The organism is Roseibium sp. (assembly GCF_048260565.1).
In the GTDB taxonomy this organism is placed as follows: domain Bacteria; phylum Pseudomonadota; class Alphaproteobacteria; order Rhizobiales; family Stappiaceae; genus Roseibium.
Window position 1 is genome coordinate 1 of sequence record NZ_JBLXGP010000003.1, and the last position, 225828, is coordinate 225828.

Consider the following 225828-nt stretch of genomic DNA (forward strand, 5'->3'; position numbering starts at 1 on the left):
GACTGGTACATGGACGGCAAGATCGAGATCGATCCGATGATCACCCACACCATGCCGCTGGAAGACATCAACAAGGGCTTCGACCTGATGCACGCCGGAGAGTCGATCCGCTCCGTGGTGCTCTACTGAGGACAGGCCCGGAATGGAAATCGTCTCTGAAAATCGGTGTTTCGGTGGAGTCCAGACGGTCTATCGTCATAGATCGGAGGTCTGCGGTGTCGACATGACGTTTGCGGTCTTCCTGCCGCCGCAGGCCGAGGACGGTCCGGTACCCTGCCTGTGGTATCTGTCGGGCCTGACCTGCACCCACGAAAACGCCATGACCAAGGCGGGCCTGCAGGCCCACGCGGCGGAATTCGGACTGGCTCTGGTTTTTCCCGACACCAGTCCGCGCGGCGAAGGCGTGGCGGATGACGAGGCCTATGATCTCGGCCAGGGCGCCGGGTTTTACGTCAATGCGACCAAGGCGCCGTGGAACACGCATTTCCGGATGTACGACTATGTCATCTCCGAGCTGCGGGATCTGCTGGATGACCGACTGCCGCTGACCGGGCGTCACGGCATAACCGGGCATTCCATGGGCGGGCATGGCGCCTTGATGATCGCCCTGCGCAATCCGGACCGGTTTCAGTCCGTGTCCGCCTTTGCGCCGATTGCCAATCCGACCCAGTCGGATTGGGGGCGCAAGCAGCTGTCCGCCTATCTGGGCGACGACGAGTCCGCCTGGGCCGAATATGACGCGACGATCCTGCTGAAGGAGCGCGGCTGGGACGGTGACATCCTGATCGATCAGGGCGCGAGTGACCAGTTCATCGATCTGCTGCGGCCGCAGGCGCTTGCGGAAGCGCTGACGGAGACACGCCAGCCGGCGGTGATACGGATGCAGGAAGGTTATGACCATTCCTACTTTTTCGTCTCCACATTCGGCGGTGACCACGTGGCCTGGCATGCGGAGCGCCTGAACGGGCATGCTCGGAACAAGTCCAATGGTCACAGGTCAAACGGGCACAAGACGAACGGGAAGGGCGGCTAGGTACTTCGACCGCGCCATGAAGAATTCGTTTGGGGATCCAGTTCGGAGTTTGCGGGAAATCGCACGGAAATGGATCGTCAGGACGCCATCGCCAATCTGGCGAAACTCGAAAGGAAAGGAGGAACCGGGAAATCGATTTGGGAGGAGCTGGCCGAACGCGGCAGCCAAGGGGCGAAATCGGATGTTGGGAGCTTTAGTGCATCCGCAGCCCCGTGGGGAACGTGTCCTGCCGGAAATACAGATTTCGAACCGCTACCATCACGGGAGGTTGAGATGAAAAGGCTACTGATTTCAGCAACAATGCTGAGCATTTGCGCGGGTAGCGCCTATGCGGATGCCAATCTTCAGAAAATGATGGATGACCCGAACCAGTGGGTCATCCAGACGGGGGACTACAAGAACCAGCGCTATTCCAAGCTGGACCAGATCAACAAGGACAATGTGAAGGACCTGCAGGTCTCGTGGACGTTCTCCACGGGCGTGCTGCGCGGTCATGAAGGCTCGCCGCTTGTCATCGGCGATGTCATGTACGTCCATACGCCGTTTCCGAATATCGTCTATGCGCTCGATCTGAAGAACGACGGCAAGATCATCTGGAAATACGAGCCGAAGCAGGACCCGAACGTCATTCCGGTCATGTGCTGCGACACGGTCAACCGCGGCGTGGCCTATGCGGACGGCAAGATCATCCTGCACCAGGCCGACACCACCGTCGTGGCTCTCGATGCCAAGACAGGCGAAGTGATCTGGAGCGTCGTCAACGGCGACCCGTCCAAGGGTGAAACCAATACGGCCACTGTGATGCCGGTCAAGGACAAGGTTATTGTCGGTATTTCCGGCGGTGAATTCGGTGTCCGCGGCTCGGTGACGGCCTACAACCTGAAAGACGGCACGCAAGCCTGGCGCGCCTATTCCATGGGTCCGGACAGCGACATCCTGGTCGATCCGGAAAAGACCACCGTTCTCGGAAAGCCGGTCGGCAAGGACTCCGGCCTGAATACCTGGGAAGGCGATCAGTGGAAGATCGGCGGCGGTACGACCTGGGGCTGGTATTCCTATGATGCGGACGAAAACCTCATCTACTACGGAACCGGGAACCCCTCGACCTGGAACCCGACCCAGCGTCCGGGTGACAACCGCTGGTCGATGACCATCATGGCACGCGATGCGGATACGGGTGTGGCCCGCTGGTTCTACCAGATGACGCCGCACGACGAATGGGACTACGACGGGATCAATGAAATGATCCTGACGGAGCAGAAGATCGACGGCGAGGACCGCAAGCTTCTGACCCACTTCGACCGTAACGGCTTCGGCTACACCCTGGACCGTGTGACCGGCGAACTCCTGGTCGCCGAGAAGTACGATCCGACGGTGAACTGGGCGACGGAAGTGATCATGGACAAGAACTCCGACCAGTACGGCCGTCCGCAGGTGGTGGCGAAGTACTCGACCGAGCAAAACGGCGAGGACGTCAACTCCACCGGCATCTGCCCGGCCGCTCTCGGCTCCAAGGATCAGCAGCCTGCGTCCTATTCGCCGAAGACCGGACTGTTCTATGTCCCGACGAACCACGTCTGCATGGACTATGAACCGTTCCACGTCGCCTACACGGCCGGCCAGCCCTACGTCGGGGCGACGCTGTCCATGTATCCGGCTCCCGACAGCCACGGCGGTATGGGCAACTTCATTGCCTGGGACAACACCGAAGGCAAGATCAAGTGGTCGATCCCCGAGCAGTTCTCGGTCTGGTCGGGTGCTCTGGCAACTGCCGGTGACGTCGTCTTCTACGGTACGCTGGAAGGCTACCTGAAGGCCGTCGATTCCAATACGGGCGAGGAACTCTACAAGTTCAAGACCCCGTCCGGGATCATCGGCAACGTCATGACCTACACCTCGGGCGGCAAGCAGTATGTTGCCGTTCTGTCCGGTGTTGGCGGTTGGGCCGGTATCGGCCTGGCGGCAGGCCTGACCAATCCGAACGATGGTCTGGGCGCCGTGGGCGGTTATGCAGCCCTGAGCGACTACACTGCGCTCGGCGGTCAGCTGACTGTCTTCACGCTGCCGAACTAACGGGCCTTTCGCTCCAATTGAACCGGCGCATATATGTGCGCCGGTTCTTCCCTAGAAATCATCCGACAATCCCGCAAACAGGCCGGACGACGGTCCCGCGGATGTTCGAGTGTCATGACGACAGAAGTTCCCGAAGGACAGGCAATGCGAAAATTGAAGGTTCTCTTTGCAGCGGCTTTCGTGGCGACCGGCGCATTCTCAACGATGACGATGGCCGAGGACGTCCCTGAAGAGGTAGCGGATGTCAAAGCTGCTTACAGCGAAGATGGCCGGTATTTCACCCAGTACGACATACCCACCTACAACGTTCAGGATGATGGCACCATCGATTGGCCGACTTATTCCGGCTTCCGGCGCTATCATTCCGAGTGCCATGTCTGCCATGGTCCGGAGGGCGAGGGATCGACTTACGCACCCGCGCTCAAGAAATCGGCCATGACCATGGACTACTACGATTTTATCGACGTGGTGACCAACGGCAGGAAAAAAGTCAGTGCATCGGAAAATTCCGTGATGCCGGCCTTCGGAACCAACCCGAACGTGATGTGCTATCTGAACGACATATACGTCTATATGAGGGCGCGCGGGACCGATGCCGTTCCGCGTGGCCGGCCGCGCAAAAAAGAGCCGAAGTCCGACGTCATTCGCGCGGACGAGAAGGCCTGCCTCGGGGGCGGCTGAGAAGCGAAAAGATCGTTATTCTCTGAGGCAGTTCGTCTTTGGGCCGGAGCGGAAGCTCCGGTCCGCGGCTTTCCGGGCGCAAGGAGTTTGAGAAATGCAGGCTAAGACAATGGCGTTCGCAGCCGCCTGTTTCTGCGCCGTGCTTGGTCACGAAACACCGGCAGGGGCGCAGACATCGGATCTGGTCTCCCGCAATGCCTTTCGTGTTTGCGCCGATCCGGCGAACCTGCCCATTTCGGACAAGAACGGTGACGGTTACGAAAACAGGCTGGCCGAATTATTCGCAGCAAAGCTTGAGTTGCCGGTTGCCTACACGTGGTATCCGATGGCGACCGGTTTTATCCGCAATACGCTGCGCGCCAACCGGTGCGATGTGGTCATGGGCTATGCCCAGGGCCACGAACTGGTTTTGAATACCAACCACTACATGACGTCGGTGTACACGCTGATCGTGCCGAAGGATGGTGACCTCGGTGCGGTGACGACACTTTCAGACGACCGGCTCAAGGGCAAACGGATCGGCATCATTGCCGGGTCGCCGCCCGCTACCCACATGGCGCGGAACAGCCTCATCGGTAAAGCCAAGCCCTATCACCTTGTGGTGGACCGGCGCTATGAATCGCCGTCGGTCGACATGCTCAAGGACCTGTCGTCCGGAGACATCGACGCGGCGATCCTCTGGGGCCCGATCGGCGGACCGCTGGTAAAGCAGGGTTATCCGGACCTGCAGGTCATACCGCTCATGAACGAGACCCTGCCGCCCAATCTGTTCTACCGCATCACCATGGGCGTCCGGCAGGGCGAAAAGGTCTGGCAGCGCAAGCTCAACTCCCTGATCCGGCGGAACCAGAAGGAGATCGATGCGATCCTCATCGATGCCGGCGTGCCGCTTCTGAACGACATGGGAACGGCGCTTTACGGAGAAGACAAGTGATGTTGCCCGTCGCTGCCGCAAGGTGGCGAAAAAACAAGGCCGTCATGACGCTGCTGGTCGCCGCCACCGTGACGATCTGGCCGGTTCCCGCCTCCTCGCAAACCGTGCCGGAGCCGGACGGCTACCGGGAAGATCCTTATCGGGGGCCGGTGCCGGAGACCCTGCATGGTGCCACCGTCGTCTCCACCAAAGATGCGCATGCGCTTTGGGAAGCCGGGCAGACCGCCTTCATCGATGTGCTGCCGCGCGCTCCGAAGCCGAAGAACCTGCCCGAGGGGACGATCTGGCACGAGAAGCCACGGCTGTCGATCCCGGGAAGCCAGTGGCTGCCCAACGTGGGCTACGGACGGATTGCCGAAGTGACGGCCGACTATTTCCGCGCCGGTCTTGCCAAAGCGACGGATGGAGACAGGAAACGCGGCCTGCTGTTTTTCTGTCTGGATGAGTGCTGGATGTCCTGGAACGCTGCAAAGCGGGCTCTCGAATACGGCTATGAGACCGTCTATTGGTATCCGGAAGGAACCGACGGCTGGACGTTTGACGATTTCCCGGTCGAAAAGATCGAGCCGGAGCCGCAATAGGCCCTGGCCCCTCCTCAAATTTCAGGCGGCCCGTTTCGGGCAAGTCCTCAGTAGTCGGTCAGATCGCGTTCCGCTTCCGAAACCGTGCCGTCGGAATCGGTCAGCTTCGCCCTGACACGCCTTGTGCCGGAGGGGACCGAAAGGGTGACTTGCGGATTTTCGCTCAGGGAAATGCTGCCGGTCATGGTGGCGAAAGGGGCTCCGTTGAGGTCGATCTCAAGTGTATCGACATAGCGAGCCGGAATGTAGAGCAGGGAAACCTGGTCCCTCTGCATGCCGGAATGGCTCGGATGGCTGATCTCGACATCGAGCGCAAGGTCGCTGGAACTGCCGTTCCGCAGGTGCCTGACGAGGCTTGCAGTATCGTTCAACGGCCGGACGACGAGTTCCATCTGTCCGAGGGTTTCAAGTGCCTCGACCGGATCGGTGCCCGGAGGCGCGGCGCAGGCGCCCTGGCCGGAGGTCTTGATAAAGCTTTCCGCCATGAAGAGCTGGCCGTTTTCCAGTTCCGCAACAGCATGGACAGGTGTGGGACCGTTGACGCGCATCGTTGCGGAGAACTCGAAGCCGGCGAGGGGACGGGCAAAGGCCAGTTGCGCCGACACGGGCATCGGGTTTTCATCAAGGATCAGCTGGAAAGCCTTGAATGTGTGTCCCTCAGGCGCTGCCATCCGAACCGTGACGCCGGTGCGGGCATCGTTCGTCGTGCGGTAGGGAACGTCGATGCTGATCACGTCATCGGAGACCCCGAGAAAGCGCTCGCCATAGAGTTCCGACCGCAGATCCGGCCAGCTTCCTTCGCCCGCGGCGGCAAGGTCCGGCAGGAGGAAGGACATGAAGGCCGCGGCGATGACAACCCGGCTCATTCTTCGACGTCTCAGTTTTGCTGGCATGGAACGTCTCCTCCTGACGTCTCGAGGATGAATTTTCCGTCGGCACGCGGACCGTCGCCGGTCTCAATTTCGCCGACAATTTCCAAAGTCTCCGGATCGATCAGGCTGACCGTGTTGGAAAACCAGTTGGTCGAGACGACCAGCCTGCCGTCCGGGGTGGCGTCGATGCCTTCCGGATATTCGCCGACGTCCAGCGTGTCCTCAGGCGCGAAATCGGAAAGCCGGTAGACGCTGACCGTGTCCGCATACTGGTCGGTGGTAAAGGCAAGCCCATTGGCGAAGGCGACGCCGTAAGGGCGCGCGCCGACCGGCACGGTGGCAACGACCGATTTCGCTTCCGGGTCGATGACCGTGACGGAATCCGATCCGACATTCGGCGCGTGGATCCGCCCTTGCGGATCGACGCCGATGCCGAAGGGCCGGACGCCCACGGCAATGCGGGCCCGCAACGTCATGTCCGGCAGATTGAAGATCGAAACCTGGTTGGAATCCCTGTCCGCCGAGGCCAGCCAGCTGCCGTCCGGGGCAACGATCATTTCCGCCGGGGCCCCACCGGTTTTCAGTTCGCCGGCAAGAGTGAGTTCTTCGGCGTCCAGGACAAAGAGGCGGGCATTGTACCAGTCGGACACGAAGACGAGACCGGATTGCGGAGCGGCGGCAACGGCCATCGGTCCGCCGGGCAGTTCCGTGCTTGCCAGCAATTTACAGGTGTCGAGCGAAAACCGGCGCACCGTTCTGGATTCGGGGCTGACCGTGTAAAAGGATTTCATTTCGGAGCTGACCGCAATGCCGGCGGGCTTTCCGGGAACCGGCACCCGCCGGATTTCCTTACGGTTTTCAAGATCCAGAACGCTGACGTCGGAACTGTTCTGGTTGGTTACGAAAGCAAAAGACCCCGCGAGCGCTGGGCCGCCCGCGGGGGAGGTGAGGAGGAAGCAAAGCAGAAGCCGCCTAGTTCCCCGAAAAACGCGTGTGAAGGGCATCGAGGCCGGCCTTGTAAACGGCGGTTACGGCCGCAACGGCGGCTTCGTCGTTGAGGTTTTCAGGCGGATCGTTGTTCGGATAACCGCGATAGAAGGCACCCTTCCATTCGATCAGCGAGCCGCCGTCCTTGCCCGGCTTGACCGTGAGATGGGAGGAGTAATTGGTAACCGGCAGCACCTCCACTTTCACGTCCGTGATCCGGTACGAGTAGCTCATCTTCTCGGCGCTGTATTTGTAGAGCACCTCGGAGATGGTCGGACCGCCTTCTTCACTCAGCGTCAGGACCCGTGTGGCGTCGACGGCATTACCGCCCTCGCCGGTCGTGGAATAGACGGCGGGATGCCAGCTCATGTCCTGGAAATTACCGATGACGGCCCAGACATCGGCGGGCGCTGCAGGCACTTCCGTCGTCAGCGCTATCTTCTGCCGCGTCGGGCCGTGAGCCTCGGACGGGGTTGTGAGGAAAAGGGGCGTGAGCAGCAGGGAAAGCGCCGCTATCAGTCTCAACAGCATGTCGTGTTCATTCCTTGAAGAAGGCGGTTTTCAGGATGTAGTTCATGCCACGGGTCCAGGACTGGTCCGTGTTGGAGCGTATGTCGACGACGCGGGCCCGTGCGACCTTGCCGGTTTCGACAGCGCGCATGACCAGGTTCATGGACAGGATCAGGTTCGAGACTTTCTGGACCACGCCGACCAGCACGAAATCCGCACCGAGCGTTTTCGCCATGCGAACCTCGCAGCCGTAGCAGTTGGCCGGATTGACCGTATTTTCCAGGGTTTCGGAGATCGGAGCCAGATCCATCAGAACCATGCCTTCCTTCCGGAAACGGTCTTCAACCAGGTTTTCCAGAAGGGTGAGGCGCTTCGCCTCGTCGGCTCTGACGCCGTTGTAGGCGCCCTCGGTCGACGTATCGATAAACGTCAGTCCGAGAAAGGCGACCTTGCTGCCGGGTGCAAACTCATCCGCCGCTGCGAAAACGGTCAGGACAAGCAATATTGCGAAGGCCGGAAACACTCTCATGGATACATCTTAGGAGCGCATCCGTGTACCGCAATGGATCCTAAAGTATCGGTTTTTTTGCAGATGACTTGTCTGGCACACTCAAGAAAAAACAGGGCGGGAAAAGCAGGAATTGGGAAACACCTGACATGACAGTACGCGCGCTGGTTCGCATTGGCGTGTTCTGCACGTTGCTCGCAGGGTATTTCGCGGGCTGGATGGCTTTGGCAGGCGTCATTACACCTGCAGCCGCGGTGGAGATCAGGATCGGTATCCTCCGGGTCGATTATCCGGAACTCGTGCCTATTTCCCGATATGACCGGAAGCCGGATGATCTTGGCTTTGCAGGCGGGAAACTGGGGGACGAGGACAATCAGACGACAGGGTCGTTCCTTGGCCACCAGTATTCCACGGTGACCGTAGCGACGCCGCCGGAGGACGCGGAAGCGGCGGCGCAAAAACTGGTCGGCGAGGGCATCCACTATCTGGTGGTTCTGGGCCATGGCGAGGACGTCCTGCGGGTCGCCGATGCGGCGGGACCGGATGTGCTGGTGTTCAATGGGAGCGCGCCGGACACGCGCCTGCGTGACACCGAGTGCCGGGCGAACCTGTTTCACGTCGCACCGAGCCGCGCCATGCTGGCCGATGCTGTGGCCCAGTTCCTGATCTGGAAGAAATGGAACCGATGGTTCCTGATCGAAGGGTCGCATCCGGACGACACGAAGCTCGGCGAAGCCTACCGCCGCTCGGCCGCCAAATTCGGGGCGAAGATCGTCGAGGAGCGGGTGTTTGAAGACACCGGCGGCTCCCGGCGGGCCGACAGCGGCCATGTTCTGGTGCAGCGGCAGATCCCGGTCTTTACCCAGGGGGCGGCGGACCACGACGTTATCGTCGCCGCGGACGAAAGCGATGTCTTCGCGCTCTACCTGCCGTTTCACGCGTGGGATCCGCGCCCGGTCGCAGGCTCGGCGGGGCTTCGCCCGGTCAACTTTCACGCCGCCCACGAGGCCTGGGGCGCAACCCAGTTTCAGCGCCGCTTCGAAAAGCTGGCGGGCCGTTACATGCAGCCCGAAGACTACAATACCTGGCTGGCCGTTCGCGTGATCGGAGAGGCGGTGACGCGGACGGGGAGCGCGGACCCGAAAGCGCTGAGGGCCTATCTGCTCAGCGACGCCTTCGAACTGGCCGCGTTCAAGGGTCAGAAAGTCACCTTCCGGTCCTGGAACGGCCAGTTGCGCCAGCCGATCCTTCTCACCGACAGCAAGATCACGATCAGCGTGTCGCCGCAGGAGGGGTATCTCCATCAGCACTCGCTCCTCGATACGCTGGGGATCGACAAACCCGAATCCGCCTGCAAGGCGTTCGACAACTGAGGACCCTGTCATGAACCGGTCGACTATGAAGTTATTCCCGCAACGTCTTGCGGTTCGGGCAGTGCTTCTTGCAGGCGTGACCGCAGCCGCCCTTTCGATGAGCGGACCGGCTTGGGCAAACAAGGTTTTCGTCTCGAACGAGAAGGGCAATACGGTCACAGTCATCGACAGTGCGACCTGGGAGCCGGTGGCGGAGTTTCCGGCCGGGAACAGGCCAAGGGGCATTGGCATCAGCCCGGACGGCAAGCATCTTTATGTCTGCGCCTCCGATGACGACACCATCAAGGTTTTCGATGCTGAAACCCATGATTTCCTGTGGCAGTTGCCGTCCGGTCCAGATCCGGAATTCTTCGTGTTGAGCCCGGATGGCAGTGAGCTTTTCGTTTCCAACGAGGACGACAATCTGGTGACGGTCGTCGATACGGCGAAAAAGTCCGTCCTGGCGGAAATCCCGGTCGGCGTCGAGCCGGAGGGCATGGCGGTCAGTCCGGATCTCAAATACGTGGTCAATACGTCCGAGACCACGAACATGGCACATTTCATTTCCACGGACGATTACAAGATCAAGTACAACGTGCTGGTCGACCAGCGGCCGCGCTATGCCCGTTTCACGAATGACGGGACGAAGCTGTTCGTCAGTTCCGAAATCGGCGGGACGGTGTCCGTGATCAACATGCTTGGCGAGAACGGGCCGGAGCTTGAAGCGAAAATCGGATTCGAAGTGCCGGGCGTTCAGCCCGAGTGGCTGCAGCCGGTCGGCATGCGGATCACCTCAGACAACAAGTGGCTGTTCGTGGCCCTGGGGCCGGCGAACCGGGTCGCGGTCGTCGATGTGAACAGCCATGAAGTCGTCCGTTACATCCTGGTCGGACAACGTGTGTGGCAACTGGAGTTCACGCCGGACGAAAAATACCTGATCACGACCAACGGAAACTCAAACGATGTGACCGTGATCGATGTGGCGGAGCAGGAGGCCGTCAAATCGATCCAGGTTGGCCAGCAGCCCTGGGGCGTGGCGGTGGCACCGAACTGAGAAAGAAGAATAAAAAAGAGCGGCAGACCCCGGTCAAGATTGAGCATCGATGCGGCGGAGCTTGATTGGGGGGCGGCGAATAGGGGGCCAACCCTAAAAAGATAGCGAAGTACGGGAGGACATCATGAGGACTGCGAAAGAAACTGTACCAAGTGGACTGCGGCGCCCTTCATGGCGCCGGATCAGCCGGAGGTTGGTTGTCGGACTTGCCGTTGCCGGTCTCTCGACGGCCCTGAACCCCTTTTCCGGGGGAAATGAGGCGCGGGCTGCAGACCTGCCCAAGCTTAGGGCCGCGGTCCTGAAGATCGGCACCGTCAACTGGGAACTGGACACGATCAAGCGAAACGGTTTCGACAAGGCCAATGGCTTCGAACTCGAGGTTCAGCCCTATGCGGATAACGGCGCGACCCGCGTTGCCCTGGAAGGCGGCGAAGCGGATCTGGCCGTGGCCGACTGGATCTGGGTGGCGCGCCAGCGGGCGGCCGGCAAGGATTATGTCTTCATCCCCTATTCGAAGGCTGTCGGCGGCATGGTGGTACCCAAGGACAGCTCCGTGAAGACCCTCGAAGACCTCAAGGGCAAGAAAATCGGCATCGCCGGCGGGCCGGTCGACAAGAGCTGGCTGATCCTGCGCGCCTATGCCCAGGAAAAATACGGCTTCGATCTGGCAGCGCAGACGGAGCAGGTTTTCGGAGCGCCGCCGCTCGTGTTCAAGTCGGCGCTCAATGGCGAAACGGATGCGGCGATCAATTTCTGGCATTTCCTGGCCAAAATGAAAGCGACCGGCATGCGGGAACTGATCTCGGTAGAGACCGCATCGAAGGACATGGGCCTCGATCCGAATGTTCCGCTGCTCGGTTATGTGCTCAAGGAAAGCTATCTGAAGGACAATCCGGAGATGGCCAAGGCGCTCTACCAGGCGTCCCGCGATGCCAAAGAACTGCTCGCCTCCGACGATGCTGCCTGGGAGCCTCTGCGCGACCGGATGAATGCCAAGACGGACGCGCAATTCGAAACCCTGCGGGATGACTTCAGGGCCGGCATTCCGGCGCCGGGCAATGTCAACGAAGACGGTGCGGCAACGTTCTTTGCCCTGATGGCCCGTCTGGGCGGCAAGAAACTGGTTGGAGATGTGGGCGAGTTGCCGCCGGGCCTCTTCGTGAACGTCGAGTAAAGGCCTTTGGCTAGCTCTGTCATCCGGACGCTTTCCCTCCTCGGCTTCATTCTGCTCTGGACCGTCGCGGCCTGGCTCGGTGGGGATCCGACGGTGTTGCCGTCACCGACGGATCTGGTCAAGCCGTTCCTGTCGGAACTGTCGTCCGGGGTGTTGCTTTATTCCCTCGCCGTCACCGTCGCCCGGGTGATCGCCGCCTTTTGCCTGGCAATGAGTATCGGCATCGTCCTCGGGCTTCTGATGGGAACGAACCCGGCGCTCGACCGGTGGCTGGACCCCTGGCTGGTGGTGTTTCTCAACCTGCCGGCTCTCGTCCTGATCGTGCTTTGCTATCTCTGGATCGGGCTGAACGAGACGGCGGCGATTGCGGCCGTGACGCTCAACAAGATCCCGAACGTCACCACGATCATTCGCGAAGGCGCCCGGGCGCTCAATCCGGACCTGAAATCCATGGCGCAGGTCTACCGCATGCGTCGGTCGGTCTATCTCCGCCACGTGGTCCTGCCGCAGCTTGCGCCCTTCATTACCGGGGCCGCACGGTCCGGCATGGCCGTCATCTGGAAGATCGTGCTGGTGGTGGAGTTCCTGGGCCGGTCGAACGGGGTCGGATTCCAGATCCATCTCTATTTCCAGCTGTTCGACGTGGCCATGGTGCTGGTCTATTCGCTCAGTTTCATCGGCTTCATGCTGATCATCGAATGGCTGCTGCTGCAGCCGGCCGAGCGGCGCGTGCGCGCGTGGAGGCTGGCGTGATCCGGGTCGATATCAAGTCCAAATTCTTCGGCAAGACCCAGATCCTCAAGGATGTGGCCTTCATGCTCAAACCGGGTGAATGTCTTGCAATCCTGGGCAAATCCGGCGTGGGAAAATCGACGTTGTTGCGCCTGGTCGCCGGCATCGACACGGATTTCGAAGGCACCGTCCAGCGGCCGGAGGCCATGGCCTTCGTCTTTCAGGAGCCGACGCTTCTGCCCTGGCGCAGAGCGCTCGACAACCTGCTCCTCGTTCATCCCGGCCTGTCGGAGGCGCAGGCGCGCGACAGTTTGCGGAAGGTCGGGCTTTCGGAAAAGGCGGACCAGTTTCCGGGGCAATTGTCCCTTGGCCAGCAGCGGCGGCTGGCGCTGGCAAGGGCCTTCGCCGGAAGGCCGGAGTTGCTGATCCTGGACGAACCTTTCGTGTCGCTGGACGAAAAGACGGCCGCCGAGATGGTCGCCCTGACACGGGACCTGATGAACGAGGTCGCTCCGGCGACCCTTTTCGTGACCCACGAAAGGCAAGAGGCGCGGCAGTTGGCCGACCGGACCCTTGAACTTGCCGGATCGCCGGCAACCGTGGTTCCCAATGTGGTGCATCCTGTTTTTCATAAGGGGGAAGTCAAATGAGGAAATGTCTGGGGCTCGGCCTTGCCGCACTGGGAATGGTCGGCATGGTTCTCACGGGGGCGGCTCAGGCGCATGAATTCGGCTTTGCCGGTATTCTGTCCAAGTCGAACAAGGAGGAATTGCCGGAGTTGACGCTCGCATCGGGGAAACCGGTTGCCGAGGGTCCGCTGGTCCTGAAATCCGGCACCCTTTACGAGATCGAGATCACCGCCGACGGGTCCGGTGAGCTCGGCCTTGAAGGACCGGGGTTCTTTCGGGCAATCTGGGTCAACGAGGTGGTGATCAACGGCCTGGAAGTCCGTCCCTTCGGTCTGGAGAGCGTCGAGTTCGACAGGGCCGGGACCATGGAAATCGAGTTTCTGGCGATCAAGCCCGGACGTTACTTCCTGCGCCAGCCCGGGACGACCGGCGAAAGCCAGCGTGTCGAGATCACCATCCAGTAAGTCCTAGACCCGGGGTCGCATGAACGTCTTTTCGGTCCAGAACGTCAGCTACAGCTACGGTGCCAAAAAGGCGCTCGACGATGTGACGATCGAACTCGAGGCCGGGCGCTTCTGCGCCCTGCTGGGCCCCAACGGCGCCGGCAAGTCGACGCTGTTCAATCTGCTGACCCATCTGTTCGTGACCCGCCAGGGCAGTATCCGGATCGCCGGATACGATCTGGCGAAGGAGCCGCGCAAGGCGTTGGCCCGGCTCGGCGTCGTGTTCCAGCAGCCGACGCTCGATCTGGACATGTCGGTTGCCTGGAACCTGTCCTATTTCGCCGCTCTTCAGGGCCTGTCCGGCGCCCATGTGAAGACACGGATCGACGCGGTTCTCGACCGGCTGGACATGCGCGAGCGGGCGAAAGAAAAGGTGCGGGCGCTGAACGGCGGTCATCGCAGGCGGATGGAAATTGCCCGGGCGCTCATTCACGAACCGGAGGTCCTGCTGCTGGACGAGCCGACGGTGGGGCTCGATGCGCCAAGCCGGATGGCGATTACCGACTATGCCCACGATCTTGCCGACAGCGGGCTCCTGATCTTCTGGGCGACCCATCTGGTCGACGAGATCCGGCCCGCCGACGATGTGGTCGTGCTGCACAAGGGGCGGGTTCTGGCGCATGAGCAGGCAAGCGTTCTGTCCGGCGACGGGACCCTGGTCGATGCCTTCACGCGGCTGACCGGCGGCACGGTGCGCCGGGACGACCGGGAGGTGGCGATATGACCGCCTACCTGATGGCGCTCAGGGCCATCGTCGTCCGCGAAGCCTGGCGGTTCCTCAATCAGCGGAGCCGCTTTTTGTCCGCGCTGGTGCGGCCGATGGTCTGGCTCGTGGTCTTCGCCGCCGGCTTTCGCGCGGCGCTTGGGCTTTCGATCATCCCGCCCTACCAGACCTATATCACCTACGAGGTCTATATCGTGCCGGGCCTGTGCGGCATGATCCAGCTTTTCAATGCCATGCAGTCCTCGCTGTCCCTGGTCTACGACCGGGAGATGGGATCGATGCGTCTGCTGCTCACCAGCCCGCTGCCGCGAAGCTGGCTGCTTTTCTGCAAGCTTCTGGCGGGCACGTCCGTCTCGATCCTGCAGGTCTATGTCTTTCTGGGGCTGGCGGCCCTCTTCGGGATCGAAATGCCCGCGACGGGTTATGTCTACGTTTTCCCCGCGCTGATCGTGTCGGGCCTGATGCTGGGCGCGCTCGGGCTGCTGATCTCCTCCACGATCCGGCAACTGGAGAATTTCGCCGGGGTGATGAACTTCGTCATCTTTCCGATGTTCTTTCTGTCCTCCGCGCTCTATCCTCTTTGGAAGATGCAGGAAAGCTCCAAGCTCCTGCGTGACATATGCGCTTTCAATCCGTTCACTCATGCGGTGGAACTGATCCGCTTCGCGCTCTACGGTCAGTTCAACGGCTTCGCGCTGCTCTGGGTCGCGGTCGCCTTCGTCGTCTGCATGCTCGGCGCCTTGTGGGGCTACGATCCGGCGCGGACGATGCTGCGCGGCAAGCGCGGCTGAAAAGGCGGTAACGCCCGGAAACCGAGACTTTCCGCTGTATTGCCTCTATCGGGGTTTGTCCCAATGCTAACAAGGCAAAGATGGTACTGACGTATCGTCATGTAAGCGGAGGAACCCCTATGATCAAATTGCATCCGGCCATTGATAATGGCTTTCCGCCAGCCAAGCCGGGCTTTTCCGGTGGGACGCTGAAATGTCATTGCGCGACCAACCCGGTGACCGTGGAAGTCGGTGCGCAGACGGCACACAATCATGCCTGCGGCTGCACCAAATGCTGGAAGCCGTCCGGCGCGATCTTCTCGCAGATCGCCGTGGTTGACCGGAACGCCGTCAAGGTTACGTCCGGCGAAGAAAAGCTCCATGTCGTCGACCCCAATGCGGCCATCCAGCGTCACGCCTGCAAGGAGTGCGGCGTGCACATGTTCGGCCGTATCGAAAACAAGGATCATCCGTTCTACGGGCTCGATTTCGTCCATACGGAACTGAGCGATCAGGATGGCTGGTCGCCGCCCGAATTCGCCGCCTTCGTCTCGTCCGTCATCGAAAGCGGCGTCAGCCCTGACAAGATGCCCGAAATCCGTGCGCGGCTGAAGGAACTCGGCCTGCAGCCCTACGACGCCCTGTCGCCCGCGCTGATGGATGCGATCGCGACCCATGTCGCAAAACAGAGCGGCGTCCTCGCGGCCTGACGGCCGCTTAACGAGATGTGTCCACCTCCCAGGACCAGCCGGAGCATCCTGCGCTCACCTGAACGCAGGATGCTCCTTCTTTTTGAGATCCTTTGATCTCAACTGTCAGGCATATCCGTAACGTTGAAACCAACGAAAGACGACGGGACGACGATCGGATCGCCGCCGGTCTATCCGTTTCTTGTACTCAAATCTTAGAAGGACGCCCGACGTGCACGAGGGTGTTCGCCGCGTCGTTTTTGCCGGTGTTTTCCAACTGCAGCGGTAATTGTGTCGCGGAATATTCTTGGAACAGGCGCGAAATTCGCTCGGTGATGTATCGACTTACAGTGCGAATGCGGACGAAGTGGACCTTCAACGTGACCGGTGGAAGGTCTATATGGGATATCGCAAGATCAATCCCTTATCCAAGGCGCGCGCTATGGCTTCAATCACCCGGACGGAAATCACTGCGGCAAACCGGGCTGCATGGAACGCTTCGGCGCATTTGCACGCGGAAGGGGAGCCTTGGGAGGAGCTTCTTGAAAGCGCGGCCCGCCCAGGCTTCTCGGTGCTCGATCCGGTCCTGACCGCCATTCTGGATGGGCTGGACCTGAAGGGGAAATCCGCCGTACAAATCGGCTGCAACAATGCGCGCGAGTTGATCTCGCTCGCATCCTTTGGCATCCGCCCGGAAATGGGGATCGATCAGTCGAGCGGTTTTCTTGCGCAAGCCAGGCAACTCGCTGATGCCGCCGGCCTCGATGTCCGCCTGCTTGAGGCGGACATCTACGACCTGCCTTCGGATGTCGGCCGGTTCGACCTCGCCCTCATTACAATCGGCGTTCTCAACTGGATGCCCGACCTGCCGGAGTTTTTTCGTGTCACGTCCGGGATGCTCGCACCTGGCGGACGGTTGGTCATCTACGAAACGCACCCGTTTCTTGAGGTTTTCGACCCGGCAAGCCCCACCCCCTTCGAGCCTGCCTTCAGCTATTTCGAGCGCAGCCCCCAGGAGGTTACCGAGGCGATCGCCTATGACGGCAAGGACCACGGGGAAGGCGAGACGGGATACTGGTTCATCCACCCGCTCGGTGAGATCGTTACCGCCTGTGCCCAAGCAGGGCTCGGTATCGTCGAGCTGAAGGAATACGGGCACACCATCCGTGAACCGGAGTATGATCTTTACGAAGGCCGCGTCGCACAGATTCCGATGAGCTACAGCCTCGTGGCTCAAAAGCTGACGAGCGCCAAAGGGTGCTAGCCGCCATTCGTGGCCAGCGCGGCATTGAACGCTGTGGAATTCGAAATGGGCATTCGCTGCGTCTGAAACCAATGGCAGCACCTGTAACGCGCAAGAACAGTTGGCACTAAGGGCTTGAGCGGGAATAACCGGGATTATCCGGTAATTGGCGGTTTTCTGCCGGTTGCGGTGGGACCAGACCAAAACGAGCGCGCAACATCATTTGGTAACCTGCGGTGGCGCTGTTTGTGTCATTTGAAATTGTTCAATGAAATCAATAATCACGCAATTTCAAGGAGGTAACTAACTCCAGCCTCGAGCAGTAAATTTCCACCTCGTCATTATGTGGCGGAAAACAGCCGTTAATTCCAATCGTGTTGCCGAGGGCAGTCTTTGCGAGGTGGGAACTTTCACAGCACCGAAGCAGACCTTGCGCTTTGTAAAGGTAAGCGGCGGCAACGCGGACAAAACGGTCCTTCGCGTGGCACCGAAAGTACGTAAACCGCGTACCTCAAGGAGGGGATTTTATGCAGGAATTGGCTGTCTCAGATGAAGGATGAACCGGCATTCAACCTGGTCGATACCCAGGACGCGAGTCTTAGAGCGGAGCGTTTGTTCAATGAGGTGCGGTTACTGGTCGCTGACGCCGTGCCGATCGCCGACATTCGTCATATTGGAGCGACTGCGGTTCCAGGCTGCCTCACCAAGGGAGATTTAGATATCGTCGTTCGCGTGCCGGCTGAAAAATTCGAAGAGGCTGATCAAGCGTTGAGTCTTTTGTACCCGCGAAACTTTGGTTCCATCAGAACAACCACCTTTTCTGCTTTCGAAGATTCGGCAAGGGCACCGCAGCTCGGCGTGCAGCTGGTTGCGATAGATGGCCCCCACGATTTCTTCCACCAATTCGCTGAGGCACTCAAGGCGTCACCCGACCTTCTGCAAGCGTATAACGAGTTGAAAATGGAATTTGCCGGTCGCGATATGATCACATATCGGCGGGCCAAGGACGCATTCGTAGAAAAAGCACTCGCTGACTATTGCCGTCGCAAATGACCGCAATGGGCTCAAATCTGGCTTTCGCTGCATCTGAAACCAATGGCAGCATGTAACGCGCAAGAACAGTTGGCACTAAGGGCTTGAGCGGGAATATCCGGGATTGTCCGGTAATTGGCGGTTTTCTGCCGATTGCGGCGGGGCCAGACCAAAACGAGCGCGCAACATCATTTGGCACAAAATGGGGTAATCTGCGGTGGCGTTGTTTGTGCCATTTGAAATTGCTCAATGAAATCAATCTCTGCGCAAATTCGAGGAGGCAACTAACTCCAGCCTGGAACAATGAATTGCCACATTGTCTTTTTTGGCGGAAAACAGCCGCAAATTCCAACTGTGTTGCCGAGCGCAGTCTTTGCGAGGTGGCAACTTTCACAGCGCCTAAGCGGACATTGCGCTTTGCAATAGTGATCGGCAGCAATGCGGACGGAGCTATCGTTTGACGCGCCGTTTACTATGACCGCTTTCGGGCACCAATGCAAAAACGGTTTTTGCTGCGCTGAACAAAACCCCGTGCCACAACCCGAAGATCACGTAGCCCACGAGGTTCGGGGGTCGAAGCGAGTACAGTCAAGAACCACGTTGCTCACTCCGAGCTGGATTGGCATAAACTATGCCATAAACGGACAATCTGGTGATAGTTAGCTCGTCAAGGAGGTCGCTTGATGCCTCGCGCCAATAAACAACTTAGGAATCTTCGACTGCAAGCAGGTCTCTCACAGAACCAGCTAGCCCGGAGGGCTGGTCTTGTTCGGACTACGATCAGCAAAGCCGAAAGCGGTAGCGATGTTAAATTACGGACTATTTCCGAGATTATTTCCGCTCTTAGCGATTTGCTTGGAAGGGAAGTCAGGCTGCAGGAAGTCATCACTGCCAATCATCATGAACGCCCAAGCTTGGACAGTTTCGATTTCCCAGACTTCGCCAGGGATCGCATACGCCGTCGCATGTTCGATATTGCCATTTCGACAGAAGAACTTGCGTACAGGGCTAACGTTTCCCGCGCTACCATCAACCGTATTTTGAACGGACGGGTAAAAACAAGACGTCAAACCCTCGCGAGGATCGCGGCTGCGCTCGACTTCACCTGGGATGCTCTCATGGAGCCGCCTAGAGACGAAATAATAAACATGCAGGATTATCTGGATCGCGACCCAGACATAGAACCGAATCCCAAACGAAACCTAGCAAAGGTCGCAGAATCGATACCCGAACAAAATCCACTCATCCGCTTTGAAGTCTCACCGGGAAACAAACTGAAACTCGTTCCTTCACTCGACAGCGAAAATGACTATGGCATCATAGAAGCACTAAGAAGCGAACTGCTTGCAAGCAATGGTCCCATAGAAACGCTAAAAGAGCGCTACGCGACAAACCCCAATCTTCCGCAATCCAGCCTCTTCAAACCGCTGACCGAAGGCTACGACAAAGAACTCTCGAAAGACCCGAAGGATATCAACTACGCTGTCCTCTATGCCAGAGGGGCCAGGTTCTATGCTGCCCGCCGAACGGCAGCCCAACAAGTCACATCCAATGAATGGCCAGAACTGGGGGCAGATGAAGCCGATGCGATAGATGCGATCTGCGATCTGCACGGCCCTTTGATCATGGCCTCGTCAGTTGGGAGGCAGATGGTATCCGATGCGTATGAGTATGAGACCACGCCTGACGTTTACCGCAAAGAGCAAGAGATCGTTGAAGAGCTCGGACAGGTCATAACCACCGAGACCGAGATATTTGAAGCTGAGACCGTGGATGACATACAAGCACTCACTCCACCAATCGAAAACGATCCTCAGCCAGCTCGGACACGGCGCGCCGGGATTCTTGTTGCCGGTTCGGTGCTGACCGTTGTCGTCGGGGGAGCTGCTTGGTTGGCAGGAGGAAGCACCGCGTTGTACTTCGCAGTACCAGCGGCAGCAGGGTATTGGGGCCAGAAGTATGTCTGGGAAGTGCTCAAGAAAACCAACGCATTCAAGGACTCATCGGATGCGGATGCCAAAAGCGCGGATGCGTGGATTAAGCAAGCAGAAGAGCAAATAGGGCCACACCAACAACAACTGATGGAGCGGATGTCCCAGCTCATCGAACGGCAACGCCCGCTCTTTGAGAAGATAGCGAGTATGCGGCCAGAGTTTGGATGGGCAAAGAAATTCTTGGGAAGTTCTGAGAACGAAATCACAGCTCTCCCGGAAACTGGAGAAAGCGGATTGAGAGAAACATCTGATGAGGATTGGCATTATTCTGTCAGCATCGACAACCTGCCGAACCAAATTGTCGTTGACTCGATCAACGCAACAAAGGGCTCAGACGTTTTTCAAGTTCAAGGCCGAAGAAGCGTGAACGGGCCGGGCCACATCGGTGAATATGATGACAGGCTATTCTACGAAATTGCGGAAGGTGGGAGAGGTTTCTCCATCAACCCAATCAATGGCAGGGTCACCTTAAGTTCCCCGACTCCGACAGGTGGCATTCACTCAATGACTATCCGTGTCAATGACGAGCAATCTCCCCCAAACACTGCTCAGGGAACCCTACAAGTTCGCATCCAAAAGTGAATAAAACGGTCGTTATAGCCGCCCGCAGAGCACTGATAAAAATCATTGAAAAATCGTACGCAACAAACCCTTAGCAAAACCACTTTTGATTTTGTCGCGGTTTTGGCCAGCCTCAGATGAGCCGACATTCGCGCAACGTGCAGCAATCGTATTTTTTTGGAAACGTTTCATATGCCATCTTATGCGAATTCGGGCGGGAAGCAGTCGTATTCGCTCATCGTTCTCACCGAGCCAAAATCATCGACATATGACGAATGGGGCGAGGCTTCCAAAGCAAAAAAACCGGGTGAGAGGTCGCCCGGCGGTTATTTCATTCGGAGTCGACCAAGCCGCAAACGTATTCCATCAATGACTGCAGTGACGAGTTGTTGTGCGCGAGGACATGCTTCAGAAGAAAGAGACTGTCTGCCTTTTTGTTGAATGTGACACGTTGCTCCGTCAGTGCCTTGCAGGTGGCCCCAATCAGTTTTGCAGCATCGACTTTGGAAACCCACGCTTCGTTGGTCATATCACCATTCCACTCGGAATTATGAAAGCCTTGAGTACCTGCGAGTTCAGAGAGTTTTTCCGAAACAGTTACCTCGGTGTGAGTGCTACTTGGTCCAGAATCTTTCTCGTTTAAGAACGCGGCGATGGCGGCAGGATTGAGGAGGTAGCATTCAAAATGGCGGCGGGGAAGGAAGTGCATCCTCCCTCCAGAATCCCTTTGCATCTCGTCTTTTGCTTCTTCTGTCAGCTCTTCGCTGTCGAAGCTGAATTTTACAGATTTGACCAGTGGAGCACCGGCTTTGCTCAGCCGCTCATAGACTTCAAACACCAATTGCCGGTCTCGTTTTCGACGACCTAGGTCACCTGTTGCTGTAACGGGCGTTATGATCGTTCCTTTTGGCAGCGGCTTACCTGTGGTGTACTTGTAGACAAATGGGAAACAAAGCTCTTCTGTCGGACCTTCGACCCAAACAATGTTGTCTGCCGCGAATACATCGGCCATGGAGACGCCGAGATGATCCGCCACCTCGCGAAAATTTTCCAACTTTTCGAGGTCGAGGCGTTCGACTGTTGACTCGTAGTCTGTGCGTTTGACCAAATGCAATGTATTTGGATTGCTGAAACTGATTACCTCCGGCGAATGGGTCGAGATGATGTATTGATGCTGGCTGTATTCGGTTTGCAAAATCCGAAGCAACGCCTTAACGGCCGCGGGATGCAAGAAGCTATTGATTTCGTCAATGACAATGACAGCATTTTCGACGGTCATAATCGCGGTGAGGATAGCGATAACCTGTGCCACGCCAGTTCCGCTGTTGTTTAGAGGGAAGCTTAGCTCCCGTCGTAGCATTGCTTCGGTGGGCCAAACTCTTATTTCGATGTTGGAATTATTTGGGTTTGAACCGACGCTTATGTTCCCGACCGTTGGAAAAATTTCACGTAGATGCTGAATGAGTTTCGTGAATGTGTCACCTCTGTTGCCACTCAGCGTAAGCAGAACTGCTGGAAGGTTGTTCGCTTTTGGACTCAATCGTTCTACATAACCGTGCGAGGACTCCCCGATAGTCATCCTCTCGGCAGCAAAATAAAACATTTGGCTCCGCCAAAATTCTTGAATAATATTTGGCAAGTTACCCTGACCTGCCCCTTGCACAGAGCCTTCAAAAAGCAGCGCCCCATTCTTAGACCTGAAACTGGAAGTGACGATAGAGTTCCAATATTGTTGGTCATCGAAATATGCGTTAGGGCCCTGTCCAGCCGTGTGTCGTAGTTCGACAGGGATATGCGATTTAGCGAATAGGCTATCCAGATACACTTTAGCCTTCTGATCGCCTGGAGTTGGCATAATATTTTTTTCCTGGCGAAGGAGCATCAAACGAAATTCCTGACCCGAGATGCCGATCGTTAATGAGACACTTGGTTTAGGCAACATGGCCTCTTCCCAGTGCTCATGTGACCTGTGCCGATCATCAGGCAGTCCAGGTTGCAATGCTCTCAACAAAGAGCTTTTCCCCGCATTGTTCTGTCCGACAATCAGGTTGATCCCATCCGAAAACTCAATGTCTCCGGAATCGCTGAATGACTGAAACCCGGTTATTCGGACTTTGGAAAGTTTCATGTCTGAGAACTCGTTCCGATTTTTGATCTTTGATTGCATGGCATATCATATCGCAACTTTATATAGCTAATGCCCGTCGCGATCGCCGCAGTAGCTGCGGGACAAGTGCTACCGTCCCCTCAACCCCTTCCCATCGCTGTTCGCTCCATTTGCCTCGCAAAGTCCAAATGTCAGCAGCTGGTAACTCCGATTGCGAGATCGAACGTCCGAAATGAGGCGCGAAGCGGTCATTGAGTGAATGCCTTGCGAACAACCCTTTGGGCCGCAACTCCTATTTGAAATCGTGACCGAGAAGTCCCTCGAAACGGCATTTAATTCGCCGCTCCACACCACGAATGCGCTTTAGTTGTGGCTCATTCTAATTGCAATTTTTGACAATAAATAATTAACCTGCGGCTGCGTAAAAGCTGCGAATATACCAGTGATTACAAGCATCAAGCCTGATGTTTACCGGTTCCGGGTTCTGCTGCAGCGGCTTTAAGGGATTTTCGTATGCGGGCCTCAAGCCAGGGTAGCAGGCTCATCAGTTCATCCGTATCGCTCGGATCTTCAGCACGTTTGATCAGTGTGTTGTAGGCGTTTGACTGCTCATCCAAAAGTGCGTCAGGGGTGCTCAACGCATCGAGTTACTGTCGGGCACCAGTGTGGCTGGTGGTACCGGTTACTTGGCTAAGCGTATGATATCAATGATGAGTGGTAGCGGAGGAGGGACTCGAACCCCCGACACGCGGATTATGATTCCGCTGCTCTAACCGGCTGAGCTACTCCGCCACAGGTCTTCGCGTTCGCGAATGTGCGCTGCTTATAGTGAGGCAGGGGGCGGGCTGTCAAGCGGTCTCGTGACGGGAAACGGTGGACTTCTGTCTGGCTGCGAAACGGGGCGGATTTCCGCCCGGATCGGGGTGTTTGCGGTCCCGGGCCGTCACGCGCCGGAGGCGGGCGGCTCCGGTTTTCTGAAGGTCAGCATGGTGAACAGACCGAAGGGCGGCACCGTGGTTTCCTGCTCGAGCGGCATGGCCATTCGGGCGAGAAGCCGGGATTTGGAAAAATCCGGGTTCCAGCCCAGACGGTCCGCAAAGCGCTCCAGCGCCCGTTCAGCATGGGCGCGCAGCCCGCTGTCGGCGGAAAAATGGTTGACCAGGATGACCGTGCCGCCGGGCTTGGTCACCCGTTCCAGTTCCCGCATCACCCGCGCGGGGTCGGGAACCACGGTGATCACATACATGGCGACCACCACGTCGAAATGATCGTCGGGAAAGGCGAGGTCGCCGGCGTCCATGGTCGCCAGCTCGCGGACGTTCGGCAGATCGCGGGCCCGGATACGGGCGCGCTCCAGCATGTCCTCCGACAGGTCGATCCCGGTGATCTCCAGGTCGGAGCGATAGTTCGGCAGGGACATGCCGGTGCCCACACCTGCTTCCAGTACGTGCCCGGAGAGCGTGTTGATGTGCTTCACCGCTGCCTGACGGCCCCAGTACAGCGGGGCGCGGAAGATGATGTCGTAGTAAGGCGCCCAGCGGGCATAGGCGGCGCGGACCGCGGTCTCATCAAGTTTGGCTACGTCCCGGCGCAGGCTTTTCAGGCGGGACTTGACCCGGTCTGCAAAGAACCGCACGCGCTCGGGAAATGTCTCGCTTCTGCTCATGCGGTCAGGGGCTCCTTTGCCGAGTTGTTCAGGTTCCAGTTTCCGGCGCGTTCCGCCCGGTCGATCCAGCCGCCGCCGAGAACCCGGGCCTCGTCCGTGTCGCTGTCGAAAAAGACGCAGGCCTGGCCCGGGGCAACGCCGGTTTCGCCGGTGACCAGCTCGACCGAGATCCCATCGCCGTTGCGCCGCAGGATGGCGGGCGCCGGCGGCCGGGTGGAGCGGACCTTGGCGAAGAGGTCGATTTCAGCACCATCCTCCAGCGGCAGGTCGCCGATCCAGTTGACTTCGCGCAGGTGGATCTTGCGCGTGGCCAGCGCCTCGCGCGGGCCGACGACGACGCGGCGCTGGTCCGCGTCCAGGCGCACCACGTAAAGCGGCTCGCCGGTGGCGACGCCGATGCCGCGGCGCTGGCCGATGGTGTAATGGATGATGCCGTCATGGGTGCCGAGCACCCGCCCGTCCATGTGAACGATCTCGCCCGGTTCGGCCGCGTTGGGCCGAAGCTTGCGGATCACGTCTGCATAATTGCCGTTGGGCACGAAGCAGATGTCCTGGCTGTCCGGCTTGTCGGCAATGGCAAGGCCGTACTTGCGCGCAAGTTCGCGCACCTCCGCCTTCGGCAGGCCGCCGAGCGGAAAGCGCAGGAAATCGAGCTGTTCCTGGGTGGTGGCGAACAGGAAATAGCTCTGGTCCCGGTCAAGGTCGGCCGGACGAAAGAGGCTGCGCTTGTTGCCGGAGGCGCGCGAGCGCACATAATGACCGGTCGCCAGAACGTCGGCGCCCAGGTCCTTGGCCGTCTTCAACAGGTCGTGGAACTTGACGGTCTGGTTGCAGGAGACGCAGGGGATCGGCGTTTCGCCGGCAATGTAGCTGTCGGCGAACCGGTCCATGACCGCTTCCTTGAAACGGCTTTCATAGTCGAGCACGTAATGGGGAATGCCGATCTTTTCCGCCGCCCGGCGGGCGTCGTGGATGTCCTGGCCCGCGCAGCAGGACTTGGCGCGGTGTACGGCGGCCCCATGGTCGTAAAGCTGCAGCGTCACGCCGATGACGTCATAGCCTTCGTCCTTCATCATGGCGGCCACGACAGAACTGTCGACGCCGCCAGACATGGCAACGACGACACGCGTGTCTTCGGGGCGGCCGGGAAGATCCAGACTGTTGTGCATTTATACTGTCACTCAGAGTTCATTCTGTCGGTCAAAAAAGGTGGAAACGGTTCGGCCAATTTCCGCCGGCGTTTTCTTTGTCGCTTCGGTGTCCGCCGCTCAAGCCGTTGATCCCACGGCCTTACGGGCCGCGTTCAGGCGCGCTGCGAAAGTCGGCGCACTATACAGATAGTCATCATCAATGCCAATTCCACCGGGGCGGACCCGGCAAGCTTTGCCGGTTGGGCAAGGGATTCCGGGTGGATCTTGTCGCGATGATTCATCCCTCTTTTTCAAGTGGCTGGAAAATATAGGAAAAATTCGTTTTCGAAATTGGCGCGCCGATTGCTTTCTCTCTGGGTGACTTGGTTTGCCCATGTGGGCTTGAGCATTGGGGGCGAGTTTGCTGCCTTTCGGATTGATGACAGAAGTTTCCGCCGGCGCACTTGGGGCCGGGTTCGGTGGTGCCGGCGTCGCCGGTGGCCCGTTTCCCGGGCTTCCGGGGAACGCGTCCGCCTTTGCGGCGGCGTTGGGCGCTTCCGGTGGGGCTTCGCAGGGCGGCGTTCCGTCCGACGGGGCGTCCATTCCGGGGCTGGATCTGAAAGCTCAGAAAACATCGGCTGATGGAACGCCGGTCGTTCCGACCGGGCTGGAGGCATTGTTGCTCGCGGCTCCGGTCGCGCAACCTCCTGTCGCAAACGGATTGGATCTGGGCGGGGAAGGTGCCGCTGTGGATGTTGATGGCGCTGCAAGCGTGTCGGGGGCGGCTGATGCCGGAACCAAGGCCGGTGCTGCGAATGGTGCCGCAGGTGCCGGGGTGCAGGCCGCAGGCGGCTTTACGCCTCAGGTTCCTCCGGCTGCCACCGGCGATGGTGCGTCTCCGGCTCCGGTCAATCCCGCGCTCGCCGACCCGGCACCGGCCGGTAAAGGTCAGACGGTGCCGACGGGTCAGTCTGCTGCGCCGCTTGCGGATCTGTCCGGCGCAGCGGTTGCTCCCGACATTGCTCCGGCTGAGGATGCTGCGCCGGTGACCGGTAACGCAGGTGAACAGACAGGAAATGCCTCGACCGATGAGGCGGTGGCCGATGCGGCACTTCAAAAACGCGTTTCGCCGGACACTCAGCCGCCGGTCAATACGGCGTCTGCCGGAAAGGATGCAACGGTTGCGGCAGTTGAGCCCTCGCCCGTAAAAGAAGTCGTTCAGCAAGCTGTCGAGCCTCAGCGCAAGCGCCGCTGGCAGTCGGAGCTTCCCCAGGATACCCGTTCCACGCGGCTGCAGCAGTCTCTTGCCGCCGATGCCGCGACAAAGCCGCAGGCAGAGAGCAACGCCGATAGGGGTGCTGGTGTCTCGGACGGTGCGAAGAAAACCGCGGCTGCGGCCGGAGACCTCGCGGTTGTCCCGGCCGCCGGCAAGGACAAGCCGTCCTCCGTACCTGCGCAGAGCACGAACAGCACGGCGCAGGTCGCTGCAACGTCCGGCTCCGGTCAGGTTGAAGGCAGTGAGACTGTCGCTGAGGCGACCGATCCGAAACCGGCGGCGGCCGGGCCGGATACCCTGGAATCCAGAAAACCGGTTTCGATATCTTCCGTTGGCCACAGTGGTCAGGCATCCGGAAATCCTGCTGTTGAGGCCTTGGACAAGCAGGTTGCGAAAAAAGCGGCCGATCAGGCTGTTGCCGATCAGGCCGCCGCCGATGAGGCTGCGCTCGACGATCCCGATGCGGTCGATCCGGGCGAGCCGGTACCGGCTTCCCAAAAGACCGCGAAGGGGACATCTGCAGCGGATGCAGCCGATACCGGGACGGTGGCGAAGTCCGGGAATGAGGCGTCTCGTGCCGCGGAACGAAATGCGCTTGCAACTGCTGCGGATGCCGGCCTGGCACGCCTGCCCGTCGATTTTGATGGGGACGCCGAGGCGGACGGCCAGCTGACCCTTTCGCTCAATATGCGTGCGGACGGCAGCAATGGCCCGATCAACACCGGTCGGGCCGACATGCAGCAGGTCCCGACGCAGGCACACGCCTCTCATGTGGCAACGCAGGTCGCGTCGGGCATCGTCCGGCATCTTCAAAACGGCCAGACCCGGTTCCAGATGCGCCTCGATCCCCCTGAACTCGGGCGGATCGACGTCGACCTCAAGGTCGCACATGACGGCAGGGTCCACGCCCATCTCATCGTGGACCGGCCGGAGACCCTGGACCTCTTCATGCGCGACCAGCGCGGCCTGGAGCGCGCGCTGCAGAATGCGGGTCTCGACACGAATGCCGATAATCTTTCGTTTTCGCTGAATGACAACGGCAGCCAGCAATCCGGCTCTTCCTGGAGTGACGGTGAGCAGGCCTATTCCGGCGATGCCGCCGGTGCGGCTGCCGATGACATTCCGGAGATCAGTGACAGCCAGAACATCCAGATGTCCCTCCGTGCACAACAGGGCGGCCTGGATATCAGGATTTAACGCCGGGGCGAACGCCCTCGGGGCGACCCGGCGAACCAAGGAGTATGCGTAATGACAACGGTTGATTCAGCAACAGCAGCAGGTGGTTCGTCCAGGTCTTCGGCGGCCTCCGATGCCCTGCTCGGCAACTACGACCTGTTCCTGTCGATCCTGACCACACAGGTTCAGAACCAGGATCCGCTCAATCCGATGGATTCGTCGGAATACACCAGCCAGCTCGTGCAGTATTCATCCGTGGAACAGTCGATCCAGACCAACAAGTACCTGGAACAGCTGGTATCAAGCATGGCTGCGAACCAGGCGTCGAGCTACGTCAACTATCTGGGATCCACAGTGACGGCTGCCGGAAGCACGGCCATGCTGGAAGACGGCAACGCCAACTGGTCGTACAAGGTGCCCGAAGATGCATCCGGCACCGTGACCATCAAGAATTCCAGCGGCGCGACCGTCTATTCGGGTGATGTCAGCTTTTCCAAGGGGTCGGGGACCTATTCCTGGGATGGCGTCGGCAGTTCCGGCACATCTCCGGATGGAGCCTATACGATCAGCTTCGATCTCAAGAATACGTCCGGGAATTCCGTGCTTGCGAAAACAGAGGTCACCGGCAAGGTCGATGAAGTCGATCTTTCCGGCGAGACGCCTTATCTGAAGGTCGGAAACGTCAGCATCCCGGTTACTTCGGTGCAATCCGTATCCAGCTAAATTATTTTAGGTTTGCCTGGGCATTCAGGCCGTGGGTGAGGGTGCGCGTTTGCGGGCTTGAATCGCAATTTGCATTGAAAAATCCATATGGTTAACAAAATCAAATAATTTGTTTAAGTTTTTAAAGTTTCGACAAGGTTGAATCTTAAATATCATTCATGAATTCGCCTTTTCTTAGTTAACAATATCTCTATAGCGGCTTAGGTAAATTTTAAGCAGCTGTCTGTATTCTCATAATCAACCTTGGTCATGGTTAGTGTGAGAGTACAATGACCGAACAAATTCGTTCGCGTGTAAAATATGTAATCGGTCCCGACGGAAGCCCGTTGACGATCTCGGACCTCCCGCCCACCTCTACGAAGCGGTGGGTGATCCGTAGGAAGGCTGAAGTCGTCGCCGCTGTTCGCGGGGGGCTTTTGTCCCTGGAGGAGGCCTGTCAGCGATATACCCTGACGGTCGAGGAGTTCCTGTCCTGGCAGAGCTCCATCGAGAAGCACGGCCTTGCCGGTCTGCGTGCGACCCGCATTCAGCAGTATCGAAACTAGGCGATCTTCATGCGAAGTTGCCGGGCGTTATGAACGCGCCCCTGAAAGGTCGGCTCTGCCGGCCTTTTTTGTTTTCCGCTTTGAGCTTATCGTGGATAAATGGTTAACGCGGTGGGCAGTTTTTCCCCACCTGAATTGCAAATTGCATAAGCAAGTTTGGCGGAAGTCCGCCGATTTCCGTACCGCACACCCGTTTCGTTAACTTCTTGTTAACCTTCTGCGCGGCAAATTTTGCCTATTGGCTGTGGCTGGATGCAGGCAAGATCGGATCTGCGCGAGATTCGATTTCGGGCAAAGATGCGAACGGGGCATTCGTGAACGGATTAATCGAATTCATCAGGACATTGGGACCAGCACGAATTGCGGCAATGGGGGCTGTTGCCGCGATCCTGATCGGGGTCTTCGCGTTCATCATTTTCAGGGTCACGGCCCCGCAGATGACGACGCTCTATTCCGAGCTGTCCCTTGAGGATTCCGGAGCGATCGTCAATCAACTGGAATCCCTTGGCACGCCTTTTCAACTGGCGCGGGACGGCAGCACGATCCTGGTGCCCAAGGAACAGGTCGCGCGGCTCAGGATGCGCCTTGCCGAGGACGGATTGCCGACCGGCGGCTCGATCGGCTACGAAATCTTCGACCGGACCGACACGCTCGGTGCCACGAGTTTCGTTCAGAACATCAATCACCTGCGTGCCCTGGAGGGGGAGCTGTCGCGGACCATCACCGCCATCGACCGGATCAAGGCGGCGCGCGTGCATCTGGTGATCCCCGAGCGGCAGCTGTTCCAGCGCGACCGCCGTCCGCCGTCCGCGTCGATCGTGTTGAAGGTGCGTGGCTCCCTCGGTCCGGGCGAGATCCGGGCCGTTCAGCATCTTGTGGCGACGGCGGTCGAGGGCTTGAAGCCGGAACGGGTTTCCATCGTCGATGAGGCGGGCCGTCTTCTGGCCGATGGCGTTGATGGCGATGCGGAAGGCATGGTTTCCTCGAACCTGCAGGAGCGGATCAACGGGGTCGAGGCGCGGCTGCGCAACCAGGTGGAGGAGATCCTCAACAGCGTCGTCGGACCGGGCCGTGCGAGGGTGCGCGTGGCGGCCGATGTCGATTTCAACCGGACGACGGAAACGAAGGAGATCTTCGATCCGGACGGCCAGGTTGTCCGCTCGACCCAGACCAAGGAAGAGGCTTCTTCCAGTACGGACCAGCAGGGGCAGGTCACCGTCGGGAACGAACTGCCGAATGCGCAGGCGAACGAAAACAACGGCGGACAACGGGAAGACTCCAGTTCGACGGAAGAAATCGTCAATTACGAGATTTCCAAATCGACCAAGACGGAGATCGTCGAAGCCGGACGGGTCAAGCGCCTGTCGGTGGCGGTGCTGGTCGACGGAACCTATGCGCCTAATGCGGACGGCGACGTAGTCTATACGCCGCGCAGTCAGGAAGAACTGGACCGGATCGCGGTCCTGGTGCGCTCCGCGGTCGGATATGACGAACAGCGCGGCGATGTGGTCGAGGTGATCAACCTGCAGTTCGCGGTTCCGCCGCAGAACGATCTGACGACCGAAGACGGCGGGCTGTTCGAGTTCACCAAGGACGATATCCTGCGCTTCTCCGAGCTGGGTGTCCTGCTTCTGATCTCGCTTCTCCTGCTGCTGTTCGTGGTCCGTCCGCTGCTGCGCCGGATCGTGACGCCTGAGGAAACGCTTCCCCAGGAGTTGGTGATCGGCCCGGATGGCACCCTGGTCGCGGAGACCGAAGTGCCGGCGGACGAGAAAGATGAAGAGGATGAATTCAGGATCGAATGGCTCGAAGATGCGAAGCAGCAGGGTGCGTTGCAGGCTAGTTCCATCGCCAAGGTGGGCGAGATGATCGCGGACCATCCGTCGGAAGCCGTCACGATCGTGCGTGGCTGGCTGGATGAGGCGGCCTGATCATGGCAGCGGATCAACTTCAACGACAGCTGACAGTCAGTGCCGACGAGCAGGAGCGCGAGCTGAAAGGCGCCGAACGGGCGGCTGTGTTGCTGCTTGCGCTCGGGGAGAGCCACGGAAAGCCGATCTGGGATAAGCTTGATGAGATCGAGGTCCGTCAGGTTTCGGCCGCCATGGCCAACCTGGGTCCGGTGACGCCGGGGATGCTGGAATCCCTGTTTGTCGATTTCGTCCGGAAGATCAGCTCCAAGGGGGCACTGACCGGGAATGTGGACGCGACCGAACGTCTGTTGAGCTCGTTCCTGCCGGGTGATCGCGTCAATATCATCATGGAGGAAATCCGCGGTCCTGCCGGGCGGAACATGTGGGAAAAGCTGTCGAACGTTCAGGAGAACGTTCTGGCGAACTACCTGAAGAACGAATATCCGCAGACCGTCGCCGTGGTGCTTTCGAAGATCAACTCCGACCACGCCGCGCGTGTCCTGGGCATTCTGCCGGAGGAGCTGGCGCTCGAGGTCGTCAGCCGCATGCTGCGCATGGATGCGGTGCAGAAGGAAGTGCTGGAAAAGGTCGAGCAGACGCTCCGCGTGGAGTTCATGTCGAACCTGACCAATACCTCGCGCCGGGACAGTCACGAGATGATGGCGGAGATCTTCAACAACTTCGACCGCCAGACCGAGGCCCGTTTCCTTGCTGCGCTGGAGGAGGAAAACCGGGAAGCCGCGGATCGAATCAAGACTTTGATGTTCACCTTCGACGACCTGATCAAGCTGGACGCAGCCAGTGCCCAGACCCTTCTGCGCAACGTGGAAAAGGACCGCCTGGCGATTGCGCTCAAGGGCTCGACCGATGCGGCGCGGGAATTCTTCTTCGGCAACATGTCGTCGCGCGCGGCGAAAATGCTGAAAGACGATATGGACGCGCTTGGGCCGGTCCGTCTGAGAGACGTGGACGAAGCCCAGACGGGTATGGTCAACACCGCCAAGGATCTCGCAGCCAAGGGCGAAATCATGATCTCCAAGTCCAAGAGTGATGATGAAATCATCTACTGATGCAGGGAGCTAACACTTACAAACCGATGGGCAGAACGACAAATCCGTCCAAATTCCTGTTCAACCGCGACTTCTCCGCTCCGGAGGAGCCGAAGGCGGTTGCGCCGGCGGAACCGGAAATTCCGATGATGCCGGTCAGCGACCACGAGCGGTTGCTGGCCGAGGTCCGGGCGCAGGCCTTCGAGGAAGGCCGGGCCAGGGCGGCGCAGGAGCATGTCGATGCGCAGGAGACGCGCCTGACGGAGGAGGTCGCACGCCTGGTCGATGCGGTCGGGACGGTGCTGGGCGGGCTGGAAGAGCACCAGGTCGCGCAGGAAAAGGATGCGACCAGTCTTGCCTTTCTCATTGCCCGCAGGCTGTGTGCGCACCTGATTGCGCGTCAGCCGCTGGCGGAAACGATTGCCTTGGTCACCCAGTGTCTCGGCCCGTTGCGGCGGGCGCCGCACCTGGTGATACGGGTTGCCGAAAAGGATGTGGAAGGCCTGAAGAAAAGGGTCGATCCGATTATCCATGAAAAGGGCTTTGAGGGGCGTCTCGTGATCCTCGGAGAACCCGAGATCGTACGGGGAGACTGCCATATCGAGTGGGCGGACGGAGGCATACTTCGGGATCGCAAGGCGCTCGAGCGGCAGATCGATGCCAGTATCAGAGCATATTTGCAGGCCCGGGCAGACAGCGCGAAGGCGCACAGGGCGCAGACAGAATCCGGCCGCGGAAAGGAAACCGACGCATGAGCGACGAACAAGACGCAGGCATTCCACTGGACGAGCTGGAGGCTCCGGATCGTCACGGCGGTCTTCATGAGGAAACCAGCGGGCCGCAATCGGCCGCCGATCTGGAGGCCGTGTTCGATGTTCCGGTTCGCATTTCGGCGGTGCTCGGACATTCCAAGATGCATGTGTCCGATCTTCTGAAACTGGCATCGGGAACGGTTCTGGAACTCGACCGGAAGGTCGGCGAGGCCATCGATATCTACGTGAACGACCGGCTGGTTGCCCGCGGCGAAGTTGTGCTTGTCGAGGACAAGCTGGGTGTGACCATGACTGAAATCATCAAAACCGATCGCTAGGGGAGACAGTCATGCGGCTCTTGATTGTTGGTACATTGGGCGGTCAGCTGACGGTGGCGTCGCAGATCGCCATGAAGCGGGGGGCCAAGGTCACCCACGCGAATGATATCGAAAGCGCGCTGAAGGTGCTTCGCGCCGGACAGGGCGCCGATCTCCTGATGGTCGATGTCCATCTGGATATCGCAGGCCTTTTGCTGAAACTGCAGAACGAGCGGCTGCATGTGCCGCTCGTCGCCTGCGGCGTCGAAACGGACGCACAGGCCGCCGTTTCCGCCATCCGGGCGGGGGCGAAGGAATACATCCCCCTGCCGCCGGATCCGGAACTGATCGCAGCCGTGCTTGCGGCCGTCGCCCAGGAACGGGGAGAGATGATCTACCGGGACGACACCATGGCGGCGGTGGTAAAACTGGCCGAGCAGGTGGCGCCTTCCGATGCATCCGTGCTGATCACCGGCGAATCCGGTACCGGCAAGGAAGTGATCGCCCGGCACGTGCACAAATGCTCCAACCGCGCGTCGAAGCCGTTCATTTCGATCAACTGTGCGGCGATCCCCGAACACCTCCTGGAATCGGAACTGTTCGGTCACGAGAAAGGTGCCTTCACCGGTGCCGTGGCGCGGCGGGTCGGCAAGTTCGAGGAGGCCGACGGCGGCACATTGCTGCTGGACGAGATTTCGGAGATGGATGTCCGGCTTCAGGCGAAGCTGCTGCGTGCCATCCAGGAGCGGGTGATCGACCGGGTCGGCGGGACGCGCCCCGTACCGGTCAATATCCGTATTCTGGCGACGTCCAACCGTGACCTGGCAGATTGCGTGCGCCAGGGGACGTTCCGCGAGGATCTCCTGTTCCGGCTGAACGTGGTCAACCTGAAAATTCCGCCGCTGCGGGAGCGGCCGGCCGATATCCTGGAACTGGCGAAGTTCTTTGTCGATCATTATTCCAAGGCGAACGGGGTTTCCGTTCGGGACTTGTCCCGCGATGCCCGGCAGGCGCTGATGGTCAACCCGTGGCCGGGCAATGTCCGCGAGTTGGAAAACACCATGCATCGCGCGGTGCTGCTGGCGAGCGGTGACGAGATCGGAGTGGAAGCGATCCGGATGCCGGACGGCAGCCCGATCACCGTTTCAAAAGGCCCGGCGGAACGCGCCGCACAAGCGGCGGAAGCTGTGACACGTGCCTTTGTCGGGCGGACCGTGGCCGATGTCGAGCGCGACCTGATCCTGGACACGCTGGATCATTGCCTGGGCAACCGGACCCATGCGGCGAAGATCCTCGGGATATCGATCAGAACCCTGCGCAACAAACTCAATCAATATACCGACGAGGGGGTCAGGGTCCCCGGACCGGGAGAAATGCGTGCGTGACGGACGCGGCAAAAATCATCGGTAACGGTTTGATCAAGAGCGGATAATGGCGGACACAACAGCAGGCGAAGGAGTGCCGGTCGCGGCAGCGCCCCAGGGCGGCGAAGCGGCGAACCCGGAGGCATCGAGGGCGTCCGGGTCTTTTTTCTCGTTCGCGGGAATCGTGCACTCGCTGAAACGCGGCGACGTCGGCCTCGGCGTCGGTATCCTCATTATCCTGACCCTGCTGATTCTGCCCATTCCACCGATGATGCTGGACGTCTTCCTGGCGGTTTCCATCATCTTCTCGGTCCTGGTGCTGATGACCGGACTGTTCATCCAGAAGCCTCTGGAGTTTTCATCGTTTCCGACGGTTCTTCTGATCGCGACCATGCTGCGCCTCGGTCTCAACCTGGCTTCGACACGGTTGATCCTGGCCAACGGCCACGAAGGCACGACTGCGGCCGGACAGGTGATCCAGACCTTCGGCAATCTGGTGATGGGGGGCAATTTCGTCATCGGGATCATCGTGTTCGCGATCCTGGTGATCGTGAATTTCGTGGTGATCACCAAGGGTTCGGGCCGTATCGCGGAAGTGGCGGCGCGCTTCACTCTTGACGCGATGCCCGGCAAGCAGATGGCGATCGATGCGGATCTGTCCGCCGGCCTGATCGACGAGGCGGAGGCACGGGCGCGCCGGCGGGACCTGGAAAACGAAAGCTCCTTCTTCGGGGCCATGGACGGTGCGTCCAAATTCGTGCGCGGTGATGCCATCGCCGGCCTGCTGATCACCTTCATCAACATTCTGGGCGGCATCTTCATCGGGGTGGCCCAGATGCAGTTGTCCTTCTCCGAGGCCGCGAACAATTACACGCTGCTGACCATCGGCGACGGGCTCGTTTCGCAGATCCCGGCGCTGATCGTTTCGACCGCTGCCGGCCTTCTGGTGTCGAAAGCCGGCGTACAGGGCGCGGCCGACAAGGCACTGGTGAGCCAGTTCACCGGCTATCCCAACGCGCTCGGCATGTCGGCCGCGGTGATGGCGATCCTGTCGTTTCTCCCGGGCATGCCGATGATCCCGTTCCTGGGACTGGCGGGGCTTGCCGGCTATCTTGCCTACAAGGTCGGCTCGCAGAAAAAACAGGCAGAACATACCGAGTCGGTGAAAAAGGCGATCGCGGCCGCGCCCGCTCCGCCGCCTGAGCCGCCGATCACCGACGCGCTCAAGATGGACGAGCTGCGAATCGAGCTCGGCTATGCGCTGCTGCCGCTCATCAACGGCAAGGACCAGACGGGCGGCGATCAACTGACCGAACAGATCAAGGCACTGCGCCGTCAGATCGCCGGCGATATGGGCGTGATCATGCCGCCGGTCCGGATCCTGGACAATATCCAGCTCGGCGCGAACGATTACGTGATCAAGGTAAAGGAGGTCGAGGCCGGGCGCGGCATGCTTTATCCGAACCATTTCATGGTGATGGATCCGGCAGGCGGTCAGGTGAAGCTGCCGGGAACCCACACGACGGAACCGACCTTCGGCCTGCCAGCGACCTGGGTGGAGGCCCAGTACCGGGAAGACGCATCGCTGCGCGGCTACACGGTCGTCGATCCGGCGACGGTGCTGTCCACGCATCTCACCGAAACCATCAAGAACAACATCAGCGAGCTTCTCACCTACGGCGACGTCCAGAAGCTTCTGAAGGAGCTGCAGGGCGAGCAGGCCAAGCTGGTCGACGACCTCATTCCGGGCCAGATCACGGTTTCGGGCATTCAGCGGATCCTGCAGACCCTGCTCAGCGAGCGGGTATCCGTACGCGATCTGGGCACGATCCTGGAGGGGGTATCGGAGGCCGTCGGCATGACGCGCAACACCAACACGATCGCCGAGCATGTGCGCACGCGGCTCGGCCGGCAGATCTGCGCGGCCAATCTGGCGCATGGCGGCTATCTGCCCCTGATCGCCCTTTCTCCCCAGTGGGAACAGGCTTTCCTGGAGTCGGTCGTGGGCGAAGGGGAAGACCGCCAGTTGGCGATGCAGCCGTCGAAGCTGCAGGAATTCGTCGGTCTGGTGCGCGACCGTTTTGAGGCGGCAGCCCAGGACGGAGAAGTGCCGGTCCTGCTGACGTCGCCGCAGAACCGCCCGTTCGTGCGTTCCATCGTGGAACGTTTCCGCGCGCATACGACGGTCATGAGCCAGAGCGAGATTCACCCGCGCGTGAAGCTCAAGACGATCAGTTCGATTTAGAAGAAGAAGCCGGTTTCAGGCTCAGACGAGAATATTAACGCGTGCCATGGCGGAAGCCATACTCGAATAGCTGCCGCCCTGAATGGCGTTGACCGTCTGCCTTTGGGAAACAAGCACACTCGTCGAGAAGATGTTCGCGGAGAACTGCGAGCGGATGTTTTGCGACTGCTGGATCGCCTTGCGCCGCTGGTTCGACCAAGCCTTGTTGATGTCCTTGCGGGAAGGAGCTTCGTGTCGCTTTGCGTAGTTGTTTCCAATAGCAGCCATACCGACAGAGTGCGTGACTTTGGTTAACAGGCGCTTAATTTTTGCAATTTGAGGCCGCTATCCGCTCTAATCAGTTGAGCCGTCGCGCCCCGGCTGGTAACCGGCATGGAAAACAGGAGTACCCATGTCATCCGCTTCGCTCGACCTGAACGGTTACACAGACCTTCCCGACGACAAGATCGCTGTAGTCGTTACCTTTCTCGAAATGACAGAGGCGCCGGACGCACCGCTTGCGGACGACCGGCAGGATGTGTCGCTGGAGCGCTGGAGGTCGCCGGACGCAGCGGAGTACAAGAGACTGTTCCGGGAAATCGGTGAGGACTGGCTCTGGTGCGGCAGGCTCGCGCTCGATGACGACGGGCTGGAGACCGTGTTGTCGGCGCCCGGCCTCGAGGTTTTCACGCCGGTCGTCAACGGGCGCCAAATGGGCCTTCTGGAAATCGACTATGCGGATCCGGAAAATCCGGAGCTTGCCTATTTCGGCCTCGTTCCTTCCGCGGTCGGGTCGGGCCTTGGCCGTTGGCTGATGGCTCAGGCCGTCAGGATGGTCTGGTCACGCCCGCAGACGAAGCGGTTCTGGCTGCACACCTGTACGGGCGACAGTCCGCAGGCGATCGGGTTTTATCGTTCCTGCGGCTTTGTCGCTTACAAGCGGTCCATCGAAGTCATGGACGATCCGCGCGCAACCGGGCTTCTTGAAAAGGACAAGGGTCCGCACGTGCCGTTTCTGGCGAAATAGCCTTAGGCCGCTGGCCTGACCCTTTCGGGAAAGGCGGTGGCGATGGCCTGGCGGTCGGCTTGCAGGACACCCCGCTCCGTGATGAGCCCGGTCACCAGCCGCGCCGGCGTGACGTCGAAGGCGGGATTGGCGACGTCCGATCCTTCCGCGACGATCTCGATGGTCTCGATCGCGCCGGTCTGCGACCGGCCGGTCATCCGGTTGACCTCGTCCGCCGCGCGTTCCTCGATCGGAATTTCGCGGACACCGTCGGACAGGGTGAAGTCGATGGTGGGCGAGGGCAGGGCCACATAGAAGGGAACGCCGTTGTCTTTTGCGGCGAGCGCCTTCAGATAGGTTCCGATCTTGTTACAGACATCGCCGGAGGCCGTGGTGCGGTCCGTGCCGACGATAACCATGTCCACCTGGCCGTGTTGCATCAGGTGGCCGCCGGCATTGTCGACGATGACCGTGTGCGGCACGCCGTGGTGGCCCAGTTCCCAGGCGGTCAGAAAGGCGCCCTGGTTGCGGGGGCGGGTCTCGTCCACCCAGACATGAACCGGAATGCCGGACTCGTGGGACATATAGATCGGCGCCGTCGCCGTGCCCCAGTCGACGGTGGCAAGCCAGCCGGCATTGCAGTGGGTGAGAATGTTGACCGGTTCGCCGGGCGCCTTCGTCTTGGCGATTTCGGTGATCAGATCCATGCCGTGCATGCCGATCGCCATGTTGATGGCAATGTCTTCGTCGCACACCTGTGCGGCCAGCTTGTAGGCGGTTTCCTTACGGTTTTCCGGAGGGATCTGAATGAGCGTCCTGCGGGCAAGATCCAGAGCCCAGCGGAGATTGACGGCCGTCGGCCGGGTCTGCAGCAAAGTCTGGCAGGCCGTGTCGAGCGAATCGTCCGACGCGTCCTCGCACATGGCGAGGGCCACGCCGTAAGCGGCAGTCGCGCCGATCAGGGGCGCTCCGCGCACCTGCATGACCCGGATCGCATGAGCAGCGTCTTCCATCGTCCGCAGCAAGGTCGTCTCGAAGGCATAAGGGAACCTGGTCTGGTCGATGATTTCGACGCTTTCGCCGTCATCGGCGACCCAGATGGTGCGGTATTTTTCCCCGTTTACATTCATGGCGCCGGCCTCCGGTGAATCTACTCTTCGATCTGCATAACGTATCACCGGCATGTTCGCCAGCATCTGAGTTCTGGCAAATTTGACCGAAATAGCTTAATTGTTGTTAACCATTATTGCCGCAATGCCGGTGGAAGACGGTGATAGCCGGTCTTGCGTCTGTTTTCCCGCGGTAAGAATTGGTTAAGACTGATCGTGTGAGGGCGACGAGTAGAGGATGGAGCCGGAAAGCCATGTCTGAAATGCAGGATAACGTGGTGCCGCACACGCGGGTCAGGTCTTTGCGCGATGCCATCCGCAAGGTTCAGCTTGGGGAAGTCGAGCGCTCTGACGTGGTCGTCGAGCTGCAGGATAGCGAACGGGCCCGGCTGGAAATGCTGGCCGACGAAATGAAGGACGTCTTCAAGGAAATCCCTGAAGACGACGATCAGTTTACATTGCAGATTGTCGCCGGCTCCACGCCGCGGTTCTGGATCGACGTCACCGGTCATGTGGTGATGGCGGGCGATCGGCGAACTTACCGGTTCGTGAAGGATACGCGGCTCGGCCGGGTCGTCATTCTGGAAACGGCCGAAATAGACGATATGGCCGACTGCCTGACGGAGTATATCGCGGAGCGCATCCTGGAACGGGAAAAGGCGCTGGAAGGCGATTGGCTGAACAACCGCCTTCGCCAGGTTGCCGTCGGGGTGGCGGAATCGGAACGGTCGAAGTCCCGGGTTTCCTGGGGCGCGGCATTCGGGGCATTCATCGTCGGGCTTGCTGCCGGTGCCGCCGGTCTGGTCACCTACGCCTGGTTTGCCAATCCGCTTTGATGGGGCCTGCCCTTAAGGGACCTTCAGGTCGGTTCTGAACAATTCTGCTATTGGTTCGCCGGGGGTGCTGAACCCGCGTTCGGTGAAGGCACAGGACCAGCCGTTTTCGTTTCGGGAAATTGCAAACAGGTTGTAGCGTGCGGCCGGTTTCTTTCCGCCCGGCGCATTCGTTGCCGAAGGCACTCCGATCACAGGAATCGGCCCGGCCGGTCCTTCGATTTCCGCTCGGCTGTCGACATGGGTATGGCCGTGCAGGACGAGTTCGGCGCCGGCACGCTTCAACACCGCCCGGACCCGGGAGGCATCGGACAGACGCTTGTGCCAGTGGGTGGCTTTGCGGAACGGCGGGTGATGAATGAGGACGACCCGGAACAGGCCTTCCTGACCGAGTTCGGTCAGGATCCGGCGTAGTGCCAGAGCCTGGCGGCTGCCGACCCTGCCGGTGGCGAACCAGGGGCCGGTCGCGCGGGCGGTCGAAACGCCGATGATCGCGACATCTCCACGCCGGCGCACATACGGAAAGCCGCCTTCTTTCGGATCCTGGGAACCGGTATCCGCCGACATATAGGGCTTCCAGGCTTCCGCGGCCTTCTTCAGGGCACCGGGGACATAGGCGTCATGATTCCCCGGAACCAGGGAAACCCGGTCCGGAGGGCCGACTTCCTCCAGCCAGTGCCGCGCACCGATGATTTCAAGCGGCAAGGCGATGTTGACCAGATCGCCCGTGATCGCGATGTGATCGGGCTGCTGGGCCTGCATGTCGGCAACGAGCTGGTCGAGAGCGTTCCCACCCATCACCCTGGAGCGGTGCGTGCGCCAGTTCAGGTAGCCGAGAATCCGTTTCGAGAAGAGCTGGAGCAGCTTTGGATCGGGAAGAGGACCCAGATGGGGGTCGGAAAGGTGAGCAAGTTTCAGCATCGTGCGCGCATCATCAAAGCAAACGGCGCTGCGTCAAGGAAAAACGCGGCGCCGTATTAAAGACAATGCATTTTCAGAAACCGGTGCTCCATTTGCCAGAGACCGGTGTTCCGAGCGTCAGTTGCTCGGGAACGTCATCAGGATCGCTGCAATCCGGGGATTTGTCAGATCGACGGACGGCTTCCAATGGAAGGACCGCGGGCGGCGGCGACGGGTAAAGAATGTGCTCAGCATGATCTGTTCTCTTGTTTTGGTTCGGCTGTTTTGTCGATGGGGACGCGCCGTATTTATCCTGCAGTTGCCTGCTTCGTAATCAATCTGCTGCTCAAATAGTCATCTTCATGCTGATTGTGTAGTCTATTTAATAGCGCGGCTGCCCTGCGTTGGTTGCATAGGTTAAACGACCGTATACTTTGAGAAGATCGTTTCTTTTTTGAGTTTCTGTCCATGCTGAAATTTTTTGCCCTATTGCCGCCCCGCCTGACCAAACGGCTGATTTACGGTCAGTCGCTGCTGCGGAATCCGTTTTCCCTGGGCGTCCGGATCCTCGTGCGAAATGGGGACGATCACGTGCTTCTCGTCCGCCACAGCTACATGCGCGGCTGGTATCTTCCAGGCGGAGGCGTGGACGGCGGCGAGGTCATGGCCGAAGCGGCCGTGCGCGAGCTACAGGAAGAGGCCGGTATTTCGGCGACGGAGGATCCGCGCCTGCTTGGTGTCTATCTCAACCGGGAAAGCTTCGGCCGCGATCACATCGCACTTTTCGAGGCGGTTGCCTGGGAGGCCCTGGACAGTTTTCTCCAGCCGAACGGGGAAATCCTGGAAGCGCGTTTCTTCCGCCCGGACGATCTGCCTGCAGATACGACACGGGCGACTGCGGAGCGCATTGCCGAGTTCTGTCTCGGCACCCGTGTGCAGGAACCGGGCGCCGGCGGATACTGGTGAGGGAGATCATCAGGGGCAAGTGGAATAGCCATCCAACGGCGGCCCTGAGCTCGTAATGCCGATCAGCCGAGATGCTGTAAACGGCTATTTCAGCCCTTTAACCGGTACTATCCTTCTCGTCCCGGTTCGTTCGGATTGCTGGAGAAAAGTGCAATCTTGTTGCCTTGAGGATCGCGCAGGTAGCCAACATAGAACCGGGGTCCGTAAGACGCACGAAAGCCCGGCTGGCCCTCGTCGGAACCGCCTGCGAGAAGCGCGGCGGCATGAAGCTCGCGAACCTCCTTTTGAGTGCGTGCCTCAAATGCAACCATGGAGCCGTTACCAGCCGAGGCCGGTCGCCCATCGTAGGGTGGCTTGACGTAGAAGTCAGGCAAAACGGCAGACTGACCGGGGTGTACGGGCAGCACGTAACTCAGTCCCTCAGGTCCCTCCTCAAGTTCGTAGCCAAGGGCTGGCAGGAACGCGGAATAGAACCTTCTTGCGCGTGCGATGTCATCCGCACCGACTGTCACGTAGGCAATCATGCTTCGTGCTTCCGTCCTGAAGTTTGGTCATTCAAACGCGTTTACAGCACTGTTGTAATGCCACCATTCAAATCGGCCAACAATGCGATCTCTTATGAACCTCTAAAGTCGACATTGGCGTAATTGCGGCGAAAGCCTTTTTCCCGCAACACTGCCGCTACATCCGTTCAGTCAAGCGTCCGTATTCTGTTGAGGTTGCCGCCGAGCGCGGGCCGAGTTGATAGGTCCTGCTCCCGAGCCGTCCGCCGGGAGTTCATGCGGCCCTGAGCCGTTCCCGATTGTGGGGCGCATCGAAATCCAGTACCGGTCCGGCCGGTACGATCCCGTTTGGATTGATGGAGCCGTGCGAGCCGTAATAGTGCTGCTTGATGGTCGCCAGATCGACCGTCTCGGCAACACCCGGCGTCTGGTAGAGGTCGCGGAGATAATTCGACAGGTTCGGGTAGTCGGCGATGCGGCGGAGATTGCACTTGAAGTGCCCGACATAGACGGCGTCGAACCGGATGAGGGTCGTGAACAGGCGCCAGTCGGCCTCCGTCAGCCGGTCTCCGGCAAGGTAGCGCCGGCTCTCCAGAAGGTCGTCCAGCCAGTCCAGCGTGTCGAAAACCTCTGTGACCGCTTCTTCATAGGCGGGCTGCGTGGTGGCGAAACCGGCCCTGTAGACGCCGTTGTTGACGCCGTCATAGACACGCTCGTTGATCCGGTCGATTTCCCCGCGAAGATCGGCCGGGTAATAGTCGGAGCGCGACCCGGTCAGATCGTTGAAGGCGCTGTTGAACATGCGGATGATTTCGGCGGATTCGTTGTTGACGATGGTGCCGGTTTTCTTGTCCCACAGGATCGGCACCGTCGCCCGGCCGTTATAGTGCGGGTCGGCCTTCACATAGATCTGCCAGGCATAGTCGGAACCGGTGACCGGATCCGGTGTCTTGAAGGTCCAGCCGTTTTCCAGCATCAGGGGTTCGACGGCCGTGACCGGTATCAGATCCTCCAGGCCTTTCAGCTTGCGGAAGATCAGGGTGCGGTGGGCCCAGGGGCAGGCCAGCGATACGAACAGGTGATAGCGGCCGGCTTCCGCCTTGAACCCTCCGGTCCCGCTCGGGCCTGCGCTGCCGTCCGTTGTGATCCAGTTCCGGAAAGCGGAGTCCTTGCGTACGAATCGTCCGCCGCTGGACTTCGTATCGTACCATTGATCTTTCCAGACGCCGTCGACCAACAAACCCATGATAAACCTCAATTCTCTTGCGTTTCCTGAAGAATGTGGCCCGAATCCAGGGAAATGCAACGGTTTGAATGGTGTGTTTCCCCCAGGTGGACAGTCGGTAGCGAAGGGGCGGGAACCCCGGATTTTCGGTTGCCTGCGAAAAAATACGCTGGACCGGCTGCCATCTTACGTGCTATCGGCGATCCACTTTTGGCAAAGCCCGCCGACAGAAAGTGACTTATCGCCGATGATGACCGGTTCCACATTGCGACGACGAAGCAGCCGACGAGACATTTCTCGTCTGTTCCGTCGCGGCTGACCGGTTCCCCCTTCCGTCGATATCAAGGCAGGGCATGAAGGCAGGCGCGAATTCCAGTTTGCTTGCCAGGAAATGCCACATGAAATCCGAAAATTGGTTCATTCGTCTCGAGGATGCCGCAGACACGGCAGAGATTGACGCCCTTCAGGCCGCAGCATTCGGTCCGGGACGGTTTGCGCGGACAGCCTTCCGGATCCGCGAAGGCGTTCCGCATCTGCCTTCCCTGAGCTTCGTCGGTTTGTCCGGTCCAACCCTGGCCGGATCCGTACGTCTCACGCCGATTACCATCGGCTCGACGCCGGCCCTGCTGCTCGGTCCCCTGACCGTGGCACCTGAATTCAAGAATCGGGGGCTTGGAAAGCTGCTGCTGCGGACCGCCATCGATGCATCGGCCGCGGCAGGCGAAACGGCCATCCTGCTGGTTGGAGATGCGCCTTACTACGGTCCCATGGGGTTCCGGCAGGTTGCGTTCGGCTCCATCCAGCTGCCCGGTCCGGTCGACCCGGCGCGGGTTCTGATTGTGCCGCTCAACGGCAGTGAGCCGCCGAGCGGGCAGGTGCGCGGCGGGCGGAACTGATCCCGCCGCCTTCGGTCAGCGACCTTCCCGATACCAGGTCAGCGACAGGGCGCCGAGCAGGACTGCCAGCCCGATCAGGCCGAGGAACAGCGGGTAGCGGTCGATCCCGTTCAGTACGCTGGCGTTCGTCGTCTTAAGGCCGATCCAGCCGGTTCCCGCGTAAGACGCCGCCTGACGAAGCGGCACGATACGCGGAACGTCCACTCCGCCGCCAAGATCGGCCAGGCGCCGGGTAACGCCGCCCGTCACCAGGCTGGTGGACTCGAGTACGGATGTGGTCGACAGGACGTCGGTATATTCCTTCGGATTTTGCGGTCCGGCGTGAACCAGAGCCGTCTTGTCGCCCTCGGTGACCGTGAACAGGCCGGTTTCCGAAGTCGTCACGGAGCCGCGCCACAGACCGGGATCGCCTTCCGTCATGGTGACCGGCGTCTCCTTGCCCGACGGTGATTTGACGGTGACCTCATCGATGGTTTCCCCGAGAGACTGGCGTTCGACGATCAGTTCCGGACCGCGCATGGAAACCCGCAGGGCCTCTTCCTCCAGGTCCGGTTCCTTCATCAGCCAGTGGGCGAGACGGCGCAGCAGCGGCACATGAGGGCCGCCGCCTTCATAGCCGCGGGCCCAGAGCCAGACATGATCGGACATGAGCATGGCGACGCGGCCCTCGCCCTCGCGATTGAGCACCAGAAGCGGCTGTTCGCCGGGGCCGGTCATGAGCGTCTGGCCCGTATCGACCTCCGTATCGACCAGACGGAACCAACGGCTCCAGTTGGGCGGGTTGGCGGTTGCGCCCGGAAGCCCACGGGTTACCGGGTGCCGGGACCCGAGATCCGCGACGGCGGCATGATAGGGCTCTTCCAGGATTTCGCCTGTGGGCCGGGCCGGAAGGATCGGGGCCAGCGGTGTGCGATACAGGCTGCCGGCCTCCGCATAGTCGGGTCCGCCGGCCAGAAGCACGGCGCCGCCGTCGCGCACGAAGCGGGCGATATTGTCGAAATAGAGCATCGGCAGTACGCCACGACGCACATAGCGGTCAAAGATGATCAGGTCGAATTCGTCGATCTTGACCGAGAACAGCTCGCGGGTCGGAAAGGCGATCAGGGACAGCTGGTTGATCGGCGTTCCGTCCTGCTTTTCCGGCGGACGCAGGATGGTGAAATGCACGAGATCGACCGAGGCGTCCGATTTCAGAAGATTGCGCCAGGTGCGCTCGCCTGCATGGGGCGAGCCGGACACCAGGAGCACGCGCAGGTTTTCCCGGATGCCGTCGACGGTGACGACCGCCTTGTTGTTGAGCGTCGTGAGTTCGCCGTCCAGCGCTTCCGCTTCGAATTCGAAGATATTGTCGCCGCCATGGGCGATCTCGACCGGAATGTCGATGGTTTCGCCAAGCGATGCGTTGCGCTCGCTGACCACAGCGCCATCCCTGCGGACGATCAGGCGCACGCGCCCCGTCGGCCGGGTGTCGCGCCCATGGTCGACGACGCGGACCGAGATGATCTGTTCCGAGCCGACCAGTCCGAACCTCGGTGCCTTGTGCAGGATCAGGCGCCGGTCCCGTTCATCCGCCGTTCCGGTTATCAGCCCATGAATGGGGGCATTGAAACCCAGGCTTCCGGGATTGGCCGGCACGTCGTGCACCTGACCGTCCGTGATGAGGATGGCGCCGCCGACCCGGTCGGGCGGAACATCGGACAGACCGTCGGCGAGCGACTGGAACAGAGTGGTTCCGTCGCCGTTACCGGCGTTCTTCGCCTCGATGCGCCGGACCTCGAAGCCGGGCAGGGCCTCCAGGCGTTTCTGCAGTTCGTCAACGGCCGTTTCCGTTTCCTCTGGCCGGTCGGCGAGCAACTGGCTCTGGCTCTTGTCGACGACCAGTGCGACCACGCTGGACAGCGGTTGGCGGTTTTCGCGTTCGACGGCCGGGTTGGCGAGTGCAAGAGCCACCAGCGCCATGGTGGCGACGCGCAGGAACCAGCCTCTGAGGCGCATCAGGGCGGTAATCGTCGCCAGAGCCGCGACCAGCAGGACCGCGGCGGCGAGCGCCCACACCGGAATGAGCGGATCGAAGGAGAGGGACCAGATCATGAATGGTGTCTCCTCATTGTCCGAGCCGTTCCAGAAGGGCCGGAATATGAACCTGATCGGCCTTGTAGTTGCCGGTAAGGCCGTACATGACGATGTTCACGCCGGACCGGAAAGCATAGTCGCGCTGCACCGCATCGTCCGGGACCGTGGGAAACAGGAAACTGCCCGTATCGTCGATTGCCCAGGCGCCGGCGAAGTCGTTGCCGGTGATCAGGATGGGCGATACGCCGTCGCCGGCCCGAACCGGGCGTTCGCCGCTGGCCGTCGGCGCTTCGTCCAGGCTTTCGACCCACAACTGGCCTGTGGCGTAGCGTCCGGGAAAGGTTTCCAGAAGGTAGAAAGCCTTTGTCAGGACGTGGTCGGGCGGCACCGGCTCCAGCGGCGGGATGTCGAGGCCGCTGAGGATTTCCCGCAGCTTCGCGGTTTCCGGCGTGTTGGCGAAACTGTTCGCCGATGCGGTGAGCTGATCTCTTGTGTCGAACAGGATCGTTCCGCCGTTGCGCATGAAGGTATCGATGCGCGCCATGGTCCGGTCGGTCGGCTTTTCTGCCGCCGGATCGATCGGCCAGTAGAGCAGGGAATAAAACGACAGTTCGTCGCGGGCGATGTCGACGCCGACCGGCTCCCCGGGTTCAAGGGCCGTCCGTTCGGTCAGGAACTGGGTCAGGCCGAAAAGCCCGGCATAGCTCGTGTTGTCGATCTGGGAGTTGCCCGTGATGACATAGGCAAGCCGCGTCTTGAGGGTGGATTCCAGGGCGCGGACGTCGTCGGAGTTCGACTGTGCATGTGCCCTCGGAACGGCTGCCCCAAGCAGGCCGAAAGCCAGGACGACCGCCGCAACCGAGGCCACGGATCGGCGCAGGTGCAATCGGCTCAGGCCGCCGGCCAGCAGGATGACGATCAGCGCATCCGCCAGCAAAAGCAGGAAGGTCAGGCTGAAGAACGTGGCGCGCAGATCAACCGGATCGGATGAGGGGTAGCCCATGACCGTAGCGTTTTCGCCGAGCTGATCCGTATCCAGAGGAGACAGGACGTCCTCTTCCCCGAGCAGATTCAGGGCCCTGAAGCCGTCTTCGCTGCCATAAAGGCCGGGCGGGATCTTGCGGCTGGCATGGGCGTCGCGGAAGTCGGACATGGTGACCGGGGTCACTTCCGGCGGCGGGGCGGAAAACCGCCCGAAGCCGTCGAGCAGGCGCAACGGCGGCAGGACGTTTTGTACGGCAGCACCTGCATCTCCCGTCGGCGAGCCCTGGGGGGCAACGTTCGAGACCGCCAGGATCCGGCGCAGCATGTCAACAAACACGCCGGACAGCGGCAGGTTGGACCAGGAGGATTCTCCGGTGACATGAAACAGGACGATCGTGCCGCGTCCTTTCGGAGCGGCGGTGACCAGAGGTGTCCCGTCCTCCAGTGTCGCCCATGTGCGGTCGGGCAGGTCGGATGTGGGCTCGGCCAGCACCTGACGGCTCACGGTAACCTCGGCGGGAACCTTCAGGCCGGCGAAGGGCGAATCCGCGGTGAAGTCCGCCAGCCGTTGCGGCTGTTTCCACGACAGGCTTCCCCCGAGAGACCGGTCGCCCTTGCGCAAGGGGACCGGGATCAGATCGTCGGTCCCGCCTGCCGTGCGCGGACCCGCAAAGCGGACCAGAATGCCGCCGCCGGAAATCCAATCGCCCAGTTCCCTGACGATATTGTCCGGCAGGCGGCCGACGTCGGCCAGGATGAGCACGGAAACGCCCTGGTCCAACAGGGTCGGTATGGAGACCGCAAGATCGGCCTGGCGCGGGACACGGATATCGGAAAAGGGGCTCAGGGCCCGCTGCAGATAATAGAGCGGCGACAGAAGCGGCTGGGCGAGATCGGCGGATTGCCCGGAAACCAGACCGACTGTCCTGCGGCGCCAGCTGTCGTCGATCAACTGAACGGCGCCGGCGGCGTTCTCGCCGACGATTTCCACCCGTGCAATGTCATTGCGCAGTTCGCTCGGCAGTTCGAAGCGGGCCTCGGTTTCAGTGGCCGATCCTTCGAACACCGCTTGGGTCTGGCCCAGGGTCAGGCCTTTCAGGTCGAGCGCGCGCAAGGCAACCGTGGGCTCCGGGTCATCCGGGTGCCGGACGACGGTCATGGACAGGGCGTCGGTGTCATTGGACAGGGCCTTCAGTCCCTTCGGCGTGCGCAGGCCGTCAAGAACGGTGATCGGCGCGTCTCCGGCGATTGAGGCGAGATCTTCCTGGAACCGGGAGGCCGCGTTCTGTTGCGTACCGTCGCTCAGCCAGATCACGGCACCGGGAGGCGTGGCCTGGGCAGCCTTTCGCAGGCCGGCGATCAGTTCGCTTCTGTTGGGAGCCCAGGCGCGGGGCTGAAGGGCGCGCAATCGTTCAAGGGCTGTTGTCGCCGTCGCGGGAACAAGCGGTTGCGACGGGCCTTCCGCCGTTGCCGCGAACAGGACCGGCTGGCTCTTGTTTTCCAGACCGCTCAGCAGCTGTTCGGCGGCCGTGACCTGCTCGTCCCAACTCTTCGCGGAGGTCCAGCCGTTGTCGAGAAGGAGCCACAAGACGCCGTCACCGCTGTCGACCTCTTCCGCCGGGCGCCAGATCGGGCCTGCCAGGGCCAGGATCAGACAGGCGGCGAGCGTGAGCCGCAGCAGGGTCAGCCACCAGGGGCTGCGTTGCGGCGTTTCCTCGTGCTCATCGATATCGAGCAGCAGCCGGGTCGGCGGGAAGGAGACTTCCCGGGGCCGTGGTGGCATGAGGCGCAACAGCCACCAGATGACCGGCAGCAGGACCAGGGCCGCGAGGGCCCAGGGTGCCGCGAATGCAAGGGGAAGGCCGGCCATGCTAGTAGTTCCCCTGGCTCAGTGTTTCGCTACCGCCGGAGAGCGAGCTGTGCAGCACAAGAAGCGGTTCGGCCGGCGGCCGGTCCGTATGGTGCAGGACATAGGTCCAGCCTGCGCGTTTCGCCATGTCGCGGATTTCCGCCCGGTGGGCTTCCAGACGGTCGCGGTAGGCCTTGCGCCAGCTTTCCGCCCGGCCTGTCGTCAGCCAGATGCCTCGTTCCAGGTCGTGAAACTCGATCCGTCCCTCGAACGGAAATGTTTCCTCGATCGGGTCGAGCACCTGCACCAGATGGCCGCGCGCGCCGGTTCCGGCGACACGGGCGATCCATGCGGCAATCTCCTCGATCGGGTCGAGCATGTCTGCGATCAGGACCACATCGGAGAAGCGCTTGATCGGGGTTGCGTCCGGAAAGGCGGCCGGCTTGGCCAGATGGGTCAGGGCATCGGCGACCCGTTCGGCCGCCCTGCGGTCGGAAAAGGGCCGGGTAATCCCCGGCAGACCGACGCGTTCACCGGTCTCGGCAAGCATGTCGGCGAGCGCAAGCATGAGGACGATGGCCCGGTCGCGTTTGGAGACCTTCGCCAGTTTCGACTGAAACAGCATGGACGGCGACAGGTCGGCCCAGAGCCAGACGGTGTGCGCCGCTTCCCACTCGCGTTCGCGCACATAGAGATGATCGTCACGGGCCGACCGGCGCCAGTCGATCCGCTTTGCCGGCTCGCCCATATTGAACGGTCTGAACTGCCAGAAGCTTTCGCCGGGGCCGGAGCGCCGGCGGCCGTGCCAGCCGGCAATGACGGAGCTGGAGATGTGGCTGGCTTCCACCAGGAGATCGGGAAGGGCTTCCGCGACCGTGCGCGCTTCGCCGATAACGTTCGGCCATGTGGCCGGATCGATCCGGCTGTCGCTTTTCTGCAAGGCCATGATACCCCGCTCTCCCTGCCGTTAACCCACCCGCTCCTTCACCTGCGCAATGACACCACGAACCGTGTGGCCGTCCGCGCGCGCGGCGAAGGTGAGGGCCATGCGGTGTTGCAGGATCGGTTCGGCGAGGGCCAGGACATCGTCCACCGACGGTGCAAGGCGCCCTTCGACCAGCGCTCGGGCGCGGACGGTCAGCATCAGTGCCTGGCTGGCGCGCGGACCCGGACCCCAGGCGATCAGGTTGGTGATGTCATTGCCGGAGGTTTCGCCTTCCGGCGGGCGAGCCGCGCGGACGAGCTGAAGGATGGCGTTGACGACCGATTCACCGACCGGCATGCGACGGACGAGTTGCTGATATTCGGCCAGCTCCTCCGCACTCATGGCCGTCTGGGCGACGGCCTGGTCGGCGCCGGTGGTTTCCAGCAGGATCCGCCGCTCGGCCTCGAGATCGGGATAATGCACGTCGATCTGCATCAGGAAGCGGTCGAGCTGGGCTTCTGGCAGGGGATAGGTGCCCTCCTGCTCCAGCGGGTTCTGCGTGGCCAGCACGTGGAAGGGGCGCGGCAGGTTGTGCGGGTGGCCGGCGACGGTCACGTGATATTCCTGCATGGCCTGAAGGAGTGCCGACTGGGTTCTGGGGCTGGCGCGGTTGATTTCGTCGGCCATCAGCAACTGCGAGAAGACCGGGCCGGGAATGAACCGGAACGCGCGGCTGCCGTCGGCGGCCTGTTCCATGACTTCCGCGCCGAGGATATCGGAGGGCATCAGGTCGGGCGTGAACTGGATCCGGCGGGCGTTCAGGCCGAGGACCGTGCCGAGGGTTTCCACGAGCTTGGTCTTGGCGAGGCCGGGAACACCGACCAGAAGGCCGTGACCGCCGGCAAGGATCGTGACCAGGCTTTGCTCGACCACCTTGTCCTGACCGAAAATGACGCGGGAAATATCCGCCTTGGCTTCGGTGATGCGGGTAACGGCGCGCTCCGCGTTTTCGGCAATCGCCTCGAGATCGGCTTCGGACGTGCCGGATGGGGACGGGGTCATGACGCTCATAAATCACCTTTGCTGTTATTGGTGTTCAAAGCCAGGCGGCAGGCGCAGTGTCGCTTTCATTCCCTGTTGCTGATTTCCGCTTTTCTTGTCGCGACTCGATCAGTCTGACACCATATTAACCGTTAGATAAGTCGCAAATTCTAGCGAGACAGAGGCAAGGGGCGAGAAATTTCCGTACCGGCCGCCGTCGGACGATAAAAACGGCAGTCCGGCAGGCCCCGACGGGAAAAACTTGAACACATACGGGATTGAGACAATTGCCATTGTCGAATGACGACGTAAAAAAAATGCCGCCGGGCCTTGCCGCGCTGATGCGCCGGGCGGGGGATGCGGACAGGAAGCCGCCACCGGTAGAACGCTGGAATCCGCCGTTTTGCGGCGATCTGGACATAAGGATCGCGGCCGATGGCAGTTGGTCCTATATGGGCAGCGTCATTCAGCGGGAGGCTCTGGTTCGCCTGTTCGCTTCCGTTTTGCGCAAGGACGCAGACGGGCGCACCTATCTGGTCACGCCTGTGGAGAAGATCGGGATAACCGTCGATGATGCGCCATTCGTCGGCGCCGAACTTTATGTGGACGGGGATGGGGAAAAGCGGAAACTGACGCTGAGAACAAATGTCGGTGATGTCATCGACATCGACAGAGACCATCCCTTGAGGTTCGAAAAAGATCCGGCAAACGACGGGTTGAAGCCTTATGTTCTGGTGCGGGGGCGACTTGAAGCCCTCATGTCGCGTGCGTTGCTCTACGAGTTGGCGGAGCTCTTCGAGGAGAGGCAGTGCGACGGACAAACGGAACTCGGTGTCTGGAGCGGTGGGACATTTTTTGCCATTGAGCCGGAAATGAGCTCTGATCGGGCATGATTGGGAAGAGGCAAGTGATCCGCGCATGAATGACGTTCCATCCGCACTGGCAAAGCACGGCATCGACGTTCTCGGCGATATCCGCAGCATGCTTCGGCACAATACGGAAGCACCGGCCGTGCGCGATACCGGGGACCATATCCTCAACCCGGACCTTGGCCCCTATGCGCGCTGGGAGGGTCCGCCCCGCGACGCGGCGGTGCTCATCCCGATCATCGAACACGATCGCGAACCGATGGTGATCCTGACCGTTCGCACCGCGCATCTGTCGTCCCATGCCGGGCAGATCGCCTTTCCAGGCGGCAAGATCGACAAGGAGGACCGCGGGCCGGTTGCCGCCGCCCTTCGCGAGGCGGAAGAGGAGATCGGCCTGGAGCCGAAGGCCGTCCGGCTGATCGGCGAACTTTCTCCCTATCTGACCGGATCGGGGTACCGGGTTGTTCCGGTGGTGGCGGAAGTCGCTCCCGCTCAACGGCTGACGCCCAACCCGTATGAGGTCGACGATGTGTTCGAGGTTCCCCTGTCTTTCCTGATGGATCCGGCGAATCATCTAAGACAAAGCCGCAAGTGGGAAGGCCGCGACCGGTACTTTTATGCCATGCCGTTCGGAGAACGGTATATCTGGGGCGTGACCGCCGGAATCATCAGGTCATTGTACGAAACGGTTTATCGCTAATGCTGCGTCTTCTTCTGGCCAACATCATCCTGTTTCTCCTGCCGTTTCTGGCCTATGGCTTCTGGTTGTGGCTTAACAACAAGGCCCATGTCTCCGAACATTGGCGCAAAGGGCCGATGGCCTGGCTCGCTCTGATCGGCATCGCGCTGGTGGGCGTGAGCTTCATGATCATGGCTTCGATCAAGCAGGCGCCGGACGGGGCGGAATACCGGCCGGCCCACATGGAAAACGGGGTCTTCGTTCCGGGACGCTTCGAATAACCGATGACACAGTTGTCCAATGCGTCCTGGTTGCAGACGCCTGCCATTCAGCGGGTCTTCGACGCGGTCGAACAGGACGGCGACCGGGCCATGGTCGTGGGCGGCGCGATCCGCAACACCCTGCTTGGTCTTCCTGTCGCCGACGTCGATATCGCAACCACGGCGCTGCCGGATGAGGTGGCCGCCCGGGGTCGCGAAAGCGGCCTGAAAGTCGTGCCCACCGGCATCGATCACGGCACGGTTACACTGATCAGCAAGGGCATGGCCTATGAGGTGACGACGCTCCGCAAGGACGTGGAAACCTTCGGCAGGCAGGCGCGGGTGGTCTTCGGCAGCAGCTGGATCGACGACGCTCGCCGGCGGGACTTCACGCTCAATGCGATTTATGTCGACCGGCATGGCGAGATTTACGATCCGCTCGGCGGCGTCGAGGACTGCCTTGCCCGAAGGGTGCGTTTTATCGGCGACCCGGAGGAGCGAATCCGGGAGGATTATCTCCGCATCCTGCGCTTCTTCCGTATTCACGCAGCCTATGGGCTTGGGGCGCCCGACCGGGCGGGCCTGAGCGCCTGCATCCGGGAGCGGGACGGCCTGCGGCATCTGTCGGCGGAGCGGATCGGCGTGGAAATGAAAAAGCTGGTCGGTGCGCCGCTTGCGGCCGACTGTCTTGCGCTGATGGAAGACAGCGGACTTCTGGAAATCACCACCGGCGGAATTTCGCGGATCGCGGATTTCAAGGCTTTAAGGAGCCTCGACGATGTGGCGGAAGAGACCCGCCGCCCCGAGCTTGGTTTTGCGGTGCTGTCCGGCTTTGTCGACGAGGACCTGGACCGGATCGCCGACCGGTTCCGCCTGTCGAACGCCGAGCGGAAACGGATGCACGGGGCGTTGGCTGCGGCAACGGACATCAGCGCGGGCGGCGCCGATCCGGAAGTTTTCCGTTTGCTTTACCGCCATGGCCGGGAAAGCTTCATCGACGGCCTGCTGGCCGTCTGGGCGCAGGCGAAAGCGGGCGGGACGTCCGCTGATCGCGAGCCGGTGTTTTGCGATGCGTTGAAACAGGGGCGGAACCTTGAAATCCCCGCCTTCCCGCTAAAGGGGGCGGACCTGATGGCGGCGGGACTGCCGTCGGGACCCCGGATCGGCGAAACCTTGAAACGGCTTGAGGAGGAGTGGCTCGACAGCCGCTTTTCCCTGAGCCGGAAGGACTTGCTCGAACAAATATGAGCAATGCGAAACGTTCCGGAAATTAACGAAATGTTTCTGGTAATTCGTGCCGATCAATCAAATCATAGTCTTCTTTTAAACTTCTCTGTTATCCCTGCGGCATCTGAGCGCTTTTAATCTCCAGGTGGCAGCATGAATGTCGCAGTTGTATCCGATGGGATGTTGAAAGAGGGATCCAATGTCCGGAATATTCCCTTCTTTTACACGTCCAAGCTCTTTTCGATGGGCGAGGTTTCCTCTCGAAACCTTCAGGAGATGCACCTGCTCGTCATTGAACTGGAAGATGCCACCGGAGAGCACGTCGAGAGTTTGAAAACAGCGCTCGCGGGCGTGCCGGACCTGCCCAAACTCTGCATTGTCTCCAGGGCCAATCGACGGGAGGTCGTGCAGGCGGCAGCGTTTGGTAAAGTCGAGATCTTCGAGCGAGACCAGGATCTTACGGCGCTTGTCCGCAAGATGCGGGACATGTTGCAGCCGGATTTCGAGGCATTGTTTCCCGAAACAACACCGGAGACGACCCGACAAGCGTTTCTGCAGACTGTCGCCTGTCTTGACGAAATCGTACTCGCGGCGGCGTCTTCGCGGCCGATGCCTGTGAGAACGCTTGCCCGAACCCTGCATCACATCTATTCCGCCCTGACCCGGGACGGGATCACCGCATGGCTGAGTGCGGTCCGGATCCATCACAGCCACACCTATCGGCATTCCATGATAGTGGCCGGTCTGGCCGGAACCTTCGCACAGACGCTGGGCTGGTCGCACAAGGAGCAGGAACTGCTGACCCTCGGCGGATTGATGCACGACATCGGCAAGACCCGGATTCCGCTTTCGATCCTGGACAAGCCCGGAAAACTCACGCCTGACGAAACCGAACTTGTCCGCCAGCATACGCTTTTCGGCCGGGACATCCTGAAAAGCCGGCTGGAAATTCCCTTCGAAGTCAAGAAAATGGCCGTCCAGCATCATGAGCTTCTGGACGGCTCCGGCTATCCGCAAGGGCTCGCCGGCGATCAGATCGATACCATGGTCCGGGTGATCACGATCTGCGATGTTTTCACGGCCATGACCGAAACGCGCTCCTACAAGGATGCGATCCCGCCGCGCAATGCCTATGCGGATCTCTGCACCATGAAGACCCAGCTCGATCAGGATCTGGTGCGGGCCTTTCAGCCGGTGGTGCTCAGCGTCGATCTGGGGGCCCTCAACCGGACGGTCGAATCCCTGTTCGACAAGAAGCGGGCAACCGGGACGACGGGCTAGAAAAAGATCCGGAAACCGCGGGTCAGGGCCATTTTACGACGGGGGGCATCGATGACAGGATCGATGCGACATTGCCGCCGGTCTTGAGCCCGAAGATCGTTCCGCGGTCGTAAAGCAGATTGTATTCCACGTAGCGCCCGCGCCGAATGAGTTGCTCGTCCCGTTCCGCCTCGCTCCAGGGTTTTTCGAAGTTGCCGCGAACCAGCGCGGGATAGATCTTATCGAAGGCCTGTCCAACGTCTTTGGTAAAGGCGAAGTCCGCGTCCCAGTCGCCGCTGTGCAGATAGTCGTAGAAAATTCCGCCGATCCCGCGCGCCTCATTGCGGTGCTTCAGGAAGAAATAGTCGTCGCACCAGTCCTTGTAGGCCTGGTAGTCGGCGACCGCATGGGCATCGCAGGCCTGCTTCATGGCGTCGTGGAAGGCAACGGTGTCCGGATCTTCCTGGGTGCGGCGGGCATCGAGGACCGGGGTCAGGTCCGCGCCGCCGCCGAACCACTGGCGCGTGGTGACCACCATGCGCGTGTTCATGTGGACGGCCGGAACATGCGGGTTCTGGGGATGGGCGATCAGGCTGATGCCGGAGGCCCAGAAACGGGGATCATCGCTCGCGCCGGGGATCTGGCCGCGAAACTCGGGCGAGAATTCGCCGTAAACGGTCGAGACATGGACGCCGACCTTCTCAAAGACGCGGCCGTGCATCATCGACATGACGCCGCCGCCGCCTTTTTCGCCGCTGGAGTCGGTGCGCTCCCACGGGGTGCGCTCAAAACGGCCCACCGGTCGATCGCTCAGCGGGCCTTTCAGCGCGCCGACTTCCTCTTCCAGAGCCTCGAAGCTGGCGCAGATGCGGTCCCGCAGTTCGGCGAACCAATGGGAGGCGACTTCCTTTTTGGTCTCGATGTCGGCAGGAACCGGACCACCGCGTTTTTCTGGGGAAGGGGCCGTCATCTTGCAATTCCTCTTGTTCGCACAGACTGGGTACGGATCGGGCTTTTATGCGCTTAATGCGGGTTTGGCCAGCGGGCTCTGTTATGCGGAACCGGGGCTCAACCGGGAAAGCTGTCCGTTTGACGCAGGGCCTCGCCGAGCACGATACCGGCGGAGACCGCCACATTGATGGAGCGCATGCCTTCCGCCATCGGGATCCTCAGCCGTTCATCCGCAAGATCGTGCACCGTGTCCGGCACACCGGCGGATTCCCGTCCCATCAGCAAGATATCGGTATCGCGGAATGTGCAGGCGGTATAAGCTTTTTCCGATTTTGTGGTCAGCAGAATCAGACGCCTGTCCGACCCACGGCGCCACTCCTCGAAGGCGTCGAAGGTGATGTGGCGTTGGAGGGCCGCGCGCTCCAGGTAATCCATGCCCGCCCGCTTCAGGGCGCTGTCGGACAACGGAAAACCGGCAGGTTCGATCAAATGAACGCGAACACCCAGACAGGCGGCCAGACGTAACATCGTACCAGTGTTTTGCGGGATATCGGGCTGGAAAAGGGCTATGTCCGGCATGATTTTGTCATTCGGTTCGATCAGAATGCCATGCTGGATATCACCGCGGTTCGGCCTTGTCATCGGGCAAGGATTTTCGCGGCGGAGAGACAAGTGACACCGATTTTCAGACTGTTCGAATCCTGGCTCGATCCGTTTCAGCCCGCGCCGGACGCTCCCATGCCCAAGGGTGGCATGGCGTTTCTGCTCCATTTCGTCCGGCAGGCCAAATGGCCGTTGTTCCTGACGCTCGTTTTCGGTGGCCTGTCTGCGGGCATCGAAGCCTCGGTCTATGCGTTTATCGGCGCCATTGTCGACATGATGCAGACCGGTGACCGGGCGACCTTCTTCCAGGATCATGGCCGCGTGCTATTGGGCATGCTGTTTGTCGTGCTGGTCGCCCGCGCCTTCGTCGCCATCATGAATTCCCTTCTCGAAGAACAGGTGATCGTTCCGAGCTTCTTCAACCTGGTGCGCTGGCAGGCCCATCAGCAGGTCATGAACCAGAGCCTTGCCTATTTTCACGACGAGCTGTCAGGCAGACTTTCACAGAAAGTCTGGCAGGCCGGGCAGGCGGCAGGGGATTTCATGGTCTCTCTGCTGCAGGTCGCCTGGTACATTGCCGTCTATGCGCTCACGACAATCTTCCTGATTGCCGACCTCGACTGGAGACTGGGGGCAATCGTCGTCGTCTGGCTTGGCGTTTTCGTCGTGGCGGCGCGCCATTTCGTTCCCAGGGTGCGACAGGAGGCGAAAAAGGTGGCCCATGCCGGGTCCGGCGTCACCGGGCGGCTTGTGGACACCTATACCAACATCCAGACGGTCAAGCTTTTCGGGTCGGGGCAGGAGGAAAACCGGGGCGCGCTTGCGGCCTTCGGTCATTTTCTGCATCAGCTCAAGCGGTTTACGCGGGTTCTGACCACGATCCGCATGGTCATGAACATCCTCAATGGCGTGATGATCTCGCTGGTGGCGGCGCTGGCTCTCACTCTCTGGCAGCAGAGCGCGATCTCGACCGGGGGCGTGGCCTTTACCCTGGGATTGGTGCTGCGCATGCATTTTCTGCTGAACCGCCTGTTCGGCCAGCTCAACGGCCTGTTCCGCAATATAGGCACGATCCAGGACAGCGCCGAAACGATCGTGAAGCCGGTCGCCGTCCGCGACGCGCCGGATGCTTCGGATCTGGTCATCACCAAAGGGCGGATCGCATTCGAGGGCGTGCAGTTTCACTACGGCAAGGCCGGCGGCGTGATCGACCATCTGGATCTCACCATCGAGCCCGGTGAGCGCGTTGGTCTTGTCGGTCCGTCGGGGGCCGGGAAAACCACCATGACGAGCCTGCTTCTGCGTTTCTACGATCCGGAAGCCGGACGGATCACCATCGACGGCACGGATATCGCCTCTGTGACGCAGCAGTCCCTGCGGCAGAACATCGGCATGGTCACGCAGGACACGTCTCTTCTGCACCGGTCGGTCGGCGAAAATATCCGCTATGGCCGGCCAACGGCGAGCGATGAGGAGATCCGCCAGGCTGCACGGCGGGCCCATGCGCTGGACTTCATCGAAACGCTCGAGGACCGCCAGGGGCAGCGCGGATTCGATGCGCTTGTCGGCGAACGTGGCGTCAAGCTGTCGGGCGGGCAGCGGCAAAGGGTCGCGATTGCCAGGGTTCTTCTGAAGAATGCGCCGATCCTGGTGCTGGATGAAGCAACGTCCGCGCTCGATTCCGAGGTGGAAGCGGCAATCCAGGCGAACTTGCAGGAACTGATGGCCGGCAAGACGGTCATCGCGATCGCGCACCGGCTGTCGACGATCGCCCAGATGGACCAGCTGGTCGTCATGGACAAGGGCGCCATCGTGCAGCAAGGCAGCCACGACGTGCTGTTGCGGGACCGGGGCGGTCTCTACGCCCAGCTTTGGCAGCGCCAGTCGGGCGGTTTTCTGAGCGACGCGGAGGAGGCGACTGCTTCCGCATCGCTGGCAGAAACCGGCTCATTTTAGGGGACGCAACCAGAAACAGCTTCAGGGCGGTGCCTGTTTCCGAGTTGTGCGGTTGTCCGCCGGACCTGGGGTGCGATCAAGTAAAAATGGATGCGGCGTGAGACTTTCGAACCAAAAATGACTTCACGTAATAAATCGGTGGTTTATTCATTGGTCGGTATTCTTTTGTCCTGCGTTTATGATCGACAAAGGACAAAATCGGCGCCGCAGAAGCCGGCATGTAGCAATATTTTTACTTAATCGCTTTTAAAGTCGGGCACGGTTTCGCGAGCGGGGCGTTTCACGCGGCGTCCCCCTAGACTGACAGGATTCGCCGTGACGTTATCAATTCCCGGCCGTTTCGTTGCAATGGTCGTCACCGCTGCCGCCATCATGATGGGCGGAACGGGCTTCGCCTTCTTTATCTTCCGTCAGGCTTTGATCGGGGAAATCGGAAACGCGGACTCCGCGGCGGCGTTCATCTCCGGAAATGTTGCCGCCAGGGTCGATGGCCTCATCATCGACCAGATGATCACCATAGCCCTTGTCTGCGCGCCGGTGGGGATTGCCTTCCTCGGACTTGCCTTCGTCCTTGCCATGGGGGTGGCGCGGCCGCTCAAGCGGCTTCAGAGCGGGTTGGACCGGCTTTCGGACGGTGATCTGGATATCGACATCGACGGAACGGAGCGCAGCGACGAAATCGGTGCGATCGCCCGCTCCATTACCGGATTCCGCCAGAAACTTGCCGAGCGCTCCTCCGAAGAAGCACGGCAGCAGGCTGCCCATCAGGAGCAACTGAGCGAAGAACGCCGGATCCTGATGCAGGACATCGCCGATGACTTCGAGCATTCAGTCGCCAGTGCGGTGCAGGCATTGTCCCGCGCGGCGGAAACGGTCGGCCGGAATTCCGAACAGTTGCAAGGTGCCGTTGGCTCGTCGCTCGATGCGGTGGACGGGGTCGGCGATGCCTGCGTTTCCGCGAATACCTCCGTCGGGGCGCTGACGTCTTCGGCGACGCAGCTGTCGCAGTCGATCGCCAATATCAGCCGGGATGTGGATAGTGCATCCGAAATTGCGGACAATGCGGTCCGCGAAGCGCGCAAGACGGATGAGATCGTCGGCCGGTTGTCGGAAACCGGGCGGGCGATCGGCGAGATCGTCGAGCTGATCAGCCAGATCGCGAGCCAGACGAACCTGCTGGCCCTGAATGCGACCATCGAGGCGGCGCGGGCGGGCGAAGCCGGACGGGGCTTCGCGGTTGTCGCCAACGAGGTGAAGGCCCTGGCCGAGCAGACGACGCGGGCGACGGAAGATATTTCCAGTCAGGTTGCCTCGGTCCAGGAAGTGGCGGAACAGTCCGAAGAGGCCATGCGCACGATTGCCAGTACCATCGACCAGATCAGCGATCTCTCCCGAAGGATCCGGGAAGCCGTGGAAGAACAGGAAACGGCGACGCATGAAATCGAACGGAACGCCGATATCGCGATGTCCAGTTCCGAGCGGGTGGCGTCGAATATCGGGACCCTGTCATCGGCGATGGATGCGAGCAGCATCGCCACGTCGGAGATGCGGGAGGCTTCGAGCGACCTGTCCGGTATTTCTCACGGACTTGAAAAGCAGGTCGCACAGTTCCTGCAAAACATCCGTGTCGCCTAGGAACAGTCGCTGACGAAGCGGTCCGCTTGCCTCTGCTGTGGCCATTCGGTCACATCCCCTTGCGAAGAAACACGGCCGGGACAACCGAGGCTTCCATGACGGCCTGAATCGGGGTATGCGATTATTCAGCGGTTCAGATTGAATCGTGTCTTTGTTTTCGGCCATGACCGCAACGGTCACAAGAACAGGAGGGCGTAAATGACAATTCGAATGATGTCTATCGCACACGCCCTTGTGTCCGGCCCATGGGGATGTCCGCGCCATTGAGGCGCCCCGGTACCTACCCCCTTTAACTTCCTGACCCCGGCTTCAAGCCACCCGTCCTATCCCTTTCGGTGTGCTGCATGCTTTTCGGCATGTCCTGCCGGCGTCGCATTTTCTGATTTCCTGCGGAGACGACGATATGTCTGCCCGTTTTCCACTCAGGCCGAGACGGCCTGGCATTCAAATGCCCCTGCTTGTCCGCCGACGGGCCAACCGGCTGCGCAACGGCGCACGGGTCGTGCTTGTTGCGGCGTCTGTTTTCCTTGCCGGTTTCGTACTGGCGTCAGTCCTGTTCACGCCGGTTTTCCTCTTTGAGGTCGCCCGGATGGAGGTTGCCTCCGGTGGCGGGATGATGAACGTCAGCCAATTCACCGGTCATATCGAGGCGCTGTTCCTTGGGCTGCTGGCCTTTGCTGTTGCCATTGTCGGTCTTTTTGCAGGCGTTCTTCTTGCGCGCGGGACCTGCCGGGCCGCGCGCAGGCTCGCGGAGAGCGAACTGTCCGATGTTCCTTCCAGATGCCTGCTGAAAGGCGGACTTGCGGAGATGTGTTGTGTTTGAGCGGTTTGAAAACCTGATCGATCCCTTCGAGAAAACCGGGCTCGACGTGCCGCCGAAGGGCTTTGTCGCCTTTTGCTGGTACTACACGAAACCGGCCTGGAAAATCCTTGCGGGTGTCGCCGCGTTGGGCGCTTTGGTCGCGATAGTGGAGGTGACGATCTTCACCTTCCTCGGCGACCTGGTGAACTGGCTGGAAAACGGCAACAGGGAAACTTTCCTGTCCGACAACTGGCCGGCGCTGGCGGGGATGGCCGTTGTTCTGCTTGTTCTGCGGCCGCTGCTTGAAACGGCGTGGCAGCTCCTGTTCCACCAGGGGCTGATGGGCTCCTATCCGATGTCCATCCGCTGGCGGGTGCACCGCTATCTTCTGCGTCAGAGCATTTCCTTCTATCAGAACGATTTCGCCGGACGGATCGCCAACAAGCTGATGCAGACCGCGCTGGGCGTGCGCGAGGTGGTGACCCGGATCGCCGATATCCTGGTCTATGTGGCCGTCTATTTCACAGCCGCGGTCTTTGTCGTCGCCAGTGCCAACCTCTGGTTCGTCGTGCCGTTCCTCACCTGGCTTGCGGCCTATCTGGTCGTGATCCGGGTGTTCATTCCGAAGCTCAGGGACGTGTCGAAAGAGCAGGCGGACGCGCGCTCGCTGATGACCGGCCACGTGGTGGACGCCTACACCAACATATCGACGGTCAAGCTGTTTTCCCACGCCGACCGGGAAGAGGCCTATGCCAGGATGTCGATGTCGGCGTTCCTGGCGACGGTGTTCGGACAGATGCGTCTCGTCACCCTTTTGAACATCGCGCTGACCGTTATCAATATGCTGCTCCTGTTTGCCACCGGCGCGCTGTCCATCGTGCTGTGGCAGACCGGAACCGTGTCGACGGGCGACATTGCGATCGCCGTGGCGCTGGTCCTGCGTCTTCAGGGCATGTCCCACTGGATCTTGTGGGAACTGGCGGGTCTGTTCGAAAACGTGGGCACCGTTCAGGACGGGATCTCGACGATTTCGCGCGAGCGGGACGTGCGCGACGCGCCCGATGCGACGGGCCTTGCGGTATCGCACGGCGAAATCCGCTTTGAGACCATCCGGTTTCATTACGGCAAGGAGGCCGGTGTGATCGAGGGCCTCGATCTGACGATCCGGCCGGGCGAGAAGATCGGCCTGATCGGGCGGTCGGGTGCGGGCAAGTCGACGCTGGTGAACCTGCTCCTGCGGTTCTACGACCTGGAGGGCGGCCGGATTCTGATCGACGGTCAGGATATTGCCGGCGTGCGCCAGGACGCGCTGCGGGAAAACATCGGCGTCGTGACGCAGGATACCTCTCTGCTGCACCGCTCGATCTTCGAGAACGTCGCCTACGGCCGTCCGGAGGCGAGCCGGGAGGCCGTGCAGACCGCACTCGAAAAGGCCCATGCGCTCGAATTCGTGCGCGGTCTCAGCGACCAGGCGGGACGCACCGGCCTGGACGCCCATGTGGGTGAACGCGGTGTCAAGCTCTCCGGCGGTCAGCGCCAGCGGATCGCGATCGCGCGTGTACTCCTGAAGAATGCGCCGATCCTCCTCCTCGACGAGGCGACATCGGCCCTGGACTCGGAAGTCGAGGTCGCTATCCAGGAGAGCCTGTTCGACCTGATGGAAGGCAAGACGGTGATCGCGATCGCGCACCGCCTGTCGACCATTGCGGCCATGGACCGGCTGATCGTCATGGATCGCGGCAGAATCATCGAGGAAGGCACGCATGAAAGCCTTCTGGAGAAGAAAGGCCTTTATGCGCAGCTTTGGGCGCATCAGTCCGGAGGGTTCCTGGCGCCGGTCCAGGCGGCGGAATAATGGCTTTAGTCGGGCAGCTGCGGAGTTGCTTGATTCTGTTGCCGATATCCGGTTTTTTACAGAGCCGTCTTGCACTGCTTCGGTAATTTGGGGCAGAAAAGGGGCGCGGACTGTCTTTTTCCTGCGACATTCTCCGAATGGTTCGTTTGTCGATCTGGACAAGCGGGCTCAAGGGTGCAAAAAGACAACCGCTTTGACAGGTGCGGAGAGATCCGCGCCTTGTCTCCGTTGAGACCCGCTTTGATCCGCTTCGCTTCCTGTGCCAGCAGAAAGCCAGCGGCCCGAAGGCGGGCTTTCGGTACAGGTTGAACAGGTTTCGAGAGGACGCGACCTTGGCACATACGGATACGGCGGAACCGACCCGCCGCGACTTCCTCTATATTGCGACCGGCGCAATGGGCGCGGTGGGTGCAGGAGCGTTGGCATGGCCGTTCATCGACCAGATGAACCCGGATGCCTCCGCACTGGCCCTGGCCTCCATTGAAGTCGATGTTTCTGCCGTCGAGGAAGGGCAGTCGATCACAGTCAAATGGCGCGGTAAACCGGTCTTTATCCGTTACCGCACCGCCGAAGAGATCGAGGAAGCCTCGGCTGTTCCGATCGACGATCTGCCCGATCCGCTCGCGCGCAATTCGAACCTTCCCGATACCGCGGAAGCCACCGACCCGAACCGGGCCGCCAAGGACATGGAACCCTGGTTGGTCATGGTCGGCATCTGTACGCACCTTGGCTGTGTGCCGATCGGCCAGCAGGGCGATTTCGGTGGCTGGTTCTGCCCCTGCCATGGTTCGCACTACGATACCGCCGGCCGTATCCGCAAGGGCCCGGCGCCCGAGAATTTGCTCATTCCGCCGTACGAATTCGTGTCTGACGCGAAGATCAAGATCGGTTAACGGCAGGAACTTGAGGAGACAGCCATGGCTGGACATTCTAATTACGTACCGCAGAGCGCTGCCGCCAAGTGGCTCGAGAGCCGTCTGCCGGTCATTTCGCTCGTTCGCGGCTCTTTCGTGGACTTCCCCACTCCGAAGAACCTGAACTACTGGTGGACCTTCGGCGGAATCCTGTTCTTCGTGCTGATCGCGCAGATCATCACGGGCATCGTGCTGGTGATGCACTACACGCCGAACACGGCCCTGGCGTTCGACAGCGTCGAACATATCATGCGCGACGTGAACTTCGGCTGGATGCTGCGCTACCTGCATTCCAATGGTGCGTCGATGTTCTTCATCGCCGTCTATATCCACATTTTCCGCGGAATGTACTACGGTTCCTACAAAGCGCCGCGCGAGATTTCATGGATCCTGGGCGTGATCATCTTCCTGATCATGATGGGCACCGCCTTCATGGGCTACGTTCTGCCCTGGGGTCAGATGTCCTTCTGGGGCGCGACCGTGATCACCAACCTGTTCTCGGCCATTCCGCTGGTGGGCGAGGCAATCCGGACCTGGCTGTGGGGCGGTTTCGCCGTCGACAATCCGACGCTGAACCGGTTCTTCTCGCTGCACTACCTGCTGCCGTTCATGATCTTCGGTGTCGTGATCCTGCACGTGTGGGCCTTCCACACCACGGGCAACAACAACCCGACCGGCGTTCAGCCCAAGTCGAAGCAGGATACGATCCCGTTCCATCCGTACTACACGATCAAGGATCTGTTCGCGATTGTCGTGTTCATGATCCTGTTCGCATGGTTCGTCTTCTATGTGCCGAACTACATGGGCCACCCGGACAACTACATCGAGGCCAATCCGCTCTCGACCCCGGCGCACATCGTGCCTGAATGGTACTTCCTGCCGTTCTACGCAATCCTGCGTGCCATTCCGGACAAGCTCGGCGGCGTCGTCGCCATGTTCGGTGCGATTGCGGTGCTGTTCATTCTGCCCTGGCTCGATACGTCCAAGGTTCGTTCCGGCGCCTATCGTCCCCTGTTCAAGCAGTTCTTCTGGATCTTTGCCGCGAACTGCGTCGCGCTCGGCTATCTCGGCGCCATGCCGGCAGAGGGCGGGTACGTGATCTTCTCCCGGATCTTCACGGCCTACTACTTCGCACACTTCCTGATCATTCTTCCGCTGCTCGGGTTCCTGGAAAAGCCTCGGCCTTTGCCAGCCTCGATCTCGGAAGCGGTTTTGAAGGGTGGTTCCGGAACCCCGGCCGGTGCGACTTCCGCGCCGAACACCAAGTGACGTCGAACCGATCAGGAGTTATTGGAAAAATGAGCACCATGATCAAAATGGTTCGTGCATTCGCCGCGGTCGCAGTTGTTGCGACCGCAGCTCCGGCGCTGGCCGCCGGTGAAGCACCGCACATCGCGCGCCAGCAATGGTCGTTCTCCGGTCCTTTCGGAACTTATGACCGGGCACAGCTTCAGCGCGGCTTCAAGATCTACCAGGAAGTCTGTTCAGCCTGCCACAGCCTGCGTCTGGTTGCTTTCCGCAACCTGGCGGAGGAAGGCGGACCCAGCTTCACCGAGGAACAGGCCAAGGCGATCGCCGCCGAATACACCGTCGAAGACGGCCCGAACGACGATGGCGACATGTACGAGCGGCCGGCAACGCTTGCCGACCGGTTCCCGTCGCCGTTCCCGAACGAACAGGCCGCCCGCGCATCCAACGGTGGCGCCTATCCGCCTGACTTCTCGCTTCTTGCCAAGGCCCGTGCGGCGCACCGCGGTTTCCCGTGGTTCGTCTTCGATGCCTTCACCCAATATCAGGAGCAGGGACCGGACTACATCTACGCGCTGTTGACCGGTTATGAGGAAGAAGCGCCCGAGGGCGTGACCATTCCCGAAGGCAGTTACTACAATCACGCGTTCCTTGGCGGCGACTCCATCGGTATGGCACCTCCGCTGAGCGACGAACTGGTGGAATACACCGACGGCACGCCGATGACGGTCGACCAGTATGCGCATGACGTCTCCGCGTTCATGATGTGGGCCGCCGAGCCGCATCTGGAAGCCCGCAAGAAGACCGGTTTCCGGGTCATGATCTTCCTGATCGTCTTTGCCGGCCTGCTCTACTTCACCAAGAAGACGCTCTGGCGCAATGTCGAGCACTAAGCTTCCGCTTGGGTGAGTGAACGAAAATCAGGCCGCCGGATCCTTCGGCGGCCTTTTTCGTGGCGCGGGTTTGACATGATGTCATTTGCGGGGCCTATAGTCCCCGGCACAATCGTTTGAGGAAATCCATGGTAAAATCAGTTCTCGGTGTCATTGGGGGTTCAGGGATCTACGACCTTCCCGGACTGGAAAACTCCGAATGGGTCGCGGTTGAAAGCCCATGGGGAGCGCCGTCGGACAAGGTGCGCATCGGTTATATCGACGGGCTCAAGGTCGTTTTCCTGCCCCGGCACGGACAGGGACACGCCCTTTCGCCCACCGGCATCAACTACCGCGCCAACATCGATGTCCTCAAACGCTGCGGCGTGACCGATCTCGTGTCGGTGTCGGCCTGCGGCTCGCTCAAGGAAGAATTCGCTCCGGGCACGTTCGTGCTTGTCGACCAGTTCATCGACCGGACCTTTGCCCGTGAAAAGAGCTTCTTCGGCAACGGCTGTGTGGCGCATGTCTCCATGGCCTATCCGGTCAGTCCGAAACTGGTCGATTGCGTCGAAAAGGCCGCACGGGCAGAAGACCTGCTGTACCGTCGAGGCGGTACCTATCTGGCCATGGAAGGCCCGCAGTTCTCCTCTCTGGCGGAAAGCCATCTCTACCGCTCCTGGGGCTGCGACGTCATCGGCATGACCAACATGCCGGAGGCCAAGCTCGCCCGCGAGGCGGAGATTTGCTACGCCACGGTTGCCATGATCACCGATTATGACAGCTGGCATCCGGATCACGGCGAGGTCGATATCCAGACCATCATCAAGGTGCTGCACGAAAATGCGTCGAACGCCCAGCGGCTGGTCGCGCGGATCGCCAGGGACCTGCCGCGTGAGCACGAAGCCTGCCCGATCGGGTCCGATACGGCGCTCGAATATGCCATCATGACCGCGCCGGAAGCGCGCGATCCGGAACTGGTCGCAAAGCTCGACGCGGTCGCAGGGCGCGTTCTGAACCGGTGATCTAGAGCGGTCGGCCGCCGTGCATCCACATACCGCCGAAGCCGCCGAAAATCCCGCCGAAGATCATCATGATGACAGCCATGATGATCCAGACCACGATCATGGCCGGAATGGAGGCAAGGGCGATCTTGATGATGATCATGACGAGGCGTCCGAAGGGAATGTCGATGTCGACCAGCACCGTCTTGTTTTGTTCGTCCATTTCGGTATCTCCTCCTTATAACGGGTCTGAGGCGTTCATTCCGATTGCCGCCTTCTGCCCTGATCCAGAGACCTTACAGAGACAGTTCAATGAATGAAAAGACTGCGCGGGAAGAATTGATCGAATCCATCCGCACGATCCCGGACTATCCGAAGGAAGGCATCCTCTTTCGCGATATCACGACGCTTCTGGGCAACGCGAAGGCCTTCCGCCGGGCGGTGGACGCGCTTGTTCAGCCGTGGGCCGGATCCAAGGTCGATCAGATTGCCGGGATCGAGGCGCGCGGCTTTATCCTGGGCGGTGCCGTCGCGCACCAGCTGTCTGCCGGGTTCGTGCCGATCCGCAAGAAGGGGAAACTTCCCCATGAAACGGTCAGTGTCGCCTATTCCCTGGAATACGGCCTCGACGAAATGGAAATGCACAAGGACGCCATCAAGCCCGGCGACAAGGTGATCCTGGTGGACGACCTGATCGCAACCGGAGGCACCGCGGAAGCGGCCTGCAAATTGCTGCAGTCCATGGGAGCGGAAATCGTAGCGGCCTGCTTCATCATCGATCTGCCGGATATCGGCGGACGACAGAAGATCGAGGCTCTCGGCGTTCCGGTCCGGACACTGGTCGAGTTTTCGGGACACTAGGGCACGGACCCATAAAATTTTGTTTTCAGGTTGATCAGAAATGGCTCTATCCAAGGCGCATAAATCGCAGGAAGCCCGGGAGGTTTTCAAGATTTTGCAACGCAGGAGGCAGCCATTTCCTGAACGATCCGAAGGACGCCAGTCCGGCTGCGGAAAGCCACGTCAAAGCCTTTGCACCATGCACGTGCATGGTTCTGCAGGCTTTTCCTTGCTTTCCTTTGCCGGATTGACGCCTGAAAGCACAATTTTAGGGGTCCGTACCCTAACGGCCGATGGGACGGGCTTCATCCGGAGGGCAGATGCCGCCCGTATTCGATGAACGCTTCGAACATGATTTCGAGACTCTGCTGCACTGGCGCCGGGATGTGCGCCGGTTTCGCACGGAGCCGCTTGCGGACGGCCTGCTGGACAGGCTCCTCGACCTTGCAGACCTCGCGCCATCGGTCGGAAACAGCCAGCCGTGGCGCGTCGTGCTGGTGGAGGATGCGGGCAGGCGGGCGCGGATCTTGGCCGGGTTCGAGGCGGAAAACCGCGTTGCGCTGGACGCTTACGAGCCGGACAAGGCTGCCCTCTATGCTCGGTTGAAGCTTGCCGGACTTCGGGAAGCTCCCGTTCACCTGGCCGTATTCTGCGACTGCGTTACCGAACAGGGGCATGGGCTTGGGCGCCGCACCATGCCGGAAACCCTGCAGTATTCCGTCGTCGGCATGATCCAGACTCTCTGGCTTGCCGCACGTATGCACGGGGTTGGGGTCGGCTGGGTCTCCATTGTTGACCCGTCCGCCGTACACGATACGTTAGACGTCCCGGCAGACTGGCAATTGGTAGCGTACCTTTGTGTCGGCTACCCGCAGGAAGAGCATATAGACCCGGAACTCGAGCGCGAAGGCTGGCAGGGCCGAACCCCGCTCTCGACCCGGATTTTCAGGCGATGAGGAGCCAGGGATGAGTGTGACGATCCGGCCGATAGAAGACGAAGACCGGGAGGCCGTCCGCGAGTTGCTGACGAACCGGTGGGCGGGACCTGAAATTCTGCTCGACGACGAGATGGTCGATGCATCGAAACTGCCCGGGTTCGTTGCTCTGGCCGAGGGCGAACTGGTCGGTCTGGTCACCCTGATCAAGCGGGCGGACGAATGGGAAATCCTGACCCTGGACTCGTTGAGCCGCTGGAGCGGCACAGGGACGCTTCTGCTCAATGCGGTCATCGATCTGGCGCGGGGCGAAGACATGAAACGGCTCACCGTGCGCACTTCGAATGACAATCTGGATGCGTTCCGATTCTATCAGCGCCGCGGATTCCGCCTGGAGCGGATCGTTCAGGGGGTGATCGACAAGGAGCGGGAACTGAAGCCGGATCTTCCCTTACGCGGTGATTACGGCATCGAGATCCATGACGAGGTGCTGCTTGCCCGCAGTCTGTGACCTGCCCGTACTCTAGTCGGATGGCCTGGGCCTTCGTTCGACGAAAACGGCGCTCTTGAAGAAAAACACCGGTTCGCCATTCTGGTTAAACCCGTGGTTTTCCGAGCGCACGACGCCCCATTGCGGCCGGCTTTTGCTTTCGATCTTTTCGCTGATCACCCGTTTGTACGTGATGGTGTCGCCCACATAGACGGGCCGAAGCCACTTGAGATCCTCAAAACCGGGCGAGGGGCCGCCCTCGGCGATGGCCTCGCCCCGTTCCAGGGCTGCCGCCTTCCGGGCCTTGGTCGTGTCGACGCTCAGTCGCATGAACATCGCCGCCGTGTGCCAGCCGGAGGCGCAGAGCCGCCCGAACTGGCTCTTCGCTGCGGCTTCCTCGCTCAGGTGAAACGGCTGCGGATCGTATTTCGTCGCAAAGGCGATGATTTCGTCCGCCGTGAAGGTGTGGCTGCCGAGGACGTGTTCCTCGCCGACAACAATATCCTCGAAATAGGTGGTCATCGGGTTTCCGTTTCCTGGACGCGTTCCGCCTTGCGGGCAAAGAAGATCGGACCGATCTGGCGCATGACGTCCTTGCCGGATTGATTACGGACGCTGATTTCAAAATTGACGATGCCGAGATCGGGCCGCGATCTCGGTTCCTTGATGCCGATCACCGTTGCCGTCGCGCTCAGGGTGTCGCCGGGAAAGACCGGCCGGAGCCACGACAGTTTTTCGATGCTGTTGCTGCCCTGGCTCGACGTCCGGTTCAGGAGCCCGTCCGCAAGCAGCCTCATGACCAGGGCGCCCGTATGCCATCCGGACGCGGACAGTCCGCCCAGCAGGGAAGCTTTTCCGGCTTCGTCGTCCAGGTGGAAGGGCTGTGGATCGAATTCGGATGCGAATTCGATGATTTCTTCCCGCGTGACTGATCTGGAGCCAAGATCGAACGCCTGGCCGAGCTTGAAATCTTCGAAATATAATTCTGTCTGCATGCGCGCAGACTAAGACAGCCCGGTTTTTCTTGCGACCCTTTTTTATCCAAAGTTCAGCGGAAATTTTTTATAGTATTTCTATAGTTATCCATTATTCGATGAGATAATTTCCTGAATTATCAGGAATCATAAGGCAGATTTGGCGCTTTTCCTGAAAGCTGCCATGCAAAATTTGCGTTGCGCCGCACAATCGTTATAATGCGCGCCAACAGCCTACATCTTTTACAAATCGTGAGTGCTTTCTCGCGGTGAGACCGTTTGACTTAACGAGAATGGAGAAGTTCTGTCGTGACCGTTGTAAAGCCATTGGAATCTGCCGAGGCAATCTCTGACATCGCATTTGCCTTCATGGGTTCCAAGGCTCTGTTTTCCGCCCTGCATGTGGGGCTGTTTTCCGCCCTGTCCGAAAAGACCATGAGTGCAGAGGATGTTGCGGCCGCCACCGATTTGGACGTGGACCGTGCGACAACCCTGCTGACCGCCCTGACATCGCTCGGGCTGGTGCTGAAGAAGGACGACGGGTTTGCGAATTCTCCTGCCGCAGAGGCCTTTCTGGTCAAGGGGCGCAAATATGATTTCGGAGATTATCTGCGTTTTCAGATCGACCGGCAGATGTATCCGTTCCTGACCCAGTTGAACGATGCGCTGACCGGTTCGCTGGAAGAGGACAAGGTGGCCTCATATGCGGACTGGTTCTCCGATCCGGAGGAAGCGCGCCTTTATTCCGAATCGCAGCATGCGGGATCGCTCGGACCGGGACGCAGCCTTGCCAAGATGGTCGACCTTTCCAGCGTGCGGACGCTTCTCGACGTCGGCGGCGGTACGGGCGCTTTTTCGATTTCGCTCTGCAAGTCCTATCCGGAACTCACTTCGAAGGTGCTGGACTTCCCGAATGTGGCCAAGGTCGGCGAGGAGTTCATCGCCAAGGAAGGCCTGAGCGACCGGATCACCTATCAGCCGGGCAACGCGCTGACCGATCCGTGGCCGGAAACGGCGGATGCGGTGCTGATGTCCTATCTCTTTTCCGGTGTGCCGGGCAAGGAGATCCCGGCTCTGGTGCGCAAGGCGATGAATACGCTCACGCCGGGCGGACGGTTCATGGTCCATGACTTTATGGTGGACGAAAACCGGGAAGGCCCGAAGCTTGCCGCTCTCTGGCAGCTGCAGCATACGGCGTTCAATCCGGAAGCCCGCTCGATCACCAGCGATTATGTTTCCGAACTCATGACCGCGGCCGGCTTCGTCGATATCGAGGTCAAGGTGATGATCCCGGGAATGACCATGCTTGTTCATGGCCGCAAGCCGGAGTAATCCGGTTTCCCGCCTTCCCGGCGACACAGATTGATGAACCCGCCGGAGTGTGACACCTCCGGCGGGTTTTCCGCATCCTGAGCGGAGTGTGCCCGGGGGCATGACAATTGGTCGCTTTCCCCTGTTCATGCAATAAGATAAGGGATGTTCCGAGATTGCCATTTGAATCGGACGGGTACTAGGGTCAGGACCAATCAATTTTGCACATTCTGTTTGACAGGGAAGGTTGGAATGAGCGTAAGAGCGAGCGCGGGACAGGTTATGCCTATTCAAGCTCGATTTTGCGGTCAGGCCGGCCTTCCCTGTCAAACCCGCAGGGCGGGGCGTCTTTGCCTCCTGACAGCGTTAGAGAACCTTGAAAACCGGATGGTTTCCTGCGGCTCTCTTCCTCGTCAGCAGACAAAGTCACTCCCGCAGAATGCGTAAAATTGATTGGTCCTGACCCTAGCTTGCCGCGTTCCGCAGTTCAGAGAGCCAGCACATGTTCAGTCGTTTCTTGGGCCCGGGCCGCCGGGATTTTTCGTCACTCTCGGAACAGGAAGTCCTGGCGCTTGCCATTTCGTCCGAAGAGGACGACGGCCGGATCTACAAGGCTTATGCCGATGGGTTGCGCGACCAATATCCGCAGTCTGCGAAGGTTTTCGACGACATGGCGGACGAGGAGAACGAACATCGCCGGCGCCTGATCGAAATGCACCGGGCCCGGTTCGGTGAGACAATCCCCCTGATCCGGCGCGAACATGTGCGCGGCTATTATGAGCGCAAGCCCGACTGGCTCGTCCGGCCGCTCGGGCTGGAGAAGGTGCGTGCCATGGCCGAGGAGATGGAGGCGCAGGCCTATCGGTTCTATCTTCAGGCCGCCAAACAGGCGACGGATGCCGGGACGCGCAAGTTGCTGGGCGATCTGGCGCTGGCCGAAAAGGGGCATGAGAACCTGGCGCGCCGACTGGGGATCAAACACACGCCCGAGGACGTGCAGGAGGAAGAACAGCAGACCGAACGCCGCCAGTTCATCCTGACCTATATCCAACCGGGCCTCGCCGGACTGATGGACGGCTCGGTCTCTACGCTGGCGCCGATCTTTGCCGCCGCATTCGCCACGCAGGACACCTGGCAGACGTTCCTGGTGGGGCTGTCCGCGTCCGTGGGGGCTGGTATTTCCATGGGCTTTACCGAGGCGGCCCACGACGATGGCGTGCTGTCGGGCCGCGGGTCGCCGGTCAAGCGGGGACTGGCGTCCGGGATCATGACTGCCATCGGCGGACTGGGGCATACGCTGCCCTATCTCATTCCCCAATTCTGGACGGCGACGGGTGTTGCTGCTGCCGTCGTTTTCGTGGAATTGTGGGCGATCGCCTGGATCCAGAACCGCTATATGGATACGCCATTCCTGCGCGCCGCCTTCCAGGTGGTGCTCGGCGGATCGCTGGTCTTTGCCGCTGGCATTCTGATCGGGAATGCCTGAGGCGCGGTTTAATTCATTTTGATTTCGCTAAGTTAACCTGGGACAAACGGGCTCGGGTATAGTCTTCACGTCTCGATTGAGTTTCATTTTTTGGAGAATCCCATGTTTCGTGAATTGGTTTTTGGTCTTGCGCTTGTGTCCGGTGCTGTCGGCATGTCCGGTTCGGCGGCTGCATTCGACTTCAGTTTTCAGTGGGGAAATATTCCCAAATGCACGAACGGTCATCCCGGACGGGTGCCTAATCCGGTTTTCAAGCTGAGTAAGGTTCCCAAGGGAACCGCGTCGATCCGGTTCGATATGAAGGACCTTGTCGTTCCGACCTATGCCCACGGGGGCGGAACAGTGAAATATTCCGGCAAGAATACAATCGGCGCCGGTGCGTTCAAATATAACAGCCCCTGTCCGCCGGGGGGACGACACACGTATCAGTGGACCGCCGTTGCGAAAGACAAGAGCGGCAAGAAACTCGCAACCGCGACCGCGCAGCGCAAATACCCTTGATGGGTTCCATGAACAGACAAAGGCCGGCATTTGCCGGCCTTTGGTTTTGTAGAAGCGGACGGACGTCAGTCGTAATAGATCTCGTTGTCCTCGAGATAGACGTTGCTGGCGTCGCAGATGTCGATTGAAATCGGCTCGTCCAGAACCTCGTCTCCGTTTTCGCCGAGCCAGCCGATCTGAAAGGTCTGGTCGCAATTGCCTGTATCTGCGTTAAACTCCGCCCTGGCAGATTCCCCGGGCTCGAGGTCCTCCGCCAGCCAGTTCTCGCTCCAGCCGCTGCCGTCGTTGGTATAGAAGCCGACGGCCACATTTTCATCGGTGTTGTTGTAGATCTGGAAATAGCCTTCAGAGCCTGTTCCGGCCGCATGGGCGGCACCGACGGCCAGTGCAATCATGGCTAGAGTCGCTGCAAATCTGATCCGTTTCACTTCGATTTCCCCCGGTATCACGTCGATACGGGAGATATATGGACATAAATCCTGCGGACAGGCTACGGTAAAATACGGAAGGGGTTCCTTCAGGATCCGTCCTCGGGCAGGCCGTTCTGCTTTGCGATGAAGTCGGCGATCATGGGAACGTATTTTTCGCCCTGGCCGGAGGCTTCCATGGCGGCAAACGCATTCTTCACCACCGCCTGAACGGAATTCACCGCGCCGACGCTGTTGGCCATGTTGGCGAGATAACGCATGTCCTTGTGGGCATTGACGATCGTGAACTTGTGGGCATTCTCGTCGCGGTCGACGGACCACTTCATGAAGGTGTCGTAGAAGCCGTTCGCCATGCGGCCCTGGCCGACCACCGAATGGACCTGCTCGATGGTCAGACCGGATTTGCGCGCGATCGCAAGCGCTTCCGAATAGAGCGCGGCATAGCCCATGCTGATGAAGTTGTTGATCAGTTTCATCTTGTGACCGAGGCCGACCTCGCCGAGATGCACGATGACGCCGGCCCAGCATTTCAGAACCGGTTCGATCCGGGCGAAGGTGTCCGGGGCTGCGCCAACCATGGTGTCGAGCGTACCGGCTTCGGCTTCCTTGGGCGTGCGCGACAGGGGGGCATCGGCGAAGTCCATGCCGGCGGCCTTCAGCTCCGCAGCGATCTGGAGCGTGGACACCGGATCGGACGTTGAGCAGTCAATCACTGTCAGGCCCTTCTTGCCCGAAGCGAGAATGCCGTCTTGGCCGCGAATGACTTCCTCAACCTGCGGGCTGGCGGAGACGCAGAGATGGATGATGTCGCATTGTTCGGCCATCTCCTTCGGGGTTTTGGCTTCGCTTGCGCCGCGCTTGAGGAGGTCTTCCACCGGTTCCCGGTTGCGATGACCCATGACGACGAGCGGATAGCCCTTTTCGACGATGTTCTTTGCCATGCCGTGGCCCATGAGGCCGACGCCGATAAAGCCGATGACCGGTTTGTCCATGTCGATTTCTCCCGTCCGGAATTGTTTTTTTCTTGCAGCACGCCAGGTTGATGTGCGTTCCTCAGGTTGAAAGAACAGCACCGGACGAGAGCGCGCAAGGGCTGCTTGCGGAAAAGCTGCTGTGCGGCTGTCGCGCAGACTGAAAATCGTGATTGCAATGCCGGCGCCGGCTGGCGTCGGGGCCTTACCCTAAAGCCGCGCGCCTTGGGGAATGATCGACGGCTGGCTGTTGAGGGCCTGAATGGCGAAGCCGGCGACCGCCTTGTACTTGGCGGCGTGTTCAGCCAATTCTTCCTTGGAGATGACGTCGCTGATGTCGTTGAACTCTCCGCCGCAACGGTCCTCGACAACCTGCAGGACCGCATCGGGGCCGCTGCCCCGGTTGGTCATGATCAAACGGGTGGTGAGGGGGAGCATGTCCTCCTCGTAGGCAGTGAGCGCTGCATGGGTCACGCCGTGCTCCAGCAGGGCCGCGCCGAGCCTGCGGGCGTCGACGATCGCCTGGCTGGCGCCGTTGGAGCCGACCGGATAGGTGGCATGGGCGGCGTCGCCCATCAGGGTCACGTTGCCTTCCGTCCAGTGGTCGAGCGGATCGCGGTCGACCATGGGATATTCGTAGACCGCGTCGGCGCCGGCGACGAGGGCGGGCAGGTCGAGCCAGTCATAGGTCCAGTCGGTAAACCGCGGCATGAAGTCATTGATGTTCGCAAGCCGGTTCCAGTCGCCCCGTTTCCACCCCTGAGAAGCGTCGAAGGAGAGCTCGGTGATCCAGTTGATGGTGGCAAGGCCGGTCTCGGGATCGGCTTCGGAAATCGGATAGGCGACGATCCGCTGGGTGGCATGGCCGATCATGACCATGGTCGCGCCGGTGCGGAACGGCTTTGCCCTGGCGGTGCCGCGCCACAGCACGGGGCCGCCCCATTTCGGCGCGCCTTCGTCCGGGTTCATCTGCGCGCGGATGGCGGAGTGTATCCCGTCGGCGCCGATGACCAGATCGCCCTCGACGGTCTGCTCCAAGCCGTCGATGGTGGACTTCAGGTGGAGAGCCGCGCCCTTGTAGGTGTTGCTGAAGCCGATTGCCTTCTGACCGGGAACGACACAATCCGGTCCGGCGCGGCGGACAAGTTCGCGGTAGAGCATCATCTGCAGTTCGCCGCGGTGGACTGAATACTGGGGCCAGTTATAACCGGCCCATTTGCCGCGTGGCTCGGTCCAGATCTCCAGGCCTTTTTTGGAGAAAAGGCCGAATTCCCGTGTCTGCACACCGATCTTCGGCAGGCTGTCCTCAAAGCCGAGCTCGTAGAGCTCCCGGATCGCATTCGGTTGCAGGTTGATACCCACGCCAAGCGGCTTGATCTCCGGGGCTGTCTCGTAAATCCTGAAGGGGGCGCCGATCTGGTGGCAGGTCAGACCCATGGAGAGACCGGCAATTCCGCCGCCGGCGATCAATATGGTCATGTACGCATACGGGTCCTGAGACCCGCCTCCCGATTATTGTTGTCTGGCCCATGTCGACCGGCCGACGATTTCGCTTTTCGCCGCAACAGCATCCGCTGCTATGTTGGCTTCGTGATACAAAACATCACGTGTGAAGTAAACGCGCTTGCTTGGAACGCGGGGTGCCGGAGAAACCGGCGCCTGGGGAAACGGATCTGAAGGGGAATTATCTTGGTTACACCGGTCCTGACGCACTTTTGCGATCTCACCGTCGAACTGGCCGACATCATGGAAATGGGGGAAGGGCGGGCCGGGAAGCGGCGGATCATTCCCATCGTTGGCGGGACGGTGCGCGGCCCGAGGATCAACGGAAAGATCCTGAACCTGGGTGCGGACTGGCAGACCGTCTTTTCCGACGGCATGGCGGAACTCGATACGCGTTACGCCTTCGAGACCGATGACGGCGCCGTCATCGAAATCCGCAATTTCGGCTATCGCCACGGGGCTCCGGAGGTCATCGCGGCGGTCGGGCGCGGTGAGCCGGTAGACCCGTCGCAGTATTACATGCGCACCCATGCAAGGCTCGAAACGGGCGACGAACGCTATGCCTGGGTAAACCGTATGCTGTTCGTCGGGGCGGGCGGCCGGAACAGGAACTCGGTCGAGATTTCGCTTTACGCGGTGGAATAGAAGACGGCCACAGTCCGGTCGGCGTGACCGGTTACAGTGGCCAGAAGATCAGGATGGCCGGGACCGAGACCCCGAGCACAATGAGTTCCAGCGGCAGGCCAAGACGCCAGTAGTCGCCGAAGCGGTAGCCGCCGGGACCCATGATGATGGTGTTGTTCTTGTGCCCGATCGGTGTGAGGAACGCACAGGAGCCGGCAACGGCGACGCCCATCAGGAAGGGATCCGGATTGACCTCCAGCGCGGTGGCGATCTGGAGCCCGATGGGGGCTGCGATCAGGCAGGTCGCGACGTTGTTCAGGAAGTCGGACAGGGTCATGGTGACGGCCATCAGGACTGCAAGCGCCACCCAGGCGGGATAGCCGTGGGTGACATCGACAATTCCCGACGCAATCAGCTGCGCGCTGCCGGAGGTCTCGAAGGCCTGGCCCAGGGGGATCAGCGAGCCCAGCAGCACGATCACCTTCCACTCCACCGCCTCATAAACTTCGCGTCCGTTCACCAGTCCTGCCAAGGCGTAGACGATGGTACAGGCCGCGAGTGCGACGGGCAGATAGACAAGACCGGCGACGGCGGCGGCGATCGCGAGGCCGAAGGCGCTGATGGCGAGGATGGCCTTGTTGCGCTGGACCAGCCCTGTGCTGCGGCCTTCGAGCGGCAGGACGCCGAGCCAGTTGACGGCGTTCTTCAGGCGTTCCTCCGTCCCTAAAAGCAGGAGCACGTCGCCGGGCTGGATCATCATGTGCCGAACGCGTGTGTGGACACGCCGGCCCTGTCGGGACACGCCTAGCAGGGTGACCCCCTGGCCGTGCAGCAGGCTCAGATCGAAGGCGCTGCGGCCGCTGACCCGGGCGCTGTCGGGAACAATGGCTTCCTTGAGGGTCAGGTTGCCGCCGGTCAGTCCGCCACTGTGTTTTTCGGATCCGGCGAAATCCAGCTTGGCCGCGCCCATGAAGGCTTCGATGGCTTTGGGGTCGCCCTCGACAACCAGGAAATCGCCCGGAGAAATCGGTTCTTGTCGGGCAAAGCCGCGCAGACGGCGTCCGTTTCGGATCAGACCCAGAATGTTGAGGTCGTTTTCGTCCGCGACAGGATAAAGATCTCCGACTGTCGTCTTCTGTTCCTTCGCGCTTTCGCCGACACGCAGTTCGGCAATGTAGAGGCTGGCTTCCGGATCTTCCGTGACGGGTGCTTCCGTGACGCGGGACGGCAGCAGCCGCCAGCCGATCAGGGTGACGAACAGAACGCCGATCACGGCCACGGTCAGGCCGACCGGAGCGAAGGCGAACATGCTGAACGGGGCGCCGAGCGCGTCCTGGCGGTATTGCGCGACCACGATGTTCGGCGGTGTGCCGATCAGCGTGATCATGCCGCCGAGAATGGTGGCGAAGGACAGCGGCATCAGTGACAGGCCGACGGCACGGCCGGCCTTCTTGGCCGCCTCGATATCCAGAGGCATCAAAAGGGCCAGCGCCGCGACATTGTTGATAACGGCCGATAGGCCCGCGCCGACCACGGACATCAGTCCGATGTGGGTGAACAGTCCATGCGAGGATGACAGCAACTTGCCCGCCACAAGCTCAATCGCGCCGGAATTCATCAGTCCCCTTGAGACGATCAGCACCAGGGCAATGATGACCACCGCGGGATGGCCGAAGCCGGAAAAGACTGCATCTTTCGGGACGAGGTGCAGGATGGTCGCCAGAACCAGCGCGGCGAAAGCGACAAGATCGTAGCGGATCCGTCCCCAGATCAGAAGTGCAAAGACCACGCCGAAAAGAGCGAACAGGAGGGCTTGGTCAAGGGTCACGAACAGGATCTCCGGGGCCGGGTGCTGATGGTTTGAATTGAAATCCGGCAGACATTAATCCGGATCGGAAGCCCAGGTCGAGGGGGTTTGTGTCTCGTCATGTCGGGTCGTCCGACCAAGGCGCTCCGGCCCTGGCCGGAGACTTTCCCGGGCTGGCTATTCTGCGGGTATTGCGGGAGGCTCGGCTTCGTCCTCCACCGGCGGCATGAAGATGACCACCAGGAATGCCAGGACACCTGCTCCGGTCAGATAGAAGGCCGGGGCAAGCTGCATGTGGGTTTCATGGATGAGGTAGGTCGCAACGAGCGGTGAAGTGCCGCCGAAGATCGCCAACGGGATGTTGTAGCCGATGGAGAAGCCGGTGACACGGACCTCCGCAGGGAACAAGGAGATCATGGCGCCGAGCAGAGGGGCGAAATAGCAGGCAAGGACCAGTGCCAGGCTGCATTGGCCGAGGATGATCATGGCCGGATCCGGGTGGTGGAGCAGCCAGAACGCCGGATAACCAAGCAGGGCAATACCGCCGGAACCGATCAGAAGGAGCGGACGCTGGCCGATCCTGTCGGCCACATAGCCGAGCAGTGGCAACAGCAGCATGAAGAAGATCATCACTCCGGTGTTGATCGTCAGCGCCCGGCTTTCGGTGAGTTTGCTGTAATCGACGAGATAGGTCGTCAGATAAACGAAGGTGAGGTAGAAGCCGACACCGTTCAGCACGTTGCAGGCAATGGTCCGGAACAGGGCGGGCCTGTGGTGCTTCAACACCTGGCGCACGGGGACCCGAACCGGTTCGCGCGGTGACGGCGGAAGGTCGGTTTCTTCCGCACGGGTGCCGGAACGGAGAATAAAGCCGGATATCCCGAGAAGGATGCCGCAAGCGAACGGGATGCGCCAGCCCCAGTTGTTCAGTTCGTCGGCAGGGACCATTCCGGTGGCAAATGCCGCGACCCCGGAGCCTAGAAGAATGCCGAAGACGGCGCCGACCAAAGCCCAGGAGACGGTAAAGGAGCGCCATTTTTTCGGCGCGATCTCATAAAGATAAACGGAAGAACCGGTGTACTCGCCGCCGACGGACATGCCCTGCAGCAGCCTGAGGAGCGTCAGCAGGATCGGCGCCAGAATGCCGATGCTTTCGTAAGTCGGAAGCAGTGCGATCAACGACGTTGGTATCGCCATCATGGCGACCGAAATCAGCAGGGCCTGGCGCCGTCCGGCGCGGTCCGCGATATGGCCGAGCAGGAGGCTGCCGATCGGGCGCATCAGGAACCCGGCCGCGAAGACGCCGAAGGTCGCGATCAGGCTGACTGAGTGGCTGCCGCTTGGAAAGAACTGCCCTGCGATGATCGGCGCGAGATAGCCGTAGACGGCGAAGTCGTACCATTCCAGGGTATTGCCGACCGTGCCTGCGATGATCTTCCGGATGTTTTGCCGATCCGCGCCCATCCATTGTCCTCCTGACTGGACAGGCGCCCCCGCCTATCTACGGCCGAGGGTAGGCAAAAAGCCTTTATTTTCTCTTTTGTTCGGAAGGGGCGGTATTTTCATGCCGCCCGGGCGGGCTTGTCCGGTGGAGATCAGGTATTGAACTTGAACAGCAGGATATCGCCGTCCTTGACGATATATTCCTTGCCCTCGTCGCGGGCCTTGCCGGCTTCCTTGGCAGCACTCTCGCCGCCGAGCGAGATGTAGTCGTTGTAGGCGATCGTCTGGGCGCGGATGAAACCGCGCTCGAAGTCGGTGTGAATGACCCCGGCTGCCGCGGGCGCCTTGGTGCCTGCGGTGATCGTCCAGGCGCGGACTTCCTTCGGGCCGGCTGTGAAATAGGTGATCAGGCCGAGCAGTTCGTAGCCGGCGCGGATCAGCCGGTCGAGGCCAGGCTCCTCAAGACCGATGGTTTCGAGGTATTCGTCCTGTTCTTCCTTGTCGAGCTGGGAGATTTCCGCCTCGATGGCAGCCGAAATGATGACGGCGCCGGCGCCTTGCGCCTTGGCCATTTCCTCGACCTTTGCCGACAGAGAATTGCCGGTGCCAGCCGATGCTTCGTCGACATTGCAGACAAAAAGCACGGGCTTGGAGGTCAGCAGGTTCAGGCCTTCGAGGATTTTCTTCTCTTCCGGATCGTCGAGTTGCAGCAGGCGCACCGGCTTGCCGTCCTGAAGCAGCGCCAGAGCCGCTTCCATGATCGGAATGACCGCCTTGGCTTCCTTGTCGCCACCGGTCGCCTTCTTCTTCAGCGGCGCAATGCGGCGCTCCAGGCTTTCCAGATCGGAGACCATCAGTTCGGTTTCCACCGTTTCGGCGTCGGCAATCGGGTCGATGGTGCCTTCCACATGGGTGATATCGTCATCCTCGAAGCAGCGCAGCACGTGGACGATGGCATCGACTTCGCGGATGTTGGCCAGGAACTGGTTGCCGAGACCTTCGCCCTTGGAGGCGCCGCGCACGAGGCCGGCGATGTCGACGAAGGTGATCCGGGTCGGGATGAGTTCCTTCGATCCGGAGATCTTCTGAATGGCGTTCAGGCGCGGGTCGGGAACGGCGACTTCACCGGTGTTCGGCTCGATGGTGCAGAACGGGTAGTTCGCGGCCTGGGCGGCGGCGGTCTTGGTGAGCGCGTTGAAGAGCGTGGACTTGCCGACATTGGGCAGTCCGACGATGCCGCACTGGAAACCCATGGATGATCGCTTTCGGTTTGGATGTCTTGGACGTTGCCGCTATGTGCCGGAAGGTCGGGGCAAGGTCAAGGGGCGTAAAACGTCGGCATATTGTCCCGGACCACGTTGTTCGAAGGCGATCGGTTCGTGTTCGATGGTCTTCGCCTGTCTTGGGTGTTATCGTTTCTGACGATTGCCGGACGAGACGTCGTGCGCATTTATTCGTCTTTGTGCATGTGAGTATGCGGGAGAAGCGCTCTGGACATGATTACCGACGCGAGAGAATTTCAACAAGAGCTGGCAACCTATGTTTCAAATTACGATTACTGTGTCGAGGAGAGCGACGGCGCGTATGTTCTGGCTTTGAAGAATCACTACAAAATGCCCTGGAGCGTTCGAAAAAGGAAACGCCTTTTCAGAGGTGTGGCCCCCTCCTCAGACCTCTACGAACCGGTCGCAACCGCGGTTCTGGACTACCTCATCGACACGCAGCCAGTTACGACATTTTTCGATCTGGGAGCAGAGCGGGGGTATTTTTCCTTTCTTGCCGCGGGACGATGCGACAAGGAAATAATTGCTTACGCATTCGAAATGCGGCCCCATGTCCTCAAACGTATCCAGGACCGAGTCGAAGCCACGAATTTCCGGCGGGTGAGAACGTACTTGAGCGGTATGTCGGATCGCTACGAAGGGGAGCGGAAAATCTGGTACTCGGTCACAAAAATGTTTGAGACCGAACCTGAATCGTCCCAGTACAAAGACGACATCTTCAAGCGTCTGAAGTTCAGATTGAAAGGCCGGCCGGAGCGGGACCGCCTGAATACCGCGCTGATAACGATCGACAGCATCGATCATTTCTGCGCCGTCAATCAGGTGGCCCCAGAGGTGATCAAGATCGATGTGGATGGTTACGAACAAAAGGTCATTAACGGCGGACTCGAGACGTTCCGGAAATGCCGTCCTTTCATCCTTCTCGAAATTCACAGGATGAAATTTCTGAAGCGCTTCGCGGCGTCACGTCGTGAAGTCGTTAAGCCCTTGTTCGACCTTGGCTACCGTTGCATCTTTCTTAAGAACCACCACGTCCTCGCCAAGGCAGACCCGGTTCTTGCGGGGCTTGACCATCCGTTGTGGGATCGGGACCGGACGGACTTCGTCCTGTTTTTCTAGCGGCGATCCGGTCCATCTTCAGTCCGCCTTTTTCTGGATCTCCACCGAGTGCGGGTAGGGGATCGAGATGCCCTTTGCATCGAAGGCTTCCTTGACCTTCTTCGTCATTGCGAACTTGAGTTCCCAGTAGTCGCCGGCTGCACACCACAGGCGGACACCGAGATCGACCGACGAATCCCCAAGGTTGGTCACCCGAACCCAGGGTTCGGGATCCTTGTGCACGCGGTCGTCTGCGTTTGCGAGCTCCGTGATGATGCCGATCGCCTTGTCGATGTCGTCGGAGTAGTCGATGCCGAAAGTGAAATCGACCCGCCGCGTCGGATGGGTGGAATAGTTCGTGATGATCGATCCCCAGGCCTTGCCGTTGGGCAGGATGATCTGGACATTGTCCGGTGTGGCCAGTTCCGTGATGAAAAGGTTGATGTCCTTGACCGTTCCCGAAGTGCCGCCGATGTCGACATACTGTCCGAGCTTGTAGGGCCGGAAAAAAATCAGCATGACGCCGGCTGCCACATCGCTCAAGGTGCCCTGGAGGGCCAGTCCGACGGCCAGGGTCGCGGCGCCGAGAACCGCTACAAGGCTGGTCGCCTGAATACCGAACAGCTGCAGTACGGCTATGATGGTGACCAGCAGGATCAGCCATTTGATGATCGATGCCGCGAAAGTGCCGAGCGTATCGTCGATCTTCGGACTGGCATTGACCCGTTTGCGCACCATGCTGCTGAGGAGGCTGGAGAGAAACCAGCCGACGATGAGAACGACAACCGCCTTGGCTGCATTGATGATAAGGGGAGTATAGGCACTCGCCTCCGCGATCATTGTGTCCATGGGCCTTCCATTTTGGCTTTGAGGTCAGTCTGAGACGCCGGATTGAAACGCTGTACGTAATTTAACGGATAAAGCGCAAAGATAAACCGTTGCCCGGCGACAAATCCGCCAGCGGACATCAGCCAGCGGCGCTACAGGGGAAAATCGCCGCAATTAAACGGGTGCGTGCCTTAGGGTAAGGACTCATAAAATTCTGCTTTCAGGCGTCTATCCGGCAAAGGAGAGTGAGGAAAAGCCTGCAGAACCATGCGGGTGCATGGTGCAAAGGCTTTGACGCGGCTTTCCGCAGCCGGATTGGCGTCCTTCGGATCGACCTGAAAACTGAATTTTATGGGTCCATACCCTAGTCCTTGTTGCCGAGCAGCTTCTTGAGCATGTCGGCCATCGGTCCGGACTTCGGCAACTCAGGGGTTTTCGCCTGGCGGGCCTGGCGGATGTGGCTTTGCCCCTTGCCACCGGGCGACTTTGGAGGTTTGGCCGCGGCGGTTTTCCCCCCCTGATCCCCGCCTGCCGGCTTGGAACCGCCGCGTTTTGCCTTTTCCGGCTCGAGGGCCAGCGTCAGCTTGTTGGCGAACTGGCTGTCCTTGCCCTCTGCGAGCAGATCCGCGTTGTCGGCGATCTCCCGCAACAAGGGCTCGATCCAGTCGCTGTCGGCCTTGGCGAAGTCGCCCAGCACGTAGTTGGAAACGAGCTTCTTGTCGCCCGGGTGGCCGATGCCAAGACGCAGACGCCGGTAGTCGCCGCCGATATGGGCCGTGATCGAGCGCAGGCCGTTGTGACCGCCGTGACCCCCGCCTGTCTTCATGCGGAATTTCGCCGGCGGCAGGTCGAGTTCATCGTAGATGACCACGATGTCCTGCGGTTCGACCTTGTAAAACCGCATGGCTTCGCCGACGGCGCGGCCGGACTCGTTCATGTAGGTGCTGGGTTTGACCAGAAGCACCTTCTCGGAACCGAGACGGCCTTCTGAGACCTGGGCCTGGAAGCGGGCGCGCCAGGGGGAAAAGGAGGAATGGCAGCGGTGGATCTCGTCAACGGCCAGGAAGCCGATGTTGTGCCGGTTGCGTTCGTATTTCGCTCCCGGATTTCCGAGGCCGACGATCAGCCGCATGAGATGCCCCCAGCTAACGAAAGATCCGTATCGTCAATTTTGCCCGTTCAGGGCTTGAAAACGAGAAGGGGACGGTCAGCCGTCCCCTTCGAAATGCATGAAGCGAGAGGCTTAGTCTTCGCCTTCTGCTTCGCCTTCTTCTGCTTCTTCGTCTTCGTCAGCTTCCTTCAGGCCGGCCGGGGCGGCGATCGTCGCGATGGTAAAGTCGCGGTCGGTGATCGTCGGCTGGCAGCCTTCCGGCAGCTTGACTGCAGAAATGTGCAGACTGTCGCCAAGTTTGGCTTCTGCGAGGTCGAGTTCGAGAGCTTCCGGAATCGCTGTTGCCGGGACGGTCATCTCGACCGTGTGGCGCACGATGTTGAGAACGCCGCCGCGCTTGATGCCCGGGCAGGTTTCTTCGTTGAGGAAGTGAACCGGAACTTCGATCGTCAGAACAGCATTCTTGGAAACGCGCAGGAAATCGACGTGCAGCAGTTCATCGCGAACCGGGTGCAGCTGATAATCCTTGGCGATCACCTGATGCTTTTCGCCGTCGACATCGATCGTGCCGAGATGGGTCAGAAAACCGCCTTTATGCAGGGTCAGCGTGGTTTCCTTCACCGGAATGGTGATCGGCAGGGCTGCTTTCTTGTCGCCGTAGATAACGGCGGGGAGAAGGCCTTCGCGACGCAGTGTCCGAGCGGCCCCCTTGCCCACCCGTTCCCGTGCCGCTGCCTTCAGCTCATAGCTGGTAGCCATGGCAAAACTCCTTCGGATGTTTTGAAATGGGCCGGCGAAACACTGCACATTCATCTTTCGATCAATGCGCCTTGCACCGGAATCGGCCCGAAAGCGCCTCCTCCAGGGGTGCAGGCGCGCGGGTCCTATAGCGGAAAGGCCCCTTTTACGCAAGCGACAAGCTTATTTCCGCGCCCGGCCCTTCTGTCGGGAAGGTCGGCGGGAATGTAACGATGCCGGTTTTTGGGCGCTGCAGCAATACAATGATGCTGCGCGGCAAGTAATTGGCACGATGCGCCTTTTAGGCGAAGGCTTGCGTTTCCGGGGTGGTTGGGAATGTTATTATACTTTTTATTTGTAAGAATTAGCAAGCTATCAATAATAATTTCGGCATGTGCATCATATAACAATGCAACCTTTGGTAAGTTTTTTAGTTATACATTTTTTAAACTGTTCACACTTTAATCGTTCCCAGATAAAAATGGGAGATACTGATGAAATTACTTACTAGTGCAGTTCTGGCAGTCCTGATCGGTTGCAGCTCGGTTGCAGCCAACGAATTCCAGAATGAGCTGACGGCGCTCGCCACTGGAAAGATCGCTGAAATCGCAGGTTCGAGCGAGGTCGTTTCCGCAGTGAAGGCCCAGAACGAACAGACGGCCGGTTATGACCAAGCCAAGATTGACGAGCTCGACAAGCAATGGCGGGCGGAGGCGGATGCCGCCGACCAGCCGATGATCGACAAGGTTCTTGACAACGACCTTTCGGCTTATCTGGCCGATGCCCAGGGCGGCAGCGACGGGCTTTTCACCGAAATCTTCGTCATGGATGCGAAGGGCCTGAACGTTGGGCAGAGCGATGTGACCTCCGATTACTGGCAGGGTGACGAGGCCAAATGGAAGGAAACCTTCCTGAAGGGCAAAGGCGCGGTTCATGTCGGCGACCTGGAGCAGGATGAAAGCACCCAGCAGCTTCAAAGCCAGGTCAGTGTTTCAGTTACGGATCCCGCCACAGGCGAGACCATCGGCGCAGTCACCTTCGGCGTGAACGTCGACAAACTCTGATTTCTCCGGTGGAGGGCGCTTCGGCGTCCTTCACCGGCAAAGAACAAAATGGGAGCTTGAGGTGAGGGTATCTACGAAACTACCGTCGGTGATTGTCGGGATCGCGCTTCTGTGTTCTGCGGGCGTTGGCGTTGCCAGTTACCTGTCGGGTGCAAACAGCGTCAAGGCTCTGGCCGAGGAGCGCTTGTTGGCTGTCGCCGAAAGTCGGAAGGATTCCCTGATCGACGAATTGGCAGCGGTTCGCGCGGGTATTCTGTCAAATGCCGAAGGTCAGACGGTTCGGGCCGCCATCGCCGATTTTGAAGCAGGTTGGGCGAAGTACGGCGACGAGGCGACCGCTCGGGTCCTGAAGACCTACGTGACGGACAATCCCCATCCGGAAAACGAGCGGGCCGAACTGGTGAAGGCCGGGCGCAAGCCCTACGACCGTTCGCACGCGAAATTCCATCCGCTTCTTCGACGCTATATCGCCGACAATGGTTATGAGGATCTGATGCTGATCGATCCGGAAGGCCATGTCGTCTATACAGTGAACAAGCTTGGGGACTTTGCCGCTAACCTTCGTTCCGCGGAGTGGAAAGACACCAATCTCGCGAAGGCTTTCGAAGACGCGATTGCCGCTGACACCGGCACTGCAGTTCTTTATGATCTCGAGTCCTATCAGGCGCACAACGGCGAACCTGCCGGCTTCATGGCGACTCCAATCGGAATCGGTTCGAAGACGCTCGGTGTTCTCGTCTACCAAGTGCCGACCGACAATATCAGCGCCACGCTGGGCAAATATGCAGGCCTTGGAGAGACCGGAGATATTTATTTCATCAACGGTGACGGCATCGTGCAGAACGACAGCCTGCGGACCGCGGACGCTTCGGAACTGATGAGCGATGTCCTGAAGCGGGACGAGGTGCTCTCTGTCCTTGGTGGCACGCCGCAGTTCAAGGAAATCCATGATTTCAACGGACGTGAAGTCGATGCGGCCATCATTCCGTTTGACTATCTGAACAAGCCCTTCGCGCTGGTCGTGGTGCAGGATGTGGCGGAAGTGCTGGCGCCGCTGACCAGCCTGAGGAACTGGATCCTGGGTATTGCCGCCCTGAGCGCCCTGATCGCTGCGGCCGTCGGGGTCTATTTTTCGCGAAGCCTCAGCGGCCGGATCCGGCTCCTGTCCGACGCGATGATGCAGCTTGCCGACGGCAATACGGATGCCGAGGTGCCGAACCAGACATCCAACGATGAAATCGACGACATGGCCAAGACGGTCGTCGTCTTCCGCAATAACGCCATTGAACGGGCCCATCTGGAGGCCGATCAGCGTTCGACCAGCGAAGCGCGCGAGCAGCAGGCCGAAGAGGTTAAGGCCCTGATCGACAGTTTCCGTTCTGAAGTGGCCGATATGCTGGATGCGGTCTCGAGCAATTCCGAACAGATGCGCAGCGTCGCGGAAGATCTCAACGCAATCGCCGATGCGACCGCCGGCGAGGCGGCCGGGGCCTCTTCCGCGTCCGAGCAGGCTTCCAACAACGTTCAGACGGTCGCCTCCGCCGCGGAGGAACTGTCGGCCTCGATTCAGGAGATCAGCCGGCAGGTTGAAAGCACCACCGGTATCGTCGGCAAGGCGGTTGAAAATGCCGCACAGACCAACGACAAGATCGGCGGCCTTGCGGAAGCCGCCCAGCGGATCGGCGATGTGGTCAAACTGATTTCCGACATCGCCGAACAGACCAACCTGCTTGCGCTCAACGCAACGATCGAGGCAGCGCGGGCCGGCGAGGCCGGAAAGGGCTTCGCCGTGGTGGCATCGGAAGTGAAGGAACTGGCCACCCAGACGGCCAAGGCGACCGAGGAGATCAGCACCCAGATCAACGAGGTGCAGGATGCAACCCGGGAAGCCGTCGTCGCCATCCAGGGCATCACCGACACCATGGGCGAGGTGAATTCCTACACCACGTCGATTGCATCGGCCGTCGAACAACAGGGGGCCGCGACCGGCGAGATTTCCTCGAACGTCCAGGAAGCCGCGTCCGGCACGCTGCATGTGGCGGAGACCATGGTCAATATCTCCGACAAGGTTCGAGACACCAGCGAGTCGGCCTCCAAGGTTCTGGAAGCGTCCGCAAGCGTGAGCGACCGGACCGGAGAGCTGCGCCGGACCGTCGACAGGTTCCTTGCCGCGGTTGCGGCGGCCTGAACGCAAGAAACGGAAACGCAAAAAGCCGGCCCAGGAGGCCGGCTTTTTTATGAGCGTTGGAACGCGGTCAGCTGAACAGGCTGGAGACGGATTTTTCCAGGGCTGTCCGGTTGATCGCCTCGCCGATCAGCGGCGCGATCGAAATCGTGCGGATGTTGGACGCCGCCGTGATCGCCGCCGTGGGCTCGATGGAGTTGGTGATCACCAGTTCCTTGAGCTTGGAGGAGGTTACGCGAGCGACCGCGCCTCCGGACAGGACGCCGTGGGTGATATAGGCGGTCACCGATTTCGCTCCGTCCTTGAGGAGGGCTTCGGCGGCGTTGCACAGCGTACCGCCACTGTCGACGATGTCATCGACGAGGATACAGTCGCAGCCGTCGACGTCGCCGATGATGTTCATCACTTCGGATTCTCCGGGCTTGTCGCGGCGCTTGTCGACGATGGACAGCGGTGCCTCGATGCGCTTCGCCAGCGCCCGGGCGCGGACCACGCCGCCGACGTCAGGGGACACGACCATGACATTGTCGGTCGCGTAGCGCTCCTTGATGTCGCGGGTCATGACCGGTGCGGCGAACAGATTGTCGGTGGGAATATCGAAGAAACCCTGGATCTGCCCGGCGTGAAGATCGAGCGTCAGAACGCGGTCGGCGCCGGCTTCCGTGATCAGGTTGGCCACCAGTTTGGCCGAGATCGGCGTCCGGCCCGAAGCGCGGCGGTCCTGGCGGGCATAGCCGAAATAGGGGATCACGGCGGTGATCCGGCGCGCCGACGAGCGGCGCAGCGCGTCGATAATTATGAGCAGTTCCATCAGGTGGTCGTTCGCAGGATAGCTGGTCGGCTGGATGACGAAGACGTCCTCGCCGCGCACGTTTTCCTGAATTTCGACGAAGATTTCCTGGTCTGCGAAGCGACGGACCTGACAGGAGGCCAGAGGCACGTCCAGATATTTGGAAATCTCTTCCGCAAGGGCTCGGTTGGAATTGCCCGCGACGATTTTCATGAGCCGCAAGTCCTTCTGGTGCGACGCCGGGTGGGGGTCAGCCCTTTATCCCGGTATGGTTCTGGTTCACATCGTGCCGCGCGTGGAAACCGCGCTGGCCAGCCCTTAGCAGGCGGCGGCGTTTTAGCAACCGCTTTTCCATCCGACAACCGCAGGAGAGTGGTGTTTTCATCCCTTTTCGCAAAATTCTTTCATAAAGAATGAAATTGCGCCGGCAAAACGGTCACTGACGGTTGAGCCAGGCAATGATTTCCACCACCGAACGGTTGGCTATTCTTTCCAGTGTTGGCGAATCGATGGCCTGCCAGGGATCTCCCTTTGTCCCGCCGACGGTCTCGCTGCCGGAGATGCGCTTCAGGCGTGTTCCCGACGGGGTGACGATGTCAAAGACGTAGAACACGGTTGCGGACGAGGGTTCACCCGTAGCCGACAGATACCCCTTGACCCGGTAGTTTGACGCCGCGCCGATCCGGCGCACGAGCAACAGGCCCTGCTTCTGGGCCTCGACGCCGATATAGCGGGACAGATCGTCGGCGATATTGCCCGGCGCACCGGTAAAGGGTTCAAAAGCAAAGGTCGCGTCCGACGGGGTCGCCGGCGGCGGTGCGGTCGGTGCCCGGTTCGGCGACGGCGAGCCGAGGGGCGAGGGCGGTTCCGGCAGCCCCTGGCAGGCGGCAAGGGCCACGACACTCAGGATGGCGAGAAACCGGCGAAGGCCAGCAGCGGAAGGCAGGATCATTGGCACGTTCGTAGCTCGCAGGCTGTTCGATGGCTTTCGGGCGCAAGTTTCGGGTCAATCGAATCCGACTGTACCGGCAGATTTAGCCCGACTTGACCGGAAGGTCGAGAGGCATAGCGGAAAGGCATTCCGGCGCCGCTTCGGTGGTGAGGTAGGTCTGACCAAGGGTCATGGCGGTTTCGGTCACCGAATCCATCAGGATCATATGCATGAAAAGCGTCATGTTCGGCCTGACCTCGGCGGGATTGCCCTTGTAGGCCATGGGCGGGTCCATCCAGCTCGGCGTGAAGCGGGCGCCCAGGGAATAGCCGCAGGTGTTCAGCCGATGAGACATCATGTCGTGCGCATCGACGGCCGCCGCGTAGGCTTCGAATATATCGCCGAATGTAGTACCGGGCCGGAGCTTTTCCTCCACGGCGGCCAGGCCGTCGCGTGCGGCCTGATACATTTCCTGATGACGCGCCGTCGGTCTGCCGACAAGCACGGTCCGCATCAGAGCCGCGTGGTAGTGGCGGCAAACCCCGGCCCATTCCAGAGTGATCTGGTCGTTTTCCTCCAGGGTCCGGCGGCCGCTCTTGTAGCGGCACAAAAGGGCGTCCTTGCCCGAGCCGATGATGAATTCGTTTCCCGGGTAATCGCCGCCGCCTTCCAGGATTACGCCCTGCATGGCCGCAAGGATCCGGCCTTCATCCGCTCCGGGGCGGATTTCGTCCAGGGCGGCAAGATAAGCCTTGTCGGCCAGTTCGGCCGCCTGGCGGATGTAGGCGATTTCCGCGGGGCTTTTCACTGCCCTCAGCCTTCGCACGATGCGTGACCCGTCGCTCAGATCGGCGAAGCTGTTGAGTTCCGCGTTGATCTCGATCCCGATCTTTCCCGTCATTCCATGGGTGTCGAATTCGATGCCGATCTTCGCCCCCAGAAGATCCATGCCGAACAGGAGGTCCTTCAACTGTCCGACGGGGCTTGCGTCAGGCAGGTCGATCCAGATCCGGATATCGGAGATATTAGAGGTGTGGCGCGCCTGGCGCTGGTCCGCCGAGCGTGTCAGCAGGACTTTTCGACCGTCTGCGGTCACCACGAGGCACTGGAAGAAACAGAAACCGAAGGTGTCGTAGCCGGTCAGCCAGTACATGCTTTCCTGGGCAAACAGCAGCATTGCGTCGAGCTTTTCTTCCGCCATACGCTGCTTCAGGCGCTCGAACCGGCTGTCGAATTCCTCCTGGGTAAAATGCAGCGCCATGGCTAGTCTCCCGCCAATACAATGGCCGATATCAGGCGGCCGTAGTCCGGTTCGCCGCGATGGGTGGTCCGCCGGTAAGAGAAGAAACGGTCTTCGTCCGCGTAGGTGCACAGATCCAGGTTTCGGCTGCTTTCCAGTCCGGCCGCCTTCAACCGGTCGATGATGAAGGCGGGCAGGTCGAACTGGTGGTGATGCGCGCGCGGGGACGGGTGGAAATAGCGTTCGTTCTCCGGCGCCATTTCCAGAAGTCGTTCCCGGAATTCAGGCCCGACCTCGTAAGCGGCCTGCGAGATCGTGGGGCCGAGGACGGCGGTGATCCGGCTCCTGTCCGCCCCTAAAGCTTCCATCGCCGCGACGGTGTTTTCCAGGATACCGGAGATCGCGCCCTTCCAGCCGGAATGGGCCGCGCCGATGACGCCGGCAGCAGGGTCGGCGAAAAGGACGGGGCCGCAGTCCGCCGTGGCCACGCCGATCAGAAGACCGGGGCGGTCGGTGACCAAGGCATCCGCCTTCCGGTCGGCGTTTTGGTCGAACGGCGCATTCAGGGTAATCACATCGGCGGAATGGATCTGGTAAGGGGTTGCCAGCTGCTCCGGGGCAATGCCCAGTTTCCGGGAAACCCGCGCCCGGTTCTCCGCAACCTTGTCCGGAGCGTCGCTTGAGCCGGTGCCGATGTTGAGGCTGTCATATATCCCGGAAGAAACACCGCCCCGGCGGGTAAAAAACCCATGCCGTATCCCGGGCTGCTTGAGTTCCTCAGCCTCGATCATTCGTTTTCTCCGCCGCGCATCTGGGTAAATCCTTGATGGGTTCCCGATCACATGTCAAATGGGGCCAGAGCGCGTCCATCGCCACTGAGCGCCAAAACCTTGAAAAGCGTGCCCATCTGGTCGGGAGCTGCCAGCCGCTCGACCGCATCCCTGATCGCTTCCTGAACCGCGTGGCTTTTCTCCGAACCGAGCGCACCAGCGCGCTCCAGCAGGCCGAGCCGAAGCAGGAACTCGCCTTGCTCCAGAGGCGGCAGCGGGGTCGCGCCGCCGTCCCGTGCCGCTCGCGCCAGAACCTCGAAATTCACATGGGCGGTCAGATCGGCTTCGCCCGGATGGGCAAGCACATCGTCATGGGTGTGTTTGTAAAGCGCCTGCAGGGAGACGCCGGTTGCCGTTTTCAGGTAGCCGTAGTCGACAATGAGCGCCGCGCCGCCATGACGGGCAAGGCGGGTCCCAATCTCCTGCGCGATCGCGTTGGCGGCAGGCTGGGTTTCGAGGATGGTTCCCTCGGGTGCGTTTTGCGTTTCCGGGGGCAATTCAGTGTCGTCGAGCCTGCCGGTGCCGACGCCGAAACATAGTTCGCCGGTCTCCGACAGCCCGATCATGCGCTCGCGCCAGCCATCGGCGGTCTTCACATACTGATGGATCGGCAGGGCGTCGAAGAACTCGTTGGCGACAAGAATCAGCGGTCCGCCGGGGACATCGGCGAAACGGTCGTAGAACACTGGTACGAGCGGCGCTTTTTCCAGTGTCTTTGCCTGCACCTTGCGCAGCGCCGGGCTGGTTTCGACGAGGCACAGGCCGGCGGCTTCGACAAACTCCGGCCGGAGAGAGGCCGTGCGCAGCAGGTCGGCCATCAGGGTGCCCCGTCCCGGCCCCAGCTCGACAAGCTGGAAGCTGTCGGGTTCCCCCAGGTCCAGATATGCCTGCAGGCAGAAGGCGCCGATCAGTTCGCCAAACATCTGGCTGACTTCGGGGGCTGTTGTGAAGTCGCCTTTCGTCCCGAACGGGTCGCGGGTGATGTAATAGCCGACTTCCGGATCTGCGAGGCAGGTGGCCATATAGTCGGCAATCGTGATCGGGCCGTGGGCCCGGATCCTCGCCGCCAGCTTTTCCTTCAGAACTGACGCCGTCATGCGGCGCCCTTGTGCCGGCGGGCGGCCCAGATCATGGCGATCAGGCCGGCGAGCATCATCGGAACCGACAGCAGGATGCCCATGGTCATGAAGCCGCCGAGATAACCGATCTGGGCATCGGGGACACGGTAGAGTTCGCTGAAGGAGCGGGTGAGGCCGTAGCCGAAGGCAAAGGCGCCGGCGATGAAACCGGGCCGCTGAAGCAGCTTGAACCGGTGGCTCAGGAGACGCATCGCAAGAAAGAGCAGGATCCCTTCAAGGGCGGCCTCGTAAAGCTGGCTCGGATGGCGCGGTTCCGGGCCGCCGGTAGGAAACACGATCGCCCAGGGCACGTCGGTCACCCGGCCCCAGAGCTCGCCGTTGATGAAATTGGCGATCCGGCCGAAGAAGAGGCCGATCGGCGCCGCGCAGCCGGCAAGGTCGAACAGCGTCCAGATCGACAGGCCCCTTTTCCAGGCGAACAGGATCATGGCGATCACGGTGCCGGTAAATCCGCCGTGAAAGGACATGCCGCCGGTCCACACGGCGAAGATCTCCATCGGATGCGCGAGATAATAGCCGGGATTATAGACGAGCACATAACCGATCCGTCCGCCGACAATGATGCCGACAGTGCCCCACAGGACGAAGTCGTCGATGTCCAGCGGCGTCGGACGTTTGAGGCCATTCCACAGAGTGTCGTTCAGCACTAGGCGGCGCATGTAGCGCCAGGCGAGGAGGATCCCGACGATATAGGCAAGCGCATACCAGCGAAGCGCGAAGGGGCCGACCTGGATCAGCACCGGGTCGATGGCGGGAAAGGGGAGGACGAAGAGCGGCATCGGCGCAGCGACTCCTGCTGGCAGGGATGAAGCGCCGTTTCCGGATCCGGCCGGCGCGGCCAGACGCTGGCCCATTCGGCCCCGCTGCGTCAAGAGCAAGGCGTGCAACCTGACCGACTTTTACGGCTGGCGGCAAAACGCCGTCTTGAAGTTGCCTGCAAAGCCTCATAGGTGTGTACTGACATTTTGACGGGACTGACAGGAGTTCGCCATGACCCAGGGCCCAAACCGCATGTTCGATGAATTTGCAAAGCTCATGACCGATGCCGCGGGCGTCGCCCAGGGCGCCCGGCGCGAGGTGGAAACCGCCTTCAGGGCGCAGGCCGAACGGTTCCTGTCGGACATGGATTTCGTTTCGCGCGAAGAACATGAAGCGGTCAAGGAGATGGCGGTCAGGGCTCTGGACCGTATTGAGGCGCTGGAAGCGCGGATCGAGGCGCTTGAGAAAAAGCCGGCGGCAAAACCCAAAACGGCGGCAAAAACATCTGCGAAGACGGCTCAGGACTAATTGCCTGAATTCACTGATGAGTTTTAAGTAGGGTCGCGGTGGAAAACCTGTGGCCCTTCCTGTTTACACCAAGTCGTCCACATTTTTCCGGCCATAAAAGCGCCACGTTATGTATCGCTTTGTTCGTTAGTGCTTATATACTGAATCTTAACAGGGATTCGTGGGGCATGATCGAACCGCCCAAACGGTCAGGATGCTCCGAAGGCTTGGGACATACCCGGCGCATCGGCTTGATATACTATCCGGCCCAGTGCCCCGGCTCGAAAGGGGAGTAGGCTCATGAGCCTCATCGAATTTGACTTCGAGCGACCTGACAATCCCGTCGACACCATCGAAACAGTTGCAGCGCTGAATGACTGGTCGTTCGAAAGATCGGCCGACGACGAGATTACCATCTCCGTCGCGGGCAGCTGGTGCGATTACCATGTTTCCTTTTCCTGGATGGAAGAGGTGGAAGCCCTGCATCTGGCCTGTGCCTTCGACCTGAAGGTAACGGATGCGCGCAAGACGGAAGTCGTCCGTCTGCTGGCGCTGGTCAACGAGCAGCTCTGGATGGGGCATTTCGACCTGTGGAACCAGGAGGGGGTTGTCATGTTCCGGCAGTCCCTGCTTCTCGCCGGAGGCTCGGAGGCGACCTCCACCCAGATCGAAGGCATGCTCTCCAACGCGCTCGAAAACTGCGAGCGATATTACCAGGCCTTCCAGTTCGTCGTCTGGGCCGGACGGCCCGCAAGCGAAGCTATTGCAACGGCCATGTTCGAGACCGTGGGAGAAGCATGATTTTTTCAAAAGACCGCCCGTTCCTTCTTGTCGGTGCAGGAAAGATGGGTGGGGCGATGTTATCCGGCTGGATGGCGGAGGGGCTGGACCCCTCCGCCATTGTCGTTTCCGATCCGAAACCGGGCGACGAGATCAGGGAAATTCTGGAAAAGCACGGCATTCGCCATGTCACCGAGGTTCCCGCCGATCTGGCGCCGTCGATTGTCCTCGTTGCGGTCAAACCGCAGATGATGGACGCGGTTCTGCCGGCCATTGCACCGGCGATCCGTCCAGACACACTGATTTTGTCGGTTGCGGCCGGCACGCCGATTTCCCGGTTCCAGGCCGCCTTCGGTCCGGTGCCCGTCGCCCGCGCCATGCCGAATACGCCGGCGATGGTGGCGCGCGGTATCACAGCCGTATACCCGAATGACGGGGTGAGCGAGGCCCAGAAGGAGACCGTCGGGGCGCTGCTGTCAGCGGTGGGCAAGGTCGTCTGGCTGGAAAGCGAAGACCAGATCGACATGGTCACCGGCGTCAGCGGATCCGGACCGGCCTATGTGTTCTGGCTGGCGGAGTGCCTGGCGGAAGCGGGAAAAGCCGCAGGGCTTCCGGAAGAGCTTGCCAGGGAACTGGCCGAAGCGACGGTGTGCGGCGCGGGCGAGCTGATGCACCAGTCTTCCGAAACGCCGACTGTGCTTCGTCAGAACGTGACGTCGCCCAACGGCACGACGGCGGCAGCACTTGAGGTCCTTATGGCCGAAGACGGTTTGAAACCGTTGATGACCAAAGCGGTCGCGGCTGCGGTCAAACGGGCGCGCGAACTCGCGGGCTGAATTTCCTTTTATCCGGGCTTGAACCCTTTCAGGCCGGTGTCTTTGCTCCTATCTTTCCAAGAGCATCGGACGATAACTTTGAACCATTTGATGTCTGAAAGCAGTTCATTAGGCCAGGCGCGTCGCGCGGCGCGATGCGGTGCATCGTGCAAGCGGCGCAACGCAGCCGATGGGCTGCTTTCTGACACCCGAAGGGCCGGGCTCTTTTGCCCGCTGACTGCGTTGGCCCGTGTTTTTGGGGCTCGCGCTTGTGGTGGGAAACACCACGGCACGCGACCCGCCTTGTCAGCAGACAAAAGCGCACCGGTCAAATGCTTCAAAGTTATCGCCCGATGCTCTAGCAAGGGAGTTTGAGTATGGCGACCGCCAAGACCCGTCAGAAGATCCTGAAAACCTTCCTCGATCTGCTGTCGCAGCATGCTTACGAGGATGTCAGCCTGCCGTTGCTGGCGAAGACGGCGGACGTCAAACTGTCCGCGCTGCGGGAGTGCTATTCCTCCAAACGGGCACTCGTTGAGGCTTTCGCGGAAATGATCGACACCGCGGTGCTCGACGACCGGGATGAGGAAATGGACGACCAGCCGGCCCATGACCGCCTGTTCGATGTTCTGATGATCCGGCTCGACCACCTGACGCCCTACAAGGACGCGGTGCGCACGCTTACGGAAGCCGTGCGCCGGGACCCGGCGCTGGCCCTGGAGTTCAATACCATCGCGGTCCGGTCCCAGCGCTGGATGCTGATTGCGGCGGGCATCGACCTGACCGGCATCAAGGGACGGATCGTCACGCAAGGATTGGCGGTGGCGTTCGGGCGGGTCGTGACAACCTGGCTTGATGAAACGGATGAAGGCCTGCCGAAAACCATGGCCAGGCTCGATGAGGAGCTGAACCGGGGCGAGGCCTGGATGAAGCGGCTCGACAATGCCGAGAACTTCGTGCGCCCGTTCTGGGAAGCGGGTAAACGGGCGCGGTCCCGTCGCGACAGCGATAAGGGAACAGAAGAGGCAACCGCCGAGGGAGCTGAGTCCTAAAAGCCACAGCCGCTCATAAATGATTGTAGGTGGCTTGTCCGCCTTAGGCCGTTCGGGGCATGGTCGCCGGGTTTTGAACGACTTGTCAGCGAGTGAAGCCCGTGAGCGATACGATTACCTTTGACGATTTCCTGAAGGTGGACATCCGGGTCGGCAAGGTGATTGCCGCGGAAGAGTTTCCCGAAGCCCGCAAGCCCGCCTACAAGATGCAGATCGATTTCGGTCCGGAAATCGGTATCAAGAAAACCTCTGCCCAGATCACGAAACACTATACGCCGGAAACCCTGGTCGGGCGGCAGGTCATGGCCGTGGTCAATTTCCCGCCGCGCCAGATCGGACCGGTCATGTCGGAAGTCCTGACCCTTGGCGTGCCGGACGAGGACGGCGAGGTCGTGCTGCTGAGGCCCGACCTGGACGTTCCCATCGGCGGACGGCTTTACTGATCTGATTATCCGGGTATCCGCAGCCGCGCCCTGAGGCCGCCGAGCGGGCTGTCTTCCAGGAAGAGATCGCCGCCATGGCTGCGGGCGACGTCGCGGGCAATGGCGAGGCCCAGGCCGCTGCCGGGTTGATCCTGATTGCGCGCCTCGTCCAGCCGGTGAAAGGCCCTGAAAGCCAGGTCGCGGTCTTCTTCGGCGATCCCGGGCCCGTCGTCATCGACGGTGATCGTCAGCCAGCCCTTGTCGTAACTGCCCTTCAGTTCCGCCCGCGTGCCGAATTTCGTGGCGTTGGTCACAAGGTTGGACAGGCAGCGCTTCATGGCGAGGCGGCGGAGTTGCAGTTCGGACGGCCCTTCAAACGAAGCGGTCACGTTGGCTCCGGAGATTTCCGCTTCTTCCTCCAGTTCTTCCAGCATCAGGGCCATATCGGTCATCTGGACATTTTCGTCACCGTCGCCCCGGGCGAAGGCCAGATAATCCTCCAGCATGCCGCTCATTTCGTTCAGATCCTTGCGCATGCCTTCGCTTTCCGGCGTATCGCCGAGGAGGGCGAGTTGCAGACGTATCCGGGTCAGGATGGTTCTGAGGTCATGGCTGACGCCGGCGAGCATCGTCGTGCGCTGTTCGATCTGGCGCTCGATCCGGCGGCGCATTTCCAGGAAGGCCTGGGCCGCCTGGCGAACCTCGCGGGCGCCGCTGGCGCGGAACTTGCCGATCGGCCGGCCCTTGCCGAAGCTTTCGGCGGCATTGGCGAGACGCACGATCGGGCGGATCTGGTTACGCAGGAACAGCATGGCAATGGTGATCAGGACCAGGGAGGTGGAGACCATCCAGACCACGAAGAAATGAGAATTGGTCGCATAGGTCTGGCTGCGCCTGGAGAAGACCCGCAGGACCGCATTGTCCAGCTGGATGCGGATCTCCACGAAACTGGAGCGCCCGACCGTATCGATCCAGAACGGCTTGCCGACTTTCTGGCTGATCGCCCGGCTCAGACCACGGTCGACGATGTCGAAAAACGGTTTCGGCGCGGGTGGCGGAAGGGGCTCGGGCGGCAGCAGGGACACGGACAGGCCGAGTGCGTTGCTGGCCATGCCCTCGATCTTGGCGTGTTCTGGATCCTGCGGGTAATTCTCCAGGACGTAGACTATGGAAGCGATTTCCCGTGCGACCGCTTCGGACAGGCGCTCGGAGACGAGCTCGTAATGCCGTTCCATAAAGACGTAGAGCAGCACGGCCTGGAGGAGAACGATCGGCGTGATGATGATCAGAAGGGCCCGGGAATACAGTCCCTTGGGCATGGCCCGATAGGCGGCACGGGCCATGCGCCGGTAGCCGTGCAGCAGATAACGGAAGGGGGGCGGAAGCTCGATGCCTGCCAGAAACTGGTTCAGATTGGCCATATGCGGCTCGCCCTACGTGAATTAGTCGCAGGCCAGGCGGTAGCCGATGCCGCGTACTGTCTGCAGATAAACCGGATTTCCCGGATCCTTCTCGATCTTGCGCCGGAGCCGGTTGATCTGGACGTCCACGGTCCGTTCGCCGAGACCGCTGTCGTCGCCGACGATCTTGTGGCGCGGAACGGTGGCTCCGGGCTGTTCCGCGAATATCCCCAGGATCTGTTTTTCGCGGTCGGTCAGGCGCACCGTTTCGTCGCCGTTCTTCAATTCGCCTCGCCGGGTGTTGAAGACAAACGGGCCGAAGTGGATCTCGCGGGTGGTTTCGGCGGGTTTTGGCCCCCCCCGGCGCAGGATGGCGGACATACGCAGCATGAGCTCACGCGGCTCGAAGGGTTTGGCCAGATAATCGTCGGCGCCAACCTCCAGTCCGGCGATGCGATCGGAAGCATCGGATCGTGCCGTCAGCATCAGGATTGGCACGCTGGAATTCTCCCTGAGCCAGGCGGCCAGTTCCAGTCCGGTTTCGCCGGGCATCATCACGTCGAGAATGATGAGGTCGAACAGGAGGCCTGCCAGGCAACGGCGGGCTTCGGCGGCATTGGCGGCGGCGGTGACCCTGTAACCGGCGTCGACGAGGATGCGGCTCAAAAGCTCGCGAATGCGGTTGTCGTCATCGACCAGAAGAATGTGGTGCGCGTTGTCGTTCGGCGGGAACGGGGTGGTCACGTAGGTCTCCTGTGTACCGTGGCCCAATCGAGGGCGGACCTAGGGTTGGCCTAAGGTTGACTGGACAGGCGCACGAGCTTCGCCACATCGGGTCGTGCATCCGGGTCGATCATCTGAAACAGAAACTGCCGTACAGCGTCGGCGGCGCCATCTGGCAGGTCTTTTGTGGCGTGTTCAAGGCGTTTGGTCTGCAAACGGGACAGGCGCACGGCAAGGTCATGACCTTTCCCGGTGGTGAACAGAAGCCGCTGGCGCCGGTCCAGAGGCCCCGGTCGCTGCTCGATAAAATCCTGGTCGACCAGTTGTTTCAAAACCCGGCCGAGGCTCTGCTTGGTAATGCGCAGGATATTGAGCAGGTCGGTCACCTTGATCCCGGGATTGCGGTCGACAAAGTGAAGGACACGGTGGTGGGCGCGCCCGAATTCATACTGCGCGAGTACGTCGTCCGGATCGGACGTGAAGTCGCGATAAGCGAAAAAAAGCAGTTCAATCAGATCGTAAGGCAACTCGTCCAGCTGTTCAGCCGGACCGTCAAGGCGGGCCTTCTCATTCGACGATGAGATCCGGTCCGGTTGGTTCTTGAAATTTACGTCAGTCATATTGACTTATTTCTGGTCGATTGTTACTTAAGTTGCGCTCTGAACGAAATGATTGAACGATTTGATGCGTTTTTTCGGCATTTCCGTATTAAAACGAATCCGTTCGTCGATTTCTTCACGGCAGGATACCGGGAGTTTCGGCGGCGTGCAAAGCACGGTTGAACGGTCTGCGCAAGTCCGGGCTCGGCGGGTCATTGCATGACGTATAGCGGTTAAAGATTGAACACGCCCAGTGAGAGGCGGTCGGGAGCAAGAAAATGGCAGGTGTGCCTTTTGATCAGCGCGATGGCGAAATCTGGTACGACGGCACGTTCGTGCCCTGGGGCGATGCGAAGCTGCATGTGTTGAGCCACGGTCTGCACTACGCCAGCGCTGTCTTTGAAGGCGAACGCGCCTATGGCGGCCGGATCTTCAAGTCCGAGGAACACACGGAACGTCTCCATGCCTCTGCCAATGTTCTCGGCTTCGAGATCCCCTGGACGAAGGACCAGATCACCGCTGCCAAGGAAGCCGTGCTTGAGCGGATGAACCTCGTCGATGCCTATATCCGTCCGATCGCATGGCGGGGCAGCGAGATGATGGGCGTGTCGGCACAGCAGAACACCATTCACCTGGCGATCGCCGCCTGGGAATGGCCGAGCTACTTTGCTCCGGAAGAACGGCTGAAGGGTATTCGCCTCGATCTGGCGACCTACCGCCGGCCGGATCCGGCGACCGCGCCTTTCAAGTCCAAGGCAGCCGGCCTTTACATGATCTGCACGCTGTCGAAGCATGAAGCGGAACGCAAGGGGTATGCCGATGCGATGATGCTGGACTGGCGCGGCCAGGTTGCCGAGGCGACCGGTGCGAACGTCTTCTTCGTCAAGGACGGCAAGATCCATACGCCGAAGCCGGACTGCTTCCTGGACGGGATCACCCGTCGTACGGTCATCGGCCTTGCAAAGGCGCGCGGCATCGAAGTGGTCGAGCGGGTCATCATGCCGGAAGAAATGGCAGGGTTCGAGCAGTGCTTCCTGACCGGGACCGCTGCCGAAGTGACGCCGGTGTCGGAGATCGGCCCGTACAATTTCGAGGTCGGCGAGATCACGAAGACGCTGATGACCGATTACGACGCGGAAGTCCGTCCCGATGCGCCGGCCCTGAAGTCCGCTGTCGGCTGATCCGACCGATCTCAGTTCATTTGGAAAAGGCGGGCTTTGCTCCGCCTTTTTTCATTTCGGCTTCGGCTGTTGGTCGGACCCGGGGGTCGGGTGATGGGCATGGAACATCCGCCCCTTTTCGGCAAAGACGACACAGGCGAGCGCAAACAGACCGTAAACCGCAAAGGCGAAACCGAGCGGCTGGGTCGTGCCGTTGAACAGCTGGCCCATGACGTAGCCGAGAATGGCCCCGCCGAGCGTGGTGATGAAGCCGATGACCGATGAGGCTGTTCCGGCAATATCCCCGAGGGGTTCCATGGCCATGGTGTTGTAATTTGCTCCGATGAAGCCGAAGCAGGCCATGAGGGCGCCGGAAATCAGGGTGAAAGTCCAGAAATTTTCGACGCCGGCGGTGGCGAGGGCAAAAAGCAGGATCCCGAAGCCCATGAAGGCCAGGGTCGCGGCATGGGACAAGCGCCGCATGCCGATGGCCTCCACAAGGCGCGCGTTCATGTAGGAAGACACCGACATGGCAATCGCGATCGCAGAAAAGACAATCGGAAACCAGACGCCCAGATCGAATATTTCGACAAAGATCTGCTGCGACATGGTGATGAAGGAAAACAACCCTCCGAAGACAAAAGTGAGGGCAAGCGTGTAGCCAATGCTTTCCCTGGTGCGCAGGGTCATCCAGTAGGCTCTGGTGATTGCCGTCACGTTGAGCACCTGCCGGGATTCCTGCGGCAGGGTCTCACGCAGCCGAATCGCACACCACAGCAGCATGACGACACCGGCGAACAGCAGCATGGTGAAGATCCAGCGCCATCCCGCAACAAGCAGGATTGCCTGCCCGATAGACGGCGCGACGATCGGAACGGCCATGAAGATCATCATCACCAGGGACATGACCTTGCCCATCTGCCGTCCCGTATAGCAGTCGCGCACGACGGACACGGCGATAACCCGGGTCGCGGCGCAGCCAACCCCCTGGAGCACGCGGGCCAGCAGAAGCTGGTCAAGGGTCTGCGACATCAGCGAAACCACGCTTGCCGCCGCATAGAGGGCGAGACCTCCAAGCAGGACGGTCCGCCGGCCGAAGGCGTCGGTGATCGGGCCGTAAAAGAGTTGCGCGCCGCCAAACCCGACCAGATAGGCGACAAGGACCTGCTGGCGGTCGTTTTCGTGCACGATATTCAACGCATGTCCGATTTCCGGCAGCGCCGGCAGCATCACGTCCATGGCCAGCGCGTTCAAGGCCATGAGCGCGGCGATCATGATCACGAATTCAATAAACGGCATGCCCGGCTGGGCGTGGGTGCCCGTCTGGGAGGACGATTCTTGCATATTTTTCCAACTGTCTCAAAGCCGGGAGGCCTGAGGAAGGCGGCTTTTATCTTATGACTGGCGACCGCCTCATCCCTGCCGGTAATCAACGGGCAATTTACGGTAGGGTCAAGCGTTTTCGCACCGTAAAGTAAGTCATGTCCACTTCTCGGCACGGTAGAATTAACGAGGAATTACGACCAGCGCTCCGCTGCGGCATCGTCAGTTTCCGTGGCTTGTACCCAGGTATCTGCAGTACCTGACGCCAGGTGTTCTTTTTTCCAGAATGGCGCTCTGGTCTTTAGAAAATCCATAAGAAAATCAGCCGCCTCGAAAGCTGCACGGCGGTGGGACGAGGCGGCAATGACCAGAACGATATTGTCGCCGGCGGGGATCTTGCCGAAGCGATGGATTACCGTCAGTCCGGTGAGCGGCCAACGGTCGCAGGCCTCAAGGGCGATCCTCTCGATTTCGGTTTCCGCCATTCCCGGATAATGCTCGAGTTCGAGCGCCGCCAGTTTGCCGCCGTCGTCCCTGCAAAGGCCGGTGAAGGAAACCAGCGCACCGACATCCTTGCGTCCGGCTGTCAGCCGTTCCGCCTCGGTCGCGGGATCGAAATCTTCCGTCTGAACCCTGATGACCGGTTTGCAGGACATTGCTTATCCTCCTGTCATGGGCGGGAAGAAGGCGACCTCGCGGGCTGCGCCCAGTTCGGCCTCCGCCTCGACATGCATCTGATCGAGGGCGACGCGGATGGCTTCTTCCTCCTCGAAGGCCGCGGCGTGATTGTCGTCGATGGTCTTCAGGTAGGCGATCAGATCGGCAACGGTGGCGATGTTGCCGGGAAGATCGAGGGTCTCCTCTTCTATTCCCACCTTCTCACGCACCCATGCGAAGTAGCGGATTTGCACGTTGTCCCGTCCCTTCTGGTCATTCTGTCCGGAGCCGTTCCGGCGCTGGCCTATTCGTCAATGAGATGACCGATGCCGGCGCGGAAGTAGTCATAGCCCGTATATATGGTCAAAATCGCCGCCAGCCAGAGGGCCGTGAGGCCGGCAAGGGTGGTCCCGGGAAGAATGGTTTCGCCGGCTGGCCCTGCCAGGAGAAGGGCGATGGCGAAGAGCTGCACGGCCGTTTTCCACTTGGCCAGCCGCGTGACCGGAACACTGACCCGCAGTTCGGCCAGAAACTCCCGCAGGCCGGAAACGAGGATTTCGCGGCACAGGATGATGATGGCGGGAATGAGAGACCAGTCGTCGATGGTTCCATCTGCTGCCAGCATGAGAAGCGAGACGGACACCAGCAATTTGTCTGCGATCGGATCGAGCATCCGGCCGAGAGCCGATTGCTGCTGCCAGGCGCGGGCCAGGTAGCCGTCGAAGAAGTCGGATATGGCTGCCAGGAAGAACAATCCGAGTGCGACCCAGCGAAGCGTGTGGCCTTCGAAATAAAGACATCCCGCAAGGGCCGGAACCGCCGCGATGCGCCCGTAGGTGAGGATGTTCGGCAGGCTCAGGGCAATGTTCTTTTTCATGTGGCCATTTTGGATCATATGACGGTGAAAGTCGGTTCACGCGGCAAAGGGCGATCCGGCTTTTCGCGGACACAAGCATGCTGATGGACGCCTGTCAACGACAGGCGGCTCCTGTTCATTTCACAAATGCCGTTTGCCGAGTCGAACAGGGTATCGGATCGTCAATCTAACCGAGAAAGGCCTCTAGTCGAAGATCTTGTCGCCCTGCTGGTCGATCATGACCTTGGCTTTGCGCACGGTCTGGCTGACGGCTTCGTCCTCGCCCGGCAACATGTCGGCGCGGATGAAGATGTGGACCTTGCGCTGACCGTCAATTTCCTTCTCGATCCGTCCGGCAACCTGCCATTGTCCGTTGACCAGCTGCGGTTCGCTGATGATCTCGAAATCGTTATAGAAAACGGGCGGGTGGTCTTCTGACTGGGTCTGTCCGCCGCCGCCGCCGAACAGCTTGCTGAAGAACTTTCCGATCATGTCTATTCCCCCGGGTCAAAAGCGGAAGTGCAGGAGCCATTTCTACATTGTGCCGGTTTACCGTTGATCGGGTCTCTTCTTCAAGACGCAAACCCGTTAGATCCTAATTTGCCGCTTTGCCTGTCTTGCTGCGGGGCAGGATGATATCCGCCATCAACGGCAAATGGTCAGAACCGATATCGGGACCGAGTTGCACATCTTCGAACCGCAGCCCTGGCGTGATTGCGACATGATCGACGACAGCCCCGAGGATCCAGTGAAGGCGATAATCAAAGAAGAAACGCGTCGTTTGCGGGTATCCGTCCGCAAAGGCGGTGTGGAGGTTCAGTTGGTCAAGCAGGTTTGAAAAGTAAGTGGACCAGGGTGACAGGTTCCAGTCGCCGATCACAATGGTTTCGCTATCCGACTGTGTCCGCAGATCTCCCAGCACCGCTTCGAGCCGTTCAAGATAGGTCTGCCGGAGTATCCATTGAGCCACGCTCCGAGGGCTCGACGGATGGACGGCGACAAGATTGACCGTCCGGCCGCCGATATTGAGTTTCAGGACAAGGATCTCACGGATGTCCTGTCGAGGCTGACCGGGTTCATTTTCGACGACGATGGACTTGCTCTCCAGGATCGGGAACCTGGAATAGACGCTGATATCGCCAAGGGAACCGACAAAAAGATGTTCTGGAAAGGGAGGCTTGCCGGCCGCGCCGATCGGACGGCCGAGCTTCTGCCAGTGATGCTTCTGCAGCCACCAGGCGGTTTCCTGGAAGACCATGATGTCGGCAGCGGTCTGTCTCAGGAAGCCGGTAAGGTCGGGCGTTTCCAGAAAAAGGCGTTCCAGGTTGGAGGAGACGATCCGGAGACTTGTCTCGCCCGGGCGGGGTGCCGTTACAGGCTGGGTGTGTTCGACGGTTCTCCAGACCGTCGACCCGGCCAGCACGGCCAAAAGGACGGTGTGCAGCGTAAGGGCGGTCTTGTAGAGCCTGGGCCGGCGATGGGGGACGGTGAGGCCCAGAAGCCCGCCGAGGAGAGCCGCCAGACCTGCCGTCAGAAACTGGCGCAGGAAAAAGCTCATGTTGTCGGCCGCCCAAAAGCCCGGCGCCGCATATGCGGCAAGCCCGAGAAGGCAGACGATGATCCCCCCGGTCAAAGCCAGCCAGCCGATCAGGGAGCGCAGCCGCCGGAAACGGTATTCGAACATGGGCGGATTCGGGTGTCCTGTAAGTGAATGTCGCGGTTCGGAATGGAGGCCGGCCGCGCCGCGACCGGCCTGAGATTATTGTTGCGGCGCGTGCTTTCCGAGCGCCTCGAGCAGCGGTTGGATATGGGACCCGTACTTCCGCCAGCGCCCCATTGACGAGGTGTAGATCGGCTGCCTGACCTGCTGGCTGGAGAAGGTGATGACCTGCCGCTCGCCGGATTGGAAATCGAGGCAAACCGGATCCCACGGCAAGCCGACATACTCCAGCAGCGCCCGGCTTTCCGCTTCCTGATCCGCAATCAGGGCTTCGTAGGACTGGTGATGGATCTTGATGGGCAGAACCTTGTCCCAATGTTCCATCATCTCGACATACATGCCGTAATATTGTCCGAGCGTTTCCAAATCGCGGCAGTAGTTATGCTGGGGAGTAAGCGGCGTCGTGTAAATCGATGTGCAGGTGTCGGCCGGTTCCCGGTACGTGTGAATGACTTTTGCATTCGGAAACAGCAATGCAATCATCCACAGCATTTCGAAATTATGCGGCATCTTGTCGACGACGCGGCTTGCCTTCTTGTCGTATTTGTCAAGCTCGGCCAAGTACTTGCGCCCAATCCGCTTGGCGTGTTTCGCGTCCATTTCGACCGCCTGCGCAAACAATCTCGGAGTGACGATTTCCGCGCCCGACATTTCTGTCAGAAGGCTGGAAAAAAAGTTCAACTCGCCGACGCCGGCCGCTTTCGGGTGGCGGCCGATGATTTGTTCCACAAGGGTGGTTCCGGAACGCGGCATGCCGACCACGAAGACCGGCCGCTCCGATGACAGTCCGAAATCCGTCCGGTATTCAAAAAATTCCTTGCTGAAAAGCCCTTTGGTCGTCTCCAGCTGCCATTTCCGCTTACCGATATTATAGGGAGCGTACATGGCCTCCTTGTATTTCGCGTAGTGCGTAAACGCCGTTTCGATATCGTCTTTTTTCTCGAAAAGTTTTCCGGCCGCAAAATGCAGCAGTGCATTCGCCTCCAGAGAATTCTTGCTGTCCGGATTGTCGACCTGTTTGAGAATGTGGTCGAGCACCTCTCCCTGTAGTTCAGGATCCGACTGATCGGCCAAATTCACCAGAACGTAGTTGTTTTCGGGGTCGATCTCGTAGGCTCTTTTAAGGTGTTCCAGCGCCTTTTCACCTTCCCCCAACGACGTTTCGAGGCGCGCCAGGCCGACGAGAGCGGTGGTGAAATCCGGGTTCAGTTCCAGCGCCTTTTCAAAGGCTTGCCGGGCCGGTACCGGTTTTTGCATATTGTAATAAGCATCTCCAAGAACGGCTTGGGCGTGTTCGGAGATACTATTCAGCGCGACGGCTTTTCTGGCCGCTTCCAAGGCGTTTTCCTTGCGGCCTATTTTGCTGTATACTTCTGATAGTAAAGAGAAAATCTCATATCTTTTTGATTCAACTTTTGAGGCGGCAATCAAGTGCTGCTGCGCTCTGGTTAAATCTTTGTAGTGATTAAATATTACGGCAAGGAGGTAGTTTATCCGCGCTTCCTGAGGATACGCTGCATGCAATTCAAGAAGAAGAGGTGCGGCTTCTTCGTAGCGCCGTTCTTCCATGAGGGCAGCGGCGCGGAGGAATAAGGCATTCGCCATTTGTCGTTACTCTTTAGATATCGAGGATAGAGACCCAAATTTGGCCTCTTATATCGTCGCTGGTGTTCAAAAGTAAGGCTGTCTCTGAGAAACGGTGAGGGGGCGTGTCTCAGTCGGCTTCATTCGTGGAAATGATCATAAACGAGTTTCGCCGTTGCCTCGGAGATCCCGGGAACGGCGACCAGATCGTCCAGGCCGGCCTTCGAGACGGCTTTTGCGGTGCCGAAATGGCGCAGCAAGGCGCGTTTGCGTGTCGGGCCGATGCCCGCGATATCGTCGAGTGGGTTCTTTGCGATGTCCTTCTTGCGCCGGGCCCGGTGCGATCCGATGGCGAAGCGGTGGGCCTCGTCGCGCAGGCGCTGAACGAAATAAAGCACCGGATCGCGCTCGGGCAGCATGAAGGACTGTCTGCCGGGAATGAAGAATTTCTCCCGCCCGGCATCCCGGTCCGGTCCCTTGGCAATGCCGACCAGCGGAACGTCGGTGATCCCGAGGCCTTCAAGCGTTTCACGCGCGGCGGTCAGCTGCCCCTGGCCGCCGTCGATCAGCACCAGGTCGGGCCAGGCGGGCATTTCCATCACGGGCGCATCCGGCAGGCTGTCGCCGTCTTCGTCCTCCTGCGCGGCAACCGTATCGGGTTCGACTTCCGCTGCGGGCAATGTACGTTCGTATTCCTTCAAAAGCCGGGAGAACCGGCGCGTCAGGACTTCGCGCATCATGCCGTAGTCGTCCCCGGGGACCAGGTCTTCCGACTTGATGTTGAACTTGCGGTAATGGGCCTTCGCAAAGCCTTCGGCACCCGCGACGATCATGCCGCCGACCGCATTGGTGCCCATGATGTGCGAGTTGTCGTAGACCTCGATCCGCCTTGGCGGGAAGGCCAGGTCGAAGGCTTCGGCCACGCCCTTCAGCAGGCGCGCCTGGCTGGAGGTTTCCGCAAGGCGGCGTCCGAGCGCTTCGCGGGCGTTGGTCAGCGCGTGGTCGACCAGGTCCTTCTTTTCGCCGCGCTTTGGAACCGTCACCTCGACCTTCCGGTTCATACGTTCGCTCAGCGCTTCGGCGAGAAGGGCACGTTCGGCAAGATCATGGGAGAGCAGGATCTGCCTGGGGGCCGGTTTGTCGTCGTAGAACTGGGCAAGGAAACTTTCCAGGATCGCAGCCTCTTCCAGGGATTTGTCGGCCTTGGGGAAATAGGCCCGGTTGCCCCAGTTCTGGCCGGTCCTGAAGAAGAACACCTGCACGCAGGTCTGCCCACCTTCCTGATGGACGGCGAAGACGTCCGCCTCCTCCACGTTGTGGGGATTGATGCCCTGATGGGACTGGACGTGAGACAGGGCGGCCAGTCTGTCCCGGTAGATCGCGGCGCGCTCGAAGTCGAGCGTCTCGGAGGCCTTTTCCATCTGCTCGGCCAGTTCCTGTTTCACCAATTGGCTGCGGCCGGAAAGGAAGGCCTTGGCTTCGGCAACAAGACCCGCATAGTCTTCTGGCGCGATTTCGCCGGTGCAGGGGCCTGCGCAGCGCTTGATCTGGTAGAGCAGGCAGGGACGTGTGCGGTTCTCGTAGTAGCTGTCGGAGCAGTTCCGGATCAAAAAGGCTTTCTGCAGCGCATTGATCGTGCGGTCCACCGCGCCGGCGGAGGCGAAGGGGCCGAAATAGTCGCCTTTGCGCTTGCGGGCGCCGCGATGCTTGATGATTGCAGGCGCTTCGTGATCGCCGGTGATCAGAATATAGGGAAACGACTTGTCGTCGCGCAGAAGCACGTTGAAACGCGGGCGCAACCGCTTGATCAGGTTGGCTTCCAGAAGCAGCGCTTCGGCTTCCGTCCGGGTGACCACGAATTCCATGGCCGCCGTGGACAGGATCATGCGCATGATCCGGTTCGATTGTCCCTGGAGCCGGGTATAGCTGGTGACCCGTTTCTTCAGGCTTCGGGCCTTGCCGACGTAAAGCACGTCGCCGTTCTCGTCGATCATGCGATAGACGCCGGGGCCCATGGGCAAACGTTTGACGATATCGGAGATCACCTCGACGCCCTTGCGCGGCGTCTGCGGCTTCCCGCTGTTCTTTTCCGTCATATCTGCTTCCGGTTGGGCCGGGAGCTCTGTGTTATCCTGCATGGCGCTTATGTAAGACGATTGGCCGGTTCGGAAAAGCCGTCGGCGATTCCCTGCTGCCACATCCTAACAGGACTTATTCGCCGACACCGATTACGTCGTCGGTTTCCCAAGCCAAATGCTGTCCGCCGTCGATTGCGATCATCTGCCCGGTAATCGGTTCGCACTCCCACAGGAAACGGATCGTTTTTCCGAAGTCGACAGAAGACGGACCTTTTCCGAGCGGAACGGAGCGCCACTGCTTGTCGAATTCTTCCTCACTCTGACGGATGTTTTTGAAGCTCGGGCCGGGGCCGATGGCGTTGACCCTGATCCGGGGAGCAAGCGCCTGGGCGAGTGTCTGCGTCGCCGTCCAGAGGGCTGCCTTCGACAGGGTGTAGGAAAAGGCCTGCGGCGTGAGTTTCCAGACCCGCTGATCGATAACATTGACGATCAGACCCTTGTGGCCTTCAGGCAATCGGTTCGCGAAATCCTCCGCAAGGAACACCGGCGCCCGCGTATGGATATTGAAATGCGCGTCGTAACGTGCGGGATCGAGCTCGCCGATGACATCGTCTTCGAAGATGGAGGCATTGTTGACCAGAACCGACGGGCTTCCGAAGGGTTTTCCGGCGTCGGCCATGAAGGCCCTCAGTGCCGCGATGTCGGTCAGGTCGGCCGTCAGGACTTCGGCCCGGCCGCCGCTGGAGCGTATGTCTTTCGCCAGTCGGTCTGCTTTTTCGGGATGACTGTGGGCATGAAGAACGAGGCTCCAGCCGTGTCCGGCAAGGTCTTCGGCCATGGCCCGGCCAATACGGCTGGAGCCGCCGGTGATAATTGCGATCGGTGCATCTTCCATGGCGCCGAGCCTGCCTGTCTTTTCAGAAAAAGGAAAGCGGCTCGGTTCAGGGGCTCAAAGATGAGGCTGCGGTTGGCGTCAGCTCGCAACGCTGAAGGTGTAAACCACAAAGATATAGGCGCAGTAGGCGGCGGTCAGGGCGAAACCGGCCAGCTTGTTCAGATTGACCCGGTAAACGGCGAGGCCGAGCAGGATAAGGGCGCAGGCCAGCATGACCCAGATATCGAGCCGCATGATTTCGACCGGTACATCAAGCGGAACGATGACGGTCGTGATGCCGATGATGGCGAGAAGATTGAAGATGTTGGAACCGATGACATTGCCGATGGCCACGGCGCCGTGCTGGCGGATCGCGGCCATGACGGTGGTCGCCAGCTCGGGAAGAGAGGTGCCGAGCGCGATGACGGTCAGGGCGATGACGGCGTCGCTGACCCCCCAGGCTTCGGCAATGGCGGTCGCGCCTTCGATGGTGAAATGGGCGCCGAGCGGCAGGCCGATGAGGCCGAGCACGATATAGACCCCGGCAAGACCGACGGATTCGGGAACCCCTTCGACCTCCTCCAGTTCGTCTTCGGATTCCTCTTCGGCTATGCCTTCTTTTACCTCGTTGGCCGCCGGCGCACCGTTCTCGGCGTCCTTGAGCGTTTTCCGGTGGCGGTAGGTGCTGAGGGCGGAATCGCCGAGGAACAGGGCGAGCAGGACAAGAAGAATCGCGCCGCTTAGAATGTCGAGCGGAGAAAATAAACACAGAATAATGAACACGCCCGACACTGCGACCATAAAGAGGGCGTTTCTGACTGCCCCCTTCTCGCCGCAGGGGGTCGCTGCGATCAGGGCCGGCATACCGAGTACAAGCAGAACGTTGGCGATATTCGAGCCGACGACATTCCCGATCGCAATACCGTCCGCGCCCTCCAGGGCAGCCTTCAGCGAGATGACCAGTTCAGGCGCAGAGGTGCCGAAGGCGACAATAGTCAGGCCGATGACCAGGTTCGGAATTCCGAGGCGCTGGGCCACCCCGACGGAGCCTCTGACGAGAACGTCACCTGCAATGATCAACGCAACAAGACCACCTGCAAGGCTCACATAGTCAAAAAGCATTTAGGGGTTCCGGTCAGGGCCTGGGTTAACGGGATGGGGCGGTTCGGGTGTTTATGAGTAGCCAAATATCGGCGCATCATGCAGATGCGCATCGGATACGCAATAGATTGGTTCGCCGCAAGCGAAGACAAGATGTCAGGACTCCTTAATCGCACGCGAGGATCGGATCCCGCCTCTGTTTTTAACGCTTTGTTCACCAAGCAGAATTCCGTCGTGCTTTGGTCACGAAATATCCTCAAATTCATTTTCCTGCCGCCACAAAGCAGGGCCATACCTGTCATCGGGTGAGGTTGGGGACAGTCCATTGGACCTGTCCGAACTTCGTTTGGGGCACGTACAGTTGGAGTAATGAATTATGAAAGGTTTTGCATCTCTGGCGGCCGCCGCTGCGGTACTTACCGCTTTTTCGGCGCAGACCTTTGCCGCAGATCTGCCTCAGCCGGTGGATCCGGCTCCGTCCTATCCGGTCAGCCCGGATACGATTTCCGGTTTCGACTGGACAGGTCCCTATGCCGGTGCACAGCTCGGCTGGGGTTGGGGATCGTTTACGACCCAGTCCACGCCGACCGGCAAGTTCGATAACGACGCAAGCGGAATTCTGGGCGGCTTCTACGGCGGCTACAACTTCATGGTCACGCCGAACATTCTGGCCGGCCTTGAAGGGACATTCGATTTTACCAATCTGAATGACCGTACATCCGTTGGCGGCATCAACTACAAGACCGGATCCGACTGGAATTCCACCGTTCGCGGGCGCCTTGGATACGCCTTCGACACGTTCCTGATCTACGGAACCGGTGGCCTCGCGATCGCCGATCTGGATGTCAACGCAAACGGGGCGAAAGACAGCACCACTGCGATTGGCTGGACCCTCGGAGCGGGTGTCGAAACCGCGTTGTCGGAGCATGTCACCATGCGTCTCGACTATGCGTATGAAAATTTCGGCAAGGAAAGCTTCAATCTGGGCGGTACGACCTACAAGACCGACCTGGACAACAATGTGGTCCGTGCCGGCGTGGCCTATAAATTCTGATCCGGTTTGCCGGTCGAGAATTGCCGCGATCTTCAAGACCCCCGGTGCGAAAGCGCCGGGGGTTTGTTTTGGTCGGCTCCGCTCTAGCGCAGCGGCTCGGCAGGCCCGGCAACGGGTTGTGACGGCAGTTTGGTCTTGGCAAAGATCGGGACCGCCTGCTCGACATCGTCGACCCATGAGGCGAGGCGGGGACAGGTGGCGCGCCAGTCGCCGTTAAAGCGCAGGTCCAGGTAGCCGAGCGCGCAGGCAAGGGCGATGGAGCCGACATCCAGGTCTTCCGGCGCGCGGACAGCGGCCGGAAGCGAAACCTCGAGCACTTTCAGCGCACGCTCCACCTTCTGTGCCTGGTATGCCAGCCAGTCCGGATAGCGGTATTCGTCGGGGCGGAAGCGTTTTTCATAAACTTGCAGAATGCCCGCATCCATCATGCCGTCCGCCATCGCCTGATTTCGGAGAGCGGCAAAACGGGCTTCACCTGCCGGGAAGATCCTGTTTCCGCCGGCGAGATGATCGAGATATTCGACGATCACCCGGCTGTCGTACAGGGTGGAGCCGTCTTCGAGGATCAAGGCAGGGATCTTGCCGAGCGGATTCTGCTTGCGCAGGTTGTCATCCGGGTCGGTCGTGCTGGTGTTTTCGACCTTGATCCGGTCAAGCAGTCCGAGAACGGATGCCGCGATTTTGACTTTTCGGCCGAAAGGCGAGGCCGGTGAGGAGAGAAGGACAAGCATGCAAGGCTCCTTTGAAAGACCTGTAAAATGTGCATGGAGGCCGGCGGCGAACAAGCCCCCGTCGACTTATTATTTTTCGAATTTTCTATCCGTAACCGGCGGATTTCCGCTAATTCGTCGGATTAGTGAAAATTGAAAGTATTCCGGACAAGGCTTGTTAAAGCGGTTTTTGTAGTTTGCCCGCGTCAGAGGTAGGGCAGGCAGGAACAGTGTTTTCCTCACAGGCAAAAAGAAGGCTGTTTTCACGCGGGGTTGCAGAAACCCTGCTGATCGCGTTTTTCTTCCACGGCTACGGTGCGCCGATATTCGACGGCATGCGCCCTGACTTCCTCGACAAGCCTCTTTCCGAGTATCGTCTGGCGGTACAGACCGTCAGCAGCGGTCGCGATATCGGCTTTGAACAGCCGTTGCTCGACGCGCTCGGCCCGCTCAAGCAGGTTGTGAAAAGCGCGTTTACGCCGGTGTAATTCAGAGCCGTCTTTTTGTCGGTCAGTTCCGCAAAGGCGGATCGACGGTCAGCCGGTTGGAGCGGCAGCCCGAGCGGTCGACAGCCCGGCACGAGCGGAAAGTGAGATCCTTGTTCAGACAGATTTGCACTTCCTTGAGCCGTCCGCCGGTGCAGGTGACGGCCATGGCGGCGTCGTGCAGGCCGGGATTTGCCAGGCGGAATGCCTTTTCCACCGCATCAGGGGCGATTTTTCCCGACCGGTCTATTGTGTTGAAAGCCGCGGGAATTCTGACCTTCTCGAATGCCTGCCGGGTCAGGTCGAAATAATCTTCAGGACTTAGACCGGAGCAGGTCCCGTGCTTGCGCCACTGATGCCGCGCAAGGCTGCGGCTCGGCATGATGTCGAGAATGCCGGAAACGGTGTTCCGGTCCGGTTCTCTTGTATTGCTCCGGCAGAAGTCCGGCCAGCCGCGTTCATACTGTGGCCATAGTCCGTGTACGATGAACCGGTGCGGCCGGGACGCATTGCACTGCAGAGGATCCGCATTGCGTCCGGCCGACCGGCAGTAGGTCGGCGACCAGGACAGGCTCAGGACGTAATAGTCGAAATCGCCCGGCGTTCCTCCCGCCCTGGTCGGCATTGAAGTGCCAAGCATCAGGAGAAAGGTCAGGACCAGTGCCCGCAGGGTACGGACAGGGAAAGGCATCATGAATCAGCGCGGGCGGGTCGTGCTGCAATGCGCGCCGTAGACGCGCCATTTATCGAGTGGCGCCAGGCAGGCTTCGACATTCCAGCTGATCCCGACGAAACCGGCGTTTTCCTCAACCAGGTAATGAACAGCGCGCACGCTGCCGTCGCTCAGGCTTGCGGTTCCGCGGCAGTAGCGGCGCGCGAGCGGGCTCACGCCGTCCACCTGGTAGCGTGTCTCCCGGATCTTGGTAATGCCGGTAATCGTCCGGCCGCCCGCATAGTCCAATTGCGCCCGCGCCAACGTGCCCGCGACCGCGCTTTGCACGGAAGCGGCCGTGCATTCTGGCACTCTCGGATCCTTGTGGAAGGAAAAATAGGCGCGGTTCTCGGCTGCTGCGCCACTTGCATAGAATGCGGCGGCCATCGCAAGGCCGAGACTGAATTTCCGGAGCAAAAACACGGCGAACCTCCAGGGGGGCAAATCAATGGGTAAGACGATGGTGGACTGGGCCCGCAAGGTCAAGCCGTGCGGACCAATCTCCGGTACCAAAAGCGATCGGACCTATTCTTCGATCAACTGTTCAACCTGCCAGCCGGCGCCGGGGCCTTGATGCAGGACACGGCTCAACCAGGGCAGAATTTCCTTCATGTCTGCCGCCAGCGTAAAGGGCGGATTGATGATGGTCATGCCGGATCCCAGCATGACCGTATCCGGCCCGCTTTTGCCGACATTCAGTTCCAGCGTCAGCACATCGCGGATACCGGTTTCGGCCAGGGCGTCGTGGAACCGGCTCAGGCCCTTGCGGTCTTTCAGCGGATACCAGACGGCGAAGATCCCGGTCTGCCATTTCTTCCACGCCTTGCAGACAGCGCGTGCCATGCGGTCGAATTCGTCGGTGACTTCGAAGGCCGGGTCGATGATGGCCAACCCTCTCTTTTCCTTCGGCGGCAGGAAACTTCCCAAAGCGAGCCAGCCGTCGAGGTGGATGGTCTTGACCTGGTGGTCTCCCTGGAACAGTCCGGCCAGTGTCTTGAAATCTTCCGGATGGAGTTCGGTCAGGGTCAACCGGTCGACCGGCCGCATCAGTGCCCGGGCAAGCGCCGGGGATCCGGGATAGGCCTTGAACGAACCATCCGGATTTTGCGCGGAGATCACGTCGAGCCAGGGTTTGAGCAGGGTCTCCACAGTCTCGGGAATGTCCGCTGCCAAAACCTTGCCGACCCCCTGCCGCCATTCGCCGGTCCTGGCCGTTTCCTTCGAGGTCAGGTCGTATTGGCCGATGCCGGCATGGGTATCGAGGATCCGGAACGGCTTGTCCTTGCGTTGCAGATAGACAATGAGAAGGCTCAGCACGATGTGCTTCAACACATCGCCGATATTGCCGGCGTGATAGGCGTGGCGGTAGTTCATGGCAGCTGCCTGCAGATCCGATACCGGTTCCGGTTGGTCTCAGTCATTGGACTTTTCCAGAAAGACGACGGCCTTGTCGCCATGATCCAGTCGGCCGATCTCCCTGAAGCCGAGTCTGGAATGAAATTTCATCGAGCCCGGATTGGGCGGCCGCTCATTGACCTCGCACAGGACGGTGCGACCGCTGTCCTTCTGAAGCGCGAACAGGGCCCGGTAGAGGGCTTCGCCAATCCCCTTGCCGCGGGCGTTCTCGCCGACGCAGATCCGATCCGTGTAGGCAAAGCGCTGCCGGTTGCGGGAGACCCAGGCATAATTCGGGCTGTCGTAATTCTGTCCTTCGGCCAGACACAGAAGGAAACCGGCCGGGTGACCGTCCAGATCCGCGACGAGACAGACAAGCGCGTCGGCAATCAAGGCGGCAAACTTGGTGTCTGTGAGTTCGCTCACAGCGGGAACGGCCGCATTGTTCATGGGCAAAAGCGTTGCGAGATCGCTTTCGCGGTAGGGTCTGATGGTGACCGGGCTGGGGTTCGTCATGGAGTAGGGCTCAGTTTTCGGGGGCAAAAAAACAGACGACGGCCCGAGGAGGCCGTCGTCCCTGTCGCTGTTCCGCACCGTATTTCCGGTGCAGAGGTCTTATTCGTTCATGTCGTCCGCGCTGTCGTCATCCGCAGCCGGAGACTCGCCTTCCGCCAGCTCCTGCAGATTGACGGCCTTCGGTCCCTTGCCGCGCCGGTCCGGCTCGGTTTCAAAGGAAACCCTCTGGCCGCTGTCCAGCGTGGTCATGCCCGACCGTTCAACCGCGGAAATATGGACGAAGACATCCGCGTCACCCGCATCCGGCGTGATGAAGCCGAAGCCCTTGTCGGTCTTGAAGAACTTCACGGTTCCCGACTGACGCGGACCACGTTCCACCGGCCCTTCGTCCGGTCGGGGGCGCCGCTGGCGGAAACCGTCTCCGCCGCCACCGCCACCGCCACCGCCGTAGCCGCCGCCTTCGCGACCGCCGCCACCGCCGTAGCCGCCGCCTTCACGACCGCCGCCGTAGCCGCCGCCTTCGCGACCGCCACCGCCACCGCCGTAGCCGCCACTGCGACCACCGCCGTAGCCGCCGCCTTCACGACCGCCGCCATAGCCGCCGCCGCCTTCGCGCCCGCCGCCATAGCCGCCGCCGCCTTCGCGCCCGCCGCCGCCGTAGCCGCCACTGCGACCACCGCCGTAGCCGCCGCCTTCACGTCCGCCACCGCGGCCGCCGCCGTAGCCGCCACCGTCTCTGTCACCGCCGTACCCGCTTTCACGTCCGCCGCGTCCGCCGCCGTAACCGCCATCATCGCGACCGCCATAACCGCCGCCACCATAACCGCCGCCGAAGTCACCACCGCCGCCAAAATCGCTGCCGAAGTCCTGCGGACCGCCGAATTCGCGCTTGCCGCCGCGCCTTCCACGCGAGCGACGGTCCGAATCGCCATCGTGCATTACTGAATCACCCTAGTCTTGTGCCACCCGCTTGAGGCACGTAATCCATTGAATTTACTCGCAAAAAAATTGCGAGCTGCTCCATGAAAGGCACCAAAGCATATGCCTTTCAACATAAGAGGATTGGGTTGAAACAAGGAAGCCGCATCCCGATCCATTCCGCTGCGATTTCATCATAAGGGTGTGTCGGCAAAAATCGCAAGCGAATCCTTGGGTGAACGCTATTGAATTGACGTAGGGGCAGGCCAGATGGACGGCCATTCGGACAGCGGAACTTCCTTGCCGTCACATGTTTGCCGGGACGCTTCTTCAATCATGACGAAACCGGATCCGGTCCATTCCCAACGGTTCCAGGTGCCGCATTCGCCAAGGCCAGAGCCCTTGAACAGGCCTTCCAGATAGTGGCGTGCCGGGTTCCATTTGGCGTTGTAGATGATATCGGTGGCTACCGGTCCCTTTTCCGCCATCCGGGCGAGATGGAGCTGGCTGGCAATACCTTCTGCCTTGGCCAGAATGGCAATATAGGGGGTGTTGTAGGCACTGGGCACACCGCAGGGCAGGATATAAAGCGCGGAACTTTCACCCAACGGTACGGAAACCGCGTCCAGGCTGGCGAAGATCGCCGGATCGATATCCGAGCACGACCGGCTTGCATCCCAGACGGAGCGGACCGCGGGGGGAAGCTGATCCGGATTGGCGATCGCATCCGCGTGGGGCGCGTCCTTGCTTTCGCCCGTTCCAGGCGATGTGATCGAGGAGGTGGTGCCGATCCGGTTCTGGCGGGCATCGATCCAGGAAAGGGCGTGCGAAAGGCCGCCGAGCTCGACGGTCACTTCCGTTTTTTCCGGAGCCACCGGCAGTTCGATGACCAGTTTCGAAGCCTTGCCGATCTTTTCGAGCAGGCTACGGGTGGCTTGCCCCGTCGGATACCAGAAGCCTTCGCCTCCGATCGGGCGGAAGCCTTCGGGTGAAACCACCGACGCCTGGATATCGCGCAATTCGGCGACCGGCAGCGTATCCTCCACCTTGCCGTCGACGATGAACCGGATCTCGCCGTCATCGGAAAGTGGCGTATTGGTCGTTATCCGCAGCAGGGGATCCGCGTTGGCGGGCCAGTCACGAATGACGCGGACATCGACCCAGGTCGACTGACCGCGCACGAATGTAGACGTGTAGCACAGCCCGGTGTTGCCGCAGCCGAGGGACCATGTGTCCCAGGTCGGCGGCGTTCGGTCGTTGCCGGCATGCGCGCTCACGGCCTCCAGGAGGAGGGCGGCGGCTAATACAACAATCCTGAACAACGTGCGCGTCATGGGCCCGGATATCTGCTTTCAGGTTTCGCCTGTTCAAATTCAGCTTCTTCTTGTACGAAAAGCGGAACCGAAGGTGAAGCAGGAATGACAAGAAACATGTGCGCGCAAGGTCTTATGGAAATCAAGACCAAGGCGAGCCTTCATTTCTGCTACTCAAGTTCATGTCACAAGAAACGGAGACACCCTTGCCGGACAACGACCAGCCGCCCATCCAGATCATGGTGATCCCGGTGACCGCCTTTCAGCAGAACTGCTCCCTGGTCTGGGATCCGAAGACGAAGGCAGGGGCCGTGATCGATCCGGGCGGCGATGTGCCAACGATCCGGAAGGCCATTGAGGAACAGGGAGTTACGGTCGAAAAGATCGTTCTTACCCATGGCCATATCGATCATGTCGGCGGTGCGGCCGACCTGGCGGCCGAACTCGGGGTGCCGGTCGAAGGTCCGCACGAGGCGGACCGGATGCTGATCGAACGGGTTGCCGATCAGGCGCGCCAGTTCGGCGTCTCGGAGGCCAAACCGGTGGAGCCGGACCTGTGGCTAGTCGACGGCGATACGATAGAGATGGCCGGACGGACGTTCCAGGTCCTGCATTGCCCGGGGCACGCGCCCGGCCACGTGGTCTTTTTCGATCCGGAACTCAGATTCGCGTTTTCCGGCGACGTGCTGTTCGCCGGGTCCATCGGGCGGACGGATCTGCCGGGCGCTGACCACGCCACACTGATTGCCTCCATCAAGGAAAAGCTTCTGCCGCTCGGAGACGATGTGTCGTTCCTGCCCGGTCACGGTCCGGCATCGACCTTCGGTCATGAGCGGGAAAGCAATCCGTTCCTGCGCTGATCTCGCACCGGTTTTCAGGGACGGTTTCGTCAGAGCAGGGCGCGCAGCTCGTCTTCCTTGTCGTTGACCAGCCAGCCGTAATAGTTCTCGCGCGGCCAGGCTGCACCGCTTCTGCGGAAGGCTGCCGCCCGTGACCACGGATCGCCCAGGTTATACAGGGTGGCCGTCAGTCCCGGGTTTTTCGAAATGTCCACCTTGCCGACGGACTTGTAGGCCTCGATCGCGTCCTGGATGACGGCGGCCATGTAATGCAGCGAGATGTCCGGGTCCATCGTGGCCCTGTAGACTTCCTTGGCATTGGAGGCGTCCAGGGCGCGGTAGCGGCTTTGACGGGCGACGCGGTCGGTCATCTTCAGGACTGTCAGCGGACTGAGCTGGCCAAGACCGAAGCTCTGCCCGGCATAAAGCGGCTGGAAGAACGTTTCGTTGAAGTTCGTGCCGGGATAACGGGTGCCGTCGACCCTCCGGTTCCGGAACTGGCCGTTCCACACGCGCTCGTAACAGGACCACAGACGGTCGCTGTCCGAGGCGGTCTTTCCCTTGCGGCAACGGTCGAACTGGGGTTTCTGAACGAAATCGATCACGTTTTCGTCGTTGTATTCAAAGCTGATATCGATGCCGGCATAGGCAAGCGCCTTGATGTAGTAGGACTGGGCGCTGTCGAGTGTGTCGTAGTTGTAGGTGTGTTCGCCGACAATGGCGCCGATCATATGGATCGGGTCGATGCCGTAGACCTTCGCGACGCGTTTGATGGACGAAATCAGCCGGCGGTCGCGCTGGAGAACGGCCAGCACCTTTTCGAATTTCGCATCATAGCTGGATTTGGCGGCTTTGGTGCGTCGGGCCGACGCGAACGGGATGCTCGGCTGATTCCGGTAGCGGTTTCCTTCCGGAACGACGCGCACCTGGGCCGCCGCGGCTGTCGTATGCGCGGCAAAATAGCCGGTTCCCGCCAGCGGCAGGGCCACGGCAAGTGCGGCGGCGGTGTGAACAAGACGTTTGTATATTTTTCTTCCGAACATTGCCGGTGCTCCAGGACCAGGCTCAAAATATTAAACGCGGCCTGCCGGTATCGTTGGACTTCAAGCATTGCCGGCGCCGAACAGGACGAACCAGGAACGCGGTTTATCACCGAATCCTGCGAATCCCGTAAACGCCGGCGACAAGAAATCATCCCGCAACGTTACTTGCAAGCTGGCCATGTGGCCTCATTGACCGGTTTTTATACCTGTCAAACAAAAGATGCGCGTTTCCAGATTGAACCTAACATTGATGCGAATAGGTGAAGACCAGCGTGTCCGTGGTGTACCGTCCGGTGGGGCGGCACTGGTTGTATACCTCCCGCGTGCCGCTGACGGTCACCTGAAGCTGGTCGGAGCGGACGGGGCCTTCAACCGCATATTCCAGCGGCGTGCCGGGGCAATATCTGGAAAACACCCGTGCGGTGCCCCGGTACCAGTTCCCCTGCTTGACGCCGTTGAACAGCAAGGTGCCGCGCCGGACACCGCCGGCCTGCAGTTGCGGCCGGGGGGCTTCATAGCTGATCCAGCGCTGGTTGCCCTTGGCCTGAAGCCGCATCAGCGACCCGTTGTGGGTCCAGCAACTGTCGGCGCTTGCCGCCGTCGAGAAGGTCGCCGCCGCCAGGAGGGCGAGTGCCGCAGCCTGCCACCGTCCGCCGGCCGTGCGGGAGCCTTGTGATCCGGAGTGTCTGTTTTTTCGCATGTGTCGAAACCCCCTTCGTTTGCTGCCCGTGACCTTACAGCGTCCCCGGCAGGCGTCTGTGACGTAAAGCACGCTTTGGCCGCTGCGGTGTTTCCGAGGAGGGGCGTGAGGACGACCAGCTCATGGATCCTGGCGCTTGCTGCCAAGGACGGGGCCCATGCGCAGGCGGACGGCGCGCGGCACCTTCATGTGGTCGAAGAATTCCTTGTGTCGCATCAGGCCGCAGAGTTCGCGCTGGATCGTGACATGCCAGAGCGCTTCGCCGGCTTCTGCCATGAGCCGATCGTGCTTTTCACGGGCTACTTCGTCGGCGTCCGGATCGGGGTCGGGCAGCCGGGCGAGCGCTTCTTCCAGCTTCCGGTTCAAACGGGCGAGGGTCCCGGCCTTTTCGTTGAAGATTTCCTGCTCCAGGGCCGCCGAAAGCGGGTCCTGCAGGTCCTTCGAATAGGCTTTGGGCGGGCGTACGGTCATGCAAACGGCTCAGATGTCTCGTCCAAAAAGCTTGCCCGATCCCGCGAGGAATGCAACCGGTCATGGAAAAGCCCGGAGCAGGACGCTCCGGGCCTTGCTTTTCGGGTGCCGATCGAGCCCGGCAGGGTCAGTCGCGCAGCTTGACCACGACGTCGTCGTCGCCGTCCTTCTTCTTGCCGCCGTCGGCGGTATCTTCGGTGAGGCCCAGTTCCTCGGCCGGACCCCTGCCTTCCATGGCCATCTGGTAATTGGCAATGACGGACTTGAGCTGGGCGATCTGGTCGTTCGCGGAGTCGACCTGGATCTTGTACTTCTGCAGTTTCTTGTTCTCTTCCACGAGATCTTCCAGATTTTCAGCGTATTTCTGGTTCTGCTTGCGCTCGTGATTGAGATCGGTCAGGGCCGAATTGTAGCGCAGGTTCACCTCACGCAGCTTGGCGCTGGTCGAGATCAGCTCGTTGCGGTCCTTCTCGTGGTTCTTCTGCGCGCTGTCCAGCAGTAGTTCGATTTCCTGCATGCGCTTCATCAGGGAGCGGTTGCGCTCCTTGATGGAGGAGTTTTCGCGAGTCGTTTCCTGCAGCGACTGGGCGCCGATGCGGCGCTGGGACGACAGGTTCTCGATCTCGGCGTTCAGCGCGTAGACCTCGTTGTCGTGCTTGCGCTGTTCTTCCTCCAGCCGGGACTTGGAATAGGCCAGTTCCTGGCGGGCGACATCCATGTGCGACTTCAGGTCGATGTTGTCGTTGCGCAGATCGATGATCTCGCGCTTGGCGGCCTCAAGCTCGTTGGAGGCGCGGCTGTTCTTCTTGACCTCCTCTTCCAGAAGCGTCGCGCTCTCGGAGAGGTTCTGCTGCAGTTCCTTCTCGCGCCGGGTGATGGCATCCAGTTCGGACTTCAGGCTTTCGGCGTGATCCTCCAGGGAGTCGTATTTCGCCTTGAGGTCGTTCAGTTCGCCGGTGAGTTCGGCAATCTGGGAATTGGCTTCCACGAGCTGGGCGCTCTGGTGGCGGTATTCCTCGTTCACCCGCTTGTTGTTGTCGCGGATGGTGACGATGTCGTTGCGGGCGGTTTCCAGGGCCGTGCGGGTCTCGGTGGACCGCTTGCGCAGGGAATGGACTTCCGCCTGGGCTTCTTCCAGCTGGGTGGACAGCGACTTGACCTGGTGCTGTACGTCCAGAAGGTCGGTCGACAGCTTGGCGTTTTCCGACTTCAGCCGGACTTCGGTTTCAACGTGCTGACGGGAGGCTTCGACGAATTCGGCCAGCAGGTGAATGCTGTTCTGGGATTCCATCGCCAGGGCATTCATCTGATCGAAGGTCTTGCTGAGGCCGCCGATGCGGGTCTTCAGGCCGTCGAGCGTATGCATTTTCTCCTGCATCCGCAGCGCAAACGGGGAAATCTGCGCGACGTTCGATGCTGTATCGTCCGCTTCCATATGCGTCGCACCGGCGGTACCGGCGTCCTCTGGCCGCTCCCGCGCGTCTTCGCCAGACCGCGAGCTCTTGGAAAAAATGCCCATAACCGACTCCTGTCTTACGCGAGCGGCTTGCTGCCGACGCGACTCCGCACTTTATTAACTCATTTTTAACCGATCTTGCCGGTCGCTTTCAACGATCAGCCAGATTTAGCCCCAAAACAGGAACAGGGAAAGGTTCGCGGCCAAATTTTATCCCGCTGTTGCACCAGAGTCTCTGCGGAAATCCTGGCAGTGGATTACTGCTTGAGATCTTGTGCGAAACTGCGGTAGATGCGCCTCCGGAATGACCGGCCGGCAGAGTGATTCGCTTCCTGGACGACGCAGGTGGACCTCGCGGCGTTGCAGTGCGATAATGACGGCCCGGTCAAGACAGATTTTTTGACGGACGTTTCCAGATGAGCGATACGAACCTGAAACCGCGGATCAAGCCGCGGCTCAAGGCCGAGCGGCCGAAGCTTTACCGCGTTGTGCTCCTGAACGACGACTTCACGCCACGGGAATTCGTCGTGACGGTTCTGAAAGGCGAATTCCGGCTGGATTCCGCCCAGGCCGAAATCGTCATGCTGACGGCGCACCAGAAAGGCGCCTGCGTGGTCTCCGTCTATCCGAAGGACGTTGCCGAAACCAAGGCCGACCGCGCCGTCGCCGCCGCCCAGAAACGCGGCTTCCCCCTCCAGTTCACGGTGGAACCGGAGGAGTGAGGCATGTCCGGCCTTTGGCCGGCCAATCGACAACGATTTGTCGATTGGAATGCCGAACGCGCGGAGCCATAGCGGAGCGCAACGGGCGACAACGATTTGTCGATTGGAATGCCGAACGCGCGGAGCCCTAGCGGAGGGCTGGAGCAGCCGACAAAAAGCCAACGATTTGGCTTTTTGAGTTTCGAACGCGCGGAGCCATAGCGGAGCGCAACAGGCGCAAACGATTTTGCTTTTTGAACGACGAACGCCCGGAGCCCTAGAGGAAGGCCGGAGCGTCAGAAGTCTGACGATTTCAATTGAGTTTTCCCGACAAAGACCGTGGCTCGCCGGTCCCGGATCTCCGCTGCGCTACGTCCGGGATGACACCGATAGGGATGGCGGGGCGGAGCCCCCTTGCTCCCCTCAAACGAACTGGAAATCGTCCGCGTGCAGGCTGGCGAGGGCGACGCCGTCGAGGGTGACGCTGGCGACCGAACTTACCGTGATGACCGTGTCGGAGCCGGATGTGGAGGCTGCGGCGAGCACATCGCTGTAGTCATGGAAGACGGCTTTGGAAAAGACGATCCTGTCGTCGGTGCCCGCACCCGCTGTGAAGTCCGTGATGTGGTCCAGGCCGAAATTCCTGCCCCGGAAAAAGAAGGCGTCATGGCCAGAGCCGCCGCTCATGGTGTCGTTGCCGTCGGAGCTTGACGAGAGCAGAAGGTAGTTGGTGCCCGCTGCGGACTCCGCGGAGAAGACATCCGTGGCGCTGTCGCCGTTGAAATCGCCGGTCACCACATTTTCCGACGAAAGGAACCAGGCGGGGTCCATGTAGTTCGGGATTTCCACGAAGGAATTGTTGATGCAGGTGTAGAACTTGACCTCGCCGGAGCCGGTCCAGGTCAGGATCAGGTCGTCCGTGCCGTTGCCGTCATAGTCGCCGATCAGGACGCGGTCCGGGGTGTCGGTGAGGCCGCTCGGACCGGCGTAGGAACTCGAATAGTCGAAGCCGCCGCCTGCATTGCCGAAGAACAGGCGGGTGTCGCCGGTGTGAGCCCAACCGAAGAGCAGGTCGGCGCGTCCGTCGCCGTTGAAGTCTCCGGTGAGGGTCTTGTCCGGATAGCCGTTGATCGCGGTGGCTCCGATCGGGCTGCCTGCGCTGGAGAAACCGCCGCCGGCTGTGCCGAGGAACAGCTTGTTCTCACCGTAGTGATCCCAGGTGAACATCAGGTCGTCGCGGCCGTCGCCGTTGAAGTCGCCGACAAGAGTGTGATCAGGGCTGCCGTTGATCGCCCTTGGGTCGATCGGGCCGACGACCCTGGTGAAACCGCCGCCGGCTGTGCCGAGGTACAGATTATTTGCGCCGTAGTGATCCCAGGTGAAGATCAGGTCGTCACGGCCGTCGCCGTTGAAGTCGCCGACCAGCGTATGATCGGGATAGCCGTTGATGCCCCTTGAGTCGATGGGGACACCGGCATCGGTGAACCCGCCGCCGGCGGTGCCCAGGAACAGGCGGTTTTCGCCGCGGTAATCCCAGGTGAAGATCAGGTCGTCGCGTCCGTCGCCGTTGAAATCGCCGATGAGGGTATGGTCCGGAAAACCGTTGATCCCGGCAGCGGGAAGCGGGCTGCCGGCGTCGGTGAAGCCGCCGTCGGCCTTGCCGAGGAACAGGCGGTTCTCGCCGCGGTGGTCCCAGGTGAAGATCAGGTCGTCGCGGCCGTCGCCGTTGAAGTCTCCGGCCAGGACATGGTCGTGGTAGCCGTTGACGGCGCGGTGGTCGACATTTTCGACCGCCAGGAAGGCGTAATTGTAACCGCCGTTGAGCGTGTCGCTCTCGCTGCCGCCGTTGAGCGTGTCGTTGCCGAAGTCGCCGAGCAGGTTGTCGTTGCCGCCGTTGCCGGTCAGCACGTTGTTCGCGGTGTTGCCGATCAGGATGTCCCAGCCGCCTCCGCCGATGGCGTTTTCGATCACCGTGCCGCGGGCGATGGCCAGGTTACCGGTCAGGCCGCGCACGCTGGAATAGGTCTCGGCAACCAGATTGATCACCTGGCTGCCGCCGTAGCCGCTGAAGTCGAGCGTATCCGTGCCGCCGTTGTCGATGATGGTGTAGGACACCGGAGACAGGTAGGAGAGCTGGTTGTAATAGCCGCCGGCGTTGGAGCTGTAGCCATAGGTGGTGTCGCCGGTGCGCAGGGTGGAGGCCGTGCCGTAGAGAGTCTGGGCTGCGAGGATATCGGCGATCATCGGGGTGATCACCCAGGCGAAGCTGGCGTCGACGTAGGTGTTCTCGGTCTGCGAGAAATACGACATGATCGACCCCTGCCAGGAATCGTTCAGGTAGTCGTTGTCGACGCCGTAGGTGGCTGAGCCGTTGTAGTTGCCGGCATGGCCGAGGCCGAGCGCGTGGCCGATCTCGTGGATGAAGGTCTGGAACGAATAGCTGTTCAGTCCGGTGCCGTAGGTGCTGATCCAGGCGGTCGAGACGTTGACGATGGACTGGGTGATCGTGTTGCCGTAGCCGTAGGACTGGCTGTAGGCGCCGGTGTAATCGTCGTAGAAGTAAAGGTTCGCCGAACTGGAGGTGGTTGAACTGAAGTTCAGGCCGGTCACGTAGGACCAGGCCTGCAGCGCCGTTGTGGCCAGCGTCTGGCCGGCGGAGGTCAGGCCGGTGATGTTATAGGTCAGCGTCGCCCCGGCCGACACACCGAAGGAGCGCCAGCTGTAGCCGTTCGAATTCCAGTAGCCGTTGACCAACTGGTCTGCGATCTGGTCGTTTGTGTAGACGCTGCTCATCGAGGGGTCCGGCGAATCCGTGCCTGATTCTTTTGCGTTCGACTCTTGTTAAGAAACTTAAAGAATTTGCTAATTCGATGTCCAGTGGCGTTTTTGCAGGATCTCTCCTTAAGCGTGTGTAAAGGGGCAGGCCGGGGCGATCTTGTCTCGGCCGGATTCCGGCACTGTATCGCTTATCAGCAATGGAGCAGACAGTGAGCGAGGGCTCTGCCGGTCAACCTCCGCTCAGCCACATCATTCCCGCGACAATAAGCGCCACCACGACGACGGTTGCGATCAGGGTCTGGGTGTCGGGGGCGGGGTTTGTCCCGGGCGGCGGGCGCAACAGGGTCTCGTCCGGATCTTCCGTCGGATTCGGCTCCGCCGCCGGCTGTGGACCCTTCGGCCGGGTCAGCCGCAGGATCAGGACCAGGAACACCAGCGCCGTGATCACCGCCATCGCCGGGCCGAGGGTCACGGCGACGCCCATGGCGATGCCGCCGTCCCGGTCCGGACCGTCCATGGCGACGATGATCGGGTAACCGACCACGAAGGCGCCGATATAGCCGAGCACCGCCCCGGCAATCGCCCCCAGAATTGCCCCGATTGCGCGCATCGCTGTTTCCCCCAGGCTCAAAGGAGGGCTAACTTAGCGGCAATGGCCGTATTGGCCAATCGATGTCCGGACGCGAAACAAGGGCGGAAGCGATGAGCGGTCCCTATCTGATTTTCATCACCTTCATGGCGCTGGCCCTGCTGTTGCTGGTGGCGGCCTGGGCGCGGACACTGGTGTTCTTCCGCCACCAGTCGCCGGAAGGCGCGCTCGGCTTCGATCTGGTCGAAGGCGGGAAACTCTGGCTGCGTCTCCTGCGCCGCAACGGCTTCGGGCCGGAAGCCGAACCGCTGCGCCGCCGGGTGATCCGGCTCTATGGGCTGGCGATTGCGTTTTTCGCCTTTGCGGTGGTGCTGTTCTATGTGCTGCCGGCGGTGCCGGGGTGAGGGCTCCTACGAAGCGTCATTCCAGACAAGCGCAGCAAAGCTGCGCGCTGATCTGGAATCCAGAAATCTTTCGCACCGCAGGTGCGGCGATTTCCTAATGACAAACTATGTTCGCATGCCGTTGCATTGAAGTTTGGCTCAGGGATCAGCGTTCGGTCGAAGTGTCACCGGTTCGACAAATCCGCATGGATCGCGGCGACCTTGGCGGCGAACATGTCGAATTGCGGCCTGGAAAAATGCGCATACTGGTAGTTGCCGGCTGACTTCAGGGCAAGAACCACGAAATATTTCCCGTCGCCCGTTTCCTGCTTCAGGCTGAGCGTCACGTTCGTCGAACCGTTATTTGCCTTCGCTTCAACTTCGCTGACAAGACGGCCGGCGATCATCTGGTACAGCGCCCGGAAAAATCGCATGGTTTCATCCCCCTATCATGCGTTATGCAGAGCCGGAATCACCGCCCCGGTCGCCCGCTCTTCTTCGGCCGGCCCCGGCGCTTTTCGTCCGCCGGATCCTCATAAGACCCCGCACCGATCTTGCCGCGCACGACGGGTTTGACGTCGTCTTCCGGCTTCGCGGGCACCGGTCCCCGTGACAGAGGCACCTCCGTCCGCCCCACGGTCATCTCATCAAGTGTATTCTTCCGCACCTTGGCGCTCGGCGCGGGGAGGGCTGGTTTCGATGCCGCCTTGGCCCGATCCTTCGCCGTTTCCCGCTTCTTGCCGGATGCCCCCGCCTTCGTGCCGCCGGCGCCGAATTTGCGGTCGCCGCGGTAGCCGCCGCTGCGGTCGTCGACGGCTTCCTGGCGGGCGAGGGGATCGTCGGCCACCGCAAGTTCGGTGGCCTGCAGGCGCTTGATTTCGTCGCGCAGGCGGGCGGCGGTTTCGAAGTCGAGGTCGCTTGCCGCCTCGCGCATCTGCCGTTCCAGGTCCTCGATGTGGGCCTTGAGATTGTGGCCGACCAGCGCGCCCGCGTCCTCGGCGAAGCCGGAGTCGACGGTGACGTGGTCCTGCTCGTAGACGCTGTCGAGAATGTCGGCGATGTTGCGCTTGACCGATTCCGGGGTGATGCCGTGCTCTTCGTTATAGGCGAGCTGCTTTTCCCGGCGGCGCCCGGTCTCGGCGATGGCGCGCTCCATGGAGCCGGTCATGTTGTCGGCGTAGAGGATCACCTTGCCGTCGACGTTACGCGCCGCGCGGCCGATGGTCTGGATCAGCGAGGTTTCGGAGCGCAGGAAGCCCTCCTTGTCCGCGTCGAGAATGGCGACCAGCGCGCATTCGGGAATGTCCAGGCCTTCGCGCAGCAGGTTGATGCCGACCAGAACGTCGAAGGCGCCGAGACGCAGGTCGCGGATGATCTCGATCCGCTCCAGCGTGTCGATGTCGGAGTGCATGTAGCGCACGCGCACGCCGTTCTCGTGCAGGTATTCGGTCAGGTCCTCGGCCATGCGCTTGGTGAGCGTGGTCACCAGCGTGCGGTAGCCCTTCTGCGCCACCTCGCGAACTTCGCCGAGCAGGTCGTCGACCTGGGACGAGGCGGGGCGGATGTCGATCGGCGGGTCGACCAGGCCGGTCGGACGGATGACCTGTTCGGCGAAGACGCCGCCGGACTGGTCCATCTCCCAGGAGCCCGGCGTGGCGGAGACGCAGACGGTCTGCGGCCGCATGGCGTTCCATTCCTCGAAGCGCAGCGGACGGTTGTCCATGCACGACGGCAGGCGGAAGCCGTATTCGGCCAGCGTCGCCTTGCGGCGGAAGTCGCCCCGGTACATGCCGCCGATCTGGGGAATGGTGACGTGGCTTTCATCGGCGAAGACCAGCGCGTTGTCGGGCAGGTATTCGAACAGGGTGGGGGGCGGTTCGCCCGGCGCGCGGCCGGTGAGGTAGCGGGAATAGTTCTCGATGCCGGCGCAGGAGCCGGTGGCCTCCAGCATTTCCAGGTCGAAGCGGGTGCGCTGTTCCAGCCGCTGGGCCTCCAGCAGGCGGCCGTGAGCGTTCAGCTCCTCCAGCCGCTCCTTCATCTCCTGCTTGATCGACTTGATTGCCTGGTTCAGCGTCGGCTTCGGCGTCACATAGTGGGAATTGGCGTAGACCTTGACCTGCTTCAGCTCGCCGGACTTCCTGCCGGTCAGCGGGTCGAACTCGGTGATCGACTCCACCTCGTCGCCGAACAGGGAGACGCGCCAGGCCCGGTCCTCGTAGTGGGCCGGGAACAGCTCGATGGTGTCGCCCCGGACCCGGAACGTGCCGCGCTGGAAGGCGGCGTCGTTGCGCTTGTACTGCAGGGCGACCAGATCGGCGATCAGCTGGCGCTGGTCGATGCGCTCGCCGACCTCCAGCGCGAAGGTCATGGCGGTGTAGGTTTCCACCGAGCCGATACCGTAGATGCAGGACACGGAGGCGACGATGATGACGTCGTCGCGCTCCAGCAGCGACCGGGTCGCCGAGTGGCGCATGCGGTCGATCTGCTCGTTGATCGAGCTTTCCTTCTCGATATAGGTGTCCGTGCGCGGGACGTAGGCCTCCGGCTGGTAGTAGTCGTAGTAGGAGACGAAATATTCCACCGCGTTGTCCGGGAAGAAGCTCTTGAACTCGCCGTAGAGCTGGGCCGCCAGGGTCTTGTTCGGCGCCAGGATCAGGGCCGGGCGCTGGGTGCGCTCGATCACCTGGGCCATGGTGTAGGTCTTGCCCGAGCCGGTGACGCCGAGCAGCACCTGGGTCTGCTCGTCCGCCTGGATGCCCTCCACCAGTTCCGCGATCGCCGTCGGCTGGTCGCCGGCGGGCTCGTACGCGGACTTCAGGACGATCTGCACCCCGCCTTCCGACTTGGCCGGTTTTTCCGGCCGGTGCGGGGTCCAGATCTCGCCGTTCTTGTGCAGCGGATTGCCGCTCTCGATCAGCGCCGACAGGGCCTCGACGGTCGCCGTCGCGCCCTGGTTGCCGGTCAGCTCGCCGAACTTGGAGTCCTTTTTCTTCTTCTTGTTGTCCTTGAGATGCTTTTCGAGCTTTTCCGCATCCTCCAGGGAGATGTCGAGCCCGGCGACCGGGTTGAGGCCGCCAGCCGCGCGCTCGCGGGCGGTGTCGGCCCTGCCCATGCTTGTTCCGCGCGCCGAGCGCGCCGGGGAGGAGGTGCCGCGGGCGGATTTGGTGGGTTTGGATTTTTGGGTGGCTTTTTTGTTTGCGCTCACGGAGCTTTGGTTTGCGCTCACGGACGAGCGTTCGCGTTGCTCACTGTCCTGCGCGAGCGCGGCCTGACCGGCCGGCGCGCGGTCGCGCTTGCCGGCTGCGCCGGGGTCTTTTTCCTTGCCAGCTTTGGCGGCCGGCTTCGCCGCTTCTTCCTCGATCTCCTTGGCCCAATCAGAAATGCTGCCGCTCAGGGGGGCGCCTTCGAAGGCGGCCTGGGGGGCTTCGCCGAAGCCGTCTGTTTTCGGGTCTTCGGCGGCGGTCTTTTTCGAACGGGAAGGGGACGTCTTGCTCATCCCCGCAATATGGTCCACCCGCGCGCGGGAATAAAGGGGCAGGCGGCCCTTTGCCGCCCTCTCCGTCACGGCTCCTGACACAAGGCTGTCAGGAGGATGGCAGGAGCCCCCTGGAGCCGCACCCTAGTCGACTGGTTTGTCGCCGCAGTGCAGGCGCCCGTAGGCGTCCATCAGGTCCATCAATTCGTCCTCGCGTCCAAGCGGCACGGTCAGGATGGAGATGGTTTCCGGAGAGAACGTCCAGATGCCGTCGTTGAAATAGGTTCCCGTTCCTGCGTTCAGGTAAATCTTGTCCTGGAGTTCGTTTTTCTGGCGCCGGGCAATGCTGTTCAGGCGCGCTGTAATGTCTTCCGGAAAGGCCTTCGTTTCCTCGTTCGCAATCTGATAGTCCCTGGCTTCAAGTATCAGCAGCCTTTGAAGGTACTCGGGCCGGGGCTGGTAGATAACGGAGATCTGCTGCCCCCTGGTATATCGCTCCTTGTCCGCATTTTCCGCTCGGACCTTGCACAGATCCGTTTCCAGCAGCCGGACATCGCTCTTCTTTTCAATGTAATTGTATCCGCGAAACTTCTGCTGGTGTTCATCATAGTTCAGGCGCTGAACCAGGACGCAGCCTTCGAACGTCGCGTTATGGCTGACGCCGTCGTTCTCGCCTCGTGACAGAAGAGCCGACAAACGGCTTTCCAGGTCTTCCCGTGAAAAATCCTGCGCTTCATCACGTGTTTCCTTGCAGGGCAGAGCCTCCTGCCCGCCTGCAAGAGACGCGGATGAGCCAATGGTCGGGATGGCGAGGGATATGGCGACGGTGAAAGCGATGCGTGATGCGACGTGCTGAAAATTTCTAAGGGAATGCATGGAAAATGGATCTGCCTGCCGGAGCTTTGATATAGGGAATCAATAGTTGGGGCGGGAAGGCTGCGCAACCTCTTCGGACGGGACCAGGGCCTGACCGGCTTCAGGGCGTTACACTGACGGCAGCGCCGCCGTTGCCGACCGAACCCCGGATGGGAAGGGGAGCGGATCAGCGTTTCGGAGCGACCAGGGAGAACATGGCGCCCTGCGGGTCGAGGCAATTGACGATCCAGCTGCCGCCGGGCACCTCGTGCGGACCGTTGACTACCTGTCCACCTGCGCCCTTGACCCGGTCGGCGGCGGCATCGATGGCCTCCACGTTGACGTAATAATTCCAGAAGGGAGCGGGCATGTGTTCCATGCGGGTCATGATGCCGCCGATCCCCGGACCTCCGAGCTTGAAGGTCTGGTAAGTGCCCATCTGCCCCATATCGACGGTCCTATCCGGCTGCCAGCCGAACCGTTTCGAATAGAAGGCGAACGCTTCCTTGCCGTCGTCGGCATAAAGCTCGTTCCAGCCGAAGGTGCCCGGCGTGCCCGGCTCCGGCATGGGCGGCATCGGGCCTTCGGGCATCACCGGTTTGAACAGGCTGATCGCCGCGCCATGGAGATCCGCCACCACCGCGAAGCGGCCGATGTCGGGAATGTCGGCCGGCCCGGTGAGAACCGAACCGCCGTTGTCCGCGAATTCCCGGGCCTTGGCGTCCACATCGTCCACAGCCACATAGCCGGACCAACTCGGGGGTGTATTGCCGTTGCAGTTTTCGGGCATAAGTTTGACCATCCCGGCCACGCCCATGTCGAATCCGGGAACCTGGAACAGGATGTAGTCGACGCCGGGGACGCCGGAGTCCTTCGCCTGCCAGCCAGTCACTTTGGTGTAGAATTTTGCGGCCGCGGCCGGATCGCTGGTCGTCAGCTCATGCCAGATGAAATTCCCCTGCATCATTCCTTTTTCCCCTTCTGGGTAACTTGCCAGGTTTTCTGGCCGGATTTGCCAACTTGACTAAAAAGGTTGATATCAACATATATGGGCCATGTCAAACGAATCGGACGTTCCTTATTCCAGTACCATCCATGTCCGCGACACCTGCCTGTGCCTTCATGCGCAGCGGGCCGCGCGGACGCTTGCCCGCCGTTTCGACGACGCGCTGAGGCCGCTCGGGTTCACGAACCAGCAATTCTCCCTGATGATGTCCCTCAATCGGCCCGAGCCGCCGTCCATGCGGCCGGTCGCCCAGTTGCTGGCCATGGACCGGACGACGCTGACGGCTGCGCTGAAGCCGCTGGAAAAACGGGGATGGGTGTCCGTGGAGCCGGATCCACAGGACCGGCGCGGCAGGCGCCTGCTTCTGACGGCAGAAGGCAGGGCCGCCCTGGCATCGGCGCTGCCGGTCTGGACGAAGCTGCACGCGGATATCGAGGCCGAACTGGACACGGATCTCGACACGTTGCGGAAAGGCCTGGTCGAATTGAGCGGATAGGCGCGGACCGGGCGCCAATCCAGTCAGGCTCGCCAAAGGCGAAGCCGGATCACGCCGTCTTGCGCTTGCCCTTGCCGGCTTCTGCCGCGCCCTTCTCGCGGGCGGCGATGTCCGCTCGAACCAGGTCTTCGACGAAAACCGCCATGTTCCGGCCGGTTTCCTTGGCGTGGTAGAGCGACTGGTCGGCGAGGCACAGGACCAGGGAGGCAGTGTCGCCGTTTTTCGGGGCGATTGCCCAGCCGATGCTGACGCCGATATGGGCCATCCCACCGGCAACGGGGATCGGCTTTGAGGCCTCCTCGATGATCGTATCGCACAGCCAGCGCAGATGGCTCTCCTCCACATTTCTGGTGATCAGCGCCAGGAACTCGTCGCCGCCGGTACGGGCCACGATCCCCGACCCGGAAATGGCTTCCTTCAGCCGGCGGGCGACGTTGCGGATCACCATGTCGCCGGCTTCGTGGCCGTAGGTGTCGTTGACCTGCTTGAAGCGGTCGAGGTCGATGGCGAGCACCGCGCAGGGGGTTGTCTCGCAATTGTCCATCGCCGCATCCAGCAGATCGCCGAAATAGGTGCGGTTGCCCAGTCCGGTCAGCGCGTCGTGCAGGGCGAGGTAGCGGTTGCGCGCCTCGCTGTCTTCCAGTGCCTTGGACTTTTCCGCCAGCTTGCGGGCGGAGACGTAGCCGATGAGGAGGAAGGCGAGAATGATGGCGGTCGCGATCGGGCCGATGGCGTAGCGGATCGCCGTGCCGGGCGCCGCGCTGATCCATTCGAAATAGCCGATCGGGGCATCGTTGTTGACGGTTACCGGCACATTGGCGGCCGTGGATACCGGGCTGGAGGAATAACGGAAATCGTCGAGTAGGAAGGTCTGGCTGACATTGGCGAGCAGCCTGGTTTCGATCAGCCGCACCGACAGCAGGACGCCGGGAGGGCCGTCGGGCAGGGTCAGGGCATCGGTTTCGGGAACGATGGCCATCGCGCTGACCAGCGCCGGCTTCCCCGCAATTTCCCGGACGTCCGTAGCATAGATCGGGGCGAGTACGCCTTTTTCGACATAGCGGACGCGGAAACCGTTCGCGGCGGGCCGGCGTACGGAGAAATAGCCCTGGCGCGCCTGGGTCACCAGGTCGCGGGCCGCCAGCAGAACTTCACGGCCGCCCGACGCGGGCACGACCTCGTCTTCGGCGGCGACCATCATCAGGTCGTTGTCCGGGCCGATCACAAGCGTCCAGTCATGATCGAAGTCGAGCCAGGTCTGGGCGGCGATTGCGTCCGCGAGGGACTTGCCGATGCGCCCGCTCTCGACCTCTTTCACGGTCCGGTCGTTCACGGCGAGGAAAGTCTGGTCGCGGGCGAGCAGGTCCAACTGATGCTTCAGGGCTTCGTTGACCAGCGCCTTTTCATGGGCCAGCGCCAGGTCGTCGGCGCTCCGGGTCGTGGTCGCCAATAGATAGGCCATGGCGACGATGCCACCGGCCAGCAAGACTGAGACAACCAGATAGACGAAATGGCGCAGCCGGAAACGGGAAGACTTTCCGCCCGGATCGAACGGTTCCATGTCCTCCGGTTTGGTCAGCCGGGTCTGACGATACATCTGCGGGCGCTCCCCTCGCGAAATCCTGCGGAGCACGCCACCTTGCCGCCGCCCCCGCGGCGTTGAAAGCAGATCTCGTGCCCAACTCTTGGCCGGCATTGTGCGGCATGGGAGTGAAACAATCCTGAGCAAACGTGGGAAACCCGCGGAATTCAGCGGGTTGGGTTAATGAAGGATGAGGGGAAGGCTGGGAATTTTAAGCAAGTGTCGGGATAACACGGCGAGCGTGCCATGAAGCAATCGCGATGCGCCTCATGATACGCCCGGCTTACAGCTGTCAACGGAAACTCTTCGGCCGATCCGACCGTGGCTGGCGTCAGGTACTTTCCGTGTGCTTGATGAAAGAGGTCCGCCAACTTTCCGAAAGTTCGGGACACCGGGACAGGAAATCGACAGCTTCTTTTGGCGGGCTCTTGCTGAAGCGCGCGGCAATGACGCGTGCAAGCGGCCAGTCCGGATGCAGACGCTGCGTCACCCTGATCTCGTCGCCGGGTGCCAACACCCCCTCTTCGAGTACGCGGTAGTACCAACCGGTCTTTCCGGTTTCACGGAAAGCCAGAACAATTTCCGCAATACCGGTGTGCGCTCCCAGTTTCCAGCACGGCTGGCGCCCCTGGCACACCTGCACGGTTACGGTTCCCGCCTTGAGAATATCTCCAAGGTGCAGATTTCCTTCGTGCAGCCCCATGGTCGAAATGTTTTCCCCAAAGCAACCGGGAACGAATTTATCGGCGGCCTCAGGAAAACGCGTCCGCCAGAATGCAAGGTTGTCGCCGGCGTAGTGATGGATCGCCTTCTCCGGTCCGCCATGGACTTTTAGGTCTGCCTGGGCATCTTCGAAGAAACCTTCCGGACCAGCCTCCAGCGGGCGCTGAACCGCTGTCTTTGCAATCGCGCTTTCCGGCTTGTCGGGCCATAACTTCTCGGGCCGCCCGACAAACAGACTATCCACAACTCCGGTTGGCAATGTTTCGGTCATGCGGAAACCCTTTCGTGTTCATGGCAGATCTGAATGATCTCGGCCGGCAGGAGATCGATCTCAAGCAGCCGGCAATAGCCGCCGCTTTTTCGTTGAGAGTGGTATTTGCAGGTTCTGCACATGCCAAAGGAACGGCCGCCTCGTTGCGTCAGCACGCCATGCAGAAGACGTTCCAGCAGGTCCGTTAGCAACCCGGCCTCCCGGTCCGTGAGATCCGCCAGCGTGCTCGCCTTCCGGTTGGCGGACAGGTGCGCACGGCCTTGCGGAGTCACCTCATAGGATATCGAACGTTTGTCCGCTTCCGACCTGACTTCTTCCACCAAGCCTTTTCGCGAAAGCGATTTCAACGTTTGAGACACAGTGCCGCGCGTCGAAGCGAGGTAGTCGGCCACTTGCGATGGCGAACGGGAAAAACGGTTCGCCCGCCCGAGGTAGTCAAGGGCGGCACGTTGCGAGGGATTGAGATCGTCCCGCCAGCTTTCGGCGGCACGCAGGCGCGCAATTCGGTCGAGAAGATCGGACAGGCGAAGTTTCTGATCATCGGTCATGATGCATAATAGCGAGTCGAAACATTTCTTGCAATAATATCGAGTCGCTACTATTAATGCGTTCCGTCCAACTCTCAGCGAAAGGAACGCGACAATGAAATCCCACCTGATAATCGCGGCCGCGATCGTCGGCCTCTCCTCCACCGCGCACGCGGATTCCGACCACGCCCTTCACCAGCATGGTGCAGTTGTCTCCGAAACCGACACCGCCAAAACCGCCTCGTTCGATATTCTTGCGGCTCATGTGCATCGCGACGGGCGCAGGATCACCTTTCACATGACAACCAGCGGCACGGCCGGTGCAGACACTCCCGCTGCTGCCGGCCAACTGGGCGGCGCGCCGGTCTTCGCCTATGTCTGGCCGACGTCGCTGGACCCCTCGATGGTAGGCTTTGAAGAAAAAACCGGTATCCTGGCGCTTGCCGCGACCAGTCACCCGGATTTCGACGACACGCCGCTCTACGACGAGGACGGCGACGGGGACCCGACGAATGATGGCTTGAAGTGGCATTCCCACTGGGTGGTCTTGATGCCGACGGAGGTCTGCGGTCAGGGCGCGCTAGGCGTGCGCGACATTCCCGATGGCGAAACGCCTGCAATGCCGGCGACCTGGCCAGGCCTTCCGATCTTCATTGACAGTCCGGGGTTCACACCGTTGTTCGATGGGCCGGAAGTGACGGTGAACGTCTCTCTCGCCACTCCGGATGCCATTGTCGGTACTGCCTATGACGGCGTAACCTCAGCGCTCAAAGTCAATGCGAACATCCACGCCCCTCTCCTCTGCGTAACCGATGTTTTCGACGTTGCTTCGGGCGACCTCAGCCTTCCCGGCAAGGTTGAGTAAAGGTGGTGGGGGGAGTTCACCCCCCACCAATCCCTACCCGCGTAAGATGGATTGAAATGGTGCGGCAGCCATATCGTAAACCATGGAAGCTTGTCGCATGCATGGAACACCTCCGCTTGTTCTGATCGATGGCGGCGGCATCAGGCGCGCGCGCTATTTCGGTTGGCTGCCGGACAGGCAGGTTGCTTACTAAATGAGCCGGTGTATCAGTTCGGGCACTGAGGCGGTGCTGGCGACCAAGCCGGCGGAAACCGATGGAAAACGCAGCGAAAACGGCTGTCCTGTCGACGCAGTATGATCGGTACGGCTCTTTCGGCCGCAATCCACTTTCCGGTCGTCCGCGTTCTTATGTCAGCTCGGTTACGATCAAGGAGCGTCGCTTTCGGTGAACCTTCAAGGACACCATCGGGTGATGCTACCGGACATATCGTGATGCTGTGAGCGTGTTTTTTTATGCCTTTGTCTCGTGTATTGCAGCAGTAGATCGTGTTCAGTGAATGACACCTTCATAATTTGTAACTAGGCAGTTTATGATCAGGGAGTCCCCCATGCGCGTTGAAAGTGACAGTCTCGGCGAGATCGAAGTTCCGAACGACAAGTACTGGGGTGCGCAAACGCAGCGGTCCCTGAAGTATTTCTCGATCGGCACCGATCTGATGCCGATCGAGATCATCCACGCCTACGGCTTTTTGAAGCGGGCGGCGGCGGAGGTGAATGCGGAGCTGGGTCTTCTGCCGGATGACAAGTGCGAGCTGATCGTGGCTGCGGCCGAGGAGGTCGACCGGGGCGAGCTGGACGCGCATTTTCCCCTCCATGTGTGGATGACCGGCAGCGGCACCCAGACGAACATGAACGTCAACGAGGTGATCGCCAACCGGGCGATCGAGATGGCCGGCGGAAAGATGGGGTCGAAAGATCCGATCCATCCGAACGATCACGTCAACATGTCCCAGTCGTCCAACGATACGTTCCCGAGCGCGATGAACATGGCGGCGGCGATCCACACGAACAGGCGGCTGTTGCCGGGCGTGCGCAAGCTGCGCGACGCTCTGGACGTCAAGGCGAAGACCTGGGAGCGGATCATCAAGATCGGCCGTACCCACATGCAGGACGCGACGCCGCTGACGCTCGGTCAGGAATTCTCAGGCTATGTCCGGATGCTCGACGAGGGCATCGCCCGTATCGAATATGCGCTGAAGGACGTCTGTTTCCTGGCGCTGGGCGGCACGGCGGTCGGCACCGGCATCAACGCGCCGGCGGGTTTTGCCGAACAGGCGGCGGAGCGGATCGCTGTTCTGACCGGGTTGCCGTTTGAGACGGCGCCGAACAAGTTCGCCGTCCAGGGCGCCCATGATGCGCTGGTGATGCTGCACGGCGCGTTCAAGGCGCTGGCCGGATCGCTCTACAAGATCGCGAACGACATCCGCCTGTTGTCCTGCGGTCCCCGCTGCGGCTTCAACGAACTTGTCATACCGGCGAACGAGCCGGGTTCGTCGATCATGCCCGGCAAGGTCAATCCGACCCAGTGCGAGGCGCTGGCGATGATTGCGGTGCAGGTGATGGGCAATGACGTCACGGTGGGACTGAGCGGGGCCGGCGGTTTGCTGGAGATGAATGTCTACAAACCGGTGATGATCAACGCGGTGCTGCAGTCGATTCGCATCCTTGGCGACGGCGCGGCGAATTTCGCGGAGTTCCTGGTGGAGGGGACGGAGCCGAACGAGGCGCAGCTCGCCCGCTTTGTGGAAAATTCCCTGATGCTGGTGACGGCGCTCAGCCCGGTCATCGGCTACGACAAGGCGAGCCACGCCGCCCATCACGCCTACGAGCACGATCTCAGCCTCAGGCAGGCCTGCCTCGATCTGGGCTATGTGAACGAGGTGGAGTTCGACCGGATCGTCGACCCGGTCAAGATGGTGCACCCGGGCCTTTAGGAAAAGGCAATGCCCGGCCCCTTTCGAGGGGCCGGGCGAAACGCGTCAATTCTCGACTTCGATGTTGGTCACGACGAGTGTGCCGTTGTCGGCTTGTTCATAGGTGAGCATCACGACATCACCGATATTCAATCCTTCCGGGTCGATGGTGTCCGGCAGGACATAGACCGTGTCATCGTCCAGGACGATGGATTTTGCGTCCGGATCGATCTCCACGATGGTGCCCGAGCCTTCGTCGGCGAAGGCGTGCGAGAGGGGCAGGGCGACCGTTACGGCCAGGACGGCCACCAGGCGTTTGAACATGCGCATTCCAGGATCTCCAAAGAGAGCCCCGACGGCGAGGACGAGCCGGCCTCATGGCGCGGCAATCCGTATCCTCGGGACCTGCCGGGGGTATCGGGGGTTGTTTTTTCAAAATGCGCGGAGCTGTCGCGGCCTGTCTTGCCCCGGAACTTCTGTCCGAAGAAGCAGGCGGCTTGGGTTCTTTGGATGGTCCGGATTCCGGGTTATCCCAAAAGGACTTACGCAGGACGCGTGTCATTCCGCAGCCACGATATGAGCGCCCGCATTGCGGCGGATTTTGGGCTGGGAGAACGCCGTACGAAAATATTCTTCCCGAAGGCGCGGCGGCACCAAGTCGCCGCGATTTTTCGGCTGTTTCAGGACCGCAAAGCCGGTACCCACTTTTGCTCTAAGCGGCCGCCACGTCCTTGAGGAAGGTCTCGATCCTCTGGGTCAGGGCGTCGAGCTGTCTTGTGGCTTCGTCGGTCACCTGTTCGACCTGCTGCGCCGACTGGCTGGTTTCGCCCGACCCCTGCGACACGATCCGGATGTTGTCCGTGACGTGGGCGGTGCGTTCCGCCGCCACGCTGATGCTGGTGGAGATCTCCGCAGTAGCGGTCGACTGCTGTTCCACCGAACTCGCCATGGCGGCAGCGGTCTGATTGACGGCCTCCATCATGTCCATGATGCCGGTAATCGCCTGGACCGCGGCATTGGTCGACTGCTGGATGTCGGAGATATGGGTGGAGATTTCGTCCGTTGCCTTGGCTGTTTGACCGGCCAGGGACTTGACCTCGGAGGCGACGACGGCAAAGCCCTTGCCGGCTTCGCCGGCGCGGGCCGCCTCGATGGTTGCGTTGAGGGCGAGCAGGTTCGTCTGTTCCGCGATTTCCTGGATGAGCGATACCACATCGCCGATGCGCTCGGCCGCTTGCGAGAGACCGCGAACCTGTTCGGTGGAGGTTCGGGTTGCCCCCGTGGCTTCTTCCACCCGCCCGAGCGTGTCAGTCACCTGACGGCCGACTTCCTGAACGGAGGCGGTCAGTTCCTCCGTCGCGGCCGCGACGGTCTGCACGTTGTCCGTCGCATCGCGTGAGGCCTGGGATACCTCCTCGCTCTTGCCGCTGGTGTTGGTGGCGATCCCTGTCAGGAGTTCCGCTGTGGCTTCCAGTTGCTGCATGTTTTCCGAGACGGCCGACAGGGCGGTTTCGATATCCTGCCGGAAAGCGGCGACCAGCCGATCCACTTTCTGCTGACGGTGTTGGGCAGCGCTTGCATGTGTGCGTTGTTCTTCCTCGAGGCGGTGGCGTTCGCGCTCCCGGTCGCAGAATGTTCCAATGGCACGGGCCATGTCGCCGATTTCGTCGCGCCGGTGTTCCGCCGGGATATCCAGATCGGTCTGCCCGTCCTGCAGGTGGCGCATGGCGGCCGTCAGGCGCCGGAGCGGGGTCATGATCGTACGGGACAGCATGATGGCAAGCAGGGCGCTGATTGCCAGCGCGAGGCCAAGTGCCGCGACGATTTCGATTTTGGCGCCTTGCCCGGAGGCGACAGCCTGTGTCCCGGACTGCTCGCTGATCCTGCGCGCGGCATCGGTCAGGTTGGCGACCGTGTTCGAAAAGGCGTTGTCCGCCCTATCCAAAGCTTCCGTCGCCGTCATGACCTTGGCAAAAGTCTCGGGCACGTTGGCCGTTGCCGCCTGCGCTTCGTTAATTAGGGCCGCAACGGAGCCGTTCAGCACTTCCAGAACATCCTTGTCGCCGGTCTCCGAAGCGGTCTTGGTCCGGGTTTCGGCCATGTTCGCAGAAACCCTGGTCATGTCGTCGAGAATGCCCTGGAGCACGGTTGCGGCATTGTCGGAGGGCTGTTTCAGGTAATCGGCATAGGTGCTGCGGATGCTGACGGCGCCACGGGCCAGCGTCTGGGTATTGGTCGACAGGCGTGCGATGGCGGCATTCACGGTTTCGAACGCGCGCAGTTCCGCCTTCATGTCCGAAATCGGTGTCTTGACCGCGGTCTGCAGGTCGCCGATCAGCCCGGACAGGGCATCCACGGACGGTGTGACGTCGACAGCGCCGGGGGAATTGACGTCCTTTGCCAGGATCTTGGTCTGTTTGAGAAGATCTTTCACCAGATCCTTGACACTGTCGAGCTTGACGGCCCTGCGAACGGCCTTGGCGTCCTTCTCCAGATCCTTGATCTGTTTGACAGCGTCCTTGGCAAGCTTCTCGTTCGATTGTTCAGCCAGCCCGGCGGCGGCTTTTCCGATCAGAACGACGGCAACGCGCATGTCGCTGATCCGCGATTCCACACCTGACAGGTTCTGCAACTTGCCTTCATTGACCAGAGTGGTCGCGACCCGCTGGCTTGCCAGAGCTTCGATCTGCCCGAAGGCGGTGTTGGTCGTCGCCAGCAGGCCGGTGGTCATGTCGTTGAGGGTCTGAACGGCGCTATCACGATCCTGGCGGGCGGCGGCAAGCGTTTCGAACGCGCCGTCCAGTTGCCGGGTGATCGCGGTGAGTTCGTTCGCTTCGTCGGGGCGCTCGGCGGCAAGCCTGTCGGCCCGGCCGGTGATGGACATGATTTCGGCGCGGACCGCATTGGAGGCTTCTTCCGTGCCGGACTGACCGAAGTCGCCCAGATGGCGCAGCAGGCCGGGCACATTGCCCATAATTCCGCTGGCTTCGTTGGCAACAGATACGGTTCGTTGCACCTGCCCGGCGGCAATGAGGCCGCTGGCACCGACGCCGACCGCACACAGCAGCATGACACCCAGCCCGCCCATGAACTGGGTCTTTACGGAAAGCTGCGGCAGCCGGATGCGTTTCTTGTCTGAAGAGGTCGCAGAACCGGATGCTACCGGCTCATCGGGTCCGGTCGAACGATTGAACAGCACTGTCACACCCCGCTGAAGATGCCCATGACGATACCTCCCGCCATTTTTATCGGGCAAAAACTCTAAGGAAGTGCAAAGGAGCGAGTGGTTGAGCTTCTTGCAACTCTGAAATTCTGCTTGTTCTTTATGCGGCGCCTAACGGTTCACCAATGTCACAAGCTGCCGTTGGGAATATTTCCGCCTGAAATCGGCCGGCGCATTTGGGATGGCTGGCTTCCTTCAGCCACCTGTGACGCGAAAAAGCGAAAATCGGGTCTTGACCTGGAGTGCACTCCAGCACCTAGGGTCTGTCAAATCGTCCTGTTCGGAGAATGTCCATGTTGATCGGTGATCTTGCGGAAAAGTCGGGGCTCAGCGTCGATACGCTACGCTACTACGAAAAGATCGGGCTGATCCCGAAGGCACCGCGCGATGGCGGTGGCCGCCGGGTCTATGACGCCACGATGCTGCGCTGGATCGATTTTCTGGATCGTTTGAAGGCGACCGGCATGGGGATCAAGGACCGGCTTCGGTATGCGAAGCTGCGCGGCAAGGGGGCGACCTCGCTCACGCCGCGGCGGCAGATGCTGGAAGGCCACCGGAAAAAGGTGGCAGCCGACATTGCCCGGCTTACCGACATGCTGGGCGTTCTGGACGACAAGATCGACCTCTACCGGAAGATGGAAGCGGGCGAACCCGTCGATCCGTCTTTCGAAAACTGCGCCCGGACCGGACACGGCGCGCAGTGACCTTCAAAGGATTGGCGCATGAGCACTGCACTGGAACGCGGCCGCGAGCTGACACAGAAATTGAATCCGGATCTTGAACGGATCCTCGACGATCGTTACGGCGCGCTGCTTCCGGATTTCGCCGAAGGCCTGATCGAGTGGGCCTATGGCCGGCACTATGCAAGGCCCGGACTGGATCTGAAGACCCGGCAGTTGTGCACGATTGCGGCGCTGACGGCGCTGGGCGGCCAGACCGGTCCGCAATTGAAAATCAACATCGAGCACACGCTCGCGGCAGGCGCAAGCCGGACCGAGATCGTTGAGGCGATCTGGCAGATGGCCGTCTATGGCGGCCTGCCGGCGGCGATCAACGGGCTGAATGCGGCAATGGACGTGTTTGCCGCAGACGACAATGCGGCTACGTGATCATTCGTCTTCGGCGTCGTGGCCAGTCGACATATATTTCGAAACGTAGGTCTTTTCGCCGATCCGCTCGAGGAGGTCGAGCTGCAGTTCCAGCCAGGACATGTGGCCTTCCTCATCGAGGACAATCTTTTCGAAAAGGGTTCGCGAGCCGATGTCGCCGGCGGCCGCGGCCTCCTGTGAGGCTTTGGTGTAAAAGCTGATCGCATCCTTTTCGTCGGAGAGATCGGCTTCGAACATGTCCTTCAGCGTCTGGGCGCGTTCCGGCTGTTTTGCGAATTTCAGTTCCGGCGAGCCTTTCAGGAACATGATCCGGGCCATGAATTCGTCGGAATGGCCGAGTTCCTCCTGCATTTCCTCGCGCATCTGGGCTGCCAGCTTGTCCATGCCCCAGTCTTCGAGCACATGCGCGTGCAGCTGGTATTGATGTGCCGCGCTGAGTTCCATGGAAACGGCTGTCTGCAGGTTGGCCAATGTTTTCTTGCGGTCACTCATAATCGAATCCTTAAAGTTGACTATTTGATGCAACATATAGAGTCGGACGCGCACTTCCACATTGATATGGATCGTGCAGGGGGGTCATTTCCCCCATATCGGGTTCGCGGTGTTGGGCGGAGCGCGGCATCGCACGAAGCGCTCCGCCCTTGGCGCGGCCCCGTCCGCCGCGCTGTCAGGGAGGTCCGGACGGGCTGGACCACGTGCCTAGTGCGGTGGATTTGAAATACGCCTCATTTCCAAAGCGGATGCCGGCGCGTATTTCAAATCCGAAAATCGCATTAGAAACATATACTTGCTAGTCACCCCTTTGAATCTGAAGTTCGTTTGGAGTGCGCTGAGAAATGAGACGAACTTCAGATTCGGGTGACTAGGATCAGAGGGACTTCTTGGAGAAGTACCAGTCCACGTAGTTGTAGCCTTCGCTGGCGCGCGCTTCTGCGCCTTCTGCGGTTGCCGGCGGTGGAACGATAACATCTTCACCCGGTTGCCAGCCTTCCGGGGTTGCCACCTTGTTGACATCCGAAGTCTGGAGTGCGGTGACCAGGCGCAGGAATTCCGGAATCGAACGGCCATTCGTCATCGGGTAGTAGACCATGGCGCGCAGAACGCCTTCCGGATCGATGACGAAGGTGGCCCGCACCGCGGAGGTGTCGGACGCGCCGGGCTGGATCATGCCATAGGCCTTGGCCACGTCCATGGACAGGTCGGCGATGATCGGGAAGGGGATCTCGACGCCGAACTTCTCCTTGATGTTGCGCATCCAGGCGATGTGGGCGTAGTGGCTGTCGATGGACAGGCCCAGCAGCTCGCAGTTCAGCTTCTTGAAGTCCGGCGCGGCCTTGGCGAAGGCCATGAACTCGGTGGTGCACACAGGCGTGAAGTCGGCCGGATGCGAGAACAGGATCAGCCATTTGCCCTTGTAGTTGCTGAGGCTGATGTCGCCATGCGTGGTCGGGGCGGTGAAGGCTGGCGCCGGCTTGTTCAGCTGCGGCATGGCCGGGCGGGCGATGATGTCGTTTTCCATCTTGGTCTCCTTGGGTTGGTAATTTCGTTATCGTGAAAATAGGTGGTTGCGATTGAATAGTGAAACGGATTAGTTTGATCTCAGTAATCGGTTATTTCGATAAGTCGGATGGTTCTGCCAGTGGTCCTACCCAGTCTCCGCCAGCTTGAATTCCTTGTAGCGCTCGCCGATGAGCAGCATTTCGGCCGCGCCGCCGAAAAATGCCATGCCAGCCAGTCGACCTTGAGTGCCGGGCTGAAAGAACTGGAAGCGACGCTGAAGGTCGCCGTCGCCGAACGCACGCGCCGGTCCGTTACCCTGACGCCCGTCGGCAAGGAACTGGCGGGCCGGGCTCGTCGCCTTTTGGCCGACGCCAAGGCGTTGGCGGATTACGCGGCCGCGAACGCGGGTGTCCTGTCCGGCGATCTCAGGCTGGGTGCGATCCCGACGCTCGCCCCCTATCTCCTGCCGCGGATCGTTCCGGAAGTCCGGCGGAACTATCCCGATCTCAAGCTTTATCTCCGGGAAGCCAAGACCGACGACCTGTTGCACAATCTGCATGCCGGGGAGGTCGACGCTGTCCTGCTGGCCCTGCCATATGAAATCGGGGATCTGGCGGTCTTTCCCTTGTTTGAAGACAATTATCAGCTGGCTATTCAGCCGGATCACCCTCTGGCCAAATGCGCCCGGCTGTCAGGCGAGGACCTCACCGGCGTACAGATGATGCTTCTGGAAAAGGGTCATTGTCTGCAAAGGCATGCGCTGTCCGCCTTTGCGCCGCTCGGCCCGCAGCAGGACCTGACCTTCGAGGCGACAAGCCTGCCGACGCTGGTTGCCATGGTGGCGGAAGGACTGGGCGCGACGCTGCTGCCGGACATCGCGATCGATGCCGGTGTCGCGGAAGGGCAGGATGTTGCACTGGTGCCCCTGGAGGGCGCGCATCCGCGACGGATCGCGCTCGTCTGGCGCAAGACGTCGCCGCGCGGAGCGGAGCTGGAACTGCTCGGAGAGGCGATCATCCGGATTCGGGATGCGCTCAAAACGCCTGGTCCAGAGCAGCGGGGTTCGTGAACAGGTCCTTGAGTATTCCGCCGCGGGCCCGGAAACCCGGTGGCGACGACTGACGCCGGCTGTCCTGGATGAGGCGGGCGAAGACAACGGTGCGCCCGTCCTTTTCCGCCCAGCCGACAAACCAGCCGAAGGGCTGTCCCCTGAGCAGCGCGCCATCGGCGCTTCGCGGCAGGCCGGCGCCGGTCTTGCCGTGGACCTGCCATCCGGCGGGCTGGCGACCGTAGTCGGTGATCTCGGCAGTATGCTGGACGGCCTCGGCACTCACCGGTAATTCGCCCCGGGTCAGTTTGCGCAGGAAGGTCACCTGTTCCACCGATGAAATCTGCAGGGAGGAACTGAGCCAGGCCGCGGTCAGACCGTTATGCTTGCCGGGATCGCCGGAGACGTCTTCATTGCCGTAATCGAAGGCCTTCACATAGGCGGCATACCGCTTGTCGCCAAGGCGCGTGGTGATCTGCTGGGAATACCAGACCACCGAATCCCGCATCCATGTCCTGGGCGAGGTCGCTTTGCGCCAATTGGGCCGCCAGTCCACATATCCCTTCTTGAAAGGCAGGACTGGCGACGAAGCGTCTTCAAGAATGCCTGCGTCATAGCCCATCAGGCTGATGGCGATCTTGAAGGTGGAGGCTGGCGACATGCGGCTTTCGCAGTCGCCCTCCTCAATCAGGCGCGCGCCGTTTTCGGCGTTGAGCACAATCGTGCACAGGGTTCGGGTTTCCGCATGCGCCGCCGTCATGCAGGAGCCGAGCAGAATTCCGAAGGAGAAAAGCAGGATTTTCATTGAGCCGGCCGGTCCTCTCACGCGTCTGGTCCGATCCTTAAGGAGAAAGGCCTTAAATTGCAGCAAATGATGATGACTTAGAGCATCGGGCGATAACTTTGAACCATTTGACCAGCGCGCTTTTGTCTACTGACAAGGCGGGTCGCGTGCCGTGGTGTTTCCCACCACAAGCGCGAGCCAACGCAGTCAGCGGGCAAAAGAGCCCGGCCCTTCGGGTGTCAGAAAGCAGCCCATCGGCTGCGTTGCGCCGCTTGCACGATGCACCGCATCGCGCCGCGCGACGCGCCTGGCCTAATGAACTGCTTTCAGACATCAAATGGCTCAAAGTTATCGCCCGATGCTCTAACGATCCGAATGACCGAGATCCATTTCCGGCCAGACAAGGTCGCGGACGCGCTGCTTGAGAACCTTGGCCTCGGGGAATCCGCCATCGACCGTCCGGTCCCAGACGGTCTTGCCGTCGCAGGCGATGACGAAGGTTCCGCCTGTTCCCGGGATCAGGGTCAGGGAGCCGACTTCTTCGGAAAACGTCGACAGTATTTCCTGTGCCATCCAGGCAGAGCGGAGCAGCCAGCCGCATTGGCGGCAATAGGTAATGGTGATATGCGGGGAAGGCAGGTCTTGCATGGGTTCCGTCCGGATGAAGCGGTAAGGTGAGGGGCCTTGAACAGGCTCGAAGAGAAAAGTTGAGTAATTAGTGCCACAAAAGAGATCCCGTCCGCCAGCCTCGGATTCGACTTTTCCTGCATCGGGTTACGAGGAGGGTGCGCAAGCGGTCGTATCTGCCGCGCTGCGACAGTATCCGGACCTGCGGCAGGCCGTCGGTACGGTGCAGTCCGTTTCCCGGTTGAACGGTCTGACGAACCGGGTCTATCGGGTTACGACACCGGACGGCGATTTCGTGCTCCGGCTGCCTCGGGCGGAAAATGCCGGGCTGATCGACCGGGACGCGGAAGCCCATAATCTTCTGCTTGCCTGCGAACACGGGCTTGCGCCGCCGGCGGTCATTCTTGATCCGGGCTCCGGTATTTTGCTCACCCGTGCGATCGGGCATGGAACGTCGCCGCAATCGGTCAGGCCGGCCGCGCTGGGCCGGCTCGTTGCCGATCTGCATTCGGCACCGTTCAGGTTTCGGGGCGTGCTCGACCCGGACAGGCTGATTGTCGAGCAGCGCGTAAATCTGGAAGGTCGTCCCGCCCTTCTTGCCTCTTTCAATCCGTTGGCCGACGTGCTGGAGCGGCTCGGGTCTGCGGCGGGTTTCGGTGCGCCTGTGCCGAGCCATGGCGACCTGTCCCCCGGAAACGTCCTTTTCGGAGCTGACGGCCCGGTCCTGATCGACTGGGAGTATTCGGCCATGGCCGTCCCCGCCTGGGATCTCGCCTATGCGATCCTGGAGCATGAATTCGACGCGGGTGAAGAGCGGGATTTCCTGGCGGCTTATGCGCAGAACAGAAACGCGATGACCGACCTGCATCGGGAGATCCTCAAGATGAAGATCCGCTGTGACGCGGTTTCCATGCTTTGGGCACTCGGTCAGGCAACGAAAGGCAACAACTCCACCGACTTCGAAGCTTTCGCCCGGGCCAGACTGGAACGGGCGCTGGGCACCTATTCGAAACTCAGCGGTTAGGCGTTTGGATGCTGTCGGCGGGGAAGCTGCAGGCGTTGTAGTGGTTGTTCATGTCCTGCAGCAGCGCCGGATCTTCCGGGTTGGTCAGCAGCGGCTCCCAGAGACCGTCTTCCTTCAAGGTGTTCAAGGTGCAGGCGCAGATGGCTTTGCATTGCGCTTCAGATCCGCCGGTCAGGACGCAACGCTCGACGCAGCTCTCCTGAAAGCCAAGCGCGATCCGATCGGGGGCGAGGCCTGCAGCGGCCAGCGACCAAACCAGTCCGTAAAGCATCGGCTGGTGCAGCAGATAGATAGCCAGCGACCTGCGGCCGCAAAAGCGGATCAGGCGGCCCGGCCATGAGGCCAGGCGCAGGGAACGAAGCGCTTCGAGAAGAGCAGGCATTCCAGGCGTCTTGAAGACTGCGACCCCGAGCAGTACGGCGGCTGCCCAAGGCGCCAGCGGAACATAATCGACAGAACCGGAAGCCGGTGTCCCCAGTCCTGTCCATAAATAGAGGTCGCCGTCGAAGACCGGGCTGCTTGCCCATTGGGGTAACGTGTAAACGGCAACCGCCGCGGCATAGGCAAACAGGGCCGGCAGGCGCACGAACGGCAGGGCGATCAGGCTGCCGGCCGCGATCGAATGAAGGATACCGAATCTTACGAAGATGCCGGAAAAGGCGAAATAGGTGGCCGCGGAAACGCCAAGCGCCGCGGCAACGATGACGGCCTCCCGTTTCCAGAAGGCCTTCCAGCGGATGCCTTGGCCGTGGGCCAGGACGAGGCCGGCACCGGCCAGGAACAGAAAGGAGCCGGCGATCGCGCCGGAGAAAATCCGCCAGCCCGGCCCTTCAGAGACCGGCCAGTCGACGAAGCCGAACCAGGAAAGATCCCAGGACAGATGATAGGCGATCATCGCCAGGATCGCGAACCCTCGCAGGGCATCGATCACCGGGATGCGCGACCTGCTCATAGGCTGCGCCGTGAGGCGATGGTAGAGCCGGATCTAGCTTCCGAAGGCAAGCAGCATGGAACAGACCACCGCCGCCAGTGCGACGATACCGCCGACAAGGGGCCACGGAGACGGTTTGTGAACGGTGAAGGTGTCACTTTCCGAATGGTCCTGGAACATTGCCTGAAAGCTCCTTGCTCCTGATTGTCGCTGAATGACAGCCTGCAGGACCAAAGAAGTTTCGTGAAGTTGGTAAATGAACAGTAAACCGGGTTTTCCAAAAGAACCTTCCGGGAAAGCGCTGTACCAGTGGAAAACCGCCGGTCAGAGATCAAGCGCGTCGAGGCCGTTTTCCAGATAATCCGGCAGAAGCGGCATGCCGATCAGGTAAGCGGCTGTCGGTCCGACAGCGCGTTCGCGGGCCTCTTCCACGGCCTGTTCGAAATCTTCCGCGTCGAAATCGCCGCGGCCGATCCAGGCAATGGCAACCAGCTCGGCGGCTTCATCGACATTGAGATCGTCGATCAGTTCGCGCAGCTCTTCGTCGGAGAGGTCGTCGTTTTCCTCTTCCGCAAGGCCGTCATGGCTATGGGTGTCCGACAGGGTTTCCTCGTCAAACTCGATGTCCCCTTCATGACCGTCTTCGAAGGTGTCTTCGAGGGCGGACGAAACGGCACGGGCCTTCTGGGCCAGAAGGCGGATTGTGTCCGCGGACAGGGTCAAATTGACGTCCATGGCAGGCTCCCAATTGCTTTTGATTTCTTTATGGTTCGGGTCACGCTGCTTCGCAATGATTTTGTACGTCGATCCTATTGGCCTGCACGCAAGAGGGCGTCGGGGCCCGGCGGACAATCCGCTGTTTCGATCGCCGGAATTACGCCGATCGAGTACCTCGTTCCGGCTGTACCCGCTCTGGGCTCGAATCAAGGGAAAGCTGGAGTTATCCCCGGAATTCAGCCGGTTATCTCGCGGAATCATTTATGTAGCGCTTTCCCGGCGAAATTTCTTGCCCGGACGCAAGGCTGCCGATTACCATTTATTTCAAGAAAGGCGATCCGGAAGAAACCTTGTTGCCGTCTGCATTGGGAACAAGCGGATGAGGCGAAGGCGAAAACGGATCCAAAAAGGGCAGAGAAACCTGATTACCGGGGGCGGACCGGGCACTCGGGGGCCAACGACAGCGATCTGGTGGTTGTCGTTGGCTCCCAGCTTGGTTTCACCGGGCGCGGTCCTGAGCGATCTGCCGAAACGATCTTCATTATTCTTTTCAGGACGCCTTCATCTTGAATATGCGTCGTCTGCCGCTTGCGATGCGATGGTCTGATCGGGGCGCCAGGCTGCGGCGACCGTCAGGGTCAAGGCCAGGACAAGTCCGATCGTAATGGCAATGAGCAACGGCCGCACCTCATGCAATCCCGGATTGGTCGATGCCTTCTTGAGTTTGGCCCGGATCACTTCTTGTCGCTCCGGGAAGCCGTTACACTGACCTTGACCAGAGCAGGATCCAGGTCGGCGCTGCCGCCATTGATGCCTGCCAGTTCCGCTCCGAGCCGTCCGGCGAGGAAGAGGGTCGCCGCGAACATGGCGATGAAGGCGGCGCTCAGCAAAAGAAGCAGGTTGTTTTGCGGAAAGGCGATGCCGGCCACCAGCGCCAAGAGCGCGGATGTCGACAAGGCTGCGACCTTTAACAGAACACGGTTGTCTTCGGCTTCATCCTGGAAATCGGTTTCACGGTTAAGTCTGCGGATCATCGCTCAATCCTCCGTTGGCTTCGACACGAAGACAATGGCTGCGGATTGGGCCGGGTTGCCGACCGATTTTGGGCGCTTCCGGTGTCATTTCGTGACCGGATTGTGGTCGTGATTTCCCGCGGTGGAAAAGGTGCAAGATCGGTCAGATGCGCGGGATTGTCTGAATCGTCTTCATAACTTTTTTGCTTTTAAGCCCGATCATACTTTTCAACCCATGTATTGCCGAAAAGATCGGCCAGGCACGCGAATGAGTACACAAGTAGCGCAACGTCGGGAAGCGGAGGAGACCGCGGTCTCTGATACCGGGAAAATCTCCGAAGATGAAAAGGACACGCTGGGTCCTGCCCTTCATCTGGCCGGGTTGCAGTTTTTCATTGCCGATATCAGCCGCAAGACCATCCTGTGGAATGAGAGCGGGTCGCAAAGCTTCAACAGCGAGATCAAGGATCTTCAGGAAGCGCAATCCGCTCAGGCCCTGCGCCTGCTCACTCCGGAGGACCGCAAGACCATCCTGCGTCTGGTTCAGGGCGCGATCAGGGAAGGCAAGGCCGGGCCCTATGACGTCGGCGGCGGCGCGGACCACCGCATTCCGGGCGTTCCGCTCATGGCCTATCGCTATGAACTGGAAGGCGGCCGGCTGCTTGCCATCTGTTTTCCTTCACTCGGCGAGGACGATGCCAATCCGGGCAATATCGTTCTGGGCCTTGCCCCGATCCTGCAGCACTTCGTCGCGAGTTCGAACCGGATCGTGCTCCTGGTGGATAATTTCGGCTATGTCCGCTTTGCCAGCGCCGGTTTCCTGCAAAGTTTTCAGATCCCCGATGCCAAGCTGATCCTGGGCCGCAACATCGCCCATATCCAGAAAAGGGTCGGCCGGTCCATCGTGTCGCTGGCGCTGACCGCGCTGGCGCGCCGGCAAAGTGCGACCGGCCGGGCAAAGTTCCTGCTTGCGTCGTCGGACAACGTGGAACTGACCTACGATGCCATGTACTTCCGGTTCGGCAGCAGTGTGGGCGGTGTTCTGTTTTCAGCAGGCCATGCCGCCGGAGACGTTGATTATGCACAGGTCTTCGACATCTGCGGTGCGCCGATCATCGTGGTCAACACCAAGAACCGCATGATCGTTGCGGCGAACAAGTCTGCGCACAAGGCCTATCACCTGACGCAGGAATCGATCGATCAGCAGCCGATCACGGAAACGCTTCTGCATCCCAAGAGTTACGTCACCCTTCTGGAAGCGGCGCAGAAGAACGTCGACGTGCCCCAGTCGGTGGTGGTCAACAGCTTGAACGGCCAGTCCAAGAAAAAGCGCCTGAAGGCGACCCTTGTCGATGCGGATCGTACGCCGAAGCTGATTCTCGAAGCCCGTTCCTGATACGCTCTCACCAATAGCGTCTTTTTTGCGCTGAAAAGCGAGGCTTTGTCTTGCGTGTTGCGTTGCAGAGGACTACGTTCCGCCGCGCTTGAAACTTCCCGTTTCCCATGGAGGGCATTATGGGCTTTATCGCCGACGCGCTGGCGCGAGTTAAACCATCCGCGACCATTGCAGTCACCAACAAGGCAGCTGAACTGAAAGCCGCGGGTATGGACGTCATCGGCCTTGGTGCCGGTGAGCCGGATTTCGATACCCCGGACAATATCAAGGCGGCCGCGATCAAGGCGATTAACGAGGGCAAGACCAAGTACACCAAGGTGGACGGTATCCCCGAACTGAAGGCTGCGATCTGCGCCAAGTTCAAGCGGGAAAACGGCCTGACCTACACCCCGGACCAGATCACGGTCGGCACCGGCGGCAAGCAGGTGCTCTACAATGCCCTGATGGCGACCCTCAATCCGGGTGACGAGGTCATCATTCCGACCCCCTACTGGGTGAGCTATCCGGACATGGTGCTTCTGGCCGGCGGCACGCCGGTGATCGTGGAGGCCGACAAGTCGACCTTCAAGATCACGCCGGAGGCACTCGATGCGGCGATTTCGCCGCGTACCAAGTGGATCATCTTCAACTCGCCGTCCAACCCGTCGGGTGCCGCCTACACGGAAGCCGAGCTGAAGGGCCTGACGGACGTGCTGATGAAGCACCCGCATGTCTGGATGATGACCGACGACATGTACGAGCATCTGGTCTACGACGATTTCAAGTTCACCACGCCGGCCCAGATCGAGCCCGCGCTTTACGAGCGCACGCTGACGGTCAACGGGGTGTCCAAGGCCTATGCCATGACCGGCTGGCGCATCGGTTATGCCGGCGGTCCGGCCGACCTGATCAAGGCGATCGCCAAGATCCAGTCCCAGTCGACCTCCAACCCCTGCACGATTTCGCAGTGGGCTGCGGTCGAGGCCCTGAACGGCAGCCAGGACTTCATTCCGGTGAACAACGAAATCTTCAAGGGCCGGCGCGATCTGGTCGTCTCGATGCTGAACCAGGCAAATGGCATTCACTGCCCGGTTCCCGAAGGCGCCTTCTACGTGTTCCCGTCCTGCGCGGGCACCATCGGCAAGACCGCCCCATCCGGCAAGGTGATCGAAACGGATGAGGACTTCGTCACCGAGCTTCTGGAAGCCGAGGGCGTCGCGGTCGTTCACGGCTCGGCCTTCGGTCTCGGTCCGAACTTCCGCATCTCCTACGCGACCTCCAACGAGGCGCTGACGGAAGCCTGCACGCGCATCCAGCGCTTCTGCGGAAACCTGAAGTAAGACAGGTCTCCCATCGATATGAAAGGGCGGAGCGATCCGCCCTTTTTTATTGCCTGACGGGTTGGTCGAGTCCGATTTTTTCAGATCAACACAATTGGGCCATAGGATTGGTGTGTGAGTGTCGCAGGCTATTGCCGGGCGCAGCCGGCGTGCCGGGGTTGGGAACCAAATGCCGTCCGTACGCGTTACGGTCAGGTAGCATAGGAGTTGAGAATGAAACGTTTGACAACGATAGCCCTTTCCCTCATCGCCGCGGTCGCATCGGCGACCCCTGTTCTGGCAAAGGATGCGCCTGGTCTCCAGGTCGGTAAGTTGACTTGCGCCGTGACGGAAAAGACCAACTTCATTGTCGGCTCGACGGCGACCCTCGGCTGTAATTACCAGCCTGCCACAGGCGGTGCCGTGCAGTATTACACCGGTTCCATCAAGGATTACGGAATCGATATCGGAGACGTCGATAACGCCACGCTGGTCTGGGGCGTGCTTGCTCCGAGCGCGGACATGCAACCCGGGGCGCTGGAAGGCACCTATGGCGGGGTCACCGCAGGTGTAACCCTCGGCGCCGGTCTGGAGGCAAATGCGCTGGTCGGCGGGTTCGACAAGTCGATCGCCCTGAACCCGCTCAGCATCCAGGGCGAAACCGGCACCAATATCACGCTGGGCGTGAGCAAGCTCACGCTCAAGCTGATCAACTGATCCATCACGAGGGACCGTTTCAGGAGGGGCCGGCGTTTGCCGGCCCTTTTTTGTTCTGCCGGCTCTTTTGATTCTGCCGGGCCGGAGCGGCAAGCCGGCACGAAAAACCTACTTCGGCCGAGGAGGCAGGCAGTCCGCGCCGGTGGAAGATGTGCAACCCCTGTTGTTCTCGTTCATCCGGTCCACATTTTGCCGCCGTTCGCTTTGTTCGATGGACTGCCGGGTGGAAAAGGTGCCGATCTGCTGGTCCTGCTGTCTTTGCAGCATGCCCTTGACCGAGGGGAGGCTCGACCTGGGGTCGTTGGGGATCCCGCGCAACTGCTGCGTCTGGGCATACCCGCAAAGAGGCAGGCCGAGCAGAAAGATGGTGGCCAACAGGGCGGACTGAAAAACCTGTTTCGTCATGATGGGCGTCCCGGTTTCGTGGCAGGCATTTTCCCTGAACGCTTCGCTGCTTGGCAGCATCGATCGAATCATTGCGGAGGCGTTCTCATCCAATATGGGACGTCGTCCGCTCTCTTTCCATGCTGCGCTGCCGCATATGTTTCCCTTGCGTTATCGGTTCAATCGGCGCGACCATACCTGACCGCCCCCATTGGCGGGGCGAGGCGCGGCGGGCCGCGTCCAGCCTGAGCGAACCGAGTTCATGTGTGGCCTTGTCGGCGCTGGTGTGGGTTTCAACCCCAGAACCAACGGGAGGCACTTCATGGCGCAAGGCAGTAAGGGCGGGCAGAACGGCGGGGCCCGCGAAACGGCAGATAATTCCGGTTCCAGATCGGGTTCGGGCACGCGATGCATCGCGCTGGTCGGGCCGTTCGGCAGTGGCAAGACCAGTCTTCTTGAAGCGCTTCTGGCGCGCACGGGGGCGGTCGCGCGCCAGGGAACGGTCGCGGGCGGCAATACGGTCGGCGACGGATCTCCGGAAGCGCGGGCTCATGGCATGAGCGTGGAAGCGAATTTCGCGGAGACGGAGTTTCTGGGCGACCGTTACAATTTCATCGATTGTCCGGGGTCCGTCGAGTTCCTGTCGGAGATGGAGGGAATTCTCGACGGTGTTGATCTGGCCGTGGTCGTTGCGGAGGACGACGAGCGCAAGGTACCTGCCTTGCAATTGATCCTGAAAAGCCTGGAAGCCCGCGCCGTGCCGCGGGTTTTGTTTTTGAACAAGATCGACAAGAGCAGCCGGCGGGTGCGCGATGTGCTGCAGGTCCTCCAGCCGGCGTCCTCCGTGCCGCTGGTTCTGCGGCAGATCCCGATCTGGGAGGGCGGCGAGGCCAAGGGCTTCATCGATCTCGCCCTGGAGCGGGCCCATGTCTACCACGAACAGGAAGAAAGCACCCTGGTCGACATGTCGGATGCGGACAAAGCCCGGGAACTGGAAGCCCGCTACACCATGCTGGAGACGCTGGCAGATCATGACGACGATCTGATGGAAGCACTGCTGGAGGATATTGCGCCGGATCCGGATCTCGTTTTTGCCGATCTGGTCCGTGAACTCAAGGAAGGTCTGATCTGTCCGGTCTTCTTCGGCTCGGCGGAACACGGCAACGGCGTCGGGCGCCTTCTGAAGGCGCTTCGCCACGAGACGCCTGATGTGACGGTCACGCGCGACCGTCTTGCGATGGACGGCAGCGGGGCCGCTGTTCAGGTGGTCAAGACGCTGCACACGCTTCATGGCGGCAAGCTTTCCGTCGGCCGGATTCTCGGCGGACAGGTAAGCGACGGCGACATGCTCTACCGGGCCGACGGCAGCGAAGTGAAGGTGTCCGGGGTGTTCACGATTTTCGGTCAGCAGGCGGTCAAGCGAGCGACTGCTGAAACGGGCGACCTCGTCGGCCTCGGCCGGCTGGAGGAGGTGCAAACCGGCGAACGGCTGGTGCATGAAGCGGGAAACAGAGCAGGTCCGGCCGCGCTCCGTCTACCCCAGCCGGTGTTGTCGATTTCCGTTGCAGCATCCAGGCGCCAGGACGAAGTGCGTCTGTCTTCGGCCCTGGGCAAGCTGATCGAGGAGGATCCGTCCCTTCGCCTGCACCAGAGCCAGGCGAGCAGCGAAACCATGCTCGGCGGCCAGGGCGAGATGCATCTCCGGGTGGCCAAGGAACGGCTTTCCGGCAAATACGGGCTCAGCATCGATACGTCCGCGCCCCATGTCCCCTATCAGGAAACGATCCGGGCAAGCACGAAGGTCCGCGGCCGGCACAAGAAACAGTCCGGCGGACACGGCCAGTTCGGCGATGTGGTTCTGGATATCAGGCCTTTGCCGCGCGGCGAAGGCATCCAGTTCACCGATACGATTACCGGGGGTGTGGTGCCGAAACAGTATATACCCTCGGTGAAAGACGGCGTCATGGAAGCTCTTCAGGCCGGACCGCTCGGCTTTCCTGTGGTGGATGTCGGCGTATGCCTCACCGACGGATCCTATCATTCGGTCGACAGTTCAGACCAGGCCTTCAAAATGGCGGGGATCCTTGGGATCCGAGAAGGATTGCCGGAGTGCAAGCCGGTGTTGCTGGAGCCGATCATGAAGGTCGTCATAGTCTGTCCGAGCGAAGCCACGGCCAAGATAAACGCGATCGTTTCGGCCCGCCGCGGCCAGTTGCTCGGGTTCGATGCCCGTCCGGGCTGGGACGGTTGGGACGAAGTCAATGCACTGATGCCGCAGGCCGAAATCGGCGATCTGATCGTCGAACTCCGGTCGGCAACCGCAGGGGTGGCAAGCTACACGGCAGACTTCGACCACATGGCGGAACTGACCGGCAAGGCCGCCGACGATGCGCTGCGCCGGGCCGCGCAACAGGCTGCCTGAGAAACGTCGAGAGGCACCCTGCGCCGGTGCGCTCCGGCGCAGGTTTTTTTAAACGGGTCGCCCTTGCCGACTTTGGAATGAGCGGTCACGGCTTTTCCGCCAGAGGTAACTCGGGCGTTATTTGCCTTTGATCGCCGATTTACGGATCTTCTGAGGCCAGATAAGGAGTGAGACGCCATGAACATCATTCACAAGCGGTCCTGGGAAATACCGGAAAGCGCGGCAACGCCGGAGGACGTCTTCTGGAACCGGCGGCGGTTTCTTGCCGGCCTGGGGGCAAGTGGACTGGCTCTGGGAGCCGGCGGTTTCGCTCGTCCCGCCTTTGCCGAGGACGATCCGAGCGCGAAGCTCTATCCGGTTCCACGCAACGAGGCCTTCACGCTGGATCGCGACGTGACGCCTGAATCCGTCACCTCCGTCTACAACAATTTTTATGAGTTCGGGTCGCACAAGCAGATCGCGCGCGCGGCTCAGAGCCTGCCGATCCGGCCATGGAGCGTGGTGCTCGACGGTATGATCGACAATCCGCAGACGATCGATATCGACGACCTGCTGGCGAAGATGCCGCTGGAAGAGCGGCTTTACCGGCACAGATGCGTCGAGGCCTGGTCGATGGCCGTGCCCTGGTCCGGTTTCCAGCTCTCCGAACTGGTCAAGCTGGCCGGACCGAAATCGGGGGCCAGGTATGTCCGCTTCGAAACGTTCAAGAATCCCGATGTCGCTTCCGGCCAGAAACAGAGCTGGTATCCCTGGCCCTATGTAGAGGGCCTGACGATGGAAGAGGCGACCAACGAACTGACCTTCATGGTCACCGGTGTCTACGGGAAGCCGCTCGCCAAACAGTTCGGCGCGCCGCTGCGGTTGGCGTTGCCCTGGAAATACGGTTTCAAGTCGATCAAGTCGATCGTGCGCATTTCCTTCACCAACGAGCGCCCGGTAAGTTTCTGGGAGGAAATCCAGGCCTCCGAATACGGTTTCTGGGCGAATGTGAATCCGGAAGTGCCGCATCCGCGCTGGAGCCAGGCGAGCGAACGGGTGCTCGGGACCGACGAACGCCGCGATACGCTGCTTTACAACGGTTACGAAGAGCAGGTTGCCTATCTCTACAAGAACCTGCAGGACGAACCGCTGTTCATGTAAGAGAAAACGGCCGGATTGGGCCGCTGAATGGGGCCGAAAAGAAAACAGGGCCGGCGCTTTTGGCGTCCGGCCCTAAGTTTATGAAGATCCGCCGGGGGAGAGCGGATCTCGGGGAGGGGACGACGGACCGTTTCAGTCCGTCTTCCTCGATATGGGGATGCCTGATGCGTCGCGCCAGAGGCTGCGACAAGCTGTCATGGGAAGACTGATTTGGGGGAGGGTGCGTCCGCTTTCCAAGCGTGCGGCGCAAAAAAAATGCCGGGTCAAAGACCCGGCAGTTTAGATTTGATTTCACCGCATTTAGCAGTGGAATCACCTTCCAGAGGGGAACAGCTGGCAGATAAGGCGCTGCTGGGAGGAACTAGCCGCGCCAACTGACCAACAGTGATGCTTATATGCAGTGCACAAGCTGGTGAAACAAGAGGCAGGTGCGCAGGTCTGCTATGCGAAAAGCGAATGGCTTTGATAAGTTGTTGAATTAAATATATAAAATTTTGATTTTTTGTGCAAAAAAGCGTTTTTGCTGATGTATTTTTCGCGGCTTTTGGTGATTTCGGAATGCGAATCCGCGTGCCCTGCTTAATTTGCGGTCAAATTAGGCGTGTCTGCTATATAGGCAATCTGGCGCTGTCAGTAGACCCAGGTCTCGGCATTGGCGACCAGGAAATCGCGGAAAACCTTTACCCGTGCCGTATTCTTGAGTTCCGACGGGTAGACGAAATAGGTGTCGAAAGAAGGCACCTTGTCTTCCAGTTCGGTCAGGACCTGTACCAGACCGCTATCCTTCTCGATGATGTAATCGGGCAGGATGGCAATGCCGACACCGGCCTGCACGGCGCGTTTGATGGCTACGAGGTTGTTGACCTGCAAGACCGAACGCCGCGGATCAGATGGAGTTCGCCCGGCAGTGTCGAGCCAGTTCATGTCGCGCAGATAGGCTGGCGCCTGTTCGCCGAAGGTGACGATGCGGTGCTTGTCCAGTTCGCCAATGCTGATCGGGGTTCCGAAGCGTTTTAGATAGCTCGGTGCCGCGTATACGTGGAAATGCACGGTGAAAAGCTTGCGCTGAATGAGGTCCGGTTGGGTTGGCAGTCGCAGCCGGATTGCCACATCCGCCTCGCGCATACCCAGGTCCAGCTCGTCGTCGTCGAAAATCAGCTGCAGTTCGACATCCGGATAGAGGTTGATGAAGTCGTTGATACGGGACGTCAGCCAGGTGGAGCCCAGCCCGACGGTCGTCGTAACTTTGAGAATGCCCGACGGTTTGTCCTTGCTGTCGGAAAGGCGGCTCTGGACCGATTCCAGTTTCATCAGGACATCGGCCGCTGTGCGGTAGAGCAGTTCGCCTTGTTCGGTCAGCAAAAGGCCGCGCGCATGCCGGTGAAACAGGGGCACGCCGAGATCCTGCTCCAGCGAGCTGACCTGCCGGCTCACGGCCGACTGGCTCAGATTGAGCACCTCGCCGGCATGGGTGAAGCTGCCGGCCTGGGCGGCGGCATGGAAGATGCGCAGTTTGTCCCAATCCATGTCACGCGCCCCTGCTGGCTTAGCGGATCAATCGTCGCTGTCGTCTTATTCCGCCGGTTCAGGTGCGGAGACTTCATGTTCTGCCAGAAAGCGTTCCGCTTCAAGCGCCGCCATGCAGCCCATACCGGCTGCGGTCACGGCCTGGCGATAGATGTCGTCGGTCACGTCGCCGGCGGCAAAGACGCCCGGGATCGCCGTCTTCGTGCTGTCGGGCGCGGTTTCCAGATACCCGTTGGGCTTGAGGGGCAACTGGCCCTTGAACAGCTCCACCGACGGTGCATGGCCGATGGCGATGAAGACACCGTCGGTCGGAATTTCCCGGGTTTCACCGGTTTTGGTGTTTTTCAGGCGCACGCCGTTGACCGCCTTGGGAATGCCGCCGCCCAGGATCTCGTCGACTGCATGGTCCCAGATCACTTCGATCTTCGGGTGCTTCAGCAGGCGATCCTGCAGGATGCGTTCCGCGCGCAGGCTGTCCCGGCGATGCACAAGGGTGACTTTCGACGCAAGGTTTGCCAGATAAAGCGCTTCCTCGACCGCCGTATTGCCGCCGCCGACGACCACCACTTCCTTGTTGCGGTAGAAGAAGCCGTCACAGGTAGCGCAGGCGGAGACGCCGGCGCCCATGAAGTCCTCTTCCGACGGCAGGCCGAGCCAGCGCGCCTGGGCGCCAGTGGCAATGACCAGTGCATCGGCGGTGTAGATGGTGCCGCTGTCGCCTTCCATACGGAAGGGGCGCTTCGACAGATCGACCTTGAGGATCGTGTCGTAGACGATCTTCGTGCCGACGTTTTCGGCCTGCTTCTGCATCTGTTCCATCAGCCAGGGCCCCTGGATCGGGTCGGCGAAGCCCGGGTAGTTTTCCACATCGGTGGTGATGGTGAGCTGGCCGCCCGGCTGGATGCCGGCAACGAGCGTCGGTTCCATCATGGCGCGGGCTCCGTAAATCGCCGCGGTATAGCCGGCAGGTCCCGAGCCGATGATGAAAAGCTTTGAATGCTCGGTGGTCATGGGTGAAGTGCCTCGTCTCGTTCGCCTTGCCTGTCGCGGGCGCCGTCGTCGGAACGGCCGGACCCGGTAATTTCCTGTCAGCGCGTCCGATGCCTTGCGAATCTCTTCAGGATTTCGCTGGCGATCATCGGCGTACTGTCCAGCGGCTCGTAGGTAGTGTTTTTTAGCGGTCCCGGAAAGGGGTGAATGATCCCAAGTGAGGTCAAAGTCCCCAGAAAGCGGACAATTTTCGGGTGATCGCCATGCGGTGTGAAGACATGAACCGGTTTTCCGGTGGCTGCCGCTTCGCCGATCATGTTGGTCGAATCGGCTGTCGTGACAATGGCATCCGCTTTCGCCAGATAGTCGGCAAGCGGATTTTCGCCGCTGCCATCCCACAGGAGGCAGTTCCGAGATGCGGCAAGTTGTTCCAGCCGTTTCTTGAGTGGCTCCGGTGTCCTGCGGGATGCCGTGATCATCAAGGATGCGCCGCCTTCGTTCATCAGCTGCGCCAGTCCTGCGCTTAGACTTGCAATGTCGCGTTCCGTAAAGGTGTGATGACGGCTGTCGCCGCCGATGAGGACGGCGACACGCGGATGGGCAAGGGAATCGATTTGCGGGTGCGGCTTTGCCCGAAGGTTCGCCAGAACCTGGCTTGAAAACCGGTGCGGCGCGGTCGGTGTGGCCAGCACGTTCGCACCGCGCAGACTGTCATGCTCAGGCACCCAGATCAGGTCGGCCGTTTTCGACCCGGTCCGCGGGTCTTTCAGGAACACGGTAAAGGTTCGGCCATCGGATGCCTTCTTGATCCGTCTCAGATAGGCAACGGCACGCCGCCCCGATGCGATGGCAATATCCGGAAAGGGCGGGGCGATCGGACTGCCGGGACGGCTTTCCCTCTCACGCGGATCGATCGGTCCCCACGGCATGATCCAGGAAAACGGAGGGCGGGGGGCTACCTTTCGGATCTCGTAGCCGGTCCCGAGTGCTTCTGCGACGCCGATGCATTGGGCTTCGTCCCCTGCCTTGCCGTCTGTCAGGACCCAACAACTTTTTGGCGATAGCGTCCTGTGCACGGAATTCCTGTTGTGATGTTTCTGAATCATGCGCAATTTTGTTATAGTCTTGCACAAATGCGCAAAAAATCATAATCCGGCAATGGTGGATCGTCCCGCAGGATTCTCCGCGGAATGGTATTCGATTTTCCAGATCAAGGCCGTATCCGGGCTCGCCGGAAAAGGCAATGCGGCTCGGGAGAACAAGAGTGAAAGCGCGGCTTGATGCAATCGACTGGCACATCCTGAAGGAGCTGCAGGAAGACGGGCGTATGACGAATGTCGAGCTCGCCCGCAGGGTCGGGATATCCGCCCCTCCGTGCCTGCGCCGTGTCCGCGCGCTGGAAGAGGCCGGGCTGATCCGCGGCTATCGGACGCTTCTGGATGAAAAGCAACTGGGCTTTGACGTGACGGCCTTCGCCATGGTCGGTCTGCACAGCCAGAAAGAGGCCGATCTGATCGCATTTGAGAAAACGGTTCAGGCCTGGGACGTGGTGCGCGAAAGCTACATGCTTTCCGGAGAAGTCGATTTTCTTTTGAAATGCGTTGCGCCGGATCTGCAGAGCTTCCAGAATTTTGTCATCAGCGAATTGACGGCTGCGGCAAATGTGGCGAGCGTCCGTACCGCCCTGACCATTCGTCGAACCAAAGATGAACCGATTGTTCCAATCGAAGACTGATGGCTGTCACTAAGTAACGCAGCGTCATTTTCATTTGTAATATATTATATGTATTATATTAATTCTTGATTGTGGGTCAATTTAGACGTTTTTTCGCCTTTCCGTGTCAAATCCGTTGTGAGTTTACTACGCATTAACACTGCCCTCTACATGTTTGTCTACGTAGATCAACTTACTCGTAAAAGACGAGATTCGATGCCGGTCGGCGAGACGGACCCCGGTATCAAGGTCTTTTGCAAGGGGGCGGAGTGGGGACGACGCTGCAGATTTCCATTGATGATATTCCGGATGGGGTCATTATTTGCGACCGCACCGGTACCATTCGGACGTTTAACGGCGCGCTGGAACAGATTTTCGGATATACGCGCGAAGACCTGATTGGCCGGAAAATCGAAATCCTTGTTCCCGAGCGGTTCGCGGGTCATGCGAAGCTAAGGGAAACCTATGCGCAGAATCCGGTATCCCGACCCATGGGATCGGTGCAGAGGATCTACGGCAGGCGCAAGGATGGCTCGGAAATCCCGCTCGATATCTCCTTGAGCAAGCTGAACGACAGTGGCGATATCATCTGTTTTGCCCGGGATGTTTCTGAGCACGTGAGGCTGGCGGAAGAAATCAGACAATCCGCCTATTTTGATCCGGTTACAGGCGCCTTGAACCGGCGGGCCTTCAATGAGGACCTGGCGGAAGCCATGTCCGGGATCGATGCCCGTGTGAATGGCGTGTGTATCGCCCTGTTCGATCTCGACCATTTCAAGGACGTCAACGACACGCTGGGACATTCCGTCGGCGACAAGTTGCTCGTGGCATTTTGCGATCGGCTGCGCGAGGTCATGCATGAAAAAATGCGGCTTTACCGGATCGGCGGGGACGAATTCGCACTGATCCTGCCGACCTGCGCCGACCCCCAAAATGCTTTCGCATTCGTCGAGACGGCGATCTGGAACGTGCGAAAGCCGGTTTTCATCGACGCCCATGAAATCACGATCGGGTGCAGCGCAGGCGTCGTGCATGCACCTGAGAACGGGATTACTCCCGATGAGCTGATGAGCAATGCCGATCTGGCGCTTTATGAAGCCAAGATCATCCGCGGACGGGTTTCCAGGTTCACGCCCGATTTGCGGGCAGCGGTCGAAGAGCGTTTCGCGCTTATCCCGGAGCTGAAGGCGGCGTTGGAACAGGAACAGTTCGAACTCCACTTCCAGCCCCAGATCGACATCCGTAGCGGCCGGGTCGTGGGCGCGGAGGCGCTGTTGCGGTGGCAACATCCGAAACGCGGCCTGCTGACTCCTGACAGTTTCATCGATCTGATCAGCGGAAGTGACATGTCGATCGGCATTGGCCGCTGGGTCCTGTTTCAGGCCTGTGCCCAGGCGCGAAAATGGCAGTCGCTGGTGGGCAGGCCGCTGAAAGTCGCGGTCAATCTGTTTCCGAGACAGACCTATTCGAAGTCGCTCGTCAACGATGTGACCTGGGCCCTTGCCGATACCGGTCTGGGCGCCGCGTCACTGGAACTGGAACTGACCGAAAACACAATTCTCGATTCTTCGGACAATTTCATCGAGGTTCTGGGTTATCTCAGGGACCTGGGGGTCACGATCGGTCTGGACGATTTCGGAACCGGATATGCGTCCTTGAACAGTCTGACCAGATATCCGGTCGACACGATCAAGGTGGATCGGAGCTTCGTCTCAGGTTCGGCCGGCAAGCCGGAGAACCAGGCGGTGCTGCGGGCGATGGTTATGCTCGCACGCGAATTCGGGCTGGTATCGGTCGCCGAAGGGGTGGAATCTGTAGAGGAAGCAGAGATCATTCAGCAAATCGGCTTCAATCTCGGTCAGGGCTATAACTGGAGCCGCCCGATCAGCGGTCCGGATTTTGAAAGGCTCCTGAAATCCGGCGGGCGCCAACTGCCGGTGGCGGTCGCCAGTCAGGCCGCGGCGTCCGACGACAGGGAGACCCAGGCCGTTGGTCTGCCTGGCATTCACGGTCGATCCCGGCAGGTGTCGGTCTGACGGTTCCCGTCTCCAGAAAAGAGGTTCAATGACTGTCAAACGCGTCGTTACCAATATCGCCTCCCCGGACACTGGGGCGGCTGCCCGCTTTTACGGCGAGGTCCTGGGCATGTCCATTGTCATGGACCACGGATGGATCGTGACATATGCCGATACCGGATCGGCAATGCCTCAGCTCAGCATTGCGAGCGAAGGAGGATCCGGAACCGAAGTCCCCGACCTTTCCATTGAAGTCGACAATCTGGATGAGGTCCTGGAGCGGGCCCGTGACCGCGGTTTTCAGGTCCTCTACGGGCCGGCGGACGAACCGTGGGGCGTCAGGCGGTTTTTCGTCCGCGACCCGTTTGGCCGCGTCGTCAACATCCTCCAGCACCAATAATCGTCAGGCGCCCGCGCAGGCGTCGTTGCAACGCGCCACGCGGTGCCCTCGATACGATTTGTTGGAGGAACTGATCCGGGGCCGCAGGGCGGGGTCCGGATCAGATGAATCGAACGTCGACAATCTCGTAGGAACGCGCACCACCGGGGGCGGACACTTCGACGCTGTCGCCGATGGTCTTGCCGATAAGGGCGCGGGCGATCGGCGAAGAGATGGAAATCTTGTTCTGCTTCACGTCGGATTCCACGTCTCCGACGATCATGTATTTCTTCTCTTCCTCGGTGTCCTCGTCGATGAGGGACACCGTGGCGCCGAACTTGACCACATCGCCGGACAGTTTGGTCACGTCGATCACTTCCGCACGGGAGAGCTTGTCCTCCAGCTCGGTGATCCGGCCTTCATTGTGGCTCTGTGCTTCCTTGGCGGCGTGATACTCGGCGTTTTCCGACAGATCGCCATGCGCGCGCGCTTCTGCGATCGCGTCCACGATACGCGGGCGCTCGACCGACGTGCGCTGCTTCAATTCCTGTTCCAGCATCGCGTAACCGGCGGAGGTCATCGGAACTTTTTCCATTGGTCACAGACCTTCAGCTTACCGGGTCCCCTTTTCAGGACCTCGTATCATAAAAAGAAACCCAGCCGGGAAAGGAACGCTTTCCCGGCCGGGGGGCTAGCCCACATTTCTCGCACTCCCGTTGCCCTGGTGTTCTGAGTCGAGCGACGCAGGGCAAGGGGAGTGCGAGAAGGGCGGGCCGGATAATAGCCTCAAGCGAAGTAAGATTGCAAAGGTCTCACTTCGAGGTTGCCTTTCTTGTAGGCGACGATGCCCTTGGCAGCCGCAACCGAGCCTGCAAGCGTGGTGTAGTACGGCACCTTGTTCATCAGTGCCGCCTGGCGCATCGAACGGCTGTCGAGAAGGGCCTGGGCGCCTTCCGTCGTGTTGAAGACGAGTTGCACTTCGCCGTTCTTGATGGCGTCGACGATGTGCGGGCGGCCTTCCAGAACCTTGTTGATTTTCTTGCAGGAAATACCCTCGTTCTGCAGGAAGGTCTGGGTACCGCCGGTGGCTATGATGGAGAAACCCGCCTGTTCCAGCATGCGAACGGCCTCGACCACGCCGGCCTTGTCCTGATCGCGCATGGAGACGAAGACCGTTCCTTTTTCCGGCACGCCGGTACCGCAGGCGATCTGCGACTTGGCAAATGCGGTGGAAAAGGCGCCGTTCAGGCCCATGACCTCGCCGGTTGAGCGCATTTCCGGTCCGAGAACCGTGTCGACGCCGGGGAAGCGGGTGAAGGGGAAGACGGCTTCCTTGACGGCGACGTGCTTCAGTTCCTTTTCCACAAGTCCGAAGGAGGCCAGGCTTTCGCCTGCCATGACGCGGCTTGCAATCTTGGCGACCGGATCGCCGATGGTCTTGGCGACGAAGGGCACGGTGCGCGAGGCGCGCGGATTAACCTCCAGAACGTAGATTTCGCCGTCCTTGATGGCGTATTGCACGTTCATCAGACCGCCGACTTCCAGGGCCAAGGCCAGCGCCGTGGTCTGGCGCTTCAGTTCCGCAATGATGTCCTTCGACAGATTGTAGGGCGGCAGGGAGCAGGCGCTGTCGCCGGAATGGATGCCGGCTTCCTCGATATGTTCCATGATGCCGCAGACGAAGACATCCTTGCCGTCGCAAAGCGCGTCCACGTCCACCTCGACCGCCCTGTCCAGGTAACGATCGAACAGCAGCGGGTTGGTGCCGAGCAGGGTGTTGATCTGCCCTGTCTTGTCGTTCGGATATTTTGCCCGGATGTCGCCGGGGACGAGTTCGGGCAGGGTCCCAAGCAGATAGGAATTGAGGGCTTCCTCGTCGCGAATGATCTGCATGGCCCGGCCGCCCAGAACATACGACGGGCGCACGACCAGCGGCAGGCCGAGCCTGCCTGCGATCAAACGGCCCTGTTCGACGGAATAGGCAATGCCGTTTTCCGGCTGCTTCAAGCCGAGCTTGACCAGAAGCTTCTGGAACCGGTCCCGGTCCTCCGCGAGGTCGATCATGTCCGGAGAGGTGCCGAGGATCGGCACATCGGCCTTCATCAGCGCTTGCGCGAGCTTCAGCGGCGTCTGGCCGCCGAACTGGACGATGACGCCGTGAAGCGTTCCGTTTTTCTGCTCCTTGCGGATGATCTCCAGAACGTCCTCGGCGGTCAGCGGCTCGAAGTAAAGCCGGTCGGAGGTGTCGTAGTCGGTGGAGACCGTTTCCGGGTTGCAGTTGATCATGATGGTCTCGAACCCGGCGTCCTCCAGGGCGAAGGCGGCGTGGCAGCAGCAGTAATCGAATTCGATCCCCTGGCCGATCCGGTTCGGTCCGCCGCCCAGGATGACGACCTTCTTCCGGTCGGTCGGGGCCGCCTCGCAGGCGGGGTTGCCCATGAAAGGCGTCTCGTAGGTGGAGTACATGTAAGCGGTGGGAGAGGCGAACTCGGCCGCGCAGGTGTCGATGCGCTTGTAGACCGGATGGACGTCAAGCTCCGCGCGCAGCTTCGCGATGTCGGCTTCGTCCTTGCCGGCAAGGGACGCCAGCCGGGCATCGGAAAAGCCCATGGACTTCAGCTTGCGCAGCATCCGGGTGCTTTGCGGCAGGCCGTGGGTTCGCACCTTGTGTTCCATTTCGACGATGGCGGCGATCTGGTCCAGGAACCAGGGGTCGATGGAGCTGGCCTGATGGATATCCTCCAGGCTCATGCCGAGACGCATGGCCTGGGCTACATTCAGCAGGCGCGTTGGTGTCGGAACGGAGATCGCGGCCCGGATGGCGTTCTTGTCGTCGCCCTGATCGAGGCCCGGGATCTCGGTTTCGTCCAGTCCGGTCAGCCCGGTTTCCAGGCCACGCAGGGCCTTCTGCAGGCTTTCGGCGAAGGTGCGGCCGATCGCCATGACTTCGCCGACGGATTTCATCGCCGTCGTCAGCACCGGCACGGAGCCGGGGAACTTTTCGAACGCAAAGCGCGGGATCTTCGTGACCACATAATCGATGGTCGGTTCGAAGGAGGCGGGGGTGGCGCCGCCGGTGATGTCGTTTTCCAGCTCATCCAGGGTGTAGCCGATGGCAAGCTTGGCTGCGATCTTGGCGATCGGGAAGCCGGTCGCCTTGGAGGCGAGTGCGGAGGAGCGCGATACGCGCGGGTTCATCTCGATCACGACGAGGCGGCCGGTGTCCGGATTGACCGCGAACTGCACGTTCGAACCGCCGGTTTCCACGCCGATCTCGCGCAGCACCGCGATCGAGGCGTCGCGCATGATCTGGTATTCCTTGTCGGTGAGCGTCAATGCCGGGGCGACCGTGATCGAGTCGCCGGTGTGAACACCCATCGGATCGACGTTTTCGATGGAACAGATGATGATGCAGTTGTCCGCCTTGTCGCGGACGACTTCCATCTCGTATTCCTTCCAGCCGAGCAGGCTCTCGTCGATCAGCACCTGGCCGACCGGCGAAGCATCGATGCCCGAGCGGACGATGGTCTCGAATTCCTCGCGATTGTAGGCAACCCCGCCGCCGGTGCCGCCGAGCGTAAAGGCCGGGCGGATAATCGCCGGCAAGCCGATGTCGTCAAGTGCCTTCATGGCTTCCATGACGCCGGTTGCGCGGTCGTAACCGACGATCTTGCCCTTTTCGTTCCGGATTTCCGGAGATGCGGCGATGGCAGCGCGCGGGTTCTCCAGGCCGATGACATCCATGGCCGCGCGGAATTTCTCGCGGTCCTCGGCCTTCTCGATGACGTCGGCCCGTGCGCCGATCATTTCGACGCCGAACTCGTCAAGAACACCCATCCGCTCCAGGTCGAGCGCGCAGTTGAGCGCGGTCTGGCCGCCCATGGTCGGCAGCAGGGCGTCGGGGCGCTCTTTCTCGATGATCTTGGCGACGATTTCCGGCGTGATCGGCTCGATGTAGGTCGCATCTGCCAGGTCCGGATCGGTCATGATCGTCGCCGGGTTCGAATTCACCAGGATGATGCGGTAGCCCTCTTCTCGAAGGGCCTTGCAGGCCTGCGTTCCGGAATAGTCGAATTCGCAGGCCTGGCCGATCACGATCGGACCCGCGCCTATGATGAGAATGGAGGAGATGTCAGTACGTTTTGGCATCGGGGCTCGCATCGGCCGTTTCCGTGCAGGCATTGCGGCCCACCGGTTCGGCTCGTTCCATTATGAGTGTCAATGTTGGCTGAGCGCGTCTTATAGGGAAAACTGTGAGGCGTGGAAACCCCGCGCGGGGGCTAAATTCCGTTTTCACAGCGCGTGGACGCGCAAAACGTCAATTCTTGGCCGGGGCCTCGTTGGGCGGCAGGACATTATTGCCGTCAAAATCGCCGATTCCTTCCGACAGGGCATAACAGGCAAGGCGAATCGACTTCGGAATTTCGACCGGCCGTCCATCCCGGTTGCCTTTTTCGTAATACTGGATCATCCGCTTCTTGAGCCCCAGCTGTTCGGCGGCTTCCTTCTGCTTCAGTCCAAGCGACCGCCGCCATTCACGGAACTGGTCGGGGCTCATTACAGGGGCGCCATTTGAATTTTTTGTATCGGCCATGTCTTCTATCGTGCTTGCCGGTCGAGCAAATATCCGAGCAGTTGCGGGCAAGATGTCCGAAGTTTCTCGTGTTCAGCGGTTAGAGCCATTCCGGCTTCCATGACCCCGAATGACAGGGGAAACGGGGCCGGAAACTCATTAACCGACAAAATAATGAAGCGCTACATAAGCTTCGTTCGAAAACAGAAAAATCTCGAACGGTTCGGACTGTCAATGCGGAAGTGCACTTTGTGCCACAATTGCAAAGGCGAAGGCCCTCCCGGGCAAATCGTCCGATATTTGGATGTTTGGGCTTTCAGTGTCGTTTTCCTGCATTATTTTCTGAAGGTGCGTTGACCAACCCAATGGTTGCATCGCAAATTATTCAGGCTCGGATTATTCAGGAGGGAATTGTTAACACATAAAATAAAGCAGAATATATCACTCAGGAATATCGGCGTTTTTACAGAGGGCATTGTTTATTTTTATACGAAGGAAGAGGAGGTGGCCTTGTTTTCAGGCCGGAAGTTTGATTTTACGCTGGTTTTATTTTGGCACGTATATTCCATGTAAATATTATCGATAATTAATATAATAAAGCGCCTGCAAGGCTATGTTTCTCTGTAAAATTTGCATAAAGATCATAAGTTGCAGTTTATGTGTTGTGAAAACATCTCCCTTATTAAAAAAAATTCTATTTTTTGGCAATTCGCGCCAATTTCTTGAAAATGACGTGGATTATCTGTTCGAAAATAGTGTAAGAGAGTTATGTGAAAGCTTACGCGGTTTGGAGTTCGACCGCTTCCGTTCCTGTCCGTCATGTATTGCGACAGGGATTGCAGCGATTGCGGGTATTCGGCGTGTGGGATCCGATGAATACGGAGGTGGGCCGTATCATTTGGATGCCGAATAGTCACCAGCCGTGAATAAAAATGAGAAACTATCGGGCAAGTTTGATGAACAACATAGCTATGAACATAGTCGCCATTCCGGATATAGCGGGGCCGGTTGACGATGCTGCGACCGAAAACGAGGTTCTCGCGATTTCGGAAATGTCGGAACTGTTCGGCGTAACCCTCCGAACACTCCGGTTTTATGAAGAAAAAGGCCTCCTGCACCCCGTCAGGCGGGGTGCGCGCCGTTTCTATGGCTCGCGTGATGTCGGCCGTATGCGGGTTATCCTGCAGGCAAAGAAGATCGGTTTGACGCTGGCGGAAATCCGTCGGGTGATCAAGCTCGTGGAAAGCGAAACGCCAAAAGCCGACCAGTATCGCGAACTGCAGGGCATCTGCCAGGCGCAGCAGGAAATGCTGCACGAGCAAAAGACGCTTCTGGATGAGCAGGTTACCGAAGTCGACAATGTGCTTGCGGCATTGAACAAGCTGGTGGCGGGGAACTGACGGCACTCGTGCCTTGCCTGCTTCCTCCGGCGCAGGCGCGAACAGCTGCTTCTTTCTGAATAAATGAAGGCCCGGACGCATCCGGGCCTTCATTGTTTCAGACTTCTCGAACCATGCCGGTTATCGCCAGGCTCTCCCGCCGGTCATGCGGCCTGTTTCGTTTCCCGCATGAAATCGGTGAAACGCTTGAAAAGATAATGGCTGTCGCGCGGCCCCGGTGAGGCTTCCGGGTGATACTGTACCGAGAACACCGGCTTGCCCTTCAAGCGGATGCCGCAGTTGGAGCCGTCGAACAGGGAGACATGGGTCTCTTCCACCGTGTCCGGAAGGCTCTCGGCATCGACGGCGAAGCCATGGTTCATGGAGGTGATTTCCACCTTGCCGGTCGTATGGTCGTGGACCGGATGGTTGGCGCCATGGTGCCCCTGATGCATCTTCACGGTCTTGCCGCCGAGCGCCAGCGCCAGCATCTGATGGCCCAAGCAAATTCCGAATACGGGAATGCCGCGCTCGACCAGCGCCTTGATGGTCGACGTCGCATATTCGCCGGTCGCCGCCGGATCTCCAGGCCCGTTGGACAGGAAGACCCCATCCGGCTGATAGGCAAGGACGTCTTCGGCCGTTGCCGTTGCCGGCAACACGGTGACATCGCAGCCGGCCTCGGTCAAAAGCCTGAGGATATTGCGCTTGATACCGAAATCGAGGGCGACGACCCTGAATTCGGGCGTGCCGGCCTTGCCGTATCCGGTGTCCCACTTCCAGGTGGTTTCATCCCAGTGATGGGTCTGCGTCGTGGAGACGTCCTTGGCGAGGTCCATGCCTTCCAGGCCCGGCCACTCCGCGGCTTTCTTCTTCAGGGCCTCGATATCGAACTTGCCGTCCGGCGAATGGGCGATCACCGCGTTCGGTACGCCCTTTTCACGGATCAGCGCTGTCAGGGCCCGGGTGTCGATACCGCTGATGCCGATGATGCCGCGGGACTTGAGCCACTGGTCCAGGCGCCGGGAGGCGCGATAGTTGGACGGATCGGTCACGCCGGCGTTCAGCACACAGCCGCGAATGCCGCTGTCGGCCGCCATGTTGACGGTTTCGATGTCTTCTTCGTTGGTGCCGACGTTGCCGATATGGGGAAAGGTGAAGGTGATGATCTGGCCGGCGTAGGAGGGGTCGGTCAGGATCTCTTCATAGCCGGTCATCGCCGTATTGAAACAGATTTCTCCAACGGCGTCGCCGGTTGCGCCAAGGCCTTCACCCTCGATCACGCTGCCATCGGCAAGTACGAGTAGGGCTGTCGCCGGCTTTATGGACCATGCGTCTGCAGTCGTCATGTCTTGCGTTCCAGGTGTTGTTGGTGACATCATGCGCTGCAGGAAGGGCGTGAGCGCGCGGGCATGAGCCCGTCAGATTGCCATCTGCATTAAGCGCGGGACTCTAGGGGAAGCCATCTCGATCGTCAACAGAGATCCTGTGAAAAAAAGGCTATATCTTTCAATAACTTGCTTTGATATGGGTTGAAGGCGGACTTGGGCGCACTAAAGTTCGCGGTAGCCGCGGGGGCAGTGAAAAAACATGCGCGAGAAAATAAACATCGCACTCAAGCAGGCACAGGAGGCGGGCGAAAAGCGCCGTATCGCCACCTTGCGTCTGGTTCAGACAGCCTTGAAGGACCGGGATGCCGCGGCGCGCGAGAGCGGCCGGGACGGGGTCAGCGATAACGAAGTCATCGATATTCTGGAGAAGATGGTTCGTCAGCGCGAGGTGTCTGCCCAGGAATTCGAGGAAAGCGGACAGCTGGACTTGGCCGAGCAGGAACGCGTAGAGGGGGAAATCATCCGGGAATTCCTGCCGAAGAAGCTGGACGAGGCGGAAATCCGCTCGATCTGCGAAGAAACCGTGCGCGATATCAGTGCCCATGGTCTGCGCGATATCGGCCGATGCATGTCGGAGCTGAAGGCGCGTTATCCGGGGAAAATGGATTTCGTCCAGGCGTCCTGCGTGGTCAAGGACCTGCTGCGCTCCGACGGGCCGAAAGAGGTGGATACGCCGCCTCGAAAGGCCGGCGAGGGCGTGTAATGGCCTGAAAGCTTCCGGGCTGCCGGAACCGGAGTTATACCCAGATTAGCCACAGGGATGCGCGCGGGGCGAGGCGACCCGTGCAGGTGACTCGCTCTGGACGTAATTTATCCTTATCTTCGCACCTCGTGGTCCGGTTTCTGCCGGACATCGTGATAACATGTGACCCTGGTCTGGATCAGGCGCGTTTCGGCGGACTTCATGCGTTTCGACAATCGGCTCCTCGATGAAATAAGGGCCCGGATCACTCTGTCTGATCTGGTTGGTCGTCGGGTGACCTGGGACCGGCGCAAGACGCAGCCGGGCAAGGGCGATTATTGGGCCTGTTGTCCGTTCCATCAGGAAAAGTCACCGAGTTTCCACGTGGATGACCGGCGCAACCGATACAAATGTTTCGGCTGTGGCGCCTCGGGGGACCATTTCCGCTTTCTGACCGAAACCGAAGGGCTGAGCTTTCCCGAGGCCGTTGAGCGGCTTGCCGAACAGGCCGGAGTGGCCTTGCCCGCACCCGATCCTCAGGCGGCGCGCCGGGAAAAACAGCGTGCCAGCCTTGCCGACGTGTGCGAAATGGCCGCGCAGTTCTTCCAGTCGGAATTCGCCACTTCGCGGGGCGAGACGGCCCGCGGCTACGCTCTCAAGCGTGGTTTCACGCAGGAAACCTTAAGGGAATTCCGCTTCGGATACGCGCCGGACAGCCGGGATTCGCTGAAACGTTATCTGACCGGCAAGGGCGTGCCGGAAGAGATGATGGTCGAGGCGGGCCTGATCATCCGGCCCGACGGCGGCCGTCCGACCTACGACCGGTTCCGCGGACGTCTGATGATCCCGATCCAGGACGAGCGGGGGCGGGTGGTTGCTTTCGGCGGCCGGACGCTCGATCCGGACGGTCAGCCCAAATACCTGAACTCGCCGGAGACGCCGCTGTTCCACAAGGGCGTCATGCTGTTCAACGCCCACCGGGCCCGCGAGCCGGCCTTCAAGTCCGGCCAGGCGGTCGTGGTGGAAGGCTATCTCGACGCCATTGCCCTGTGGCAGGCCGGTGTGAAGCATGTGGTCGCCACGCTCGGCACGGCCTTCACCGAGGATCAGGTGATGCGGCTGTGGAAATTCGCGGCCGAGCCGGTTGTCTGCTTCGACGGGGACGTGGCGGGTGTCGCCGCGGCGCACCGGGTGATCGACCGGATATTGCCGGTTCTGAGAAGCGGTTACTCGTTCCAGTTCTGCTTCCTGCCGGACGGCATGGACCCGGACGATTTGATCCGGGAGCGCGGTCTAGCCGGTTTCGAGGCCGAGATCGAACGGGCCCAGCCTCTGTTCGATGCGGTCTGGGAGCGGGAGATTGCCGTTGCCCGGCTGGATACGCCGGAACGCAAGGCGGCCCTTGAAAAGCGCTTTGACGATCTGATCGAGACCATCCGCGACCAACGGGTCCGGCGGCGTTATCAGCTCGACATCAAGCTGAAGCTTTCCAATCTGTTTTTCGAACTGTCCCGGCAACGGCGCGGGGACAGGAACAAGGACAATTTTGCGAGCATTTCCGGAGCCGCTCCGGCCCGGGTCGACGCGCCCGACGCGCCGCTTTTCGGAACGGAGCGCCTGGTCTGCGGATTATGCGTGCGCTATCCGCAGCTGCTCGACCGTCATCTGGAACGGATCGCCAGTCTGTGGTTCTCAGACGATCTGCACCGGCGGTTTCGCGACGCCTTGTGCCGGATTGCCTATGACCGGGACGGCGCGCCGGTGACGGAACTGGCGAGCACTGCCGACGAACCCCTGCAGCAGCTTCTGGCGGAGATGATTGCAGATCGCTCTGCGGGCCTGCAGGAACGCAACGGCGGCGCCTTTTCCGCCCTCATTCAGCGCTTCCCGTTGCTGCGCAATCATCCGCCTGAGGATTTCGTCGAGGCCGTTTTCCTTCATTTCCTGGATGTGCTGGAGCTGCGTACCCTGGAAAACGAACTGGAAATGGAGATGGCCGCAAGTGAGGCCGAGCTGGACGAGAATGCCTGGAACCGCATCCGCGCCGTAACCCAGGACCTCAGCCGCCGGCGTGAAGAATGCGTGCGCGAGGAGGCGGAACTTGCCGAGAGGGCAAAGAAGATCAAGGCGACGCCGATGCCCGTTCCCGAGGCGGTTTCCGTCGCGGCCAGAGCCTGAGTGGTGCCTGATGGGGCTAAATCGCCACAAAAGCACATTTTTTTAGCCGAATCTGATTGACCTGCGGCGAATCACACTTGCGAATCGTAAACAGCGAGCTAAATACAACATCTGCAGCAACAAGCGTCGCGGCATGGCACGAAGCCCCGGGCAATCATTCTCAAAGAGGCTGCAACAACCCGTATCGAACGCGATGTGGCAAATGGAGCGTCATTTGCCCAAGCGTTACGCTCGTGGTTTCGGGACAAGGTTTTTTTAGCCGCCTTTGACGCCACGGTTAATTGGGACTTAAGGGACACGGTTTACAACCCGATTCGATAAGCCAATGCAATGGGCTGCGCGGCCGTGAGGCTGGCGCGCCGGTTGTCGGGCCGGAGTAAACAGATTTTGGGCGCGGCGCGGCCTTTCACAACGGGCCGCGGTTCTGGAGCAAAATATGGTAGCTAAGGCGACACAAGCAGACGACACGCAGGAAACCAGTGCAGAAGGCCCGGACGGCCCCTTGCTCGACCTGTCGGATGCCGCAGTCAAGAAGATGATCAAGGCCGCGAAGAAGCGCGGCTATGTTACCTACGACGAGCTGAACGAAGTCCTTCCCTCCGAACAGGTTTCTTCCGAAAAGATCGAAGACACCATGTCGATGCTGTCTGACATGGGCATCAACGTGATCGATTCGGACGAGGTCGACGACGCGGCTGCCGAAGACGTCGACGGCGGCGGCGATCTGGTCGCGGCAAGCTCCGGCGCGGTCGCCAAGACGACCACGACCAAGGAGCCGGCCGACCGGACCGACGATCCGGTGCGCATGTATCTGCGCGAGATGGGATCGGTGGAGCTCCTGTCGCGCGAAGGCGAAATCGCCATTGCCAAGCGCATCGAGGCCGGCCGCGAGGCGATGATCGCAGGCCTGTGCGAAAGCCCGCTGACCTTCCAGGCGATCATCATCTGGCGCGACGAACTGAACGAGGGCAAGGTTCTCCTGCGCGACATCATCGATCTGGAAGCAACCTACGCCGGTCCGGACGCCAAGGCCGGCCCCGCCAGCGCCAACGACGACGAGGAGCCCGGCGAGGAGGAGGAAGAGACCTCCGTCAAGGCCGCTCCGGAATCCAAGAGCGGCGCCGACGAGGAAACGGAATCCGACGGCGAGGGCGAGGGTGAAGACGGCGAGGACGACGACGAGTTCGAAGCCAACGTGTCGCTTTCCGCAATGGAAGCGGAACTGAAGCCCGCCGTTCTGGAAACCTTCGACCGGGTCGCCGACAGCTACAAGAAGCTGCGCCGTCTGCAGGACCAGCTGGTTGAAAACAAGCTGGCCAACCGGACGCTGTCTCCTTCCCAGGAGCGCCGCTACAAGAAGCTGAAGGAAGAGATCGTCGTCGACGTGAAGAGCCTGTCGCTCAACCAGAACCGTATCGACGCCCTGGTGGCCCAGCTCTACGACATCAACAAGCGGCTGATGGGTTATGAAGGCCGTCTGCTGCGTCTGGCCGACAGCTACAACGTCGACCGGACGGACTTCCTGAAACAGTACCAGGGCGCGGAGCTCGATCCGAACTGGCTGCGCAAGGTGGCGAACCTTTCCACCCGCGGGTGGAAGAACTTCATCGCCAAGGAAAAGGAAACCATTCGCGAGCTGCGTCAGGAGATCCAGACGCTGGCGACCGAAACCGGGCTGGAAATCACCGAATTCCGCCGCATCGTCGCCATGGTGCAGAAGGGCGAGCGCGAAGCGCGCATCGCCAAGAAGGAAATGGTCGAGGCGAACCTGCGTCTCGTGATCTCCATTGCCAAGAAATACACCAACCGCGGCCTGCAGTTCCTGGATCTGATCCAGGAAGGCAACATCGGCCTGATGAAGGCGGTCGACAAGTTCGAATACCGCCGCGGCTACAAGTTCTCCACCTACGCCACGTGGTGGATCCGGCAGGCGATCACCCGCTCGATCGCCGACCAGGCCCGCACGATCCGTATTCCGGTGCACATGATCGAGACGATCAACAAGATCGTCCGGACCTCGCGCCAGATGCTGCACGAGATCGGCCGCGAGCCGACCCCGGAAGAACTGGCCGAAAAGCTGCAGATGCCGCTGGAAAAGGTGCGCAAGGTCCTGAAGATCGCCAAGGAGCCGATCTCGCTCGAAACCCCGATCGGGGACGAGGAAGATTCGCATCTCGGCGACTTCATCGAGGACAAGAATGCGGTCCTGCCGATCGACGCGGCGATCCAGTCGAACCTGCGCGAGACCACGACCCGCGTGCTGGCGTCGCTGACGCCGCGCGAGGAACGCGTGCTGCGCATGCGCTTCGGTATCGGCATGAACACCGACCACACGCTGGAAGAAGTCGGCCAGCAGTTCTCGGTGACCCGCGAACGTATCCGCCAGATCGAGGCAAAGGCGCTCAGAAAGCTGAAGCACCCGAGCCGGTCGCGCAAGCTGCGGTCGTTCCTGGACAGCTAGGCGATCAGCGGTATTCAAATGAAGAAAGACCCGGCGGCAACGCCGGGTTTTTTGTCTGGAGCCATTGAAAGTGTTGGGGCATCCCCGGAAAAGTGAATCCTGCCTTGGTAACGCCGGGTTTTTTGTTTGTACCTGATGCTCTAGGTTCGGAAGTGACGGTCGATGTCGGAAGGTTTCCCGATTGAAGTGCAGATAATGAAAGGCGACCGGGCCATTACGTCCGATGCGCCCGCTCTGACCCTCATTCCCGCCACGGACGCGCCGATGCATGAGACATCGCGCAAGTACCGCTGGTTTTTTGGCGGGGAACTCGCCGTCTCCCTGCTTCTGCACACCCTTGTTGCGGTGGCCCTGACCGGCGTTGTCGCCCGGCAATTTGCCCAACCCCAGGTGGATCCAATCAGCGTGGAACTGGTGGCGCCTCCGGAACCCAAAGCGCCGGAGCCCAAAGCGCAGGAACTCAAGATTCCGGAGCTTGAACAACCGAAACCGGAAGTGCCGGAACCGGACGAGAAACAGCCGCCCGAGCAAAAGCCGGAAGAGCAAAAGCCGCCAGAGCAGAAACAGGAAGAGCAAAAGCAGGAAGAAAAGAAACAGGAAGTGCCCAAGGCCGAACAACCGCCTCCGCCACCGCCGCCTCCGTCGGAACAGAAGCCTGAGCAAAAGCCGGAAGAAAAACCGGTCGAGCCGGAAAAGCAGGCGGAGCCGGATACGTCGACCGAGCCCGAAAAGAAGGCGGAGCCGGATAAGACGGCTGAGGAAAAGCCTGCCCCGGAAATTCTAAAGCCGGTGGTGGAGTTCGGTGACACCGACAGCGGACCGCGCAAGGCCGAGGACGGATCGGCGGCGCAGGAGGCGAATACCTCTGAGCAACCCGAGGACAAGCCGACGGAACCGCAACAGGCCGCTGAGGGTACCGGAAAACCGGAAGAGGCGCAGAAGGCGGAAACCGACCCCGCCGACACCCCGCCGGACGAAACGGCTGACGATCAGGAGACGCCTCAGGAAGAGCAACCTCAATCCGAGCAAACGGAAACAAACTCTTCCGAAGCGCCCGCGCCGCAAATCCTGACATCGGATACGGCAGCAGATGCGGCACCCGATGATTTCGGAACTGTGGGGCGAATCGTTACTTCGGCCACACCCGCACCGAAGCCCGCGCAGCGGCCAGCGGCGAGAACGGCTTCGAATTCCTCTGCGACGTCGGCAAGACAGAATGGAAGTTCCGGCCGGCAAGGGCCACCCCTGATCGAGGCGAGACGATTGTTATCCTCGGCGGCCGACGGCGGTCCGCGGGCCCGGTCTGCCATGGCCGGCATGCCTCCCGGACAAAGGTTGAACTACTTGTGCAGGACCGAACTGGACGCCCAGCTGCTTGATTGGGATCCGTCCCGCCCGCCGGAAATGCTGCCTTCGTTCAGGCCCCAGGGGGGCAATGTGCTGGAACCGGGGCAGGCCGCCTATGGCTCGCGTGGCGATTGGTACGACCTCAATTTCCGCTGCGAGACCGATAAGGGCGTAACGCGGGTGGTGAAATTCTCGTTCAGGATCGGCCCGCCGATCCCGCCGGCCAAGTGGCAGGCGCGCGGGCTGCCGCCTTTTTGAGCACTAGCGATTCTAGCCTTTGTTGGAAGAGTTCTGATGATGAACGTTTTCTGGCCAGCTTTTTAGGAAGGATGGGATACCTCGAATGGGTGCTGATCATCTCATGAGGCTGTGCATTGAGTTGGTAGAATCTCTATATGTTTAAAGGCGCTACCTGTGTTTAGAGTATTCTGAGTTATGTCTATTTCTGATTGCATATTCTTAGCCTCTTTGCGACGGTGAGTACGAGAGAGAATAAAGCGAAAGAGCTTATATGGTGCCGGATATAAACTCACCAGAAGATTTGGAGACATGGCTATCGGATAAGCCGGTAGACTGGGTGCGGGTAGTCGGGACACGAAATGCCCTGAGAATTTTCCCCCTCTCATTTCGCCTTTTAGAGCTTCCAGTACAAATGCTCGATGTCGAGTTGAAGCAGAATTTGATACTGCAAACTTTCCGCGCGATTTTCATATCGTGGGCCGCGTGCAAATATCCGGCATACAAATTGAAGAGATCCGCCGCCTCTGCGGCCGCAGCCAACACGGCGGCCCTTAGAGCTGCCGCTAATGCCGGTAATGTCGTCTTTCTTTCCGCTGCTGCCTCTGTCGCGAATGCGGCCTATGCTATTGCTGCCGAAACAACTGCCGCCGCCACTGCTGCTGTCAGCGTTAATGCTGCCAATGCCGGCTTTGCCGCAGATGCCACTGCAACTGCCATTTGGCAGGCGATGAATGAGGATTGCGTATGGTTGGAAGCCAAACCTGGGCGGAGAGATTTGATTGATCAACCACTTTGGTTTTCTGATGTGCGTGGAGATAAGAGGTTCAACGCAAACTTCCCGATCTGGCTTCGTGAGCCCTTTGACGCTTTCATAAAAGCCCACTGGACTAAGTCCGAGGTGCGGAAACTAATTTCCGATTGGTATCGAGCGATTCTGCCGAACGGAATAGGCGTAGCTCCACATAGCCCTTTTGGTGAGAAGGCAACTGTTGCTATTGCGGCGCAGCCGGATACTTTCTGGACGGTATCTGAAGGCCGGAACATTGAACAAATCTTGATCGATATTTGGCATATTTCTATGGGAGAAACATCCCAATTTAATGAGGAGCGATCTGTTCCCGAGTTGATTGTTGATTTTTTAGAAAATCGAAGAAGATATGCATCAATTGATGAAATTAGAGATTACTTTGGCAAGTTTGATCCCGCCCCTGCCGATACAACAATCCGTGGTCGTTTAAGCGATTTAGCAACGAGCGGAAAAATCATCCGGAAAGAACAAGGCCTATATATCCATCCAAAATGGCATGTTCTGGAGGAAAATAATAAGGAAGCTCTGGCCAAAGACGTGTCAGAAGCGGTCGAAAATCTCGAACCTCAATTTCCCGCAGCTTTTCGCTTTGGTTGGAGAGCAAACAAGATTGAAGCGGCTCCGCCGGCAGACGTGTCTTCCGATCCTGAGAGCGCGCAGATTTATCTGGATGAGGCGCGGCGGAAAGCACAAATGTTGGCAGAGCGGCTACTGCGCTCCAATGCCGAAAGGAGAGTAGTCGATTCGGTCAATGGATTATTCGACGTTCTCACTGAAAATATTAAGGATTTGCGTCCGCAGTTGGTGAGATCGCGGGCGCGCTCGGTAGAGGCTGACGCACAAGCTTATTCGAAACCACAAGATGAGGAGAGAGAGCTATTCCCCGACGCAGTGGCGGCCTTGATCGACCTTTCCGAAACCGTGAAAGATCTACAGGGCTGCTATCCGCAGCTTCGGAATCTCGAAGCTGAAATTACAGCTTTGGATCTTGATCCATCTCGTGTGAATGAAGTCAAGGACAAGCTAGATGAAATCGTCGAAGCTGCTTCCGAGCAGGAGCAGGTCTTAGATCAGTCGGCAATTTATGCGCTCCACACGATGGAGGCGCTTGCTGGAGAAAGTGCATCACCAGATGTAAAGCAAAAACGGGTGGCTGAATATGCACTAGTTGTTCGGAATTTTATCTCACCAGTTGCGCGTTTTGCGCTCGACAATGTCTTTGCACGTGAGGCTAAGCGCCTTTCCTCGGAAATATACATGAAGGCGCGACCGAAAATCGTCGATGGCGTTGTCGACGGCGTTGGGTCAATGGCCCGGCCGGCAACTATTCTCCTAATTGCAGGCCTGGTCGGTATGATTGGTGGACCAACCGCAGGTATTGCTACTGCCGCTGTGGGATTTGGTAAAGTGGATCGCCTATTAAAGCTTGCTGAAAAATTGCTCAAGACCAAATTTGAAACGCAAAATAGCGTAGATAGACCGCAAAGTGATTGGGAGCTCAGCGATTCTGAAGAATTATTTGAATCTAAAGATATTGTAGACAATTGAATTCTAATAGGTTTTGTATAAAATATTTTTGAATTTTAATATTTATAATAACTTATAAACAAAGTGGTTCTCTTAAATTCTAAGCTGCAAAGAACGGCGCGAGGAGTATCCCCCGCGCCGCTGGTGTTGTCAGGCCTTATGCCGCGTCCCCGTCGCGCAGGCGGACGAGGTCGTTCATCAGGCCGCCGGTGCCGTTGTGGATCGTCAGGCGGTCCACCTTGCCGGCGATGGCTTCGAGCGCTTCCAGTTCCTTCAGCCGCAGCATGACCGGGTTTTCGGCCATGACCTTTGCGGTGTTCAGAAGCGAACGGGTGGCGTTCGTTTCTTCGCGGCGCCGGATCACGTTGGCTTCGGCTTCCTTTTCAGCCTGCACCACCATGTTGAGGATCTCGCGCATTTCGCCCGGCAGGATCACGTCCTTCAGGGTGATGTCGGAGACCTCGATCCCGATCTTCGCCATGTCGGTACGGACCTTGTCGGCGGCTTCCGCGTTGACCTCGCCCTTGCGTTCCAGGATCTGGTCAAGCTTCATGGCGCCGAGGGTCCGGCGGTAGGCGACCTGCAGCGCCCGGTAGAGCGCGTCGGAGAAGTCCTTCACGTCGTGGGCGGCCTTCACCGGATCGACAACGCGGTAGTCCGCGGTGATGTTGATCCGGATGGTCACCCGGTCGAGGGTCAGGACTTCCTGGCCGGTCACGTCCAGGCTCTGGCGCTTCAGGTCGATCACCTTCTGGGTGACCGTCCGGCCCGCCTTCCAGTAGGCGTGGATGCCCGGTTCCTGCACGGCGGTCATCACACCGTCGATGTAGACGAGTGCGACCTGACCGTCGGCGACCGGCACGATGACGAACTGGGCCGTCTGCTTGGCATCGCCCAGACGACGCATCAGCGCGGCCGGGACGACCGGCTCCGCCTGCGTGTCGATCACGGTCACGGCCCAGGGGCCGGCAACGGTCCACAGAACCAGCCGCTGGTCCGGACCCATGACGGAATGGATCCGGCCGTCACGTTCCACGACCGCGACTTCGCCGGGCTTCGTCCGGACGACCGTCAGGTGCTCAGCGGCAATCTCGGGGAGTTTGTCGAAGAGCGCCTTTTCATAGGGCGACCGGAATTCGGGCACGGCCAGGTTCTGCCGTTCGATCACGAGCGAGCCGTTCCCATTCGCCAGCCAGTATTCGCCCGGTGTCAGAATGGTCCGCAGTTCGCCCTTCACCAGGTGGAGAGCCCGTTCGTTTTCCTGGATCAGCACGCGGGTGCGGCCCAGGAACCTTTCGAGAATTCGCATCATCTTCGTTACTCCTTCCATCGCGCTAAGGCACTTTGGTCGTCCTTTCTGTTTGTCTGTTTCGTTTCAGTCCCGGGTCCGCGGATACGGGAGATCCGAAGGGAGCGCCGGGGCTCGCGCCGGGCCGGAGGCAAGCGGACCTTGCGGCGGACAAACAGAGCGCGCCCGTTCGAAAGCAGGCGGTTTCGGCAAGTTCGCGGCGCGGTCATTGCAACAGGCCGGACGGGAGCGCCGGGCATCGGCAAGGCTTTCCCGGCCGTCTTGAGACGGCGGGTCAGGCTTGCGTCCGCAAGCTCCCTTCAAATCCCGCAATTGAGACAGCGTGAATGGCTGTTGGCTTTACAGGCCAGATCGGGAGTCGAACCCGAACCCCGAAGGGTTACCGTTTGGAGCGGGAGTTGAACCCGCGACCGTCGGATTAAAAGTCCGATGCTCTACCAACTGAGCTATCCTTGCGCACATGACAGGAGTCGAACCTGCTATCCCCGGACGGAAAGGCCCGGCGCTATACCGATTAGCATCATGTGACGTTATCCGATCCCGGAGCAGTGTCCGTACATGAGGGGGCAGGGCCCAATCACGCGGGCGGCCGTTAGATGGCCGAACCGTTGACATCCGCACCGGTGCGGCGACCGGGAGGCGTGACATAAGGGAAGGGGCCCATAGTCCGCAAGAGGATTATTGGCAAAACTTGCAGGGATGCATCCTTGTGTTGCATTTAAGCAACTTTACGGGAGGGGGCAGTCCATTGATCTTCTGTTCTGAATTACCTCAATGGGAGCTTCCTTAGATTTGAACGCTAAATAATCAGTGACTATTTCTGGTTGCGAAATTTTATCCATTTTGCCAAGCTGGTTTGAAAGCGGAGTGGGGATCCAATAAAATTGTGTTTCAGTTTAGATCGCCAGGAGACCTAATAGATAGGCTAAGGAATAATTCTCCCGACTGGGCGCGATCCATTGCTGCACGAAATTCTCTTCGAGTCTTTCCCGCTATATTTAATATTATTATTTATGATGATCAAATTATTGCTTTGGAAAGAAAGCAAAACCTAATACTGCAAGCCTTTAGGGCGAACTTTATTTCCTGGGCGGCGTGTAAATACTCAATTGATAAAATAAGAGTACTTGCAGAAGCTGCGGCTTCTGGTGTGTCAAAATCGGTAGCTGAATGCAGCGCTGCTTCTCAGGTTACTGCAGATGTTGCAGCTGTTGCTACTAGTGCGGCTCAGGCCACTGCCACAGAGTCAGCTGCTGCTGCGTTATCGGTCGCTACCGCTGTCGGCGGTGCTGTTAGAGCTATTTCGGAAATGTCTCAGGATGGACAGAGCATTTTCTCTGCGCCGCCAGTAACACATTATGCTGATGGGCGGCATATCATCTCTGAGGTCATATGGGGTGCAATATCCGATGACTATCAATGGCTGGAGAAATATTCCCAAGAAACAAAATTGATCGATCGGCCGCTATGGCTTTCTGACGTGCGTGGGGATGAAAAATTTTTCGCGAACTTTCCTGTATGGATCCGTGAACCATTCGATGCATTCGTTGGAAGCGAATGGGTCTCGTCCGGGCCTTGGGGCGTGATTATCAGTTGGTATCGGTCTATCTTGCCGAACAACATAACCGCAATGCCGACAAGTTTGTTTGGCGAAAAGGCGGACATAGAAATCGCGGGCCAACCAGACCGATTCTGGACCATAACGGATGGGAGAAGTGCGGACAAAATTCTCGAAGATATTCGTCGTATCGCCGATGGGCGCGATACGGTATTTTCCGACGATAGTTCGCCTATTCGCAATTCGGTCGATCTGGAATCAGGCGAGAAACCAAGCGCGCTATATTCTGAGAGCTCTGATTCTGCAGATGTCTCGACTTTAGCTGATCACCCGACGGCGGAAGATGCTCTAGGCAGGCGGTCCTTTGCTCAAGCACTCGCCAATCGGTTGGACGATATCCTCAAGGCTGGCGGAAAGGACGGCTTTGCTGTCAATCTCCACGCGCCATGGGGTGCGGGTAAAACATCCATCCTGATGATGATGGAGGCATTTCTGTGCGATCCGAAGCGGCAGCTTGGAGACCGCTGGGCTGTGGTTAATTTCAACGCATGGGATCACGAGAAGCGTAACCCGCCCTGGTGGCCCTTGATTGAGGCGACTAAGGACGGTTGTGTGAAAAGCCTCGAAGAAACGGAGGGGCGGGCACGAGCCGATGATATCAAGAATATTTGGCGCGATTGGATTTTCAGAGCTGAATGGTGGCCCTTGGTCGTCGGTTCGTTAATGTTGCTAACGACTATTATTGCTTATGTTTTGATTCCGCAGGGCCAGATACGGAATGTGGTGGCCTTCCTTGGAATCCTGATTACTGTTTTTGGCGGCAGTCAATTGTTCATCCGAAAAGCATTTTTCGGTTCTATGAGCAATGAAGAGTTCTATGTGAAGATTGCCAAAGATCCAATGAGGAAGATTTCTGAACTTTTTCAAGAGATCGTCGATGCTACTGACATGCCCGTCTGTATCTTCATCGATGATCTGGATCGGTGCAATGTAGATTTTGTTGTCGATCTTCTAGTAGGCATTCAGACCTCATTCCGGAATCCAAAGGTTGCTTATGTGGTGGCGGCGGACAAGGCTTGGATCCGTTCAAGTTTCGAAAGTCGCTACGCCTCTTTTAACGATGAAATAGGCGATGCCGGCCAGCCTCTCGGTTACTTGTTTTTAGAAAAGATTTTCCAGATGTCGGTGCCGGTTCCCGGCATGGGGGACTGGAAGAGGCGCTATTTCGAATCTCTTTTGCATGGAACGGCGGTGAACCAAGGCAACGAGGACGCGGTAGAGCCCAAAACGGAGCAAGGTGTGTCCGACAACCGCTTGTCGCAGCGCGCCGAAAAGGCGCGCGATGAGGAAGTGCAGAAACGGCGGCAGGAAATTAGGGACGCGCAGGGTGGCGACATCCGGCAAGCCGGAATCGACGCAGCTCTGCAGGACCGAGATGACGACATCACCCGTGCGGCCCTCGTACTTGAATATACCGCCTCCAAGGTCGCGCAGCAGGAGACGGAACATCTGCTGGCGCGGTTCACAACACTACTGCCGGACAATCCGCGGGTCATGAAGCGGATGATCAACGCCTTCGGCATGCGCTATGCGATCAGTCTGCTGGAGCGCAGCGATGTGCCGCGCGAAGCCTTGGCGCGCTGGACCGTGTTGGAACAACGATTTCCCGCGCTAGCCGATCTACTGGTGGAGCATCCTGACTGGACGGACGATTTGGCTTCGCCGGACAAGTCGGAGAATTATCCCGAAGTGCTCGATCCCTTTCTTTTAACCCCGGCGGTTCAGAACATTCTGGCTGGAGAGCTGAATCCGGGCGGCGACATTAGCGGGCCACGGTCAAAACTCGATGCAGAGGCGGTTCGCAAGATCACGCGCGGGTCTGCGGACTAGCTCCAACTCCCGTCTTGCCTCCGCCATCAAGGACGGGCACACTCCGCGACAGTACCCTTCGCGTTAGTCCAATCAGGTTCCTCATCATGCCCAAATCCCAGACCCGTTTTCTGCTGGATACCTATTTTGCCGCCTTCAATGCCGGGGATACCGGCAAGATGGAGGATCTGGTCGCCGATGATCTGATCCACGACGTCAATCAGGGCGAACGGCGAGTCGGCAAGGACAAGTTCTGGGCCTTCAATGTGCATATGACCCGCTGCTACAAGGAGCGGCTGTCGGATATCCTGCTGCTGATTTCCGAGGACGGTTCGCGAGCCGCGGCCGAATTCATCGTCTCCGGCACCTACCTGGACGACGACGAGGGCCTGCCGCAGGCCAAGGGCCAGACCTACAAGCTTCCCGCCGGCAGCTTTTTTGAAATCCGCGACGGCAAGATCGCCCGGATCACCACCTACTACAACCTCACGGACTGGATTTCGCAGGTCGAAAAGGCCGGATAGGCCCCGGGTTACACCCCTTCCGCATCGGTCGGTCCCGCCCCCCATTTCATGCGTGGCGTTGCCGGGCATGAAAGGCCTTGCGTTCGCGTGGGACTCAATATAACTATAAAACTAGAAATATGGTTATATTGAAGCAAGGTGGCCGGAAATGGATCTGGAAGAAGCCGCGCAAGGGTTTGCCGCGCTCGGATCGGAATCCCGCCTGCAGGTGGTGCTGACTCTGGTGAAGGCCGGCCGAAGCGGGTTGACGGTTGGCGATATCCAGGCGCGGACCGCCATGGCCGCGTCTACGCTCGCCCATCATCTGAAGTTCCTGTCCTCCGCCGGCCTGATCGTTCAGGAAAAGGCAGGCCGGGCCGTGATCAACCGGGCCGCCTTCGACCATCTGGAAGCCCTTGCCGGCTATATCCTGCAGGAATGCTGCGTCGACGAAAATGGCTGTGCGGGCGCATGCGCCCCTGAGGAGGAGATCGTATCATGACCGATATTACGCCGGCTAAATCTTCCTGTTGCGCGACACCTTCGGGAGATGCCTGTTGTGCGCCCGAACCGTCGCCCTTCCCGTGGAGGCAGGTGCTGCTGACGCCGTGGACGCTGGTCGTGGCTGTGCCGCTTCTGGTCCTGGCTTTCGATCCGACCGAAGCTGGCCCTGTAACGCTGTTCGCGCTTAAGGCTTTCGTGGGGACGCTGCCTTATATCGTTGCCGCCGTCTTGCTGATCGCCTGGCTGAAGGCGGCCGGAGCGGAGAGCACGATCGGGCGGGTGTTCGAAGGACGGGAGACCCAGGCGATTGTTCTGGCCGCCCTGTTCGGCGGTCTGGCGCCCTTCTGTTCCTGTCAGGTGATCCCGTTCATCGCCGGCCTGCTGGCGCTCGGCGCACCGCTGCCGGCGATCATGGCTTTCTGGCTGTCCTCGCCGTTGATCGATCCGCCGACGCTGCTGATCACCGCCGCCGCATTGGGCTGGCCGTTTGCCATCGGCAAGGCGGTCTTTGCCGTCGGTCTCGGCCTGTTCGGTGGCTTCACCGTCAAGGCGCTGGTGAGCGGCGGGCTGTTTTCAAATCCGCTCAAGCCGAGAACCTCGGGCGGTTGCGGCTGCGGGCCGTCGCCGTTCAAGGGGAAGCCGGTGTGGCGGTTCTGGCAGGAAAAAGACCGCAAGGCGGTGTTCGGCACCGAACTGAGGATCAACGCCCTGTTTCTCGCCAAGTGGCTGGCGCTCGCCTATGCCCTGGAGGCTCTGCTGGTCACCTATGTGCCGGCGGATCTGATCGCGCGGGCCGTCGGCGGTGATGGACTTCTGCCGATCGTCACGGCTGCGCTGGTGGGCATGCCCGCCTATCTCAATAGCTACGTGGCACCGCCGCTTCTCTCCGGCCTGGTGGAACAGGGCATGAGCCCGGGCGCGGCCATGGCCTTCATGATCGCCGGCGCCGTCAGTTCCATCCCCGCGATGGCGGCGGTGTGGTCGCTGGTCCGGCCCGGGGTGTTTGCCAGCTATCTCGGCCTTGGCCTTGCAGGCGCGATCGCCTCCGGCGTGATCTTTCAATTGTTCCTTTGAGGATAAAGCGATGCTGACCCATGTCACTGTCACCGTGGCGCCTGATGAAAACGGCGGCCTCCGGCTGCTGGCGCCGATTGGCCTGCCGACACCCCATCAGGTGCCGGTCCGCTTCGCGGTGGAAGGGGCGGACTTCGAGCTGATAGGCGAGGTCACGACCGGCCAGATGGCGGCGCTGGTGTCCCCGGATCCCGCAACGCCGGTTACATTCAGTTACACCTTCGCAGAGGGCGGTCCGGGTTATCCGGATGGCCTGTTCCGGCCGCGTCCAAATCGTTACACGAAGGCCGCCGATGCCCTGGTCCGCGATGCGCGGCGTCTGGCGGATGGTGCTCGTGACGGCCACGCGGCCATCGAGGCAATCGTCAACGACGTGGCGGAGAAATTCGTCTACGGCCACCCGGATGTCCGTTTCAACGACGGGCTTGAGGAGATCCCCTATCTGTCCTGCGGTGTGACAGAAGGCTCCTGCGTCGACATCAACACCTATCTCATCGCCTGCCTGCGGGCGGCCGGTTTCGAGGCCGGCTACATGACCGGATATTTCTTCCCGGATGAAAAGAACGGCTGCTGCGACGACATGCACTGCTGGGTCGTGACCCGGCACAACGGCGTCGTTCTGGAGTGGGACATCGCCCATCATCTGAAAATGGGGACACGCGAGATCTGCTGCGGTCTCAATCCCAGGCCGGGCTGCCGGGTTGCCATGGCCCATTCCATGGGGCTCGCTTTTCCTCAGTTGGGCATTGCCGGTACCAAGCTGATCGCCGAGCCGAACTGGGTCAACGGCGACGGAACGCTGTCGCGGGCCGCGCTCGATATCCGGATGCAGAAAACGCAGCCGGATGCGAGCGAGGTCGCCGCTTAGGCTTTGTTGGTTCTTGCCCGGCTGAAGACCATCTTCTGTTTCGCCAGGCGTTCCGAAGGGCCGATCCAGGCGTAAGCCAGAAGCGCTGGCTCCAGATTGGACACCGTGATCCGGTGGGTGTGTTCCGGCGGATTGAAGATCATGGATCCGGGCGCGTAGACACCCTGATGGTTTTCCGAAACCGCGCCGGACAGGCAGATGTAGCTTTCCGAAATGCCGTCATGGGCGTGCGAAGGATACGTGCAGCCGGGGGCGAACAGTACGAAGCCCAGAATGACTTGATCGGTGAGGATCGGTCCGTTCGGGCCGGCGACTTCCGCATAGGCATAGGTTTTTTCCAGACCGCGCGGAACCTTTTCGTAGCCGTATTGCCAGATGAGGTGCTGCTGGATGGATTCGATAGAGCGGATGAAGGGAGCGGTGCGTTCCAGCTTGCCTTCGTCGAGCGCGCGTTTCAGGTGAACGTTGACCGGCTTCTCCGCCGGGCTGTTGAATTCCAGGGGCGGGTTGGCTTTCAGGACCCGGCTGATCGCTTCGCGCACGGCCCGCTGGTGGGCCCGGATCCGGTCGCTGCCGCCCGACGACAGAAACCGGTAAAGCTCGTAATATTCCTTGAGCAGGTATCCCCAATCCGGCAGATCGGCCAAGCGTCGTTCCAACATCGCGCCTCCCAGGCGTTTGCTCGTATCGGCAAGCGGATCGTTCCCCCTATTGATCCGTATCACATCCGGACCGGAACAAACGGAATAACATTGCGACCTAATGTTGCTTGCGCCCGACACGCGGGTGGCTAGTGTCGCATTGAAACTCTCCAGAACCGGATTTCACATGAAAGTCATCGTTGTCGGCGCCGGCGTTTCCGGCCTGTCCACCGCCTGGGCGCTCGCCCGGCAGGATGTAGACGTCACGCTTATCGAGCAGGGCCCGATCCCCAATCCCTTATCTGCGTCCGGCGACCAGCACCGGATCATCCGCCGTGCCTATGGCGGCCAGGGCGGCTACCAGCGGCGCATCAGTGCGGCCTATGACGCCTGGGACCAGATGTGGGAAGATCTCGGCCGGAAACACCTGGTCGACACCGGGTTTCTGCTTCTGTCGCAGGAGCCCGGAGACGAAGGCGAGGAGTACCGGGACGGTCTGATTGCCGGCGGTTATCCGTTCGAGCAGATGAGCCCTTCAGAGACCGGCGAACGCTTTCCTTTCATCGACGGAAGCACGATCCGCTTCGGCGCCTACAGCGACGAAGGCGGGGTGCTGCTCTGCCAGAAGATCGCGTCGGACATGCGTGACTGGCTGATCGCTTTTGGTGTCGATGTGCGCGAGAACACCCGGGTGGTCGCCCTCGACGAGACGTCGGGCAGCGTGCGGCTTGAGGATGGCGACGAGCTGTCCGCCGATCGTGTGGTCGTGACCGCCGGCGCCTGGGTTCTGGGTCTTCTGCCGGATTTGGCCGCGTCCCTGACCACCTACCGTACGGCGGTCGCCTATCTGACGCCGCCGGCGGATCTTAAATCCCATTGGGAAAAGGGGCCGGTCATTCTGGACGTGGGCGGCAAGGTCGACGGCTATGTGCTGCCGCCGGTCGCCGGAACCGGGCTGAAGGTCGGCGCGGGCTGCCACAAATACCAGACCACCCCGGATACGGACCGGGAAGCGGCGCCGGGCGAGGGCGAAACCATTCGCGATTACTTCTCGCCGCCGTTCGCGCGGATCGGGGAATATGGCGTCGCCGATGTGGTCACCTGTGCCTACACCTTTACCTCCGACGAGCATTTCTTCCTGAGCGAGCGGGGAAAGGTGGTTGCCGTTTCCGCCTGTTCGGGCCACGGCTACAAGTTCGGCGCGGTCGTCGGACGGAAGGTCGCCGCCGGAGTGATTTCCGGCGACGTGGATCAGGCGCGGATCTGGCTGGAAGCGCGGGACTGAACCGCGCCTCTCCTCAGGCTTTCGACGAGACCATCCGCTGCATCGTGGCGTCCTTGAGCACGAACTTGTGCCACAGGGCGCCGACGATATGCAGCACGATCAGGACGATGAACACCGGCTTCATCAGTTCATGAACTTCGCCAGCGGGCCTGATTTTCAGGAACCAGGCGGCAAGGCCGGTCAGGGGGGCTGCGATCAGGAGAAGGTAGAACAGCCCGTGGATCGCCTTGGCGACCGTTTCCTGCAGCTTCGGTCCGGGAATAAGGGCCGGTGCGCCCTGGGAGAGACGCAGGGCGATCCGCGCGAGCATCAGCACCAGGATCGAGACCCCGACCCAGATGTGGGCGTTGCCCATGATGAAGGTGACGGTGTCGGGCGTCTCGCCGTCGCGCAGGGCGTGGCCATAGTCGGCGATCGATTCCCCGAAAATGAGCTGGAAGAAGACGAGAAGGGCGATGGCCCAGTGCAGGGCAATCTGGGCACGGCTGTAGGATGCGGGCTGGCTAAGGGACATGGCTCACCTTCAGACATAAAAATACGTTGGCCGCACCGGTGGCGGCGATTCCCAGCTTAACGGCTGGTTCTTTCATTGTTTTGAATTTTTTGTCGCAATCTGTAACAGGCGTATGTCAGCGGACCATGGTGGCCGGACAGCTTTTCGCTGACGGGGGGGGAGCCCGATGCGGCAAATGGCATCGGGCCTGTCCCTGTTCGGGCTTCCGTTTGAACCGGCGTCAGGCTTTGGCCCGGCCTTCCTCGACCGCATCCAGGATGAAGCGGGGCAGGGCGAAGGCGGCGGCGTGGACATCCGGCGTATAGTAGCGCGTCTTGAAGTTCGCCGCCTTGAACCGTTCTTCCAGAACCGCAACCGGGGTCTTGCGCAGCTCCGCATTGTCGCTGGCCCAGCCGAGGGCCATGTGGCCGCCGAAATAGGTCGGGATCGCCGCGATATAGGCGGCCGCGTCCCGGTAGGTCTTCGAAAACCGTTCGATGCTGGTGACCAGCTCCTGGCGCTGCAGAAAGGGCACACCATTCTGGGTAACGAGCACGCCGCCCGGCGTCAGGCAGTTGTGGACGCAATCGTAGAATTCTTGGGAGAACAGGATGGCGCCCGGCCCTTGCGGGTCGGTGGAATCGACGATGATCACGTCGAAGCGCCGGTCCGTTTCGGCAACGAACTTCATGCCGTCGGCAATCACCAGGTCGAAGCGGGGATCGTCAAGCACGCCGGCATTGAACTCCCCGAAGTGCTCCCTGGAGAACTCGACGACGGAGGCGTCGATTTCCACCTGGGTGAGCTTTTCGACCGAGGCATGCTTCAGCACTTCCTCGGCGAGGCCGCAGTCGCCGCCGCCGACGATCAGCACGTTCCGGGCCGCCCCGTGGGCGAGGATCGGCACATGGGACATCATCTCGTGGTAGATGAACTCGTCTGCCGTCGTCACCTGGGTGATGCCGTCGAGCATCAGGACCTTGCCGAACACCGGATTGGTGAACAGCACCAGATCCTGATGTTCGGTGCGGTCCTGATACAGGATGTCCTCGCAGCTGTAGCTGACCTCGACACCCGGATGCAGCGTCTCGTTGAACTTCAGTCCGCTGCTCATGCCACTTCCTTGCCGCGCAGCAGTTCGGAGACGGCGGTGCGTCCCGGACTGAAGGCTTCGCGCAGCACGTCGACGCAGCGTTCCGGCCTGGCATCGCCGCACATGAACACGTCGAAGGCCGCATAGCCGGCTTCCGGCCACGTGTGCACCGAGATATGGCTTTCGGCCAGCACCGCGACGCCGCTCACGCCGGTCGGCTCGAACGGATGCAGGTGAATGTGCAGCAGGGTTGCCCCGGCTTCCTCGACACAGGTCCTGAGCGTCTCCTCGATATAGGGGAGATCGTCCAGACGCTCCGCGTCATAGAGATCGATAATCAGATGCGCACCAGCGCAGCGGACCCCTTGTCTTTCGATGAAGTGGTCCAGGCGATCTTCCGCATCCAGTGCAGCGACCGCGTTCGAATTTACGTCTTCCTTCTGGGTGGTGCTTCTTGGCTCGGCAGCGTCCATGACGCCTTCTTCAACCTGAGCCTCCAAGTCCATCCCCAGTTGGAAGAGGGCGACGTTTTCCATTACGCTCTCCCCAACCAGCAGATGAGACCGGATCAAAACCGGAGCCGCGTACATACGAATTTTCGGCAAGGGATTCAATGGGTGTTTTTATGAAATTAATTAAGCCGGCTAATGATATATCGGAGAGAGGAGGTTGCCGTGACGATTGAAATCCGGATCCTGAAGGGAGACGCTCTGAAACCGGCCCTGCCGGCGCTGGCCGGTTTGCGCATTTCCGTGTTCCGCGAATGGCCTTATCTCTATGACGGCTCGGTCGACTATGAAGAAAAATATCTGGCACGCTACGCGGACACGGACGGGGCGGTAATCGTCGGCGCCTTTGACGGCGACAAACTTGTCGGGGCCGCGACCGGTCAGCCGCTCATTCACGAGGTCTCATCGATCCGCCGTCCGTTCGAGGAAGCGGGCCTGGATCCGGCCGACGTGTTCTACTTCGCCGAATCCGTTCTCGATTCCAGCTATCGCGGTCGGGGCATCGGCCACCGGTTCTTCGATGAGCGCGAGGCCCATGCCCGGTCTCTGGGATGTACGATAGCCGCCTTTTGCGCCGTCATCCGGCCGGACAATCACCCGATGAGGCCGAAGGACTATTCGCCGCTCGATCCCTTCTGGACCAAGCGCGGCTACCGCAAGCTGAACGGCGGTATCGTCTATTTCCCCTGGCAGGATGTGGGCGAGGCGCAGGAAACGGAAAAGCCCATGCAGATCTGGATCGGCGATCTGTGACCGCCGATCCGTGACAGTCGGATCCGTGATTGGGGCCCGTGATTGGGGGAACCGCTTATTGCGCGATTTCCCAGACGATGTTGACGGTCGCCGACAGGGTCTCCTCACCGGCCTCGACCGGCACGGGGGCGGCGGACATCGTCATCATCTTTTCCGAGCGCACAGCATAGGGGCGCGGTGCCGCGATGCTGCCTTCGGAGATCGACAGGACCCGTCCGAGCTTCACCCCGGCGGCCTCGGCGTAGAGCTCCGCCTTGCGGCGTGCGTCGGCCACGGCTTCCTTGCGGGCTTCATCCAGTTTCTCGTTCGTGGCGCTGACGGCGAAGCTGATGCCGTCGACCGAGTTGGCGCCCGAGACGACGACGGCATTCAGGATGCCGCCGAGTTTGTCGAGGGCGCGCACGCGCACCGTGACGCCGTTGGACACCTCGTAGCCGACGATCTTCGGCGGTTCGTTGCTGTCGTCTTTCCTGTTTTCGTAGCGCGGATAGATCGAAAAGCCGCTGGTCTGGATGTCCTTCGCCTCGATGCCGGCCGCCTTGATGTCGGCAATCACTTTCGCAATGGCGGCGGTATTGGCGTGGAGCGCTTCGGGCGCCGTGGTGCCGATATTGACCACCCGTGTCGTCACCACGGCCATATCCGGGGCAACGGAAATCTCGCCCTTGCCCTGCAGGCTGATGGTGGCGGGCTTTTCCGCCGCCTGTGCTGCCGGGGCGGGGCCGACGCCGGCGATGGCAGCGGCAAGAAGCAAGGCGGGCAGGGCGGGGAAGCCTTTCGGCAGCCGGCGGGAAATGTGAGAAAGCCGGAGCAGTTGTGACATGGATCCTCTCTTAAGGCTTGGAAAGTCGATATTCGGAAGCTGCAGGTCGATTGGGGCGGCGTGATGACGCGCCGGTTCATCTGATGTTCATCGGACGCATACCGCCTCAGCCGCCGTCGTGGTCGCGGACGCTGGCCGGACCGGCGATGGGCGGATCGGCGATCGCGCCATTGGCCGACAGCAGGACGGCGACCGGGCGGGAGGCCTCGAATTTCGAGCAGACGATCATGATCAGAACGGTGAGCGGTACGCACAGCACCATGCCGACGGCGCCCCAGATGGAGCCCCAGAAGGCGAGTGACAGCATGATCACCAGGCCGGACAGGTTGAGGCTCGAGCCCATCAGCTTCGGTTCGATCAGGTTTCCGATCGAAAACTGGATCGATCCGAGGCCGGAGGCGATGACGATAAACGGCACCAGGGTGTCGTAATAAACGACAGCCATAAGGCTCGGAAAGATCACGCTGACGAGCGAGCCGATGGTCGGAATGTAATTCAGCAGAAAGGCGATGAAGCCGAAAAGCGGGGCATAGGGAAGGTCCATCAGGGTCAGGACAAGACTCGTGAGCACACCGGTGGCGATGCTGACCGCGGTCTTGATGCTGAAATAGTGCAGGATGCTCTGGTTGATTTCCGCCCTGACGGCGAAGGCCGATTTCGCCTTTTCCGGATCGGCGAAAAGCCGTTCCAGCTTGAGGTCGAAGGTCGACTGTTCCAGCAGCAGGAACAGGGTATAGATGAAGACCAGCGAGGCAGAGCCGGCCACGGTGGTGACGAAACCGGCTCCGGCGGTGACCAGCTTCGGCACGATGGCGTCGGGCAGGAAATCCTCCAGCTTGATCGGGTCGTTCAGATGGACAAGTCCCGAAACCTGATCGAAGACCTCTTCCAGGCGGCCCTGATAGACCGGGGCGTCGCGCGCCAGTTGCGCCAGGTTCGCAGCCACCATGTCGAACACGAACGTGCCGGCAATGAAGATGGTCGCGAGAGACAAGGGGAAGGCGATCCAGCCGGGCAGATGCCGGTCACCCACCCGGATGAGTTGGAAGCCGTGGGACAGGGCGTTGATCAGATACCAGACGATCAGGGCGATGACGAAGGGCAGGAGCAGAGCCCGGCCCGCGACCAGCAGCCAGCCGACAAGGACGACGAGGATGATACTCAGGGTCAGGTTGAGCAGGGATGACTGCATGTCGGCTCCGCTAATGAGGCTCTCGTTCCTGTGGTACAGAACCCGCGCAGCGCTGCAAAGCGTGTTTTTTGGCGAAACCTGCGCATAGCCGGTGGGCGATACGGTTTTCCGTGGCCGGATCGCCGCGGATCTGCTCAAGAGGCTTGCTCGTGCCGATTGCAATGGTGTAGTTAGCTGAAAGCACCGCCGCGGCAGGGCTCATGCCTCGCTTTCCGCCGGTCAGGGCCTGTAGCTCAATTGGTTAGAGCCGTCCGCTCATAACGGATTGGTTGGGGGTTCGAGTCCCTCCGGGCCCACCATTTCCTGAAAATTCAAATGCTTTTTTCCGGGGCTAAAGCGGGCTCCGCCTAGTCTTCCGCCAGCTCAACCAGCCGTGCGAATGCCCCCGAAAAGCCGGTGAGCGAGACGGAAAAGGCCAGGGATTGGTTGTCGCCGTTGGAGGTTGCGTTGATGTTCAGCGTGCTTCCGGCCTTGAGGGCGGACAGCAGGGCGGTGTCGGCCTCCAGCGGGACGATGCAGCCGACCGGCAGGCAGGTGGCGTAGGCGAGGGGTGCTGCTGCCTCCTTGTCGTCGATCTTCAGCGAGACGCCCGGTTTGAGCGCCAGGCCGAAGGGCATGATCAGCACGCCCCTGGCGGTGCCGTTTGCCTGGGCCTGCAGTTCCACGGTCAGCACCCGTTTGCGGGATTTCGGCTCGGCCTGGATCTGGCTCATGGCGCACAGCGTGGCGGTGTCCTGCCTGACGCAGGACACGGTCCAGTCGCCATGGGTTTCGCGAAGGGAACTGGCCTCGCCCGGCAAGGCCTGTGCCGGTCCCCGGGCGGCGGCAACCGTCACGGCCGCGGCCAGCCAGAGTTTTTGAAGATTGCGGGATCTCATCAGAAGGAAATGGCCACGGATGCCTTCACGCCATGCTCGGCCAGACCGGAACCGACCTGTCCCGAATAGGTGAGCCCGATCCTGCTGGCGGGGTTCAGGACGATACCGGCGCCGAGTTCGACGACGAGCGCGTCACGCGCGATCGGAACGCCGGCGATCGTGAACGGAGTGCCGCCGGCAAAGGCCATCTCCGATTGCGGGGTCACGTCGCCGAAAGCATGACGCCAGGCAAGGCCCGCGTTGAGAAGGGCCATCCGGGACGGCGCGAACTCGACCTCGGTTTCACCCCGGACACCAAGGGTGGTGGTGGTCGTTGTCGTGTCGTCTCCCGATACGGTCAAGGCGGCGCTGCCGCCGGTCTCGGTAAAGCGGTCGGTGTTCAGGTGGATCAGGGCGGCACCGGCATAGGGCTCGATCCGGGCCCGGTCCAGTTCAATGCCGTAACCTGCCTCGCCGAAAGCCTGGAGGGTGCGTCCGCCGTAATTGGCCGACAGCGTTTCGGAGAAGCCGGTAAAGGCAACGGTGCGATCTGTGTCGATGGTGTTCCAGGTGATGGCGCCGCCACCGCGCAGGGTAACGGGACCCAGCCGGGAGCCGCCGTAAATCCCCAGATGGTAGCTGTCCACCGTGGCGGAGGAAGAACGCGCATCCACGTCGGCCGAGGAGCGGCTGTAGCCGGCGAGGACGCCGATCCGGACGGTCTCGGTGACCGCGTGATCGCCGCCCATCAGGAGGCCGCCGATGGTCCGGTCCAGGGTTGCCGCATTGCCGTTACCGTCCCAGGAGCCGATCGCCCCGTAGGTCTGGCCCCAGACGGTGAAGCCTTCGCCTGCGACCGGCTGCGTATTCATGGCATGGCCATGGGTTGCGATCGCTCCCTGGCCTGCGCCGACGTTTTCGAAGGCGGCACGGATACGGTCGTTGGCGACCTTGCGCAGGAAACGGCTGTCCTCGATCAGCACCGTGTGGATGGAGGCATGGACTTCGCCGGAAAGAGCGTCGAAGGCGGCGCGGGCGGAGGCGTTATCACCGACGAGACCAGTCAAAGCATCATAGACCGTGGTGCCGCTGCCGAGCGCTTCCTGTGCCGCCGCCGTTGCCGTCTGGTTGGCGGTTTCGGTGATGTCGGTGAAGAACGCTATCTTTTCCGAGGTCAGGTAGACGTTGTTGCTGTCGTAGCCGAGGCTGAAATCCAGGAAGACGAAACTGTCGCTGACGCTGTCGAAGGTGCCGGTGACACCGCCGGCGGCCGTAATGATGGTGTAGGTGCCGGCGGTATAGGTGGCGCCGTTGTCAGTGCCGTTTTCAGGCAGGACATTGACCGCGCCGCCGCCGATGGTGACGGTTCCCGATACGTTGATCAGGTCGTTGTTGGTCCCTGCGACAAAGCCGCCGTCGTTCAGTTCGACGTCGTAAGCAGAGCCTGTTCCGAAGATCACGGTGGTAGCGTTCAGCGTTCCCACGGAATTGCCCGGCGCGACCGACCCGCCGGACTGGACCGCCACATTGCCAACCGATCCGGAGCCGCCGATCGAACCGCCGGACAGATACACCGTGCTGGTGATGCTGCCGTTGACGGTCAGCAGGCCGCCATAGACGGCGGTCGATCCGGTATAGGTGTTGGCAGCAGTCAGCACCGTCTCGCCGGAATAGACTGCGACTTGGCCGGCACCGGAGATCGCGGCATCAAATTCGTAATCCGTGTTGGTGTGGTTGAAGACGATGAGGCCGGTGCCGGTGCCGAATTGGACGAACGCCGCATCAAGCGTACCGGCCCCCTTCGCCGGATCGCCGGAGGCAGCGCCGATATTCAGCGTGCCGCTGCTTGCCGAGGCGTTACCGAGAACAAGCGTGGCCAAGCCGCCGATTGATACGGTCCCGCCATTAGATATCGTCAGCGTACCGGTGCCGTCCTCGCCGACATAGACGTTGCTGCTGTTCGTCCACATCGAGCCTGCGCCATCGACAATAACCGTGCCGACGGTGTCGTTGTCATAGCCGATATAGGCCACCGCATTGCTGACGGTGGCGCCGTTGGAGATGGTCAGGTCCGCCGTGCCTCGCTCTGCGACGTAAAGATCGCCGGTATTGGCCCAGGATGACCCCGCGCCGTCGACAATAATCGTTGCCGACGAGCCGGGTTCCTTGCCGAAAGAGACGTAGTCACCGACGATCTCTGCGCCATTGGTTACCGAGACATTGCCCGAACCGGAAACGCCGACAAAGAAATCGCCGCCGCTTTCCCAGTAGGTTCCCGAACCGTCGAGGGTGAGGGTACCCGTTCCCGTCGAGGCGTATCCGATATAGGTTACGAGGTCGGCGTAGAAGTCCGCTCCATTGGTCAGGGCGACAGTGCCGGTGCCCTCGTCGCCGATCCACGTATTGGCACTGCTGGTGATCTTGCTGGACGCGCCATCGATGTTGACGGTGCCGGCGCCTGTGGTCTGATCGCCAAGCCTCACGCCGTCGGTGACGAGGATCGTGCCGCCGTTATTGACGTTCAGCGTGCCGGTCCCCTCAAGCCCGACGTTCAGTTCGAGCGACAGGCTCATGCTGGTGCCGCTTCCTGTCAGCGTCGCAGTGCCATTGGATCCCGCCGAGTTGCCGACGATGAGGTCGTCGGCCGTGACCGTGCTGCCGCCGGACAGCGTCATCGTGCCGGTGCCGGCACTGCCGACGAGGATGGCGCTCGCGGTCATGGTTGCAGCGTCAACCGTGGCGGTTCCGATGCTGCCGGCCTTGTCGCCCACGAGCAACTCGCCGGACAGGTTCGCAGTGGCGCCATCCTGGATGTTGAGAGTCCCGGTACCTTCATAGCCGGTGGACACGTTTCCGCTCGCAGTCCAGGTCGAGCCCGAGCCTGTAATCGTCAATTGGCCCGTTGAAGAGCTGTTTTGCCCGATCCGCGTGACGCCGGTGACACCGAGGCTCCCGCCGTTCCTGATGGTGGCGGTTCCTGTCCCGGCCTCACCGACGAGCAGCGAAAGGCCCACGGTGAGGGTGCCGCCATCATTGGTGACTGTGCCCGAGCTGCCGGTCTGGACTCCGACGCTCATGGGAAATTCCACCGTAACCGTGCCGCCGGACATGTTCAGGGTTCCGGTGCCCGCGTCGCCGACATAAAGATTACGCGTTTCAAACTGCGAGCCGGATCCGGTGACATTGATCGTGCCCTGAGCGCCCGAGAAGTCGCCTAGAACCGTCCTGTCGCCCACATCGGCGCTCCCGCCGGTCTCGATGTTCAGCGTTCCAGTACTTCCGCTCCGATAGCCGATGGTCAGATCCGTGCCGGTCGAGGCCAGGTTCAGAGTTCCATTCGATTGAACCGTGATCGTGCCGGTGGCAGTACCCTCATAGCCGATAAAACCTCCGTCAGCCTCTGCGCTTGCCGAATCCTGGATGGTCAGCACGCCGGTACCGGAGTATCCGGCAATGATCGAGCCGTTGTTGGCGGCTTCCAGGCTGGAGCCGGAGCCGGTCACCGTGGCCTCACCATAAGATCCTGCGTCATTCGCAATCCGGATCTGTCCGCTCGAACCTGTCGCGCTGACCGTGCCGCCGGCGGAAACCGTCAGGTAGGCGGTCCCGCCTTCCGAGACATAAACGGCCCCGTCGGTTTGCAAAGTCGCGGAATCCGTCACGATCAGGGTTCCGGTGGAGCCCGCCCCGAACGCAATCGTGGCGGCCGACGTCGCGTCGACCAAGGCGCTATCGGAAACGGTCATGGAGCCGGTGCCATCGTACCCGATAAAGAGCTGACTGCTGAGGGTCCAGTCGGATCCGCTCCCGTCCACCGTCACCGTTCCGTTGCCGGTCGAGGCGTTGCCGAGCCGGCCTTCGGCGCTGGTCACGACGCCGCCGTTCAGGATGTCGAGCTGTCCGGTTCCGGTGTCGCCAACGGTGAGCGTGTCGCCGATATTCCAGGGGCTTGCCTGAGTCCCGCCGCCGCCGCCATTGACCGTTTCGGTGCTGCCGTCGATTACGGTCTGGGCGTGAGCGAATTGCGGCATGAGAACGGTCAGAGCCGTGGTCGCCAACAGGTGCTTCAGGCCGGGCAAGACAAAGCGGTTGGAGGTCTTGTTGCGGAAAAATCCAGTCTTCAAATTTGCCGGCGCCATTGCTTTCCCTACTGAAAATCCTACAGACCGCCCTCGAATCGAGAACGGCCGATCAACACCGGGATTTGTAGAATGCAGGGAGCGGTTCGGCGTGCGACGTCTGTGTGATGTCGCTTTGAATGAGGGAATTGAGGATTTGTCGCGACAGTCGGTCGGCTGCGTAGACGACGGGTGCCCATTCTGGTCCGTGTCGCCGGACCGGGTGACGGGCCTCAAGGATCAAGGCCCGCCACTTCTTATCACGCCTTTTTAGAGGCTGCCGACCGCTGTTGAACGGATTTCCGGCCACTTGGCGAAGGCACCGGCGATCACGTCGTCCTTGTTTTCAAGGTACTTCTTGAAGATCGCCGCGTTGACGAAGAGATAGAGTTTGCCATCGACGATGTCGGCGAAGCGCACGTCGCCGTCGAGCTTCTTGCCGACATAGATGCCGAAGGCGCAGAAGCCGCCGAACTGGGGCAGGAACGCTTCCGGATTGGCGTCGAACTGTTCCTTGGTTGCCGCGGTAGCGAAATAATAGTCGATCCCGTTATGCGCCGAGGTGTGGACTGCGTCGCCAAGGCCGGGCGCTTCGCTCTTGAACATCGATACGGGATCGAAGCCGTGCATGCCGAGCGGGTTTCCGGTCAGGGTTATGCCGTTGGAAACATTGTATTCGTCAACGGCGAAGGCCGGTGCGGCGACCGTCAGGGCGGCGGCGGTGACGAGAGCGGCGAGGATGTGTTTACGGGTCATGATGTGGTTTCCTTTGTGTGCTGTGAGTTTGGAATTCTGAGAGGTTGTCGGGAGCGGATCAGGCGGAGCGGGTGATGCGGTCGACAGCGTCGTCGGTCCACCACACGCCATTGGCGACCATGCGGAAGTTGATGATCGCGGCGAGGTAGCCGTCGCCTTCCGGCACCTTTGCGCCTGCGGTCGCGTCGCGGACGACGGCGACTTCGTAGCCGAGCTCGAGAAGGTCGTAGAGGTGGGCCTGGGTGCACAGATTGGCGGACATGCCGGCAAGGATCACCTTGTCGATACCGCGCTTGCGCATCTGGAGATTGAGGTCGTTCTGAGCCGGGCTGTAGACCTTGTGCGGCGAGCAGACGATGGTTTCGCCGTCCTCAATGTATTTCTTGTACTGCGGCATCCAGTCGGCGCCGGAGCCTTCGAAATTGTCCAGGGACAGCGGGCTGAGCCGGTCGAACATGCCGATCGAATGCATGGTCTTTTCCAGGGTGCCTTCGAACTGCCATTTGTGGTCGTGCGGGTAGTAGTAGTGCGGCGAAATGAAAACAGGCATGCCGGCGGCCTTCGCGGCCTTGAACAGCCGTTCGATGTTGTCGACCGTGCCTTGTTCGGTAACGCTTTCGCCAACGACGCCCCAGGTGACACCGTCTTTAGACAGGAAGTCGATCTGGGGATCGGTAACGACAAGCGCGGTGCGGCCCGGCTCGATGGTCATGTCGATCTGGGGAAGGCCAGGCTTGTCCGGATCGGCATAAAGGGTGCGGGCTTCTTCGGTCGCGGCACTCGCCGGGCCGGTCGCCAGGGCTGCGGCACCGGCCGCAGCGGCAGCGCCTGCGCCCGCGAGCAGGCGGCGGCGGGCGAGATCCACGGTTTCGGGGGTGACCCCGCAGCCGCAGTCGTTGTCGTGTTCATGGTCCATTCGAGTACTCCTTTTCGGTGGGTTGGACAGCGCGCTCTCGTTACCGGCGCTGCCGGGTCGGCGGTTTGAAAGCCGGGGCTGAGACACAGCCCACCCGTTCGCGGCCTTGCGGCCGCGGCAGGTCCGGATTTCCGTCCGCGTTCCTTGGGAGACGGCGCTGCAGGCGCAGCGCCGAAATCTGATATTGGTCTACGGTGAAGGCTTGCTACGTACCGCGCTTGCCGACGGCGGGCAGCCAGAGCGTCAATTCCGCGCCGGCATTGTTTTGACGGTTGCGCGCCTCGACCCGTCCGCCGTGCCGCTCGGCAATGAGCCGCGTGATCCAGAGGCCGAGTCCGTTGGAACGCGCGCCGTTTTTGGCCTTTGCGCTCAGACGGGTGAACGGGCGGAAGGCCCGCAGCAGGTCGGACGCCCTGAACCCCGGGCCCTCGTCGCAGATGCTGACGTAAATGCGGCCGTCTTCCGCAGGACCGGTTTCGCAGGTGATCGTCCCACCCTCTTTCGTGTGCTTGACGGCGTTGCCGATCAGATTGTCGAACGCCTCGAAAAGCAGTTCCTGATCGCCCAGGACGGTGACGTCGTCGAAGGCGCGACACCGGAACCGGATGGATTTCTGCCGGGCGTAGGGCTGGTTGACGGAGAGCGCGAGTTCAAGCACTTCGACCAGATTGACGGGTGCGCGCTCGCATGACAGCGGGTCGCGTCCGTCGCGTGCCCGGACCAGCAGAGCGCTCAGCATCCTGGAGAGCTGACCGATAATCAGGTCGGCCTTGTCGGCATTGCGTTCGATGCGTTCGCGGGAGCCGTCGGGTGCATTTCGGGAGATGTCCTCGACGATGAGCGAAAGGTTGGCCAGAGGCCCTTTGAGATCATGCGCGACGATCGACAACGCATTCTGGAAGGCGTCCGTGTCCCGCACTTCGGTTTCCGGTTCGTCCGCGTCAGGATATTCCGGTTCCGGGAAATCCGGTTCTGGGGCGAACATTCCAAGAGCTGAGAGATCGGCGATTTCGGCGCTTTGGCGGTTGTACGGTTCGGTATGCATGATCTTGTCCTTTTCCTTGGTCGCCGGCGCTACCAAACGCAGACTTCGGCGACGGGCCCCCCTGTGAGGACCGTTGTCACAATCCGAGGTCGGAGAGGCCTGGGTGGTCCTGCGGGCGGGGGCCGAGCGGCCATTTGAACAGCCGGTCTTCCTCACGGATGGGCATGTCGTTGATGGAGGCGATGCGGCGGCGCATCAGCCCGTCCGCTGCGAATTCCCAGTTCTCGTTGCCGAAGGATCGGAACCAGGAGCCGCTGTCGTCGTGCCATTCGTAGGCGAAGCGCACTGCGATCCGGTCGTCCGCGAACGTCCATAGCTCCTTGATCAGCCGGTACTCCAGCTCGCGGTCCCATTTGCGGATCAGGAAGGCCGTGATTTCGTCGCGGCCGGTTACGAATTCGGCGCGGTTCCTCCACTGGCTGTCGGGTGTGTAGGCCAGGGCAACGGCCTCCGGAGCGCGGCTGTTCCAGGCATCTTCGGCCTTGCGGACCTTCACCTTGGCAGTTTCCCGGTCAAAGGGAGGAAGAGGGGGGCGGGACATGGGTGGAATTCCTTTTTAACAGAAGGCGGCGCCGCGGCCCGGAGAGGGGCAGGGAGGCCGCGGCGCCTTGCAGGCTCAGGCGGCCTTGCTGTTGACGACAGGGAAGTCGATCGGCGTGTCGAAGGCTTCGTTGAGGTAATTGGTCAGCGTGTTGAGCGCGACATGAGCGACGATCTCGACGATTTCCGCTTCGCTGTAGCCGGCCATTTTCACCGCCGACACATCGGTTTCGCTCACGCGGCCGCGTTCACGCACCAGCTTCACGGCAAATCGGACGGCGGCGTCGGCTCGCGGATCGTTAGAAGATCCGTCGCGATTGGCGGCGATTTCGGCCTCATCGAGTTTCGCCAGGTTCTTTGCCAGATAGGTATGTGCGGACAGGCAATAGTCGCAACCATTGATCTCAGCGACGGCGAGGGCGATCCGTTCCCGCGTCTGCGGGTTCAAGGTGCCGGATGCCAGGGCGCCGTTCAGGCCGAGATAGCCTTCAAGGGCAGCCGGGCTGTTGGCGGTGAGCCGGAACAGGTTGGGGACGGAGCCGAGCAGGTTCTTCACGCCTTCAAGCAGCGGCTGGGATGCGGCCGGTGCGGCTTCGATCGAGGCGGGGAGTTGAATGCGGGACATGGGCTTTCTCCTTTTGGATTAATGTGGACGTTTCGTGCCGTCGGAAACTGATATACAGACAGGTCTGTCTATTTTCAATCCGGATTGGAATAACTAATTCGTGATATTGAAAAGGAGACTCAAAATTTCTAAGTTTCAGATATATAGACAGGTCTGTATAAGAAAAGGAGAAGCTGAAGTGGCCTCACGCCGGGATGACCTCGTGGACACTGCCCTCAAGCTGTTTTATGCGAGTGGTTTCAACGCCACCGGCATCGACAAGATACTGGCCGAAGCCGGTGTCGCGAAAATGACCCTCTACAAGCACTTTCGTTCGAAAGAAGAGCTGATCCTCGCGGTGCTCAATCGCCGGGATGAGCAGTTCCGCAACTGGCTGATGGGCGAAATGGAAAAGGCATCGCCCGATCCGCGGGAGCGGCTGCTGGCGATGTTCGATGCGCTGGAAAGCTGGTTCCGAGGCCAGGCGTTCAAGGGCCTCGGGTTCAATGGCTGTGCCTTTATCAATGCCTCGAGCGAGTTCGGGGATCAGCAGCATCCCGCGCACCGCACGGCGGCCGAGCACAAACAGCGGATCGTCGACTATCTGGAACGCCTGTGCCGCGAAGCCGGGGCCGCCGACCCCCATGAGCTTGCCGAAAGGCTTGCCCTTCTCAAGGAAGGCGCGATCGTCACCGCCCATGTGCGGGGCATGCCGGAGGCGGCGCGCACCGCAAAAGGGATCGCCGCGGATCTCATCCAGGCGCAAATCGCTTAGCCGTCCGGTCTGTCCGTGTAGATCGTTCCGGGCCGGCGGCTCAGAATTTGATCCCGAGCCGCGCGTTGAAGCTGTTGTCCTGGGCGCTTTGTCCGAACTCACCCCGATAGGAGATCGAGAGGTCGGCCCGTTCCAGGACGGCCAGGTTGAAGCCGGCCTCGACCAGGGCGGTGTCTTCGTCGATCGGGGTACCCGCCACTGTGAAAGGCTGGCTGCCGGCTGCGAAGGCCGAGGTGACCGACGGCGTCACGTCGCCGAAGCTGTGCCGCCATGCCAGCGCGCCATTGAAGGTCAGGATCGAGCCGTCGTTGAGCACCCCGACCTGATAGCTTCCCCGCATCCCCAGCGTGCTGACGCCAAGGGTCTGCGACGAGCCGTTCACGCCGAGGGCTGCCGCCCCACCCGTTTCTGTGAAGCTGTCTGTCTCCAGGTGCACGACCGCGAGACCGGCGAAGGGTTCAAACATCCCGTAAGGCGTGCCGAAAGCATAGCCGACCTCGCCGAAGGCCTGGAACGTTCTGGAATTGTAATTCGCTGTCAGCGTATCGGTGAAGCCCGGGAAGGCGACGTTCCGCTGCGAGGAGATATCGTTCCAGGTGAAGGTGGTGCCGACCTTGGTCAGAACCGCGCCGAAGGTCCGGCCCGCATAGGCACCGATGGTGTAGCTGTCGATGTCGGCATCGGAACTGCGGTCGTTGACCCGGGCGTCGCTGCGGCCGAAGCCGGCGAGGATGCCGGCGTTGAAGCCGAAGAAGTCGTTCCGCTCCACGCCGGCAACGAGCCCGCCCGCGCTGCGCTTCACGTCCGCCGCGTTGGTATTGCCCTCAAGCCGGCCGAAGGTTCCGTAGGCCTGACCCCAGATCGCGCCTCCGGGCAGGCTCTCCGGCTGGCCGTCACCCGGCCCGTTCGTGGAGACCTGCGACGTGGCGCCGGTTCCGGCGGTGGCGAAGGCGGCGTTGATCCGGTTGCCGATGATGTCGCGGAACGTACCGGCGTCCTGGATCACGATGCTCTGGGTCGAGGCATGGGCCTCGCCTGTCAGCTGGTCCAGAATGCCCGGGATCGCCGCCGCGTCTTTCTGGGTGGTGAAGGCGTCGTACAGGTCGTTGCCGTTGGGCAGCACGTTGACAACATTGGCGACCGCCACCTGGTTCGGCGTCTGGGCGAAGTCGGAAAAGGACGCGCCGTTCCGGCTGAGGGTCAGGAAGACCGAGGTCGGATCGTAGGAGAGGTCGAAGTTCAGGAACAGGTAGTTGTCCTGGTTGGTCGAGCCGAACTCCCCGGTGATCGTGGCGGCGGTCAGGATCTCGATCGGCTGCCAGATCGCCACGCTTGAGATGTCGTCGAACTCGACGTTGACCTGAGAGCCGGTGTCGATGGTCGCCGTTCCGGTACTGGTTAGGAAGCCGTTGCCGCCGATCGTAGCCTGATAGAACGAGCCCGCGTTGAAGGCGATATTCCCCGTGGTGCCGGTGCCCGCCAGCGTGCCGCCGGAATTCACATTTACGGACCCGCCAAAGACCGTTTCGACGGAGAGTGTGCCGCCGCTGATCTTGCCCGCGCCGGTGAAGCCGGAGAAGTCGCCGATCAGGCTCGTAACGCCCGCCTCCTGCAACACCGTACCGCTGCCCGACGCCGTTGCGTCGAAGTCATAGTCGGTCTCGGTATGGTTGAAGACCAGTTTGCCGGTGCCTGCGCCGAAAATCAGACTTGCCTTCGCGCCATTCGCCCCCTGGATCGTTCCCGCCCCGCCCGCGGCACCGCCCGATGCCGCGCCGATGTTCAACGTTCCGGTTGAGCCGGCAAACCGCGCGATGTTGATGTTTCCATCCCCCTCGGCAACGCCACCATTGCTGAGCGTGAGCGTACCAGCGCCGTTGTCACCGATCCGTAGGCCACCATCGATTTTTGAGCCGGCACCCGTGACGGTGACCGTCCCAACCGAACTGACACCGTACCCAAGAAATACGACATCTGAGCCATCGAACCGGCCGCCGTTACTGATGGTCAGCGTACCCTGGCCATCTTTGCCGACATAGGTCGCAAAAATATTTTTAATCTTCGAGCCGGCGCCGGAAATCATCACTGTGCCGCTGCCAGTGCTGGCGTTACCAATCCTGAATATATTGCCGGTATCGACATAGCCGCCATTGCTGACATTGAGTGTGCCGGTGCCCAACTTTCCGACATCAAGAGCTGACGCCGCCATCAGCTTCGAACCGCTGCCCGAAATCGTGGCTGTGCCGCTCGCACCGACGTTATTGCCAAAATAGACATTCTTGCTGGACGCAGCCTCACCGCCGTCCGTTACATTCAATGTGCCGGCGCCTCTTTCGCCGACCGAGATATTATCTGCCGACGTCAGTTTCGATCCGTCGTCCGAAATCGTTACTGTTCCTGAGCCGGTTGTAGTGGCCCCTAGAAGGGTAGAGCTGGCGACAGCGACTTTTCCGCCATCGCTGATGCTCAGCGTGCCGATGCCTGCACTTCCGACGTCAAATGAACTACCGGTTCTAGTGGCCGTCAGTGCCGAACCGGCACCCGAGACTGTCACAGATCCCTGCGCTGTTCCACTGAAGGCCGCAATGGACATGCTCCCGACTTCGGCAGTCCCACCATCGTTGATCGAGAGCACGCCTGTACCAATGATGCCGACAACCGTGAAGCCGTCAGCCGTTAGCTTCGAGCCCGGGCCTGAAATCGTTATCGTGCCGGTCGCATCTCCCGCGCGGGACAGGTAGGGACCCCTGGTGAAAACGGCCTCGGCGCCATCGGTGATGTTCAAGGTGCCGTTGCCATTACGCGCGATATACGTTTTGTCCGTCGCTGTCAGCTTCGAGCCGTTACCGGAGATCGTCACCGTGCCACTGCCGGAGCTGTCCCGACCAACGGTGAATGTGCCGCCTATGTCAACGGCGCCGCCGTCCGTGACGTTGAGTGTGCCGGTGCCCGCCTTACCGACATCAAACGCTAACGCCGACGTCAGTTTTGATCCGCTGCCTGAAATCGTGGCCGTGCCGCTCGAACCCTCGTAATTGCCAAAATAGACATTTTTACTGGACGCTGCCTCTCCGCCGTTCGTTATATTCAATGTGCCGGAGCCTCTAGTGCCGAGGAAGATATCATCCGCCGATGTCAGTTTCGAATCACTGCCCGAAATCGTTACGGTTCCTGACCCTTTTGACAGGCGCCCCACGGAGGTAGAACCGCCGACAACAACCTTGCCGCCATCGCTGATGCTCAGCGTGCCCGTGTCTGAAAATCCGACGTCAAATGCATTGCCGGTTCTAGTGACCGTCAGTGCCGAGTCGGATCCCGAGACAGTCACAGAACTTCCCGATGTTGAACCGGACCCAATGGTCATGCTTCCGACTTCGGCAGTCCCGCCATCGCTGATCGTAAGCACGCCCGTGCCAACGGCGCCGACCGACATTAAACCGGCAGCTGTCAGATTCGAGCCCGAGCCGGAAATCGTTACCGTGCCGGTCGCGTTTCGATCGCGGGACAGGTAGGGGCCCTTGGTGAAAATGGCCTTGGCACCATTGGTGATATTCAAGGTGCCGTTGCCGATACGCCCGACATAAGTTCTGCCCGTCGCTGTCAGCTTCGAGCCGGTACCGGAAATCGTCACCGTGCCACTGCCGGATCTGTCCCGGCCAATGTTGAAATTACCGCCTATGTCAACGGCGCCACCATCCGTGACATCAAGTGTGCCGGTGCCGGCCTTGCCGAGTTCAAACTCATCCGTAGCCGTCAGCTTCGATCCGCTGCCGTAGATCGTCACCGTGCCTTCCGATCCAGTCTTTTCTCCAACGGTGATATCATTGCTCGCAGTTACGTCCCCGCCCGCGACGACCTCCAGTTCCGAACTGGGCAGGGTCTTGCCGACGATCACATCCTCGAAGGTCTCCGGCGTGTTGATCGTCTCCTGTACTCCGTCGATGATCTTGTCCGCCGCGTGGGCATGGTGCGGCACGATGCCCACCAGAGCCGTGGACGTCATCAGCGCGGCGCAAAAAAGCCTCAGACTGCCCCCTCTTGCCGAGGTTCTGCGATTCGGGCCGCCCGCCTGACGCCAAGACATTGCCGTTTCAGCCGAAACATTCTTTTTCATGACCAGGTGTCGATCCCCACGTACAAAATTTCAAAATTTCCATGAATGCCGCGCTAGCTACGCGGACACGGGAAAGCCCCGTTTGCGCAGTGACACAGCGATAATTGTTTCCCTCTGTAATTCAGGGTTTCTGACAGTTCGACCGACTTATCAAAGGTTTGCACGCACAGATAAAAGAACCGCCGCGACGGTTTGCCCTTGGGTGGTTCCCGGGTTCTCAAGCCTGCTAGAAGAGAGGTCAGAGATGATTTCCGGCAAAGCGAACCCATGAGCGAATCGACACAGAAGACCGTGCCCCAAAAGCAGGGACCCATTCTCGCCGGCGACGGTGTTGGCGTTGAGGACGACAATCCGTTTCATGTCACCTATTCCGGCGATCTCGGCGCCTGGATGGCGCACCACAACGTGTCGCTCGCTTTTACGACCTATACGGCCGGCAAGGTGGTCCTGATCGGCCCGGGACTTGCCGGCAACATCGCTGTCAGCGAGCGTAATTTCGGCCACGCCATGGCCCTGCGTGTCACCGAAACCGGGCTTTACCTCTCCACCGAGCATCAGGTCTGGCGTTTCGAGAACGGCCTGGAGCCGGGATGCCATCTCGACGGCTGGGACCGGATCTACATGCCGCGGCGCTGCGACGTAACCGGCGCGGTCGACGTCCATGACATTCACATCGACAGGGACGGGCGCCTTCTCGTTGCCGTCACGCTCTACAATTGCCTGGCGGAGCTGGACGGCAAGGGCAGCTTTTCGCCGGTGTGGCGGCCGTCCTTCATCAGCGAGATTGCGAACGAGGACAGGTGCCATTTCAACGGCTTCTGCCTGGAGGACGGAGAAGCGGCCTATGCCACGGTGATCGGGGCGAGCAACACCGCCGCCGGCTGGCGGAAGATGCGTGCCGACGGCGGGCTGGTGATCGATATCCGCACCGACAAGATCGTGGCCGAAGGCCTTGCCATGCCCCACACGCCGCGCATGCATCGCGGCGAGCTCTACGTTCTGGAGGCCGGGTCCGGGTGGTTCGGACGCATCGACCGGACGGCGGGACAGTTCGAACGGCTTTGCTGGTTTCCGGGTTTCCTGCGTGGCCTGTCGTTCCACGGCGATTACGCGGTCCTCGGCCTATCCAAGCCGCGCAACAAGATCTTCGCCGGTTTGCCGCTCGACGAGGAACTGAGCAATCGCGGCCGTGAACCGGAGTGCGCGGTCTATGTGGTGCGCCTCAGCGACGGCGCGGTCTGCCACACGTTGACGATTACCGGGTCGGTGGAAGAGATCTACGACACGGCCGTTCTCGCGGAAACCCGCCAACCTCTCCTCGTCGGCCTCGAAGGGGACGAAATCGGTAAATATGTCGCCGTCGGGCCGGACCGGTCCGGTCGCAAGGCGGCTGAATAATGCGCTTCGAGCGGAGCGGCAACGCGAGACGGCCACGCGATGACCAGGATGGATACAAGCCATTTGCGTTATCCTGGCCCGGTATCGCAGCCGTTCTGGAAAGAGCATTTAAGCGGCGGTTTTCTTGTCTATTCGTGCAAAATGAGCCTTTCCACTTGCAAAAGGTACCGCCAGTTCCGCTTATCGGAAGCGGAACTGGAACATGATTTGCCTATATGAAGCTGAAACTTGTTTTCCGACGAAATCTTGTCTGGTCAATCCTCATGCAAATTGTGCAATTTTAAGAACGCAAATGGGCCGACATATTCGTGTTTAACAACCCAAATTTTCGCGAATTGCTATCTCCCGGCGCGTCCTTGAGAGATCGAAACAGCATCCGGCCGAACTTTCGTTTGGACACCGCCGACGTTCCGGTAAAGGAGCAACTCGATTTCATAAATCAGGAATTTTCGGCGTTGGTTCGGGTCAGTCCGGTTGGCGGCAAGGGGCCTCGGGACGGCTTCAGGTCGCAAATTGATGGCTATGTTCTGAAGGACTTGCCGATTCTGGACAAGAAGTGTGAAGGCTACAATTTTCTGTCGCCAACGCACAAGGACCCCTGCCTGACAGACAGCTTTCCATGGATCCTTGTACTCCGGCTGGAAGGCCACGCGGAATTCGCGATCGATGGCCAGATATTTCAGTACCGGCCAGGCAACATCAATGTGCGCACACCCGACAATCAGCTGGCGGGCTGTGTAAGTGATAATTCTTCGTTGATGCTCTATTTACAGCCGGACCATTTTGTCGGAATGGAAGACAGGTTCAATTGGCTTGCCACTGCGGAAGGCGTCAAAAACATCCACCCCCTTCTTGGCCGTTATTTGATGACATTGGGGCGTATCCTGCCCGACGTCACGGACGCAGAAGCGCCCATCTTGGCCGACACGACCTATGCAATGATCCGTGCATTTGTCTCCCATCTGCCTGACGCTTTCCGTGCTGCCCAAGTCCCGATACAGGCAACCCGGCTGGAAATTGCCCACCAATATGTCGCTGCCAACTTGACGTCACCGAAATTGACGCCTCAGAGCATCGGACAGGTGCTTGGGTTATCTCAACGTCGGCTGCGCGAGGTTTTCGAAGAATACGGAGGCGCGCAAAACTACATCCGTGCGCGGCGTCTGAATGCCTGCTTCAAGGCTATTATGGCGCATCCTGAAGAACGTCCCGTCATGAAAGTCGGGGAGGACTTTGGGTTTACCAACAGCGTCCATTTCAGCCGCGCATTCAAGGCCCAATTCGGTTGGTCCCCCAGTGACGTTCGGGACCGGGCGCGGCAAAAACTGGATGCGTCCAAATATGAAAACTGGCTGAAAGAAGGGGATACGCCCCTGGCCACGGAACGCCGAGAGGCCGGCCCGTGACACTGACAAGCAACCTCCGCCGAGATGACAGCCAAACAGGAACGGCGGCGGAACGATCCATTCGGATCGACCGTTTCACCACAACGTTTCACGAACCAGACCAACAATTCGCCTTTTGGCGCGAACTGGTTTCCCCGATCCTGAAGGTCACTCCTGAGGGAAAATCAACGCCGGAGGCGGGCTTCCATGCCCGTGGCCGGGCCTATGATCTGGGATGTCTGCACCTCGTCAGTCTCCGGATGGATCCGCTGGCGTTCCGGCACACCCAGGAGCACATCGAAGGCACAGGCATCGATCATTGGTGCCTGACCGTCATGAAGACCGGGACGCTGGCTTGCGACGCAAACGCGAGCGGTCCTGAAATCACGGCGGGATCGCTCGGTGTCCTGTCGTTCGCGGCGCCATTTTCGGGGCATGCATCGGCTACGGACACCTTGAACCTGTTTTTGAACCGCGACGATTTCCATGAGTTCGCCGACGGGCTGGACGCGATCGCCCAAAGGCCCATGTCCGGTCCGATGATGTCCCTTCTCGTGGAATTTCTGCTGAACGCGGAAACCTATCTGCCCTCCATGAAGGCTTCCGAGGTTTCCATGTTCCTGGAAAGCTTGACCCTGCTTTTACGGGCAGCCGTCAACCCGACCGCCAATACGATTGCGGCCGCGGACCTGCCGATGTCCGCCGGCCGGTTCGATCTCGTTCGAAAGCATGTCCAGGATAATCTCAGCCATCCGGACCTGGGCGTGACATCGATCTGCAAGGCCTTGAACCTGTCGCGGCGCCAGCTCTACTATCTGTTCGAGCCGCACGGTGGCGTCGCCGGTTTCATCAAGCAGCGACGGTTGACCGCGGCCTGCCGGGCGCTGTCCAATTCGAATGACCACAGGCTGATCAGCACGATCGCCTACACCTACGGCTACACCAACCAGGCACTGTTTTCCCGTCATTTCCAGGCCGAATTCGGCTTCGGCCCGCGCGAAGCCCGCGCCGCGAAACTGTGCGGATACCTGCCGCGGACGTCGGCGCCGCAGAGTTTGGCCGAATGGCTCGGTCAGGGGCGCGGTAGCTAGACCACCACCTCCATCGCTTCCTGCTCGCCAACCCCGAATACCGGCTTGTAGCGTGCGATTTCGTCCGCCGGGCCCATGGCCTTGTTCGGGTTGTCGCTGAGTTTGACCGTCGGGTGGCCGTTGGCGGAGGCCGCCTTGCAGACCAGGGAGAAGGGTACGAGCGCGTCACAAGCGGTGCGGCCGCGGAAGTCGTTGGCGAAAAGTGTGCCCCAGCCGAAGGAGGTCCGGACACGGCCGGAGAACTGCAGGGGCAGTTCGATGATCATTTCGGTAAAGCCGCCCGACGTGAATTTTTTGCAGCGCATTGAACAAACGCAACCGGATCAGCCGGCTTGGAAGGCGGCTTTAATGACGCTGACACCTGGCCGGGGAAGCGAGAGCAGTTCACGGTCTTTCGAAGGGAAGACCGGTTATCAATACTGCAGACTGTGGTTCGAATTTCCTCGGTCGGTGGGAACTTCCGGGTCAACAATGAGGAGATCATGCCTCCTGGCGAATTCCGTGAACAGACTGCGAACCGTCTCGGCTTCCACCTCACCCGCCAGGAATGCCTTGCACGCAGCCGAAGCGATCTTGTGACTGCCGTCTCTTTGGGAACAGGGCCAATCCTCCAAAAAGGCATTGGCTTGCAAAACGGTCTCAATGCGTGCCGGAAACCCTATTCCGATCAGAAGACTTACAGGCTTTTCGAAATGATACATCAGCGTTTCCTCCATGCCGATCATGTACGCAAATCAAACAAGCCAAAAGCGGCGCGCTTCCGGTGCGGGAAGCGCGCCACCTTCTCATTATCCTAGAAGTCCATGCCGCCGCCGGGCATTGCCGGTGCCGCACTTTCCTTCTTCGGCTTTTCCGCGACCATGGCCTCTGTGGTGACCAGAAGACCGGCGACGGATGATGCGTCCTGCAAAGCCGTGCGCACGACTTTCACCGGGTCGATGACACCCTGCTCGTAGAGGTCGCCGTATTCGCCGGTCTGGGCATTCCAGCCGTAGGCGAAGTCTGCATTTTCACGCAGCTTGCCGACGATCACGGAGCCTTCGGATCCCGCATTTGCGGCGATCTGACGGACGGGCGCCTCGATCGCGCGACGGACGATGGCAACGCCGTGCTTCTGGTCGTCGTTTTCCGTCTGCAGATTGTCGAGGGCCTTGGCCGCGCGCAGCAGCGCGACACCGCCGCCCGGCAGAATTCCTTCCTCGACCGCCGCGCGGGTGGCGTGAAGCGCATCGTCGACGCGGTCTTTTTTCTCCTTGACCTCGACTTCCGTGGCTCCACCGACCCGGATCACCGCGACGCCGCCGGCAAGTTTCGCCAGCCGCTCCTGCAGCTTTTCACGGTCATAGTCGGAGGTGGTTTCCTCGATCTGCGCCTTGATCTGCCTGACGCGCCCGTCGATCTCATCCTTCGAGCCGGCACCATTCACGATGGTGGTGTTTTCCTTCTCGATCACCACCTTCTTGGCACGTCCGAGCATTTCAAGCGTGACATTCTCCAGCTTGATGCCGAGATCTTCGGAGATGGCCGTGCCGCCGGTCAGGATGGCGATGTCCTGCAGCATCGCCTTGCGTCGGTCACCGAAGCCCGGTGCCTTGACGGCCGCCACCTTCAGGCCGCCGCGCAGCTTGTTGACCACGAGCGTGGCCAGGGCCTCGCCCTCCACGTCCTCGGCGATGATCAGCAGCGGCTTGCCCGACTGGACCACGGATTCCAGAACGGGAAGGAGAGCCTGCAGGTTGGAGAGTTTCTTTTCGTGGATCAGGACATAGGGGTCTTCCAGTTCGACCTTCATCTTGTCCTGGTTGGTCACGAAATAGGGGGAGAGATAGCCGCGGTCGAACTGCATGCCCTCGACGACTTCCAGTTCACTGTCTGCGGTCTTGGCTTCCTCGACGGTGATCACGCCTTCGTTGCCGACTTTCTCCATGGCTTCGGCCAGCATGCGGCCGATTTCGGTATCGCCGTTGGCCGAAATGGTGCCGACTTGAGCAATCTCGCCGTTCTTCGAGATTTTCCGGGCATGTGTCTTGAGTTCGTCAACGACGGCGGCAACCGCCTTGTCGATCCCACGCTTGAGGTCCATCGGGTTCATGCCGGCGGCAACGGCCTTGGCACCTTCCTGGACGATGCTCTGGGCCAGAACGGTTGCCGTGGTCGTTCCGTCGCCTGCCAGGTCATTGGTCTTGGAGGCCACTTCGCGCACCATCTGGGCGCCCATGTTTTCGAACTTGTCTTCCAGTTCGATTTCCTTCGCGACAGAGACGCCGTCCTTGGTGATGCGCGGGGCACCGAAGGACTTGTCGAGCACGACGTTGCGGCCCTTCGGACCGAGGGTGACTTTCACCGCATTGGCGAGAACGTCGACGCCGCGCAGCATCCGTTCACGCGCGTCGGAATGGAATTTCACTTCCTTTGCAGCCATTGGAAAACTCCTTCAATAGGCAGCTTTGATTGACTGTTGATGTGTTTTGGAAGCCGTCAGGCGGCCTTCCGGGCGGATTCGGAAAGCTCGATCACGCCCAAGACGTCGCTTTCCTTCATGATGAGCAGGTCTTCGCCGTCGAGCCTGATTTCCGTGCCCGACCATTTGCCGAAGAGGATCCGGTCACCGGCTTTGACGTCGAGAGCGATCAGATTGCCGCTGTCGTCGCGGGTTCCGGGGCCGACGGCGATGACTTCGCCTTCCTGCGGCTTTTCCTTGGCAGTGTCGGGAATGATGATGCCGCCGGAAGTCTTCTGCTCGGCTTCAATGCGGCGGACCAGGATACGGTCGTGTAGTGGACGGAACGTCATATCGTTCTCCTTCAGGACAAACAATTTTCAGAGAGGTTCCTCCGTTCCGGGTACTCCCGGACCGGGGTCGCGCACCCCAAACCGGCGATGCGCGGAAATAATTTTGTTTCCGTTTTTTCTGTTTTCAAGAGGGGGACGTAAAAAATTTGGCACTCTCTCTTAATGGGTGCCAAGTTCTTGAAATGATATGGATATATTCACGTGGCGACGTGAAGTCCGGTATTTTCAGGTTCCGGACCTGCCTGCTAGACCACCACTTCCAAGGCTTCCTGCTCGCCAACCCCGAACACCCGCTTGTAGCGCGCGATTTCGTCCGCGGGGCCCATGGCCTTGTTCGGGTTGTCTGAGAGTTTCACTGTCGGGTGGCCGTTGGCGGAGACGGCCTTGCAGACCAGGGAGAAGGGGGCAAGCGCATCGCCGGCGGTGAGGCCGCGGAAGTCGTTGGTGAGCAGCGTGCCCCAGCCGAAGGAGGTACGTGTGCGGCCGGAGAACTGCTGGTGCAGTTCGATGATCTTGTCCGTGTCCAGTCCGTCAGAGAAGATGACGAGCTTTTTCGTCGGGTCCTCGCCTTTGGATTTCCACCAGTCGATTGCGGTTTCCGCGCCTGTGGCCGGATCGCCTGAATCGATGCGGATACCGGTCCAGCTCGCCAGCCAGTCGGGCGCGCGGTCGAGAAAGCCCTTGGAGCCGTAAGTGTCCGGCAGGATAATGCGCAGGTTACCGTCGTGCTCCTCGTGCCAGTCGCGCAGGACGTCATAAGGGGCTTCGGCCAGTTCATCATCCGTTTCCGCCAGGGCTGAATAAATCATCGGCAGTTCATGGGCGTTGGTGCCGACGGCCTCCAGATCCCGTTGCATGGCGATATGGCAGTTGGAAGTGCCGGTGAACTTGGCGCCCAGTCCCTCCGTCATCGCCTGCACGCACCAGTCCTGCCAGAGATAGGAGTGGCGGCGGCGGGTGCCGAAGTCGGCGATCCTGAGCCCGTCCAGGGGCTGCAGGCGCTCGATCTTTTCCCACAGCTTGGTCATGGCCCGGGCATAGAGGATCTGGAGCTCGAATTTCTTCATGGAATTGATGACGGAGCGTGACCGAAGTTCCATCAGGATCGCCAGAGCCGGGATTTCCCAGAGCATGACCTCGTGCCATTTTCCCTCGAAGGTAAGTTCGTACTGGCCGTCGTGTTTTTCGAGCGTATAGGCCGGCAGGTGCAGGTTCTCGAACCATTCCATGAAGTCGGAGCGGAACATCTGGCGCTTGCCGTAGAACATGTTGCCGCGCATCCACGTGCTCTCGCCGCGGCTGAGCGACAGGGAGCGGACATGGTCGAGCTGTTCGCGCAGCTCTCCTTCATCGATCATTTCCGCCAGACGGATGTCCTGCGCGCGGTTGATCAGGGAGAAGGTGACGGTCGTGTCCGGCTTGTTGCGGAACACCGACTGGCACATCAGCAGCTTGTAGAAATCCGTGTCGATCAGGGAGCGGACGATCGGGTCGATCTTCCATTTGTGGTTATAGACACGGGTTGCGATATCGACCATGTGTTTGGTTTTCCTCCGGTAACGGCGAGCATAAGGCAGGAGTAAAGCGGGAATTTCAAGCCTCGGCGATAGGACGCCGCCTAAGGGATCCGTTCTCAGACCCCGCGGCCGTGCGCTCTATCGATCCGGTTCGCCGCGGATCCAGGGTACGATGCTGCCGGAGATTATCTCCCTGTTCAGGTCCTTGTCGAAGTCGAGCCAGGCCCTGCCGAGCTTTTGCCAGTCGCCAATTCTCTTCGTGTAGAGGATCCGCCCTCTTACTTCATAGAAAGGCTTTCTTAGGCTCTCGGTCTGATCCGGCAGGATCTCGAACCGCATGATCTGTTCGCCAGGACGTGCCGTTTCAAACTTGGGACCGGCGTGAACGAGCGTGCCGACATAGGCCGGCGGATTGCTGCCGGAGATACGTTCGATGTCGATCACGGTTTCCACGCCATAACCACGAATGCCGATGATCCGGCGGCCCTGTACCTGGGCAAGGGACCAGCGGCCGACGATCCGGTCCGGTCCGGATTGTGCGTTCGGGTCGGTTCCCCGGTCTGCCGCAGGCGTGGCTGCGGAGCACCTGTACAGGGTCATCGGCTTGTCGCCGCGGGAACTGCCCAGGGTGATGCGATCCGGTCTCGTTTCGAGGATGGTCTGCGTGTCCGTGTCGCCGTCGATTTCGGTGAAGGTCGTCAGCACATTGCCTTTCACGCGCCATGTCCCGTAACGGACGGGCTGGCCGCCCGATTTCATCACGTGCAAGGTGCCGTCCGCGGCAAACTTGAAGGCGAACGTTTGGATCGCAACATCGATCGCTTCTCCGATACCCTGCTCGATCGCGCCTGCTATCGAACCGGGTGCTTCGCGGTCAGGCCGACTTGGCACTGCACCGGAACCCGTGCAGGCCGCGGGCGACAGGGCCCAGATCCCGACAAAGTAGCTTGCGCCGGCAGCTATGCCGCTGCCAGAGGCGACGGGGGGCGCTTGCGGAGGGGAAACCGGTGGATTGACCGGAGGCGGGACGACCGCTTCGGCCTGGGCGATTTCGTCCTGAACCTTTCCAATCGCTGCATCGATCCGGGATATATAGCGCTTGCACTGGGTATTGGCCCTTGCGTCAGAAAGCCGGGTGAGAGCAGCGGCGAAGTCTTTTTGTTTGAACAGGCGGTCGGCGTCGGAAAAAAGGCGTTTTGTCTTTTGCTCCCGGGCGGCTGCCGCGGTGACCTTGGCAACGGCTGCACTAATTTGCTTCGCATAACGCTCGCAGGCAGTGTTTCGCGCAGCTTTCGCAAGATCGGCCTGCGCGTCTTCGAAATCGCAGTTCCGAAAGGCCGTATCCGCGTTGCCGAAGAGGGCCCTGGTCTGTTCTTCGCGGTTGAAGGCCTTGTCGTAGCGCTGCCTGAAAGGCTGCCGTGCCTTGTCCGTGTCGATCTTTTCAATCAGGGCTTCGGCGTCCTTGAACAGGCAGGCGGCAATTGCCTGGTCGATCCGGTCCCGCTCAGGGGAGGGAACCTCGTAGTCGCCATAAACGGTCAGCGTAATTTGCTGCCCCGGCCGGACATCTGTCCCCGACTCCGGCCGTTGAGCCGCTACGGTGTTTTCCAGCTTGCCGGCGGGGGCGGGGGCGCCTTCGGCGACCGTGACCTTCAGCTTCTGCGCGATGAGAGCCTGTTTTGCCTCGTCGACCGGTCGGCCGGCATAGTCGGCAAGGGCGAAGGTCTGCTCTGCCTTGTACCGGCCGCGGCAATGATCCACCGGCTGGTCGGCCAGTCTGGCGACGACATATTCCTTCATCGTGCAGTGATTGACGGAATCCAGGCCGCGCCTGTCCTGCCACAGGAACACAGGGTCGAAAGCACCGGTCTCGTGCGCGGAGGTAATGATGCCACCGTCCGCGGTGGTGCCGACCATGTTGCCGCGATAGGTGTAATGGAACCGGGCGCCTTCGGTGACATTCTGTGGCGGTTCGGCGATTTCGATCCATTCCCGGATGTAGCCGGCGGTTTTCTGCTCGGCCGGGTCGACCGTCGTAGGGGCCTCTTCGGCGCCGGTCCCTGTGCCGGTACCGGCAGCAGTTCCCGTATCGGCGCCGTCGCCGAACCGTGGCGTCAGATCTCCGATCACGGTTCCGGTCGCACCGCGCAGGGATTCCAGCCAGGGATCTCCGACATCCTGCGCCACGGTTGACGTAACGGTCCCGGCAAGGACCAGGTAAAAGGCGAAGAAACCGCGCGCGGCTTGAGTGGCGAAGCGGATTTTCGGCGTCCGTGGATCTTTCAACCTAGTCACAGCCCGCCCTCTTTCTCAACTCGCCAAGGTGAGGCGCGTCATCGCGGAAATCCTGCCAGTCGGCGTGCACCATGGATTTGTCGATGTTCTTGGGATCGAAAAACGGTCCGCAGACGACGGTCAGCTGCGGGCCGGCATTCCAGATGGCCGGCCGCGCCTGTTTGGAAATCATGCCGCCCGGGTTCTTCATGGCGCAGATATCGGGAATGATGGTCGACAGATATGTGGTCAGCTTGCTCTTGAGGTCCTCGTCCCTCTTCACTTCGAAGACGAACTGGTCCGACCCGGTGACTTCATAACTGCCGCCCGCCCAATGCGGGATGAAGCCGGAACCGGCGACCTTGACGATGAAAAACGCGCTTTTCGGTCCCGGGCTGCCGTCGGGCATTCTGCCTGTGATCTTCTGCAGCTCGCCCAGGTCGTCTCTCAGGACCAGTTCCAGCTCCTCCAGCGATCCCAGCTCTTCCTCGCGTTGCAGGAGAAAGCGCTCTTTCGTCCGGAGCATCCGGTGGTCGAGGCGGGTTATTGCGGCTTGCAGCTGGGCACTCAGATCCTCCCGGCCGGCGCGGGCAATGTCGCGCTGCAGATAGCGGGCCGCGTAGATGGTGGCGCTTGCCGCTTCCAGGGAGCGGCGCACCTGATCCAGCTTCGCACTACCCTTATGCGCCTGCAGGCGCAGAATCGCGGCGTCCATCGTGGCGATCGAACGGGCCGTGCGGTCGTTCAGATGTCCCTTGAACCTGAGCCCTTCGCGAATTTTCGGCCAGATATCCTTTTCCAGCCACTCCAGGATCTTGCTGCCGGCGAATTCGAGCAGGATCTCGTTGGAGGTGATCTTGACCAGCAATTTCGTAATGGCCTGCTCCACCTTGCGTCGCGCGTGGCGCCGCAGCGCGCTGAGAGCCGATTTTTCGTCATGAAACCGAAGGCCGAACATGCGCTCGGTTTCTTCCTCGATCTCTTCCCTGACCCTGCGTTCAACATGGAACACGGCCTTGTCGTGAAGCTCCTGCCAGCTCCGGCTGGTCAGCAGATCCTTCAGCCCCTCGCTTTCCAGCTTGCCGGAGAGTTTTCGTTCAACGTAGTCGAGAACGGCCTTGCGGATCTGGCGCCGGATCCGCTCCTTGCCTTCATCGGGGATCGGTGGCAGCTCGACACCTTTGAGATTGCGATGCTTGTCGAGCATCTCGTCGATCAGCTTGCCGTTTTTCGAGATGAGTTCCAGCTCTTCGGTCAACCCCCGACGGGTTTCCGAACGACGGAACTTGCGCAGCAATTCATAGAATTCCCGGGTTTGGACATGGAGGCTCCGGCCGATGATCGCCGCCTCAATGGCCGGGTCCCGCTTGCAGGCATTCATGTTCTGCAGCGCCTCGCCGGTGATCATGTCATCGAGCAGCGCATTCAGCTTATCCAACCGCGCGGACTGCAGGCGAAGGGGCTCGATGTATTCGGTGACGGGCTCCGCCTGCGCCAACAGACTTCCGGCACCCAGGATGGCCGCTGATACGAAAATCGCGACGGCGGTCCGCGGAATCCCGTTTTTTAGCTGCAACAAAGCCATCTCTTCCTCCCGCTCCTCCTCATCAGTCCAGAGTGCCCAAGCCCTCCTCGGGCTTCGCGGGGACATCGATGGCGGATGTTGCTGGCGCCCCAATCGTTTCAGGCGGAGCCGGTTGAACTTGCACCGGTGCCTCTGCCGGCGCATCCTTCAGAAACTCCGCGGCAACCCAACCGCAGAAACGGTAGGCGCAGACTCGTGCCCAGCGGTCGCCTTTTGCATCGGTGTGCCAGCGCCGCGCGGTGACCCGGTCTCCCATCACGATCGCGCCCATCTGTTTGGCCCGCACGCTGGGTCTTGGAAACACGTTTAGCTGGGGAATGTTGACGAGCATCGGCCTGTCATCGGTGTCTAAGGCGGATGTCCTATCCGTCTCGACGAAACGGGCATTGGAAAGCGCCTCGACGGCGCGCTTCGTCTGGGGCCCGAAGCCGCCATCCAGGGCGCCGGCATAGAAGCCTTCCTCTTTCAGGATGCCTTGAAATTCCTTCCAGAAGGAGCGGCCCCAGTTGTGTCCCTCTTCGGCCAGTTGATTCGGTCCGATCATGTAGCCGCCCTGCAGGGCCTGGAACAGGAAGGAGGCAGCGGCCTTGTTGTCCCGATCGACGCTCCGCCCCTGCAGAAACAACCGGGCAAGGTTGTAGTTCGCATACGCGCTGCCATTTTCGGACGCCTTCAAGTACCAGTTCAACGCCTCCCTGGGGTCTGGAGTGACGACGCCTCCCTGCTCATACATCTGGGCAAGTTCGAGCGCGGCATTGGCATAACCTTTTTCCGCGGCCTGACGCAGCCATTGCACCCCCTTGGCAGGATCTTTCGAGACGCCGGCGCCGTTGAGATACATGAAGCCCAGATTGTACATGGCCTGAGCTTCGCCATTCGCGGCGGCCTTAAGATGCCAGTCGAGCGCATTCGGGAGATCCCGCGGCAGTTCTTTTCCTTCCAGATAGAGAATGCCGAGGACCGTCATGGCATGGGTGGAGCCGTTTTTTGCGGCCTTTTCGAACCACCGCACGGCTTCGTCGGTGTCGAAAGGCATGTTTTCGCCGTGCAGGTAGCGATACCCGAGCCGGACCATGGCTGCGGGATAGCCATCGTCCGCAGCCGAACGCAGTTGCAGGATCGCAGCCGAGTGGTCGCCGGTCTTTTCCAGGGCGCGGGAAAGCTGATAGCGGTAGCGTGCGATTTCGGGATGCGCGTTCACTGCCAAAGAACAGGCGCGAACGGCCCCGGCGCCATCGATCCAATCAAACTCAACGCCCTTGGCGACCTTGTCATCGTCTACCGGGGAGGCCGTCATCAGATCGCATTGCTGCACGAGATCATCGGGCAGGACCGGCGTCATATCGACTGCTGCAGAGGGGGCTGATGGAAAGACATCGGCGGCACCGGCCGTTTGAGGCGCCTCACCGGTCGGCTCTTGGAGCTTGTTCAACCGGAGGCGGGCGAGCGGTGCGAATTGTCCTGACGGGTAAGTATCGAGATAGGCGTTCAGTTCTGCGGGGTCCTGAGTGTCCCGGACGCTCTCCCAGAACGTTATTTCAGACGCGTCCTGAGATAGTACAGGGGCTATTCCCGTCAGGAACAACGGGAGGAGGCAGCTCAAGGTCAGGCATATACGGCGCATGTCGATACCGCTGCAGGTCGTGATCGTTTTGGATTGCGCCCGATCGGCTGCGTTGACGCATTGACGTGGATCATCTTGTGAAGGCTTCCGAACCTGATGTCGACGCGACGACGCGCGTGCCCATCATCTGCCGGGGCCTTGTGCGTCGCAGGTTTTCTATGCTCCCGCGACGCGCATTGTCGACCGGCGCTTCAGTCGATGTCCATTGCGTGCGATGCCTGATAGACGATGTTGCACAGTTCCCGTGATGTCTGCGCATGTAATGCGACCAGCACCCAGGTCTGGGTTCGAACGTTCAGGCCTTGCGAGGCGAACGGGCCGATGACGCCGGCCTTGTCGAAGCGGGCAAGCGCCGTTTCCCGCTGTCCGAGACAGGCGTTGGTCCGCTCGCGCCAGTCGGCATAGGCATCGCCAATCAGATCGAGGTAGTGATTGGCCGTATCGCGCGCCATTGCCTGATACTCGATCCGCGTGCGCGAATAGCAGGCTTCGTAACCCGGGCTCATTTCACTGCCGCAGGCATCCAGTGCCCCGATCCGGCGTGTTTCCAGGTCGCTCATCGCGCCGGACACCTGCTCCCTTGCAGTCTGCACCATCTGCCAGACTTCCGTTTCGGCGTTGAGGGCGCATTCCTGCAGCGAATAGTCCATCAGTTGTTCGATCGCCTTGCCCTGTTCATCGGATACTGCTGCCGGTGACACTTTGGGCAAGGCCAGCTGGGCATCCGTCAGGGCCTTTGCGGCGGCGTTTTCGATCTTGACGGTGATGTTGTCGCTTTCCTCGCATGTCGCCGTCTCGGCGGTGTCGGGCAGCGGGGGAATTGCATTCCAGAGTGTTTGCGGCGCCTCGGCGCGGGCGCCGGCCGCAATCGTCATGAAGAGCGCGCAGAGCGCGAAAGGTCTCAGCATTGAGAATAGCCTTGATTGTCAGAATGTGGTGCCGGAACGCTTTGTCCGGGGCCGGGAAATCGCCCGACCTGCCGGTGGCGATGCATCCGGCCGGCAGGCCTGCGCCTTTTGCCTATTGAGGCAGGGTCACGCGAAAGAACGGGCCATGTGCGTCCTCGGCATCTTTCGCCGGAGGGAGAGCTGTGCTCCGCGCGGGCGGGATCGATTGCAGAAACGTTGCCAGTGCTTCGGCATCCTTGTCCGTCAGGGCGGCATAGGCCGGCCAGGGCATTGCCGGCGACAGCATGCGGCCGTCTGGGCGGATTCCGGTCCGGACCGCGTCGATGATCTGCTTCTTGGTCCAGCCCTTCAGGCCGGTGTCGTCAGGCGTCAGGTTGGACGGCCAGAAAATCCCAAGTCCCGGGATCTCGAAACCGATGGACCCGCCCGACAGACCGGCGCCTTCGATCGG

At 60.4% G+C, this 225828-nt stretch carries 210 protein-coding genes, 4 tRNA genes and 1 pseudogene (1 of these 215 only partly in view); 98 read left to right on the forward strand and 117 right to left on the reverse strand.

Going from position 1 to position 225828, the window contains the following annotated elements:
• The 6 genes and pseudogenes from ACN0SO_RS08175 to ACN0SO_RS08200 all read left to right on the forward strand — a co-directional run.
• Positions 1 to 129: pseudogene (locus ACN0SO_RS08175) on the forward strand (S-(hydroxymethyl)glutathione dehydrogenase); the annotation flags it as partial.
• Positions 130 to 142: 13 nt separating this feature from the next.
• Positions 143 to 1033 carry an S-formylglutathione hydrolase gene (gene fghA, locus ACN0SO_RS08180; RefSeq protein WP_417676433.1) on the forward strand — a complete coding sequence of 297 codons (891 nt, stop codon included), beginning with the start codon at positions 143 to 145 and terminating at the stop codon, positions 1031 to 1033.
• A 273-nt stretch (positions 1034 to 1306) separates the two neighbouring features.
• A complete protein-coding gene (gene xoxF5 / locus ACN0SO_RS08185; RefSeq protein WP_417676435.1) occupies positions 1307 to 3106 on the forward strand; it encodes a lanthanide-dependent methanol dehydrogenase XoxF5 in 1800 nt (599 codons plus the stop codon).
• 204 nt (positions 3107 to 3310) lie between these two features.
• Positions 3311 to 3787 carry a c-type cytochrome, methanol metabolism-related gene (locus tag ACN0SO_RS08190; protein WP_417677456.1) on the forward strand — a complete coding sequence of 159 codons (477 nt, stop codon included), beginning with the start codon at positions 3311 to 3313 and terminating at the stop codon, positions 3785 to 3787.
• 109 nt (positions 3788 to 3896) lie between these two features.
• The gene (locus ACN0SO_RS08195; RefSeq protein ID WP_417677458.1) at positions 3897 to 4721 is read left to right on the forward strand and encodes a substrate-binding domain-containing protein; all 825 of its coding nucleotides are present in this window, start codon (positions 3897 to 3899) and stop codon (positions 4719 to 4721) included.
• A 44-nt stretch (positions 4722 to 4765) separates the two neighbouring features.
• Entirely contained in the window at positions 4766 to 5302 is a 537-nt protein-coding gene (locus ACN0SO_RS08200; RefSeq protein WP_417676437.1) for a PQQ-dependent catabolism-associated CXXCW motif protein, read from the forward strand.
• Positions 5303 to 5349: 47 nt separating this feature from the next.
• On the opposite strand, the gene ACN0SO_RS08205 is transcribed toward ACN0SO_RS08200, so the two are convergent.
• The 4 genes from ACN0SO_RS08205 to ACN0SO_RS08220 are packed head-to-tail and all read right to left on the reverse strand — an operon-like array spanning position 5350 to position 8200.
• A complete protein-coding gene (locus tag ACN0SO_RS08205) occupies positions 5350 to 6168 on the reverse strand; it encodes a quinoprotein dehydrogenase-associated SoxYZ-like carrier (RefSeq protein WP_417676439.1) in 819 nt (272 codons plus the stop codon).
• A gap of 11 nt (positions 6169 to 6179) precedes the next feature.
• On the reverse strand, positions 6180 to 7178 hold the full coding sequence (locus tag ACN0SO_RS08210) for a YncE family protein (RefSeq protein ID WP_417676441.1): 999 nt from the start codon (positions 7176 to 7178) through the stop codon (positions 6180 to 6182).
• Complete coding sequence (locus tag ACN0SO_RS08215) at positions 7147 to 7692, reverse strand: SRPBCC family protein (protein ID WP_417676443.1); 546 nt, start codon at positions 7690 to 7692, stop codon at positions 7147 to 7149. Before ACN0SO_RS08215 ends, ACN0SO_RS08210 begins: the two co-directional genes overlap by 32 nt.
• Positions 7693 to 7699: 7 nt before the next feature.
• Positions 7700 to 8200 (reverse strand): DUF3280 domain-containing protein, encoded by a 501-nt coding sequence (locus ACN0SO_RS08220; RefSeq protein ID WP_417676445.1) that lies wholly within the window; start codon positions 8198 to 8200, stop codon positions 7700 to 7702.
• Between the two features lie 197 nt (positions 8201 to 8397).
• Between ACN0SO_RS08220 and ACN0SO_RS08225 the strand changes: the two genes are divergently transcribed.
• The 12 genes from ACN0SO_RS08225 to ACN0SO_RS08280 all read left to right on the forward strand — a co-directional run bounded on the left by ACN0SO_RS08225 (position 8398) and on the right by ACN0SO_RS08280 (position 20657).
• The gene (locus tag ACN0SO_RS08225) at positions 8398 to 9552 is read left to right on the forward strand and encodes an ABC transporter substrate-binding protein (protein ID WP_417677460.1); all 1155 of its coding nucleotides are present in this window, start codon (positions 8398 to 8400) and stop codon (positions 9550 to 9552) included.
• Positions 9553 to 9577: 25 nt separating this feature from the next.
• The gene (locus tag ACN0SO_RS08230; protein ID WP_417677462.1) at positions 9578 to 10585 is read left to right on the forward strand and encodes a PQQ-dependent catabolism-associated beta-propeller protein; all 1008 of its coding nucleotides are present in this window, start codon (positions 9578 to 9580) and stop codon (positions 10583 to 10585) included.
• A 124-nt stretch (positions 10586 to 10709) separates the two neighbouring features.
• Positions 10710 to 11759: an ABC transporter substrate-binding protein gene (locus tag ACN0SO_RS08235; RefSeq protein WP_417676447.1), complete on the forward strand. Its 1050-nt coding sequence runs from the start codon at positions 10710 to 10712 to the stop codon at positions 11757 to 11759.
• Between the two features lie 6 nt (positions 11760 to 11765).
• Positions 11766 to 12512, forward strand: a complete 747-nt coding sequence (locus ACN0SO_RS08240; RefSeq protein ID WP_417676449.1) for an ABC transporter permease — start codon at positions 11766 to 11768, stop codon at positions 12510 to 12512.
• Positions 12509 to 13141, forward strand: a complete 633-nt coding sequence (locus ACN0SO_RS08245) for an ABC transporter ATP-binding protein (RefSeq protein WP_417676451.1) — start codon at positions 12509 to 12511, stop codon at positions 13139 to 13141. The genes ACN0SO_RS08240 and ACN0SO_RS08245 overlap by 4 nt, the downstream gene beginning before the upstream one ends.
• Positions 13138 to 13584: a hypothetical protein gene (locus ACN0SO_RS08250; protein ID WP_417676453.1), complete on the forward strand. Its 447-nt coding sequence runs from the start codon at positions 13138 to 13140 to the stop codon at positions 13582 to 13584. The genes ACN0SO_RS08245 and ACN0SO_RS08250 overlap by 4 nt, the downstream gene beginning before the upstream one ends.
• 19 nt (positions 13585 to 13603) lie before the next feature.
• Positions 13604 to 14347, forward strand: coding sequence for an ABC transporter ATP-binding protein (locus tag ACN0SO_RS08255; RefSeq protein WP_417676455.1), 744 nt, complete (start codon positions 13604 to 13606; stop codon positions 14345 to 14347).
• Positions 14344 to 15138 (forward strand): ABC transporter permease, encoded by a 795-nt coding sequence (locus tag ACN0SO_RS08260; protein ID WP_417676457.1) that lies wholly within the window; start codon positions 14344 to 14346, stop codon positions 15136 to 15138. The genes ACN0SO_RS08255 and ACN0SO_RS08260 overlap by 4 nt, the downstream gene beginning before the upstream one ends.
• 119 nt (positions 15139 to 15257) lie before the next feature.
• Positions 15258 to 15827, forward strand: a complete 570-nt coding sequence (gene gfa, locus ACN0SO_RS08265; RefSeq protein WP_417676459.1) for an S-(hydroxymethyl)glutathione synthase — start codon at positions 15258 to 15260, stop codon at positions 15825 to 15827.
• Between the two features lie 421 nt (positions 15828 to 16248).
• Positions 16249 to 17070 (forward strand): class I SAM-dependent methyltransferase, encoded by an 822-nt coding sequence (locus ACN0SO_RS08270; protein ID WP_417676461.1) that lies wholly within the window; start codon positions 16249 to 16251, stop codon positions 17068 to 17070.
• A 528-nt stretch (positions 17071 to 17598) separates the two neighbouring features.
• Complete coding sequence (locus tag ACN0SO_RS08275; RefSeq protein ID WP_417676463.1) at positions 17599 to 18102, forward strand: GrpB family protein; 504 nt, start codon at positions 17599 to 17601, stop codon at positions 18100 to 18102.
• Between the two features lie 662 nt (positions 18103 to 18764).
• On the forward strand, positions 18765 to 20657 hold the full coding sequence (locus tag ACN0SO_RS08280) for a helix-turn-helix transcriptional regulator (RefSeq protein ID WP_417676465.1): 1893 nt from the start codon (positions 18765 to 18767) through the stop codon (positions 20655 to 20657).
• A 310-nt stretch (positions 20658 to 20967) separates the two neighbouring features.
• Here ACN0SO_RS08280 and ACN0SO_RS08285 read toward each other — a convergent pair whose 3' ends face one another.
• From ACN0SO_RS08285 to mnmA, 4 genes are all read right to left on the reverse strand, one after another.
• Positions 20968 to 22764, reverse strand: a complete 1797-nt coding sequence (locus ACN0SO_RS08285; RefSeq protein WP_417676467.1) for an ATP-dependent nuclease — start codon at positions 22762 to 22764, stop codon at positions 20968 to 20970.
• A gap of 694 nt (positions 22765 to 23458) precedes the next feature.
• Positions 23459 to 23535, reverse strand: a tRNA-Met gene (locus ACN0SO_RS08290).
• Positions 23536 to 23686: 151 nt separating this feature from the next.
• A complete protein-coding gene (locus ACN0SO_RS08295) occupies positions 23687 to 24409 on the reverse strand; it encodes a class I SAM-dependent DNA methyltransferase (RefSeq protein WP_417676469.1) in 723 nt (240 codons plus the stop codon).
• The gene (mnmA, locus tag ACN0SO_RS08300; RefSeq protein WP_417676471.1) at positions 24406 to 25578 is read right to left on the reverse strand and encodes a tRNA 2-thiouridine(34) synthase MnmA; all 1173 of its coding nucleotides are present in this window, start codon (positions 25576 to 25578) and stop codon (positions 24406 to 24408) included. Before mnmA ends, ACN0SO_RS08295 begins: the two co-directional genes overlap by 4 nt.
• Before the next feature lie 400 nt (positions 25579 to 25978).
• Between mnmA and ACN0SO_RS08305 the strand changes: the two genes are divergently transcribed.
• From ACN0SO_RS08305 to flhA, 9 genes are all read left to right on the forward strand, one after another.
• Positions 25979 to 28012: a flagellar hook-length control protein FliK gene (locus ACN0SO_RS08305; RefSeq protein WP_417676473.1), complete on the forward strand. Its 2034-nt coding sequence runs from the start codon at positions 25979 to 25981 to the stop codon at positions 28010 to 28012.
• Between the two features lie 51 nt (positions 28013 to 28063).
• On the forward strand, positions 28064 to 28714 hold the full coding sequence (locus ACN0SO_RS08310) for a flagellar hook assembly protein FlgD (RefSeq protein WP_417676475.1): 651 nt from the start codon (positions 28064 to 28066) through the stop codon (positions 28712 to 28714).
• Positions 28715 to 28983: 269 nt separating this feature from the next.
• Complete coding sequence (locus tag ACN0SO_RS08315) at positions 28984 to 29259, forward strand: DUF1153 domain-containing protein (protein WP_190294396.1); 276 nt, start codon at positions 28984 to 28986, stop codon at positions 29257 to 29259.
• A gap of 368 nt (positions 29260 to 29627) precedes the next feature.
• Entirely contained in the window at positions 29628 to 31190 is a 1563-nt protein-coding gene (gene fliF, locus ACN0SO_RS08320; RefSeq protein WP_417676478.1) for a flagellar basal-body MS-ring/collar protein FliF, read from the forward strand.
• A 2-nt stretch (positions 31191 to 31192) separates the two neighbouring features.
• On the forward strand, positions 31193 to 32242 hold the full coding sequence (fliG, locus tag ACN0SO_RS08325) for a flagellar motor switch protein FliG (RefSeq protein ID WP_417676480.1): 1050 nt from the start codon (positions 31193 to 31195) through the stop codon (positions 32240 to 32242).
• A 26-nt stretch (positions 32243 to 32268) separates the two neighbouring features.
• Positions 32269 to 32976: a FliH/SctL family protein gene (locus ACN0SO_RS08330; RefSeq protein WP_417676482.1), complete on the forward strand. Its 708-nt coding sequence runs from the start codon at positions 32269 to 32271 to the stop codon at positions 32974 to 32976.
• The gene (gene fliN, locus ACN0SO_RS08335; protein ID WP_417676484.1) at positions 32973 to 33311 is read left to right on the forward strand and encodes a flagellar motor switch protein FliN; all 339 of its coding nucleotides are present in this window, start codon (positions 32973 to 32975) and stop codon (positions 33309 to 33311) included. The genes ACN0SO_RS08330 and fliN overlap by 4 nt, the downstream gene beginning before the upstream one ends.
• An 11-nt stretch (positions 33312 to 33322) precedes the next feature.
• Positions 33323 to 34675, forward strand: coding sequence for a sigma-54-dependent transcriptional regulator (locus ACN0SO_RS08340; RefSeq protein WP_417676486.1), 1353 nt, complete (start codon positions 33323 to 33325; stop codon positions 34673 to 34675).
• 46 nt (positions 34676 to 34721) lie between these two features.
• Entirely contained in the window at positions 34722 to 36899 is a 2178-nt protein-coding gene (gene flhA, locus ACN0SO_RS08345) for a flagellar biosynthesis protein FlhA (RefSeq protein ID WP_417676488.1), read from the forward strand.
• A 21-nt stretch (positions 36900 to 36920) separates the two neighbouring features.
• On the opposite strand, the gene ACN0SO_RS08350 is transcribed toward flhA, so the two are convergent.
• Entirely contained in the window at positions 36921 to 37166 is a 246-nt protein-coding gene (locus ACN0SO_RS08350; protein WP_417676490.1) for a hypothetical protein, read from the reverse strand.
• 124 nt (positions 37167 to 37290) lie between these two features.
• Between ACN0SO_RS08350 and ACN0SO_RS08355 the strand changes: the two genes are divergently transcribed.
• Complete coding sequence (locus ACN0SO_RS08355; protein ID WP_417676492.1) at positions 37291 to 37905, forward strand: GNAT family N-acetyltransferase; 615 nt, start codon at positions 37291 to 37293, stop codon at positions 37903 to 37905.
• A gap of 2 nt (positions 37906 to 37907) precedes the next feature.
• On the opposite strand, the gene mtnA is transcribed toward ACN0SO_RS08355, so the two are convergent.
• A complete protein-coding gene (mtnA, locus tag ACN0SO_RS08360) occupies positions 37908 to 39014 on the reverse strand; it encodes an S-methyl-5-thioribose-1-phosphate isomerase (RefSeq protein ID WP_417676494.1) in 1107 nt (368 codons plus the stop codon).
• 233 nt (positions 39015 to 39247) lie between these two features.
• On the opposite strand from mtnA, the gene ACN0SO_RS08365 reads away from it, so the two are divergent.
• Complete coding sequence (locus ACN0SO_RS08365; RefSeq protein ID WP_417676496.1) at positions 39248 to 39829, forward strand: hypothetical protein; 582 nt, start codon at positions 39248 to 39250, stop codon at positions 39827 to 39829.
• 12 nt (positions 39830 to 39841) lie between these two features.
• Here ACN0SO_RS08365 and ACN0SO_RS08370 read toward each other — a convergent pair whose 3' ends face one another.
• Complete coding sequence (locus ACN0SO_RS08370; RefSeq protein ID WP_417676498.1) at positions 39842 to 40747, reverse strand: metallophosphoesterase family protein; 906 nt, start codon at positions 40745 to 40747, stop codon at positions 39842 to 39844.
• A 447-nt stretch (positions 40748 to 41194) separates the two neighbouring features.
• On the opposite strand from ACN0SO_RS08370, the gene ACN0SO_RS08375 reads away from it, so the two are divergent.
• Positions 41195 to 41692 carry an NUDIX domain-containing protein gene (locus ACN0SO_RS08375; protein ID WP_417676500.1) on the forward strand — a complete coding sequence of 166 codons (498 nt, stop codon included), beginning with the start codon at positions 41195 to 41197 and terminating at the stop codon, positions 41690 to 41692.
• A 107-nt stretch (positions 41693 to 41799) separates the two neighbouring features.
• Here ACN0SO_RS08375 and ACN0SO_RS08380 read toward each other — a convergent pair whose 3' ends face one another.
• Together ACN0SO_RS08380 and ACN0SO_RS08385 are read right to left on the reverse strand one after the other, a co-directional pair.
• Positions 41800 to 42216 carry a VOC family protein gene (locus ACN0SO_RS08380; protein WP_417676502.1) on the reverse strand — a complete coding sequence of 139 codons (417 nt, stop codon included), beginning with the start codon at positions 42214 to 42216 and terminating at the stop codon, positions 41800 to 41802.
• Between the two features lie 253 nt (positions 42217 to 42469).
• Entirely contained in the window at positions 42470 to 43441 is a 972-nt protein-coding gene (locus tag ACN0SO_RS08385) for a glutathione S-transferase family protein (protein WP_417676504.1), read from the reverse strand.
• Between the two features lie 377 nt (positions 43442 to 43818).
• On the opposite strand from ACN0SO_RS08385, the gene ACN0SO_RS08390 reads away from it, so the two are divergent.
• The gene (locus tag ACN0SO_RS08390; protein ID WP_417676506.1) at positions 43819 to 44316 is read left to right on the forward strand and encodes a GNAT family N-acetyltransferase; all 498 of its coding nucleotides are present in this window, start codon (positions 43819 to 43821) and stop codon (positions 44314 to 44316) included.
• Between the two features lie 15 nt (positions 44317 to 44331).
• Here the strand turns inward: ACN0SO_RS08390 and ACN0SO_RS08395 are convergent, their stop codons facing one another.
• From ACN0SO_RS08395 to ACN0SO_RS08410, 4 genes are read right to left on the reverse strand one after another with little or no spacing between them, the layout of a single operon-like run.
• Positions 44332 to 46407: a hypothetical protein gene (locus ACN0SO_RS08395; protein ID WP_417676508.1), complete on the reverse strand. Its 2076-nt coding sequence runs from the start codon at positions 46405 to 46407 to the stop codon at positions 44332 to 44334.
• A gap of 13 nt (positions 46408 to 46420) precedes the next feature.
• A complete protein-coding gene (locus ACN0SO_RS08400; RefSeq protein WP_417676510.1) occupies positions 46421 to 49243 on the reverse strand; it encodes a DUF4159 domain-containing protein in 2823 nt (940 codons plus the stop codon).
• Between the two features lies 1 nt (position 49244).
• Positions 49245 to 50168, reverse strand: coding sequence for a DUF58 domain-containing protein (locus ACN0SO_RS08405; protein WP_417676512.1), 924 nt, complete (start codon positions 50166 to 50168; stop codon positions 49245 to 49247).
• Between the two features lie 21 nt (positions 50169 to 50189).
• Positions 50190 to 51218: an AAA family ATPase gene (locus ACN0SO_RS08410; protein ID WP_417676514.1), complete on the reverse strand. Its 1029-nt coding sequence runs from the start codon at positions 51216 to 51218 to the stop codon at positions 50190 to 50192.
• 287 nt (positions 51219 to 51505) lie between these two features.
• Between ACN0SO_RS08410 and ACN0SO_RS08415 the strand changes: the two genes are divergently transcribed.
• From ACN0SO_RS08415 to ACN0SO_RS08435, 5 genes are all read left to right on the forward strand, one after another.
• Complete coding sequence (locus ACN0SO_RS08415; protein WP_417676516.1) at positions 51506 to 52081, forward strand: DUF1285 domain-containing protein; 576 nt, start codon at positions 51506 to 51508, stop codon at positions 52079 to 52081.
• 25 nt (positions 52082 to 52106) lie between these two features.
• Complete coding sequence (locus ACN0SO_RS08420; protein WP_417676518.1) at positions 52107 to 52757, forward strand: CoA pyrophosphatase; 651 nt, start codon at positions 52107 to 52109, stop codon at positions 52755 to 52757.
• Complete coding sequence (locus ACN0SO_RS08425) at positions 52757 to 53017, forward strand: DUF6111 family protein (RefSeq protein WP_417676520.1); 261 nt, start codon at positions 52757 to 52759, stop codon at positions 53015 to 53017. Before ACN0SO_RS08420 ends, ACN0SO_RS08425 begins: the two co-directional genes overlap by 1 nt.
• Before the next feature lie 3 nt (positions 53018 to 53020).
• Positions 53021 to 54244: a CCA tRNA nucleotidyltransferase gene (locus tag ACN0SO_RS08430; RefSeq protein WP_417676522.1), complete on the forward strand. Its 1224-nt coding sequence runs from the start codon at positions 53021 to 53023 to the stop codon at positions 54242 to 54244.
• Positions 54245 to 54376: 132 nt separating this feature from the next.
• Entirely contained in the window at positions 54377 to 55504 is a 1128-nt protein-coding gene (locus tag ACN0SO_RS08435; RefSeq protein ID WP_417676524.1) for an HD-GYP domain-containing protein, read from the forward strand.
• Between the two features lie 22 nt (positions 55505 to 55526).
• Here ACN0SO_RS08435 and hemF read toward each other — a convergent pair whose 3' ends face one another.
• Both hemF and ACN0SO_RS08445 read right to left on the reverse strand, forming a co-directional pair.
• Positions 55527 to 56453, reverse strand: coding sequence for an oxygen-dependent coproporphyrinogen oxidase (gene hemF, locus ACN0SO_RS08440; protein WP_417676526.1), 927 nt, complete (start codon positions 56451 to 56453; stop codon positions 55527 to 55529).
• A 98-nt stretch (positions 56454 to 56551) separates the two neighbouring features.
• Positions 56552 to 57013, reverse strand: a complete 462-nt coding sequence (locus ACN0SO_RS08445; RefSeq protein WP_417677464.1) for a tRNA (cytidine(34)-2'-O)-methyltransferase — start codon at positions 57011 to 57013, stop codon at positions 56552 to 56554.
• A 93-nt stretch (positions 57014 to 57106) separates the two neighbouring features.
• Between ACN0SO_RS08445 and ACN0SO_RS08450 the strand changes: the two genes are divergently transcribed.
• From ACN0SO_RS08450 to ACN0SO_RS08485, 8 genes are all read left to right on the forward strand, one after another.
• Positions 57107 to 58993: an ABC transporter ATP-binding protein gene (locus tag ACN0SO_RS08450; protein WP_417676528.1), complete on the forward strand. Its 1887-nt coding sequence runs from the start codon at positions 57107 to 57109 to the stop codon at positions 58991 to 58993.
• 315 nt (positions 58994 to 59308) lie between these two features.
• Positions 59309 to 60628, forward strand: a complete 1320-nt coding sequence (locus tag ACN0SO_RS08455) for a methyl-accepting chemotaxis protein (RefSeq protein WP_417676530.1) — start codon at positions 59309 to 59311, stop codon at positions 60626 to 60628.
• A gap of 448 nt (positions 60629 to 61076) precedes the next feature.
• On the forward strand, positions 61077 to 61451 hold the full coding sequence (locus tag ACN0SO_RS08460; RefSeq protein WP_417676532.1) for a hypothetical protein: 375 nt from the start codon (positions 61077 to 61079) through the stop codon (positions 61449 to 61451).
• Positions 61444 to 63285, forward strand: coding sequence for an ABC transporter ATP-binding protein (locus ACN0SO_RS08465; protein ID WP_417676534.1), 1842 nt, complete (start codon positions 61444 to 61446; stop codon positions 63283 to 63285). The genes ACN0SO_RS08460 and ACN0SO_RS08465 overlap by 8 nt, the downstream gene beginning before the upstream one ends.
• A gap of 332 nt (positions 63286 to 63617) precedes the next feature.
• Positions 63618 to 64178 (forward strand): ubiquinol-cytochrome c reductase iron-sulfur subunit, encoded by a 561-nt coding sequence (gene petA, locus ACN0SO_RS08470; protein ID WP_417676536.1) that lies wholly within the window; start codon positions 63618 to 63620, stop codon positions 64176 to 64178.
• Between the two features lie 24 nt (positions 64179 to 64202).
• Positions 64203 to 65468 (forward strand): cytochrome b, encoded by a 1266-nt coding sequence (locus ACN0SO_RS08475; RefSeq protein WP_417676538.1) that lies wholly within the window; start codon positions 64203 to 64205, stop codon positions 65466 to 65468.
• Between the two features lie 29 nt (positions 65469 to 65497).
• Positions 65498 to 66340, forward strand: a complete 843-nt coding sequence (locus ACN0SO_RS08480) for a cytochrome c1 (protein WP_417676540.1) — start codon at positions 65498 to 65500, stop codon at positions 66338 to 66340.
• A 128-nt stretch (positions 66341 to 66468) separates the two neighbouring features.
• Positions 66469 to 67344 carry an S-methyl-5'-thioadenosine phosphorylase gene (locus ACN0SO_RS08485; protein WP_417676542.1) on the forward strand — a complete coding sequence of 292 codons (876 nt, stop codon included), beginning with the start codon at positions 66469 to 66471 and terminating at the stop codon, positions 67342 to 67344.
• Between the two features lies 1 nt (position 67345).
• Here the strand turns inward: ACN0SO_RS08485 and ACN0SO_RS08490 are convergent, their stop codons facing one another.
• The gene (locus tag ACN0SO_RS08490; RefSeq protein ID WP_417676544.1) at positions 67346 to 67546 is read right to left on the reverse strand and encodes a hypothetical protein; all 201 of its coding nucleotides are present in this window, start codon (positions 67544 to 67546) and stop codon (positions 67346 to 67348) included.
• A gap of 89 nt (positions 67547 to 67635) precedes the next feature.
• Between ACN0SO_RS08490 and ACN0SO_RS08495 the strand changes: the two genes are divergently transcribed.
• The 3 genes from ACN0SO_RS08495 to ACN0SO_RS08505 all read left to right on the forward strand — a co-directional run bounded on the left by ACN0SO_RS08495 (position 67636) and on the right by ACN0SO_RS08505 (position 69609).
• Positions 67636 to 68184 carry an adenine phosphoribosyltransferase gene (locus ACN0SO_RS08495; protein WP_417676546.1) on the forward strand — a complete coding sequence of 183 codons (549 nt, stop codon included), beginning with the start codon at positions 67636 to 67638 and terminating at the stop codon, positions 68182 to 68184.
• A 299-nt stretch (positions 68185 to 68483) separates the two neighbouring features.
• Complete coding sequence (gene bluB, locus ACN0SO_RS08500; protein ID WP_417676548.1) at positions 68484 to 69119, forward strand: 5,6-dimethylbenzimidazole synthase; 636 nt, start codon at positions 68484 to 68486, stop codon at positions 69117 to 69119.
• A 10-nt stretch (positions 69120 to 69129) separates the two neighbouring features.
• Positions 69130 to 69609 carry a GNAT family N-acetyltransferase gene (locus tag ACN0SO_RS08505; protein ID WP_417676550.1) on the forward strand — a complete coding sequence of 160 codons (480 nt, stop codon included), beginning with the start codon at positions 69130 to 69132 and terminating at the stop codon, positions 69607 to 69609.
• 12 nt (positions 69610 to 69621) lie between these two features.
• On the opposite strand, the gene ACN0SO_RS08510 is transcribed toward ACN0SO_RS08505, so the two are convergent.
• Positions 69622 to 70110 (reverse strand): MaoC family dehydratase, encoded by a 489-nt coding sequence (locus ACN0SO_RS08510; RefSeq protein ID WP_417676552.1) that lies wholly within the window; start codon positions 70108 to 70110, stop codon positions 69622 to 69624.
• Positions 70107 to 70583: a MaoC family dehydratase gene (locus ACN0SO_RS08515; protein ID WP_417676554.1), complete on the reverse strand. Its 477-nt coding sequence runs from the start codon at positions 70581 to 70583 to the stop codon at positions 70107 to 70109. Before ACN0SO_RS08515 ends, ACN0SO_RS08510 begins: the two co-directional genes overlap by 4 nt.
• A 288-nt stretch (positions 70584 to 70871) precedes the next feature.
• Here ACN0SO_RS08515 and ACN0SO_RS08520 point away from each other — a divergent pair, with 288 nt between their 5' ends.
• From ACN0SO_RS08520 to ACN0SO_RS08530, 3 genes are all read left to right on the forward strand, one after another.
• The gene (locus ACN0SO_RS08520; protein ID WP_417676556.1) at positions 70872 to 71894 is read left to right on the forward strand and encodes a methyltransferase; all 1023 of its coding nucleotides are present in this window, start codon (positions 70872 to 70874) and stop codon (positions 71892 to 71894) included.
• A 481-nt stretch (positions 71895 to 72375) separates the two neighbouring features.
• Complete coding sequence (mbfA, locus tag ACN0SO_RS08525) at positions 72376 to 73359, forward strand: iron exporter MbfA (RefSeq protein ID WP_417676558.1); 984 nt, start codon at positions 72376 to 72378, stop codon at positions 73357 to 73359.
• A 102-nt stretch (positions 73360 to 73461) separates the two neighbouring features.
• Entirely contained in the window at positions 73462 to 73860 is a 399-nt protein-coding gene (locus tag ACN0SO_RS08530; RefSeq protein ID WP_417676560.1) for a phospholipid-binding protein, read from the forward strand.
• Positions 73861 to 73925: 65 nt separating this feature from the next.
• Here ACN0SO_RS08530 and ACN0SO_RS08535 read toward each other — a convergent pair whose 3' ends face one another.
• From ACN0SO_RS08535 to ACN0SO_RS08545, 3 genes are all read right to left on the reverse strand, one after another.
• The gene (locus ACN0SO_RS08535; protein ID WP_417676562.1) at positions 73926 to 74288 is read right to left on the reverse strand and encodes a hypothetical protein; all 363 of its coding nucleotides are present in this window, start codon (positions 74286 to 74288) and stop codon (positions 73926 to 73928) included.
• 89 nt (positions 74289 to 74377) lie between these two features.
• Positions 74378 to 75439, reverse strand: coding sequence for an NAD(P)-dependent oxidoreductase (locus tag ACN0SO_RS08540; RefSeq protein ID WP_417677466.1), 1062 nt, complete (start codon positions 75437 to 75439; stop codon positions 74378 to 74380).
• A 30-nt stretch (positions 75440 to 75469) separates the two neighbouring features.
• Positions 75470 to 76738: a flavin-dependent oxidoreductase gene (locus ACN0SO_RS08545; RefSeq protein ID WP_417676564.1), complete on the reverse strand. Its 1269-nt coding sequence runs from the start codon at positions 76736 to 76738 to the stop codon at positions 75470 to 75472.
• Positions 76739 to 76948: 210 nt separating this feature from the next.
• On the opposite strand from ACN0SO_RS08545, the gene ACN0SO_RS08550 reads away from it, so the two are divergent.
• Positions 76949 to 77407 (forward strand): DUF3237 domain-containing protein, encoded by a 459-nt coding sequence (locus tag ACN0SO_RS08550; RefSeq protein WP_417676566.1) that lies wholly within the window; start codon positions 76949 to 76951, stop codon positions 77405 to 77407.
• 31 nt (positions 77408 to 77438) lie between these two features.
• On the opposite strand, the gene ACN0SO_RS08555 is transcribed toward ACN0SO_RS08550, so the two are convergent.
• From ACN0SO_RS08555 to ychF, 3 genes are all read right to left on the reverse strand, one after another.
• A complete protein-coding gene (locus ACN0SO_RS08555) occupies positions 77439 to 79214 on the reverse strand; it encodes an SLC13 family permease (protein ID WP_417676568.1) in 1776 nt (591 codons plus the stop codon).
• Positions 79215 to 79370: 156 nt separating this feature from the next.
• Positions 79371 to 80657 (reverse strand): MFS transporter, encoded by a 1287-nt coding sequence (locus ACN0SO_RS08560; RefSeq protein ID WP_417676570.1) that lies wholly within the window; start codon positions 80655 to 80657, stop codon positions 79371 to 79373.
• A gap of 131 nt (positions 80658 to 80788) precedes the next feature.
• Positions 80789 to 81889 (reverse strand): redox-regulated ATPase YchF, encoded by a 1101-nt coding sequence (ychF, locus tag ACN0SO_RS08565; RefSeq protein WP_417676572.1) that lies wholly within the window; start codon positions 81887 to 81889, stop codon positions 80789 to 80791.
• A 243-nt stretch (positions 81890 to 82132) separates the two neighbouring features.
• Here ychF and ACN0SO_RS08570 point away from each other — a divergent pair, with 243 nt between their 5' ends.
• Positions 82133 to 83038: an FkbM family methyltransferase gene (locus ACN0SO_RS08570; protein ID WP_417676574.1), complete on the forward strand. Its 906-nt coding sequence runs from the start codon at positions 82133 to 82135 to the stop codon at positions 83036 to 83038.
• Positions 83039 to 83056: 18 nt separating this feature from the next.
• On the opposite strand, the gene ACN0SO_RS08575 is transcribed toward ACN0SO_RS08570, so the two are convergent.
• The 3 genes from ACN0SO_RS08575 to ACN0SO_RS08585 all read right to left on the reverse strand — a co-directional run bounded on the left by ACN0SO_RS08575 (position 83057) and on the right by ACN0SO_RS08585 (position 85715).
• A complete protein-coding gene (locus tag ACN0SO_RS08575; protein ID WP_417676576.1) occupies positions 83057 to 83866 on the reverse strand; it encodes a mechanosensitive ion channel family protein in 810 nt (269 codons plus the stop codon).
• Positions 83867 to 84209: 343 nt separating this feature from the next.
• Entirely contained in the window at positions 84210 to 84977 is a 768-nt protein-coding gene (gene pth, locus ACN0SO_RS08580) for an aminoacyl-tRNA hydrolase (protein WP_417676578.1), read from the reverse strand.
• A 111-nt stretch (positions 84978 to 85088) separates the two neighbouring features.
• A complete protein-coding gene (locus ACN0SO_RS08585) occupies positions 85089 to 85715 on the reverse strand; it encodes a 50S ribosomal protein L25/general stress protein Ctc (protein WP_417676580.1) in 627 nt (208 codons plus the stop codon).
• 473 nt (positions 85716 to 86188) lie between these two features.
• Here ACN0SO_RS08585 and ACN0SO_RS08590 point away from each other — a divergent pair, with 473 nt between their 5' ends.
• Both ACN0SO_RS08590 and ACN0SO_RS08595 read left to right on the forward strand, forming a co-directional pair.
• Positions 86189 to 86758: a hypothetical protein gene (locus ACN0SO_RS08590; protein ID WP_417676582.1), complete on the forward strand. Its 570-nt coding sequence runs from the start codon at positions 86189 to 86191 to the stop codon at positions 86756 to 86758.
• Positions 86759 to 86819: 61 nt separating this feature from the next.
• Positions 86820 to 88946, forward strand: coding sequence for a methyl-accepting chemotaxis protein (locus ACN0SO_RS08595; protein WP_417676584.1), 2127 nt, complete (start codon positions 86820 to 86822; stop codon positions 88944 to 88946).
• A gap of 67 nt (positions 88947 to 89013) precedes the next feature.
• Here the strand turns inward: ACN0SO_RS08595 and ACN0SO_RS08600 are convergent, their stop codons facing one another.
• The 6 genes from ACN0SO_RS08600 to lgt form a co-directional block, all read right to left on the reverse strand.
• The gene (locus tag ACN0SO_RS08600; protein WP_417676586.1) at positions 89014 to 89946 is read right to left on the reverse strand and encodes a ribose-phosphate pyrophosphokinase; all 933 of its coding nucleotides are present in this window, start codon (positions 89944 to 89946) and stop codon (positions 89014 to 89016) included.
• 223 nt (positions 89947 to 90169) lie between these two features.
• Positions 90170 to 90685, reverse strand: a complete 516-nt coding sequence (locus ACN0SO_RS08605) for a hypothetical protein (RefSeq protein WP_417676588.1) — start codon at positions 90683 to 90685, stop codon at positions 90170 to 90172.
• 82 nt (positions 90686 to 90767) lie between these two features.
• Positions 90768 to 91925 (reverse strand): M24 family metallopeptidase, encoded by a 1158-nt coding sequence (locus ACN0SO_RS08610; protein WP_417676590.1) that lies wholly within the window; start codon positions 91923 to 91925, stop codon positions 90768 to 90770.
• A gap of 2 nt (positions 91926 to 91927) precedes the next feature.
• Positions 91928 to 92695 carry a peptidoglycan editing factor PgeF gene (pgeF, locus tag ACN0SO_RS08615; protein WP_417676592.1) on the reverse strand — a complete coding sequence of 256 codons (768 nt, stop codon included), beginning with the start codon at positions 92693 to 92695 and terminating at the stop codon, positions 91928 to 91930.
• A 47-nt stretch (positions 92696 to 92742) separates the two neighbouring features.
• Positions 92743 to 93831, reverse strand: coding sequence for a class I SAM-dependent methyltransferase (locus ACN0SO_RS08620; RefSeq protein ID WP_417676594.1), 1089 nt, complete (start codon positions 93829 to 93831; stop codon positions 92743 to 92745).
• Complete coding sequence (gene lgt / locus ACN0SO_RS08625) at positions 93828 to 94652, reverse strand: prolipoprotein diacylglyceryl transferase (RefSeq protein ID WP_417676596.1); 825 nt, start codon at positions 94650 to 94652, stop codon at positions 93828 to 93830. The genes ACN0SO_RS08620 and lgt overlap by 4 nt, the downstream gene beginning before the upstream one ends.
• A gap of 211 nt (positions 94653 to 94863) precedes the next feature.
• On the opposite strand from lgt, the gene ACN0SO_RS08630 reads away from it, so the two are divergent.
• The 5 genes from ACN0SO_RS08630 to ACN0SO_RS08650 all read left to right on the forward strand — a co-directional run bounded on the left by ACN0SO_RS08630 (position 94864) and on the right by ACN0SO_RS08650 (position 98229).
• A complete protein-coding gene (locus ACN0SO_RS08630) occupies positions 94864 to 95160 on the forward strand; it encodes an accessory factor UbiK family protein (protein WP_417676598.1) in 297 nt (98 codons plus the stop codon).
• Between the two features lie 279 nt (positions 95161 to 95439).
• Positions 95440 to 95940: a YbjN domain-containing protein gene (locus ACN0SO_RS08635; RefSeq protein ID WP_417676600.1), complete on the forward strand. Its 501-nt coding sequence runs from the start codon at positions 95440 to 95442 to the stop codon at positions 95938 to 95940.
• Positions 95937 to 96755, forward strand: coding sequence for a pyrroline-5-carboxylate reductase (proC, locus tag ACN0SO_RS08640; protein WP_417676602.1), 819 nt, complete (start codon positions 95937 to 95939; stop codon positions 96753 to 96755). Before ACN0SO_RS08635 ends, proC begins: the two co-directional genes overlap by 4 nt.
• A 356-nt stretch (positions 96756 to 97111) precedes the next feature.
• Complete coding sequence (locus tag ACN0SO_RS08645; RefSeq protein WP_417676604.1) at positions 97112 to 97786, forward strand: TetR/AcrR family transcriptional regulator; 675 nt, start codon at positions 97112 to 97114, stop codon at positions 97784 to 97786.
• Between the two features lie 101 nt (positions 97787 to 97887).
• Entirely contained in the window at positions 97888 to 98229 is a 342-nt protein-coding gene (locus ACN0SO_RS08650; RefSeq protein WP_417676605.1) for a tRNA-binding protein, read from the forward strand.
• A gap of 5 nt (positions 98230 to 98234) precedes the next feature.
• On the opposite strand, the gene ACN0SO_RS08655 is transcribed toward ACN0SO_RS08650, so the two are convergent.
• The 3 genes from ACN0SO_RS08655 to ACN0SO_RS08665 are packed head-to-tail and all read right to left on the reverse strand — an operon-like array spanning position 98235 to position 100951.
• Complete coding sequence (locus ACN0SO_RS08655) at positions 98235 to 99629, reverse strand: ATP-binding protein (protein ID WP_417676607.1); 1395 nt, start codon at positions 99627 to 99629, stop codon at positions 98235 to 98237.
• Between the two features lie 21 nt (positions 99630 to 99650).
• A complete protein-coding gene (locus tag ACN0SO_RS08660) occupies positions 99651 to 100352 on the reverse strand; it encodes a response regulator (RefSeq protein ID WP_417676609.1) in 702 nt (233 codons plus the stop codon).
• Between the two features lie 50 nt (positions 100353 to 100402).
• The gene (locus ACN0SO_RS08665; protein WP_417676611.1) at positions 100403 to 100951 is read right to left on the reverse strand and encodes a MarR family winged helix-turn-helix transcriptional regulator; all 549 of its coding nucleotides are present in this window, start codon (positions 100949 to 100951) and stop codon (positions 100403 to 100405) included.
• A 257-nt stretch (positions 100952 to 101208) separates the two neighbouring features.
• Here ACN0SO_RS08665 and ACN0SO_RS08670 point away from each other — a divergent pair, with 257 nt between their 5' ends.
• Positions 101209 to 102111: a branched-chain amino acid aminotransferase gene (locus ACN0SO_RS08670; RefSeq protein WP_417676613.1), complete on the forward strand. Its 903-nt coding sequence runs from the start codon at positions 101209 to 101211 to the stop codon at positions 102109 to 102111.
• A 51-nt stretch (positions 102112 to 102162) separates the two neighbouring features.
• On the opposite strand, the gene ACN0SO_RS08675 is transcribed toward ACN0SO_RS08670, so the two are convergent.
• From ACN0SO_RS08675 to ACN0SO_RS08720, 10 genes are all read right to left on the reverse strand, one after another.
• Positions 102163 to 103434, reverse strand: a complete 1272-nt coding sequence (locus ACN0SO_RS08675) for a multidrug effflux MFS transporter (protein WP_417676615.1) — start codon at positions 103432 to 103434, stop codon at positions 102163 to 102165.
• A 173-nt stretch (positions 103435 to 103607) separates the two neighbouring features.
• Positions 103608 to 104069: a molybdenum cofactor biosynthesis protein MoaE gene (locus tag ACN0SO_RS08680; RefSeq protein WP_417676617.1), complete on the reverse strand. Its 462-nt coding sequence runs from the start codon at positions 104067 to 104069 to the stop codon at positions 103608 to 103610.
• A 3-nt stretch (positions 104070 to 104072) separates the two neighbouring features.
• Positions 104073 to 104324, reverse strand: coding sequence for a molybdopterin converting factor subunit 1 (gene moaD, locus ACN0SO_RS08685; RefSeq protein ID WP_417676619.1), 252 nt, complete (start codon positions 104322 to 104324; stop codon positions 104073 to 104075).
• 50 nt (positions 104325 to 104374) lie between these two features.
• Positions 104375 to 104947 (reverse strand): CDP-diacylglycerol--glycerol-3-phosphate 3-phosphatidyltransferase, encoded by a 573-nt coding sequence (gene pgsA, locus ACN0SO_RS08690; protein WP_417676621.1) that lies wholly within the window; start codon positions 104945 to 104947, stop codon positions 104375 to 104377.
• Positions 104948 to 105130: 183 nt separating this feature from the next.
• Positions 105131 to 105418, reverse strand: coding sequence for an HlyU family transcriptional regulator (locus ACN0SO_RS08695; RefSeq protein ID WP_417676623.1), 288 nt, complete (start codon positions 105416 to 105418; stop codon positions 105131 to 105133).
• 103 nt (positions 105419 to 105521) lie between these two features.
• A complete protein-coding gene (locus ACN0SO_RS08700; RefSeq protein WP_417676625.1) occupies positions 105522 to 106610 on the reverse strand; it encodes an endonuclease/exonuclease/phosphatase family protein in 1089 nt (362 codons plus the stop codon).
• 75 nt (positions 106611 to 106685) lie between these two features.
• The gene (locus tag ACN0SO_RS08705; protein ID WP_417676628.1) at positions 106686 to 108251 is read right to left on the reverse strand and encodes a tetratricopeptide repeat-containing sulfotransferase family protein; all 1566 of its coding nucleotides are present in this window, start codon (positions 108249 to 108251) and stop codon (positions 106686 to 106688) included.
• Between the two features lie 119 nt (positions 108252 to 108370).
• Complete coding sequence (uvrC, locus tag ACN0SO_RS08710) at positions 108371 to 110326, reverse strand: excinuclease ABC subunit UvrC (RefSeq protein ID WP_417676630.1); 1956 nt, start codon at positions 110324 to 110326, stop codon at positions 108371 to 108373.
• A gap of 115 nt (positions 110327 to 110441) precedes the next feature.
• Entirely contained in the window at positions 110442 to 111203 is a 762-nt protein-coding gene (locus ACN0SO_RS08715; protein ID WP_417676632.1) for an SDR family oxidoreductase, read from the reverse strand.
• Between the two features lie 78 nt (positions 111204 to 111281).
• A complete protein-coding gene (locus ACN0SO_RS08720) occupies positions 111282 to 112304 on the reverse strand; it encodes a calcium/sodium antiporter (RefSeq protein WP_417676634.1) in 1023 nt (340 codons plus the stop codon).
• Between the two features lie 355 nt (positions 112305 to 112659).
• Here ACN0SO_RS08720 and ACN0SO_RS08725 point away from each other — a divergent pair, with 355 nt between their 5' ends.
• A complete protein-coding gene (locus ACN0SO_RS08725; protein WP_417676636.1) occupies positions 112660 to 113337 on the forward strand; it encodes an outer membrane protein in 678 nt (225 codons plus the stop codon).
• Positions 113338 to 113420: 83 nt separating this feature from the next.
• On the opposite strand, the gene ACN0SO_RS08730 is transcribed toward ACN0SO_RS08725, so the two are convergent.
• Positions 113421 to 114068 (reverse strand): glutathione S-transferase family protein, encoded by a 648-nt coding sequence (locus ACN0SO_RS08730; protein ID WP_417676638.1) that lies wholly within the window; start codon positions 114066 to 114068, stop codon positions 113421 to 113423.
• Positions 114069 to 114277: 209 nt separating this feature from the next.
• On the opposite strand from ACN0SO_RS08730, the gene ACN0SO_RS08735 reads away from it, so the two are divergent.
• Positions 114278 to 114535: a hypothetical protein gene (locus ACN0SO_RS08735; RefSeq protein WP_417676640.1), complete on the forward strand. Its 258-nt coding sequence runs from the start codon at positions 114278 to 114280 to the stop codon at positions 114533 to 114535.
• Positions 114536 to 114557: 22 nt separating this feature from the next.
• On the opposite strand, the gene ACN0SO_RS08740 is transcribed toward ACN0SO_RS08735, so the two are convergent.
• The 6 genes from ACN0SO_RS08740 to ACN0SO_RS08765 all read right to left on the reverse strand — a co-directional run bounded on the left by ACN0SO_RS08740 (position 114558) and on the right by ACN0SO_RS08765 (position 119350).
• The gene (locus tag ACN0SO_RS08740) at positions 114558 to 115223 is read right to left on the reverse strand and encodes a ribonuclease T2 family protein (protein ID WP_417676642.1); all 666 of its coding nucleotides are present in this window, start codon (positions 115221 to 115223) and stop codon (positions 114558 to 114560) included.
• 6 nt (positions 115224 to 115229) lie between these two features.
• Positions 115230 to 115667 carry a cytoplasmic protein gene (locus tag ACN0SO_RS08745; RefSeq protein WP_417676644.1) on the reverse strand — a complete coding sequence of 146 codons (438 nt, stop codon included), beginning with the start codon at positions 115665 to 115667 and terminating at the stop codon, positions 115230 to 115232.
• Positions 115668 to 115769: 102 nt separating this feature from the next.
• Complete coding sequence (locus ACN0SO_RS08750; protein WP_417676646.1) at positions 115770 to 116618, reverse strand: 23S rRNA (adenine(2030)-N(6))-methyltransferase RlmJ; 849 nt, start codon at positions 116616 to 116618, stop codon at positions 115770 to 115772.
• A gap of 39 nt (positions 116619 to 116657) precedes the next feature.
• The gene (locus tag ACN0SO_RS08755) at positions 116658 to 117155 is read right to left on the reverse strand and encodes a GNAT family N-acetyltransferase (RefSeq protein WP_417676648.1); all 498 of its coding nucleotides are present in this window, start codon (positions 117153 to 117155) and stop codon (positions 116658 to 116660) included.
• A gap of 99 nt (positions 117156 to 117254) precedes the next feature.
• Positions 117255 to 118094 carry a cold-shock protein gene (locus ACN0SO_RS08760; RefSeq protein ID WP_417676650.1) on the reverse strand — a complete coding sequence of 280 codons (840 nt, stop codon included), beginning with the start codon at positions 118092 to 118094 and terminating at the stop codon, positions 117255 to 117257.
• A gap of 221 nt (positions 118095 to 118315) precedes the next feature.
• On the reverse strand, positions 118316 to 119350 hold the full coding sequence (locus tag ACN0SO_RS08765; RefSeq protein ID WP_417676652.1) for a DUF1176 domain-containing protein: 1035 nt from the start codon (positions 119348 to 119350) through the stop codon (positions 118316 to 118318).
• Positions 119351 to 119568: 218 nt separating this feature from the next.
• Here ACN0SO_RS08765 and ACN0SO_RS08770 point away from each other — a divergent pair, with 218 nt between their 5' ends.
• The gene (locus ACN0SO_RS08770; protein ID WP_417676654.1) at positions 119569 to 120246 is read left to right on the forward strand and encodes an MBL fold metallo-hydrolase; all 678 of its coding nucleotides are present in this window, start codon (positions 119569 to 119571) and stop codon (positions 120244 to 120246) included.
• Positions 120247 to 120275: 29 nt separating this feature from the next.
• Here the strand turns inward: ACN0SO_RS08770 and ACN0SO_RS08775 are convergent, their stop codons facing one another.
• The 4 genes from ACN0SO_RS08775 to ACN0SO_RS08790 form a co-directional block, all read right to left on the reverse strand.
• Positions 120276 to 121268, reverse strand: coding sequence for a DUF1402 family protein (locus tag ACN0SO_RS08775; protein ID WP_417676656.1), 993 nt, complete (start codon positions 121266 to 121268; stop codon positions 120276 to 120278).
• Between the two features lie 241 nt (positions 121269 to 121509).
• Entirely contained in the window at positions 121510 to 121968 is a 459-nt protein-coding gene (locus tag ACN0SO_RS08780) for a hypothetical protein (RefSeq protein ID WP_417676658.1), read from the reverse strand.
• Between the two features lie 120 nt (positions 121969 to 122088).
• A complete protein-coding gene (locus ACN0SO_RS08785; protein ID WP_417676660.1) occupies positions 122089 to 122439 on the reverse strand; it encodes a DUF6665 family protein in 351 nt (116 codons plus the stop codon).
• A gap of 127 nt (positions 122440 to 122566) precedes the next feature.
• Positions 122567 to 123958 (reverse strand): hypothetical protein, encoded by a 1392-nt coding sequence (locus tag ACN0SO_RS08790; RefSeq protein ID WP_417676662.1) that lies wholly within the window; start codon positions 123956 to 123958, stop codon positions 122567 to 122569.
• A 353-nt stretch (positions 123959 to 124311) separates the two neighbouring features.
• Here ACN0SO_RS08790 and clpS point away from each other — a divergent pair, with 353 nt between their 5' ends.
• Positions 124312 to 124617 (forward strand): ATP-dependent Clp protease adapter ClpS, encoded by a 306-nt coding sequence (gene clpS / locus ACN0SO_RS08795; protein ID WP_346894051.1) that lies wholly within the window; start codon positions 124312 to 124314, stop codon positions 124615 to 124617.
• Between the two features lie 402 nt (positions 124618 to 125019).
• Here clpS and ACN0SO_RS08800 read toward each other — a convergent pair whose 3' ends face one another.
• Both ACN0SO_RS08800 and ACN0SO_RS08805 read right to left on the reverse strand, forming a co-directional pair.
• Positions 125020 to 127389, reverse strand: coding sequence for an FG-GAP-like repeat-containing protein (locus tag ACN0SO_RS08800; RefSeq protein ID WP_417676664.1), 2370 nt, complete (start codon positions 127387 to 127389; stop codon positions 125020 to 125022).
• 214 nt (positions 127390 to 127603) lie between these two features.
• The gene (locus tag ACN0SO_RS08805; protein WP_417676666.1) at positions 127604 to 127984 is read right to left on the reverse strand and encodes a hypothetical protein; all 381 of its coding nucleotides are present in this window, start codon (positions 127982 to 127984) and stop codon (positions 127604 to 127606) included.
• Between the two features lie 92 nt (positions 127985 to 128076).
• Between ACN0SO_RS08805 and ACN0SO_RS08810 the strand changes: the two genes are divergently transcribed.
• Positions 128077 to 128367: a hypothetical protein gene (locus tag ACN0SO_RS08810; protein WP_417676668.1), complete on the forward strand. Its 291-nt coding sequence runs from the start codon at positions 128077 to 128079 to the stop codon at positions 128365 to 128367.
• A gap of 164 nt (positions 128368 to 128531) precedes the next feature.
• Here ACN0SO_RS08810 and ACN0SO_RS08815 read toward each other — a convergent pair whose 3' ends face one another.
• From ACN0SO_RS08815 to ACN0SO_RS08830, 4 genes are all read right to left on the reverse strand, one after another.
• Positions 128532 to 128780, reverse strand: a complete 249-nt coding sequence (locus ACN0SO_RS08815; protein ID WP_417676670.1) for a hypothetical protein — start codon at positions 128778 to 128780, stop codon at positions 128532 to 128534.
• A gap of 38 nt (positions 128781 to 128818) precedes the next feature.
• Positions 128819 to 131842 carry an excinuclease ABC subunit UvrB gene (gene uvrB, locus ACN0SO_RS08820; RefSeq protein WP_417677468.1) on the reverse strand — a complete coding sequence of 1008 codons (3024 nt, stop codon included), beginning with the start codon at positions 131840 to 131842 and terminating at the stop codon, positions 128819 to 128821.
• A gap of 123 nt (positions 131843 to 131965) precedes the next feature.
• Positions 131966 to 132697, reverse strand: a complete 732-nt coding sequence (locus tag ACN0SO_RS08825) for a hypothetical protein (RefSeq protein WP_417676672.1) — start codon at positions 132695 to 132697, stop codon at positions 131966 to 131968.
• Between the two features lie 166 nt (positions 132698 to 132863).
• On the reverse strand, positions 132864 to 133640 hold the full coding sequence (locus ACN0SO_RS08830; RefSeq protein ID WP_417677470.1) for a VOC family protein: 777 nt from the start codon (positions 133638 to 133640) through the stop codon (positions 132864 to 132866).
• A gap of 91 nt (positions 133641 to 133731) precedes the next feature.
• On the opposite strand from ACN0SO_RS08830, the gene ACN0SO_RS08835 reads away from it, so the two are divergent.
• Positions 133732 to 134178 carry a MarR family winged helix-turn-helix transcriptional regulator gene (locus tag ACN0SO_RS08835; protein ID WP_417676674.1) on the forward strand — a complete coding sequence of 149 codons (447 nt, stop codon included), beginning with the start codon at positions 133732 to 133734 and terminating at the stop codon, positions 134176 to 134178.
• Positions 134179 to 134227: 49 nt separating this feature from the next.
• On the opposite strand, the gene ACN0SO_RS08840 is transcribed toward ACN0SO_RS08835, so the two are convergent.
• The 3 genes from ACN0SO_RS08840 to ACN0SO_RS08850 all read right to left on the reverse strand — a co-directional run bounded on the left by ACN0SO_RS08840 (position 134228) and on the right by ACN0SO_RS08850 (position 137302).
• Positions 134228 to 135775 carry a diguanylate cyclase domain-containing protein gene (locus tag ACN0SO_RS08840; protein ID WP_417676676.1) on the reverse strand — a complete coding sequence of 516 codons (1548 nt, stop codon included), beginning with the start codon at positions 135773 to 135775 and terminating at the stop codon, positions 134228 to 134230.
• A gap of 316 nt (positions 135776 to 136091) precedes the next feature.
• Positions 136092 to 136754: an MOSC domain-containing protein gene (locus ACN0SO_RS08845; protein ID WP_417676678.1), complete on the reverse strand. Its 663-nt coding sequence runs from the start codon at positions 136752 to 136754 to the stop codon at positions 136092 to 136094.
• Complete coding sequence (locus tag ACN0SO_RS08850; RefSeq protein ID WP_417676680.1) at positions 136751 to 137302, reverse strand: MarR family winged helix-turn-helix transcriptional regulator; 552 nt, start codon at positions 137300 to 137302, stop codon at positions 136751 to 136753. Before ACN0SO_RS08850 ends, ACN0SO_RS08845 begins: the two co-directional genes overlap by 4 nt.
• 94 nt (positions 137303 to 137396) lie before the next feature.
• Between ACN0SO_RS08850 and ACN0SO_RS08855 the strand changes: the two genes are divergently transcribed.
• Both ACN0SO_RS08855 and fumC read left to right on the forward strand, forming a co-directional pair.
• Positions 137397 to 138146 carry a hypothetical protein gene (locus ACN0SO_RS08855; RefSeq protein WP_417676682.1) on the forward strand — a complete coding sequence of 250 codons (750 nt, stop codon included), beginning with the start codon at positions 137397 to 137399 and terminating at the stop codon, positions 138144 to 138146.
• A 548-nt stretch (positions 138147 to 138694) separates the two neighbouring features.
• Entirely contained in the window at positions 138695 to 140080 is a 1386-nt protein-coding gene (fumC, locus tag ACN0SO_RS08860; protein WP_417676684.1) for a class II fumarate hydratase, read from the forward strand.
• Positions 140081 to 140125: 45 nt separating this feature from the next.
• Here the strand turns inward: fumC and ACN0SO_RS08865 are convergent, their stop codons facing one another.
• The gene (locus tag ACN0SO_RS08865) at positions 140126 to 140389 is read right to left on the reverse strand and encodes a DUF1344 domain-containing protein (protein WP_417676686.1); all 264 of its coding nucleotides are present in this window, start codon (positions 140387 to 140389) and stop codon (positions 140126 to 140128) included.
• Between the two features lie 382 nt (positions 140390 to 140771).
• Positions 140772 to 143258: a methyl-accepting chemotaxis protein gene (locus ACN0SO_RS08870; protein WP_417676688.1), complete on the reverse strand. Its 2487-nt coding sequence runs from the start codon at positions 143256 to 143258 to the stop codon at positions 140772 to 140774.
• Between the two features lie 317 nt (positions 143259 to 143575).
• On the opposite strand from ACN0SO_RS08870, the gene ACN0SO_RS08875 reads away from it, so the two are divergent.
• On the forward strand, positions 143576 to 143986 hold the full coding sequence (locus tag ACN0SO_RS08875; RefSeq protein ID WP_417676690.1) for a MerR family transcriptional regulator: 411 nt from the start codon (positions 143576 to 143578) through the stop codon (positions 143984 to 143986).
• A gap of 18 nt (positions 143987 to 144004) precedes the next feature.
• Positions 144005 to 144391: a carboxymuconolactone decarboxylase family protein gene (locus ACN0SO_RS08880; RefSeq protein WP_417676692.1), complete on the forward strand. Its 387-nt coding sequence runs from the start codon at positions 144005 to 144007 to the stop codon at positions 144389 to 144391.
• On the opposite strand, the gene ACN0SO_RS08885 is transcribed toward ACN0SO_RS08880, so the two are convergent.
• A complete protein-coding gene (locus ACN0SO_RS08885) occupies positions 144392 to 144883 on the reverse strand; it encodes a bacterioferritin (protein WP_417676694.1) in 492 nt (163 codons plus the stop codon).
• Between the two features lie 376 nt (positions 144884 to 145259).
• Positions 145260 to 145910, reverse strand: coding sequence for a peroxiredoxin (locus ACN0SO_RS08890; protein WP_417676696.1), 651 nt, complete (start codon positions 145908 to 145910; stop codon positions 145260 to 145262).
• Positions 145911 to 146030: 120 nt separating this feature from the next.
• Between ACN0SO_RS08890 and ACN0SO_RS08895 the strand changes: the two genes are divergently transcribed.
• Positions 146031 to 146960, forward strand: coding sequence for a hydrogen peroxide-inducible genes activator (locus ACN0SO_RS08895; protein ID WP_417676698.1), 930 nt, complete (start codon positions 146031 to 146033; stop codon positions 146958 to 146960).
• Here ACN0SO_RS08895 and blaOXA read toward each other — a convergent pair.
• Complete coding sequence (gene blaOXA, locus ACN0SO_RS08900) at positions 146926 to 147744, reverse strand: class D beta-lactamase (protein ID WP_417676700.1); 819 nt, start codon at positions 147742 to 147744, stop codon at positions 146926 to 146928. The genes ACN0SO_RS08895 and blaOXA overlap by 35 nt on opposite strands.
• Before the next feature lie 342 nt (positions 147745 to 148086).
• On the reverse strand, positions 148087 to 148371 hold the full coding sequence (locus ACN0SO_RS08905) for a SelT/SelW/SelH family protein (RefSeq protein ID WP_417676702.1): 285 nt from the start codon (positions 148369 to 148371) through the stop codon (positions 148087 to 148089).
• A 70-nt stretch (positions 148372 to 148441) separates the two neighbouring features.
• On the opposite strand from ACN0SO_RS08905, the gene ACN0SO_RS08910 reads away from it, so the two are divergent.
• Positions 148442 to 149374, forward strand: a complete 933-nt coding sequence (locus tag ACN0SO_RS08910) for a phosphotransferase (protein WP_417676704.1) — start codon at positions 148442 to 148444, stop codon at positions 149372 to 149374.
• On the opposite strand, the gene ACN0SO_RS08915 is transcribed toward ACN0SO_RS08910, so the two are convergent.
• The 5 genes from ACN0SO_RS08915 to ACN0SO_RS08935 form a co-directional block, all read right to left on the reverse strand.
• Positions 149364 to 150326: a heparan-alpha-glucosaminide N-acetyltransferase gene (locus ACN0SO_RS08915; RefSeq protein ID WP_417676706.1), complete on the reverse strand. Its 963-nt coding sequence runs from the start codon at positions 150324 to 150326 to the stop codon at positions 149364 to 149366. The genes ACN0SO_RS08910 and ACN0SO_RS08915 overlap by 11 nt on opposite strands.
• Before the next feature lie 33 nt (positions 150327 to 150359).
• Positions 150360 to 150485, reverse strand: coding sequence for a hypothetical protein (locus ACN0SO_RS08920; RefSeq protein ID WP_417676708.1), 126 nt, complete (start codon positions 150483 to 150485; stop codon positions 150360 to 150362).
• Between the two features lie 144 nt (positions 150486 to 150629).
• Positions 150630 to 151040 carry a DUF3775 domain-containing protein gene (locus ACN0SO_RS08925; protein WP_417676710.1) on the reverse strand — a complete coding sequence of 137 codons (411 nt, stop codon included), beginning with the start codon at positions 151038 to 151040 and terminating at the stop codon, positions 150630 to 150632.
• 543 nt (positions 151041 to 151583) lie between these two features.
• A complete protein-coding gene (locus ACN0SO_RS08930) occupies positions 151584 to 151760 on the reverse strand; it encodes a hypothetical protein (RefSeq protein WP_417676712.1) in 177 nt (58 codons plus the stop codon).
• Positions 151757 to 152056, reverse strand: coding sequence for a hypothetical protein (locus ACN0SO_RS08935; RefSeq protein WP_417676714.1), 300 nt, complete (start codon positions 152054 to 152056; stop codon positions 151757 to 151759). The genes ACN0SO_RS08930 and ACN0SO_RS08935 overlap by 4 nt, the downstream gene beginning before the upstream one ends.
• Before the next feature lie 247 nt (positions 152057 to 152303).
• On the opposite strand from ACN0SO_RS08935, the gene ACN0SO_RS08940 reads away from it, so the two are divergent.
• The 3 genes from ACN0SO_RS08940 to ACN0SO_RS08950 all read left to right on the forward strand — a co-directional run bounded on the left by ACN0SO_RS08940 (position 152304) and on the right by ACN0SO_RS08950 (position 155446).
• Entirely contained in the window at positions 152304 to 153431 is a 1128-nt protein-coding gene (locus ACN0SO_RS08940; RefSeq protein ID WP_417676716.1) for a hypothetical protein, read from the forward strand.
• Between the two features lie 119 nt (positions 153432 to 153550).
• Positions 153551 to 154750, forward strand: a complete 1200-nt coding sequence (locus tag ACN0SO_RS08945; protein WP_417676718.1) for a pyridoxal phosphate-dependent aminotransferase — start codon at positions 153551 to 153553, stop codon at positions 154748 to 154750.
• A 213-nt stretch (positions 154751 to 154963) separates the two neighbouring features.
• Positions 154964 to 155446 (forward strand): DUF992 domain-containing protein, encoded by a 483-nt coding sequence (locus tag ACN0SO_RS08950; protein ID WP_417676720.1) that lies wholly within the window; start codon positions 154964 to 154966, stop codon positions 155444 to 155446.
• A gap of 108 nt (positions 155447 to 155554) precedes the next feature.
• Here ACN0SO_RS08950 and ACN0SO_RS08955 read toward each other — a convergent pair whose 3' ends face one another.
• Positions 155555 to 155851 carry a hypothetical protein gene (locus ACN0SO_RS08955; protein ID WP_417676722.1) on the reverse strand — a complete coding sequence of 99 codons (297 nt, stop codon included), beginning with the start codon at positions 155849 to 155851 and terminating at the stop codon, positions 155555 to 155557.
• 301 nt (positions 155852 to 156152) lie between these two features.
• On the opposite strand from ACN0SO_RS08955, the gene ACN0SO_RS08960 reads away from it, so the two are divergent.
• Positions 156153 to 158252: an elongation factor G gene (locus tag ACN0SO_RS08960; RefSeq protein ID WP_417676724.1), complete on the forward strand. Its 2100-nt coding sequence runs from the start codon at positions 156153 to 156155 to the stop codon at positions 158250 to 158252.
• Positions 158253 to 158429: 177 nt separating this feature from the next.
• Positions 158430 to 159392 carry a protein-methionine-sulfoxide reductase catalytic subunit MsrP gene (msrP, locus tag ACN0SO_RS08965; RefSeq protein WP_417676726.1) on the forward strand — a complete coding sequence of 321 codons (963 nt, stop codon included), beginning with the start codon at positions 158430 to 158432 and terminating at the stop codon, positions 159390 to 159392.
• Between the two features lie 630 nt (positions 159393 to 160022).
• Here the strand turns inward: msrP and ACN0SO_RS08970 are convergent.
• The 3 genes from ACN0SO_RS08970 to ACN0SO_RS08980 all read right to left on the reverse strand — a co-directional run bounded on the left by ACN0SO_RS08970 (position 160023) and on the right by ACN0SO_RS08980 (position 163015).
• A complete protein-coding gene (locus ACN0SO_RS08970; RefSeq protein WP_417676728.1) occupies positions 160023 to 160919 on the reverse strand; it encodes a LysR family transcriptional regulator in 897 nt (298 codons plus the stop codon).
• 45 nt (positions 160920 to 160964) lie between these two features.
• Positions 160965 to 161930 carry a thioredoxin-disulfide reductase gene (trxB, locus tag ACN0SO_RS08975; protein ID WP_417676730.1) on the reverse strand — a complete coding sequence of 322 codons (966 nt, stop codon included), beginning with the start codon at positions 161928 to 161930 and terminating at the stop codon, positions 160965 to 160967.
• Positions 161931 to 162007: 77 nt separating this feature from the next.
• Positions 162008 to 163015 carry a mitochondrial fission ELM1 family protein gene (locus ACN0SO_RS08980; protein ID WP_417676732.1) on the reverse strand — a complete coding sequence of 336 codons (1008 nt, stop codon included), beginning with the start codon at positions 163013 to 163015 and terminating at the stop codon, positions 162008 to 162010.
• A 158-nt stretch (positions 163016 to 163173) separates the two neighbouring features.
• On the opposite strand from ACN0SO_RS08980, the gene ACN0SO_RS08985 reads away from it, so the two are divergent.
• From ACN0SO_RS08985 to ACN0SO_RS08995, 3 genes are all read left to right on the forward strand, one after another.
• On the forward strand, positions 163174 to 163644 hold the full coding sequence (locus ACN0SO_RS08985; RefSeq protein WP_417676734.1) for an Lrp/AsnC family transcriptional regulator: 471 nt from the start codon (positions 163174 to 163176) through the stop codon (positions 163642 to 163644).
• A gap of 248 nt (positions 163645 to 163892) precedes the next feature.
• Positions 163893 to 165659, forward strand: coding sequence for a putative bifunctional diguanylate cyclase/phosphodiesterase (locus ACN0SO_RS08990; protein ID WP_417676736.1), 1767 nt, complete (start codon positions 163893 to 163895; stop codon positions 165657 to 165659).
• A 28-nt stretch (positions 165660 to 165687) separates the two neighbouring features.
• Positions 165688 to 166038: a VOC family protein gene (locus tag ACN0SO_RS08995; RefSeq protein WP_417676738.1), complete on the forward strand. Its 351-nt coding sequence runs from the start codon at positions 165688 to 165690 to the stop codon at positions 166036 to 166038.
• 100 nt (positions 166039 to 166138) lie between these two features.
• On the opposite strand, the gene greA is transcribed toward ACN0SO_RS08995, so the two are convergent.
• The 3 genes from greA to ACN0SO_RS09010 form a co-directional block, all read right to left on the reverse strand.
• Positions 166139 to 166612, reverse strand: coding sequence for a transcription elongation factor GreA (gene greA, locus ACN0SO_RS09000; protein WP_417676740.1), 474 nt, complete (start codon positions 166610 to 166612; stop codon positions 166139 to 166141).
• A gap of 191 nt (positions 166613 to 166803) precedes the next feature.
• A complete protein-coding gene (gene carB, locus ACN0SO_RS09005; RefSeq protein ID WP_417676742.1) occupies positions 166804 to 170166 on the reverse strand; it encodes a carbamoyl-phosphate synthase large subunit in 3363 nt (1120 codons plus the stop codon).
• Positions 170167 to 170335: 169 nt separating this feature from the next.
• On the reverse strand, positions 170336 to 170611 hold the full coding sequence (locus ACN0SO_RS09010) for a helix-turn-helix domain-containing protein (protein ID WP_417676744.1): 276 nt from the start codon (positions 170609 to 170611) through the stop codon (positions 170336 to 170338).
• Positions 170612 to 171546: 935 nt separating this feature from the next.
• Here ACN0SO_RS09010 and ACN0SO_RS09015 point away from each other — a divergent pair.
• Complete coding sequence (locus ACN0SO_RS09015; protein ID WP_417676746.1) at positions 171547 to 171990, forward strand: MerR family transcriptional regulator; 444 nt, start codon at positions 171547 to 171549, stop codon at positions 171988 to 171990.
• Positions 171991 to 172133: 143 nt separating this feature from the next.
• On the opposite strand, the gene carA is transcribed toward ACN0SO_RS09015, so the two are convergent.
• Entirely contained in the window at positions 172134 to 173318 is a 1185-nt protein-coding gene (gene carA, locus ACN0SO_RS09020; RefSeq protein ID WP_417676748.1) for a glutamine-hydrolyzing carbamoyl-phosphate synthase small subunit, read from the reverse strand.
• A gap of 241 nt (positions 173319 to 173559) precedes the next feature.
• Here carA and ACN0SO_RS09025 point away from each other — a divergent pair, with 241 nt between their 5' ends.
• From ACN0SO_RS09025 to ACN0SO_RS09045, 5 genes are all read left to right on the forward strand, one after another.
• Positions 173560 to 174063 (forward strand): GatB/YqeY domain-containing protein, encoded by a 504-nt coding sequence (locus ACN0SO_RS09025; protein ID WP_417676750.1) that lies wholly within the window; start codon positions 173560 to 173562, stop codon positions 174061 to 174063.
• A 201-nt stretch (positions 174064 to 174264) separates the two neighbouring features.
• Positions 174265 to 176220: a DNA primase gene (gene dnaG / locus ACN0SO_RS09030; protein WP_417676752.1), complete on the forward strand. Its 1956-nt coding sequence runs from the start codon at positions 174265 to 174267 to the stop codon at positions 176218 to 176220.
• A gap of 436 nt (positions 176221 to 176656) precedes the next feature.
• On the forward strand, positions 176657 to 178681 hold the full coding sequence (gene rpoD, locus ACN0SO_RS09035; protein WP_417676754.1) for an RNA polymerase sigma factor RpoD: 2025 nt from the start codon (positions 176657 to 176659) through the stop codon (positions 178679 to 178681).
• Positions 178682 to 178843: 162 nt separating this feature from the next.
• Positions 178844 to 180286, forward strand: a complete 1443-nt coding sequence (locus ACN0SO_RS09040) for a DUF930 domain-containing protein (protein ID WP_417676756.1) — start codon at positions 178844 to 178846, stop codon at positions 180284 to 180286.
• A 253-nt stretch (positions 180287 to 180539) separates the two neighbouring features.
• Positions 180540 to 182624 (forward strand): hypothetical protein, encoded by a 2085-nt coding sequence (locus ACN0SO_RS09045; RefSeq protein ID WP_417676758.1) that lies wholly within the window; start codon positions 180540 to 180542, stop codon positions 182622 to 182624.
• A gap of 136 nt (positions 182625 to 182760) precedes the next feature.
• On the opposite strand, the gene ACN0SO_RS09050 is transcribed toward ACN0SO_RS09045, so the two are convergent.
• From ACN0SO_RS09050 to ACN0SO_RS09060, 3 genes are all read right to left on the reverse strand, one after another.
• Positions 182761 to 183912: a slipin family protein gene (locus ACN0SO_RS09050; protein ID WP_417677472.1), complete on the reverse strand. Its 1152-nt coding sequence runs from the start codon at positions 183910 to 183912 to the stop codon at positions 182761 to 182763.
• Positions 183913 to 184298: 386 nt separating this feature from the next.
• Positions 184299 to 184364: transfer RNA gene (locus ACN0SO_RS09055), tRNA-Lys, on the reverse strand.
• Positions 184365 to 184367: 3 nt separating this feature from the next.
• Positions 184368 to 184439, reverse strand: a tRNA-OTHER gene (locus ACN0SO_RS09060).
• Positions 184440 to 184768: 329 nt separating this feature from the next.
• On the opposite strand from ACN0SO_RS09060, the gene ACN0SO_RS09065 reads away from it, so the two are divergent.
• The 5 genes from ACN0SO_RS09065 to ACN0SO_RS09085 all read left to right on the forward strand — a co-directional run bounded on the left by ACN0SO_RS09065 (position 184769) and on the right by ACN0SO_RS09085 (position 190288).
• Positions 184769 to 187360, forward strand: a complete 2592-nt coding sequence (locus ACN0SO_RS09065; RefSeq protein WP_417676760.1) for a KAP family P-loop NTPase fold protein — start codon at positions 184769 to 184771, stop codon at positions 187358 to 187360.
• A gap of 86 nt (positions 187361 to 187446) precedes the next feature.
• The gene (locus ACN0SO_RS09070) at positions 187447 to 187863 is read left to right on the forward strand and encodes a ketosteroid isomerase-related protein (protein WP_417676762.1); all 417 of its coding nucleotides are present in this window, start codon (positions 187447 to 187449) and stop codon (positions 187861 to 187863) included.
• A 148-nt stretch (positions 187864 to 188011) separates the two neighbouring features.
• Positions 188012 to 188344 carry an ArsR/SmtB family transcription factor gene (locus ACN0SO_RS09075; protein WP_417676764.1) on the forward strand — a complete coding sequence of 111 codons (333 nt, stop codon included), beginning with the start codon at positions 188012 to 188014 and terminating at the stop codon, positions 188342 to 188344.
• Positions 188341 to 189420 carry a permease gene (locus ACN0SO_RS09080; protein WP_417676766.1) on the forward strand — a complete coding sequence of 360 codons (1080 nt, stop codon included), beginning with the start codon at positions 188341 to 188343 and terminating at the stop codon, positions 189418 to 189420. The genes ACN0SO_RS09075 and ACN0SO_RS09080 overlap by 4 nt, the downstream gene beginning before the upstream one ends.
• 10 nt (positions 189421 to 189430) lie before the next feature.
• Positions 189431 to 190288, forward strand: a complete 858-nt coding sequence (locus ACN0SO_RS09085; protein ID WP_417676768.1) for a transglutaminase-like domain-containing protein — start codon at positions 189431 to 189433, stop codon at positions 190286 to 190288.
• Here the strand turns inward: ACN0SO_RS09085 and ACN0SO_RS09090 are convergent.
• Complete coding sequence (locus tag ACN0SO_RS09090) at positions 190285 to 190950, reverse strand: dimethylsulfonioproprionate lyase family protein (RefSeq protein WP_417676770.1); 666 nt, start codon at positions 190948 to 190950, stop codon at positions 190285 to 190287. The genes ACN0SO_RS09085 and ACN0SO_RS09090 overlap by 4 nt on opposite strands.
• 166 nt (positions 190951 to 191116) lie before the next feature.
• On the opposite strand from ACN0SO_RS09090, the gene ACN0SO_RS09095 reads away from it, so the two are divergent.
• Entirely contained in the window at positions 191117 to 192214 is a 1098-nt protein-coding gene (locus ACN0SO_RS09095) for an NAD(P)/FAD-dependent oxidoreductase (protein ID WP_417676772.1), read from the forward strand.
• A 13-nt stretch (positions 192215 to 192227) separates the two neighbouring features.
• On the opposite strand, the gene ACN0SO_RS09100 is transcribed toward ACN0SO_RS09095, so the two are convergent.
• From ACN0SO_RS09100 to speD, 3 genes are all read right to left on the reverse strand, one after another.
• A complete protein-coding gene (locus tag ACN0SO_RS09100; protein ID WP_417676774.1) occupies positions 192228 to 192728 on the reverse strand; it encodes a cytochrome b in 501 nt (166 codons plus the stop codon).
• Positions 192729 to 192948: 220 nt separating this feature from the next.
• Complete coding sequence (speE, locus tag ACN0SO_RS09105) at positions 192949 to 193821, reverse strand: polyamine aminopropyltransferase (RefSeq protein ID WP_417676776.1); 873 nt, start codon at positions 193819 to 193821, stop codon at positions 192949 to 192951.
• A complete protein-coding gene (gene speD, locus ACN0SO_RS09110; protein WP_417676778.1) occupies positions 193818 to 194336 on the reverse strand; it encodes an adenosylmethionine decarboxylase in 519 nt (172 codons plus the stop codon). Before speD ends, speE begins: the two co-directional genes overlap by 4 nt.
• 138 nt (positions 194337 to 194474) lie before the next feature.
• Here speD and ACN0SO_RS09115 point away from each other — a divergent pair, with 138 nt between their 5' ends.
• Positions 194475 to 195062, forward strand: coding sequence for a GNAT family N-acetyltransferase (locus ACN0SO_RS09115; protein ID WP_417676780.1), 588 nt, complete (start codon positions 194475 to 194477; stop codon positions 195060 to 195062).
• Between the two features lie 55 nt (positions 195063 to 195117).
• On the opposite strand, the gene ACN0SO_RS09120 is transcribed toward ACN0SO_RS09115, so the two are convergent.
• From ACN0SO_RS09120 to ACN0SO_RS09130, 3 genes are all read right to left on the reverse strand, one after another.
• Positions 195118 to 195885, reverse strand: a complete 768-nt coding sequence (locus ACN0SO_RS09120; RefSeq protein ID WP_417676782.1) for an SIMPL domain-containing protein — start codon at positions 195883 to 195885, stop codon at positions 195118 to 195120.
• A gap of 106 nt (positions 195886 to 195991) precedes the next feature.
• Positions 195992 to 197077: an AI-2E family transporter gene (locus ACN0SO_RS09125; RefSeq protein ID WP_417676784.1), complete on the reverse strand. Its 1086-nt coding sequence runs from the start codon at positions 197075 to 197077 to the stop codon at positions 195992 to 195994.
• A gap of 10 nt (positions 197078 to 197087) precedes the next feature.
• Entirely contained in the window at positions 197088 to 197279 is a 192-nt protein-coding gene (locus ACN0SO_RS09130) for a hypothetical protein (RefSeq protein WP_417676786.1), read from the reverse strand.
• 20 nt (positions 197280 to 197299) lie between these two features.
• On the opposite strand from ACN0SO_RS09130, the gene ACN0SO_RS09135 reads away from it, so the two are divergent.
• Positions 197300 to 197376, forward strand: a tRNA-Ile gene (locus tag ACN0SO_RS09135).
• Positions 197377 to 197424: 48 nt separating this feature from the next.
• Here the strand turns inward: ACN0SO_RS09135 and ACN0SO_RS09140 are convergent.
• From ACN0SO_RS09140 to ACN0SO_RS09170, 7 genes are all read right to left on the reverse strand, one after another.
• The gene (locus ACN0SO_RS09140) at positions 197425 to 197955 is read right to left on the reverse strand and encodes an invasion associated locus B family protein (protein WP_417676788.1); all 531 of its coding nucleotides are present in this window, start codon (positions 197953 to 197955) and stop codon (positions 197425 to 197427) included.
• On the reverse strand, positions 197955 to 202058 hold the full coding sequence (locus ACN0SO_RS09145) for an autotransporter domain-containing protein (protein ID WP_417676790.1): 4104 nt from the start codon (positions 202056 to 202058) through the stop codon (positions 197955 to 197957). Before ACN0SO_RS09145 ends, ACN0SO_RS09140 begins: the two co-directional genes overlap by 1 nt.
• Positions 202059 to 202322: 264 nt before the next feature.
• Positions 202323 to 202808: a YHS domain-containing (seleno)protein gene (locus ACN0SO_RS09150; protein ID WP_417676792.1), complete on the reverse strand. Its 486-nt coding sequence runs from the start codon at positions 202806 to 202808 to the stop codon at positions 202323 to 202325.
• Between the two features lie 58 nt (positions 202809 to 202866).
• The gene (locus ACN0SO_RS09155) at positions 202867 to 203724 is read right to left on the reverse strand and encodes a cysteine hydrolase (RefSeq protein WP_417676794.1); all 858 of its coding nucleotides are present in this window, start codon (positions 203722 to 203724) and stop codon (positions 202867 to 202869) included.
• 205 nt (positions 203725 to 203929) lie between these two features.
• Positions 203930 to 204769 (reverse strand): sensor histidine kinase, encoded by an 840-nt coding sequence (locus ACN0SO_RS09160; RefSeq protein WP_417676796.1) that lies wholly within the window; start codon positions 204767 to 204769, stop codon positions 203930 to 203932.
• Between the two features lie 76 nt (positions 204770 to 204845).
• Positions 204846 to 205310, reverse strand: a complete 465-nt coding sequence (locus ACN0SO_RS09165) for a DUF1348 family protein (RefSeq protein ID WP_417676798.1) — start codon at positions 205308 to 205310, stop codon at positions 204846 to 204848.
• A 75-nt stretch (positions 205311 to 205385) separates the two neighbouring features.
• Positions 205386 to 205934 carry a carboxymuconolactone decarboxylase family protein gene (locus ACN0SO_RS09170; protein ID WP_417676800.1) on the reverse strand — a complete coding sequence of 183 codons (549 nt, stop codon included), beginning with the start codon at positions 205932 to 205934 and terminating at the stop codon, positions 205386 to 205388.
• 202 nt (positions 205935 to 206136) lie between these two features.
• Here ACN0SO_RS09170 and ACN0SO_RS09175 point away from each other — a divergent pair, with 202 nt between their 5' ends.
• On the forward strand, positions 206137 to 206688 hold the full coding sequence (locus tag ACN0SO_RS09175; protein ID WP_417676802.1) for a TetR/AcrR family transcriptional regulator: 552 nt from the start codon (positions 206137 to 206139) through the stop codon (positions 206686 to 206688).
• 40 nt (positions 206689 to 206728) lie between these two features.
• Here the strand turns inward: ACN0SO_RS09175 and ACN0SO_RS09180 are convergent, their stop codons facing one another.
• The gene (locus tag ACN0SO_RS09180) at positions 206729 to 210691 is read right to left on the reverse strand and encodes an autotransporter domain-containing protein (protein WP_417676804.1); all 3963 of its coding nucleotides are present in this window, start codon (positions 210689 to 210691) and stop codon (positions 206729 to 206731) included.
• A gap of 378 nt (positions 210692 to 211069) precedes the next feature.
• Between ACN0SO_RS09180 and ACN0SO_RS09185 the strand changes: the two genes are divergently transcribed.
• From ACN0SO_RS09185 to ACN0SO_RS09195, 3 genes are all read left to right on the forward strand, one after another.
• Positions 211070 to 212200 (forward strand): TIGR03032 family protein, encoded by a 1131-nt coding sequence (locus tag ACN0SO_RS09185; protein ID WP_417676806.1) that lies wholly within the window; start codon positions 211070 to 211072, stop codon positions 212198 to 212200.
• A 392-nt stretch (positions 212201 to 212592) separates the two neighbouring features.
• On the forward strand, positions 212593 to 213606 hold the full coding sequence (locus tag ACN0SO_RS09190; RefSeq protein WP_417676808.1) for a helix-turn-helix domain-containing protein: 1014 nt from the start codon (positions 212593 to 212595) through the stop codon (positions 213604 to 213606).
• Positions 213603 to 214676: a helix-turn-helix domain-containing protein gene (locus ACN0SO_RS09195; RefSeq protein ID WP_417676810.1), complete on the forward strand. Its 1074-nt coding sequence runs from the start codon at positions 213603 to 213605 to the stop codon at positions 214674 to 214676. Before ACN0SO_RS09190 ends, ACN0SO_RS09195 begins: the two co-directional genes overlap by 4 nt.
• On the opposite strand, the gene ACN0SO_RS09200 is transcribed toward ACN0SO_RS09195, so the two are convergent.
• From ACN0SO_RS09200 to ACN0SO_RS09245, 10 genes are all read right to left on the reverse strand, one after another.
• Entirely contained in the window at positions 214673 to 214981 is a 309-nt protein-coding gene (locus ACN0SO_RS09200; RefSeq protein WP_417676812.1) for a hypothetical protein, read from the reverse strand. The two genes, ACN0SO_RS09195 and ACN0SO_RS09200, sit on opposite strands and share 4 nt — an antisense overlap.
• 108 nt (positions 214982 to 215089) lie before the next feature.
• The gene (locus ACN0SO_RS09205) at positions 215090 to 215401 is read right to left on the reverse strand and encodes a DUF982 domain-containing protein (RefSeq protein WP_417676814.1); all 312 of its coding nucleotides are present in this window, start codon (positions 215399 to 215401) and stop codon (positions 215090 to 215092) included.
• Positions 215402 to 215469: 68 nt separating this feature from the next.
• Positions 215470 to 217098, reverse strand: coding sequence for a chaperonin GroEL (gene groL, locus ACN0SO_RS09210; protein WP_417676816.1), 1629 nt, complete (start codon positions 217096 to 217098; stop codon positions 215470 to 215472).
• A gap of 56 nt (positions 217099 to 217154) precedes the next feature.
• A complete protein-coding gene (groES, locus tag ACN0SO_RS09215; RefSeq protein WP_417676818.1) occupies positions 217155 to 217469 on the reverse strand; it encodes a co-chaperone GroES in 315 nt (104 codons plus the stop codon).
• A gap of 245 nt (positions 217470 to 217714) precedes the next feature.
• The gene (gene pncB, locus ACN0SO_RS09220) at positions 217715 to 219007 is read right to left on the reverse strand and encodes a nicotinate phosphoribosyltransferase (protein ID WP_417676820.1); all 1293 of its coding nucleotides are present in this window, start codon (positions 219005 to 219007) and stop codon (positions 217715 to 217717) included.
• 117 nt (positions 219008 to 219124) lie between these two features.
• Entirely contained in the window at positions 219125 to 221281 is a 2157-nt protein-coding gene (locus ACN0SO_RS09225; RefSeq protein ID WP_417676822.1) for a PASTA domain-containing protein, read from the reverse strand.
• Positions 221274 to 222845 carry a hypothetical protein gene (locus ACN0SO_RS09230; RefSeq protein WP_417676824.1) on the reverse strand — a complete coding sequence of 524 codons (1572 nt, stop codon included), beginning with the start codon at positions 222843 to 222845 and terminating at the stop codon, positions 221274 to 221276. The genes ACN0SO_RS09225 and ACN0SO_RS09230 overlap by 8 nt, the downstream gene beginning before the upstream one ends.
• A 22-nt stretch (positions 222846 to 222867) precedes the next feature.
• Entirely contained in the window at positions 222868 to 224187 is a 1320-nt protein-coding gene (locus ACN0SO_RS09235; protein ID WP_417676826.1) for a hypothetical protein, read from the reverse strand.
• A gap of 473 nt (positions 224188 to 224660) precedes the next feature.
• A complete protein-coding gene (locus ACN0SO_RS09240; RefSeq protein ID WP_417676828.1) occupies positions 224661 to 225377 on the reverse strand; it encodes a hypothetical protein in 717 nt (238 codons plus the stop codon).
• Between the two features lie 112 nt (positions 225378 to 225489).
• Positions 225490 to 225828, reverse strand: partial view of a c-type cytochrome gene (locus ACN0SO_RS09245; protein ID WP_417676830.1) — the 3' portion only. Its footprint extends 162 nt past the window's final position; only the last 339 of its 501 coding nucleotides appear in the window; its start codon lies beyond the right edge, outside the window — the gene reads right to left on this strand; it ends in the stop codon at positions 225490 to 225492.

Excerpts from the sequence above, each read along its gene's own strand:
- fghA (WP_417676433.1), top strand. The coding sequence starts at position 143 with ATGGAAATCGTCTCTGAAAATCGGTGTTTCGGTGGAGTCCAGACGGTC.
- xoxF5 (WP_417676435.1), top strand. The coding sequence starts at position 1,307 with ATGAAAAGGCTACTGATTTCAGCAACAATGCTGAGCATTTGCGCGGGT.
- ACN0SO_RS08190 (WP_417677456.1), top strand. The coding sequence starts at position 3,311 with ATGACGATGGCCGAGGACGTCCCTGAAGAGGTAGCGGATGTCAAAGCT.
- ACN0SO_RS08195 (WP_417677458.1), top strand. The coding sequence starts at position 3,897 with ATGGCGTTCGCAGCCGCCTGTTTCTGCGCCGTGCTTGGTCACGAAACA.
- ACN0SO_RS08200 (WP_417676437.1), top strand. The coding sequence starts at position 4,766 with ATGACGCTGCTGGTCGCCGCCACCGTGACGATCTGGCCGGTTCCCGCC.
- ACN0SO_RS08205 (WP_417676439.1), bottom strand. The coding sequence starts at position 6,168 with ATGAGCCGGGTTGTCATCGCCGCGGCCTTCATGTCCTTCCTCCTGCCG.
- ACN0SO_RS08210 (WP_417676441.1), bottom strand. The coding sequence starts at position 7,178 with ATGCCCTTCACACGCGTTTTTCGGGGAACTAGGCGGCTTCTGCTTTGC.
- ACN0SO_RS08215 (WP_417676443.1), bottom strand. The coding sequence starts at position 7,692 with ATGCTGTTGAGACTGATAGCGGCGCTTTCCCTGCTGCTCACGCCCCTT.
- ACN0SO_RS08220 (WP_417676445.1), bottom strand. The coding sequence starts at position 8,200 with ATGAGAGTGTTTCCGGCCTTCGCAATATTGCTTGTCCTGACCGTTTTC.
- ACN0SO_RS08225 (WP_417677460.1), top strand. The coding sequence starts at position 8,398 with ATGGCTTTGGCAGGCGTCATTACACCTGCAGCCGCGGTGGAGATCAGG.
- ACN0SO_RS08230 (WP_417677462.1), top strand. The coding sequence starts at position 9,578 with ATGAAGTTATTCCCGCAACGTCTTGCGGTTCGGGCAGTGCTTCTTGCA.
- ACN0SO_RS08235 (WP_417676447.1), top strand. The coding sequence starts at position 10,710 with ATGAGGACTGCGAAAGAAACTGTACCAAGTGGACTGCGGCGCCCTTCA.
- ACN0SO_RS08250 (WP_417676453.1), top strand. The coding sequence starts at position 13,138 with ATGAGGAAATGTCTGGGGCTCGGCCTTGCCGCACTGGGAATGGTCGGC.
- ACN0SO_RS08255 (WP_417676455.1), top strand. The coding sequence starts at position 13,604 with ATGAACGTCTTTTCGGTCCAGAACGTCAGCTACAGCTACGGTGCCAAA.
- ACN0SO_RS08260 (WP_417676457.1), top strand. The coding sequence starts at position 14,344 with ATGACCGCCTACCTGATGGCGCTCAGGGCCATCGTCGTCCGCGAAGCC.
- gfa (WP_417676459.1), top strand. The coding sequence starts at position 15,258 with ATGATCAAATTGCATCCGGCCATTGATAATGGCTTTCCGCCAGCCAAG.
- ACN0SO_RS08270 (WP_417676461.1), top strand. The coding sequence starts at position 16,249 with ATGGCTTCAATCACCCGGACGGAAATCACTGCGGCAAACCGGGCTGCA.
- ACN0SO_RS08275 (WP_417676463.1), top strand. The coding sequence starts at position 17,599 with ATGAAGGATGAACCGGCATTCAACCTGGTCGATACCCAGGACGCGAGT.
- ACN0SO_RS08280 (WP_417676465.1), top strand. The coding sequence starts at position 18,765 with ATGCCTCGCGCCAATAAACAACTTAGGAATCTTCGACTGCAAGCAGGT.
- ACN0SO_RS08285 (WP_417676467.1), bottom strand. The coding sequence starts at position 22,764 with ATGAAACTTTCCAAAGTCCGAATAACCGGGTTTCAGTCATTCAGCGAT.
- ACN0SO_RS08295 (WP_417676469.1), bottom strand. The coding sequence starts at position 24,409 with ATGAGCAGAAGCGAGACATTTCCCGAGCGCGTGCGGTTCTTTGCAGAC.
- mnmA (WP_417676471.1), bottom strand. The coding sequence starts at position 25,578 with ATGCACAACAGTCTGGATCTTCCCGGCCGCCCCGAAGACACGCGTGTC.
- ACN0SO_RS08305 (WP_417676473.1), top strand. The coding sequence starts at position 25,979 with ATGACAGAAGTTTCCGCCGGCGCACTTGGGGCCGGGTTCGGTGGTGCC.
- ACN0SO_RS08310 (WP_417676475.1), top strand. The coding sequence starts at position 28,064 with ATGACAACGGTTGATTCAGCAACAGCAGCAGGTGGTTCGTCCAGGTCT.
- ACN0SO_RS08315 (WP_190294396.1), top strand. The coding sequence starts at position 28,984 with ATGACCGAACAAATTCGTTCGCGTGTAAAATATGTAATCGGTCCCGAC.
- fliF (WP_417676478.1), top strand. The coding sequence starts at position 29,628 with ATGGGGGCTGTTGCCGCGATCCTGATCGGGGTCTTCGCGTTCATCATT.
- fliG (WP_417676480.1), top strand. The coding sequence starts at position 31,193 with ATGGCAGCGGATCAACTTCAACGACAGCTGACAGTCAGTGCCGACGAG.
- ACN0SO_RS08330 (WP_417676482.1), top strand. The coding sequence starts at position 32,269 with ATGGGCAGAACGACAAATCCGTCCAAATTCCTGTTCAACCGCGACTTC.
- fliN (WP_417676484.1), top strand. The coding sequence starts at position 32,973 with ATGAGCGACGAACAAGACGCAGGCATTCCACTGGACGAGCTGGAGGCT.
- ACN0SO_RS08340 (WP_417676486.1), top strand. The coding sequence starts at position 33,323 with ATGCGGCTCTTGATTGTTGGTACATTGGGCGGTCAGCTGACGGTGGCG.
- flhA (WP_417676488.1), top strand. The coding sequence starts at position 34,722 with ATGGCGGACACAACAGCAGGCGAAGGAGTGCCGGTCGCGGCAGCGCCC.
- ACN0SO_RS08350 (WP_417676490.1), bottom strand. The coding sequence starts at position 37,166 with ATGGCTGCTATTGGAAACAACTACGCAAAGCGACACGAAGCTCCTTCC.
- ACN0SO_RS08355 (WP_417676492.1), top strand. The coding sequence starts at position 37,291 with ATGTCATCCGCTTCGCTCGACCTGAACGGTTACACAGACCTTCCCGAC.
- mtnA (WP_417676494.1), bottom strand. The coding sequence starts at position 39,014 with ATGAATGTAAACGGGGAAAAATACCGCACCATCTGGGTCGCCGATGAC.
- ACN0SO_RS08365 (WP_417676496.1), top strand. The coding sequence starts at position 39,248 with ATGTCTGAAATGCAGGATAACGTGGTGCCGCACACGCGGGTCAGGTCT.
- ACN0SO_RS08370 (WP_417676498.1), bottom strand. The coding sequence starts at position 40,747 with ATGCTGAAACTTGCTCACCTTTCCGACCCCCATCTGGGTCCTCTTCCC.
- ACN0SO_RS08375 (WP_417676500.1), top strand. The coding sequence starts at position 41,195 with ATGCTGAAATTTTTTGCCCTATTGCCGCCCCGCCTGACCAAACGGCTG.
- ACN0SO_RS08380 (WP_417676502.1), bottom strand. The coding sequence starts at position 42,216 with ATGATTGCCTACGTGACAGTCGGTGCGGATGACATCGCACGCGCAAGA.
- ACN0SO_RS08385 (WP_417676504.1), bottom strand. The coding sequence starts at position 43,441 with ATGGGTTTGTTGGTCGACGGCGTCTGGAAAGATCAATGGTACGATACG.
- ACN0SO_RS08390 (WP_417676506.1), top strand. The coding sequence starts at position 43,819 with ATGAAATCCGAAAATTGGTTCATTCGTCTCGAGGATGCCGCAGACACG.
- ACN0SO_RS08395 (WP_417676508.1), bottom strand. The coding sequence starts at position 46,407 with ATGATCTGGTCCCTCTCCTTCGATCCGCTCATTCCGGTGTGGGCGCTC.
- ACN0SO_RS08400 (WP_417676510.1), bottom strand. The coding sequence starts at position 49,243 with ATGGCCGGCCTTCCCCTTGCATTCGCGGCACCCTGGGCCCTCGCGGCC.
- ACN0SO_RS08405 (WP_417676512.1), bottom strand. The coding sequence starts at position 50,168 with ATGGCCTTGCAGAAAAGCGACAGCCGGATCGATCCGGCCACATGGCCG.
- ACN0SO_RS08410 (WP_417676514.1), bottom strand. The coding sequence starts at position 51,218 with ATGAGCGTCATGACCCCGTCCCCATCCGGCACGTCCGAAGCCGATCTC.
- ACN0SO_RS08415 (WP_417676516.1), top strand. The coding sequence starts at position 51,506 with ATGCCGCCGGGCCTTGCCGCGCTGATGCGCCGGGCGGGGGATGCGGAC.
- ACN0SO_RS08420 (WP_417676518.1), top strand. The coding sequence starts at position 52,107 with ATGAATGACGTTCCATCCGCACTGGCAAAGCACGGCATCGACGTTCTC.
- ACN0SO_RS08425 (WP_417676520.1), top strand. The coding sequence starts at position 52,757 with ATGCTGCGTCTTCTTCTGGCCAACATCATCCTGTTTCTCCTGCCGTTT.
- ACN0SO_RS08430 (WP_417676522.1), top strand. The coding sequence starts at position 53,021 with ATGACACAGTTGTCCAATGCGTCCTGGTTGCAGACGCCTGCCATTCAG.
- ACN0SO_RS08435 (WP_417676524.1), top strand. The coding sequence starts at position 54,377 with ATGAATGTCGCAGTTGTATCCGATGGGATGTTGAAAGAGGGATCCAAT.
- hemF (WP_417676526.1), bottom strand. The coding sequence starts at position 56,453 with ATGACGGCCCCTTCCCCAGAAAAACGCGGTGGTCCGGTTCCTGCCGAC.
- ACN0SO_RS08445 (WP_417677464.1), bottom strand. The coding sequence starts at position 57,013 with ATGCCGGACATAGCCCTTTTCCAGCCCGATATCCCGCAAAACACTGGT.
- ACN0SO_RS08460 (WP_417676532.1), top strand. The coding sequence starts at position 61,077 with ATGCCCCTGCTTGTCCGCCGACGGGCCAACCGGCTGCGCAACGGCGCA.
- ACN0SO_RS08475 (WP_417676538.1), top strand. The coding sequence starts at position 64,203 with ATGGCTGGACATTCTAATTACGTACCGCAGAGCGCTGCCGCCAAGTGG.
- ACN0SO_RS08480 (WP_417676540.1), top strand. The coding sequence starts at position 65,498 with ATGAGCACCATGATCAAAATGGTTCGTGCATTCGCCGCGGTCGCAGTT.
- ACN0SO_RS08485 (WP_417676542.1), top strand. The coding sequence starts at position 66,469 with ATGGTAAAATCAGTTCTCGGTGTCATTGGGGGTTCAGGGATCTACGAC.
- ACN0SO_RS08490 (WP_417676544.1), bottom strand. The coding sequence starts at position 67,546 with ATGGACGAACAAAACAAGACGGTGCTGGTCGACATCGACATTCCCTTC.
- ACN0SO_RS08495 (WP_417676546.1), top strand. The coding sequence starts at position 67,636 with ATGAATGAAAAGACTGCGCGGGAAGAATTGATCGAATCCATCCGCACG.
- bluB (WP_417676548.1), top strand. The coding sequence starts at position 68,484 with ATGCCGCCCGTATTCGATGAACGCTTCGAACATGATTTCGAGACTCTG.
- ACN0SO_RS08505 (WP_417676550.1), top strand. The coding sequence starts at position 69,130 with ATGAGTGTGACGATCCGGCCGATAGAAGACGAAGACCGGGAGGCCGTC.
- ACN0SO_RS08510 (WP_417676552.1), bottom strand. The coding sequence starts at position 70,110 with ATGACCACCTATTTCGAGGATATTGTTGTCGGCGAGGAACACGTCCTC.
- ACN0SO_RS08515 (WP_417676554.1), bottom strand. The coding sequence starts at position 70,583 with ATGCAGACAGAATTATATTTCGAAGATTTCAAGCTCGGCCAGGCGTTC.
- mbfA (WP_417676558.1), top strand. The coding sequence starts at position 72,376 with ATGTTCAGTCGTTTCTTGGGCCCGGGCCGCCGGGATTTTTCGTCACTC.
- ACN0SO_RS08530 (WP_417676560.1), top strand. The coding sequence starts at position 73,462 with ATGTTTCGTGAATTGGTTTTTGGTCTTGCGCTTGTGTCCGGTGCTGTC.
- ACN0SO_RS08545 (WP_417676564.1), bottom strand. The coding sequence starts at position 76,738 with ATGACCATATTGATCGCCGGCGGCGGAATTGCCGGTCTCTCCATGGGT.
- ACN0SO_RS08560 (WP_417676570.1), bottom strand. The coding sequence starts at position 80,657 with ATGGGCGCGGATCGGCAAAACATCCGGAAGATCATCGCAGGCACGGTC.
- ychF (WP_417676572.1), bottom strand. The coding sequence starts at position 81,889 with ATGGGTTTCCAGTGCGGCATCGTCGGACTGCCCAATGTCGGCAAGTCC.
- ACN0SO_RS08570 (WP_417676574.1), top strand. The coding sequence starts at position 82,133 with ATGATTACCGACGCGAGAGAATTTCAACAAGAGCTGGCAACCTATGTT.
- ACN0SO_RS08575 (WP_417676576.1), bottom strand. The coding sequence starts at position 83,866 with ATGGACACAATGATCGCGGAGGCGAGTGCCTATACTCCCCTTATCATC.
- pth (WP_417676578.1), bottom strand. The coding sequence starts at position 84,977 with ATGCGGCTGATCGTCGGCCTCGGAAATCCGGGAGCGAAATACGAACGC.
- ACN0SO_RS08585 (WP_417676580.1), bottom strand. The coding sequence starts at position 85,715 with ATGGCTACCAGCTATGAGCTGAAGGCAGCGGCACGGGAACGGGTGGGC.
- ACN0SO_RS08590 (WP_417676582.1), top strand. The coding sequence starts at position 86,189 with ATGAAATTACTTACTAGTGCAGTTCTGGCAGTCCTGATCGGTTGCAGC.
- ACN0SO_RS08600 (WP_417676586.1), bottom strand. The coding sequence starts at position 89,946 with ATGAAAATCGTCGCGGGCAATTCCAACCGAGCCCTTGCGGAAGAGATT.
- ACN0SO_RS08605 (WP_417676588.1), bottom strand. The coding sequence starts at position 90,685 with ATGATCCTGCCTTCCGCTGCTGGCCTTCGCCGGTTTCTCGCCATCCTG.
- ACN0SO_RS08610 (WP_417676590.1), bottom strand. The coding sequence starts at position 91,925 with ATGGCGCTGCATTTTACCCAGGAGGAATTCGACAGCCGGTTCGAGCGC.
- pgeF (WP_417676592.1), bottom strand. The coding sequence starts at position 92,695 with ATGATCGAGGCTGAGGAACTCAAGCAGCCCGGGATACGGCATGGGTTT.
- ACN0SO_RS08620 (WP_417676594.1), bottom strand. The coding sequence starts at position 93,831 with ATGACGGCGTCAGTTCTGAAGGAAAAGCTGGCGGCGAGGATCCGGGCC.
- lgt (WP_417676596.1), bottom strand. The coding sequence starts at position 94,652 with ATGCCGCTCTTCGTCCTCCCCTTTCCCGCCATCGACCCGGTGCTGATC.
- ACN0SO_RS08630 (WP_417676598.1), top strand. The coding sequence starts at position 94,864 with ATGACCCAGGGCCCAAACCGCATGTTCGATGAATTTGCAAAGCTCATG.
- ACN0SO_RS08635 (WP_417676600.1), top strand. The coding sequence starts at position 95,440 with ATGAGCCTCATCGAATTTGACTTCGAGCGACCTGACAATCCCGTCGAC.
- proC (WP_417676602.1), top strand. The coding sequence starts at position 95,937 with ATGATTTTTTCAAAAGACCGCCCGTTCCTTCTTGTCGGTGCAGGAAAG.
- ACN0SO_RS08645 (WP_417676604.1), top strand. The coding sequence starts at position 97,112 with ATGGCGACCGCCAAGACCCGTCAGAAGATCCTGAAAACCTTCCTCGAT.
- ACN0SO_RS08655 (WP_417676607.1), bottom strand. The coding sequence starts at position 99,629 with ATGGCCAATCTGAACCAGTTTCTGGCAGGCATCGAGCTTCCGCCCCCC.
- ACN0SO_RS08665 (WP_417676611.1), bottom strand. The coding sequence starts at position 100,951 with ATGACTGACGTAAATTTCAAGAACCAACCGGACCGGATCTCATCGTCG.
- ACN0SO_RS08670 (WP_417676613.1), top strand. The coding sequence starts at position 101,209 with ATGGCAGGTGTGCCTTTTGATCAGCGCGATGGCGAAATCTGGTACGAC.
- ACN0SO_RS08675 (WP_417676615.1), bottom strand. The coding sequence starts at position 103,434 with ATGCAAGAATCGTCCTCCCAGACGGGCACCCACGCCCAGCCGGGCATG.
- ACN0SO_RS08680 (WP_417676617.1), bottom strand. The coding sequence starts at position 104,069 with ATGTCCTGCAAACCGGTCATCAGGGTTCAGACGGAAGATTTCGATCCC.
- pgsA (WP_417676621.1), bottom strand. The coding sequence starts at position 104,947 with ATGAAAAAGAACATTGCCCTGAGCCTGCCGAACATCCTCACCTACGGG.
- ACN0SO_RS08695 (WP_417676623.1), bottom strand. The coding sequence starts at position 105,418 with ATGATCGGAAAGTTCTTCAGCAAGCTGTTCGGCGGCGGCGGCGGACAG.
- ACN0SO_RS08700 (WP_417676625.1), bottom strand. The coding sequence starts at position 106,610 with ATGTTCGAATACCGTTTCCGGCGGCTGCGCTCCCTGATCGGCTGGCTG.
- ACN0SO_RS08705 (WP_417676628.1), bottom strand. The coding sequence starts at position 108,251 with ATGGCGAATGCCTTATTCCTCCGCGCCGCTGCCCTCATGGAAGAACGG.
- uvrC (WP_417676630.1), bottom strand. The coding sequence starts at position 110,326 with ATGACGGAAAAGAACAGCGGGAAGCCGCAGACGCCGCGCAAGGGCGTC.
- ACN0SO_RS08715 (WP_417676632.1), bottom strand. The coding sequence starts at position 111,203 with ATGGAAGATGCACCGATCGCAATTATCACCGGCGGCTCCAGCCGTATT.
- ACN0SO_RS08720 (WP_417676634.1), bottom strand. The coding sequence starts at position 112,304 with ATGCTTTTTGACTATGTGAGCCTTGCAGGTGGTCTTGTTGCGTTGATC.
- ACN0SO_RS08725 (WP_417676636.1), top strand. The coding sequence starts at position 112,660 with ATGAAAGGTTTTGCATCTCTGGCGGCCGCCGCTGCGGTACTTACCGCT.
- ACN0SO_RS08730 (WP_417676638.1), bottom strand. The coding sequence starts at position 114,068 with ATGCTTGTCCTTCTCTCCTCACCGGCCTCGCCTTTCGGCCGAAAAGTC.
- ACN0SO_RS08740 (WP_417676642.1), bottom strand. The coding sequence starts at position 115,223 with ATGCCTTTCCCTGTCCGTACCCTGCGGGCACTGGTCCTGACCTTTCTC.
- ACN0SO_RS08750 (WP_417676646.1), bottom strand. The coding sequence starts at position 116,618 with ATGAACTACCGCCACGCCTATCACGCCGGCAATATCGGCGATGTGTTG.
- ACN0SO_RS08755 (WP_417676648.1), bottom strand. The coding sequence starts at position 117,155 with ATGACGAACCCCAGCCCGGTCACCATCAGACCCTACCGCGAAAGCGAT.
- ACN0SO_RS08760 (WP_417676650.1), bottom strand. The coding sequence starts at position 118,094 with ATGCACGATGGCGATTCGGACCGTCGCTCGCGTGGAAGGCGCGGCGGC.
- ACN0SO_RS08770 (WP_417676654.1), top strand. The coding sequence starts at position 119,569 with ATGTCACAAGAAACGGAGACACCCTTGCCGGACAACGACCAGCCGCCC.
- ACN0SO_RS08775 (WP_417676656.1), bottom strand. The coding sequence starts at position 121,268 with ATGTTCGGAAGAAAAATATACAAACGTCTTGTTCACACCGCCGCCGCA.
- ACN0SO_RS08780 (WP_417676658.1), bottom strand. The coding sequence starts at position 121,968 with ATGCGAAAAAACAGACACTCCGGATCACAAGGCTCCCGCACGGCCGGC.
- ACN0SO_RS08785 (WP_417676660.1), bottom strand. The coding sequence starts at position 122,439 with ATGACCGTACGCCCGCCCAAAGCCTATTCGAAGGACCTGCAGGACCCG.
- ACN0SO_RS08790 (WP_417676662.1), bottom strand. The coding sequence starts at position 123,958 with ATGGGCATTTTTTCCAAGAGCTCGCGGTCTGGCGAAGACGCGCGGGAG.
- clpS (WP_346894051.1), top strand. The coding sequence starts at position 124,312 with ATGAGCGATACGAACCTGAAACCGCGGATCAAGCCGCGGCTCAAGGCC.
- ACN0SO_RS08800 (WP_417676664.1), bottom strand. The coding sequence starts at position 127,389 with ATGAGCAGCGTCTACACAAACGACCAGATCGCAGACCAGTTGGTCAAC.
- ACN0SO_RS08805 (WP_417676666.1), bottom strand. The coding sequence starts at position 127,984 with ATGCGCGCAATCGGGGCAATTCTGGGGGCGATTGCCGGGGCGGTGCTC.
- ACN0SO_RS08810 (WP_417676668.1), top strand. The coding sequence starts at position 128,077 with ATGAGCGGTCCCTATCTGATTTTCATCACCTTCATGGCGCTGGCCCTG.
- ACN0SO_RS08815 (WP_417676670.1), bottom strand. The coding sequence starts at position 128,780 with ATGCGATTTTTCCGGGCGCTGTACCAGATGATCGCCGGCCGTCTTGTC.
- uvrB (WP_417677468.1), bottom strand. The coding sequence starts at position 131,842 with ATGAGCAAGACGTCCCCTTCCCGTTCGAAAAAGACCGCCGCCGAAGAC.
- ACN0SO_RS08825 (WP_417676672.1), bottom strand. The coding sequence starts at position 132,697 with ATGCATTCCCTTAGAAATTTTCAGCACGTCGCATCACGCATCGCTTTC.
- ACN0SO_RS08830 (WP_417677470.1), bottom strand. The coding sequence starts at position 133,640 with ATGCAGGGGAATTTCATCTGGCATGAGCTGACGACCAGCGATCCGGCC.
- ACN0SO_RS08835 (WP_417676674.1), top strand. The coding sequence starts at position 133,732 with ATGTCAAACGAATCGGACGTTCCTTATTCCAGTACCATCCATGTCCGC.
- ACN0SO_RS08840 (WP_417676676.1), bottom strand. The coding sequence starts at position 135,775 with ATGTATCGTCAGACCCGGCTGACCAAACCGGAGGACATGGAACCGTTC.
- ACN0SO_RS08845 (WP_417676678.1), bottom strand. The coding sequence starts at position 136,754 with ATGACCGAAACATTGCCAACCGGAGTTGTGGATAGTCTGTTTGTCGGG.
- ACN0SO_RS08850 (WP_417676680.1), bottom strand. The coding sequence starts at position 137,302 with ATGACCGATGATCAGAAACTTCGCCTGTCCGATCTTCTCGACCGAATT.
- ACN0SO_RS08855 (WP_417676682.1), top strand. The coding sequence starts at position 137,397 with ATGAAATCCCACCTGATAATCGCGGCCGCGATCGTCGGCCTCTCCTCC.
- fumC (WP_417676684.1), top strand. The coding sequence starts at position 138,695 with ATGCGCGTTGAAAGTGACAGTCTCGGCGAGATCGAAGTTCCGAACGAC.
- ACN0SO_RS08865 (WP_417676686.1), bottom strand. The coding sequence starts at position 140,389 with ATGCGCATGTTCAAACGCCTGGTGGCCGTCCTGGCCGTAACGGTCGCC.
- ACN0SO_RS08875 (WP_417676690.1), top strand. The coding sequence starts at position 143,576 with ATGTTGATCGGTGATCTTGCGGAAAAGTCGGGGCTCAGCGTCGATACG.
- ACN0SO_RS08880 (WP_417676692.1), top strand. The coding sequence starts at position 144,005 with ATGAGCACTGCACTGGAACGCGGCCGCGAGCTGACACAGAAATTGAAT.
- ACN0SO_RS08885 (WP_417676694.1), bottom strand. The coding sequence starts at position 144,883 with ATGAGTGACCGCAAGAAAACATTGGCCAACCTGCAGACAGCCGTTTCC.
- ACN0SO_RS08890 (WP_417676696.1), bottom strand. The coding sequence starts at position 145,910 with ATGGAAAACGACATCATCGCCCGCCCGGCCATGCCGCAGCTGAACAAG.
- blaOXA (WP_417676700.1), bottom strand. The coding sequence starts at position 147,744 with ATGAAAATCCTGCTTTTCTCCTTCGGAATTCTGCTCGGCTCCTGCATG.
- ACN0SO_RS08905 (WP_417676702.1), bottom strand. The coding sequence starts at position 148,371 with ATGCAAGACCTGCCTTCCCCGCATATCACCATTACCTATTGCCGCCAA.
- ACN0SO_RS08915 (WP_417676706.1), bottom strand. The coding sequence starts at position 150,326 with ATGAGCAGGTCGCGCATCCCGGTGATCGATGCCCTGCGAGGGTTCGCG.
- ACN0SO_RS08920 (WP_417676708.1), bottom strand. The coding sequence starts at position 150,485 with ATGTTCCAGGACCATTCGGAAAGTGACACCTTCACCGTTCACAAACCG.
- ACN0SO_RS08925 (WP_417676710.1), bottom strand. The coding sequence starts at position 151,040 with ATGGACGTCAATTTGACCCTGTCCGCGGACACAATCCGCCTTCTGGCC.
- ACN0SO_RS08935 (WP_417676714.1), bottom strand. The coding sequence starts at position 152,056 with ATGATCCGCAGACTTAACCGTGAAACCGATTTCCAGGATGAAGCCGAA.
- ACN0SO_RS08940 (WP_417676716.1), top strand. The coding sequence starts at position 152,304 with ATGAGTACACAAGTAGCGCAACGTCGGGAAGCGGAGGAGACCGCGGTC.
- ACN0SO_RS08945 (WP_417676718.1), top strand. The coding sequence starts at position 153,551 with ATGGGCTTTATCGCCGACGCGCTGGCGCGAGTTAAACCATCCGCGACC.
- ACN0SO_RS08950 (WP_417676720.1), top strand. The coding sequence starts at position 154,964 with ATGAAACGTTTGACAACGATAGCCCTTTCCCTCATCGCCGCGGTCGCA.
- ACN0SO_RS08955 (WP_417676722.1), bottom strand. The coding sequence starts at position 155,851 with ATGACGAAACAGGTTTTTCAGTCCGCCCTGTTGGCCACCATCTTTCTG.
- ACN0SO_RS08960 (WP_417676724.1), top strand. The coding sequence starts at position 156,153 with ATGGCGCAAGGCAGTAAGGGCGGGCAGAACGGCGGGGCCCGCGAAACG.
- msrP (WP_417676726.1), top strand. The coding sequence starts at position 158,430 with ATGAACATCATTCACAAGCGGTCCTGGGAAATACCGGAAAGCGCGGCA.
- ACN0SO_RS08970 (WP_417676728.1), bottom strand. The coding sequence starts at position 160,919 with ATGGATTGGGACAAACTGCGCATCTTCCATGCCGCCGCCCAGGCCGGC.
- trxB (WP_417676730.1), bottom strand. The coding sequence starts at position 161,930 with ATGACCACCGAGCATTCAAAGCTTTTCATCATCGGCTCGGGACCTGCC.
- ACN0SO_RS08980 (WP_417676732.1), bottom strand. The coding sequence starts at position 163,015 with ATGATTCAGAAACATCACAACAGGAATTCCGTGCACAGGACGCTATCG.
- ACN0SO_RS08995 (WP_417676738.1), top strand. The coding sequence starts at position 165,688 with ATGACTGTCAAACGCGTCGTTACCAATATCGCCTCCCCGGACACTGGG.
- greA (WP_417676740.1), bottom strand. The coding sequence starts at position 166,612 with ATGGAAAAAGTTCCGATGACCTCCGCCGGTTACGCGATGCTGGAACAG.
- carB (WP_417676742.1), bottom strand. The coding sequence starts at position 170,166 with ATGCCAAAACGTACTGACATCTCCTCCATTCTCATCATAGGCGCGGGT.
- ACN0SO_RS09010 (WP_417676744.1), bottom strand. The coding sequence starts at position 170,611 with ATGGCCGATACAAAAAATTCAAATGGCGCCCCTGTAATGAGCCCCGAC.
- ACN0SO_RS09015 (WP_417676746.1), top strand. The coding sequence starts at position 171,547 with ATGAACAACATAGCTATGAACATAGTCGCCATTCCGGATATAGCGGGG.
- carA (WP_417676748.1), bottom strand. The coding sequence starts at position 173,318 with ATGACGACTGCAGACGCATGGTCCATAAAGCCGGCGACAGCCCTACTC.
- ACN0SO_RS09025 (WP_417676750.1), top strand. The coding sequence starts at position 173,560 with ATGCGCGAGAAAATAAACATCGCACTCAAGCAGGCACAGGAGGCGGGC.
- dnaG (WP_417676752.1), top strand. The coding sequence starts at position 174,265 with ATGCGTTTCGACAATCGGCTCCTCGATGAAATAAGGGCCCGGATCACT.
- rpoD (WP_417676754.1), top strand. The coding sequence starts at position 176,657 with ATGGTAGCTAAGGCGACACAAGCAGACGACACGCAGGAAACCAGTGCA.
- ACN0SO_RS09040 (WP_417676756.1), top strand. The coding sequence starts at position 178,844 with ATGTCGGAAGGTTTCCCGATTGAAGTGCAGATAATGAAAGGCGACCGG.
- ACN0SO_RS09045 (WP_417676758.1), top strand. The coding sequence starts at position 180,540 with ATGGTGCCGGATATAAACTCACCAGAAGATTTGGAGACATGGCTATCG.
- ACN0SO_RS09050 (WP_417677472.1), bottom strand. The coding sequence starts at position 183,912 with ATGCGAATTCTCGAAAGGTTCCTGGGCCGCACCCGCGTGCTGATCCAG.
- ACN0SO_RS09070 (WP_417676762.1), top strand. The coding sequence starts at position 187,447 with ATGCCCAAATCCCAGACCCGTTTTCTGCTGGATACCTATTTTGCCGCC.
- ACN0SO_RS09075 (WP_417676764.1), top strand. The coding sequence starts at position 188,012 with ATGGATCTGGAAGAAGCCGCGCAAGGGTTTGCCGCGCTCGGATCGGAA.
- ACN0SO_RS09080 (WP_417676766.1), top strand. The coding sequence starts at position 188,341 with ATGACCGATATTACGCCGGCTAAATCTTCCTGTTGCGCGACACCTTCG.
- ACN0SO_RS09085 (WP_417676768.1), top strand. The coding sequence starts at position 189,431 with ATGCTGACCCATGTCACTGTCACCGTGGCGCCTGATGAAAACGGCGGC.
- ACN0SO_RS09090 (WP_417676770.1), bottom strand. The coding sequence starts at position 190,950 with ATGTTGGAACGACGCTTGGCCGATCTGCCGGATTGGGGATACCTGCTC.
- ACN0SO_RS09095 (WP_417676772.1), top strand. The coding sequence starts at position 191,117 with ATGAAAGTCATCGTTGTCGGCGCCGGCGTTTCCGGCCTGTCCACCGCC.
- ACN0SO_RS09100 (WP_417676774.1), bottom strand. The coding sequence starts at position 192,728 with ATGTCCCTTAGCCAGCCCGCATCCTACAGCCGTGCCCAGATTGCCCTG.
- speE (WP_417676776.1), bottom strand. The coding sequence starts at position 193,821 with ATGAGCAGCGGACTGAAGTTCAACGAGACGCTGCATCCGGGTGTCGAG.
- speD (WP_417676778.1), bottom strand. The coding sequence starts at position 194,336 with ATGGAAAACGTCGCCCTCTTCCAACTGGGGATGGACTTGGAGGCTCAG.
- ACN0SO_RS09120 (WP_417676782.1), bottom strand. The coding sequence starts at position 195,885 with ATGTCACAACTGCTCCGGCTTTCTCACATTTCCCGCCGGCTGCCGAAA.
- ACN0SO_RS09125 (WP_417676784.1), bottom strand. The coding sequence starts at position 197,077 with ATGCAGTCATCCCTGCTCAACCTGACCCTGAGTATCATCCTCGTCGTC.
- ACN0SO_RS09130 (WP_417676786.1), bottom strand. The coding sequence starts at position 197,279 with ATGAGCCCTGCCGCGGCGGTGCTTTCAGCTAACTACACCATTGCAATC.
- ACN0SO_RS09140 (WP_417676788.1), bottom strand. The coding sequence starts at position 197,955 with ATGAGATCCCGCAATCTTCAAAAACTCTGGCTGGCCGCGGCCGTGACG.
- ACN0SO_RS09150 (WP_417676792.1), bottom strand. The coding sequence starts at position 202,808 with ATGACCCGTAAACACATCCTCGCCGCTCTCGTCACCGCCGCCGCCCTG.
- ACN0SO_RS09155 (WP_417676794.1), bottom strand. The coding sequence starts at position 203,724 with ATGGACCATGAACACGACAACGACTGCGGCTGCGGGGTCACCCCCGAA.
- ACN0SO_RS09160 (WP_417676796.1), bottom strand. The coding sequence starts at position 204,769 with ATGCATACCGAACCGTACAACCGCCAAAGCGCCGAAATCGCCGATCTC.
- ACN0SO_RS09165 (WP_417676798.1), bottom strand. The coding sequence starts at position 205,310 with ATGTCCCGCCCCCCTCTTCCTCCCTTTGACCGGGAAACTGCCAAGGTG.
- ACN0SO_RS09170 (WP_417676800.1), bottom strand. The coding sequence starts at position 205,934 with ATGTCCCGCATTCAACTCCCCGCCTCGATCGAAGCCGCACCGGCCGCA.
- ACN0SO_RS09180 (WP_417676804.1), bottom strand. The coding sequence starts at position 210,691 with ATGACGTCCACGGCTCTGGTGGGCATCGTGCCGCACCATGCCCACGCG.
- ACN0SO_RS09185 (WP_417676806.1), top strand. The coding sequence starts at position 211,070 with ATGAGCGAATCGACACAGAAGACCGTGCCCCAAAAGCAGGGACCCATT.
- ACN0SO_RS09200 (WP_417676812.1), bottom strand. The coding sequence starts at position 214,981 with ATGCGCTGCAAAAAATTCACGTCGGGCGGCTTTACCGAAATGATCATC.
- ACN0SO_RS09205 (WP_417676814.1), bottom strand. The coding sequence starts at position 215,401 with ATGATCGGCATGGAGGAAACGCTGATGTATCATTTCGAAAAGCCTGTA.
- groL (WP_417676816.1), bottom strand. The coding sequence starts at position 217,098 with ATGGCTGCAAAGGAAGTGAAATTCCATTCCGACGCGCGTGAACGGATG.
- groES (WP_417676818.1), bottom strand. The coding sequence starts at position 217,469 with ATGACGTTCCGTCCACTACACGACCGTATCCTGGTCCGCCGCATTGAA.
- pncB (WP_417676820.1), bottom strand. The coding sequence starts at position 219,007 with ATGGTCGATATCGCAACCCGTGTCTATAACCACAAATGGAAGATCGAC.
- ACN0SO_RS09230 (WP_417676824.1), bottom strand. The coding sequence starts at position 222,845 with ATGGCTTTGTTGCAGCTAAAAAACGGGATTCCGCGGACCGCCGTCGCG.
- ACN0SO_RS09235 (WP_417676826.1), bottom strand. The coding sequence starts at position 224,187 with ATGACGCCGGTCCTGCCCGATGATCTCGTGCAGCAATGCGATCTGATG.
- ACN0SO_RS09240 (WP_417676828.1), bottom strand. The coding sequence starts at position 225,377 with ATGCTGAGACCTTTCGCGCTCTGCGCGCTCTTCATGACGATTGCGGCC.